The 210,183-nt window shown below is 66.5% G+C and carries 204 protein-coding genes and 8 pseudogenes; 117 read left to right on the forward strand and 95 right to left on the reverse strand.

Annotated features, from left to right (window positions below; all coding sequences use genetic code 11):
- Nucleotides 1-97 (forward strand): annotated as a pseudogene (locus IT41_RS20575) (IS5/IS1182 family transposase); the annotation flags it as partial.
- A 150-nt stretch (nt 98-247) separates the two neighbouring features.
- Nucleotides 248-2,071: a BCCT family transporter gene (locus tag IT41_RS04740; protein WP_036739118.1), complete on the forward strand. Its 1,824-nt coding sequence runs from the start codon at nt 248-250 to the stop codon at nt 2,069-2,071.
- Nucleotides 2,072-2,152: 81 nt separating this feature from the next.
- On the opposite strand, the gene arsH is transcribed toward IT41_RS04740, so the two are convergent.
- From arsH to IT41_RS04765, 5 genes are read right to left on the reverse strand one after another with little or no spacing between them, the layout of a single operon-like run.
- Nucleotides 2,153-2,866 carry an arsenical resistance protein ArsH gene (gene arsH / locus IT41_RS04745; RefSeq protein ID WP_036739119.1) on the reverse strand — a complete coding sequence of 238 codons (714 nt, stop codon included), beginning with the start codon at nt 2,864-2,866 and terminating at the stop codon, nt 2,153-2,155.
- On the reverse strand, nt 2,859-3,278 hold the full coding sequence (locus IT41_RS04750) for an arsenate reductase family protein (protein ID WP_036739120.1): 420 nt from the start codon (nt 3,276-3,278) through the stop codon (nt 2,859-2,861). Before IT41_RS04750 ends, arsH begins: the two co-directional genes overlap by 8 nt.
- Before the next feature lie 8 nt (nt 3,279-3,286).
- Nucleotides 3,287-4,327: an ACR3 family arsenite efflux transporter gene (arsB, locus tag IT41_RS04755; RefSeq protein ID WP_036739121.1), complete on the reverse strand. Its 1,041-nt coding sequence runs from the start codon at nt 4,325-4,327 to the stop codon at nt 3,287-3,289.
- Between the two features lie 6 nt (nt 4,328-4,333).
- Nucleotides 4,334-4,849 carry an arsenate reductase ArsC gene (locus IT41_RS04760; RefSeq protein ID WP_036739122.1) on the reverse strand — a complete coding sequence of 172 codons (516 nt, stop codon included), beginning with the start codon at nt 4,847-4,849 and terminating at the stop codon, nt 4,334-4,336.
- 8 nt (nt 4,850-4,857) lie between these two features.
- On the reverse strand, nt 4,858-5,190 hold the full coding sequence (locus tag IT41_RS04765; protein WP_036739124.1) for an ArsR/SmtB family transcription factor: 333 nt from the start codon (nt 5,188-5,190) through the stop codon (nt 4,858-4,860).
- A 266-nt stretch (nt 5,191-5,456) separates the two neighbouring features.
- On the opposite strand from IT41_RS04765, the gene choX reads away from it, so the two are divergent.
- The 7 genes from choX to IT41_RS04800 all read left to right on the forward strand — a co-directional run bounded on the left by choX (nt 5,457) and on the right by IT41_RS04800 (nt 12,188).
- Nucleotides 5,457-6,398: a choline ABC transporter substrate-binding protein gene (choX, locus tag IT41_RS04770; RefSeq protein ID WP_036739125.1), complete on the forward strand. Its 942-nt coding sequence runs from the start codon at nt 5,457-5,459 to the stop codon at nt 6,396-6,398.
- Between the two features lie 12 nt (nt 6,399-6,410).
- The gene (betC, locus tag IT41_RS04775; RefSeq protein ID WP_036739126.1) at nt 6,411-7,907 is read left to right on the forward strand and encodes a choline-sulfatase; all 1,497 of its coding nucleotides are present in this window, start codon (nt 6,411-6,413) and stop codon (nt 7,905-7,907) included.
- A 107-nt stretch (nt 7,908-8,014) separates the two neighbouring features.
- Nucleotides 8,015-8,578 carry a DUF1269 domain-containing protein gene (locus tag IT41_RS04780; protein ID WP_036739127.1) on the forward strand — a complete coding sequence of 188 codons (564 nt, stop codon included), beginning with the start codon at nt 8,015-8,017 and terminating at the stop codon, nt 8,576-8,578.
- Nucleotides 8,579-8,623: 45 nt separating this feature from the next.
- Entirely contained in the window at nt 8,624-9,352 is a 729-nt protein-coding gene (gene mtgA / locus IT41_RS04785) for a monofunctional biosynthetic peptidoglycan transglycosylase (RefSeq protein ID WP_036739128.1), read from the forward strand.
- Nucleotides 9,353-9,503: 151 nt separating this feature from the next.
- Complete coding sequence (gene fzlA, locus IT41_RS04790; protein ID WP_036739130.1) at nt 9,504-10,193, forward strand: FtsZ-binding protein FzlA; 690 nt, start codon at nt 9,504-9,506, stop codon at nt 10,191-10,193.
- Nucleotides 10,174-11,232 (forward strand): tRNA epoxyqueuosine(34) reductase QueG, encoded by a 1,059-nt coding sequence (gene queG, locus IT41_RS04795; RefSeq protein ID WP_036739132.1) that lies wholly within the window; start codon nt 10,174-10,176, stop codon nt 11,230-11,232. The genes fzlA and queG overlap by 20 nt, the downstream gene beginning before the upstream one ends.
- Nucleotides 11,229-12,188 (forward strand): DMT family transporter, encoded by a 960-nt coding sequence (locus tag IT41_RS04800; RefSeq protein ID WP_036739134.1) that lies wholly within the window; start codon nt 11,229-11,231, stop codon nt 12,186-12,188. The genes queG and IT41_RS04800 overlap by 4 nt, the downstream gene beginning before the upstream one ends.
- Before the next feature lie 3 nt (nt 12,189-12,191).
- On the opposite strand, the gene IT41_RS22005 is transcribed toward IT41_RS04800, so the two are convergent.
- The 9 genes and pseudogenes from IT41_RS22005 to cysQ all read right to left on the reverse strand — a co-directional run bounded on the left by IT41_RS22005 (nt 12,192) and on the right by cysQ (nt 22,427).
- Nucleotides 12,192-13,586, reverse strand: coding sequence for a sulfotransferase family 2 domain-containing protein (locus tag IT41_RS22005; protein WP_036739136.1), 1,395 nt, complete (start codon nt 13,584-13,586; stop codon nt 12,192-12,194).
- Nucleotides 13,583-15,284 (reverse strand): annotated as a pseudogene (locus IT41_RS22010) (DUF5927 domain-containing protein). Before IT41_RS22010 ends, IT41_RS22005 begins: the two are co-directional and overlap by 4 nt.
- Nucleotides 15,281-16,306, reverse strand: a complete 1,026-nt coding sequence (locus IT41_RS04815) for a glycosyltransferase family 2 protein (RefSeq protein WP_052081277.1) — start codon at nt 16,304-16,306, stop codon at nt 15,281-15,283. Before IT41_RS04815 ends, IT41_RS22010 begins: the two are co-directional and overlap by 4 nt.
- A gap of 19 nt (nt 16,307-16,325) precedes the next feature.
- Entirely contained in the window at nt 16,326-17,582 is a 1,257-nt protein-coding gene (locus IT41_RS04820) for a glycosyltransferase family 4 protein (protein WP_081967462.1), read from the reverse strand.
- Nucleotides 17,572-18,570: a UDP-glucose 4-epimerase GalE gene (gene galE / locus IT41_RS04825; protein WP_036739138.1), complete on the reverse strand. Its 999-nt coding sequence runs from the start codon at nt 18,568-18,570 to the stop codon at nt 17,572-17,574. The genes IT41_RS04820 and galE overlap by 11 nt, the downstream gene beginning before the upstream one ends.
- A gap of 3 nt (nt 18,571-18,573) precedes the next feature.
- Nucleotides 18,574-19,464 (reverse strand): UTP--glucose-1-phosphate uridylyltransferase, encoded by an 891-nt coding sequence (locus tag IT41_RS04830; protein WP_175496389.1) that lies wholly within the window; start codon nt 19,462-19,464, stop codon nt 18,574-18,576.
- Nucleotides 19,465-19,610: 146 nt separating this feature from the next.
- Complete coding sequence (locus IT41_RS04835; protein WP_036739140.1) at nt 19,611-20,825, reverse strand: glycosyltransferase family 2 protein; 1,215 nt, start codon at nt 20,823-20,825, stop codon at nt 19,611-19,613.
- Nucleotides 20,825-21,625: a 3-deoxy-manno-octulosonate cytidylyltransferase gene (locus IT41_RS04840; protein ID WP_036739142.1), complete on the reverse strand. Its 801-nt coding sequence runs from the start codon at nt 21,623-21,625 to the stop codon at nt 20,825-20,827. The genes IT41_RS04835 and IT41_RS04840 overlap by 1 nt, the downstream gene beginning before the upstream one ends.
- A gap of 4 nt (nt 21,626-21,629) precedes the next feature.
- On the reverse strand, nt 21,630-22,427 hold the full coding sequence (gene cysQ, locus IT41_RS04845; protein ID WP_036739143.1) for a 3'(2'),5'-bisphosphate nucleotidase CysQ: 798 nt from the start codon (nt 22,425-22,427) through the stop codon (nt 21,630-21,632).
- 129 nt (nt 22,428-22,556) lie between these two features.
- Here cysQ and IT41_RS04850 point away from each other — a divergent pair, with 129 nt between their 5' ends.
- The 16 genes from IT41_RS04850 to IT41_RS04925 all read left to right on the forward strand — a co-directional run bounded on the left by IT41_RS04850 (nt 22,557) and on the right by IT41_RS04925 (nt 38,947).
- A complete protein-coding gene (locus IT41_RS04850) occupies nt 22,557-23,378 on the forward strand; it encodes an ABC transporter permease (protein ID WP_036739335.1) in 822 nt (273 codons plus the stop codon).
- Between the two features lie 223 nt (nt 23,379-23,601).
- Nucleotides 23,602-25,518, forward strand: a complete 1,917-nt coding sequence (gene dnaK, locus IT41_RS04855; protein ID WP_036739145.1) for a molecular chaperone DnaK — start codon at nt 23,602-23,604, stop codon at nt 25,516-25,518.
- An 81-nt stretch (nt 25,519-25,599) separates the two neighbouring features.
- Nucleotides 25,600-26,760: a molecular chaperone DnaJ gene (gene dnaJ, locus IT41_RS04860; protein ID WP_036739146.1), complete on the forward strand. Its 1,161-nt coding sequence runs from the start codon at nt 25,600-25,602 to the stop codon at nt 26,758-26,760.
- A gap of 46 nt (nt 26,761-26,806) precedes the next feature.
- On the forward strand, nt 26,807-27,601 hold the full coding sequence (gene radC / locus IT41_RS04865) for a RadC family protein (RefSeq protein WP_036739147.1): 795 nt from the start codon (nt 26,807-26,809) through the stop codon (nt 27,599-27,601).
- Nucleotides 27,602-27,772: 171 nt separating this feature from the next.
- Entirely contained in the window at nt 27,773-28,357 is a 585-nt protein-coding gene (gene petA / locus IT41_RS04870) for a ubiquinol-cytochrome c reductase iron-sulfur subunit (protein WP_036739148.1), read from the forward strand.
- A gap of 10 nt (nt 28,358-28,367) precedes the next feature.
- The gene (gene petB / locus IT41_RS04875; RefSeq protein WP_036739149.1) at nt 28,368-29,690 is read left to right on the forward strand and encodes a cytochrome b; all 1,323 of its coding nucleotides are present in this window, start codon (nt 28,368-28,370) and stop codon (nt 29,688-29,690) included.
- A gap of 12 nt (nt 29,691-29,702) precedes the next feature.
- A complete protein-coding gene (locus tag IT41_RS04880) occupies nt 29,703-30,737 on the forward strand; it encodes a cytochrome c1 (protein WP_036739150.1) in 1,035 nt (344 codons plus the stop codon).
- A 118-nt stretch (nt 30,738-30,855) separates the two neighbouring features.
- Nucleotides 30,856-31,731: a ribokinase gene (locus tag IT41_RS04885; RefSeq protein ID WP_036739151.1), complete on the forward strand. Its 876-nt coding sequence runs from the start codon at nt 30,856-30,858 to the stop codon at nt 31,729-31,731.
- Nucleotides 31,732-31,771: 40 nt separating this feature from the next.
- Nucleotides 31,772-32,572 carry a S49 family peptidase gene (locus IT41_RS04890; RefSeq protein ID WP_175496390.1) on the forward strand — a complete coding sequence of 267 codons (801 nt, stop codon included), beginning with the start codon at nt 31,772-31,774 and terminating at the stop codon, nt 32,570-32,572.
- A 103-nt stretch (nt 32,573-32,675) separates the two neighbouring features.
- Nucleotides 32,676-33,599: a calcium/sodium antiporter gene (locus IT41_RS04895; RefSeq protein WP_036739152.1), complete on the forward strand. Its 924-nt coding sequence runs from the start codon at nt 32,676-32,678 to the stop codon at nt 33,597-33,599.
- Nucleotides 33,596-34,366: an SDR family oxidoreductase gene (locus IT41_RS04900; RefSeq protein ID WP_036739153.1), complete on the forward strand. Its 771-nt coding sequence runs from the start codon at nt 33,596-33,598 to the stop codon at nt 34,364-34,366. The genes IT41_RS04895 and IT41_RS04900 overlap by 4 nt, the downstream gene beginning before the upstream one ends.
- A 302-nt stretch (nt 34,367-34,668) precedes the next feature.
- Nucleotides 34,669-36,540 (forward strand): excinuclease ABC subunit UvrC, encoded by a 1,872-nt coding sequence (gene uvrC, locus IT41_RS04905; RefSeq protein ID WP_036739154.1) that lies wholly within the window; start codon nt 34,669-34,671, stop codon nt 36,538-36,540.
- Nucleotides 36,541-36,609: 69 nt separating this feature from the next.
- On the forward strand, nt 36,610-37,239 hold the full coding sequence (pgsA, locus tag IT41_RS04910; RefSeq protein ID WP_036739155.1) for a CDP-diacylglycerol--glycerol-3-phosphate 3-phosphatidyltransferase: 630 nt from the start codon (nt 36,610-36,612) through the stop codon (nt 37,237-37,239).
- Nucleotides 37,229-37,480 (forward strand): molybdopterin converting factor subunit 1, encoded by a 252-nt coding sequence (moaD, locus tag IT41_RS04915; RefSeq protein WP_036739337.1) that lies wholly within the window; start codon nt 37,229-37,231, stop codon nt 37,478-37,480. The genes pgsA and moaD overlap by 11 nt, the downstream gene beginning before the upstream one ends.
- Nucleotide 37,481: 1 nt before the next feature.
- On the forward strand, nt 37,482-37,916 hold the full coding sequence (locus tag IT41_RS04920) for a molybdenum cofactor biosynthesis protein MoaE (protein WP_036739156.1): 435 nt from the start codon (nt 37,482-37,484) through the stop codon (nt 37,914-37,916).
- A gap of 74 nt (nt 37,917-37,990) precedes the next feature.
- Nucleotides 37,991-38,947 carry an acetyl-CoA carboxylase carboxyltransferase subunit alpha gene (locus IT41_RS04925; RefSeq protein WP_036739157.1) on the forward strand — a complete coding sequence of 319 codons (957 nt, stop codon included), beginning with the start codon at nt 37,991-37,993 and terminating at the stop codon, nt 38,945-38,947.
- A gap of 76 nt (nt 38,948-39,023) precedes the next feature.
- Here the strand turns inward: IT41_RS04925 and IT41_RS04930 are convergent, their stop codons facing one another.
- Complete coding sequence (locus IT41_RS04930) at nt 39,024-40,292, reverse strand: 4-aminobutyrate--2-oxoglutarate transaminase (RefSeq protein ID WP_036739158.1); 1,269 nt, start codon at nt 40,290-40,292, stop codon at nt 39,024-39,026.
- A 120-nt stretch (nt 40,293-40,412) separates the two neighbouring features.
- On the opposite strand from IT41_RS04930, the gene IT41_RS04935 reads away from it, so the two are divergent.
- Nucleotides 40,413-41,132 (forward strand): rhomboid family intramembrane serine protease, encoded by a 720-nt coding sequence (locus IT41_RS04935; RefSeq protein WP_036739159.1) that lies wholly within the window; start codon nt 40,413-40,415, stop codon nt 41,130-41,132.
- On the opposite strand, the gene mnmC2 is transcribed toward IT41_RS04935, so the two are convergent.
- Nucleotides 41,129-41,785: a tRNA (5-methylaminomethyl-2-thiouridine)(34)-methyltransferase MnmC2 gene (mnmC2, locus tag IT41_RS04940; protein ID WP_036739160.1), complete on the reverse strand. Its 657-nt coding sequence runs from the start codon at nt 41,783-41,785 to the stop codon at nt 41,129-41,131. The genes IT41_RS04935 and mnmC2 overlap by 4 nt on opposite strands.
- A gap of 46 nt (nt 41,786-41,831) precedes the next feature.
- Between mnmC2 and IT41_RS04945 the strand changes: the two genes are divergently transcribed.
- Nucleotides 41,832-42,854, forward strand: a complete 1,023-nt coding sequence (locus IT41_RS04945; protein ID WP_036739161.1) for an NAD(P)/FAD-dependent oxidoreductase — start codon at nt 41,832-41,834, stop codon at nt 42,852-42,854.
- Here the strand turns inward: IT41_RS04945 and IT41_RS04950 are convergent.
- Nucleotides 42,838-43,347, reverse strand: coding sequence for an NnrU family protein (locus IT41_RS04950; protein WP_036739162.1), 510 nt, complete (start codon nt 43,345-43,347; stop codon nt 42,838-42,840). The two genes, IT41_RS04945 and IT41_RS04950, sit on opposite strands and share 17 nt — an antisense overlap.
- 90 nt (nt 43,348-43,437) lie before the next feature.
- Here IT41_RS04950 and IT41_RS04955 point away from each other — a divergent pair, with 90 nt between their 5' ends.
- Both IT41_RS04955 and IT41_RS04960 read left to right on the forward strand, forming a co-directional pair.
- Nucleotides 43,438-43,998: a DUF4202 domain-containing protein gene (locus tag IT41_RS04955; RefSeq protein ID WP_036739339.1), complete on the forward strand. Its 561-nt coding sequence runs from the start codon at nt 43,438-43,440 to the stop codon at nt 43,996-43,998.
- On the forward strand, nt 43,991-44,683 hold the full coding sequence (locus tag IT41_RS04960) for a sirohydrochlorin chelatase (protein WP_036739163.1): 693 nt from the start codon (nt 43,991-43,993) through the stop codon (nt 44,681-44,683). The genes IT41_RS04955 and IT41_RS04960 overlap by 8 nt, the downstream gene beginning before the upstream one ends.
- Before the next feature lie 55 nt (nt 44,684-44,738).
- Here the strand turns inward: IT41_RS04960 and IT41_RS04965 are convergent, their stop codons facing one another.
- From IT41_RS04965 to IT41_RS04975, 3 genes are all read right to left on the reverse strand, one after another.
- Nucleotides 44,739-47,828 (reverse strand): valine--tRNA ligase, encoded by a 3,090-nt coding sequence (locus tag IT41_RS04965; protein WP_036739164.1) that lies wholly within the window; start codon nt 47,826-47,828, stop codon nt 44,739-44,741.
- A 120-nt stretch (nt 47,829-47,948) separates the two neighbouring features.
- The gene (locus tag IT41_RS04970) at nt 47,949-48,371 is read right to left on the reverse strand and encodes a VOC family protein (RefSeq protein WP_036739165.1); all 423 of its coding nucleotides are present in this window, start codon (nt 48,369-48,371) and stop codon (nt 47,949-47,951) included.
- 15 nt (nt 48,372-48,386) lie between these two features.
- Nucleotides 48,387-48,743: a DUF1428 domain-containing protein gene (locus IT41_RS04975; protein WP_036739166.1), complete on the reverse strand. Its 357-nt coding sequence runs from the start codon at nt 48,741-48,743 to the stop codon at nt 48,387-48,389.
- 90 nt (nt 48,744-48,833) lie between these two features.
- On the opposite strand from IT41_RS04975, the gene IT41_RS04980 reads away from it, so the two are divergent.
- Nucleotides 48,834-49,547, forward strand: a complete 714-nt coding sequence (locus tag IT41_RS04980; RefSeq protein WP_036739167.1) for a winged helix-turn-helix transcriptional regulator — start codon at nt 48,834-48,836, stop codon at nt 49,545-49,547.
- Here the strand turns inward: IT41_RS04980 and IT41_RS04985 are convergent.
- A complete protein-coding gene (locus IT41_RS04985) occupies nt 49,481-49,963 on the reverse strand; it encodes a peroxiredoxin (RefSeq protein WP_036739168.1) in 483 nt (160 codons plus the stop codon). The two genes, IT41_RS04980 and IT41_RS04985, sit on opposite strands and share 67 nt — an antisense overlap.
- A 75-nt stretch (nt 49,964-50,038) precedes the next feature.
- Between IT41_RS04985 and IT41_RS04990 the strand changes: the two genes are divergently transcribed.
- Together IT41_RS04990 and rsmD are read left to right on the forward strand one after the other, a co-directional pair.
- Nucleotides 50,039-51,241 carry an NAD(P)/FAD-dependent oxidoreductase gene (locus IT41_RS04990; protein ID WP_036739340.1) on the forward strand — a complete coding sequence of 401 codons (1,203 nt, stop codon included), beginning with the start codon at nt 50,039-50,041 and terminating at the stop codon, nt 51,239-51,241.
- A complete protein-coding gene (gene rsmD, locus IT41_RS04995) occupies nt 51,241-51,807 on the forward strand; it encodes a 16S rRNA (guanine(966)-N(2))-methyltransferase RsmD (protein WP_036739169.1) in 567 nt (188 codons plus the stop codon). Before IT41_RS04990 ends, rsmD begins: the two co-directional genes overlap by 1 nt.
- Here the strand turns inward: rsmD and IT41_RS05000 are convergent.
- Complete coding sequence (locus IT41_RS05000; RefSeq protein ID WP_036739170.1) at nt 51,804-52,235, reverse strand: Lrp/AsnC family transcriptional regulator; 432 nt, start codon at nt 52,233-52,235, stop codon at nt 51,804-51,806. The two genes, rsmD and IT41_RS05000, sit on opposite strands and share 4 nt — an antisense overlap.
- A 138-nt stretch (nt 52,236-52,373) precedes the next feature.
- Between IT41_RS05000 and IT41_RS05005 the strand changes: the two genes are divergently transcribed.
- Nucleotides 52,374-53,528 (forward strand): type III PLP-dependent enzyme, encoded by a 1,155-nt coding sequence (locus IT41_RS05005; protein ID WP_036739171.1) that lies wholly within the window; start codon nt 52,374-52,376, stop codon nt 53,526-53,528.
- Nucleotides 53,529-53,569: 41 nt separating this feature from the next.
- Complete coding sequence (locus IT41_RS05010) at nt 53,570-54,703, forward strand: DUF2235 domain-containing protein (RefSeq protein ID WP_052081278.1); 1,134 nt, start codon at nt 53,570-53,572, stop codon at nt 54,701-54,703.
- A gap of 110 nt (nt 54,704-54,813) precedes the next feature.
- Here the strand turns inward: IT41_RS05010 and metF are convergent, their stop codons facing one another.
- Complete coding sequence (metF, locus tag IT41_RS05015) at nt 54,814-55,677, reverse strand: methylenetetrahydrofolate reductase [NAD(P)H] (protein WP_036739172.1); 864 nt, start codon at nt 55,675-55,677, stop codon at nt 54,814-54,816.
- 89 nt (nt 55,678-55,766) lie between these two features.
- Here metF and IT41_RS05020 point away from each other — a divergent pair, with 89 nt between their 5' ends.
- The 5 genes from IT41_RS05020 (at nt 55,767) to IT41_RS05040 (ending at nt 60,598) form a co-directional block, all read left to right on the forward strand.
- Entirely contained in the window at nt 55,767-56,684 is a 918-nt protein-coding gene (locus IT41_RS05020; protein ID WP_036739173.1) for a LysR family transcriptional regulator, read from the forward strand.
- Nucleotides 56,685-56,788: 104 nt separating this feature from the next.
- On the forward strand, nt 56,789-57,883 hold the full coding sequence (locus IT41_RS05025) for an MlaE family ABC transporter permease (RefSeq protein WP_036739174.1): 1,095 nt from the start codon (nt 56,789-56,791) through the stop codon (nt 57,881-57,883).
- Nucleotides 57,880-58,656 carry an ABC transporter ATP-binding protein gene (locus tag IT41_RS05030; protein ID WP_036739175.1) on the forward strand — a complete coding sequence of 259 codons (777 nt, stop codon included), beginning with the start codon at nt 57,880-57,882 and terminating at the stop codon, nt 58,654-58,656. The genes IT41_RS05025 and IT41_RS05030 overlap by 4 nt, the downstream gene beginning before the upstream one ends.
- Before the next feature lie 3 nt (nt 58,657-58,659).
- The gene (locus IT41_RS05035; RefSeq protein ID WP_036739177.1) at nt 58,660-59,961 is read left to right on the forward strand and encodes an MlaD family protein; all 1,302 of its coding nucleotides are present in this window, start codon (nt 58,660-58,662) and stop codon (nt 59,959-59,961) included.
- 10 nt (nt 59,962-59,971) lie between these two features.
- Entirely contained in the window at nt 59,972-60,598 is a 627-nt protein-coding gene (locus IT41_RS05040) for an ABC-type transport auxiliary lipoprotein family protein (RefSeq protein WP_036739179.1), read from the forward strand.
- A 762-nt stretch (nt 60,599-61,360) separates the two neighbouring features.
- On the opposite strand, the gene IT41_RS05045 is transcribed toward IT41_RS05040, so the two are convergent.
- A complete protein-coding gene (locus IT41_RS05045) occupies nt 61,361-62,374 on the reverse strand; it encodes a zinc-dependent alcohol dehydrogenase family protein (protein WP_036739180.1) in 1,014 nt (337 codons plus the stop codon).
- 213 nt (nt 62,375-62,587) lie between these two features.
- Between IT41_RS05045 and IT41_RS05050 the strand changes: the two genes are divergently transcribed.
- The 11 genes from IT41_RS05050 to IT41_RS05100 all read left to right on the forward strand — a co-directional run bounded on the left by IT41_RS05050 (nt 62,588) and on the right by IT41_RS05100 (nt 74,554).
- Nucleotides 62,588-63,631: a LacI family DNA-binding transcriptional regulator gene (locus IT41_RS05050; protein ID WP_036739181.1), complete on the forward strand. Its 1,044-nt coding sequence runs from the start codon at nt 62,588-62,590 to the stop codon at nt 63,629-63,631.
- Complete coding sequence (xylA, locus tag IT41_RS05055; RefSeq protein ID WP_036739182.1) at nt 63,628-64,932, forward strand: xylose isomerase; 1,305 nt, start codon at nt 63,628-63,630, stop codon at nt 64,930-64,932. Before IT41_RS05050 ends, xylA begins: the two co-directional genes overlap by 4 nt.
- A 12-nt stretch (nt 64,933-64,944) precedes the next feature.
- Complete coding sequence (locus IT41_RS05060; protein WP_036739183.1) at nt 64,945-66,000, forward strand: sugar phosphate isomerase/epimerase family protein; 1,056 nt, start codon at nt 64,945-64,947, stop codon at nt 65,998-66,000.
- Entirely contained in the window at nt 66,000-67,142 is a 1,143-nt protein-coding gene (locus IT41_RS05065) for a Gfo/Idh/MocA family protein (RefSeq protein ID WP_197055978.1), read from the forward strand. The genes IT41_RS05060 and IT41_RS05065 overlap by 1 nt, the downstream gene beginning before the upstream one ends.
- Nucleotides 67,127-68,644: a sugar ABC transporter ATP-binding protein gene (locus IT41_RS05070; RefSeq protein WP_036739185.1), complete on the forward strand. Its 1,518-nt coding sequence runs from the start codon at nt 67,127-67,129 to the stop codon at nt 68,642-68,644. Before IT41_RS05065 ends, IT41_RS05070 begins: the two co-directional genes overlap by 16 nt.
- On the forward strand, nt 68,641-69,627 hold the full coding sequence (locus IT41_RS05075) for an ABC transporter permease (RefSeq protein ID WP_036739186.1): 987 nt from the start codon (nt 68,641-68,643) through the stop codon (nt 69,625-69,627). The genes IT41_RS05070 and IT41_RS05075 overlap by 4 nt, the downstream gene beginning before the upstream one ends.
- Nucleotides 69,628-69,652: 25 nt before the next feature.
- The gene (locus IT41_RS05080) at nt 69,653-70,600 is read left to right on the forward strand and encodes an ABC transporter substrate-binding protein (RefSeq protein ID WP_036739188.1); all 948 of its coding nucleotides are present in this window, start codon (nt 69,653-69,655) and stop codon (nt 70,598-70,600) included.
- A gap of 162 nt (nt 70,601-70,762) precedes the next feature.
- A complete protein-coding gene (locus IT41_RS05085; RefSeq protein ID WP_036739190.1) occupies nt 70,763-71,797 on the forward strand; it encodes a hemin-degrading factor in 1,035 nt (344 codons plus the stop codon).
- Nucleotides 71,794-72,699, forward strand: coding sequence for a heme/hemin ABC transporter substrate-binding protein (locus tag IT41_RS05090; RefSeq protein WP_231564691.1), 906 nt, complete (start codon nt 71,794-71,796; stop codon nt 72,697-72,699). The genes IT41_RS05085 and IT41_RS05090 overlap by 4 nt, the downstream gene beginning before the upstream one ends.
- Nucleotides 72,699-73,769 (forward strand): FecCD family ABC transporter permease, encoded by a 1,071-nt coding sequence (locus IT41_RS05095; protein WP_036739192.1) that lies wholly within the window; start codon nt 72,699-72,701, stop codon nt 73,767-73,769. Before IT41_RS05090 ends, IT41_RS05095 begins: the two co-directional genes overlap by 1 nt.
- Nucleotides 73,766-74,554, forward strand: a complete 789-nt coding sequence (locus tag IT41_RS05100) for a heme ABC transporter ATP-binding protein (RefSeq protein WP_036739194.1) — start codon at nt 73,766-73,768, stop codon at nt 74,552-74,554. Before IT41_RS05095 ends, IT41_RS05100 begins: the two co-directional genes overlap by 4 nt.
- Nucleotides 74,555-74,647: 93 nt before the next feature.
- On the opposite strand, the gene IT41_RS05105 is transcribed toward IT41_RS05100, so the two are convergent.
- Nucleotides 74,648-76,036: an L-cystine transporter gene (locus tag IT41_RS05105; RefSeq protein ID WP_036739196.1), complete on the reverse strand. Its 1,389-nt coding sequence runs from the start codon at nt 76,034-76,036 to the stop codon at nt 74,648-74,650.
- Nucleotides 76,037-76,400: 364 nt separating this feature from the next.
- On the opposite strand from IT41_RS05105, the gene IT41_RS05110 reads away from it, so the two are divergent.
- On the forward strand, nt 76,401-78,014 hold the full coding sequence (locus tag IT41_RS05110) for an OpgD/OpgG family glucan biosynthesis protein (RefSeq protein ID WP_036739345.1): 1,614 nt from the start codon (nt 76,401-76,403) through the stop codon (nt 78,012-78,014).
- 104 nt (nt 78,015-78,118) lie between these two features.
- On the opposite strand, the gene gdhA is transcribed toward IT41_RS05110, so the two are convergent.
- From gdhA to IT41_RS05125, 3 genes are all read right to left on the reverse strand, one after another.
- Nucleotides 78,119-79,468, reverse strand: coding sequence for an NADP-specific glutamate dehydrogenase (gdhA, locus tag IT41_RS05115; protein WP_036739198.1), 1,350 nt, complete (start codon nt 79,466-79,468; stop codon nt 78,119-78,121).
- A 214-nt stretch (nt 79,469-79,682) separates the two neighbouring features.
- A complete protein-coding gene (locus IT41_RS05120; protein ID WP_052081279.1) occupies nt 79,683-80,903 on the reverse strand; it encodes an MFS transporter in 1,221 nt (406 codons plus the stop codon).
- A 2-nt stretch (nt 80,904-80,905) separates the two neighbouring features.
- Nucleotides 80,906-82,999, reverse strand: coding sequence for a TonB-dependent siderophore receptor (locus IT41_RS05125; protein WP_036739199.1), 2,094 nt, complete (start codon nt 82,997-82,999; stop codon nt 80,906-80,908).
- Nucleotides 83,000-83,259: 260 nt separating this feature from the next.
- Here IT41_RS05125 and IT41_RS05130 point away from each other — a divergent pair, with 260 nt between their 5' ends.
- Nucleotides 83,260-84,849, forward strand: coding sequence for a serine/threonine-protein kinase (locus tag IT41_RS05130; RefSeq protein ID WP_074948042.1), 1,590 nt, complete (start codon nt 83,260-83,262; stop codon nt 84,847-84,849).
- 80 nt (nt 84,850-84,929) lie between these two features.
- On the opposite strand, the gene IT41_RS05135 is transcribed toward IT41_RS05130, so the two are convergent.
- The 7 genes and pseudogenes from IT41_RS05135 to IT41_RS05160 form a co-directional block, all read right to left on the reverse strand.
- Nucleotides 84,930-88,088 carry an efflux RND transporter permease subunit gene (locus IT41_RS05135; RefSeq protein WP_036739201.1) on the reverse strand — a complete coding sequence of 1,053 codons (3,159 nt, stop codon included), beginning with the start codon at nt 88,086-88,088 and terminating at the stop codon, nt 84,930-84,932.
- A 3-nt stretch (nt 88,089-88,091) separates the two neighbouring features.
- The gene (locus IT41_RS05140) at nt 88,092-89,243 is read right to left on the reverse strand and encodes an efflux RND transporter periplasmic adaptor subunit (protein ID WP_036739202.1); all 1,152 of its coding nucleotides are present in this window, start codon (nt 89,241-89,243) and stop codon (nt 88,092-88,094) included.
- 59 nt (nt 89,244-89,302) lie between these two features.
- Entirely contained in the window at nt 89,303-89,923 is a 621-nt protein-coding gene (locus tag IT41_RS05145) for a TetR family transcriptional regulator (RefSeq protein WP_036739203.1), read from the reverse strand.
- A 193-nt stretch (nt 89,924-90,116) separates the two neighbouring features.
- Nucleotides 90,117-90,299 (reverse strand): annotated as a pseudogene (locus IT41_RS19755) (transposase); the annotation flags it as partial.
- 50 nt (nt 90,300-90,349) lie between these two features.
- A complete protein-coding gene (locus tag IT41_RS22015) occupies nt 90,350-90,631 on the reverse strand; it encodes a transposase (RefSeq protein ID WP_074948043.1) in 282 nt (93 codons plus the stop codon).
- A gap of 312 nt (nt 90,632-90,943) precedes the next feature.
- Nucleotides 90,944-91,204 (reverse strand): annotated as a pseudogene (locus IT41_RS05155) (transposase); the annotation flags it as partial.
- 137 nt (nt 91,205-91,341) lie between these two features.
- Nucleotides 91,342-91,995, reverse strand: a complete 654-nt coding sequence (locus IT41_RS05160) for a L,D-transpeptidase (RefSeq protein ID WP_036739207.1) — start codon at nt 91,993-91,995, stop codon at nt 91,342-91,344.
- Nucleotides 91,996-92,223: 228 nt separating this feature from the next.
- Between IT41_RS05160 and dalA the strand changes: the two genes are divergently transcribed.
- Nucleotides 92,224-92,766 (forward strand): divisome-associated lipoprotein DalA, encoded by a 543-nt coding sequence (gene dalA, locus IT41_RS05165; protein ID WP_036739348.1) that lies wholly within the window; start codon nt 92,224-92,226, stop codon nt 92,764-92,766.
- A gap of 134 nt (nt 92,767-92,900) precedes the next feature.
- On the opposite strand, the gene IT41_RS05170 is transcribed toward dalA, so the two are convergent.
- From IT41_RS05170 to hslO, 6 genes are all read right to left on the reverse strand, one after another.
- Nucleotides 92,901-93,410 (reverse strand): L,D-transpeptidase family protein, encoded by a 510-nt coding sequence (locus IT41_RS05170; protein ID WP_231564692.1) that lies wholly within the window; start codon nt 93,408-93,410, stop codon nt 92,901-92,903.
- A gap of 99 nt (nt 93,411-93,509) precedes the next feature.
- A complete protein-coding gene (locus IT41_RS05175; RefSeq protein ID WP_036739211.1) occupies nt 93,510-94,730 on the reverse strand; it encodes a class I SAM-dependent RNA methyltransferase in 1,221 nt (406 codons plus the stop codon).
- Nucleotides 94,727-96,577, reverse strand: a complete 1,851-nt coding sequence (locus tag IT41_RS05180; protein ID WP_036739213.1) for an ABC transporter ATP-binding protein — start codon at nt 96,575-96,577, stop codon at nt 94,727-94,729. The genes IT41_RS05175 and IT41_RS05180 overlap by 4 nt, the downstream gene beginning before the upstream one ends.
- Nucleotides 96,570-97,763, reverse strand: a complete 1,194-nt coding sequence (locus IT41_RS05185) for a CCA tRNA nucleotidyltransferase (RefSeq protein WP_052081280.1) — start codon at nt 97,761-97,763, stop codon at nt 96,570-96,572. The genes IT41_RS05180 and IT41_RS05185 overlap by 8 nt, the downstream gene beginning before the upstream one ends.
- A complete protein-coding gene (locus IT41_RS05190) occupies nt 97,760-98,344 on the reverse strand; it encodes a CoA pyrophosphatase (protein ID WP_036739214.1) in 585 nt (194 codons plus the stop codon). The genes IT41_RS05185 and IT41_RS05190 overlap by 4 nt, the downstream gene beginning before the upstream one ends.
- Nucleotides 98,344-99,375 (reverse strand): Hsp33 family molecular chaperone HslO, encoded by a 1,032-nt coding sequence (gene hslO / locus IT41_RS05195; RefSeq protein ID WP_036739351.1) that lies wholly within the window; start codon nt 99,373-99,375, stop codon nt 98,344-98,346. The genes IT41_RS05190 and hslO overlap by 1 nt, the downstream gene beginning before the upstream one ends.
- A 240-nt stretch (nt 99,376-99,615) precedes the next feature.
- On the opposite strand from hslO, the gene rpe reads away from it, so the two are divergent.
- From rpe to IT41_RS05210, 3 genes are read left to right on the forward strand one after another with little or no spacing between them, the layout of a single operon-like run.
- Complete coding sequence (gene rpe, locus IT41_RS05200; RefSeq protein ID WP_036739215.1) at nt 99,616-100,308, forward strand: ribulose-phosphate 3-epimerase; 693 nt, start codon at nt 99,616-99,618, stop codon at nt 100,306-100,308.
- The gene (locus IT41_RS05205; protein WP_052081281.1) at nt 100,305-101,528 is read left to right on the forward strand and encodes a 3-deoxy-D-manno-octulosonic acid transferase; all 1,224 of its coding nucleotides are present in this window, start codon (nt 100,305-100,307) and stop codon (nt 101,526-101,528) included. The genes rpe and IT41_RS05205 overlap by 4 nt, the downstream gene beginning before the upstream one ends.
- A 16-nt stretch (nt 101,529-101,544) precedes the next feature.
- Nucleotides 101,545-101,964 carry a DUF1178 family protein gene (locus IT41_RS05210; protein WP_036739216.1) on the forward strand — a complete coding sequence of 140 codons (420 nt, stop codon included), beginning with the start codon at nt 101,545-101,547 and terminating at the stop codon, nt 101,962-101,964.
- Nucleotides 101,965-101,968: 4 nt separating this feature from the next.
- Here the strand turns inward: IT41_RS05210 and IT41_RS05215 are convergent, their stop codons facing one another.
- The 3 genes from IT41_RS05215 to IT41_RS05225 are packed head-to-tail and all read right to left on the reverse strand — an operon-like array spanning nt 101,969 to nt 104,891.
- On the reverse strand, nt 101,969-102,748 hold the full coding sequence (locus IT41_RS05215; protein WP_036739217.1) for an ABC transporter ATP-binding protein: 780 nt from the start codon (nt 102,746-102,748) through the stop codon (nt 101,969-101,971).
- The gene (locus IT41_RS05220) at nt 102,748-103,782 is read right to left on the reverse strand and encodes a FecCD family ABC transporter permease (protein WP_036739218.1); all 1,035 of its coding nucleotides are present in this window, start codon (nt 103,780-103,782) and stop codon (nt 102,748-102,750) included. Before IT41_RS05220 ends, IT41_RS05215 begins: the two co-directional genes overlap by 1 nt.
- Nucleotides 103,779-104,891: an ABC transporter substrate-binding protein gene (locus tag IT41_RS05225; protein WP_036739219.1), complete on the reverse strand. Its 1,113-nt coding sequence runs from the start codon at nt 104,889-104,891 to the stop codon at nt 103,779-103,781. Before IT41_RS05225 ends, IT41_RS05220 begins: the two co-directional genes overlap by 4 nt.
- 136 nt (nt 104,892-105,027) lie before the next feature.
- Between IT41_RS05225 and IT41_RS05230 the strand changes: the two genes are divergently transcribed.
- The gene (locus IT41_RS05230; protein WP_036739220.1) at nt 105,028-105,858 is read left to right on the forward strand and encodes an alpha/beta hydrolase; all 831 of its coding nucleotides are present in this window, start codon (nt 105,028-105,030) and stop codon (nt 105,856-105,858) included.
- On the opposite strand, the gene IT41_RS05235 is transcribed toward IT41_RS05230, so the two are convergent.
- The gene (locus IT41_RS05235) at nt 105,855-109,700 is read right to left on the reverse strand and encodes a non-ribosomal peptide synthetase (RefSeq protein WP_036739221.1); all 3,846 of its coding nucleotides are present in this window, start codon (nt 109,698-109,700) and stop codon (nt 105,855-105,857) included. The two genes, IT41_RS05230 and IT41_RS05235, sit on opposite strands and share 4 nt — an antisense overlap.
- 185 nt (nt 109,701-109,885) lie before the next feature.
- Here IT41_RS05235 and IT41_RS05240 point away from each other — a divergent pair, with 185 nt between their 5' ends.
- Both IT41_RS05240 and IT41_RS05245 read left to right on the forward strand, forming a co-directional pair.
- On the forward strand, nt 109,886-110,467 hold the full coding sequence (locus IT41_RS05240) for a cytochrome b (protein ID WP_036739223.1): 582 nt from the start codon (nt 109,886-109,888) through the stop codon (nt 110,465-110,467).
- 52 nt (nt 110,468-110,519) lie between these two features.
- Complete coding sequence (locus IT41_RS05245; protein ID WP_414811546.1) at nt 110,520-110,855, forward strand: DUF2794 domain-containing protein; 336 nt, start codon at nt 110,520-110,522, stop codon at nt 110,853-110,855.
- Here IT41_RS05245 and IT41_RS05250 read toward each other — a convergent pair.
- The 5 genes from IT41_RS05250 to cobA all read right to left on the reverse strand — a co-directional run bounded on the left by IT41_RS05250 (nt 110,852) and on the right by cobA (nt 114,110).
- Nucleotides 110,852-111,649 (reverse strand): crotonase/enoyl-CoA hydratase family protein, encoded by a 798-nt coding sequence (locus IT41_RS05250; RefSeq protein ID WP_052081282.1) that lies wholly within the window; start codon nt 111,647-111,649, stop codon nt 110,852-110,854. The two genes, IT41_RS05245 and IT41_RS05250, sit on opposite strands and share 4 nt — an antisense overlap.
- A 3-nt stretch (nt 111,650-111,652) precedes the next feature.
- The gene (locus tag IT41_RS05255) at nt 111,653-112,582 is read right to left on the reverse strand and encodes an AEC family transporter (protein ID WP_036739225.1); all 930 of its coding nucleotides are present in this window, start codon (nt 112,580-112,582) and stop codon (nt 111,653-111,655) included.
- Nucleotides 112,575-112,808: a sulfurtransferase TusA family protein gene (locus tag IT41_RS05260; protein ID WP_036739226.1), complete on the reverse strand. Its 234-nt coding sequence runs from the start codon at nt 112,806-112,808 to the stop codon at nt 112,575-112,577. Before IT41_RS05260 ends, IT41_RS05255 begins: the two co-directional genes overlap by 8 nt.
- Entirely contained in the window at nt 112,805-113,314 is a 510-nt protein-coding gene (locus IT41_RS05265; RefSeq protein ID WP_036739227.1) for a DUF2478 domain-containing protein, read from the reverse strand. Before IT41_RS05265 ends, IT41_RS05260 begins: the two co-directional genes overlap by 4 nt.
- A gap of 70 nt (nt 113,315-113,384) precedes the next feature.
- On the reverse strand, nt 113,385-114,110 hold the full coding sequence (gene cobA / locus IT41_RS05270) for a uroporphyrinogen-III C-methyltransferase (protein ID WP_036739360.1): 726 nt from the start codon (nt 114,108-114,110) through the stop codon (nt 113,385-113,387).
- Nucleotides 114,111-114,238: 128 nt separating this feature from the next.
- On the opposite strand from cobA, the gene IT41_RS05275 reads away from it, so the two are divergent.
- From IT41_RS05275 to IT41_RS19760, 4 genes and pseudogenes are all read left to right on the forward strand, one after another.
- Nucleotides 114,239-115,198, forward strand: a complete 960-nt coding sequence (locus IT41_RS05275) for an aspartate carbamoyltransferase catalytic subunit (RefSeq protein WP_036739228.1) — start codon at nt 114,239-114,241, stop codon at nt 115,196-115,198.
- Nucleotides 115,195-116,466 (forward strand): dihydroorotase, encoded by a 1,272-nt coding sequence (pyrC, locus tag IT41_RS05280; protein WP_036739229.1) that lies wholly within the window; start codon nt 115,195-115,197, stop codon nt 116,464-116,466. Before IT41_RS05275 ends, pyrC begins: the two co-directional genes overlap by 4 nt.
- Entirely contained in the window at nt 116,463-117,047 is a 585-nt protein-coding gene (gene plsY, locus IT41_RS05285; RefSeq protein ID WP_036739230.1) for a glycerol-3-phosphate 1-O-acyltransferase PlsY, read from the forward strand. The genes pyrC and plsY overlap by 4 nt, the downstream gene beginning before the upstream one ends.
- A 221-nt stretch (nt 117,048-117,268) precedes the next feature.
- A pseudogene (locus tag IT41_RS19760) lies at nt 117,269-117,941 on the forward strand (IS3 family transposase).
- Between the two features lie 167 nt (nt 117,942-118,108).
- Here the strand turns inward: IT41_RS19760 and IT41_RS21840 are convergent.
- Nucleotides 118,109-118,240 carry a hypothetical protein gene (locus IT41_RS21840; RefSeq protein WP_269429291.1) on the reverse strand — a complete coding sequence of 44 codons (132 nt, stop codon included), beginning with the start codon at nt 118,238-118,240 and terminating at the stop codon, nt 118,109-118,111.
- A 98-nt stretch (nt 118,241-118,338) separates the two neighbouring features.
- On the opposite strand from IT41_RS21840, the gene IT41_RS20590 reads away from it, so the two are divergent.
- The 5 genes and pseudogenes from IT41_RS20590 to IT41_RS05305 all read left to right on the forward strand — a co-directional run bounded on the left by IT41_RS20590 (nt 118,339) and on the right by IT41_RS05305 (nt 121,460).
- Nucleotides 118,339-118,491, forward strand: coding sequence for a hypothetical protein (locus IT41_RS20590; protein WP_156116952.1), 153 nt, complete (start codon nt 118,339-118,341; stop codon nt 118,489-118,491).
- Between the two features lie 266 nt (nt 118,492-118,757).
- Nucleotides 118,758-119,081: pseudogene (locus IT41_RS21945) on the forward strand (acyl-CoA dehydrogenase family protein); the annotation flags it as partial.
- Nucleotides 119,082-119,121: 40 nt separating this feature from the next.
- Entirely contained in the window at nt 119,122-119,796 is a 675-nt protein-coding gene (locus IT41_RS21950; RefSeq protein WP_331435240.1) for an acyl-CoA dehydrogenase family protein, read from the forward strand.
- Between the two features lie 9 nt (nt 119,797-119,805).
- Nucleotides 119,806-120,450 (forward strand): SDR family NAD(P)-dependent oxidoreductase, encoded by a 645-nt coding sequence (locus IT41_RS21845; protein WP_081967464.1) that lies wholly within the window; start codon nt 119,806-119,808, stop codon nt 120,448-120,450.
- On the forward strand, nt 120,447-121,460 hold the full coding sequence (locus IT41_RS05305) for an AMP-binding protein (protein WP_052081283.1): 1,014 nt from the start codon (nt 120,447-120,449) through the stop codon (nt 121,458-121,460). Before IT41_RS21845 ends, IT41_RS05305 begins: the two co-directional genes overlap by 4 nt.
- 352 nt (nt 121,461-121,812) lie before the next feature.
- Here the strand turns inward: IT41_RS05305 and IT41_RS22020 are convergent.
- Nucleotides 121,813-122,073: pseudogene (locus IT41_RS22020) on the reverse strand (IS5/IS1182 family transposase); the annotation flags it as partial.
- Here IT41_RS22020 and IT41_RS05315 point away from each other — a divergent pair.
- Entirely contained in the window at nt 122,072-122,446 is a 375-nt protein-coding gene (locus IT41_RS05315) for an ABC transporter permease subunit (protein WP_036739231.1), read from the forward strand. The pseudogene IT41_RS22020 and the gene IT41_RS05315 overlap by 2 nt on opposite strands.
- 44 nt (nt 122,447-122,490) lie before the next feature.
- On the opposite strand, the gene phnX is transcribed toward IT41_RS05315, so the two are convergent.
- The 3 genes from phnX to IT41_RS05330 are packed head-to-tail and all read right to left on the reverse strand — an operon-like array spanning nt 122,491 to nt 125,309.
- Nucleotides 122,491-123,267 carry a phosphonoacetaldehyde hydrolase gene (phnX, locus tag IT41_RS05320; protein ID WP_036739232.1) on the reverse strand — a complete coding sequence of 259 codons (777 nt, stop codon included), beginning with the start codon at nt 123,265-123,267 and terminating at the stop codon, nt 122,491-122,493.
- A gap of 12 nt (nt 123,268-123,279) precedes the next feature.
- Nucleotides 123,280-124,395, reverse strand: coding sequence for a TIGR03364 family FAD-dependent oxidoreductase (locus IT41_RS05325; protein WP_036739234.1), 1,116 nt, complete (start codon nt 124,393-124,395; stop codon nt 123,280-123,282).
- The gene (locus IT41_RS05330; protein ID WP_074948048.1) at nt 124,392-125,309 is read right to left on the reverse strand and encodes a LysR family transcriptional regulator; all 918 of its coding nucleotides are present in this window, start codon (nt 125,307-125,309) and stop codon (nt 124,392-124,394) included. Before IT41_RS05330 ends, IT41_RS05325 begins: the two co-directional genes overlap by 4 nt.
- 174 nt (nt 125,310-125,483) lie before the next feature.
- On the opposite strand from IT41_RS05330, the gene IT41_RS05335 reads away from it, so the two are divergent.
- The 4 genes from IT41_RS05335 to IT41_RS05350 all read left to right on the forward strand — a co-directional run bounded on the left by IT41_RS05335 (nt 125,484) and on the right by IT41_RS05350 (nt 130,710).
- Nucleotides 125,484-126,503 carry a putative 2-aminoethylphosphonate ABC transporter substrate-binding protein gene (locus tag IT41_RS05335; RefSeq protein ID WP_036739235.1) on the forward strand — a complete coding sequence of 340 codons (1,020 nt, stop codon included), beginning with the start codon at nt 125,484-125,486 and terminating at the stop codon, nt 126,501-126,503.
- A 63-nt stretch (nt 126,504-126,566) separates the two neighbouring features.
- On the forward strand, nt 126,567-127,640 hold the full coding sequence (locus IT41_RS05340; RefSeq protein WP_036739236.1) for a putative 2-aminoethylphosphonate ABC transporter ATP-binding protein: 1,074 nt from the start codon (nt 126,567-126,569) through the stop codon (nt 127,638-127,640).
- Nucleotides 127,641-127,651: 11 nt separating this feature from the next.
- Nucleotides 127,652-129,670, forward strand: a complete 2,019-nt coding sequence (locus IT41_RS05345) for a putative 2-aminoethylphosphonate ABC transporter permease subunit (protein WP_052081286.1) — start codon at nt 127,652-127,654, stop codon at nt 129,668-129,670.
- 263 nt (nt 129,671-129,933) lie between these two features.
- Nucleotides 129,934-130,710 (forward strand): SDR family oxidoreductase, encoded by a 777-nt coding sequence (locus tag IT41_RS05350; protein WP_036739237.1) that lies wholly within the window; start codon nt 129,934-129,936, stop codon nt 130,708-130,710.
- Nucleotides 130,711-130,975: 265 nt separating this feature from the next.
- Here the strand turns inward: IT41_RS05350 and IT41_RS21850 are convergent, their stop codons facing one another.
- Complete coding sequence (locus IT41_RS21850; protein WP_269429292.1) at nt 130,976-131,110, reverse strand: hypothetical protein; 135 nt, start codon at nt 131,108-131,110, stop codon at nt 130,976-130,978.
- 150 nt (nt 131,111-131,260) lie between these two features.
- Between IT41_RS21850 and IT41_RS05355 the strand changes: the two genes are divergently transcribed.
- Nucleotides 131,261-131,848, forward strand: a complete 588-nt coding sequence (locus IT41_RS05355) for a YdeI/OmpD-associated family protein (protein ID WP_036739238.1) — start codon at nt 131,261-131,263, stop codon at nt 131,846-131,848.
- 94 nt (nt 131,849-131,942) lie between these two features.
- On the opposite strand, the gene rpsO is transcribed toward IT41_RS05355, so the two are convergent.
- From rpsO to IT41_RS05380, 5 genes are all read right to left on the reverse strand, one after another.
- Nucleotides 131,943-132,212 (reverse strand): 30S ribosomal protein S15, encoded by a 270-nt coding sequence (gene rpsO / locus IT41_RS05360; RefSeq protein WP_036739239.1) that lies wholly within the window; start codon nt 132,210-132,212, stop codon nt 131,943-131,945.
- A gap of 145 nt (nt 132,213-132,357) precedes the next feature.
- Nucleotides 132,358-133,251, reverse strand: a complete 894-nt coding sequence (locus tag IT41_RS05365) for a calcium-binding protein (protein WP_231564693.1) — start codon at nt 133,249-133,251, stop codon at nt 132,358-132,360.
- Between the two features lie 92 nt (nt 133,252-133,343).
- Nucleotides 133,344-133,856, reverse strand: a complete 513-nt coding sequence (locus IT41_RS05370; RefSeq protein WP_036739240.1) for a DUF1643 domain-containing protein — start codon at nt 133,854-133,856, stop codon at nt 133,344-133,346.
- 89 nt (nt 133,857-133,945) lie between these two features.
- The gene (locus tag IT41_RS05375) at nt 133,946-134,599 is read right to left on the reverse strand and encodes a YggS family pyridoxal phosphate-dependent enzyme (RefSeq protein ID WP_036739242.1); all 654 of its coding nucleotides are present in this window, start codon (nt 134,597-134,599) and stop codon (nt 133,946-133,948) included.
- 76 nt (nt 134,600-134,675) lie between these two features.
- The gene (locus tag IT41_RS05380) at nt 134,676-135,737 is read right to left on the reverse strand and encodes a porin (protein ID WP_036739243.1); all 1,062 of its coding nucleotides are present in this window, start codon (nt 135,735-135,737) and stop codon (nt 134,676-134,678) included.
- Between the two features lie 313 nt (nt 135,738-136,050).
- Between IT41_RS05380 and IT41_RS05385 the strand changes: the two genes are divergently transcribed.
- The 5 genes from IT41_RS05385 (at nt 136,051) to IT41_RS05405 (ending at nt 141,941) form a co-directional block, all read left to right on the forward strand.
- A complete protein-coding gene (locus tag IT41_RS05385; RefSeq protein ID WP_036739244.1) occupies nt 136,051-136,554 on the forward strand; it encodes a DUF3576 domain-containing protein in 504 nt (167 codons plus the stop codon).
- Nucleotides 136,555-136,620: 66 nt separating this feature from the next.
- Nucleotides 136,621-139,242 (forward strand): leucine--tRNA ligase, encoded by a 2,622-nt coding sequence (gene leuS / locus IT41_RS05390; RefSeq protein ID WP_036739245.1) that lies wholly within the window; start codon nt 136,621-136,623, stop codon nt 139,240-139,242.
- Nucleotides 139,229-139,714 (forward strand): LPS assembly lipoprotein LptE, encoded by a 486-nt coding sequence (gene lptE / locus IT41_RS05395; RefSeq protein ID WP_036739246.1) that lies wholly within the window; start codon nt 139,229-139,231, stop codon nt 139,712-139,714. The genes leuS and lptE overlap by 14 nt, the downstream gene beginning before the upstream one ends.
- Nucleotides 139,711-140,739, forward strand: a complete 1,029-nt coding sequence (gene holA, locus IT41_RS05400) for a DNA polymerase III subunit delta (protein WP_036739248.1) — start codon at nt 139,711-139,713, stop codon at nt 140,737-140,739. The genes lptE and holA overlap by 4 nt, the downstream gene beginning before the upstream one ends.
- Nucleotides 140,736-141,941: a TIGR03862 family flavoprotein gene (locus IT41_RS05405; RefSeq protein WP_269429294.1), complete on the forward strand. Its 1,206-nt coding sequence runs from the start codon at nt 140,736-140,738 to the stop codon at nt 141,939-141,941. The genes holA and IT41_RS05405 overlap by 4 nt, the downstream gene beginning before the upstream one ends.
- On the opposite strand, the gene IT41_RS05410 is transcribed toward IT41_RS05405, so the two are convergent.
- Nucleotides 141,917-142,504 (reverse strand): glutathione S-transferase family protein, encoded by a 588-nt coding sequence (locus tag IT41_RS05410; RefSeq protein ID WP_036739249.1) that lies wholly within the window; start codon nt 142,502-142,504, stop codon nt 141,917-141,919. The two genes, IT41_RS05405 and IT41_RS05410, sit on opposite strands and share 25 nt — an antisense overlap.
- A 122-nt stretch (nt 142,505-142,626) precedes the next feature.
- On the opposite strand from IT41_RS05410, the gene IT41_RS05415 reads away from it, so the two are divergent.
- From IT41_RS05415 to IT41_RS05440, 6 genes are all read left to right on the forward strand, one after another.
- Entirely contained in the window at nt 142,627-143,880 is a 1,254-nt protein-coding gene (locus IT41_RS05415) for an MFS transporter (protein ID WP_036739251.1), read from the forward strand.
- Nucleotides 143,881-143,974: 94 nt separating this feature from the next.
- The gene (locus IT41_RS05420; RefSeq protein ID WP_074948051.1) at nt 143,975-144,874 is read left to right on the forward strand and encodes a glycosyltransferase; all 900 of its coding nucleotides are present in this window, start codon (nt 143,975-143,977) and stop codon (nt 144,872-144,874) included.
- Between the two features lie 251 nt (nt 144,875-145,125).
- Complete coding sequence (locus IT41_RS05425) at nt 145,126-146,169, forward strand: glycosyltransferase family 4 protein (protein ID WP_036739252.1); 1,044 nt, start codon at nt 145,126-145,128, stop codon at nt 146,167-146,169.
- Nucleotides 146,166-146,780, forward strand: a complete 615-nt coding sequence (locus IT41_RS05430) for a glycosyltransferase family 29 protein (protein WP_036739253.1) — start codon at nt 146,166-146,168, stop codon at nt 146,778-146,780. The genes IT41_RS05425 and IT41_RS05430 overlap by 4 nt, the downstream gene beginning before the upstream one ends.
- A gap of 102 nt (nt 146,781-146,882) precedes the next feature.
- Complete coding sequence (locus IT41_RS05435) at nt 146,883-147,905, forward strand: aspartate-semialdehyde dehydrogenase (RefSeq protein WP_036739254.1); 1,023 nt, start codon at nt 146,883-146,885, stop codon at nt 147,903-147,905.
- Between the two features lie 95 nt (nt 147,906-148,000).
- A complete protein-coding gene (locus tag IT41_RS05440) occupies nt 148,001-149,635 on the forward strand; it encodes a DUF4139 domain-containing protein (RefSeq protein WP_036739256.1) in 1,635 nt (544 codons plus the stop codon).
- A gap of 198 nt (nt 149,636-149,833) precedes the next feature.
- On the opposite strand, the gene IT41_RS05445 is transcribed toward IT41_RS05440, so the two are convergent.
- From IT41_RS05445 to IT41_RS05455, 3 genes are all read right to left on the reverse strand, one after another.
- Nucleotides 149,834-150,466, reverse strand: a complete 633-nt coding sequence (locus IT41_RS05445) for a 5'-methylthioadenosine/S-adenosylhomocysteine nucleosidase (RefSeq protein WP_036739258.1) — start codon at nt 150,464-150,466, stop codon at nt 149,834-149,836.
- A gap of 114 nt (nt 150,467-150,580) precedes the next feature.
- Nucleotides 150,581-152,173 (reverse strand): PAS-domain containing protein, encoded by a 1,593-nt coding sequence (locus IT41_RS05450; protein ID WP_036739259.1) that lies wholly within the window; start codon nt 152,171-152,173, stop codon nt 150,581-150,583.
- A gap of 74 nt (nt 152,174-152,247) precedes the next feature.
- The gene (locus IT41_RS05455; protein ID WP_081967472.1) at nt 152,248-153,636 is read right to left on the reverse strand and encodes an ActS/PrrB/RegB family redox-sensitive histidine kinase; all 1,389 of its coding nucleotides are present in this window, start codon (nt 153,634-153,636) and stop codon (nt 152,248-152,250) included.
- Nucleotides 153,637-153,674: 38 nt separating this feature from the next.
- Here IT41_RS05455 and IT41_RS05460 point away from each other — a divergent pair, with 38 nt between their 5' ends.
- The 3 genes from IT41_RS05460 (at nt 153,675) to IT41_RS05470 (ending at nt 155,331) form a co-directional block, all read left to right on the forward strand.
- A complete protein-coding gene (locus IT41_RS05460) occupies nt 153,675-154,310 on the forward strand; it encodes an SCO family protein (RefSeq protein WP_231564694.1) in 636 nt (211 codons plus the stop codon).
- An 80-nt stretch (nt 154,311-154,390) separates the two neighbouring features.
- Nucleotides 154,391-154,939: an ActR/PrrA/RegA family redox response regulator transcription factor gene (locus IT41_RS05465; protein WP_036739381.1), complete on the forward strand. Its 549-nt coding sequence runs from the start codon at nt 154,391-154,393 to the stop codon at nt 154,937-154,939.
- A gap of 83 nt (nt 154,940-155,022) precedes the next feature.
- Entirely contained in the window at nt 155,023-155,331 is a 309-nt protein-coding gene (locus IT41_RS05470; protein WP_036739261.1) for an H-NS histone family protein, read from the forward strand.
- Between the two features lie 108 nt (nt 155,332-155,439).
- Here the strand turns inward: IT41_RS05470 and IT41_RS05475 are convergent, their stop codons facing one another.
- From IT41_RS05475 to IT41_RS05485, 3 genes are all read right to left on the reverse strand, one after another.
- On the reverse strand, nt 155,440-156,045 hold the full coding sequence (locus IT41_RS05475; RefSeq protein ID WP_036739262.1) for an HD domain-containing protein: 606 nt from the start codon (nt 156,043-156,045) through the stop codon (nt 155,440-155,442).
- Between the two features lie 76 nt (nt 156,046-156,121).
- On the reverse strand, nt 156,122-156,643 hold the full coding sequence (secB, locus tag IT41_RS05480; protein WP_036739264.1) for a protein-export chaperone SecB: 522 nt from the start codon (nt 156,641-156,643) through the stop codon (nt 156,122-156,124).
- 48 nt (nt 156,644-156,691) lie between these two features.
- Complete coding sequence (locus tag IT41_RS05485) at nt 156,692-157,261, reverse strand: FxsA family protein (RefSeq protein ID WP_036739266.1); 570 nt, start codon at nt 157,259-157,261, stop codon at nt 156,692-156,694.
- Between the two features lie 111 nt (nt 157,262-157,372).
- Between IT41_RS05485 and IT41_RS05490 the strand changes: the two genes are divergently transcribed.
- On the forward strand, nt 157,373-158,029 hold the full coding sequence (locus IT41_RS05490) for a Tim44/TimA family putative adaptor protein (protein WP_036739268.1): 657 nt from the start codon (nt 157,373-157,375) through the stop codon (nt 158,027-158,029).
- Nucleotides 158,030-158,032: 3 nt separating this feature from the next.
- Nucleotides 158,033-158,641 (forward strand): Smr/MutS family protein, encoded by a 609-nt coding sequence (locus tag IT41_RS05495; RefSeq protein ID WP_036739270.1) that lies wholly within the window; start codon nt 158,033-158,035, stop codon nt 158,639-158,641.
- 30 nt (nt 158,642-158,671) lie between these two features.
- Here IT41_RS05495 and IT41_RS05500 read toward each other — a convergent pair whose 3' ends face one another.
- Together IT41_RS05500 and hslU are read right to left on the reverse strand one after the other, a co-directional pair.
- Complete coding sequence (locus IT41_RS05500) at nt 158,672-158,854, reverse strand: PLDc N-terminal domain-containing protein (protein ID WP_036739272.1); 183 nt, start codon at nt 158,852-158,854, stop codon at nt 158,672-158,674.
- Between the two features lie 59 nt (nt 158,855-158,913).
- Nucleotides 158,914-160,221, reverse strand: a complete 1,308-nt coding sequence (gene hslU, locus IT41_RS05505) for an ATP-dependent protease ATPase subunit HslU (RefSeq protein ID WP_036739382.1) — start codon at nt 160,219-160,221, stop codon at nt 158,914-158,916.
- A gap of 130 nt (nt 160,222-160,351) precedes the next feature.
- On the opposite strand from hslU, the gene IT41_RS05510 reads away from it, so the two are divergent.
- Entirely contained in the window at nt 160,352-160,966 is a 615-nt protein-coding gene (locus IT41_RS05510; RefSeq protein WP_175496392.1) for a WYL domain-containing protein, read from the forward strand.
- Nucleotides 160,967-161,047: 81 nt separating this feature from the next.
- Here IT41_RS05510 and hslV read toward each other — a convergent pair whose 3' ends face one another.
- Nucleotides 161,048-161,602, reverse strand: coding sequence for an ATP-dependent protease subunit HslV (gene hslV, locus IT41_RS05515; protein WP_036739275.1), 555 nt, complete (start codon nt 161,600-161,602; stop codon nt 161,048-161,050).
- A gap of 104 nt (nt 161,603-161,706) precedes the next feature.
- On the opposite strand from hslV, the gene IT41_RS05520 reads away from it, so the two are divergent.
- A complete protein-coding gene (locus IT41_RS05520; RefSeq protein ID WP_052081288.1) occupies nt 161,707-162,609 on the forward strand; it encodes a hypothetical protein in 903 nt (300 codons plus the stop codon).
- A gap of 20 nt (nt 162,610-162,629) precedes the next feature.
- Here IT41_RS05520 and trxA read toward each other — a convergent pair whose 3' ends face one another.
- Genes trxA through dapB form a run of 6 tightly spaced genes read right to left on the reverse strand, consistent with a single transcriptional unit; the run spans nt 162,630 to nt 172,235 of the window.
- Nucleotides 162,630-162,950, reverse strand: a complete 321-nt coding sequence (gene trxA / locus IT41_RS05525) for a thioredoxin (RefSeq protein WP_036739276.1) — start codon at nt 162,948-162,950, stop codon at nt 162,630-162,632.
- Nucleotides 162,951-163,003: 53 nt separating this feature from the next.
- Nucleotides 163,004-166,393 (reverse strand): double-strand break repair helicase AddA, encoded by a 3,390-nt coding sequence (gene addA, locus IT41_RS05530; protein ID WP_036739278.1) that lies wholly within the window; start codon nt 166,391-166,393, stop codon nt 163,004-163,006.
- Nucleotides 166,380-169,325: a double-strand break repair protein AddB gene (gene addB / locus IT41_RS05535; RefSeq protein WP_036739279.1), complete on the reverse strand. Its 2,946-nt coding sequence runs from the start codon at nt 169,323-169,325 to the stop codon at nt 166,380-166,382. Before addB ends, addA begins: the two co-directional genes overlap by 14 nt.
- Entirely contained in the window at nt 169,318-169,989 is a 672-nt protein-coding gene (locus IT41_RS05540; RefSeq protein ID WP_175496393.1) for a nucleotidyltransferase family protein, read from the reverse strand. The genes addB and IT41_RS05540 overlap by 8 nt, the downstream gene beginning before the upstream one ends.
- A complete protein-coding gene (gene tsaE / locus IT41_RS05545; RefSeq protein ID WP_036739280.1) occupies nt 169,986-171,404 on the reverse strand; it encodes a tRNA (adenosine(37)-N6)-threonylcarbamoyltransferase complex ATPase subunit type 1 TsaE in 1,419 nt (472 codons plus the stop codon). Before tsaE ends, IT41_RS05540 begins: the two co-directional genes overlap by 4 nt.
- Before the next feature lie 24 nt (nt 171,405-171,428).
- Entirely contained in the window at nt 171,429-172,235 is an 807-nt protein-coding gene (dapB, locus tag IT41_RS05550) for a 4-hydroxy-tetrahydrodipicolinate reductase (RefSeq protein WP_036739281.1), read from the reverse strand.
- An 80-nt stretch (nt 172,236-172,315) separates the two neighbouring features.
- Between dapB and rbfA the strand changes: the two genes are divergently transcribed.
- The 3 genes from rbfA to truB are packed head-to-tail and all read left to right on the forward strand — an operon-like array spanning nt 172,316 to nt 174,370.
- Nucleotides 172,316-172,735 (forward strand): 30S ribosome-binding factor RbfA, encoded by a 420-nt coding sequence (gene rbfA / locus IT41_RS05555; RefSeq protein ID WP_036739282.1) that lies wholly within the window; start codon nt 172,316-172,318, stop codon nt 172,733-172,735.
- Nucleotides 172,719-173,474, forward strand: coding sequence for a phosphodiester glycosidase family protein (locus IT41_RS05560; protein WP_036739283.1), 756 nt, complete (start codon nt 172,719-172,721; stop codon nt 173,472-173,474). Before rbfA ends, IT41_RS05560 begins: the two co-directional genes overlap by 17 nt.
- Nucleotides 173,474-174,370 (forward strand): tRNA pseudouridine(55) synthase TruB, encoded by an 897-nt coding sequence (truB, locus tag IT41_RS05565; protein ID WP_036739284.1) that lies wholly within the window; start codon nt 173,474-173,476, stop codon nt 174,368-174,370. The genes IT41_RS05560 and truB overlap by 1 nt, the downstream gene beginning before the upstream one ends.
- A gap of 14 nt (nt 174,371-174,384) precedes the next feature.
- Here the strand turns inward: truB and IT41_RS05570 are convergent, their stop codons facing one another.
- From IT41_RS05570 to IT41_RS05605, 8 genes are all read right to left on the reverse strand, one after another.
- Nucleotides 174,385-175,305 carry an MBL fold metallo-hydrolase gene (locus tag IT41_RS05570; RefSeq protein WP_036739285.1) on the reverse strand — a complete coding sequence of 307 codons (921 nt, stop codon included), beginning with the start codon at nt 175,303-175,305 and terminating at the stop codon, nt 174,385-174,387.
- 80 nt (nt 175,306-175,385) lie between these two features.
- Complete coding sequence (locus tag IT41_RS05575) at nt 175,386-176,033, reverse strand: RluA family pseudouridine synthase (RefSeq protein WP_036739287.1); 648 nt, start codon at nt 176,031-176,033, stop codon at nt 175,386-175,388.
- Nucleotides 176,030-176,656: a LysE family translocator gene (locus IT41_RS05580; RefSeq protein ID WP_036739289.1), complete on the reverse strand. Its 627-nt coding sequence runs from the start codon at nt 176,654-176,656 to the stop codon at nt 176,030-176,032. Before IT41_RS05580 ends, IT41_RS05575 begins: the two co-directional genes overlap by 4 nt.
- Nucleotides 176,657-176,711: 55 nt before the next feature.
- Nucleotides 176,712-177,107 (reverse strand): GFA family protein, encoded by a 396-nt coding sequence (locus IT41_RS05585; RefSeq protein WP_036739290.1) that lies wholly within the window; start codon nt 177,105-177,107, stop codon nt 176,712-176,714.
- Between the two features lie 88 nt (nt 177,108-177,195).
- On the reverse strand, nt 177,196-177,642 hold the full coding sequence (locus tag IT41_RS05590) for an anthrone oxygenase family protein (RefSeq protein ID WP_175496394.1): 447 nt from the start codon (nt 177,640-177,642) through the stop codon (nt 177,196-177,198).
- A 128-nt stretch (nt 177,643-177,770) separates the two neighbouring features.
- Nucleotides 177,771-178,604 carry an NAD-dependent epimerase/dehydratase family protein gene (locus tag IT41_RS05595; protein ID WP_036739292.1) on the reverse strand — a complete coding sequence of 278 codons (834 nt, stop codon included), beginning with the start codon at nt 178,602-178,604 and terminating at the stop codon, nt 177,771-177,773.
- A gap of 12 nt (nt 178,605-178,616) precedes the next feature.
- On the reverse strand, nt 178,617-179,450 hold the full coding sequence (locus IT41_RS05600; RefSeq protein ID WP_036739293.1) for a glycosyltransferase: 834 nt from the start codon (nt 179,448-179,450) through the stop codon (nt 178,617-178,619).
- A complete protein-coding gene (locus tag IT41_RS05605; protein ID WP_036739294.1) occupies nt 179,447-180,664 on the reverse strand; it encodes an NAD-dependent epimerase/dehydratase family protein in 1,218 nt (405 codons plus the stop codon). Before IT41_RS05605 ends, IT41_RS05600 begins: the two co-directional genes overlap by 4 nt.
- 149 nt (nt 180,665-180,813) lie before the next feature.
- Between IT41_RS05605 and IT41_RS05610 the strand changes: the two genes are divergently transcribed.
- The 5 genes from IT41_RS05610 to IT41_RS05630 all read left to right on the forward strand — a co-directional run bounded on the left by IT41_RS05610 (nt 180,814) and on the right by IT41_RS05630 (nt 184,484).
- Nucleotides 180,814-181,260 (forward strand): RrF2 family transcriptional regulator, encoded by a 447-nt coding sequence (locus IT41_RS05610; RefSeq protein WP_036739295.1) that lies wholly within the window; start codon nt 180,814-180,816, stop codon nt 181,258-181,260.
- Nucleotides 181,261-181,389: 129 nt separating this feature from the next.
- A complete protein-coding gene (locus IT41_RS05615) occupies nt 181,390-182,244 on the forward strand; it encodes a shikimate dehydrogenase (protein ID WP_036739386.1) in 855 nt (284 codons plus the stop codon).
- The gene (coaE, locus tag IT41_RS05620) at nt 182,241-182,837 is read left to right on the forward strand and encodes a dephospho-CoA kinase (protein ID WP_036739296.1); all 597 of its coding nucleotides are present in this window, start codon (nt 182,241-182,243) and stop codon (nt 182,835-182,837) included. The genes IT41_RS05615 and coaE overlap by 4 nt, the downstream gene beginning before the upstream one ends.
- Nucleotides 182,830-183,543, forward strand: a complete 714-nt coding sequence (gene dnaQ, locus IT41_RS05625) for a DNA polymerase III subunit epsilon (protein WP_036739297.1) — start codon at nt 182,830-182,832, stop codon at nt 183,541-183,543. The genes coaE and dnaQ overlap by 8 nt, the downstream gene beginning before the upstream one ends.
- A gap of 65 nt (nt 183,544-183,608) precedes the next feature.
- The gene (locus tag IT41_RS05630; RefSeq protein ID WP_036739298.1) at nt 183,609-184,484 is read left to right on the forward strand and encodes a YihY/virulence factor BrkB family protein; all 876 of its coding nucleotides are present in this window, start codon (nt 183,609-183,611) and stop codon (nt 184,482-184,484) included.
- Nucleotides 184,485-184,507: 23 nt separating this feature from the next.
- Here the strand turns inward: IT41_RS05630 and IT41_RS05635 are convergent, their stop codons facing one another.
- From IT41_RS05635 to IT41_RS05650, 4 genes are all read right to left on the reverse strand, one after another.
- Nucleotides 184,508-184,954, reverse strand: a complete 447-nt coding sequence (locus tag IT41_RS05635; protein WP_036739299.1) for a YtoQ family protein — start codon at nt 184,952-184,954, stop codon at nt 184,508-184,510.
- A gap of 80 nt (nt 184,955-185,034) precedes the next feature.
- Nucleotides 185,035-186,825 (reverse strand): sensor histidine kinase, encoded by a 1,791-nt coding sequence (locus IT41_RS05640; RefSeq protein WP_231564695.1) that lies wholly within the window; start codon nt 186,823-186,825, stop codon nt 185,035-185,037.
- Between the two features lie 10 nt (nt 186,826-186,835).
- Complete coding sequence (locus tag IT41_RS05645; RefSeq protein WP_036739300.1) at nt 186,836-187,429, reverse strand: RNA polymerase sigma factor; 594 nt, start codon at nt 187,427-187,429, stop codon at nt 186,836-186,838.
- A 5-nt stretch (nt 187,430-187,434) separates the two neighbouring features.
- Entirely contained in the window at nt 187,435-187,581 is a 147-nt protein-coding gene (locus IT41_RS05650; protein WP_036739301.1) for a NepR family anti-sigma factor, read from the reverse strand.
- Between the two features lie 91 nt (nt 187,582-187,672).
- Between IT41_RS05650 and IT41_RS05655 the strand changes: the two genes are divergently transcribed.
- Complete coding sequence (locus IT41_RS05655) at nt 187,673-188,479, forward strand: response regulator (RefSeq protein ID WP_036739304.1); 807 nt, start codon at nt 187,673-187,675, stop codon at nt 188,477-188,479.
- Nucleotides 188,480-188,609: 130 nt separating this feature from the next.
- Here the strand turns inward: IT41_RS05655 and IT41_RS05660 are convergent, their stop codons facing one another.
- The 4 genes from IT41_RS05660 to IT41_RS05675 all read right to left on the reverse strand — a co-directional run bounded on the left by IT41_RS05660 (nt 188,610) and on the right by IT41_RS05675 (nt 193,245).
- Nucleotides 188,610-189,572, reverse strand: a complete 963-nt coding sequence (locus IT41_RS05660) for an NAD(P)H-dependent flavin oxidoreductase (protein ID WP_036739305.1) — start codon at nt 189,570-189,572, stop codon at nt 188,610-188,612.
- A 73-nt stretch (nt 189,573-189,645) separates the two neighbouring features.
- Complete coding sequence (locus IT41_RS05665) at nt 189,646-190,701, reverse strand: aldo/keto reductase (RefSeq protein ID WP_036739306.1); 1,056 nt, start codon at nt 190,699-190,701, stop codon at nt 189,646-189,648.
- A 229-nt stretch (nt 190,702-190,930) separates the two neighbouring features.
- Nucleotides 190,931-192,007 carry an FAD-binding oxidoreductase gene (locus IT41_RS05670; protein WP_052081289.1) on the reverse strand — a complete coding sequence of 359 codons (1,077 nt, stop codon included), beginning with the start codon at nt 192,005-192,007 and terminating at the stop codon, nt 190,931-190,933.
- On the reverse strand, nt 192,007-193,245 hold the full coding sequence (locus IT41_RS05675) for an aromatic ring-hydroxylating oxygenase subunit alpha (RefSeq protein WP_036739307.1): 1,239 nt from the start codon (nt 193,243-193,245) through the stop codon (nt 192,007-192,009). The genes IT41_RS05670 and IT41_RS05675 overlap by 1 nt, the downstream gene beginning before the upstream one ends.
- Before the next feature lie 218 nt (nt 193,246-193,463).
- On the opposite strand from IT41_RS05675, the gene IT41_RS05680 reads away from it, so the two are divergent.
- The 9 genes from IT41_RS05680 (at nt 193,464) to IT41_RS05720 (ending at nt 204,227) form a co-directional block, all read left to right on the forward strand.
- Nucleotides 193,464-194,468: a TAXI family TRAP transporter solute-binding subunit gene (locus IT41_RS05680; protein WP_036739308.1), complete on the forward strand. Its 1,005-nt coding sequence runs from the start codon at nt 193,464-193,466 to the stop codon at nt 194,466-194,468.
- Nucleotides 194,469-194,528: 60 nt separating this feature from the next.
- Entirely contained in the window at nt 194,529-196,604 is a 2,076-nt protein-coding gene (locus tag IT41_RS05685) for a TRAP transporter permease (RefSeq protein ID WP_052081290.1), read from the forward strand.
- Between the two features lie 382 nt (nt 196,605-196,986).
- A complete protein-coding gene (gene hemJ / locus IT41_RS05690) occupies nt 196,987-197,433 on the forward strand; it encodes a protoporphyrinogen oxidase HemJ (protein ID WP_036739309.1) in 447 nt (148 codons plus the stop codon).
- A gap of 134 nt (nt 197,434-197,567) precedes the next feature.
- Entirely contained in the window at nt 197,568-198,839 is a 1,272-nt protein-coding gene (gene rho, locus IT41_RS05695; protein ID WP_036739310.1) for a transcription termination factor Rho, read from the forward strand.
- A 16-nt stretch (nt 198,840-198,855) separates the two neighbouring features.
- Nucleotides 198,856-200,115, forward strand: coding sequence for a tRNA uridine-5-carboxymethylaminomethyl(34) synthesis GTPase MnmE (gene mnmE / locus IT41_RS05700; RefSeq protein ID WP_036739312.1), 1,260 nt, complete (start codon nt 198,856-198,858; stop codon nt 200,113-200,115).
- A 9-nt stretch (nt 200,116-200,124) separates the two neighbouring features.
- Complete coding sequence (gene mnmG, locus IT41_RS05705) at nt 200,125-201,984, forward strand: tRNA uridine-5-carboxymethylaminomethyl(34) synthesis enzyme MnmG (protein ID WP_036739313.1); 1,860 nt, start codon at nt 200,125-200,127, stop codon at nt 201,982-201,984.
- Entirely contained in the window at nt 201,981-202,565 is a 585-nt protein-coding gene (gene rsmG, locus IT41_RS05710; RefSeq protein ID WP_036739315.1) for a 16S rRNA (guanine(527)-N(7))-methyltransferase RsmG, read from the forward strand. Before mnmG ends, rsmG begins: the two co-directional genes overlap by 4 nt.
- Nucleotides 202,558-203,334 (forward strand): ParA family protein, encoded by a 777-nt coding sequence (locus IT41_RS05715; protein WP_036739317.1) that lies wholly within the window; start codon nt 202,558-202,560, stop codon nt 203,332-203,334. The genes rsmG and IT41_RS05715 overlap by 8 nt, the downstream gene beginning before the upstream one ends.
- Before the next feature lie 14 nt (nt 203,335-203,348).
- Nucleotides 203,349-204,227 (forward strand): ParB/RepB/Spo0J family partition protein, encoded by an 879-nt coding sequence (locus tag IT41_RS05720; RefSeq protein ID WP_036739318.1) that lies wholly within the window; start codon nt 203,349-203,351, stop codon nt 204,225-204,227.
- 118 nt (nt 204,228-204,345) lie between these two features.
- Here the strand turns inward: IT41_RS05720 and IT41_RS05725 are convergent, their stop codons facing one another.
- Nucleotides 204,346-204,891: a nucleotide exchange factor GrpE gene (locus tag IT41_RS05725; protein ID WP_036739319.1), complete on the reverse strand. Its 546-nt coding sequence runs from the start codon at nt 204,889-204,891 to the stop codon at nt 204,346-204,348.
- Nucleotides 204,892-204,895: 4 nt separating this feature from the next.
- Nucleotides 204,896-205,951, reverse strand: a complete 1,056-nt coding sequence (gene hrcA, locus IT41_RS05730) for a heat-inducible transcriptional repressor HrcA (RefSeq protein WP_036739320.1) — start codon at nt 205,949-205,951, stop codon at nt 204,896-204,898.
- A gap of 84 nt (nt 205,952-206,035) precedes the next feature.
- Between hrcA and rph the strand changes: the two genes are divergently transcribed.
- The 7 genes and pseudogenes from rph to IT41_RS20595 all read left to right on the forward strand — a co-directional run.
- Nucleotides 206,036-206,749 carry a ribonuclease PH gene (gene rph, locus IT41_RS05735; protein WP_036739322.1) on the forward strand — a complete coding sequence of 238 codons (714 nt, stop codon included), beginning with the start codon at nt 206,036-206,038 and terminating at the stop codon, nt 206,747-206,749.
- Nucleotides 206,746-207,351, forward strand: coding sequence for an RdgB/HAM1 family non-canonical purine NTP pyrophosphatase (gene rdgB / locus IT41_RS05740; protein ID WP_036739323.1), 606 nt, complete (start codon nt 206,746-206,748; stop codon nt 207,349-207,351). The genes rph and rdgB overlap by 4 nt, the downstream gene beginning before the upstream one ends.
- Complete coding sequence (locus IT41_RS05745; RefSeq protein WP_036739324.1) at nt 207,344-207,718, forward strand: RidA family protein; 375 nt, start codon at nt 207,344-207,346, stop codon at nt 207,716-207,718. Before rdgB ends, IT41_RS05745 begins: the two co-directional genes overlap by 8 nt.
- Nucleotides 207,715-208,905: a radical SAM family heme chaperone HemW gene (gene hemW / locus IT41_RS05750; protein ID WP_052081291.1), complete on the forward strand. Its 1,191-nt coding sequence runs from the start codon at nt 207,715-207,717 to the stop codon at nt 208,903-208,905. Before IT41_RS05745 ends, hemW begins: the two co-directional genes overlap by 4 nt.
- Nucleotide 208,906: 1 nt before the next feature.
- Nucleotides 208,907-209,260 carry a YbaN family protein gene (locus IT41_RS05755; protein WP_036739326.1) on the forward strand — a complete coding sequence of 118 codons (354 nt, stop codon included), beginning with the start codon at nt 208,907-208,909 and terminating at the stop codon, nt 209,258-209,260.
- 102 nt (nt 209,261-209,362) lie between these two features.
- Complete coding sequence (gene gfa / locus IT41_RS05760; protein ID WP_036739327.1) at nt 209,363-209,947, forward strand: S-(hydroxymethyl)glutathione synthase; 585 nt, start codon at nt 209,363-209,365, stop codon at nt 209,945-209,947.
- A 108-nt stretch (nt 209,948-210,055) separates the two neighbouring features.
- Nucleotides 210,056-210,183 (forward strand): annotated as a pseudogene (locus IT41_RS20595) (S-(hydroxymethyl)glutathione dehydrogenase); the annotation flags it as partial.

Raw genomic sequence — 210,183 nt, forward strand, 5'->3', positions numbered from 1 at the left:
GCTGGCAAAGGATTGGGAGAAATCCATCGAGAGCGCAGAGGCATGGGTTCTCATCGCACATATCAGGCGCATGACCAGGGCAATCGCAACAGATTGAAATCATTCATCTCGTTTTGAATCTGGCTCTATGACGCGCTGCGCCTGACGCGGGGGCTTTGAACCAAGCTGACCCGACACAGCCGCCCGGGCGCCCTGCGGGGCAGACGGGCGGCCACCGATATCGTGCGATCAATCTGGGAGGAGACAGATGCAGATCAAACCACCATTCACCGAGCTTGAGGTGCCAAAGGCCTCGGCCGGTTTCTACGAGGGGAACAGCATTCCGATCGCCCTGCTCAGCAAGGGCATCATGATCGGGCTGGTGCTGTGGGCGCTGATCTGGCCCGCGAATGCCAATGGCATTCTCGGCAGCCTGAACGCGCGCCTGCTGGAAAGCTTCAACGGCTTTTACATCGTCATGGCGGGGCTGTTCTTCTTCTTTTTCCTGATCATTGCGCTTCTGCCGCGCACCGGCCGCCGCGTGATGGGCCTGCCGGGCGAAAAGCCGGAATTCTCGACCTTTTCATGGTTCGCGATGATGTTCGGCGCGGGCCTCGGGGTCGGGCTGATGGTCTTTGCCACGGCCGAGCCGCTGGGGCTCTGGGCCTCGAACCCGGTGATCCTTGCCGGCGAGGTCGAACCCAACACGGCCGAGGGGGTCATTCCCGCCTATCGCTACACCTTCCTGCATTACGGCTTTCACGCCTGGGCGACCTATGTGGTGACCGGGCTGTCGCTGGCCTATTATGCCTATACGCGCGGCATGCCGCTGACCATGCGCACTGCGCTGACGCCACTGTTCGGCGGGCTGATGAACGGCTTTCTGGGTCATGTCGTCGATGTCCTGGGGATGGTCGCGACGATTCTGGGCGTGGCGGTGACGGTGGGCTTCGGCGTCTCGCAATTCATCGACGGCCTTTATGCCATCACCGGCATGGAATGGATGATGGACCTGACCGGCGAGGTGCCTGTTCCGGCCACCGTCGGGCTGATCACCGGGCTGGTCGTGGTGATGGGCCTGTCGGTCCTGTCGGCGGTCTCGGGCGTCGGGCGCGGGGTGAAATACCTGTCGAACCTGAACCTCGTGCTGTCCATCGCCCTGATCCTGGTCTTTGTCGTCTTCGGATCGTTCATGTTCGCGATCACGACCTATGCGACGGCGCTGGCCGATTACGTGCTGAATTTCGTCTCGCTCAGCTTCGGGGCGTTCGGGCCGCAATCACCGGCCGAATTCGCCGCCGCCCTGCCGCCCGAGGCGGCGGCCCATGCCGATGCGCTGCGCGCCGGCGCGACCAATGCCTGGGGCAGCTATGACGCCTTTGTCGCCGGGCTGGAAGGCGAGGCCGCCGCATTGCCGCCCGAGGTCCTGCAAAGCGCCTATGCCGCGGGCGAGCCGGGCCGCCAGTTCGGCTGGCAGGCCGGCTGGACGACCTTTTACTGGGCGTGGTGGATCGCGTTCTCGCCCTTTGTCGGGCTGTTCCTGGCCCGCATCTCGCGCGGGCGCACGGTGCGCGAATTCGTCATCGGCTGCGTCTTCGCGCCGTCGCTGGTCTGCTTTGCCTGGATGACCATCCTGGGCGGCACGGCGCTGGATCTGGAACTGTCCGGCGTGGCCAACGGCGCGATCATCGGCGCCTCGAACACCGCCAAGCTTTTCGCGACGCTGGCGCAGATGATCGACGGCCCCTTCCTGTCGGTCGTCACGGTCATGTGCGTGGTGCTGGTGCTGACCTTCCTCGTCACCTCGGCGGATTCGGGCATCCTGGTGATGAACACGATCATGTCGGGCGGCGAGGCCGAAACCGGCATCAAGCATCGGATCATCTGGGGCCTGATCCTGACCCTGGTGATCGGCGTGCTGATGATGGCGGCGGGCGACAACAATCCGCTGGATGCGCTGCGCAATGCCATGATCATCGGCGCGCTGCCCTTTACCATGGTGATGGGCCTGATGTGCATCGCCCTGGCCAAGGCGCTTTATCGTGACGGGTTGCGCGAAAAGCACGGGCTGGCGCCGGATCCCGCGACCTGACCCCGCGCCATGGCACAAGGGCCGGGGCGGCAGGCGGCGGCGGGCAGCAATGCCCGATCCGTCGCCGCGCCCCGGCCCGGATCAGACCGCCTTGCCCTGATTGACCCGCCCTGACAGCGCCGCGTGGCTTTCGACGCGCTCGGAATAGCGATCGACCAGATGATCGCGGATGTCGCGGGTCAGCAGGGTAAAGCGCAGCAATTCCTCCATCACATCGACGATCCGGTCGTAATAGGGCGAGGGCCTCATGCGGCCGGCTTCGTCGAATTCGTCCCAGGCCCTGGCGACCGAGGACTGGTTGGGAATGGTCAGGAGCCGCATCCAGCGCCCCAGGATCCGCAGCTGGTTCACCGTGTTGAAGCTTTGGCTGCCGCCGCAGATCTGCATCACCGCCAGCGTCTTGCCCTGGGTCGGCCGGATGCCGCCCAGCGACAGCGGGATCCAGTCGATCTGGCTTTTCATCAGGCCGGACATGGCGCCATGACGCTCGGGCGAGGACCAGACCATGCCCTCGCACCAGCCGACCAGTTCGCGCAGTTCCGCGACCTTGGGGTGATCGGCCTCGACCGCATCGACCAGCGGCAGGCCGCGCGGATCGAAGAATCGCGCTTCGGCGCCCAGGGCGGTCAGGATGCGGGCGGCCTCTTCGGCGGCAAAGCGCGAATAGCTGCGCTCGCGCAGCGAGCCGTAAAGCATCAGGATGCGCGGCGGATGCGTGGCCGGCGTTTCGGAGGCCAGCCCCGAGGGATCGACGGGCCGAAAACAGTCGGCGTCGATATTCGGCAGGTCAGTCAAGGATTTCGCCCTTTTCGTTCAGGATCATCTGGCCGTCCTCCTTGTAAAGCGGACCGGGCGGCAGGCGGTCAAGCAGCGGCAGCACGGTTTCCGAGGGCCGGCACAGCCGCACGCCCCGGGGCGAGGCGACGATGGGGCGGTTGACCAGCACCGGATGCCGCAGCATCGCCGCCAGAATGGCCTCGTCGCCGACACCCTCGTCCAGCAGACCCAGCTCGGCCGCGGGCGATTTCGAGACCCGCAATGCCTGCCTGGGCGTCAGCCCGCAGGCGGCGAACAGCGCCAGAAGCTGCGGCCGCGTCCAGCCTTCGGCCAGATAGTCGATCACCACCGGCTCGGTGCCGGATTTGCGGATGATCCCGAGCACATTGCGCGAGGTGCCGCAGTCGGGATTGTGGTGGATGACGATCATCGGCCCTCTCAGGTGAAACGGTTGCGGGTACGGTTGGCGAAGGCGACCAGCGACAGCATCACCGGCACCTCGACCAGCACGCCGACGACGGTGGCCAGCGCCGCGCCGGAATGCAGCCCGAACAGGCTGATGGCGACGGCGACGGCAAGCTCGAAGAAGTTCGAGGTGCCGATCATCGCGCAGGGGGCCGCGATGCGATGCGGCACGCCCATGGCATAGGCGGCGCCATAGGCAAGCGCAAAGATCGCATAGCTCTGGATCATGATCGGCACGGCGATCAGCAGGATGACGAATGGCCGGTTCAGGATCACCTCGCCCTGCAGGCCGAACAGGATCGCGACGGTGGCGATCAGCCCGATCACCGACCAGGGCTTGATGCGGGCGGTAAACGCCTCGATGGCGGCCGGGCTGCCCAGAATGCGCCGCGTCATCAGCCCCGCCGCCAGCGGCAGCACGACGTAAAGCACGGTGGCCAGCACCAGCGTCTGCCAGGGCACGGCGATCTCGGTCACGCCCAGCAGCAGCGCGACGATGGGCGCGAAGGCCACCACCATCACCAGATCGTTCACCGAGACCTGCACCAGCGTATAGGTCGCGTCGCCGCGCGTCAGCTGCGACCAGACAAAGACCATCGCCGTGCAGGGCGCCGCGCCCAGCAGGATCAGCCCGGCGATATATTGCTGCGCATCCTCGGGCGCGATCCAGGGGGCAAAGATGTAATCGAAGAACAGCACCGCCAGCAGCGCCATGCTGAAGGGCTTGATCAGCCAGTTCACCGCCAGCGTGATCAGCAAGCCGCGCGGCTGCCGCGCGACGCCCGCGACGGCGCCGAAATCGACATTGACCATCATCGGGTAGACCATCGCCCAGATCAGCACCGCGACGACAAGGTTGATCGAGGCGATCTCGGCCCCGGCGATCGCCTGCACCAGCCCGGGGGCAAGCGCGCCGATCACGATGCCGGCGATCATCGCCAGCGCCACCCACAGGGTCAGCCAGCGCTCAAAGGCGCCCAGGGGCGCGTGTTCGGCATGTCGAATATCGGTCATGCTGTCTCAGGCCTTCTCGGCGGGGGCGGACTGGCGGCCGATCTCATCCACGCGCTGTTGCAGCGACATGCGGTCCAGCGAGGCAATCGGCAGGCTGGTAAAGATCGAGATGCGGTTGCGCAGCATGCGATAGGTCTCCGCGAATGCCAGGTGCCGCTCGGCATCGGTGCCGGTGGCGGCGGCGGGATCTGGCAGCCCCCAATGCGCGGACATGGGCTGGCCGGGCCAGATGGGACAGACCTCGCCCGCCGCGTTGTCGCAGACGGTAAAGACGAAATTCATCCGCGGCGCATCGGGCGCGGCGAATTCGTCCCAGCTTTTCGAGCGCAGCCCGGCAGTGTCATGGCCCAGCCGCTCAAGCAGTTGCAGGGTAAAGGGATGCACCTCGCCCCGGGGGCTGGAGCCGGCGGAAAAGGCGCGGAATTTGCCCTTGCCTTCGGCGTTCAGGATGGTCTCGGCAAGGATGGAGCGTGCCGAATTCCCGGTGCACAGGAACAGGACGTTATAGACGGTATCCGACATGGTTGGCCTCAGCAGTTGCAAGCAATCTGGTCCAGAACCGGCTGGCAAAGCTCTGCCCGGCCGCCGCAGCAATCCTGCATCAGGAAGGCCAGCAGGCCGCGCATCGCCTCCATCTCGGGGAAATAACGGATCGAGCGCCCCTCGCGGGTCGAGCGCACCAGCCCTGCCCCGGCAAGGATATTGAGGTTGTTCGACAGCGTATTGGCGCGGATACCAAGCGCGGCGGCGATCTGCCCGGCGGTCATGCCCTGCAGCCCGGCCTGGATCAGCAGGCGAAAGACATCCAGGCGTATTTCATGCGCGAGCGCGGAGAGCGATTCGAGTGCACGATTCTTTTCCATATTTCATGTATAATAGAATTGATTATCCCGCGCAACGACGAAAACCCGCCGCGCGTCACGGAACGTCAACTTTCAGGCTGCTTCCCGCAAGCCGTTGCGCCCGCTGCCTTTCGCCCTTGTATTCGAACGGATTCCTGGCCGGATTCCGGCCCCCTTGAACCGGCCGGTTCAACTCGGGGCTTGATCCCGAAGCAACGCTATGGGTTGATGTGCCTAGACGCCTGTCCTCATGTCAGGATCGGGCCCATGACGAGATAGGAACCTGCATGCCCAGCACTGTCCTGCGATCTTCACTGATCCTTGCTGCCTTGATTGCCGCCGCCCCGGCGCTGGCGGCCGATCCCGAAGCTTGCGCGACGGTGCGCCTGTCGGATCCCGGCTGGACCGATATCAATGCGACGAACGGCGTCGCGGCGACGCTGCTGGACGCTCTGGGCTACCGGCCCGATATCCGCACGCTCTCGGTCCCTATCGGCTATGAGGCGCTGAAGAATGGCGAGACGGACCTGTTCCTTGGGAACTGGATGCCGGCGCAGCAGAAATTCCGCGACGATCTGGACGCGTCGGGCAAGACCGAGGAACTGGCCCTGAACCTTACGGGCGCCAAGTTCACGCTGGCGGTCACCGATGCTGCCGATGACCTGGGCGTCAAGGATTTCGCCGATCTCGACGCGCACAGGGAGGCGTTTGAGGGCAAGATCTACGGCATCGAGCCCGGCGCCCCGGTCAACCAGACCATCGCCGGCATGATCGAAGCCGACAAGTTCGGGCTGGGCGACTGGGAACTGGTCGAATCCGGCGAACAGGCGATGCTGGCGCAGGTCAGGCGCAATGATGCGGACGGCACGCCCTCGGTCTTTGCGGCCTGGGCGCCGCATCCGATGAACGTGAATTTCGACATTACCTACCTGTCCGGCGGAGACGCGGAATTCGGCCCCGATTTCGGCGGCGCCACCGTTCATACCGTCGCGCGCAAGGAATGGGTCGCGCAATGTCCGAACGTGGCGAAACTGTTCCGCCAGCTGATCTTTACCGTCGATATGGAGAACGTGCTGATGGGCAATATCCTTGACGACGCGATGGACCCGCAGGACGCTGCAAAGGCATGGATCGCCGCCAATCCCGAGCCGGTCGCGGCGTGGCTGGACGGCGTGACCACGCTGGACGGGGAACCCGGCCTGGCAGCGGTGACCGAAGCGGTCCAATAAGGCAATCCCCAGATGACACGTCCCAATATCCTGATCGTCATGGCCGACCAGCTTTCGGGGGTGCTGTTCCCCGACGGCCCGGCCGATTTCCTGCATGTGCCCCATCTGCGCAAGCTGGCGAAACGCTCGACCCGCTATGCCAATGCCTATACCGGCAGCCCGCTTTGCGCGCCGGGCCGCGCCAGCTTCATGTCCGGGCAGTTGCCGCGCCGCACCCGCGTCTATGACAATGCGGCCGAGTTCGCCTCGGACATCCCGACCTATGCCCATCACCTGCGCCGGGCGGGCTATCACACCTGCCTGTCGGGCAAGATGCATTTCGTCGGCCCCGACCAGTTGCACGGCTTCGAGGAACGGCTGACCACCGATATCTACCCGGCCGATTTCGGCTGGACGCCCGATTACCGCAAGCCGGGCGAGCGTATCGACTGGTGGTATCACAACCTTGGCTCGGTCACCGGCGCCGGCGTGGCCGAGATCACCAACCAGTACGAATATGACGACGAGGTGGCCTATCACGCCTGCAGCAAGCTTTACGACCTGTCGCGCGGCGCGGATGACCGGCCATGGTGCCTGACCGTCAGCTTTACCCATCCGCACGACCCCTTTGTGGCGCGGCGCAGATACTGGGACCTCTACGAGGGTTCGGCGGCGCTGACCCCGCCCGAACCCATCCCCTATGAGGAACAGGATCCGCATTCCCGGCGCCTGATGGATGCCTGCGACTGGCGCGCCTTCGACATCTCGGACGAGCATATCCGCCGCGCCCGCCAGGGTTATTTCGCCAATATCAGCTATATCGACGACAAGCTGGGCGAATTGCTGGACGTGCTGGAGCGCACCCGGCAGGAGGCGATCATCGTCTTTTTGTCCGATCACGGCGAAATGCTGGGCACCCGCGGCATGTGGTTCAAGATGAGCTTCTTCGAGGGTTCGGCGCGGGTGCCGCTGATGATCTCGGCCCCCGGAATGCGGCCGGACCTGATCGAGACGCCGGTCTCGACCATCGACGTGCTGCCGACGATCTGCGAACTGGCCGGAATCTCGATGTCCGATATCGCGCCCTGGACCGACGGGCGCTCGCTGGCGCAGGGGGCCGAGGGACGCGGCCCGGTCGCGATCGAATATGCCGCCGAGGGCAGCGTCGCGCCGCTGGTCTGCCTGCGCGACGGCGACTGGAAATATATCGCCTGCCACGCCGATCCGGAACTGCTGTTCAACCTTTCCATGGACCCCGCCGAGCGCGTGGATCTGTCCGGTCATCCCGCCACGACCGAGGTGATCGAGCGGATGCGCGACATGGCCTCCGAACGCTGGGACCTTGCCGCCTATGACGCCGAGGTGCGCGAAAGCCAGGCCCGGCGCTGGATCGTCTACGAGGCGCTGCGCAACGGCGCCTATTTCCCGTGGGACCACCAGCCGCTGATGCGCGCCTCCGAGCGCTACATGCGCAATCACATGAACCTGGACGCGCTGGAAGAGGCCAAACGCTTCCCGCGTGGCGAGTGACGGCGGCCATGAACGCGACGTCGCGACCCCGATCAACGCAGGACCGGGAACGGATCGGACGGCCGGGCGTTTCCCGCCCATGATTCCCCAGCAAAAGGAAGCTTCCGATGTCCGACCTGCTAGTAATCGCCTTCGACAACGAGGCCGACGGCTTTGCGCTGCGCTCCGAACTGGTCAAGATGCAGAAGGAATATCTGATCGAGCTTGAGGATGCGGTGGTCGTCACCCGTTCCTCGGCCGACGATATCCAGCTGCATCAGGCCATGAACCTGACCGCCGCGGGCGCCGTCGGGGGCGGCTTCTGGGGCACGCTGGTCGGGCTGATCTTTCTCAACCCGCTGATCGGCGCGGCGGTGGGGGCGGGCGCGGGCGCGCTGGCCGGCAAGCTCAGCGACATCGGCATCAACGATCAGTTCATGCGCGATCTGGGCCAGTCGATCCCGCCGGGCGGCTCGGCGGTGTTCATCCTGGTGCGCAAGATGACCGCCGACAAGGTGCTGGCGCGGCTGGAAAGCTTTCACATGAAGGGCCGGGTCATGCAGACCTCGCTCTCCGACCCCGAGGAAGAGCGCCTGCGCGAAGCCTTTGCCGGCGGCAGGCTGGGCACGGCGCTTGGCATGCCCGAGGTGGACCAGCCGGCGGCCGGCACCAGACCCGCGCCCGAGGCCTGAGCCTATGACTTGACGGCGGGGCCGTGGCCGTGACAGGAGGCGGTCATGCCCCGCAGCCGCGACACATCCCCGCCCCATTCGAACCGCGCCGGACGGGGCGTTCTGCACGCGCTGCTGCGCCGGTTCGGGGGCTGGGCGCGCTGGCTCGGCCTGCGGTTTCTGGCGCTGATGTTCCTGCTGGTGTTGCTGTTTTCGCTGATCAACCCGCCGACCAGCTGGACCATCGCGACCGAGACGCGGAAATATCCCGGCACGCCGCACCAATGGACCGCGATCGGCAATATCGCCCCGGTCATGGTCCGCTCGGTCGTTGCCGCCGAGGACGCCAATTTCTGCACCCATTGGGGCTTTGACATGGCCGAGATCCGCAAGGTCATCGCCGAAGGCTCGTCGCGCGGCGCATCGACCCTGAGCCAGCAGACCGCCAAGAACCTGTTCCTGTGGCAGGGCCGCAGCTGGCCCCGGAAACTGCTGGAAACCGTCTATACGCCGATGATCGAAGCGCTTTGGTCCAAGCGCCGGATCGTCGAGGTCTATCTGAACCTGGCCGAGTTCGGCCCCGGTGTCTTTGGCATCGCGGCGGCGGCGAAACATCATTACGGCACCACCCCCGACAAGCTGAGCGCCGGTCAGGCGGCGGCGCTGGCCTCGATCCTGCCGGCCCCCAAGACGCGCAAGCCGCAGACCGGTTCGCGCCGCAGCCGCGCAATCGCCGATGGCGCGGCGACCATCGCCCGCGACGGGCGCGACGCCTGCCTGCGCCTGCCGCGCTGACCCTCCGCCAGACTGAAACGCCCCCCATCCGGCGGGATGGAGGGCGCATCCTTAAAGCATCCCGCCCGCCGCCGGCCGCCCAAGCAGGTTGAAACCGATCCGGCCCGGGCGTATGACCGCTGGAGCCTGCGAACGAACTGGTTTTTCATTGATGAACACGCCCGCCTCGAATTCGACCATACGCCTTTATCACGTCGCGCTGTCGCCCTTTTGCCGCAAGGTGCGACTGGTGCTGGCCGAAAAGCGCATCGAGGTCGAGCTGGTCGAAGATCGCTATTGGGAGCCGGATTCCGAACGGATCCGCCGCAACCCGGCCGGCAAGCTGCCGGTCCTGCGCATGGACGGACGGCTGATGGCCGAAAGCCAGGCGATCTGCGAATATCTGGACGAAACCCATCCCGAGCCCGCGCTGATGCCGCGCAACCCGGCCGAGCGCTACGAGGTGCGCCGCCTCTGCGCCTGGTTCGACGACAAGTTCAACACCGAGGCGACCCGGCCGGTGATGAACGAACGCGTCTGGAAAAAGGTGATGCGCCAGGGCTATCCGGATTCGCGCACCGTCAAGGCGGGACTCGGCGCGATCCGCCATCATATGGATTACATGCGCAGCCTGCTGGAACATCGACGCTGGCTGGCGGGCGATGTGATGACCCTGGCCGATTTCGCCGCCGCCGCCCATCTGTCCTGTCTGGATTACATCTCGGACGTGGACTGGACCCATTCGGCCGAGGTGCAGGACTGGTACGCCAAGATCAAGTCGCGGCCCGCCTTCCGCAGCCTGCTGGCCGACCACCTGCCGGGGGTCCATCCGGCGCCGCATTATGCGCTGCTCGACTTCTAGGACGCCGCTGACCGACCCGGCCGAAATTCGCGCCCGGCTGGACGAACAGGCCCGGGCCGAAGGGTTCTCGGCACTGGGCATCTGCGCCCCGGACGCCGATCCGCGCCTGCCCGAACGCCTTGCCGCGTTTCTGGACAAGGATCGCCACGGCCAGATGGGCTGGATGGCCGAGCGGGTGCATTGGCGCGCCGCGCCCGCCGCGCTCTGGCCCGAGGCACAGTCTGTCATCATGCTGGCCGAGCTTTATACCCCCGAACACGACCCGATCGAGATCCTGAAATATCCCGAACGCGGCGCGGTCAGCGTCTATGCGCAGGGCAAGGATTACCACGATATCGTCAAGAAGCGCCTGAAACGGCTGGGCGGCTGGCTGGTCGGGCTGACCGGCTGCGAGATCAAGGTGTTTGTCGATACGGCCCCGGTGATGGAAAAGCCGCTCGCCCAGGCCGCCGGCCTTGGCTGGCAGGGCAAGCACACCAACCTGCTGTCGCGCGAGCTTGGCAGCTGGTTCTTTCTGGGCGCCGTCTTCACCACGCTGGACCTGCCGAAAGATACGGCGGAACAAGAACATTGCGGCTCCTGCCGGGCCTGTCTGGATGCCTGCCCGACCGATGCCTTTCCGGCGCCCTACCAGCTGGATGCGCGGCGCTGCATTTCCTATCTGACCATCGAGCACAAGGGGCCGGTAGATCCGGAGCTGCGGCCGCTCATGGGCAACCGCATCTATGGCTGCGACGACTGCCTGGCCGCCTGTCCCTGGAACAAGTTCGCCCGCGCCGCGACCGAGCTGCGCTATCACGGCCCGCATGGCGGCCCGGCGCTGGCGGAGCTGGCGGCGCTGGACGATGCCGCCTTTCGGGCGCGTTTCTCGGGCAGCCCGATCAAGCGGATCGGGCGCGACCGCATGACCCGCAACGTGCTTTACGCAATCGGAAATTCGGGGCTGGCGGAACTGCGCCCGATCGCGCAATCTCTGCTGGATGACCCCGATCCCGGCGTCGCGGATGCGGCACGCTGGGCATGTGAGCGCCTGCCATGAGCCCCGAGACACAACTGCCCCAGCACAGCCCCTTGCGTGGCATCCTGCTGAAATGCCTCAGCGTGATGGTGTTCACGGTGATGGGCGCCATCGTCAAGGCGACCTCGGAAGGGGGGCTTGGCGTGCCGCCGGGCCAGCAGGTGTTCTTTCGCTCGTTTTTCGCCATTCCGGTGATCCTGATCTGGCTGCTATGGCGTCAGGAACTGCATGTCGGGCTGAAGACATTCCGCCCGATGGGCCATTTCTATCGCGGCATCGTCGGCACCGCCGCGATGATGATGGGCTTCTGGGGGCTGGCGCTGCTGCCCTTTCCCGAGGTCACCGCCATCGGCTACGCCGCGCCGCTGCTGGTCGTGGTCTTTGCCGCCATGTTCCTGGGCGAGGATGTGCGGCTGTTTCGCATGTCCATGGTGGTTCTGGGGATGACCGGCGTCAGCATCGTGCTGTCGTCAAGGATCAGCACCGGCACCGACACCGCCATCGGCTATCGCGAAACGCTGGGCGCGGTGGTCACGCTGGGCGGCGCCACCTGCGCGGCGCTGGCGCAGATCTTCGTGCGCAAGCTGGTGCAGGAGGAACGCACCTCGGCCATCGTGTTCTGGTTCTCGATCACCTCGACACTGCTGGGGCTGCTGACGCTGCCCTTTGGCTGGGTCATGCCGGATGCGGAACAGGCGGCGCTGCTGGTCACCATCGGGCTCCTGGGCGGGGTCGGGCAGATCCTGCTGACCTCGGCCTATCGCTTTGCCGATGCCTCGCTGGTGGCGCCGTTCGAATATGCCTCGATGCTGCTGGCACTGGCCATCGGCTGGACCATCTTTGACGAGGTGCCGACACCGACCATGCTGGCGGGCGCGGCGCTGGTCATCTGCGCGGGCATCCTGATCATCTGGCGCGAGCACAAGCTGGGGCTGGAGCGCAACCGCCAGCGCCGGGCGATGACGCCGCAGGGCTGAGCCTCATGGCCGGCCGGCAAAGCCAAAGGCGATGTAATCGCGCGCATAGGCCCGTTTCGCCGCCCCGCGCAGGCTTTGTTCCTGCAGGAAATCGGGATAGGGGCCGGGCTCGGACAGCGGCGCCGGCCGCCTGACCCCGGCGCTGAGCGCAAGCCAGCCCAGATCGCGTTCCAGATCGCCTTCGCGCAGCACCATGTCCGGCGCGCCAAAGCGCGCGAAACCGGCAAGGATTTCGGACTGGCTGGCCCAGGCGGCATTGGTCGGCAGGGTCGTCTGGCCGTTCAGATTGCGGCGCAGGAAATCCAGAAACGCCTCGAACAGTTCCGCCTTGCGGCCCTCCTCCAGCGCGTCCAGCTCGGGATCGGGCGGCAAGGGAACGCGGTGGATCTCGCGCATCAGGCGCCGCAATTCGGCATTCCTGCCGCCGATCATGCTGCCGAACGCGCTCCATGCGCGCAGCAAGGGGTGGCGCAGCACGGTAAAGCTGCGATGCCCGGCATGGTCGCGCTTCCATTGCCGCAGGCTGCTTTGGGTGAAATCGTCACGAAGCTCGCCCATCTGCGCAAGCCAGTCCCTGACACGGGCCGAGGGGCCGCCCCTGATCGGCATGAACAGCAGCCCCTGCCCCGCCTCGGCCCCCACGAACGAGGGCACGGCAGGCCCCCGGCGCGGCTCGAAATTCGGGATGCGGCGCAGCATGAACGGGTCGAGACGCGCCAGCTCGGCCTCCATCTCGTCGAAATTCTCGACCTTTTCGGACAGTTCGCGCGGGTTTTGCGGCACCTGATCGCTGGCCGGCTCGACCCGTTTCAGATCGGTCCGGCCCAGCCAGTGCAAAAGGCCGGTCATCACCTCGGCATCGCGCAGATCCTCGTAGCCCAGCCAGAAGGCCGACTGGCCGCTGACCTGCAACCGGCGCATGACCTGCAGCTGGAATTCCTCGATCCGGCCGAGAGCATCGCGAAACTCGGCGCCGTCGAAATGCACCGTGGCGGGGATCGGGATCTCGGTCTCGTTCAGCTTCCACTGGTTGGTGGCCCGGGCCAGCGCGGTCGAGACATAGCTGTCCAGCGGATTGCGGGTCAGGATGATCTTGGCGCAGGCCCGGTCCGCCAAGATCGCGTCGAGCACGCGGGGATCGTGGTCGTGGAAATAGCGGAACCCCGGCAGGTGGTTCGGCTTGTCAAAGATCGCGTTCAGCAGCCGCAGCGGATCGGCATCCCGCTCGGCCATGGTGATCCCCTTGAGTTCGTCCTTTTCGGGCCAGCCCATCATGTAGGGATTGAACGCCTCGCCAAAGCAGGTGACGCGCTTGATCGCGTTCAGCGTCGCCTCGAGCAGGTTCGAGCCGGTGCGCATCTCGGCAAAGATCACGAAGCGCTGAAAGGGCTGGGTCATATCGCTTGTCTTTCGTGAAGCCCGGGCGTCTCGTGCGACGAGAAATCGCCCATCAGCTGCGGCCGCAATCCGGCATTGCGCAGGCGTTGCAGGAACCGGCCCATGTCGCTGATGTCGCGCATGACCGGCATCGCGTCGATCGCCGCCGCATCGCCGCCAAGCCCGGTCAGCAGCGCGCAGCGCACCCGCGGGGCGGGCGCAAAAATCGCCCAGATCCCAGATCTGCGTCCGCGCCTTGAGCCAGACGGAATGCAGGATGTCGATCTGCTCCAGTTCGATCCGCTGCAGCACGGCGGCGACGCGGCGGATATCGTCGAACGGCATTCCCGAATGCAGCAGCGGCACCACCCAGGCCCCGGTGATGATGAATATCCGGGCATTGGGATCGGTCGCCATGAACCAGTTCATCTGCTGCCGGTCACGCGGGCTGTATTGCCAGATCTGCATCCGGCGCGAGATGCGGATCAGGTTCGCGATATAGCTGCGCGGGTCCATATCCCGCAGCCTGGCGCTGTCCGACAGCGCGCCCGGACCGATCGGCACGCGACCGGCGAATTCGGCGCCATGGACCGCGAACAGATGGCCATGCACATCCGCATCGACGCGCTGCGCCAGCCATGGCTCGAAATCGGGAAACACATCGGCGAAGCCCTGCAGCACCGCATAGGGGGCCGAGGTCTTGCCGTTCTCGCGGTCCTTCAGCGGAAAGCGGCTTTGCATATACAGCCCCGGCCGGCCCAGACGGCGGCGCAGGACCGCCTGCCCGATGATCCGGTCCAGATGCTGCGGCGCGGGTTCGGCGGCCGAGGGGCGGGCGGCATCGCCATGCGGGAAATAGCCGTAAAGCCCGTCTGCGCGCGGCCAGATCTTGCGCGCCACGAAACAGCGCGACTCGCGCAGGTTCTGCAGGTGGTCGTCGTAGAAGATATAGGGCTTGCCCTGTCCGTCGAACTTGGACAGCGTCAGCGAGCGGCTTTCGATCTGCATGGAATGGCGCCGGGCAAGGGTCTGGAAATAGCTTTCGTCCGGGATCCAGACGCGCCGGAAATAGCGGTCGAACTCGGCCCGGCGGGGATCGTTCAGGATGGCGCTGAGCGTGGCGCGTGTCAGGCACCACCATTGCGAACCCAGATGCGGCACCAGCCCCTGCGGGATGCGCCGCCCGACCCCCAGCCGGCGCTGCAGGGCGATATAGCGGTCGAACAGCTTGCGCCGGCGGCGATAGGCAAAGGGAAAGCGCAGGGTAAAGCGCTCTTCATTCAGCCCGCCGACGGTCCAGCCGACATCCTCGGCGGTGACGCTTTCGATGAAATCGCGCCGTGGATGACGCGCCAGATAGGCACAAAGATCCGCCACCGGCCGCAGCGGCAGGCAGGAGCCCGAGACGACCATGACATGGCTGAGCTCGGGAAATTCGCCCAGCAGCAGCTCGGCCGCGTCCTGCGTCGCCCGCACCAGGCTGAACATGCCCCATTCGCAGGCATGGCGGCGGCTGAACCGGACCCGCGGCAGATCGGCAAGCGCGTTTCTCATGGCGCCGATTGCCTCGGCCGGCATCTTGCTATCGGCATGGATCACCACGGCCGCACCGCCCGTCGCCCATATCCGCGCCATGCGCGCGGCGATCGCCTCTTCGTCATGGCACAGCATGATCACGCCCAGCCGGATCGGCGGCGATACCGGGGCGGCCACGCTCATGCCCAGTTCCCCTTGGAGATCAGGCCGAGTTCCTCGAGCTGGCGCCAGTCGCGCAGCTCGCAGGACTGTTCGCACCACAATTGCGGCCCGTCCCGCAGCCCGGTGTGATAGGCGCGGTATTCGCGGCTGTCGGCGTAATGCTGTCGGCGGGCCATTTCCTCGTCGGATTTCTCGACGATGGTGGACAGGAACTTGGCATGCAGCAGGCAGCCCGAGGCCTTTTCGCCACCTTCCTCGTCATAGACCAGATTCAGCGCCCGCGGCAGCAGCATATGGGTCGAACTGGCATAGGCGTACCAGCGCTCCCACCGCACCAGCGGAATCTTGTTCAGCGCCGGGCCGTTTTCCGGATCGTCATGGAAAAACACGCGGCCGCGCACACCGCCCTGAATCCACAGATTGCCGTAAAGCGCGTTCTTGCGGATCGAGTAATTCGCCGGATCGAACCAGCGCGCGATGGTGAACGGATCGCGCCCCGGCAGATAGGGCTGATCGGACAGCCGACCCTTGGGATACATGTCCAGCAGCATGGCCGAAAAGGACTTGATCGCCGAGGCATCCAGCCAGTCCGTCAGCGCCTGCAGCGGCCGGGTATCGCAATGCGGATAGACCAGGAATTCGTCGGGATCGACGGTCAGGCACCAGTGCCCGCTGCCATGGCGGCGCAGCAGCCAGTTCAGCCAGTCCATGCCAAAGCGCGCATCCTTGTAGCTGGCATGGGTCAGCCACAGCGATATGTCGGGCTGACCGGCCAGATATTCGCGCCCGCCATCGTCCGAGCCGTTATCGACGACCAGAAAATGGCGCACCCCCATCCTGCGGTAATAATCCAGGAAATAGGGCAGCCGGGTGATTTCGTTGCGAACGGCCATGAACAGCAGGATATCACCGGGCCGGATGCTGGCGGTATTGTCGAGCAAGGGCTTCAACCGCCTGCGACGCCGGATCGCCCGCCCCAGCAGCCATTGCCGTCGGGCGCGAAGCCTGAGCTTATGCCGGAAAATACGAAAAAGGCGCAGCACTAACCCAGATTGCCCTTGCTCAAGCGGTCTTATCAGGAACTAGCCCCAGCGGATCCGTGGTGCAATCCCACCCCAGCCGCGCGCCAATATCCCGGAAATAGCCGGGCCAGTCACGCACTGCAAGCGGTTGTGACCTTTGCGGCGCCCCCTTTGCCAGATCCGCGACGGCATCGGCCCAGTCGCCGGGCGCGTCGGGCGACAGGTAGCGCGCATAATCGCCCAGAAGCTCGCGCGCCGCCGGTAGCGGCGCAGAGAGGACCGCGATCCCCCTCCCCGCCGCCTCGGTCAACGGCAGGCCGAAGCCCTCGGCCCGGCTGGGCATCAAAAGCCCGTGGCTGCGCAACAGCAGATGCGCGACCGCGCCATCATCCAGATCGGCCAGTTCGCGCACCGGCCCGTCCGCCGGCATCCGGTCGAGACGACTGAAGACCTCGTGGTTTTCCCAGCCGCGACGGCCGATGATGTACAGACGTGGCATCCGGTCGGGCGGCAGGCGCCGGCCCAGTTCCTGCCAGGCGTCCAGCAGCAGGGCATGGTTCTTGCGCGGCTCGATGGTGCCGAGGGTGACGAAAAACGGCCCATGCGTGTCGATGCCCGGATCGCCCGATGCTGCGGCAAGGCGGGTGCCGATGGGCACCGCCTCGACCGGGGCGGCGTCAGGCAGGCCAAGGGTCTTGCGCCAGCGCAGCACATCGTCACGTGTCGCCTGGCTGATGGTCAGGATCAGATCCGCCCGCCCCACGGCAGCGGCAAAACGGGCGCGGAACTTCGCGGACTGGCCGGCGCGGGTGAATTCCGGGTGATCCAGCGGAATCGTGTCATGGATCAGCACGATGCGGCGCAGATCGCGCAGGTTGTCCCACAGCCCGGGCAGCAGATTGGCATGGCCCACATTCACATAGCTCGCCGGTTGAGGATGCCCGCGCAGATGCCGCGCCAGCCCGCCCGCGTCGCGCCCCAACCGCGCCAGCGCCATGCCGCGCAGTGCGGCCCGGGCGCGGGCGCGCGGATCGCGCGCGCCGCGCAGCCGCTCGAGCAGCGCCGGCGGGGGCAGATCGGCAAGCCCCTCGCCCCGCGACCAGCGCAGGATCTCGGCCCCGGCGCGCGGCGGCAGCAGCAACTGGCCGCGCGGGACGCGGCACAGCAGCAGATGCGGGCGGCATTGCAGATGGGCCAGCCATTCCGCCTCGACCCGGTCGATGCCGGTCAGCGGGCCCGAACCAAGACGCGAAACAAGCCGCGAGACATCCAGCAGAATCGCCGGCTCAGCCGTCATATCCGCCGTTCTGATGCCAGCGCCAGGCGTCGCGGATCATCTGCGGCATGGTCGAGCGCGCCGGATTCCAGCCCAGCACCGCCACCGCCTTTTCACTGCCCGAGACCAGCTTGACCGCATCGCCACCGCGCCGCGGCCCCTCGCTGACCGGCACAGGTCGGTTGGTGACATGGCCCGACTGGTCGATCACCTCACGCACGGAAAAACCGTTGCCGGTGCCCAGGCAGAACACCTCATGCCCGCCCCTGGTCACCTTGCCGTCCAGCAGATGCCGCAGGCCCAGCACATGGGCATCGACCAGATCCATGACATGGACATAATCACGGATGCAGGTGCCGTCAGGCGTCGGGTAATCGGTGCCGTGAATGGTCAGCGCATCGCGCTTGCCATCGATGGCGTCGAGGATCAGCGGCACCAGATGCGTCTCGGGGCGGTGAAACTCGCCCACCTCGGCATCGGGATCGGCGCCGGCGACGTTGAAATAGCGAAAGATCACGCTGCGCAGCCCGTCCGAGGCGCCGAAATCCTTGAGCATGTCCTCGATCGCGCGCTTGGAGGCGCCATAGGCGTTCAGCGGCGTCTGCGGCGTGTTCTCGTCCAGCACCACCCCGTCATGGTCGCCATAGGTGGCGCAGGTCGAGGAAAAGACGAAATCCCGGACCCCGCCGGCCAGCGCCGCCTCGATCAGGGTCAGCGAGGCGCAGACATTGCCGCGCCAGTACCTGCCCGGCTCGCGCATGGCCTCGCCCACCTGGCTGAGGGCCGCGAAATGCATCACGGCGACCGGCTTGTGGCGGGCGAAAACCTCGTCCAGCCGGGCGCGGTCCAGCAATTCGCCCTGCTCGAAGGGGCCGAATTTCACCGCGTCCCGCCAGCCGGTGCACAGGTTGTCATAGGTGACCGGGACGAAGCCCGCATCGCGCAGGGCCTTGCAGGCGTGCGAGCCGATATAGCCGGCCCCGCCCGTCACCAGAACCGTTCGCGCCACCGCTTATTCCGCCGCCTTGCGCATGGACATGATGTCTTCCAGATATTCGCCGAACTCATGTTTCAGATCGTCGCGCGCCAGACCGAATGCCACGGTCGCCTGCAGGAAACCCGCCTTGGAACCGCAATCGAATCGCTCGCCGCGGAAACGCAGGCCGAACACGTCGCGGCCTTCCTCGATCTCGTCGGCGATGGCGTCGGTCAACTGGATCTCACCGCCCGAGCCCTGCTTGAGCTTGTTGAGGTTCTGCATGACCGAGGGGGCGAGGATATAGCGCCCGATCACCGCCAGATTCGAGGGCGGATTCTCCTTGGGCTTTTCCACCATGCCACGGGCGCGGACGATGGCGCCCATGTCCTCGGCGATGTCGAGAACGCCGTAGGCCTTGGTCTTTTCCGAGGGCACTTCCATGGTGGCGACCATGCTGCCGCCGGTTTCCTGATAGGCCTCAATCATCTGCTGCAGGCAGGGCGGCTCGCCCATGATGACGTCATCGGTCAGGATGACGGCAAAGGGTTCGTTGCCGACCAGACGACGGGCGCACCAGACCGCATGGCCGAGGCCAAGCGCCTTGTGCTGGCGGATATAGGCGATGGCGCCCGAATCCATATTGGTCGAACGCAGGATATCCAGCAGCTCGGTCTTGTTGGCCTTCTTGAGGTTCGATTCCAGTTCATGAGCGTGATCGAAATAATCCTCGAGCGCGCCCTTGCCGCGCGAGGTCACGAAAATGAATTCCTTGATCCCGGCGGCACGCGCCTCGTCGATCGCGTATTGAATCAGCGGCCGATCGACCAAGGTCATGATTTCCTTGGGAATGCTTTTGGTGGCGGGAAGGAAACGGGTGCCCAGGCCAGCTACCGGAAAGATGGCCTTGGTGACTTTGCGACTCATAATAATTGGTCTCCTGACTTCTACGCCAACATTGTCCGGGGTTATCCCCATTGCTGGCGCATGCACAATAAGTGTCCGATCATCAAAACCGTTCCCCCGATCTTGTACCGAGGTCAGGCTTCAGGCATTCCGGTGCGATTTTCCGCCTATTTTGCGCTCAGGTCCAGAAGATTCCCCCGCTCGCGGCTTATCCTTTTCGTCCAACTTGTCAGAAATACTGGTGAATCGCCGGGGCGCGAGGCACCCCAAAGGCCGCCCCGCTGTTCCCACCAGCCGCCCTCGGTCAACAGCATCCGGTGCGGCAGGAAGCCGGGGGTCAGCAGCAGGATCATCGCCAGCGCGCCCTCGGCCACCGCCGCCGCCGCGCGGGCGCGCAACGACCGGGCCTGCCAGTGCCAGCCGGCCAGAAAGACCTCGTGCAGGGGCCGCATGGGCAGGGGCCGGAAAGCGGGCGGATCGGGGCGGTCCCAGGGGGGCAAGGGGGCCGGCACGGCGCGCCGCCCCTCGGCCAGGCCACGCTCCAGCGTGGCCAGCAGCGGCCTGACGGCGCACGGGTCCAGCCGGCCGGCCAGCATGTGCCGCAACAGCCGGCGACGCTGCGATTCGCGCACCCAGCCCGGGCCGCCGCCATGACGCCGGGCAAAGATCGCCGCCGAACGGCCGATCCGGGTCAGATCGCCGGGCACGCCGCCCGCCTTGCGATCCGCCCCCGGCGCAAGGCCGTGGATCACCTGCGCCTGCGGCACCACCGCCGTCAGCGCCTGCGGAAACCGCGCGGCCATGCGCATGTTCACGTCGCTTTCGTCCAGATAATAGCCATAGGCGGGATCGAAGCCGCCGATCCGCAGCAGCGCATCGCGGCGGAACGCGCAATTGGTGCCGATGGTGTTGACAGGCTCGCCGCCCTCGACCGGCAACAGCGCGGCCCCGTCCAGCCCGATCGGCCGGGTCTGCCCCGAGGCGGTCAGCCGTTCGGCCCGGGCCTGCCAGCTCAGCCCGTCGGGGCCGCGCGTGAAACCGGCCGCCGCCAGCACGCGCGAATCAGCGAAGGGCGCGGTCAGCGCGCTGGCCCAGCCCGGCACCGCCAGCGCGTCGTCATCGATGAAGGCGATCACCTCGCCGGCCGACAGGGCGATGCCCTCGTTGCGCGCGGCCGGGATATTGGGCTGGTCGAAGACGCAGCGTTTCAGCGGCAGATCGGGACAGATATCGACCGAGCCCGGATCGGCGACCAGCACGATCTCGATGGCGGGGTGGTCCTGGCGGCTCAGCGCGGTCAGGCAGCGCTCCAGCGCCTGAGGCCGGTGGCGCGAGACGATGACAATGCTGGTCCGGGCCGGCGGCGCCGGCGGCTGGACCATCAGGCGATGCCCATGCACTGCATCATCGCCTCGAGCTTGGGCACGTCCGACGGGTTGTTCAGCTCCCAGAATTCGCGGCCGCGCGCCTCGACCTCGACGCAAAGGATGCGCCGGCCGCGTTCGAGGAAGCGCAGCTGTTCAAGCCCCTCCAGCGTCTCCAGGCGCCCCTCGTCCCAGGTCGGATATTCGGCCAGCGGCGCGGGACGATAGGCATAGACGCCGACATGGTGAAAGACCGGCGTCGGATCGCTGGGGCCGAATTCGGCGCCTGCATGGGGAATCACCTCTTTCGAGAAATACAGCGCCCGCCGGTCATGGCCGAAAACCGCAGTGGTGCCGCCGACGCGGCCCGCCACGCGATCCGCGATCAGATCCGAACGCATCGCGCCCGTGCACTGCAACACCGGCGTCGCCACATCGGCGCCGGGATCGGCGCGCAGCCCGGCGACCAGATCCTCGACGAACCAGGCCGGGGTCAGCGGCGCGTCGCCCTGCAGGTTCACCACGATCTCGGGCGCGAGGCCCAGATTGGCCACCGCCTCGGCGCAGCGTTCGGTGCCGTTGCGGGCCCCGGTCGAGGTCATCGCGACCTCGGCCCCGAACCCCTCGGCATGATCGCGGATGCGCGCGTCGTCGGTCGCCACGATCACCCGGTCGATGCCCCGCGCGGCACAGGCCGCCTCCCAGCTGCGGCGGATCAGGCTGCGCCCCTGCCCCGAGGCGCCGCGCAGTTCGACCAGCGGCTTGCCGGGATAGCGGGTCGAGGCATGGCGGGCGGGAATCACGATGACGACGGACATGGGATCAGTCCTTGACCAGCAGCACACCCGGCGCGAAGGCGATGAAGAACGGGTTCTCGAAGCCCGGCTTGCCATAGGTCAGGGGCGTATGGTCGTCGAAACGCACCACCTCGCCGCCCGCCGCGCGCAACACCGCGTCGCCGGCCGCGGTGTCCCATTCCATGGTCCGGCCCAGCCGCGGATAAAGGTCCGCCTCGCCCGTGGCGACAAGGCAGAATTTCAGCGAACTGCCGGCCGAGGTCATGTCGCGCACGCCATAGCGGTCGATATAGTCGTCGGTCGCCGCATCGCGATGCGATTTCGAGGCCACGACCATCAGGCCGCGATTGTCGGGCATCGAGTTCACGCCGATCGGCGTCAACTCGCCGGGGGTCTCGCCGAAGGGGGCCTTTTCCTCGACCGCGCCACCCTCGGCTGCGGTGTAGAACAGGCGTTCCTTGGCCGGGGCATAGACCACGCCCAGCCGCGGTACGCCATTCTCGACATAGGCGATGTTCACGGTGAAATCGCCGCGGCGCTGGACGAATTCCTTGGTCCCGTCCAGCGGATCGACGATCAGAAAGCTGGACAGGGTCTGGCCATGGGTGGCGGCCTGTTCCTCGGTCACCAGCGGAATATCGGGGAATGCGGCGCGCAGCCCGGCGGAAATCAGCGCGTCGGCGGCCTCGTCCGCCTCGGTCACCGGCGAGGCGTCGGACTTGGCGCGGACCTCGAAATCCTCGCTGCCATAGATGCGCATGATCTCGGCGCCCGCCCGCAGGGCAAGGCGGCGCATTTCGGCAATCAATAGATCGAATTGCATGGGCTTTCCTTTCCAGACCGGGCTTCCCGCGATGCCACGCCGATTGTAACAGGCATTCGCGTTCCTTATGATGTGGCGGATCGCGCAGGGCAAGCGCCCGGCAACCCCAAGCAGAAGTCGAACCTGTCCATGTTCACGCAGCAACGCAACCGAAACATGGTCGAAGCCGCGTTCTCGACGCTGGCGCTGATCTATCATGTCACGGTGAACAACCTGCGCAAGGGGCAGCGCAATGCCGTGGTCGGCCTGATCATGACCGTGCTGCAGTCGGTCGGCATGATCCTGGGCTTTTATCTGATGTTCGTGGTCATCGGCGTGAAGACCTCGCCCATCCGGGGCGATTTCATCGTCTATATCATGACCGGGATCTTCATGTTCATGGCCCATTCGCAGGCCATCGGCGCGGTCTCGGGCATGGGCAACCCGAACAACCAGATGATGAAGCACGGACCGATGAACCCCGCCGTGCTGATCACCTCGGCGGCGCTGGCGGCGCTTTACCGGCAGACGTTTTCGGCGGTGGTGATCCTGTCGGCCTATAATTACCTGGTCGAGCCGGTCGAGATCGACCGCCCGCTGGCCTGCTATGGCATGCTGCTGCTGTCCTGGTTCTCGGGCTGCTGCATCGGGCTGATCTTTCTGTCGATCCGGCCCTGGTGGCCGCAGGCGGCGACGGTGCTGACCCAGTTCTACCAGCGCATCAACATGGTGTTTTCCGGCAAGATGTTCGTCGCCAACACCATGCCGGGCGCGATGCTGCAGATCTTTGCCTGGAACCCCCTGTTTCACATCATCGACCAGACGCGCGGCTTCGCCTTCATCAACTATGCGCCGCGCAATTCCTCGCTGACATATCCGGTCTATGCCACGCTGGCGCTGCTGATGATCGGGCTGATGGCGGAATTCGTGACCCGCAGATCCGCCTCGATCAGCTGGTGGGCGGGGCGCTGAACCCGCCCGGTGGCGCGGCGGCCACGCCTGGCCGGACATTCGTCACAAAAGCGATATTTTCTGCGAAGCGGTCTGCTTGCAGGCCGCCAGACCCCTTCCTATATAGGCCCATGAACGCCGGGAGCGCCCGCCTGACGGGCCCGTCCGGACCAATCCAGGGATTGGGTTTCGGGGGCCTCATGGGACCCGCAGCCCGTAATATCGCCGCAAGAAAGGTTATTGCATGTCTAAAGTCATCGGCATCGACCTCGGGACCACGAACAGCTGCGTCGCCATCATGGACGGCAGCCAGCCCAAGGTCATCGAGAACTCGGAAGGTGCGCGCACGACGCCCTCGATCGTCGCCTTCACCGATAGCGAACGTCTGGTCGGCCAGCCTGCCAAGCGTCAGGCGGTGACCAACCCTTCGAACACGATTTTCGCCGTCAAGCGCCTGATCGGCCGCCGCACCAGCGACGCGGAAGTCGAAAAGGACAAGAAACTCGTCCCCTACAGCATTGTCGATGGCGGCAATGGCGACGCCTGGGTCGAGGTCCGGGGCGAGCAGTATTCGCCCAGCCAGATTTCCGCCTTCATCCTGCAGAAGATGAAGGAAACCGCCGAATCCTATCTGGGCGAAAAGGTCGAGCAGGCGGTGATTACCGTGCCGGCCTATTTCAACGACGCCCAGCGTCAGGCGACCAAGGATGCCGGCAAGATCGCCGGGCTTGAAGTCCTGCGCATCATCAACGAGCCGACCGCCGCCGCGCTGGCCTATGGGCTCGACAAGAAGGAATCCAAGACCATCGCCGTCTACGACCTTGGCGGCGGCACCTTCGACATCACCATCCTGGAGATCGACGACGGGCTGTTCGAGGTGAAATCCACCAACGGGGACACGTTCCTGGGCGGTGAGGATTTCGACATGCGGATCGTGAACTACCTCGCTGACGAGTTCAAGAAAGAGCATGGCGTCGATCTGACCCGCGACAAGATGGCGCTGCAGCGCCTGAAAGAGGCCGCCGAAAAGGCCAAGATCGAGCTGTCCAGCGCCTCGCAGACCGAGATCAACCAGCCGTTCATCTCGATGGACAAGGATTCGGGCACGCCGCTGCACATGGTCATGAAACTGACCCGCGCCAAGCTGGAATCGCTGGTCGGCGACCTCATCAAGCGCACCATGAAGCCGGTTCAGGACGCGCTCAAGGATGCCGGCATGTCCAAGGGCGATATCGACGAGATCGTCTTGGTCGGCGGCATGACGCGGATGCCGAAAGTGGTCGAGGAAGTGACCTCCTTCTTCGGCAAGGAGCCGCATAAGGGCGTGAACCCGGACGAGGTCGTGGCGCTTGGCGCCGCGATTCAGGCCGGCGTGCTGCAGGGCGATGTCAAGGACGTGGTGCTGCTGGACGTGACGCCGCTGTCCCTGGGCATCGAAACCCTGGGCGGCGTGTTCACCCGCCTGATCGACCGCAACACCACCATCCCGACCAAGAAATCGCAGATCTTCTCGACCGCCGAGGACAATCAGAACGCGGTGACCATCCGCGTCTTCCAGGGCGAGCGTGAAATGGCCGCGGACAACAAGCTGCTGGGCCAGTTCAACCTTGAGGACATCCCGCCGGCGCCGCGCGGCATGCCGCAGATCGAGGTCACCTTCGATATCGACGCGAACGGCATCGTCTCGGTTTCCGCCAAGGACAAGGGCACCGGCAAGGAACAGAAGATCACCATCCAGGCCTCGGGCGGGCTGTCGGATGACGAGATCGAGAAGATGGTCAAGGACGCCGAGGCCAATGCCGAGGCCGACAAGTCCCGCAAGGAACTGGTCGAGGCCAAGAACCAGGCCGAAAGCCTGATCCACACCACCAAGAAGTCGCTGGAAGAGCATGGCGACAAGGTGGACGGCTCGACCGTCGAGGCGATCGAGCTGGCCGTCGGCGCGCTGGAAGAGACGCTCAAGTCCGACGATGCCGGCAAGATCAAGGGCGGCATCCAGAACCTGATGGACGCCTCGATGAAGCTGGGCGAGGCCATCTACAAGGCCAGCCAGGATGAATCCGGCAAGGCCGATGCCGATGACGAGGCCGGCCCCCGCGACGTGGATGACGAGATCGTCGATGCCGATTTCGAGGATCTCGGCGAGGACAAGCGCAAGTAAGCGCGATGTGACCCAACCGGCCGGCCCGCTGCAGACCCGCACGGGCCGGTTGCTTCTTTAAGGACCCCGGACGCGAACGACATGGCGAAACGCGACTATTACGATATTCTGGGCGTTGCTCGGGGGGCGTCGGCCGACGAGATCAAGAAGGCCTATCGCACCAAGGCAAAGCAGCTGCACCCGGACCGCAACAAGGATTGCAAGGTTTCCGAAGCCGAGTTCAAGGAAGTGAACGAGGCTTATGAATGCCTGAAGGACGGTCAGAAAAAGGCCGCCTATGACCGTTTCGGCCATGCCGCCTTTGAAAATGGCGGCGGCGGCTTCGGGCGCGGCGGTCATCCGGGCGGCGATTTCGGCTCGGCCTTCGCGGATGTGTTCGAGGATCTGTTCGGCGACATGATGGGCCGCCGCGCGGGCGGCGGCGGCGGCCGCTCGCGCGCCAGCCGCGGCCAGGATCTGCGCTACAACCTGCGCGTCTCGCTTGAGGATGCCTTCGCCGGCGTGCAAAAGACCATCAACGTGCCCGGATCGGTGGCCTGCGATTCCTGCAACGGCACCGGCGCCGAGGGCGCGGTCGAGCCGACCTCCTGCCCGACGTGTTCCGGCATGGGCAAGGTTCGGGCGACGCAGGGATTTTTCACCGTCGAACGCACCTGCCCGACCTGCGGCGGCCAGGGCCAGATCGTCAAGAATCCCTGCACGGATTGCCACGGCGCCGGGCGCGTCCAGAAGGAACGCACCCTGTCGGTCAACATCCCGGCGGGGGTCGAGACCGGCACCCGCATCCGTCTGGCCGGCGAGGGCGAGGCCGGCATGCGCGGCGGCCCGGCCGGCGATCTTTACATCTTCATCGAGGTCAGGGAGCACCCGATCTTTCTGCGCGACGGCAAGATGCTGGCCTGCCAGGTTCCGGTCAGCATGGCGACCGCCGCGCTTGGCGGCGAAATCGAGGTGCCGACCATCGACGGCGGCCGCTCGCGGGTCAAGGTGCCCGCCGGCACGCAATCGGGCAAACAGCTGCGTCTGCGCGGAAAAGGCATGCCGCCCCTGCGCCACGGTCCGGGCATGAGCGGCGAATCGGGCGACATGCTGATCGAGCTTTCGGTCGAAACGCCGGTGAATCTGACCGCGCGGCAAAAGGAACTGCTGCGCGAGTTCGAGAACATCAAGGCCGACAACAACCCGCAGACACAGGGTTTCTTTCATAAGATCAAGGGCTTCTGGGACGAGATGAAGGGCTGAGCGCCGCTTAACCCTTTTTTCATTCCCGCGTGGCAACGTGGCTGCCATGGACAGGAATCACGCCTTTCACGAAGCTCCGCTGCCGCTGTTTCCAGGCGCCCCTTCCGGGCGCGCCGGGGATGAGGCGGTGCCGGCCAGCGGCGCGCTCGCGCCGCGCGGCCGGCCGACGCCCAGCTATCTGGCCGATCACCGCGCGCGGCTGCGCGAACGCTTCATGCAGGGCGGGGCCACGGCGATGCCCGATTACGAGCTGCTGGAACTGGTCCTGTTCCGCGCCATCCCGCGCCAGGATGTGAAACCGCTGGCGCGCCGGCTCATGGAGCGTTTCGGCGACTTCAATCGCGTGCTCACCGCCCCACCCGCCCGGCTGGGCGAAATCTCCGGCGTCGGCCCGGCGGTGATCCAGGAACTGAAGATCGTCGAGGCCGCGGCGCAAAGGCTTGCCCGGGCGCGCGTCATGCACCGCCCCGTGCTGACCAGCTGGGACGCGCTGCTGGACTATTGCCACACCGCCATGGCGCATCGCGAGATCGAACAGTTCCGGGTCCTCTATCTGGATCGCAAGAACGTCCTGATCGCGGATGAGGAACAGGCCCGCGGCACGGTCGATCACGTTCCGGTCTATCCGCGCGAAATCATGCGCCGGGCACTGGAACTGACCGCCAGCGCCCTGATTCTGGTGCATAACCATCCCTCGGGCGATCCGACACCGTCACAGGCCGACATCGCGATGACCGGCCGCATCGTCGCGGCTGGCGAGGTCATGGGAATCGCGGTCCATGACCATCTGATCATCGGCAAGGCGCGCGAACTCAGCTTTCGCAGCGAAGGCCTTCTTTAGCCCGCCCTGGCCCGGCGCCGGCGGCAGCCAAAATCCCACACCTGCGGCGATATGCGGCAGATTCTCACCGCTGGCCTTCTGGACTGACATGAATTTGATCGCTAGAACCGCCTAAGCGAGGGCTGTGTTCGACACGGCCCGTTCGGCCGTATCGCCCCGCAAGGGGTAAAAATGGAGATCAAACCCGTGTCCCACGCAGACGAACACGCAGGCGACCACGGCACCCGGAGGGACTTCCTCTATTACGCGACTGCCGGCGCCGGCACGATCGCGGCGGGTGCCGCAGCCTGGACGCTTGTCAATCAGATGAACCCATCGTCAGACGTGCAGGCGCTTGCCTCGATCCAGGTCGATATCAGCGGGGTCGAGACCGGCACGCAGCTGACGGTGAAATGGCTGGGCAAGCCCGTGTTCATCCGCCGCCGCACCGAACAGGAAATCCAGCAGGGCCGCGAAGTCCAACTGAACCAGCTGATCGACCAGGGCGCGGAAAACGCCAACAAGCCCGGCGAGCCCGCAACGGACGAAAACCGCACCATGGACGAGGCCGGCGAATGGCTGGTGATGATCGGCGTCTGCACCCATCTGGGCTGCGTGCCGATCGGTGACGGCGCAGGCGATTTCGGCGGCTGGTTCTGCCCCTGCCATGGCAGCCATTACGATACGGCCGGACGCATCCGTCGTGGCCCGGCACCGAAGAACCTGCCGGTTCCCGTGGCCGAGTTCATCAACGAAACCACCATCAAACTGGGCTGAGGAGACGCAGATGGCCGGAATTCCCCACGACCATTACGAGCCCAGGACGGGCTTTGAACGCTGGCTGCATCGCCGCCTTCCCGTCGTCAGCCTGGTCTATGACACGCTGATGATTCCAACCCCCAAGAACCTGAACTGGTGGTGGATCTGGGGCATTGTGCTGGCCTTTTGCCTGGTCCTGCAGATCGTGACCGGCATCGTGCTGGTGATGCATTACACGCCGCATGCCGACATGGCCTTCGCCAGCGTCGAGCACATCATGCGCAACGTCAATGGCGGGTACATGATCCGCTACCTGCATGCCAATGGCGCCTCGCTGTTCTTCTTTGCCGTCTACATCCACATTTTCCGCGGCCTGTATTACGGCTCGTACAAGGCGCCGCGCGAAGTGACCTGGATCATCGGCATGCTGATCTATCTGGCGATGATGGCGACGGCCTTCATGGGCTATGTGCTGCCCTGGGGTCAGATGTCCTTCTGGGGCGCAACGGTGATCACCGGCCTGTTCGGCGCGATCCCGGGCATCGGCGAATCGATCCAGACCTGGCTCCTGGGCGGGCCGGCGGTGGACAACCCGACGCTGAACCGCTTCTTCTCGCTGCATTACCTGCTGCCCTTCGTGATCGCGGCGCTGGTGCTGCTCCATGTCTGGGCCTTCCACACCACCGGCAACAACAACCCCACCGGCATCGAGGTGCGCCGCACCAGCAAGGAAGAGGCCGCCAAGGACACCGTGCCCTTCTGGCCCTATTTCGTGATCAAGGACCTGTTCGCGCTGGCCGTGATCCTGGTGGTGTTCTTCGCCGTCGTCGGCTTCATGCCGAACTATCTGGGCCACCCCGACAACTATATCGAGGCGAACCCGCTTTCGACGCCCGCCCATATCGTGCCGGAATGGTACTTCCTGCCCTTCTACGCGATCCTGCGGGCCTTTACCGCGGATGTCTGGGTGGTGATGCTGGTCGAATGGCTGTCCTTCGGCATCATCGACGCCAAGTTCTTCGGCGTTCTGGCGATGTTCGGGGCGATCCTGGTCTTGGCCCTTGTGCCGTGGCTGGACACCTCGCGCGTGCGTTCCGGCCAGTACCGGCCGCTGTTCAAGTGGTGGTACTGGCTTGTGGCCGCGGACTTTGTCGTCCTGATGTGGGTCGGCGCCCGGCCGACCGAGGGGATCTATCCCTATATCGCGCTGGCGGCTTCGGCATATTGGTTCGCTTACTTCCTGATCATCCTGCCGCTTCTGGGCATCATCGAAAAGCCGGCGCCCATGCCGCAGACGATCGAGGAAGACTTCAACGCCCATTACGGGCCAGAAACCCATCCTGCCGAGTAAGGAGAGGCATCAATGACCATGAGAAACGTATCGCTCACGGCTGTTGCGGCCCTGACGATGGTCTTGGCAGGCAGCGCGCTGGCCCAGGATTCCGATGCCGCTCAAGGGGCTTCGGCCGCCGCGACCGAGGCGCCGGTGGCCGAAGCGCCAATGACAGAAGCCCCCCAGGCCGCCGAGGCGGACGCCACCGCCGGCGAAGAGCCGGCAGCGGCCGAGGAGCCTGAGGCAGAGGAGCCGGTAGCCGAGGAAGCTGCGGCCGAAGAACCGGCGGCAGAGGCCGAAACCGCTGAAGAACCTGCCGGTGAGGAAGTTGCGGAAGCTGCGGAAGAGCCTCATATCGAGGATATCTCCTTCAGCTTCGAGGGGCCTTTCGGCAAATATGACCAGTTCCAGCTGCAACGCGGCCTGCAGGTCTATACCGAGGTCTGCGCCGCCTGCCACGGTCTGCGCTATGTGCCGCTGCGCACCCTGGAAGACCAGAACGGTCCCGGACTGCCGGAAAATCAGGTCCGCGCCTATGCCGCGAATTTCGATATCTACGACCCGGAAGCGGACGAGGATCGCCCGCGCATCCCGACCGACCATTTCCCCACCGTCTCGGGCGACGGCATGGGGCCGGATCTGTCGCTGATGGCCAAGGCAAGGGCCGGCTTCCACGGCCCCGCCGGCACCGGGATTTCGCAGCTGATCAACGGCATCGGCGGCCCGGAATACATCCATGCCGTCCTGACCGGCTATAGCGGTGAAACCAAGGAAGAGGCGGGCGCCGTTCTCTACCACAACACCGCCTTTGCCGGGAACTGGATCCAGATGCCCGAGCCGCTGAGCGACGATCTGGTCACCTATGAGGACGGCACCCCCGCCACGGTGGATCAGATGGCCCGCGACGTGTCGGCCTTCCTGATGTGGACCGCCGAACCCAAGCTGATGGACCGCAAGCAGGTCGGCTTTGTCTCGGTCATCTTCCTGATCGTTCTGTCCGCCCTGCTCTATCTGACCAACAAGAAGCTCTGGTGGTCGATCAAGCATGCCCGCCAGCCCGAGTGATCGCGGATAAATGACGGCAAGACGCGCTCCTTCGGGGGCGCGTTTTTCATTGGCGGGCCGGCTCTGGACAAAACCCGCCGCCCCCGGTGAGATGGCGCGAGCAAGGACAGGGGGGCGCATGACCATCTATAATCTCGGCTCGATCAATATCGACCATGTGTATCGGCTTGCCGCGCTGCCCCGGGCCGGCGAAACGCTGGGCTCGCTGGATCTGCGGCTGGGGCTGGGCGGCAAGGGCGCGAATCAATCCGTCGCCGCTGCCCGCGCCGGGGCGGATGTCGTGCATTTGGGGGCGATGGGGACCGGCGACGACTGGGTGCTGGCGCGGCTGGCCGCCGCCGGCGTCGACACGCGGGCCATCGCGCGGCTGCCCGAGGTCGCGACCGGTCATGCCATCATTCTGGTCGATCCCGGGGGCGAGAATTCGATCATCCTGCATGGCGGCGCGAACCGCGCCCTGCCGGAGAACCTGCTGACCCAGGAGCTTGCCGCGATCGGCCCCGGCGCTATCCTGCTGCTGCAGAATGAAACCAGCCTGCAGCCCGAGGCCGCCGCGCAGGCGAAAGCCGCCGGCGCCCGGGTGATCTATTCCGCCGCCCCGTTCGAGATCGCGCCGCTGCGCGCGGTCCTGCCCCATATCTCGATCCTCGCGGTCAATGAAATCGAGGCCCGCGACACCTTCGCCGCCTTTGGCGAGGATCTGCCCATCGACGGGATGCTGATCACCCGGGGCGCGGCGGGGGCCGAATATCGCGACCTGCGCGGCGGCCCGGCGCGGCTTCAGCCCGCGTTTCAGGTGCGGGCCGAGGACACGACCGGGGCGGGCGACTGCTTTGCCGGCTGGTTCGCCGCCGGCCTGTCGCGAGGCGAGGATATCGCCACCGCCCTGCGCCATGCCGCCGCAGCCGCCGCGCTGCAGGTCACGCGCAAGGGGGCGGGCGACGCGATGCCCGGGCGCGACGAGGTGATGACATTTCTGAAACAGCACGGATGAGCGCTTGCCCGCGCGCCGCCCTGCGCCTATCTGGATTGCCATGAAAATCCCGTTTCTGAACCGCCCGCCCAGCATTGCCGTTCTGCGCCTGCAGGGCGCGATCGGCGCCGTCGGCCGAGGCACGGGCCTCTCTGACGCGGCACTGGCGCCGCTGCTGGAACGCGCCTTCCGGCGCCGCAGGCCGGCGGCGGTCGCGCTGGCCGTGAACTCGCCCGGCGGCTCGCCGGTGCAATCCAGCCTGATCGGCGCCCGCATCCGCCGCCTGGCCGAGGAAAACGACATTCCCGTCCACGCCTTTGTCGAGGATGTCGCCGCCTCGGGGGGCTACTGGCTGGCCTCCAGCGCGGATTTCATCTGGGCCGATGAAAGCTCGGTCCTGGGCTCGATCGGGGTCATCTCGGCCGGTTTCGGCTTCAACGAGCTGATCCAGCGCCACGGGATCGAGCGGCGCGTGCATACCGCCGGGCGCTCGAAATCGCTGCTCGACCCGTTCCGCCCGGAAACGCCCGAGGATGTCGCGCGGCTGGACCGGCTGCTTGGCCCGATCCACGAGGCCTTCAAGCAGCAGATCCGCAGCCGCCGGGGCGACCGGCTGGCGCGCGATGCCGACCTGTTCACCGGCGATATCTGGACCGGGCGCGAGGCGGTGAAACTGGGCCTTGCCGATGGCATCGCGCATCTGGTGCCGAAGATGCGCGAGCTTTACGGCGAAAAGGTCCGTTTCCTGACCTATGGCCCGCGCGCCTCGCTGCTGCGCCGCTTTGGCCTGTCGGCCGATGATGTCATCGACTCCCTTGAGCAACGCAGCGCCTTCGCGCGTTTCGGGGCCGGCCGCGGATGATCAAGCTCGTCATCTTGTGCCTGCTGGTGATCGTCGCGCTTGCGCTCATGGCGGGGCCGGGCCTGCGCCGGCTGATCGCGCGCCTGCTTGGACTGCCGCATAGATGATTGTTGAGTTGCTCCTGATCCTGTTCGGCCTTGCCGCGCTTGTCACTGGCGGCGAGTTTCTTGTGCGGGGGGCGGTCGGCCTGTCCCTGCGCCTGGGTCTGCCGGCGCTGATCGTCGGGCTGACGGTCGTGGCCTTCGGCACCTCGGCGCCCGAGATGATCGTATCGGTCGCGGCGGTGCTGAACGGCTCGCCCGATATCGCGCTTGGCAATGTCATCGGCTCGAATATCGCGAATATCCTGCTGGTCCTTGGCCTGCCGGCCCTGGTTTCGGGCATTGCCACCCGCGACACCGACCTGCGCGAAAGCTGGGTCATGATGATCGCGGCCTCGATCCTGCTGATCGCCATGGCCTTCATGGGGCCGCTGGGCCGGCCGCAGGGCGCGATCCTGCTGGCCGCTCTGGCCACCGTCCTGTGGCGCCAGATCACGACGGCGCGGCAGGGCAGCGTCGATCTGCCCGCCGGCGATCAGGCTGCCGGCTGGCGCACGATCCTGCTCTGGCTGCTGATCGGCCTGATCGCCCTGCCGGTCGGCGGGCAGATGCTGGTCGCGGGCGCGACCGATATCGCGCGCCAGCTGGGCATCAGCGAGGCGGTGATCGGCCTGACGCTGGTCGCCGTCGGCACGTCGCTGCCCGAGCTGGCGACCTCGGTCATCGCGGCGCTGCGCGGGCGCGCGGATCTTGCGCTTGGCAATGTCATCGGCTCGAATATCTTCAATATCCTGTCGATACTGGGCGTCACCGCCCTGATCGGCACCCTGCCCGTGCCGGCGCAGATGCTGCGGCTGGACCTGTGGATCATGCTGGCCGCCGCGCTGCTGCCGGCGCCCTTCCTGTTTCGCGGCTGGCAGTTGAACCGGCTGGCCGGCGCGGCGCTGCTGGGCATCTATGCGATCTATCTAGGGATGATCCTGTGACCGCGCTGATCACCGGCGCCGGCCAGAGGCTCGGCCGCGCCATCGCGCTGTATCTGGCCGGGCGCGGTCAGGATGTCGCGATCCATTTCCACCACTCGGCCGATGGGGCCGAGGCCACGGCAGCCGAGGCCCGCGCCATGGGCGTCCGGGCCGAGGCCTTTCACGCCGATCTGCTGGATCTCGACCAGACCGAGACGCTGATCGGCCGGGTTGCCGCCGTGCTGGGGCCGCTGACGCTTTTGGTCAACAATGCCTCGATCTTTGAATATGACAATCTTGACAGCGCCACGCGGCAAAGCTGGGACCGGCATATCGGCTCGAACCTGCGGGCGCCGTTTCTGCTGACCCAGGCCTTTGCGCGACAGGCGCCCAAAGCGGATCACGGCACGGATGAGCCGCGCGCGCGGGCGCTGGTGATCAATATGATAGACCAGCGCGTGCTGAAGCCGACGCCCGAATTCATGACCTATTCGATCGCCAAGGCGGGGCTTTGGTGGCTGACGCGCAGCGCGGCCCAGGCTCTGGCGCCCGATATCCGGGTCAACGCCATCGGCCCCGGCCCGACCCTGCAGGGGATCCGCCAAAGCGACGAGCATTTCGCCCGCCAGCGTGCCGCCACCATCCTGCAACGCGGCGCCGGACCCGACGACATCTGCGCGGCGGTCGGCTATCTGATCGACGCGCCATCGGTCACGGGGCAGCTGATCTGCGTGGACGGAGGGCAGCATCTGGCATGGCGGACGCCGGATGTTCTGGGAGTAGAATAGGGCCCGGCTTCGCCTCTGACGCGATGACTTGTCCACCTTTGGCTTGGCGTTCACCAAAGCTTCACGATTCTGGCAAGGAATTCAGTAGATTGTGGCGATCACAAAAAATATCGTTTGAAATCAATAGTCTATGTTTGTGCCTAATATTTGGGCAAACCGTGGATTTCTCAATAGAGCCTCGCAGTTTGCTCACTGCCCCCAAGGCCACCCACAGAGTTATCCACAGATTCCGTGGAAAGGATTCATCTTGAACTTATCGGTTCAAATTTGCAGCCAGACGAAAGAATCACTTTATTAGCAGCATGACCGATTCCGACCCAGAAAAGCCGCCGGCACGGACCGGCCAGGTGCTGATCCAGGACTATGTGAGGACGCTGGACAATTCGCCCGGCGTCTATCGCATGCTGGATGCGCAGGGCGCGGTGCTTTACGTCGGCAAGGCGCGGAACCTGCGGGCGCGGGTCTCCAGCTATGCGCGCGCGCATGGCCATTCCGCGCGGATCGAGCGGATGATCCGCGAGACCTGCTCGATGATGTTCCTGACCACCCGCACCGAGACCGAGGCGCTGCTTCTGGAGCAGAACCTGATCAAGCAGCTCAAGCCGCGCTACAACGTGCTGTTGCGCGACGACAAGTCGTTTCCCAATATTCTGGTTGCCAAGTCCCACCCCTTTGCCCAGATCAAGAAGCATCGCGGCGCGAAATCGGAAAAGGGCGATTATTACGGCCCCTTTGCCAGCGCCGGCGCGGTGAACCGGACGCTGAACCAGTTGCAGCGGGTGTTTCTGCTGCGCTCCTGCACGGATGCGACATTCGCCAACCGCAGCCGGCCCTGCCTGCTTTACCAGATCAAGCGCTGCTGCGCGCCCTGTGTCGGGCGGATCGAGCTTGACGATTACAACGCGCTGGTCAGGGATGCCGAGCAGTTCCTGCAGGGCAAGACCACGACCATCCAGGCGCAGCTGGCGGCCGAGATGGCGGCGGCCTCCGAGGCGATGGAATACGAACGCGCCGCCGCCCTGCGCGACCGGATCAAGGCGCTGACCGCCGTGCAGTCTGTGCAGGCGATCAACCCGCGCGGCGTGGCCGAGGCGGATATCGTCGCGCTGCACATGGAGGGCGGGCAGGCCTGCGTGCAGGTCTTTTTCATCCGCGGCAATCAAAGCTGGGGCAACCGCGATTTCTATCCGAAGCTGAACGGCGTCGAATCCGCCGATGAGGTGATGCAGGCCTTTCTGGCGCAGTTCTACGACGGCAAGGTGCCGCCGCGCATGATCCTGCTGTCGCACGGGATCGAGGACCCGGACCTGATGCAGGACGCGCTCTCCGACAAGGCCGGGCGCAAGGTCACGCTGGGCGTGCCCCGGCGCGGCGAAAAGGCGGAACTGGTGGAAAACGCATTGCGCAATGCCCGCGAAAGCCTGGCGCGGCGCATGTCGGAAAGCGCCGCGCAGGCCCGCCTGCTGCAAGGTCTGGCCGATGCCTTCGACCTGCCCGCCCCGCCCCGCCGGATCGAGATCTATGACAACAGCCATATCCAGGGCACCAATGCGGTCGGCGGCATGGTCGTCACCGGCCCCGAGGGCTGGATCAAGAGCCAGTATCGCAAGTTCAACATCAAGGGCACCGAGATCACGCCGGGCGACGATTTCGGCATGATGAAAGAGGTGCTGACCCGCCGCTTTGCCCGTCTGCTCAAGGACGATCCCGACCGCGAGACCGAGGCCTGGCCCGACCTGCTGCTGATCGACGGCGGCGCCGGGCAGGTCAGCGCCGTCCACCAGATCATGGCCGAACTGGGGGTCGAGGACGTCCCGATGATCGGCGTCGCCAAGGGCGAGGATCGCGACCACGGCAAGGAGGAGTTTCACCGCTTCGGCCAGCGGCCCTTTGCCCTGCGGATGAACGACCCGGTGCTGTATTTCGTCCAGCGCATGCGCGACGAGGCGCATCGCTGGGCTATCGGCAGCCATCGCGCGAAACGCGCCAGGGCCGTCATGGCCAACCCGCTGGACGAGATCGCCGGCATCGGCGCCGCGCGCAAGCGCGCCCTTCTGGCGCATTTCGGCAGTGCCAAGGCGGTCAGCCGCGCGGGTCTTGCCGATCTGGTCGCGGTCGGGGGGATCAGCGAGGCCATGGCCCAGAAGATCGTCGATCATTTCCAGAAAGGTTAGCTGTCCGATCCCCGGCTGCAATTGTCGCGCCCCCTTCCCCCCGCCGCGACAAGTGCCTAGATTGCAGTCATGCGCTGGACCCTGCCCAATATCCTGACTGTTCTGCGACTGGTGGCCGCGCCGCTGGTGCCGCTGATGTTTCTGTTCCTCAGCCGGCCCTTTGCAGATTTCGCGGCGCTGGTGCTGTTTCTGGTCGCCGCCGCGACCGACTGGCTGGACGGTCATCTGGCCCGCGCCTGGGGTCAGGAAAGCCGATTCGGCGCCGCCATGGATCCGATCGCCGACAAGGCCATGGTGATCATCGCGGTCGTGGTCATCACCGGCTATTCGGGGATGAACCCCTGGCTGATCCTGCCCTCGACCGTGATCCTGTTCCGCGAGGTTTTCGTCTCGGGCCTGCGCGAATTTCTGGGCCATGAGGCGCGGCATCTGAAAGTGACCAATCTCGCCAAGTGGAAGACCACAGCGCAGATGGTGGCCATCGCCGTGCTGTTTCTGGGCACCGGCCTGAATTATTATGAAACCGGACGCCCGCCGCTGGTCGGAGAGCCCAGCCTGCCATGGTCGGACAGCTGGTCGGATCTGGCCACCCAGGCCGGGCTCGCGCTGATCTGGATCGCGGCCCTGCTGACCGCGATCACCGGCTGGGACTATTTCGACAAGGCGCGGCCACATCTGAGGGATGCCGATGGCGCTTGATGTCCTGTATTTCGCCTGGCTGCGCGAACGCATCGGCCAGCCCCGCGAAAGGATCGAAACCGATGCCGCGACGGTGCGCGAACTGGTGGCGCAGCTGGCCGCCATGGACGAATGGCACGCGGCGGCGCTGTCGGACCTGTCGGCCGTGCGCGTCGCCCTAGATCAGGAACTGGCCGATCTGGACGCCCCGCTTGGCGCGGCCCGCGAGGTCGCCTTTTTCCCGCCAATGACCGGGGGCTGAGATGGTCGCCCGGCTGCAGCGCGACGCCTTCGACATTGGCGAGGAATTGCGGGATTTCGGCGCCGGCGCGGGCGCCATTGTCAGCTTTTCGGGGCTGGTCAGGGCCGAAGGGGGCCGGCTGGTCGCGCTGGAGATCGAGCATTATCCCGGCATGACCGAAAAGGCGATGACCGCCTATGGCGAGGCGGCGGCGGAACGGTTCGGGTTGCGCGACTGGCGCATCATCCACCGCCATGGCCGGCTGGAGGCCGGCGAGACGATCATGATGGTGGCGACCGCCGCCCGCCATCGCCGGGCGGCCTTTGACGGCGCCGAATATCTGATGGACTGGCTGAAATCGCGCGCGCCGTTCTGGAAGCGCGAAATCGGCCCCGCCGGTCCCGGCGCCTGGGTCGAGGCCAGGGCCGAGGACGAGGATGCGCTGGCCCGCTGGTAAGCCTTGGCATTGCAATCCCGGCCCGCGGCAAGCATACAGGCGCAACCAGACCGGATGACATCGCGGAGCCAGGAATGACCTATCTTGAGTTCGAAAAGCCTCTCGCCGATCTCGAAGGCAAGGCCGAGGAACTGCGCGCGCTGGCCGGCAAGGGCGAGGGCGTCGATCTGCAGAAAGAGGCCGCCGCGCTGGACAAGAAGGCCGGCGAGATGTTGCAGGATCTGTACAAATCGCTGGATCCCTGGCGCAAGACGCTGGTCGCCCGCCACCCCGAGCGGCCGCATTGCAAGGATTACATCGAGCACCTGTTCAGCGAATACACGCCACTGGCCGGCGACCGCGCCTTTGGCGAGGATCTGGCCGTGATGGGCGGGCTGGCGCGGTTCCGCGACCGGCCCTGCGTGGTGATCGGCCATGAAAAGGGCAATGACACCAAGTCGCGCCTGCTGCACAATTTCGGCATGGCGCGCCCCGAGGGCTATCGCAAGGCGATCCGGCTGATGGATCTGGCGGACCGTTTCCACCTGCCGGTGATCACGCTGGTGGATACCTCGGGCGCCTATCCCGGCAAGGGCGCCGAAGAGCGCGGCCAGGCCGAGGCCATCGCGCGGTCGACCGAGAAATGCCTGCAGATCGGCGTGCCGCTGATCTCGGTCGTGATCGGCGAGGGCGGCTCGGGCGGGGCGGTGGCATTCGCCAGCGCCAACCGCGTGGCGATGCTGGAACATTCGATCTATTCGGTGATCTCGCCCGAGGGCTGCGCCTCGATCCTGTGGAAGGATGCCAACAAGATGCGCGAGGCCGCCCATGCACTGAAGCTGACGGCGCAGGATCTGAGGAAGCTGGGCGTGATCGACCGGATCATCCCCGAGCCGATGGGCGGCGCGCAGCGCGCCCCCCTTGAGGCCATCGCATCCGTGGGCGATGCGATCCAGGCCATGCTGGACGAGTTCACCGGCATGGCCGCCGCCGAGATCGTCCGGGAACGGCGGCAGAAATTCCTGGATATGGGCACCAGGGCGCTGGCATAGCGCGAGCTTCGCCGCCGCATGGATATTTGAGTGAAGAAGAAGGGCCGGCCCGGCCGGATGGTCGGGCCTTTCCGCATCAGGCGCGGGCGGCGCGCAGCGAATCCTCGAGGATGGTCAGGGCTTCGTCGAAGACCTCGTCCTGGATGGTCAGGGGGGCGAGGAAGCGGATGACATTGCCGTAGACGCCGCAGGTCAGCAGGATCAGGTTGCGCTTGAGCGCCTCTTCCCGGACGCGATTGGCGAAATCGGGATTGGGCTTTTCGCTGCCGGCAATGTTGAATTCGACCGCGTTCATGAAGCCGGGGCCGCGGATATCGGCAATTTCGGGCACATCCGAGGCGATGCCGGCAAGGCGCTGTTTCAGGCGCTGGCCCAGGCGGGTGGCGCGGGCGCAGAGATCCTCGTCCTCGATCACGTCGAGCACGGCATGGGCGGCGGCGACCGCCAGCGGGTTGCCGGCATAGGTGCCGCCCAAGCCACCCGGGGCGGGGCTGTCCATCACCTCGGCCCGGCCGGTGACGGCGCTGATCGGCAGGCCGCCGCCCAGCCCCTTGGCCATGGTGGTCAGATCGGCCGCGACGCCGTGATGCTCCATCGCGAAGAGCTTGCCGGTGCGGGCGAAGCCGGTCTGCACCTCATCGGCGATCAGCAGGATGGAATACTGGTCGCAGATTTCCCGCAGCCGCTGCATGAAGCCGGCCGGAGCCTCGTAAAAGCCGCCCTCGCCCTGCACCGGCTCGATGATGAGCGCGGCGACGCGGGCCGGGTCGATATCGGATTTGAACAGGCGATCCAGCGCCGCCAGCGCCTGATCCTGCGTGACGCCGTGCAGATCGTTCGGGAAGGGCAGGTGCCAGACATCGTTCATCATCGGCCCGAAGCCGGCCTTGTAGGGCTGGACCTTGCCGGTCAGCGACATGCCCATGAAGGTGCGGCCGTGGAACCCGCCCGAAAAGGCGACGATGCCCGGGCGGCCGGTATAGTGCCGCGCGATCTTGATCGCGTTTTCCACCGCCTCGGCGCCGGTGGTGTAGAAGGCGGTCTTTTTCGGCCCCTTGCCGGGGGTGGCGGCGTTCAGCCGTTCGGCCAGGGCGACATAGTTTTCATAAGGCACGACCTGATGGCAGGTATGGGTGAAGCGGTCCAGCTGATCCTTGACCGCCTGGATCACGCGGGGGTGGCGGTGGCCGGTATTGACCACCGCGATGCCGGCGGCAAAGTCGATATAGCGATTGCCTTCCTTGTCCCAGATCTCGGCATTCTCGGCCCGGTCGGCATAGATCTGCGTGGTCATACCGACGCCGCGCGAGATGGCGGCGTTCTTGCGATCGGTCATGCTGGTCATGTCAGCCCCCCTGATGGACGATTCGCGGCGATGCTATACGCCCGCCCCGGCGCCGAACAGGGCCGCTTGCGCTATCACCGCGCTTGCTTCACCCTGCGCCGGTCAGTCCAAGGCAGGCCCATGTTCCCGATCCGCGATCACAACCCCTCCGAGCGTACGCCCTATGTCAGGAACGCGCTGATCCTTGCCAATGTCGCGATGTTCCTGCTGACCATGCCCTGGGCCGGCGCCATGGGCGAGCTGTGGGGATGGCTGGCGCTGTATCCCGCCGCCATTTCGCAAGGCGCGTGGCTGTGGGGGCTGGTCACCCATATGTTCCTGCATGCCGGCATCATGCATATCGCCGGCAACATGCTGTTCCTGTGGGTGTTCGGCGACAATCTGGAGGATCAGATGGGCCATCTGGGCTTTCTGGTCTTTTACCTGGTCTGCGGGCTGGCGGCGGCGGGCGGGCAGATCCTGTCCGATCCGTTCAGCACGGTGCCCATGGTCGGCGCCTCGGGCGCGATCGCGGGGGTGATGGGGGGCTATCTGCTGCTGTTTCCGCGCGCCCGTGTCGATGTGATCGCGATCATCATTATCATCATCAAGCGCTTTACCATCCCGGCCTGGGTGCTGCTGATGGTCTGGTTCGGGATCCAGCTTGTCGCGCAGGCGGTGCAGGCGGATGACGGGGTTGCCTATATCGCGCATATCGCCGGCTTCATCGCCGGCATGGTGCTGGCCGTGCCGGTCCTTCTGCGCCTTGGCGGCGCCTCCTTCTGGAGCCGCACCCATGGCCGCCCGCCGCATCCGCCGGTCAATTACGCGGCGAGCCGCATCCCCCGGGTCCGCCGCTAAAGGCAGCCCCGGGTCATGTGGCGTTTGCCGGCGAAACCGGGCGCGCGGGTAACGGTGAAGCCGGCCTGCGCCAGCGCGCGTCGCACATGCCCCGCCGCCGTATAGGTCGCGAATGTGCCGCCCGGCGCGGTATGGCGGGCAACCTGTGCCATCAGGGCATCGTCCCACATTTCGGGATTCTTGGCGGGGGAGAAACCGTCCAGGAACCAGGCATCCGCGCGGCCCGGCCATGCCGGCAGGGCATCGCGGGCATCGCCCCCGATCACCTCGGCCGTCACCTGCCCGACGGTAAAGCCCCGCGCGGGCCAGCCTTCGCGCAGTTCCTGCGACAGCCCGGGCAGCTCCGGAAAGGCGGCATGTGCGCGGGCCAGTTCATCCGGGGACATCGGAAAGCCCTCGAAGCTGGTAAAGCGGATCGGCACTGTCGCCACCTGCGCCAGCGCCAGCAGGTTCAACCCGCTGCCGAAGCCCAGTTCCGCGACGTGAAACCCGGGGCGCAGCCGCGCGGGCAGGTCGTTGCCGGCCAGAAACACATGCCGCGTTTCCGCCAGCCCGCCATTCAGGCTGAAATAGGGATCGTCAAAGCGGCGCGAGACCGGGATCCCCCCCTCGCGCCAATCCAGATCGGCGCCGCTCTGGCCCTGCTGATCCATCCGCGTTAACTCCTTTTCCCGGGCAGATGCGGCAAGAGGCGGCGATATGGCAAGCGAAAAACGGGTGATCGCCGGGGCGGGCATCTTTGGCCTGTCCTGTGCCTGGGAATTGCTGCGCCGGGGCCAGCCGGTCGCGGTCCATGAGGTCGCGCATATCGGTGCCGGGGCCTCGGGCGGGCATGTGGGCGCGCTGGCCCCGCATGCGCCGGAAAACTGGAACGCCAAGAAACAGGTGCAGCTTGAGGCGCTGATCAAGGCCGCGGATTGGTGGGCCGAGGTGGCCCGGGCCGGCGGCACGGATCCGGGCTATGGGCGCACCGGCCGCATCCAGCCTGTCCCCATGGGGGCCGAGGCCCGCATGCGCGACCGCATCAAAGCCGGGCGTGTCAACTGGCCCGATTGGGCCGCGATCGAGATGACCGGGACGCCGGATGCGGCGCTGGTTCCCGCCTCGCCCTCGGGGCTGTGGCTGGTGGACCGGCTGACCGCGCGGATCAACCCGCGCCGCGCCTGCGCCGCGCTGGCCGCCGCGATCCGCGCCAAAGGGGGCGAGATCGTCGAGGGCAGCGCCCCCACCCCCGATACCCCCGCGATCTGGGCCACCGGGGTCGCGGGCCTTGCCCCCTTTGGCGGCAATGGCGTCAAGGGGCAGTCGGCACTGCTGGCCTTTGACGCGCCGCACCAGCCGCAGGTCTTTGCCGACGGGCTGCATATCGTGCCCCATGCGGACGGGACGCTGGCCATCGGCTCGACCTCGGAACGCGATGTGGCGGATTGCGGCACGGACAGCCAGCTTGATGCGCTGATCGACAAGGCCCGTGCGCTCTGCCCGGCGCTGGCCGATGCGCCGGTGATCGACCGCTGGGCAGGCCTTCGGCCCCGGGCGAAATCCCGCGCGCCCATGGTCGGGCCGTGGCCCGGACGGCCGGAGCATTACATCGCCAATGGCGGCTTCAAGATCGGGCTGGCCATGGCGCCCGCCTGCGCGGCCATGCTGGCCGACCTGATCCTTGACGGGCGGGACCGTATCCCGGCGGGTTTCCTGCCTCCGGTCACGGCAGGGGGCTGACCCCGATCACCAGCGGGTGCAGGTGGAACAGCACCGCCCAGACCAGCAGCGCCACCACGATATAACTCCAACGCAGCCGCAGCACGGCACCCCGGCGCAGCATCACCGCCAGCCCGAACAGCGCATAGACCAGCAGCAGGCCGAACAGGATGACATGGGCCAGATCCCCGTTCGCAACCAGATGCGCGCCCGCCCACAGCGCGAATCCCGCCATCAGCCCGGTCATGCCACCGACGGCCACCGCGACCGCCGCCACCGGCATGACGATATTGACCAGCCAGCGCATCCATTGCTGATGCGGCCAGATCTCGACAAAGGGCGCGCGCCCGGCTGCCAGGATCAGCCAGTACAGCAGCGCCAGCGACAGCACGCTGTAGCCCAGCACATAGCCGCGCTTGCCGAGGCTTGCGATCAGCGGGCCGCGAAACCGCGCCGGGATCACATGCGATCCCAGAAATGCCGCCAGCGCCAGGGAAAACTCCGCCCATTCCATGACCCGGACCCTAGCGCCGCGCCCGGCAGGCGGCAATCCGCGTTGACGCCGCAGCCCCCTGCGGCATGATGGCGCAAAGAAAGGATGCAGATGACCCGCCTTCAGACCGCTTTCGACGCCATCGACAAGGCCAATGCCGCCGACCCCAACCGGACCGACGGCCAGCCCGACGAACTGCTCTACGGCCAGCGCATGACGGCCGAGCAAGAGGCGCTTTACCCCGGTGCCGCCGAGCCCCTGCGCATCGCCTGCCGCGGCCAGCATATCGAGCGCTGGAAACTGCCGCGCAAGGATTTCCCCATGGACCGCCCCGGTTACCTGAAATGGCGCACGGAACAGGGTCGCCGCCATGCCGCCCGGGTGGCCGAAATCATGCGCGATGCCGGCTATCCGGACAGCGATATCGAACATGCCGAAAAGATGCTGACCAAACAGGGCATCAAGCGCGACGAGGACGTGCAGGCGCTGGAGGACGTGGCCTGCTTCACCTTCATCCGCTGGTATATGGGACCGTTTTCCCAGACCCGCGACGCGCAGGAAATGCAGCGCATCGTCGAGCGGACGGCGCGCAAGATGTCGGCCATGGCCCGCGCCCGCGCCTTGACCGAATTCACCATCCCCGAACCCTTCTCGGCATCCTTCCGTGACTAGCGCGCTGATCGTCGCCCATGGCCAGCCTGGCGATCCCGGCCCTCAGCAACAGGCGGTCGAGGCCCTTGCCGCCTCGGTCGCCGCCCATATGCCGCAGGCGCAGGTCAGGGGCGCGACGCTGGCCATGCCCGGCGCGCTGGATATCGCCCGGGACGACACGCTGATCTATCCGATGTTCATGGCCTCGGGCTGGTTCACGCGCAGCGAGCTGCCCCGCCGGCTTGCCCTTGCAGGCGCGGCAAACGCACGCATCCTGCCGCCCTTTGGGGCTGATCCCGGCCTGCCCGCGCTGTGCCATGCGCTGATCGCCAAGGCCGCCCACCAGCAAGGCTGGCCACTGGCCGAAACCCACCTGCTGATCGCCGCCCATGGCTCGGGCCGGTCCCGCGCCCCGGCCCAGGCCGCGCAGGCGATGGCCCAAAGCCTCGCCACGCATGTCGCCGCCGCAAGCTGCGGCTTCATCGAGGAAAGCCCCTATATCACGGAGGCCGCCCGAAACCTGCCCGCGCGCAGCATCTGCCTGCCGCTTTTCGCGACCCGCGCCGAACATGTCACCGACGACCTGCCCGCAGCACTGAAGAAGGCCGCCTTCCAGGGCATCACCCTGCCCCCGGTCGGTCTGGCCGCCACCGTCCCCGAAATGATCGCAAACAGCATCAAGGCCGCCCTTTCGGAACGGCCCTGACTTTCTTCTTCATCCAAATATCCATGCCGCCCGCGCCACAGGCAGTAAGGCCCGCCTACATCGCGGCCAGCTGCGCAAGGGCCGCCCTGATCCGGGCGATATCGTCCTCCAGCGCGGCCAGCTTGTCGCGGGTTTCCTCGATCACCTCGGCCCCGGCATTCTCGGCGAATTTCGGATTGCCCAGCCGCCCGCGCAGCCCGCCTGCATCCTTTTCCGCCTTGGCCACGGATTTCTCCAGCCGCGCGGTTTCGGCCTGAACGTCGATGATATCGCCGACCGGCAGGGCAAAACTCGCCCCCAAGGCCGCGACCGAGATCATGCCTTGCGCCATCGCACCATCCTTCGGTGCGTTCACCCGCGCCAGGCGCTCGATCAGGGGCGCGTTGCCGGCCAATGCGGCACGCGCGGCCTCGTCCGCCTCGGTCACGATCAGATCCAGACGCGCCCCCGCCGGCACACCGATCTGCGCCCGGGCCGAGCGGATATTCTCGATCAGCGAAATCACCCAGTTCATCTGCCGGTCGGCATCCGCGTCAATCAGCTCGGCCCCGTATTCGGGCCAGTCGCCATGGACCAGCATCCGGGCGCGATCCCCCGTCAGCGCCCAAAGCTCTTCGGTGACAAAGGGCATGATCGGATGCAGCAGGGTATAGCACTGATCCAGAACCCAGCCCATCGTGGCCAGCGTCTCATCCCGGTATTCGCCGTCGAACAGCGGCTTTGAGAATTCCACATACCAGTCGCAGACCTTGCCCCAGACGAACGCATAAAGCCCGGTCGCCGCATCGTTGAAACGATAGGTTTCCAGCGCCTCATCGGTGGCGATGCGGATGCGCGCGACCTCGCCGATGATCCAGCGATTCACCACATGCCGGGGCGCGGGCCGCACAACGCCGCCGCGCACGCCGTTCATTTCGGCAAAGCGGGTGGCGTTCCAGATCTTGGTGACAAAGTTCCGGTTCGCCTCGACATGTTTCGGGCCCAGCTTGGGATCGCGGCCCATCGCGGCCATGCTGGTCAGGGTAAAGCGCATGGCGTCGGCGCCATATTCGTCGATCAGCGTCAGAGGGTCGATGACATTGCCCTTGGACTTCGACATCTTCGCGCCCTTTTCGTCGCGCACGAGGCCATGGACATAGACCGTGTGAAAGGGGATGTCGCCCACGACCTCCAACTGCATCATCATCATCCGGGCGACCCAGAAGAAGATGATGTCAAAGCCGGTGACCAGCACATCGGTCGGGAAATACTTGCGCATTTCCTCGGTCGGCTCGGGCCAGCCCAGCGTGCCGATGGGCCAGAGACCGGATGAGAACCAGGTGTCGAGGACGTCGGGGTCGCGCCAGACCGGATAGACCAGTTTCGTCGGGTCCTGCGACAGGTTGTATTCCGCCAGCCCCTGCGAAAAGGCGTCAATGGCGGCGGCACGGTCGGCAACCTCGATCACGCGGCTGATTTCCAGCGGCTGCGGCAGGCCGGCGATGCTGTCGCGGAACTGCTCGACCACCTCCGGGAAATGGGCGGCGGCACGATGGATCTCGTCGCGATGGACCAGCCCTTCCTCCAGCAGCGCAAAGATTTCCACCTCGTCCAGCGCGCCGTCATGATCGTCATCGACCTGGCCCTCCAGCGACAGGTCCAGCCCGTACCAGACCGGGATCTGATGCCCCCACCAGAGCTGGCGGGAAATCGTCCAGGGCTCGATATTCTCCAGCCAGTTGAAATAGACCTTGCGATGCTGCTCGGGCAGGATCCGGGTGCGACCGTCGCGGACGGCCTCAAGCGCCGGGCCGACGATGCGCTGCGTATCGACGAACCACTGATCGGTCAGCATCGGCTCGATCACCACGCCCGAGCGGTCGCCAAAGGGCTGCATGATCGGTTTCGCATCGACCAGCGGCCGGCGTTCCAGATGCTCGGCGCCCGTCTCCTTGTCGATTTCCTTGTGCAGATAGGTGACCGCCAGCCCCTCGACATTGATCTGGTCGATCACCGCCTTGCGGGCCTCGAACCGGTCAAGGCCGCGCAGATCCTCGGGGACAAGGTTGACGTTCGAGACATCGCCGACATCCTCGCCGCGTGCCGCGCGGGTGGCGATGTCGGCGCTTTCGTCATAGGGCAACCCGTCGGCGCGCATCGCGCCCTTGGTATCCATCAGCGCATAAAGCGGGATGCCGTTGCGCATCGCCACCGCATAGTCGTTGAAATCATGCGCGCCGGTGATCTTGACCGCGCCCGAGCCGAAATCGGGATCGGGATAATCGTCGGTGATGATCGGGATCAGCCGGCGGTATTCCTTGGGACCGACCGGGATCTCGCACAGCTTGCCGACGATGGGGGCATAGCGCGCATCGTCGGGATGCACGGCCACCGCGCCATCGCCCAGCATGGTCTCGGGGCGCGTGGTGGCGATGCTGATATAGTCGCGCATCTCGCGCAGGGTGACGTTGCCGTCCGCGTCGCGTTCCACATATTCATAGGTCTCGCCGCCGGCCAGCGGGTATTTGAAATGCCACATATGGCCGGGGGTTTCGCGGTTCTCGACCTCGAGGTCGGAAATCGCGGTCTCGAAATGCGGGTCCCAGTTCACCAGCCGCTTGCCGCGATAGATGATGCCCTTGTTGTAGAGATCCACGAAAACGCGGATCACGGCGTCGTGGAAATTGCCTTCCTCGCCGGCGGGGGCACCGGGGGCGCCCGACATGGTGAAGGCATTGCGCGACCAGTCGCAGCTGGCGCCAAGGCGTTTCAGCTGGTTCATGATCGTGTCGCCGGATTCCTGCTTCCACGCCCAGACCTTTTCGACAAAGGCGTCGCGGCCGATCTCGCGGCGGCCCGGCTCCTGGCGCTCGGCCATCTGCCGCTCGACCACCATCTGCGTGGCGATGCCGGCATGGTCCTGACCGGGCTGCCACAATGTGTCGAAACCGCGCATCCGGTGCCAGCGGACAAGGATGTCCTGAAGCGTGTTGTTCAGCGCGTGGCCGATATGCAGGCTGCCGGTGACGTTGGGGGGCGGGATCATCACGGTAAAGGTCTCGCTACGCGAGGCATTGGCCCCGGCGGCAAAGGCATTCGTCCGTTCCCATTCACCCGCGATCCGCGCCTCGGCGGTTGTCGCGTCGAAGTTCTTTTCCATGGCCATCCCGATCACCCCTTGAATTGCCAAGGGGATAGCGAAACGCAGGGAAAAGGCCAAGCCCGGATGGAAGGGCGCGCGCGGGCCGCAGCGACAGGGACGGCAGAACCCGTGCCCGCCCCCCTGCTAGCAATCCGCCATGCCGTGGCTAATCATCCAGCTGGTGCCGAAGCGGTCGGTGCACATCCCGAACCCGCGGGCGAAGAAGGTCGGCCCCAGCGGCATGGTGACGCGCCCGCCCTCGGCCAGCGCATCGAACAGCGCGCGCGCCGCGGCCTCATCCTCGCGCGTGACCGAAATCGAGACCCCGGCCTGCGCCTGTCCGCCGAATTGCGGCGGCATGTCCGCGCCCATCAGCACGCCGTCGGGCGTGTCGATCTGGGCATGCATCAGCCAGTCGCGCTGCTCGGGCGGCAGGTCCGGCGCGCCGCTATCGGCGGGCGCCTCGGAAAACGGGCTGGTGACGGGCTCGGCCCCGAAGACCTTGCCATAAAAGGCAAAGGCCTCGGCGCATTGGCCCTGAAAGGAAAGATAGGGGATGAAGGGCATCTGCAACCTCGCGCGTCAGGCGGTTTCGTCCAGGACAGGCTCGAACCCGCCCCACATCATCCGCATGCCGTCAAAGGGCATCTCGCCCATATCCTGCATGTCGGGATCTTCCATCATCGACGCATAGGCCGCGTCGGCGGTTTCCCGGTCGGGCCACTCCACCCAGGAGAACAGGACGGCTTCATCCTCCCTGGCCTGGGTTGCCATGTAGAAATCCGTCACCTTGCCGCGCGGCACGTCCACGCCCCAGTTTTCCACCATGCGCAGCGCGCCCTTTTTGCGAAAGAACTGCCAGGATTTGCGGGCATGGTCGATGAAGGCCTGCTTGTTGGCGGTCGGCACAGCCAGCAGGAAGCCGGAATAATAGGTCATCTCTTTTCCCTTGCGATGTCGGGCGCGAAAAGCGCGGTGAGTCGGAGGCTGACACTTGAAGTAGTAAAAAACAACTATTAATATTGAAACATGACTGACGCTGGCAAAAATCCGCGATTGCGCTATGACGAGGCCTGTCTGGGGGCGCATGCGCTGAACCTGATCGGCGACCGCTGGGCGCTGCTGGTGGTGCGCGAACTGATGTTCGCGCCCAAGCGGTTCCAGATGATTCGCGCCGGCATGCCCGGCATCACCGCCAGCGTGCTGAGCCAGCGGCTGGCGCAACTGGTCGGCGCGGGCGTGGTCAGCCATGACGAGGTGCTGGGGATCTATGCGCTGACCGGCGCCGGCCGGGCGCTGCATCCGGTCCTGCGCGAGCTGTGCCGCTGGGCGCTGACGATGCCGGGGCACGATCCGACGCGCTTCATCAGCGTCTCGGGGCTGATGATCTCGATCTCGGCGACGGTGGATCGGCGGCGGGCGGCGGGGTCACCGCTGCGCGCCGGCCTCGTCTCGGGGCAGGAGGGGTTCGAGGTGGCGCTGGCCGATGACGGCGCGCCCGTCGTTCGCGCGGCGCGCAAGCCCGGGGGCGATTTCCTGCTGGAGGGCAGCGGCAATGCGCTGGCCTATGCGATCTATGGACCCGGCCCGGCCGCCATGGCCGCCTCGGGCCAGATCGCACTGCGTGGCGACAGGGCCGCCGCGCAGGATTTCGCGTCGCTGTTCAGCCTGCAGGCTCAGACCAGGGACAAAAGCGATTCGCCCGACGAGACGGAACAGCTGCCCGGCGATTCCTCGACCTGAACCTCGGCGACCTCGCCATCCTCGACCAGCATGGCATAGCGTTTCGAGCGGCCGTTGATCCAGCCATCGCCCTGGATATCCATGCCCAGCGCCCGGGTATAGCTGCCATCGGCATCGGCCAGCACCTCGACCCCGGCCGCGCCGGCGCCGGTGTCGCGCGACCAGGCGCCGGCGACAAAGGGATCATTGACCGTGATGCAGACGATGCGCGACACGCCCTTGTCGCGCAGCTTGCCGGCATTCTTCACGAAGCTGGGCATATGCGCATTGGTGCAGGTCGGCGTATAGGCGCCCGGCACGGCAAAGATCACCACCCGGCCCGTGGCCAGTTCGGCGGCATCGAACGGCTCGGGGCCATCGGCGCCGGGCTTGAGCAGGCCGCCTGCGGGCAGTTTATCGCCTTTGGAAATGGACATCTGCGTTCCTCCGTGAATTGCATCGATCCGATGCCGACTATAGGCTCTGCGCAGCAGGCAAACCAGCGAGGGCGAATAATGAACATCGTGATCCTTGGCGCAGGTCAGGCAGCGGCCTCACTGGCGGCGAAACTGCGCGCATCGGGACATGAGGCGGCGATCACGCTGATCGGCGAAGAGCCCGAGCCGCCCTATCAGCGCCCGCCCTTGTCCAAGGCCTATCTCATGGGCGAGATGGGGCTGGACCGGCTGACCCTGCGCGGCGCGGACTGGTGGGACGAGAACCGCATCACCCTGCGCTTGGGCGAACGCGCGACCGCCATCGACCGCGACCGGAAGACGGTGGCGACCGACAAGGGCGAATACCCCTATGACGCGCTGGCCCTGACGCTGGGCGCGAGCCCGCGCCGCCTGCCGGCGGCGATCGGCGGCGCCCTGCCCGGCGTCCATGTGGTGCGCAATCTGGCCGATATCGCCGGGCTGAAACCCGTGCTGACGCCGGGCCGCCGGCTGGTGGTGATCGGCGGCGGCTATATCGGGCTCGAGGCGGCCGCCGTGGCCCGCAAACTGGGCCTTGAGGTCACGCTGGTCGAGGCCGCGCCGCGCATCCTGGGCCGCGTCGCCGCGCCCGAGACCGCCGATCTGATCCGCGCCCTGCACCGCGCGCATGGCGTCGAGATCGCCGAGGGCACCGGCATTGCCCGCATCACCGGCGATGGCGCCGCCGATGGCGTGGAACTGGCCGATGGCCGCCTCCTGCCCGCCGATCTGGTGATCTGCGGCATCGGCATCGCGCCGGAAACCGCCCTGGCCGAGGCCGCCGGGCTGGCGATCGAGAACGGCATTGCCGCGGACGGCAGGGGCCGGACCTCGGATCCCGCGATCTGGGCGGCGGGGGATTGCGCCAGCTTTCCCTGCCCGGACGGGCGGATGCGGCTGGAAAGCGTCGGCAATGCCATCGACATGGCCGAGGCGGTCGCCGCCAACATGCTGGGCGCGGAGCGGGATTATGCGCCAAAGCCGTGGTTCTGGTCGGATCAGTTCGACGCGAAGTTGCAGATCGCCGGGTTGAATACCGGCTATGACCGCGTGGTGATGCGGCCGGGCGCGGCCGAACATGCCGGCTCGGTCTGGTATTACCGCGCCGGGCGGCTGGTCGCGGTCGATGCGCTGAACGAACCCCGCGCCTATATGATCGGCAAGCGCCTGATCGAGGCCGGCAAATCGCCCGCGCCCGAGGCCGTGGCCGAGGCCGCCGACCTCAAGACGCTGATGTGATGCGCATTATCGGCGGCAGCCTGCGCGGGCTGAAGCTGGCCGATGTCGGCGCGGGCGATGCACAGGCGCATCTGCGCCCGACCACCGACCGGGTCCGCGAATCGATCTTTAACCTGCTGGTCAACGGCAATCACGGCAATCCGATCCCAGGCGCGCGGGTGCTGGACCTGTTCGCCGGCACCGGCGCGTTGGGCCTTGAGGCGCTGTCGCGCGGCGCCGCGCGGGTGGCCTTCGTCGATGACGGCGTGGCGGCGCGGGCGCTTTTGCGCGCCAATATCGAACGGGCGCGCGCCATGGGCGCGACCGATGTCTGGCGCCGCGACGCCACCCGGCTGGGCGAGAATCGCGGCGCGCCCTACGGTCTGGTCTTTCTCGATCCGCCCTATGGCATGGGGCTGGGCGAAAGGGCGCTGGAATCGGCACTGGCGGGCGGCTGGATCGCCCCCGGCGGCATGGTCGTCCACGAGGAGTCCGCGCCCGCCGCCCCGGTCGCCGGGCTGACCCCGATCGACCAGCGCAGATATGGCGACAGCGTGGTCACGCTGTTGCGCCGGGAACACAGCTAGGTGGCGCGATCCAGCTTGGTGGACAGGTGGATCAAGCTTTCGCTGGATTTCACCCCGGACAAACCGCCGATCCGGTCAAGCACATCGTCCAGCTGACTGGTCGATATGGCGGCCAGTTGCAGCAAAAGATCGACGCGGCCGCTGGTCGTGTGGATGCGCTCGACCTCGGGCAGGCTGCGCAGCCGGGTCAGGATCGCCGCCTGCGCGCGCGGCTCGATGCTCAGCAGGCAGGTCGCGCGGATCCGGTTCTCGCGCGCGGTGTCGCCCAGCCGCAGGGTATAACCCGCTATGGCGCCTGACGTTTCCAGCCGCTCGAGCCGCGCCTGCACGGTCGAGCGCGCGACCCTGAGCCGCCGCGCCAGCACCGCGACCGACATGCGGGCATCCTGTCCCAGATGGGCAAGAATGCCCCGATCAAGCTCGTCCATGCCGCCACCCGTCATATTGCCGAAATTTTCGTCAGATTAACCACCCCGGCGAATGATTCCACCCTTTTCATTGCAGCAACCGGAACCCATAGGGCGCAGACTTGTTTCACCCGACACGCCAACAGGAAGGACATGCCGATGGGACTGACCGAGGGCCGCGGCCCCAAGACCGTCTGGGCCAACCCGACCGAGATCATCCGCCGCCTCACCCCGGAAAACCCGGTCATGGCGTTTGCGCCCGCCGTCCTGCGCGCGAATGCGCAACGCTTTCTGCAGGGCTTTCCCGGTCTGGTGACCTATGCCGTCAAGTCCAATCCCGACGAGGCGGTGATCCGCACCCTGACCGCCGCCGGGATCAGCGGCTTCGACGTCGCCTCGCCCTATGAGATCGACCTGATCGGCCGGCTGGCCCCGAATGCCGCGCGCCATTACCACAACCCGGTGCGCTCAAGGGCCGAGATCGCCCATGCCGCCGAGGCGGGCATCACCTCGTGGTCGGTGGACAGCCAGTCCGAGCTGGAAAAGCTGCTCGGGCGCGTGCCCGCCGGGTCTGAAATCTCGCCCCGGTTCAAGCTGCCGGTGCTGGGCGCGGCCTATGATTTCGGCTCCAAATTCGGCGCCACGCCGGAACTGGCGGCGGAGTTGCTGCGCGCCGTGGCCGATCGCGGCTATATCCCCTCGCTCACCTTCCATCCGGGCACGCAATGCGTCGATCCGGCCGCCTGGGAAAGCTATATCCTCGCCGCGGCCGAGATCTGCGACATGGCCGGCGTCACCGCGCGGCGGCTGAATGTCGGCGGCGGTTTCCCGTCGCATCGCGTGACCGGGGTCGAGCCGGATCTGGCCGCGATCTTCGAACTGATCGGCCGCGTCACCGCCCGGGTCTTTGGGGAAAAGGCGCCGGAACTGGTCTGCGAGCCCGGCCGCGGCCTTTGCGCCGATGCGTTTTCGCTGATCACCCGCGTGAAGGCGGTACGCGACGGCGGCAATATCTTCCTGAATGACGGGGTCTATGGCGGGCTGTTCGAGCTGCCGATGATCGGCAATCTCGACCGGCTTCAGGTCGTCACCCCGCAGGGCGTGACCCGCGACAGCGCCCCCGTCTCGCGCACCATCTTCGGCCCGACCTGCGATTCCGTGGACCGGCTGCCGGGCGAACTGTCCCTGTCCGGCGATATCGAAGAGGGCGATTACGTCATCTTTCACGGCTCCGGCGCCTATTCCACCGTCACCAACACCCGTTTCAACGGATTTGGCCAGATGGCACACCTGACCGTGAACGCACTTGATTAGCGATTCATAGACCCTTGATTTTTGCGTGCTAGCGTAAGGCCATGGAATCGCCTGCGCCGCCAAGAACCCAGGTCGTCCTGCTGGACGGAACCTTCGCCTCGCTGACCGAGGGGCGAAGGTCTTCGATCGCGCGCATCCACGCGCTGCTGACCGGCGAATACGGCGCCCTGCCCGCCCCCGTTCAGCTGTCCTATGAGCCGGGCCAGCAATGGGAGGCATGGCGCACCCTGCCGGAACTGGCCATGGGCGTCGGGCTGGAGCGCGCGATATGCGAGGCTTATGGCTGGCTGGCCCATAAATGGCGCCCCGGCAATCCGCTGTTCCTGTTCGGCTATTCGCGCGGCGCCTTTGGCGCGCGCTCGCTTGCCGGGATGATCGGCCATGTCGGGCTGCTGAAGGCGCCTCATGCCAGCAAGGCCAATATCCGCAAGGCCTGGAGCCTGTACAAGGCCGGCGGTTACGGTCAGGCGCAGCGGCTGGACCCGGCCATCTGTCACGACCGGGTGCCCATCCGCATGATCGGCGTCTTTGATACGGTCATGGCGCTTGGCCTGCGGCTGCCGCTCTTGTGGCTGCTGACCGAGCCGCGTTTCCGCTTTCATGACGGCCAGCTGGGCCGCACGGTCGAACATGGCGTGCAGGCGCTGGCGCTGGACGAAACCCGCGCCGCCTTTCAGCCGATCCTCTGGGACAGCGAAAACGCCCCGGGCCGGGTCGAACAGATGTGGTTTCGCGGCTGCCACCCCGATGTGGGCGGGCAGCTGGCCGGGCTGGAATATGCGCGCCCGCTGGCCAATATCCCGCTGGTCTGGATGCTGTCGCGGGCGGAAAGCTTTGGCCTGCCGCTGCCCGATGGCTGGCGCGAACATTTCCCCTGCGATGCCACGGCGCCCTCGATCGGATCGTGGCGCAACTGGGGCAAGGCGTTTCTGGCGCGCGCGCCGCGCCTTGCCGGCGCCGACCCGTCCGAGATGCTGCACCAGACCGTTCCCCGGCCCTATACCGGCCCCGCCCTGCTGACCGGCAGCCTGGCCGCGGCGGGGCCCGAGCGGCCGCGGCGCAATCTGCGCCCTGCCTCGCGCCGGGACGCGGATGCGGAGCCGACCGGGAACAGATCGCCGGCGGGGAGCGCGCGCCCTGCCCCGGCCGATTTCCCGGCCCAGCCGGAATCCTGAGGATTTGCCGTGACGGGCCGGGCTTGCGCGCATGGCCCCCGGGTCACATCAGGGCAGGCGGACTTTCAGACCAGCCGGGCGGGAGTTGGCCTTTTGCCTCTGGCTGCTGATCAGGCGACGTCGGAAAGATCGCCATTCGGGTGAATGCCAAGCGCCGCGCAGACCTTCAGCACCAGTTCGGGCTTGTTCAGCGTATAGAAATGCAGCCGGTCCACTCCGCCCGCGACCAGCTGCTCGCACAGCCTGACGCAGACCTCCAGCGCCAGCGCGGCCTCGCCTTCCCTGCCGGCGCCGGCAAAGGCCTCTTCGGCCCATTGCGGGACGCTGGTGCCGCAGCGCTCGGCAAAGCGGCGCGCGCCGGCCCAGCTCTGGATCGGCAGGATGCCCGGCAGGATCGGCGCATCGATCCCCGCCGCCGCGCAGGCATCGCGAAAGCGGAAAAACGTGTCGGCATCGAAAAAGAACTGCGTGATCGCGCTGCTGGCCCCGGCATCCACCTTGCGCTTGAGCCAGGCGACATCGGCCGCACTATCGGCGCTGTCGGGATGCGGCTCGGGATAGGTGCCGCAGCGGATGGTCATGTCGCCGCGCTCGGCAATCGCCGCGATCAGCTCGACCGAGCTGGCGAAGCCGTCGGCATGCGGGGTAAAGCGCTCATGCCCCTGAGGGGCATCGCCGCGCAGCGCGACGATCTCGTGCACGCCGGCGGCGGCGTAATCGGCCACGATCTGCAGGGTCTGCTCGCGCGTGGCGTCGACGCAGGTCAGATGCGCGGCGACGTTCAGCCCGTAATGGCTGGCCAGCGCCGTCACCGCCTCATGCGTCAGCTGCCGCGTGGTGCCGCCCGCGCCATAGGTGACCGAGACGAAATCCGGCGCCAGCGGCGCCAGCGCCCGCGCGGTATCCCACAGCCGAAAGGACTGGTCCAGATTCCGGGGCGGAAAGAACTCGAAACTGACGGCGGGCTGGGACATGGCGGGATCCTTTCTCGCGGGGCTTGTGACATGCCCCGCGACGTGAGACAAATTCATAATCTTCAAGATCGTGATGAGTTTCAGTCAAGATGCATCTCGAACTCCGACATTTGCGCAGCCTGCGCGCCATCCATGACCAGGGCGGGCTGGCCCGCGCGGCCGAGGTGCTGAACCTGACCCAATCGGCCCTGTCGCATCAGATCAAGGCGCTGGAGGAACAGGCCGGGGTCGAGCTGTTCCTGCGCAAGACCAAGCCCCTGCGCCTGTCGGCCGCCGGCATGCGCCTGCTGCGCACCGCCCAGCAGATCCTGCCGCTGGTCGAGGCCGCCGAGGCCGAGTTCCGCGCCGTCGAGATCGGCCGCGCCGGCCGGCTGCATGTCGCGATGGAATGCCATCACTGCTTCGACTGGCTGCTGCCGGTGCTGGACCAGTTCCGCCGCGCCTGGCCCGAGGTCGATCTGGACATCCGCTCGAGCCTGGCGCTGAAGGCGCTGCCGGCGCTGCAGCGGGGACAGGTGGATATGGTGATCTCCTCGGACCCGGACCAGATGGACGGGATCACCTATCAGCCGCTCTTCGATTACGCACCGATGCTGGTGGTGGCCGCCACCCATCCGCTGGCGGCCAAAGGCCATGCCGAGCCGGCCGATCTGGCGGCCGAGACGCTGATCACCTATCCCATGGACCGCGCGCGGCTGGATGTGTTCTCGCAATTCCTGGACCCGGCGGGGATCGAGCCCGCCCATGTCCGGCAGGTCGAGCAGACCGCCATCGCGCTGATGCTGATCGCCTCGGGGCGGGGGGTGGCGGTGATGCCGGACTGGGTCCTGCGGCCGCAGGCCGGCAATCCGGAACTGGCGCTGCTGCCCTTGGGCCGCAAGGGCATGCTGCGCCGCCTTTACGCCGCGCTGCGCTCGGAGGATCTGCAACAGCCCTTCATGTCGCATGTCCTGCGTCTGGCGCGGACCGAGCCGGTGCGGATGATGCGCGGCGCAAATTCGGCCTGAATCGCGTGGCTCCGCGACGTCACAAGCGCCGCAGGGGCCGGGCGCGGCCGTTGACATCAAGAGTTAAAGCCCGAAATAGGGGCCATGAATAAAACGGAAAGCCAATGACGGATCCGATCCAGAAGAACGCGCTGACTGCCTCGATCGCCGATGGTGTGCTTCGTCTCAAGGGCGATTTCACCGTCTGGACGCTGCACGATCTGCCGGCCGGCGCGGATGAGACATCTGGAATCGACCTTTCGGAAGTCTACCATCTGGACACGGCCGGCGCCTGGTATCTGCTGGGTCGCGAAAGCGCCGGCGCCCGGATCGAGGGGCTGAGCGGCGGCCAGGCGGGTTTCGTCGACATGGTGCGCAACGCGCGCCCCGAACCCGACCCGGAAGCGCCGGCCCTGAAAAGCTGGCGGGCGCTTCTGGAACGCACCGGGCGGCGCGTCGTCGAGGCACTGGGCTATGCGCGGGAACTGGCCGAGTATCAGGGCCGGTTCCTGGCCGCCGTGGGCCGCGCGATCCGCCACCCGCGCGATTTCCGCTTTACCTCGCTGGTCTATCATTGCCAGGAAACCGGGATGCGCGCGGTGCCGATCGTGGCGCTGATGTCGTTTCTGATCGGCGTCGTGCTGGCGTTTCAGGGCTCGATGCAGTTGCAACGCTTCGGCGCCGAGATCTTTGTCATCGACCTGATCGCCGTGTCCGTCCTTCGCGAACTGGGCATCCTGCTGACCGCGATCATCGTGGCCGGGCGCACGGCCTCGGCGCTGACCGCCTCGATCGGCTCGATGAAGATGAACGAAGAGGTGGACGCCATGCGCACCCTGGGCCTGGACCCGGACATGGTGCTGATCCTGCCGCGCGTTCTGGCGCTGATCATCACGCTGCCGATCCTGGGGCTGATCTCGAACCTGTTCGGGCTGTTCGGCGGCGCGCTGATGTCCTGGATCGAGCTGGGCATCTCGCCCTCGATGTTCAAATACCGGCTGCTGGCCGATATCAGCGTCGATCATGTCATCGTCGGGCTGAGCAAGGCGCCGGTTTTCGCCATGATCATCGGCGTGATCGGCTGCCATGCCGGAATGAAGGTCGGCAAGGACGCGGAATCGCTGGGCGCGCAGACCTCGACCGCCGTGGTCGCGGCGATCTTCGCGGTGATCGTCGCGGATGCCTTGTTCTCGATCTTTTTCGCGGAGATCGGACTATGACGGAAAATGTCATCGAAGTGCGCGGGCTGCGCAATCAGTTCGGCCGCCATGTCGTCCATGACCAGCTGGATCTGGATATCCGCAGGGGCGAGATTCTGGGCGTGGTCGGCGGCTCTGGCACCGGCAAATCGGTGCTTCTGCGCACCATCGTCGGGCTGAACCGGCCCGCCGCCGGCACCGTGCGCGTCTTTGGCCAGGATCTGAAGACGCTCTCGGGCTTTGCGCGCGAGGCGATCGAGCGTCGCTGGGGCGTCATGTTCCAGAACGGCGCGCTGTTTTCGTCGCTGAGCGTGCGCGAGAATGTCGAGGTGCCGCTGCAGGCCATTCCCGGCCTGTCGCCCGAATCGCGCAAGGCGCTGGCCGAGCTCAAGGTCTCGATGGCGGGCCTGCCCTGGCTCGCGAACGAGAAATACCCCTCGGACCTGTCCGGCGGGATGAAGAAACGGGCCGGGCTTGCCAGAGCATTGGCGCTGGACCCGGAAATCGTCTTTCTGGACGAGCCGACCGCCGGGCTCGACCCGATCGGCGCGGATGCGTTCGACCATCTGATCGTCGAGTTGCGCGACGCGCTGAACCTGTCCGTTTTCATGGTCACCCATGATCTGGACACCCTTCACGCCTGCTGTGACAGGATCGCCGTGCTCGCCGAAAAGCGGGTGCTGACGACCGGAACCATGGCGGATATGCTCAAGGTAGATCACCCTTGGGTCCACGAATATTTCCACGGGCCGCGCGCCCGTGCCGCGACGACCACGGAACGCGGAAAGGAGTAGCACATGGAAACCAAGGCCAATTATGTCCTGATCGGGGCCTTTACCATCGCCGGCTTTCTGGGTCTGCTTTTGTTCCTGATGTGGTTCGCCAAGCTCGAGGTGGATCAGCAGTTCGACTATTACGACATCTATTTCCCCGAAGTGTCGGGCCTGGGCGTGTCGTCGAATGTCAGCTATGCCGGCCTGACGGTCGGCAAGGTCGTGGACATGCAGCTGTCCGAGGACACCAACGCCGCCGTCCGCGTCCGCATCGAGGTCGAGCAGGGCACGCCGGTGCGTACGGATTCCAGCGCCTCGCTGGAACTGCAGGGGGTGACCGGGATCGCCAATGTCGCGATCACCTCGGGCAGCCCCGAGGCGCCGCTGCTCAGCGTGGCAAGCGAGGAGCCGGTCCCGGCAATCACCGCCAGCCGCTCGGCGCTGCAGACGCTCAGCGATCAGGGACCCGAAATGATCGAGCGGCTGAACACCGTTGCCGGCCAGCTGAACGAATTGCTGGGCGAGGGAAACCAGACCCGGGTGCGCAATATCCTGGACAATGTCGAGCGTTCCAGCGGCAATATCGACAAGGCGCTGGCCGATGTCAGCAAGGCCACCGACGCCATCGGCGTCGCCGCCGAAGGCATCGCGGCATTCGGCGCCAAGCTGGACGGGCTGAGCGCGGCGGCGGAAACCACGCTGTCCAATGCCGATGTCGCGCTGGCCAAGTTCACCGAAACCGCAGGCAATGCCGACACGACCCTGGCCTCGGCCTCGGCGGCGCTGGACGAGGCGCGCGGCTATTTTGCCGGCGATCTCAAGACGCTGACACAAAGCCTGGAAGAGACCTCTGACAGCGTGCGGGCCGATGTGAACCGCCTGACCACCCGCGCCGACACGACGATGACCGGCCTCGACGAGACGCTGGATATCGGCAAGCGCACGCTGGCCGCCGCCGAGCGCACCTTCGAGGGTGCGGACAAGGTCATCAACAGCAATATCGAGCCGGTGGTCGCCGATCTGCGGGTGACGCTGGGCAAGGCGAACGAGGCCATCGAGCGCGTGATCAGCGACCTGCCCGAGATCACCGACCGGCTTCGCAATGCCGCCGACAGCGCCGACAGCGCCTTTACCAGCCTGCGCGTGATGCTGGACAGCGCGCGCAGTCCGGTGCAGGCTTTCGCGCGCGAGGGACTGCCGCAATTCACCCGCCTTGCCGCCGATCTGAGGAACGTGTCGCAAAACGTCAACGAGCTGATCTCGGCGCTGCGGCGCAACCCGTCGCAAATCCTGTCGGGGCAGAAGACCCCCGAATTCCGTCGCTAAGGAGACCAAGATGCGCCTGATAGCAGCCTTCGTCCTGACCATGACCCTGCCGGGTTGCGCCGCCCTGAGCGCGCTGCAAGGCGAGCCCGAACGCGACGTGTTCGAGTTGCGGCCGCCAATCACCCAGCCGCTGAAATGCGGCCGCGGCCGGCTGGCCGAACTGGTGATCGAACCGCCCAAGGCCCGCGGCACGCTGGATACCGACCGGATCATGATCCGTCCCAACGATCTGCAGACCCAGTATCTGCCCGATGCGCGTTGGGGCGACACCGTGCCGACCACCTTGCAGACGCTGCTGGTGCGCAGTTTCAGCGTCTATGACGTCTTTACCCATGTCGGCCGCGCGCCGCTGGGGGCGGCGGGCGACTATGCGATCATCAGCGAGGTCAACGATTTCAACGCCGAGGTCGCGGAGGATGGCGGCGCCACCGTCAAGCTGTCGGTCGATGCGCAGATGGTGCGGGAAATGAACGCCTCGGTGGTGTCGCGCGGCCGTTTCGAGGCCACCGCCAGCGCCGCCTCGACCCGGACCGCGGACCTGATTCCGGCCTTTGACGCGGCCGGCCAGGATCTGGTCACGCAGATGACCAGCTGGGGTCTCGGTGCGATGGGCGTGACTGCGACGCGCTGCCGCTAGACCGGCGCGACCACCCGGCGGGTTTCCCGGGCGCCATGGCCTTGCATGCCGACCGGCGCCCGGCGGAGCACGCTTCGCGAATACAAAGCTTCGCGCGGGAAACCCGGGTCGGGGGTTCCCACGAGGTAACCTTTGTGATCCGTCATATTTTGAGGTGGATCACGGGCAAACCGCTATCTCTGGGCCTTCGGCGTCGGATCGTCGCCTGTGTCGCATCCGGACATTTCCGCGGCGCTGCTGCGGCCGGATTCGGCGTCTCACCGAGCTTCGTGGCCGGGTTGATGCGCCGCTATCGGGACACCGGGTCGCCAGGGCTGACGCCGTTTAGGAACTTTCACGTTTGAAGAGATCGTCAACGGTGATGTCTGTTCTTGCCTGATGGCTTTTGCCCAGACCTGTTCAATCCTGCTGCGATCGGGACTGTAGGACGGGAGATATTCCAGGGCATATCCAGTCGCTGGGATATATTGGCGCAGAATATCGCCGATGCGGTCGAGGTCCAGAAGGTCCAGCGCCAGGAACCTGACGGGCACAGGCGTCACCCCTGCGCAACGCCATGGCCCGGCACCGGCCGGACCAGCGACAAGTCTTGGTCCTCCCCGCAACCCGAGCCCGGACCAAGCGCGTGACCGGCGCCAGAGCGATCATGACGACAAGGCCGCAAAGCCGGCTGATCGGTCCGAAGGCGGCGACCGGAATAAGGGGGGCAATCCGGGATGCCCCCCAAACCAAAGCTGCGCCCGGCGGGTCGCGGCCGCCCGATCAGGACCCGATCGACAGGCCGATCTTGCCGAAATGCCCGCCCGAGGCCTGGAACTCGAAGGCGGCGCGGATATCCTGCAACGGGAACTGGCGGTCGATCAGCGGCCGGATGCGGGTGGCCTCCAGCGCGGCGACGAAATCCTGCTGGTGGCGGCGGCTGCCGACGATCAGCCCCTGCAGGCGCTGCTGCTGCGCCATCAGCTGCGCGGTCGGGATCTCGCCGCCCAGGCCGGTCAGCACGCCGATCAGCGCGATATGGCCGTTGTCGCGCGCGGCGGTGATGGATTGCGCCAGCGTCGCCGCGCCGCCCACCTCGATCACGTGATCGGCGCCACGACCCTCGGTCAGGCGGCGGATCTCGGCGCCCCATTCGGGGATCTTGCGATAGTTGACCACCGCATCGGCGCCCATCTCGCGCACACGCTCGAGCTTTTCGTCCGAGGACGAGGTCGCCACCACCCGCGCGCCCATCGCCTTGGCCAGTTGCAGCGCATAGATCGAGACGCCGCCGGTGCCCAGAACGGCAACCCAGTCGCCCGCCTTCAGCCCGCCATTCACCACCAGCGCGCGCCAGGCGGTCACGCCGGCGGTAGTGATGGTGGCGGCCTCGGCATGGGACCAGCCCCTGGGCGCGCGCGTCACCCAATAGGCGGGCACGGTGACATATTCGCGCGCATAGCCATCGACTCCGTCGCCCGGCGTCGTCTGGAAACTGCTCGGCCCGTCAGCCCCGTCGATCCAGCCCGGAAAGAAATGCGACACGACATTGTCGCCCGGGGCGAATTCGGTCACCCCCTCGCCCACGGCATCGATCACGCCGGCACCGTCCGCCATCGGAATCCGCGGGGATTTCACGAATCCGGGGGTGCTGACCACCAGATAATCGTGAAAGTTCAGGGAACTGGCATAAAGACGGATGCGAACCTCGCCCGGGCCGGGATCGGAGGCGTCGGCCACATCCTCGAATTTCAGCGCATCAAGGCCGCCCTGGGCCTGCAAGGTAATCTGTTTCATCGCGATATCCTTCGATCAGGGTTTCAAGAGATCGGTCGCCTTCGCCGCAGTCCTGCCAAGGGTCCATACAATGAAAGCGTCCCACCGCCGGATGACAAGGGGCGGGCCGCGTGACGTCCGGTCCCGCCCCGGCAAAAAGACAGACGTATGTCAAAAATGATTGACGTCTGTCTTTTTTAGGCCGAACCTTGTCCGGGGGAGGACGAATCCGCGATGCGAAATCCGACGCTGCATGATGTGGCCCGGGCCGCCGGCGTCAGCTATTCCACCGCCGACCGCGTGCTGAACGAACGCGGAGGGGTGGCGGAAAAGTCGGTGCTGCGCGTCCGCCACGCCATCGAAAAGCTGGGCTATCGGCGTGACATCCACGCGGCGAACCTGTCGCGCCGGCGCAGCTATGCCTTTCGCTTCTATCTGCCGCATGGCGATCACAGCTTTTTCTCGATCCTGCGCCAGACCGTCGAACAGCAGGCCCGGCAGAGGCTGGCCGACCGGATCGCGATCGCGATCCACGAGGTGCCCGCGCTGGATGCCGAGGCACTGGCCGACCAGTTGCTGCTGATCGGCCGGCAGGATTGCGATTGCGTGGCCTTTGTCGGTGCCGATTCGGCGCGGCTGACGCAGGCGGTGTCGCGGCTGGCCGGGATGGGGATTCCCGCGATCTCGCTGATTTCGGACGCGGCGGGGGATGCGCGCGCGCAATATGTCGGGATCGACAACCGGGTCGCGGGTCGCACCGCCGGGCGGCTGATCCGGCTGGCCCACAGCCGGCGCTCCGGGCGCATATTGCCGATCCTCGGCAAGCTGGGCGTGCGCGATCACCGCGACCGGCTGGACGGCGCGCGCGAGGTGCTGGCCGAGACGCCCGCCCTGCAGGTTCTGGCGCCGCTGGAAATCCTCGACCGGCCCGAGCGGATGCGCGACAGCCTGACCGCCGCGCTGCATGCCGATCCCGGCGTCACCGGCATCTATTCCATCGGCGCCGGCAACCGCGCGCTGATCGACATTCTGGGCAGGCTCGCCGCGCCGCGCCCTTTTGCCGTCCTGCACGAATTGACGCCGCAGACCCGCCCGGCGCTGGAATCAGGCCTGATCGACGCGATCATCGACCAGAAACCGGCCGAGGAAATCCGCAGCGCCATCGACGCGATGAAGGCCATCGCCGACCGGCAGACGCCGCCGGCGACGGATATCACCCCGACCATCTATCTCAAGGACAACCTGCCCGGCCCTGCCGGCAACGGAGGACCCGCATGAGCGGATATTTCAGTTCGATCGCGCCCCTGCGCTTTGACCCCGACAGCGACGGCCCGGCCTTCCGGCACTACGATCCCGACGAGATCCTGCTGGGCAAGCGGATGGAGGATCACCTGCGCTTTGCCGTCGCCTATTGGCACAGCTTCGGCTGGGAGGGCGGCGACCCCTTTGGCGGGCGCACCTTCGACCGGCCCTGGTTCCCGGCCGACACGATGGAGCTGGCCGAGGCCCGCGCCGAGGCCGCCTTTGACCTGTTCCGCATCCTTGGCGTGCCCTTCTTCTGCTTTCACGACCATGACGTGCGCCCCGAAGGCGCCAGCCTCTCGGAAAGCCGCGATCGGCTGAACCGCATCGCCGACATATTCGAGGCCAGGATGGCCGAGGGCGGTCCCGGCCTGCTCTGGGGAACCGCGAATCTGTTCAGCAACCGGCGCTACATGGCCGGCGCGGCCACCAATCCCGACCCGGATGTCTTTGCCTATGCCGCCGCCACGGTGCGCGACTGCATGGATGTGACGCATCGGCTGGGGGGCCAGAATTACGTTCTCTGGGGCGGGCGCGAAGGCTATGAGACGCTGCTGAACACCGATCTGGAACAGGAGCTCGACCATATGGGCCGCTTCCTGTCGCTGGTCGTCGATTACAAGCACAAGATCGGCTTCAAGGGTGCTATCCTCGTGGAACCCAAACCGCAGGAGCCGACCAAGCACCAATACGATTACGACGTCGCCACCGTCTATGCGCTGCTGCAGCGCCACGGGCTGGAAAACGAGGTCAAGCTGAACATCGAACAGGGCCATGCCATCCTGGCCGGGCACAGTTTCGAGCACGAGCTGGCGCTGGCGCGGACCCTTGGCGTGCTGGGTTCGATCGACATGAACCGCAACGATTACCAGTCGGGCTGGGATACCGACCAGTTCCCGAACAGCGTCCCCGAAACCGCGCTGGCCTATTACGAGATCCTCCGGGCCGGCGGCTTCACCACCGGCGGCACGAATTTCGACGCCAAGCTGCGCCGCCAGTCGCTCGACCCCGAGGATCTGGTCATGGCCCATGCCGGCGCGATGGATGTCTGCGCGCGCGGCCTGAAGGCGGCGGCAAGGATGCTGCAGGACGACCTGCTCGAATCCGCCCGGCGCGACCGCTATGCCGGATGGCAAAGCCCGGCGGCGCAGGCAATGCTGGGCAAGGGCGCGACGCTGGACGGCATTGCCGATGCGGCGACCGCGTCGGGGCTTGATCCGCAGCCGGTCTCGGGCCGGCAGGAAAGGCTGGAAAATCTGGTCAACCGTTACGTCTGAAGGAGGGACGAAATGCAGACCATCAAGGGACCGGCGCTGTTTCTGGCGCAGTTCGCGGGCGATCAGGCGCCCTTTGATTCATGGGATAACATCACCCGCTGGGCTGCCGATTGCGGCTACAGCGGCGTGCAGGTGCCCAGCTGGGACGCGCGGCTGATCGATCTGGACCGCGCCGCCGAAAGCCGCGACTATTGCGATGAATTCAAGGGCAAGGCGGCCGAGAACGGCGTCGAGGTGACCGAGCTTTCGACCCATCTGCAAGGCCAGCTGGTCGCCGTTCATCCCGCCTATGACGAGGCATTCGACGGCTTTGCCGCCCCGCATGTGCGCGGCAATCCCAAGGCGCGGCAGGAATGGGCGGTCGATCAGGTCCGCAAGGCGCTGACCGCGTCGCGCAACATGGGCATCGGCGCGCATGCGACGTTTTCGGGCGCGCTGGCATGGCCCTTTGTCTATCCCTGGCCGCAGCGGCCGGCCGGGCTGGTCGAGGCGGCCTTTGACGAGCTTGCCCGGCGCTGGCAGCCGCTTCTGGATCATGCCGAGGATTGCGGCGTCGATATCTGCTATGAAATCCACCCGGGCGAGGATCTGCATGACGGCGACAGCTTCGAGATGTTCCTTGCCCGAACCGGCAATCACGCCCGCGCCAACATGCTTTACGACCCCTCGCATTACATTCTGCAATGCCTTGATTATCTGGACAATATCGACATCTACCGGGACCGTATCCGGATGTTCCACGTCAAGGATGCCGAGTTCAATCCGAATGGCCGCAAGGGGGTCTATGGCGGCTTTCAGGGCTGGGTGAACCGCGCCGGCCGGTTCCGCAGCCTTGGCGACGGCCAGGTCGATTTCGGCGCGGTCTTCTCGAAGATGGCGGCCAATGATTTCGACGGCTGGGCGGTGGTCGAATGGGAATGCTGTCTCAAGCACCCCGAGGACGGCGCGCGCGAGGGGGCGGAGTTCGTCCGCAGCCACATCATCCGCGTCACCGACAAGGCCTTTGACGATTTCGCGGATGGCGGCACCGACGATGCCGCGAACCGCCGCATGCTGGGGATAGGATAATGACACGGATCAGGCTGGGAATGGTCGGCGGCGGCAAGGACGCCTTTATCGGCGCGGTGCACCGCATCGCCGCCCGCATCGACGGGGAATTCGATCTGGTCGCGGGCGCGCTGTCCTCGACCCCGGAAAGGTCGCGCGACAGCGGCGCGGCGCTCGGGCTGGCGGCGGATCGCTGCTATGCCAGCTATGACGAGATGGCCGAGGCCGAGGCCGCGCGCCAGGACGGGATCGAGGCCGTGGCGATCGTCACCCCGAACCACGTCCATGCCGGTGCGGCCAAGGCGTTTCTGGCGCGCGGCATCCATGTCATCTGCGACAAGCCCCTGACCGCGACCATGGACCAGGCCGAGGATCTGGCCAGGGCGGTGAGGGCCGCGGATGCGCTGTTCATCCTGACGCATAATTACACCGGCTATCCGATGATCCGTCAGGCCCGCGACATGATCGCGGCGGGCGATCTGGGCGCCATCCGCGTGGTGCAGGTCGAATATGCGCAGGACTGGCTGACCGAGGCGGCCGAACAGGGCGGCCAGAACAAGCAGGCGGAATGGCGCACCGATCCGGCGCGCTCGGGCGTGGGCGGCTCGGTCGGGGATATCGGCAGCCATGCCCATAACCTGGCCTGTTTCGTGACCGGGCTGGAGGTGGAAAAGCTGTCGGCCGATCTGCAAAGCTTTGTCCCCGGCCGCCGCGTCGATGACAATGCCCATGTGCTGCTGCGCTTTCAGGGCGGCGCGCGCGGCATGCTCTGGTGCAGCCAGGTCGCGCCCGGCTGCGAAAACGGGCTGCGCCTGCGCGTCTTTGGCGAAAAGGGCGGGCTTGAATGGGCGCAGGAGGACCCGAATTACCTGTGGTTCACCCCCTTCGGCGCGCCCAAGCGGCTGCTGACGCGGGGCGGCGCCGGAGCGACGGCTGCCGCCAGTGCCGTCAGCCGCACCCCCGGCGGCCATCCCGAGGGCTATCTGGAAGGCTTCGCCAATATCTATGCCGGCGCCGCGCAGGCGATCCGCGCGGCGCGGCAGGGCCGGCGCGATCCGGTTCTGGACCTGCTGCCGGGGCTGGAGGCCGGGCTGGCGGGCATGCGCTTCATCGAGGCCTGCGTGCGTTCCTCGGACAAGGATGCGGCATGGGTCACGATCTAGCCCCGGTGCTGGAACTGCGGCAGGTCAGCCGCAGCTTCGGCCCGATCGAGGTGCTGCACGGCGTCGATATCGCCCTGCAGCCGGGGCGCGTCCACGCCCTGATCGGCGAAAACGGCGCCGGCAAATCGACCATGATGAAGATCATGGCCGGCTATCAGCCGCCCTCTTCGGGGCAGGTGGCGCTGGACGGAAAGCCCATCGCCTTCGCCTCGATCGGCGAGGCCGAGGCGCGCGGCATTTCGCTGATCCATCAGGAATTCAACCTGGCCGAGCAACTGACCGTCGAGGAAAACATCTTCCTCGGGCGCGAACTGCATCGCGGCCCGTTTCTGGACAAGCCGGCGATGCGGGCGCGGGTGCGGGAATTGCTGGCGGCGCTGGATTGCCGCGTCCCGCCCGAGCGCAGGGTCGCGCAACTGTCGAATTCCGACAAGCAGATGGTCGAGATCGCCAAGGCGCTGTTGCGCGACACCCGCGTGCTGATCATGGACGAGCCGACGGCCGTCCTGACCCGCGCCGAGACCGCCGTGCTGCTGCGGCAGGTGCGCGCCCTGCGCGCGGCGGGAACGGCGGTGCTGTTCACCTCGCACAAGCTCGACGAGGTGGCCGAGATCGCCGACGACCTGACCATCATGCGCGACGGCGCCGTGGTCTGGACCGGACTCGCCGCCGGGATGGACGAACATGGCATGGCCACCGCCATGGTCGGGCGCGAGATGTCGGACCTGTTTCCGCCCAAGGACAGCACGCCGGGCGAAATCGCGCTGGAGGTCACCGGCCTGAACGTGCCGGGACATGCCCGCGATATCGGTCTGACCCTGCGCCGGGGCGAGGTGCTGGGCGTCGCCGGGCTGATCGGCTCGGGCCGGACCGAGACCTTCGAGGCGCTGTGCGGGCTGCGCCCGGGCAGCGGCCGGGTGCGGCTGTTCGGCCGCGAGGTGCGCATCAATCACCCCTGGCAGGCGCAGGCGCTTGGCATGTGCTACCTGACCGAGGACCGCAAGACGCGCGGCCTGCTGCTGCAAAAGGGCATGCGCGAGAACCTGACCCTGCAGGCGCTGGCGAAATTCGACCGCGGGCTGATCGACACCCGCGCCGAGGATCGCGCGCTGGATCAGGCCATCGCCGATTTCGACATCCGCGGCCATCGCGGCGCGCTGGTCGGCAACCTGTCGGGCGGCAACCAGCAGAAGCTGCTGTTCGCCAAGACGCTGCTGGCGGATCCGGAAATCATCATCATCGACGAGCCGACGCGCGGCATCGACATCGGCACCAAGCAGCAGATGTACGGCTTTATCCGCCGGCTGGCCGCGCAGGGCCGCGCCATCGTGGTCATCTCGTCCGAAATGCAGGAGGTGATCGGCCTCGCCGACCGCGTGCTGGTCATGCGCCACGGCCGGATCACCGGCGAGCTGGCCGGCAGCGACGCCACCGAAGAGGCCATCGTCCGCCTGGCCATGGGCGTGGCCGTATCCGCCCCGCAACAGGAGAGTGCGACATGACCGACACGACCAAAGCGCCCATCCGCCTGTCCATGTCGGTGATCGGCCCGGTTCTGGGCCTGCTGGCGCTGATCGTCGCCGGGGCCTTGCTGAACCCGAATTTCCTGGGCTGGGACAATATCGTCAACGTGCTGGCGCGCTCGGCCTTTATCGGCATCATCGCGGTCGGCATGACCTTCGTGATCACGGCCGGCGGGCTGGACCTGTCGGTGGGCTCGATGGCCGCCTTCATCGCCGGGCTGATGATCCTGGTGATGAACTCGGCCCTGCCGGCGCTTGGCGTCGGCATCCCGGTGGTGCTGCTGGGCATGGCGGTGGCGCTGGCCGGCGGCTTGCTGGCCGGGCTGCTGAACGGGCTGATCATCACCCGGCTGGGGATCGAGGCCTTCATCGTCACGCTGGGCTCGATGGGCATCTATCGCAGCCTTGTCACCTGGCTGGCCGATGGCGGCACGCTGTCGCTGGATTTCAGCCTGCGCAGCTTTTACCAGCCGGTCTATTACAGCGGCATCCTGGGCATCAGCTGGCCAATCCTGGTCTTTGCGCTGGTCGTCGTGCTGGGCGAGATCGTGATGCGCGCGACCGCCTTCGGGCGGCATTGCGCGGCCATCGGCTCGAACGATCAGGTGGCGAAATATTCCAGCGTGCGCGTGGCACGGGTGCGGCTGATGACCTATGCCGGGCTGGGCCTCCTGGTCGGGGTCGCGACGATCATGTATGTGCCGCGCCTCGGCTCGGCCTCGGCCGCCACCGGCGTCCTGTGGGAGCTTGAGGCGATCGCCGCCGTGATCATCGGCGGCACCGTGCTGAAGGGCGGCTTCGGCCGCGTCTGGGGCACGGTGATCGGGGTGCTCATCCTGTCGCTGATCAGCAATATCCTGAACCTGACCGACTTTGTCTCGCCCTATCTGAACGGCGCGATCCAGGGCGCGATCATCATTCTCGCTGTCGTGTTGCAGCGCGAAAGCAAGGCCGGAACATGACCCGGCCACATCAAGGGAGAAAGCAATGAAACATCTCGCATCCGGGCTGGCGCTGGCCATCGCCCTGAGCACCCCGGCCCTGGCCCAGGAGGCCGAGACCAGGGTGATCGGCGTGTCGATCCCGGCGGCCACCCATGGCTGGGCGGGCGGCATGAACTATTTCGCCCAGACCGCCGTCGAGCGGCTGGAGGCGACCTATCCGCAGCTTGATTTCGTGCTGGCGACGGCCTCGGACCCGGCAAAACAGGTCAACGATATCGAGGACATGGTGGCCACGCGGAAAATCGACGCGCTGGTCGTGCTGCCCTTTGAATCCGAGCCGCTGACCGGGCCGGTGCAGAACGTCAAGGCCTCGGGCGCCTGGGTCACGGTGGTCGATCGCGGGCTGGCGGTCGAGGGGATCGAGGATCTTTACGTCGCCGGCGACAATCCCGGCTTTGGCCGCGTGGCGGGCGAATATTTCGCCAAGGCCCTGCCCGAAGGCGGCAAGATCGTCGTGCTGCGCGGCATTCCCACCACCATCGACAACGAGCGCGTCGAGGGCTTCCAGAAGGCTCTGGAAGGCACGAATGTCGAGATCCTCGGCATGGAGCACGGCAACTGGAACCGCGACGACAGCTTTACCGTGATGCAGGATTTCCTGTCGAAATATCCGCAGATCGACGCGGTCTGGGCCTCGGATGACGATATGGCGGTCGGCGTTCTGGGCGCCATCGAGGCGGCCGGGCGCGAGGATGTCAAATTCGTGCTTGGCGGCGCCGGGATGAAGGAAATGGTCAAGCGGGTGATGGACGGCGATGCGATGATCCCCGCCGATGTGACCTACCCGCCGGCGATGATCGCCACCGCCATCGAGGTGACGGCGGCCGGGCTGGTCTCGGGCGCGCCGGTCTCGGGGCAGTTCATCATCGGCTCGGTCCTGATCACGCCGGAAAACGCCGCAAACTTCCATTATCCCGACAGCCCGTTCTGATCGCGCGGCGGATCTGCGACAATCCGGCGCGGGGCGACCCCGCGCCGGTGCGCTCATCTTGCCCGACGGTCGCCTTGCGCGGCCCCGTTCTTCCGACTAAAAAAGTCAAGATTCGGCGGGACAATCCCCGATGCCTGCCGGTCCTGTCTGCGGAGGCACGCCATGAACGATCTGACACCTGCAAGATTACGGGAACTCAAGCGCGACGCGACCCTGCGCCCTTATGATCTGGCCACGCAGCTGGGCCTGCCCGAGGCCGCGCTGGCCGAGGCCGATCTGGGTCATGGCGCGGTCAGGATCGACGCGACCCTTGGCCGGCTGATCCCCGCCGTCGCCGCGCTTGGCGAGGTGATGGCGCTGACCCGGAACCGCTCCTGCGTGATCGAGAAGCTGGGCACCTACAATGATTTCCACGATGGCGAGCACGCCGCGATGACGCTGGACGCGGAAATCGACATGCGCATGTTCCCGCGCCACTGGGTCCATGCCTATGCCGTCGAGACCGAGGGCAAGGACGGCATCCGCCGTTCGGTTCAGGTCTTCGACGCGGCGGGCGACGCGATCCACAAGGTGCATCTGCGCGACGGCTCGGACCTGGCGGCCTGGGCCGCGCTGCGCCGCGATCTGGCCCTGCCGGATCAGGAAACGCCGTCGCAATTCGGCCCCCGCGCCGCGCCCGAGGGTGCAAGGACCGCCCCGGACCGCGCCGATACCCTGCGCGCGGAATGGGTCAGGATGACCGACACGCATCAGTTCAACACGCTGGTGCGGCGGCTCAAGATGAACCGGCTGGGCGCCTATCGCGTCGCCGGCGCGCCGATGGTGCGCCAGCTGGCGGTCGAGGCGGTGCCGCAACTGCTGGAGCGCGTGCAGGCCGAAGCGCAGCAGATCATGCTTTTCGTCGGCAATGCCGGCTGTATCGAGATCCATTCCGGCCCGATCCGCAGCCTGAAACCCGTGGGCCCCTGGCTCAACGTGCTGGACGAGCGTTTCAACCTGCATCTGCGCGCCGATCACATCGCCGAGGTCTGGCTGGTGGACAAGCCGACCAAGCGCGGCCCCGCCATCTCGGTCGAGGCTTTCGACGCGGAAGGCAGCCTGATCTTCCAGTGCTTCGGCATGCGCGAGGACAAGGGCGGCGATCCCGCCGCATGGGCGGGTCTGGTCGCGACCCTGCCCGGGACGGGTGCGGCATGACGGCCCGTGCCTGCCACAGCGCGGGATGCGGGCCGCGCGCGGCGCTGATGGCGCTGATCGCCGCGACGGCGGCGGCGCTGCTCTCCGGCCCTGCCGCCGCCGACCCCCATCCCGATGCCAGCCGCGTGCTGTCGATCGGCGGATCGGTCACGGAAATCGTCTATGCGCTTGGCCAGCAGGACCGGCTGGTGGCGCGCGACACCACCTCGAACTACCCGGCCGAGGCGCAGGCGCTGCCCGATATCGGCTATATGCGCCAGCTTTCGGCCGAGGGCGTGCTGTCGGTCAAGCCCGACCTGATCCTGGCCGAGGACGGCGCCGGGCCGCCGGAAACCATCGCGCTGCTGAAACAGGCGGGCATCCCGTTCGAGACGATTCCCCCCGGCACTGGCCCCGGCGGGCTGGCCGACAAGATCACGGCCGTGGCCGAGGCGCTTGGCGTGCCCGACACCGCCACCGCCCCGGTCGCGGCGCTGCAGGCCGATCTGGACCGGCTGGCGGATATTTCGGCCGATCCGGCGCAGAAGAAACGCGTGCTCTTCGTGCTGTTCGCCACCGGCGGGCGGATCACCGCCTCGGGCACCGGGACCGAGGCGGATGCGATCATCCGCATGGCGGGGGCGGAAAACGCGGTGCAGGGCTTCGAGGGCTACAAGCCGCTGACCGACGAGGCGATCACCAGCGCCGCGCCCGACATCATCCTGACCATGCGCCGGGGCGGCGCGGGCGCCGAGATCGACGCGAAGGCCGAGGACCTGCTGGCCCTGCCCGCCATCTCGACCACGCCCGCCGCCCGCAACGGCGCGGTGATCAGCATGGACGGCCTCTATCTGCTGGGCTTTGGCCCGCGCACCGGCAAGGCGGCGCTGGACCTGCATGACGCGATCTACGGGACATCCTGATGGTGGCGCTGGACGCCCGCAATCACCGGATCGAGGGCGACCGCCGCCATCTGGGCCGTGCGCTGTCGCTGTGGCTGCTGGCGTTGCTGCTGGTGCTGGCCGTGTTCTCGCTGGGGCATGGCGCCTCGGGCGTGTCCGCCCCTGCGGTGCTGCTCGACCGGCTGGCGGGGCGCGCGATCGCGCCGACCGACGCGGTGGTGCTGTTCGATATCCGGCTGCCACGGCTGCTGACCGGCATTCTCGTGGGCGCCGGTCTGGCGGTCTCGGGCGCGATCATGCAGGGGCTGTTTCGCAACCCGCTGGCCGATCCGGGCCTTCTGGGCGTCAGCGCCGGGGCCTCGCTGGGGGCGATCTCGGCCATCGTCATGGGCGGCGCGCTGCCGGCGGCGATCTCGGCCGCGATCGGCTGGCATCTGGTGCCGCTGGCGGCCTTTGCCGGCAGCTGGCTGGCCATGCTGACGCTTTACGGCATCGCTACGCGACAGGGCCGCACCTCGGTCGCGACGATGCTGCTGGCGGGGATCGCGCTGGCCGCGATGATCGCCGCCCTGTCGGGGCTGATCATCTATCGCGCCGATGACGAGCAGCTGCGCGATCTGACCTTCTGGGGCATGGGCTCGCTGGCCGGATCGAGCTGGAGCAAGCTGCAGGCCGCCGGGCCGGTCATCCTGCTGGCGCTCATGGCGGCACCGGCGCTGGCGCGCGGGCTGAACGGGCTGGCCCTGGGCGAGGCGGCGGCCGCCCATGTCGGCATCCGCGTCCAGCGGATCAAGACCGGCGCGGTCCTGATCACGGCAGCGGCGACCGGCGCCGCGGTCGCGATTTCGGGCGGCATCGGTTTCGTCGGCATCGTCGTGCCGCATCTGCTGCGGCTGATCGCCGGGCCGGATCACCGCTGGCTGCTCGTGAATTCCGCGCTGCTGGGCTCCTCGGTCCTGATCGTCGCCGATATGATCAGCCGCAGCATCGTCGCCCCGGCCGAACTGCCCATCGGCATCGTCACCGCGATGATCGGCGGGCCGTTCTTTCTGTGGGTGCTGCTGTCGAACCGCAGGGCGCTGGACGGATGAGCCTTGCCGCGCGCAACCTGGCGATCCGCCTGGGCCGCGCCCTGATCCTGAAGGGCGTCGATCTGACCGCCCGCGCCGGTTGCCTGACCGCGATCATCGGCCCCAATGGCTCGGGCAAGACCACGCTGCTGCGCGCCCTGACGGGCGAGCTGGCCGCGACATCGGGCCAGGTGGTGCTGAACGGCCGCGACATCGCCGGCTTTCGCCCGCATGAGCTGGCCGCGCTGCGCGCCGTGCTGCCGCAGCAGACGGCGCTGAGTTTCCCCTTTACCGCGACCGAGATCGTGCGCATCGGCCTGACCTCGCACCCCGGCCGCGAAACGGATCGCGACGACCTGATCCGCGCGGCGCTGGCGGCAGTCGGCCTGCCCGGCCATGCCGGGCGGCTTTATCAGCAGCTTTCGGGCGGCGAACAGCAGCGGGTACAGCTGGCGCGCGCGCTGGCGCAGGTCTGGCAGCCGCTCGGCGATGACGGCCCGCGCTGGCTGCTGCTGGACGAGCCGGTCAGCAGCCTGGACATCGCGCATCAGCTGACGGTGATGCGGCTGGCCGCCGATTACGCGCGGCGCGGCGGCGGCGTGATCGCGGTGATGCATGACCTGAACCTGACCGCGATGTTCGCCGATCATCTGCTGCTGATGCATGAGGGCCGCGCGATGGGCGAAGGCACCCCGGCCGAGGTGCTGACCGACGACCTGCTGTCGCGGGCCTATGGCTGCCGGCTTTGCGTGAACCGCGCGCCGGTACAGGGGATCTGGCTGCTGCCGCAGCTTGCCTCGGTCTGAGGGGCGCCTCGGCCACAGACGCGGCCAGCGCAAAAGACGAAACCCCCGGCCCGCAATGGGCCGGGGGTCGAAACACCGCCTCTCCTGCGGCGCTCAGGCGCTTTGCAGATCGCCGTCGTCCTGACGGTTCAGGCTGTCGCGATCGGTCTGGCCCAGCACCTGCGAGGTCACCGTGCCCGCCGTCATCGCGCCCGAGACGTTGACCGCCGTCCGCGCCATGTCGATCAGCGGCTCGACCGAAATGAGCAGCGCGACCAGCGTCACCGGCAGGCCCATGGCGGGCAGCACGATCAGCGCCGCCATGGTGGCGCCGCCGCCGACACCGGCGACCCCGGCCGAGGACAGGGTGACAATGGCGATCAGCGTCGCGATCCAGGTCGGATCCAGCGGGTTGATGCCCATGGTCGGCGCGACCATGACCGCCAGCATCGCCGGATACAGCCCCGCGCAGCCGTTCTGCCCGATCGTCGCCCCGAACGAGGCCGAGAACGAGGCGATGGTCGCGGGCACACCCAGGCGGCGGGTCTGGACCTCGATGTTCAGCGGGATTGTCGCGGCGCTGGAGCGGCTGGAAAAGGCAAAGCTGAGCGCCGGGGCCGCCTTGCGGAAGAAGGTCAGCGGGTTCACGCCGGCCGTTCCCAGCAGCACCGCATGCACCACCAGCATGATGCCCAGCCCGATATAGGAGGCCAGCACGAACTTGCCGAGATTGAGGATATCGGCCGCGTTCGAAGTGGCCGAAACCTTGGCCATCAGCGCCAGCACGCCATAGGGCGTCAGCGCCATGACCAGCCGCACCAGCTGCGTGATCCAGGCCTGCATCAGGTCGATCAGCGACAGCAGCTGCTCGCCCTTCTGCCCGTCGCGCCGCACCAGCCGGATCGCCGCCACACCCAGAAGCGCGGCGAACACCACCACCGCGATGATCGAGGTCGGATTGGCGCCGGTCAGCTCGGCAAAGGGATTCCTGGGGATAAAGGACAGGATCAGCTGCGGCACGGTCAGTTCGGCGACCTGCGGCGCATAGTTGCTTTCCAGCGCGCTGAGCCTTGCGGTTTCGGCGGCGCCCTGCACCAGCCCCTCGGCGGTCAGGCCGAAGGCCAGCGACATGACCACGCCCACCAGCGCCGCGATGGCGGTGGTCAGCAGCAGCGTGCCCAGCGTCAGCACCGAGATCTTGCCCAGCGCCGAGGCGTCGTGCAGCTTGGCCACCGCGCTCAGGATCGCCACGAAGACCAGCGGCATGACGATCATCTGCAACAGCCGGACATAACCGTTGCCGATGATATTGGTCCAGTTGATCGTGGTCTGCACGATCTGGGAATCATGGCCATAGACCAGTTGCAGAGCGATGCCCAAGAGCGTGCCCAGAAGCAGCGCGATCAGCACACGCGTGGATAGAGAAGACTTGCTGGCCTGCAGGCGGAACAATCCGTAAAGCAGGGCAGCAAACAGGATCAGGTTGAAGGCGACAGCCGTCATGGTAATTCTCCGGCGAATAATCTGATTGATTATTAATGACTTCCGGCGGCGGATTTAAGCACTTCCTTGCGAATAAGGACATGCGCCCGGGAATCGCCGCGTTTCGCGGACGGGTTTTCGCGATTCCCGCGCAGGGTCGGAATTGCCGTTTTGCAAAACCGCATCGCTGCCGGAACGGCCAAGGCCCGCGACCAGGCGGTTTTGCCGGCGCCACGCCCCGCACGGACACGCTCGGCCGGGGCGATCGGGCGCGGAAAAAGCCATCGGCATGAGCAAAGCGCTGCCCGCATGTCGATTTGGAATTGCAGCTTGCCGCATCTGACTGGAAAATCGAACACCAGTCTTGATCCTTGCGGAGCGCACCATGTCAGTCCAAAACCCCGATCGCCGCGCCGTTCTGGCCGCAGCCCTTGGTGCGGGGGCCCTGTATCTGCTGCCCGAAATGGCGCGCGCGCAGGACAGCGCCATCGCCGCCGGGATCGAGCTTGGCCCGGCACAGCCGTTCTCGCTTGAGACGCTGCGCGACATGGCCCGCAGCCTTGCCGCCGAAAGCTTTACCCCGATGGCCAAGCCCGATGCCGCGATCCTTGAACAGATCGACTATGACGCGCATGGCAAGATCCGCTTTCGCAAGGATCGCGCGCTATGGGGCGGCTCGGCCGGGGACAACGCGGTGCAGTTCTTCTTTCCCGGCCGGTATTTCCAGGAGCCCGTGCATATCTATGTGGTTCAGGACGGCACGGCGCGCGAGGTGCCGTTTTCGCGCGACCTGTTCACCATCCCCGCGGACAGCCCGGCGCAGCAGCTGACCAAGACCGACGGCTTTGCCGGGTTTTCGGTGCAGGATCAGGACACGCGCATCGACTGGATGGCCTTCCTGGGCGCCTCGTACTGGCGCACATCGGGCTATTCGGGACAGTTCGGCCTGTCGGCGCGCGGCCTTGCGCTGGATACGGCGATCCCGGACGGCCCCGAGGAGTTCCCGCGCTTCACCCGGTTCTGGCTGGAACAGGGGGGCGACGGCGCGATCACCACCTATGCGCTGCTGGAAAGCCCGCGCGCGACCGGCGCCTATCGCATCGTCTCGCGCCGGGATCAGGGCGTGGTGCAAGAGATCTCGGCCGATATCTTCCTGCGCCGGGGGGTCGCGCGGCTGGGGCTGGCGCCGCTGACCTCGATGTACTGGTTCGGCAAGCACGACCGCCATGTCGCCGCCGACTGGCGCCCCGAGGTGCATGACAGCGACGGTCTGGAAATGCTGACCGGCAGCGGCGAGCGCATCTGGCGGCCGCTGAACAACCCGCCGCGCATCATGGCGAACAGCTTTGCCACCTCGGGCCCCAAGGGCTTTGGCCTGATGCAGCGCGAACGCGATTTCGACCGCTACGAGGATGACGGGGTGTTCTACGACCGCCGCGCCTCGGCCTGGGTCGAGCCGCTGGAGGATTGGGGCGAGGGCGCCGTCACGCTGATCGAACTGCCCACCGATGACGAGACATTCGACAATATCGTCGCCTTCTGGACCCCTGCCGAGCCCGCCGCCGCGGGCCGCGAATACCGGCTGAACTATCGGCTGAGCTGGCTCGAGGACAGCCCCGTGCCGCCGGTCAACGCCCGCTTCCGGGCGGTGCGGCTGGGCAAGGGCGGCATCCCCGGACAGCCCCGGCCGGCCGATACCGTCAAGGTGGTCTGCGATTTCGAGGCGCGCGGCTTCGAGGGGCTGGAGCGCGGGCCGCTGACCCGGCCGATCGTCAGCGCCTCGCGCGGGATGATCGGCGGCGCGGCCGCCTATCCCATCGTCGATGACGAGGGCTGGCGGGCGCTGTTCGACATCGATTTTTCCTCGCTCGCGCCCGAGGACGACGAGCCGATCGACCTGCGCGTCTTTGTCGAACATGACGGGCGGGCGATGACGGAAACGCTGATCCTGCAGTTCTTTCCCAGCCAGCTGCGCGACCTGCTCGCCGCCAGCAACTGACCCGGCAGCCGGGCGGCACGCAAAAGCCAGGCGGCGGAGCCGGCCACCGCCTGCCCCGCCGCCTTTCTGCCGCCGTTCCCTTGCGCGGGACCGGCGCCGGCCCGTCAGATCACGCCCTGCGCGCGCATGGCTTCGGCCACGCGCACGAAACCCGCGATATTCGCGCCCAGCACATAATCGCCCGGCGTGCCGTATTCATCGGCCGTCGCGGCGCAGGTATCGTGGATACTGTGCATGATATCGGCCAGACGCTCTTCGGTGCGCTTGAAGCTCCAGCTGTCGCGCGAGGCGTTCTGCTGCATCTCCAGCGCCGAGGTCGCGACGCCGCCGGCATTGGTGGCCTTGCCCGGGCCGAACAGCACGCCGGCCTCCTGGAAGGCGCGCACCGCCTCGGGGGTCGAGGGCATGTTGGCCCCCTCGCCCACGGCGATCACGCCGTTCTTGATCAGCGTCCTGGCGTCGCGCCCGGTCAGTTCGTTCTGCGTCGCCGAGGGCATCGCCACATCGCAGGCCACATCCCAGATCCGGCCGCCCTCGACATAATGCGAGCCGGTGCCCCTGAGCCGCGCGTATTCGCTGATCCGGCCACGGCGGGCCAGCTTGATTTCCTTGACCAGATTCAGGTCGATCCCGTTCTCGTCCACGACATAGCCGGCGGAATCCGAGCAGGCGATGATCGTGCCGCCAAAGGACTGGATCTTTTCCATCGTGTAGATCGCGACATTGCCCGAGCCCGAGACCACGGCCTTCTTGCCGTCGAAACTGTCGCCCTTGGTGCCCAGCATGCTTTGCACGAAATAGGTGCTGCCATAGCCGGTGGCCTCGGTCCGGGCGCGCGAGCCGCCATAGAGCATGCCCTTGCCGGTCAGGACCCCGGCGGCAAAGCAGTTGGTCAGGCGCTTGTACTGGCCGAACATATAGCCGATCTCGCGGCCGCCGACGCCGATATCGCCGGCGGGCACGTCGGTCTTGTCACCGATATGGCGGTAAAGCTCGGTCATGAAGGACTGGCAGAAGCGCATGACCTCGGCATCGGAACGGCCGCGCGGGTCGAAATCGGCGCCGCCCTTGCCGCCGCCGATCGGCAGGCCGGTCAGCGCGTTCTTGAAGGTCTGCTCGAAGCCCAGGAACTTGATGATGCTCAGATTGACCGAAGGGTGAAAGCGGATGCCGCCCTTATAGGGGCCAAGCGCGGAATTGAACTGGACGCGAAAGCCGCGATTGACCTGCACCTGCCCGTCATCGTCCAGCCAGGGAATGCGGAAGATGATCTGGCGCTCGGGCTCGCAGATGCGCTCGATCAGGGCGTCGTCGGCATATTCGGGACGTTTCGCGATAACCCGGCCAAGGCTTTCAAGAACCTCGCGCACGGCCTGGTGGAATTCCGGTTCGCCCGCATTCCGACGCAGGACCTCTGCGAGAATGGGCTCCAGTTTTTCGTCGATGCTTGCCAATTTGTTACTCACTTCGCTCTCGGGTTAATGCAATTCGTCGGAAGGCGTGGTTATGCACTTGCATGACAATTCTGCAATTTGCAATATTTTCGCCCGTCATTAAGATAGCTCGCCTGCATGGCCTCGCCGCCCGGAAAAGGGCCGGATTCCGCGGCCGGCGGGCGTTTCGCGCCATCGGCGCCCGGGCGATCCGGCACTCCGCGCGGCAAGGGTTTCAACGCGAATCGGCCTCGGCCTCGGGCAGCGAGGCGATTGCCGGGCCGCATATCGCCGCCGATATCAGCGCGGCGGAGAACAGCGCCGAATAGCCGAATTGCTGCGCGATCTGTCCGCCGATCACGCCCAGAACCATGCTGACGCCGGCATCCGCGCATTGAAAGACGGTGAAATCGACGCCCGCCTGCCCGGGATCGGACCATTGCATGAAACGCGCGTAAAGCGCGACGAAGCCCAGTGCCAGAAAGGCCGAAGCGCCCAGCTGCGTCAGCGCGGCCAGGACCGGCAGGGGCAGATCCAGCCCCAGGGCCACGCCAAGGCAATAGGCCAGCACCGATGCCTGCCCCAGCAGCGCCAGCCGCAAGACCCGCAAGGTGCCCAGCCTCGCCACCAGAAGGCCGCCGCCGATCGCGCCGGCCAGTCCGACGACAAGGCTGCCGCTGGCGCTGTAAAGGCCGATCTCGGCCAGGGTAAAGCCGCGATCGACCAGAAAAGGGCCGAAAAAGCCCTGGGCGGACTTCATCGCCGCGACATAAAGCACCGTGATCAACAGGCCGCGCCGCAATTGCGGCCGCGCCCAGGCGGCCCGCAGGCTGGGCCCGTCCGCCGCCGGGGCGCTGCGCGGCGCGGGCTGGCGCAACAGCAGGAAGGGCAGCGTGAAGGCAAGGCACATCGCGAGCAGCACCGCCATGCCCGCCTGCCATCCCAGGCGGCTGATGGCGATCAGCATCGCGCCCCCGCCCATGGCGGCGCCGATATAGGCGCCACCCACCTGCATCATATTGACCCATGGGTAGTTTTCCGGGGCGAAAGCCTCGACCGCGTGGCCGTCGCAGGCGATATCCGCGCTCGCCGTCGCGGTCGCGACGACAAGAAGCGCAAGCCCCAGCCAGGCCAGCGCCATATCCGGCCACCAGGCGAGGACCAGCACCGCCGCGATCACCAGCGCGCCCGCCATGGCGATGACGCGCTTGCTGCGCGCCGGGTGCCCGGGCGGGCGTCGCCATGCCTCGACCCATGGGCTCCACAGGAATTTCAGCGCCCATGGCAGGATCAGCAGCGACAGCAGGCCCAGATCGTCCAGCGCCACGCCGCGATCGCGCATGACGGCAGGCAGCGCCGACCAGACAAAGCCGCCAAGGATGCTTTGCGTGACATAAAGCCCACCCAGCGAGGTCAGGGCCAGAATCAGGGCGCGACCGTGCCGGGTTCCTGCCATGCTCAGAAGCGGCGCGACAGGCTCAGGTCGATCATGCGCGGCTCGTCGGCATAGCACCAGTCGCTGGTGCAGACCTGCCCGTCACGATCGAACAGATTGCGCACATTCAGCTGCAACTGCGTGCCCTCATGACCCAGATCCGCGAAATCATAGCTGAGGCCAAGGTCGAAATAGGTGCGGCTGGCATTGCGGATCGTATTGAGATCGTTGCCATAGCTCTTGCCGATATGACGCATGCCGGCCATGACGGCGAAATTCTCCAGCGCGCCGGATGGCGGGGCGTATTTCACGAACAGCGACAGCGTGTCGCGGGGGCTGCCGGACAGTTCGTTGCCCTTGGTGCCCGGAGCGCCCTCGTTGATCCTGACCCGCATATGCGCATATGAGCCGATGAAGCTGAGGCCGTTTTCCAGATCGCTCTGCGCCTCAAGCTCGAACCCGCGCGAGGTCAGGTCGTATTGCAGCCCGCGATTGCGGCCGTCCGCGCCGACCACCAGCGACATGCCCTCGTCCTGGCGGATGTCGAACAGGGCGGCGGTGACGACGGTGCGCTGGTCGGGCAGTTCGTATTTGACGCCGATCTCTTTTTGCAGCGCCTTGGTCGGCTCGGCGGGGCTGCCGGTCGGATCGGTCGCGTCGTCATAGACCTGCGCGACATTGGGCGCGAAGGAGCTGGCGATATTGGCATAGGGTATCCACCCGCCGGCAAGCTCGTAGGACAGGCCCAGACGGGCGGTAAAGGCTTCGTCCCACTGGGTGCCGCCGGTCACGATATCCGTGCCATAGACCGCGTCGGCATATTCCGTCTTGACCCAGTCATACCGCGCCGAGGCCGAGACGGTCAGCGCGCCGCGTTCGATCTGGTCGGCGATATAGATGCCGGTCTGGGTCTGCTTGCGCCAGGCGTAGAAGGGCACGTCCAGCGCCTCGTTCACCGCCTGTCCCAGATCGGTGCCGCCATAATCCGCGCTGTATTTGCCGCGCATGTAATCGGCGCCGATCGCCAGCCTGTGCTCGAAATCCCCGGTCTGGAAACGGCGTTCGAGCATCAGGTCCATCACATGCGATCGGGCGGTCTCGTGATAGCGTTCCCAGTATCCGGGGATCAGATCGGGATAGGTGCCGTAGCGCGTGGCGTAGCGCATGTCCGCCCGGACCTTGCTGTAGCGATAGCTGTGCCGCAATTGGGTGTCGCGGTCGATCTGCCAGCTGTATTCATAGCCGATGCGGAATTGTTCCTGATCAAAGCGGTTATAGCCGGGATCGCCGGCCGGCGCGTCCGTCACCCTGAGATCGCTGCCGAAATGGGAATAGGCGACGGCGCCGGTTCGGTCCTTGGCATATTCGGCCGACAGCAGCAGCCGGTGATCCTCGGCCAACCGCAGGCTGATCGAGGGCGCAAGGAAAATCCGGTCGTCCTCATAGCCCGGGATATGCGTGTCGGCATCGCGGAGCAGCGCGACAAAACGGTACAGCGTGTCGCCATTCGCATCCAGCGGGCCGGTCAGGTCCAGCGCCCCCTCGACCCGGCCATGGCTGCCATAGCTGAGCCGCGTCTCGCGATAGGGTGTGTCCTTGGGCCGCTTGCTGACCAGGTTCACCACGCCGCCGGGGGTGCTGACGCCGAACATGGATGAGGCCGGCCCCTTGAGCACCGCGATCCCCTCCAACGCATAGGGTTCGTTGCGATACCAGGCCGACAGACCGTTGAAGCTGCGCAGCCCGTCGCGGAACACCCCGGTCTGATAGGCGGGAAACCCGCGCAGATAGAACGAATCATAGCGGCTGTCGAAGCCGAAATTGCCCGGCGTGACCGCAGCCGTGTAGTTCAGCGCCTCAAGCAGGGTGCGTGGCGCCTGATCCTGCAACTGGTCCTGGGTCACCACGCTGACCGATTGCGGCAGGCGCTGGATCGGCGTGTCCACGCGCATCGCCTGGCGGCCCGAGCGGGCGATATAACCGTCCTGGAGCAGCGTCTCGTCGCTCTCGGCCTCGAGCACGATCATGTCCAGCTCGATCAGGTCGTCCTGCGCCATCGCGACGGCGGGCAGGAAGCTGCCGCAAAGCAGCAACGACAGGGTGAATCTGATGCTCATGTTCCGATCCCGGGCAGGGCCTTCGTCTTTGCTTGATTCAGGGGGAACCCTGGCCTGGCCGGACGGGCGAAGTTGTCATTCCTTGCCCGTCCGGCGGGCCGGCCGGGCGCGCCCGCCCTACGCGAAAAACAGGAGGTGAACAATATCTTTCTTGCGACCCGCGCCGGGCCGGAAAGGTGATGCCGGGACAAGCTGTCTTGCGCCTGTCGCACTGATGCGGTCATTTCGGCATGACGTGCTGAAAAAAGGAGTATGGGCTCGTGAGCAGACTCTCAGGTTACCTCGCCACCGGCACCGCGATTGCCATGCTGCTGGCCGCCGGCGCCCATGCCGAAACCGCGCCCGCATCGGCCGGCATCCTGTCGCCGGCCGGCCTCGCCGGAGGATTGCTGCGCGGCGCCATCGCCTATGGCCGGGTGGTCGCGGATATCCGCTATGGCGGGCTGGTGATCGACGGCCAGCGCGGCGGGCTGGTGCTGCGCGATCTGGAAATCGCCGCGCCGGGCGGGAACGAGAATTGCCGGATCTCGCTCGACCGGCTGCAGATCACCGGGCTCAGCTTCTGGGCGCAGGAGGAAACGCGGACCCATGTCGCTGCCTCGGGCCTGTCGATCGCGACCAATTGTTTCGGGCCCAACGCGCTGATGATCGGCACGGTGACCGGCAGCGACCGGATCCCGCTGGACAGCCTGACGCTGGACCTGCGCCAATCCTCGGCCAGCGGCGCCTTGCTGGCCGATATCGAGGCGATCAGCCCCGGCATCGCCCGTATCGAGGGCAGCGCCGATTTCAGCTATGTCTCGATGTACTCCCCGGATTTCTTTGAAAAGCTCGCGGCGGGCGGCCCCGGAAACCGGTTTGACCCGGGCAGCCCGCCATCGGCGCCCGGCAATGAGGGCGGTGCCGAGCCCCAGCAGATCGGAACCCCGACGCCGGAATTCGGCCTGCGCGGCACGCTGCGCGCGGCGCATGTCTCGGTCGAGGATCTGGGGGTCTGGGAAAGGCTCGGGGTGTTTCTGCCACCCGATGCCACCCGCCCCGAGGCCACGCTGGCGCTGCTGACCGCCGAGCCGGGAACCGCCCTGCGCGAGTTGCAGCAGGATCTGGCCGACAGCCTGACCGCCTTTCTGGCCGAACCGGGCCGGATAACCGCCGAGATCCGCCCCGCAGCGCCGATCGCCTTTGACACCACCGGCATGGCCGGACCCGAGGAGGCGGCGGCGCTGTTCCGCCCAACTGTCACGAACGGCTTGCCGACGCCGCCGCTGCCGCTGATCGCCGATCCCGGCGATCAGGACGATCCGCGCAGGCTGGGGCTTGCCCTGGCCGAGGGTCGCGGCCTGCCGCAAAACACCCGCCGCGCGATCGAATTGCTGACGCCGCTGCAACAGGATGGCGAGGTCGCCCTGACGCTGGCCCGGCTGCTGGCCGAGAGCGACGCCGCCACCGCCTATGGCCATGCGCAGACGGCGGCCTCGCTGGATGCGCCGGGCGCGGCATCGGTGCTGGACCGGATCGAGGCGCTGTTGCCGACCGGGCAGTTGCTGGCCGCGCAGATCCCGGCGGATTCGGACCCGCCGGCGGGTGCCTTCGCATCGGCCGTCGCGCTGCGCGACGCGGCCATGGCGCTGGAACAGGGCGACGGCGTGGCGCGCGGCTATGCGATGGCATGGCGGCTGGCCGCCCCGGCGGCCGGCGCGGGCGATGGCGCGGCGCAGGCCCTGCTGGCGCGGCTCGAGGCCCGTTTCGGCACCGATCCGGCCTGGATCGAGGCGCGCGACCGGGCGGCGGATCTGGCGCTGAACGACTGGACGGAACAGGATCTCGCCGCGCGTCTTGCGGGCAATTGACCCGTTTCGGGCAAGGTTGAAACGCCTTGGCGGCATGTCCCGCGCCGACGGAGCGTTTCCGGCGCGGGACATGCCAAGGGTCAGGACGCGCCGGCCGGGTTTTCCGCCGCTGCCGTCCCGCGCGAGAACAGCCGGTTCACCAGCACGAAGAACACCGGCACGAAGATGATCGCGAGCGCCGTGCCGGTGATGGTGCCGAACAGCGTCGCATAGCCGATGGCATGGCGCGCGCCCGAACCCGCGCCCGCCGACAGCACCAGCGGCACCACGCCGAGGCCAAAGGCCAGCGAGGTCATCAGGATCGGCCGGAACCGCAGCTCGGCCGATTTGCGCACGGCCTCAAGCGCGTTCTCGCCCAGGGTCGCCATGCGCTCGCGGGCGAATTCGACGATCATGATGCCGTTCTTGCCGGTCAGCCCGACCACGGTCAGCAGGCCGACCTGGAAATAGACGCCGTTCGACTGGCCGCCGATCCAGGCGCCCAGCAGCGCGCCCAGAATCCCCACCGGCATCGCCAGCAGCACCGCGATCGGGATGGTCCAGCTTTCGTAAAGCGCGGCAAGGCACAGGAACACGGCACTCAGGGCCAGCGCATAAAGCGTCATCGCGCCGGCGCCGGCCTCTTTCTCTTCCAGCGACATGCCGGTCCATTCCAGCGAATATCCGGGCGGCAACTGACCGGCCAGACGCTCCATCGCCTGCAATGCCTCGCCCGAGGAATAACCCTCGGCGGGCGAGCCTTCGATCTCCATCGCCGCCAGCGCGTTGTAGCGGCTGACCTGCTGCGGGCCGAACACCCATTCCTGCGTCGCGAAGGTCGAGAAATCGACCGGATCGCCGCTGGCATTCTGCACCCGCCACAGCGCCAGATCCTCGGGCGCGGTGCGGGCCGAGGGCTCGCCCTGCAGATAGACGCGCTTGACGCGGCCCTCATAGAGAAAGTCGTTCACATAGGCGCTGGACCAGATCGTCTGCAGGAACGATCCCACATCCGCGGCGGTCACGCCGACCGCGCCCGCCTTGCCCCAGTCGATGTTCAGCCGGAACTGCGAGGCATCCTCGACCCCGCTGGGGCGCACCGCCGTCAGCATCGGATCCTGCCCCGCCATGCCCAGCAACTGGTTGCGGGCGGCCAGCAATTCCTCGTGGCTTTGCCCGGCCGTCGCCTGCAGGAATGCGGTAAAGCCGTTCGAATTGCCCAGCTCCATCACGGCGGGCGGCACGACCGGCACCACGACCGCCTCGCGGATGCCGCCCATCAGCGGACCAAAGGCACGGGCGGCAATGGCCTGCGCGCTATCCTCGGGCGAGGGGCGCTCGGACCAGTCCTTGAGCTTGACGAACATCATGCCCATGTTCTGCCCCTGGCCGGCAAAGGAAAAGCCGCGCACGGAAAACACCGATTCGACATTCTTCGCCTCGGCATCGGTGTAATATTGCTCGACCTTGCGGATGACCGCCTCGGTCTGTTCGGCAGTCGCGCCCGAGGGCAGCTGCACGATGGTCAGCAATGCCCCCTGATCCTCGTCGGGCAGAAACGAGGTGGGCGTGCGCTGATACATCGCCGCCATGCCCAGAACGATCAGCCCATAGATGATCAGCATCCGCAGCGGGCCGCCGGTCACGCGCCGGACGATGCCGGCATAGCCACGGGTCAGCCCGCCAAAGCGCCGCTCGAACCCCGCGCCGAAGCCCGCGCCCAGCCGCCCGAGCCAGGTTTTCGGCGGCTCGTGCGAGGGCGGCTTCAGCATCGTCGCGCAAAGCGCGGGCGTAAAGATCAGCGCGACCAGCACCGACAGGCCCATGGCCGAAACGATGGTGACGGCGAACTGCTTGTACATTTCGCCGGTCGCGCCGCCGAAAAAGGCCATGGGCACGAAAACCGCCGAAACCACGATGGCGATGCCGACCAGCGCGCCGGAAATCTCGTCCATGGATTTGCGCGTCGCCTCGAGCGGGCCCAGATGCTCGTCATGCATGATCCGCTCGACGTTCTCGACCACGACGATGGCGTCATCGACCAGCAGGCCGATGGCCAGCACCATGGCCAGCATGGTCAGCGTGTTGATCGAGAAACCCAGGGCCGCCATGATGCCGAACGTGCCCAAAAGCACGACCGGAACCGCCAGGGTCGGGATCAGCGTCGCGCGGAAATTGTGCAGGAACAGCAGCATCACCAGAAAGACCAGCACGATCGCCTCGATCAGCGTATCGACCACCGCCTCGATCGAGATCTCGACAAAGGGCGTGGTGTCATAGGGCACGACATAGCTGACCCCGGCCGGCAGCGACTCGGCCAGTTGCTCCATCTTTTCCTTGACCAGCTCGGCCGTCGCCAGCGCGTTCGCGCCCGAGGCCAGCTGGATCGCCATGCCCGAGGCGGGCTTGCCGTTGTAAAAGCCGGTAATCTCGTAATTCTCGGTGCCCAGTTCGGCGCGCGCCACGTCGCGCAGCAGCACCATGCCGCCATCGGTATCGGTGCGCAGCACGATACGCTCGAAATCCTCGGGGGTTTTCAGCAGCGATTGCGCGGTGACCGTGGCATTGAGCAGCTGCCCCTTGGGCGCCGGCATGGAACCGAAACTGCCGGCCGAGATCTGCGCGTTCTGCGCCCGGATCGCCGCCGTGACGGTTTCCGGCGACAGGTTGTAATATTTCAGCTTGAGCGGATCGAGCCAGATCCGCATGGCGTATTCCGAGCCGAAGACCTCGACCTTGCCCACCCCTTCGAGGCGCGAGATCGGCTCGACCATGTATGAATTCAGATAATCGGCAAGATAGATATCGCTGTAATCGGTGCCTTCCTCGCCGACCAGACCGATGACCATCAGAAAGCCGGTCGCGGATTTCTCGACCGTGACGCCCTGGCGGGTCACCTCGGCGGGCAGGCTCGCCTCGGCCTGGGCCAGCTTGTTCTGGACCTGCACCTGCGCGATATCGGCATCGGTGCCAAGCGCGAAGGTCAGCGAGATCGAGGCGCGGCCGGTCGAGGTGGTCGAGGATTCGATATAGCGCAGCCCGTCAAGGCCGGTCATCTCTTTCTCGATGATCTGCACCACCGTATCGGCGACCGTTTCGGCCGAGGCGCCGGGATAGGTCGCGCCGATCACCACCGACGGGCCGGAGATCGACGGGTATTGCGAAATGGGCAGGCGCATGATCGACAGCGCGCCCAGCCCCATGACGATGATCGCGATCACCCAGGCAAAGATCGGGCGGTCGATGAAGAAACGTGGCATGGCTTACTCGGCCTTTTCTGTTGCGCGCGTGACAAGTGCCGCCTGCGTTTGCGGCGCCTCGACGATCTCGACCCGGGCGCCGGGCGCGATCTTCTGGAAGCCCGAGGTGACGATCTTGTCGCCGGCCTTGATGCCGCCGGTCACCACCCAGTCGTTTCCGGCCCCGGTCTGGATGGTCAGCTTGCGCATGACCACGGTGCCATCCTCGACCAGCCAGGCATGCGCCTCGCCCTGTTCGTTGCGCATGACCGCGTTCTTGGGCAGCAGAAAGGCTTCGCCGGCCCTGGCCTGGGGCACCTCGACCTCGACATAAAGCCCCGGCAGCAGGCGGAAATCCGGGTTCGGAAAGCTGATGCGCAGGGTGATCATGCCGGTGGTCGGCTCGACCTGCGGCTCGGCGGCGCGCAATTCGCCGCGCTGTCCGAAGGGTTTGCCATTGGGCAGCATCATCTCGACGCCGCCGGCCATCAGCTCGCGGCGGGTTTCGGGATCGGCATCCCAGTTCAGCAGGTCGTTCACCGATTGCGTGACATCGACATAGACCGGGTCCAGCGCCCGGATCGTGCTCAGCGCGCCCGCCTGCTGCGCCCCTACCAGCGCCCCGGTGGTGGTCAGCGACAGGCCGATCCGGCCCGAGATCGGCGCCCGGATCGTGGTGCGCTCAAGGTCGATCTCGGCGCTGAGCAGCTGCGCCTTGGCCAGTTGCAGGGCGGCGCCGGCCGCATCGCGCGAAAACACCGCAGTGTCGCGTTTCTGCACCGAGCCGGTCTTGGTGGCCAGCAATTCCTCGGCGCGGCGGGCTTCGCGCTCGGCCAGGCTGAAATTCGCCTCGGCCTGCGACACGGCGGCGCGGGCGGCGGCGACGGCGGCGGCATAGGTCTCGTCCTCGATCTTGTAGAGCGGCTGCCCCTTTTCGACCGAGGTGCCCTCATCAAAGAGCCGTTCGCGGATGATGCCCGAGACCTGCGGCCGGACCTCGGCGATGGTCGAGGCCTTGATGCGCCCCGGCAGGCGCACCTTCTGAATGAATTCCTGGCTTTGCGCGGTCAGCACGGTGACCGTCGGCGCCGGGGCGTCCTGCGCCAGCAGCGCGCCGGGCGAAAGCAAAGCCAGGAACGACAACGCAACGGCCGCGACTGGGAAGAAACGCTTCATGGTGTACCTTTCAAGGGCGAATTTCGGGATAATCCGGGGTGCCGGCCGGGCGCCGCCGCTCATGGGCGCCGGGCATTTTCGCAGCCCCGCAGCAGGGACATCTGCGAGGACAGGATCTTCCAGCCCAGCACCGAAAGCGGAAAGGCCTTGGCCGAGCGCAGCCATTCGGACAGCAATCCGTGCATCGTGGACATCATCAGGACAGCCGCTTCCTCGGGCGTGAAATCGGGGCTCAGCGTGCCATTGCTTCTGGCCTGCCGCGCGATGCGGCGCAAAAGCTCGAACATCTGGTTGTTGATGTCCCTGATGCAGCGGGCGGTTTCCTCGTCCTCGACCATATGGGACAGGATCCGGAACATGCGCTGCTGCGATTCATCGACCTCGAAGATGGCCAGCATCTCGTGGCCGGCGGCTTCCAGCAGGCCCAGCGGATCGTCATAGCCCTGTTCGGCCGCCATCGCCAGGATGCCCTCTTGCGGCAAAAGACGCCGCGCCCTGAGCGCCGTCAGCAGATCGGTCTTGTCCTTGAAATGCCAGTAGAAGGCGCCCCGGGTCACGCCGGCGGCACGGGAAATGCTTTCCAGCGAGGCCGAGGACACGCCTTTCTCGGCAAAGATGTGCTCCGCCACGTCAAGGATGGCGGTGCGGGTCTGTTCGGCCTCTTCCTTGGTCCGCCGCATCTCGCGCCCCCGGATTGGATGGATTCGCCGCATATATAAACATACATGTAGGTATGTAAATAGATTTCTGATGGGCGCTGTTGCGGGCTTCAGCCTTTGATCGCGGCTCCCCCCTTCCCCGTTGAAGCGGTTGATGAGGGCAATCCGGATGTGGATTTCGGCGGTCTGGCGGTCGGGGGTGAGCCATTGGCACGCCATCTGCGGTCACGGTGCCGAGTCGCTCATCGGATGGCACTTGGCTCAACAGATCTGGAAGGACCGGGCTGCCGCCCTCCTGGATCGAGGTGAATGCCACCGCCCGGATATCGCCGGTGGCCGAATCTATGGCCAGATGTGGCTTGCGATACTGGCGCCCGCGCTGCGTTCCATGCTTGCGGGTATGAGCCAGGGCGGAAAACAGTCCCGGGGGCTGTTGAAAAAGCCGTGTCAGACCGGTTCCGGGGTTCGTCCTGCCAAACGGCTTCCGACGATGGAAAGGAAGAAGATCATCGCTGCCGCCGCCAACGTCTTGAGGTTCATGGCGATGGCGGTCAGGAGGGCCTGAAACTTCATGCTTTCAAGCCCTCTGCGGATGACTCTGGCCCGTCCGTGGAGTGTCTTTGCGGTGCCGTGCACGCCTTGGATGCGCCAGCGATGCCGGGTGTGGACGGCGTGGTCGTCCTCGCCCCATGCCAGGCGTTTGCGCCGGGGCGCGCTGGATGGCCGCATGGCTGGCGACGATATGCACCCGGCGCGATGGCGCGCCCTATGGCTGGCACTGTGCCTTGAGCGAGCAGCGGGTGCGGTCGCGCCGGCCGGCACGATACCACTTGCCGGATTTCATGCTGTCGCGAACTGTGAGCCGCTGCTTCGCCGGACACTGAACCAAGTCGTGATGAGGATCGAACCTGAACCGCTCGGTTGCAAAGCCCTGCGCGCCTCTGCGGCGGTACGCGCGAAGGGGCGGGATGAGCGCTTCGATCCGCCGGTCCTCAGGCGCGGCAAGCTGACCGACCCTCACCAGCACATGGTCCTCGCCTCATTGTCGATCAGCACGTTCAGCGGCCCCGCTGCGCGGCGGTTCGTTATCTGGGCGGTGCTTGCCTTCTGCCGTCGGCTCAGGGAGGAGAAGTCGAGGCCGGCCATCCTCAGGAGGATGATCACCATCCCTGTCCTTTGTCGGAGCGGCACGCCAAACAGGACCTTGTCGAGCCAAACCAGCTGCATGCCCCGCCGCCTGAGCGCTTGGTTATAGGGCTTCCGGTTCGTTATGCGGTAGCGGCAGGAGGCAGGTTTGTTCATGCCAGCCTATTCACCACGCGGTTCCGCATAGTGAATCCGCCATGACGCCGAGTTCTGCAACAACGCCGGTCACGCAGTATCGGCCGTCCCGCGTGACAATCGTCACATAAGAAGGACGGCCTCTGCGGGGGTCCTGGTCACAGCAGCAGCACCTGCGTGCCGATCGTGGTCAGGTCGTAAAGCTGCTTGATATGCTCGTTATACAGCCCGATGCAGCCGTTCGAGGATTTGCGGCCGATCTTGCGCGTGTCATGCGTGCCGTGGATGCGGTAATATTGCCAGCTCAGCCACAGCGCATGGGTGCCCAGCGGATTGTCCGGTCCCGGCGGCACGAAATCGGGCCATTCGGGATTGCGCTTCTTCATGTCGGGGGTCGGAGCCCAGCTGGGCCCCACGACCTTCTTGATGATCTCGGTGCGGCCGGTGCGGGTCAGGTCGGCGCTGACCGGGACCGAGGTCGGAAACAGCTTGTAGACGGTCTGATCCTCGGACCAGAAATGCAGGGCGCGCGATGTGAGGTCGACCAGTATCGCGCCGTTCTTCAGGTTGTTGAAATAGGGCTGCCACTGCTGCATCCGGAAGCTGGAGATATTGCGCCGCGAATCCTGCGCCTGGTCATATTGCACCATTCCGGCATCGGGTGTCGCCCCGCCGCCGGCGCCCAGAAGCGGCTGGCCGGTATAGGGATCGAAATTCTGCGCCAGGGCCGGCGCCGCAAGCCCCGCTGCCCCCACCGCGACCGAGGTGGTCAGAAACTTCCGGCGGGTCACCGGATTTTTCGGCGTGATCATTGCTCGCTCCTGCATTGTGGCGGACCGTTTTGCGCGGTCTTCGTCTGCCCGATTTTGTGAAAGATCGTCGATAGCGGCGGTTTACTTCGGGATGGGACGCCATGCAATTCAAACAAGCGTCATTGTCGCAACAGGGCGCCGGCCTGTGGCCTTCACGCAATCTTGCGTTTGAAGGGATGCGCCGGGTTTTGTATGGCTGACGGAAAATACCTTCTGGGACAGGAAATCATGAAGAAGTTCTCGATATTGGCGCTTGTTTCTGTGCTGGCACTCGCGGCCTGCCAGAAGCCGGTCACGCAGCTTGGCCCCGATGGCCAGCCGCTGCCCGTCGCCTACAAGATCACCGCGCGCGAAGAGGCGCAGATCCCGGGGCGCGTGCTGGGGCAGGTCAATGCGCTGCGCGCCAATATCGGTGCGCCCGCGATGACCCAGAACCCGATGCTGGACGCCGCGGCCAAGGCCCATGCGCGCGACATGTCGGCGCAGAACCGGGCCTGGCATTTCGGTTCCGACGGCTCGTCGCCGCTGGATCGGGTGCGCCGGCAGGGCTATTACGGCAGTCTGATCGGCGAGAATATCTCGGAAACCTTTGAAAACGACATCGCGACGCTGAACGCTTGGATGCAGACCCGCGACACGCGCGACATCGTCATGGACCCGCGCGCCACGGATCTGGGCATGGGCTGGTATCAGGAACCCTCGGGCAAGGTCTGGTGGGTGATGATCACCGGCGGCGGGGGCGCGACCACCCTGGCCAGCGCGATGAACTGAGCTGCGGCGCCCCTCGGGGCGCCGTCATTTCCTGATGATGCTGGCCCGGATATGGCACCGTTCGGAGAATGCCCCGGTTTTCCGGGGCTTCTGCCTTGGCTGTGCCCGCCGTCCCGGGGCCTGGCGGCCCGGGGTCAGGGATAGATAAAGATCGGCACGCCCGGCTTGAGCATGGCATAGACTTCCTCGATCTCGCCGTCGTCGATGGCGATGCAGCCGGCGGTCCAGTCCTGTTTCTCTTTCGACAGCACGCGCCCCTCGGGGCCCAGCCCGTGGATGAAGATATCGCCGCCGGGCCGCTTGCCGATGGCCGTCGCCTGCGCGACGTCCTGTGGCGAGGGGTAGGAGATGCCGACCGACAGGTGATAGCGGCTGTTGGGGTTGAAACGGTCGATGAAATACAGCCCCTCGGGCGTCTTGCCATCGCCTTCGTAGCGTTTGGTGCCGACGGGTTCGTTGCCCAGCCCGATCTTGTAGGTCTTGATCGGGGTCTTGCCGCTGATCAGATACAGCTTGCGGTCGCCCTTCTTGATCACGACCTGCGTGACCGGGGGGCCGCTATAGCTTCTGAACTTGCTGCCCGAAGTGCTGACGCTGCTGCGATTGCCGTCGCCGCCGCAAGCTGCCACGGTGGCAATCACCATTATCGCGATCAATGCGCGTATTGCCCGAATCATCTCTGCCCTCTGTGCGCGCCATGCGCGTTGTTTTTCCCATGAAATACCACAGAGGTAAAAATTTCGCTAGCGTCGGCGAATTTCCGCCAGAGTTTCGACATGCGGCGACCAGCGGAACTGGTCGATCACATAAAGCCGCACGATATGCAGCCCCTCTGCGGCAAGAATCCCGGCATCCCGCGCGAAAGTCACCGGGTCGCAACTGACCCAGGCCAGGGTTTCGGCCCCGGAACGGGCGATTTCGCGGGCCTGGGCCTCGGCGCCGGCGCGAGGCGGGTCGATCACGATCGCGTCATGATGCAACTCGTCGGGCAGCAGGGGACGTCGCGCCAGGTCGCGGATCTCGGTCGTGATTCGGCGCAGGCCCGTCGTGTGGCGGGCGGCCCTGTCCAGCGCCTGCAGCGGCGCGGCAAGCCCTTCGACCGCGTGAACCTCGGCGGTTTCGGCCAGCGGCAGGGTGAAAGTGCCGCAGCCGGCGAACAGGTCCAGCACCCGGCCCGCGCCACGGGTCACGTCGCGGATCGCGGCGAGCAGCGCGGCCTCGCCCTCGGCCGTGGCCTGCAGGAAACCGCCCGGCGGAGGCACGACCCGCGCGCGGCCCATGGGCAGGGCCGGCGGGCGGCGGGTGATGGTCCGATCGTCCCAACTCAGCCGCGCCAGATCGCCCTGATCCGCCAGCAAGGCCAGGGTCTGGAACAGCGCCGGATCGACCGGCTTGCCGCCACGGACCGCGACATCCAGCCCGGCCGGCGTCGCGGTCACCGCCAGCGACAATTCGCCCGCGCGCGAGGCGCCGGCCACGACCATTTCCCGCAGCAGCGGCAGCGCGTCCTGAATCGCCGGGCGCAGGACATGGCAATCGGCGATCTCGACAATGATATCCGAGGCGCGGGCGTGAAAGCCCAGCAGGGCGCCCTTTTTCGTCCGCCGCCCCGACAGCACCGCCCGGCGGCGCGAGCGCGGCGGCGAGACATGCATGCCGGTCACCGGGGCCTCCAGCCCCTGGGCGCGCAGCGCCTGCCGGACCACGCCGATCTTCCAGTCGCGGACGAAATCCTCGGAGCCATGCATCAGCGAGCAGCCGCCGCAGGCGCGGTAATGCGGGCAGGCGGGCCGCACCCGCTGAGCCGAAGGGGTCACGATGCGCGGCGCCGGGATGCGGCCGGCCTCGGCCTCGCCCTCGATCCGCTCGCCGGGCAGGGTCAGCGCGGCCAGCGCCCGGCTGTCGCCCGCAACCGCCACGCCGTCGCCCTTGCGGCCCAGCCGCTCGATGGTCCAGAGCGTCATTCGGCGGCCTCGGCCGCCTCGTCCTCGGTGCCGAGAAAGCCGCCGGACTGGCGGTTCCAATAGCGCGCATAGGTGCCGTCCAGGGCCAGCAGTTCGGCATGGCTGCCCTGTTCGACGATGCGCCCGGCGTCCAGCACCACGATGCGGTCCAGCTCGGCGATGGTGGACAGGCGGTGGGCGATGGCCAGCACGGTCTTGCCCTGCATGGCGCGGTGCAGCGCGGTCTGGACCTGGGCTTCCACCTCGCTGTCCAGCGCGCTGGTCGCCTCGTCCAGAACCAGAATCGGCGCGTCCTTGAGCAGCGCGCGCGCCAGCGCGATACGCTGGCGCTGGCCGCCCGACAGCTTGACGCCGCGCTCGCCCAGATGCGCGTCATAGCCGGTGCGCCCGGCATGGTCGCGCAGGGTCAGGATGAACTCATGCGCCTCGGCGGCGCGGGCGGCGGCAATGATTTCATCCTCGCCGGCATCGGGACGGCCATAGAGGATATTGTCGCGCGCCGAGCGGTTGAACATCGCGGTTTCCTGTGTGACCATGGCAATATTGTGGCGCAGGCTTTCCTGGGTCACGCCGCGCAGGTCATGGCCGTCGATGCGCAGGGCGCCGCTTTCCACGTCGTAAAGCCGCAAGAGCAGCGACACCATGGTCGACTTGCCCGCGCCCGAGGCCCCGACGATGCCCAGCTTTTCGCCCGGCGCGACATGCAGGTCCAGATCGATGATGCCCTCTGCATCGGTGCCATAGCTGAAGCTGACATGGTCGTAATCGATGCGGCCCGCCACGCGGCCCAGCACGGTCGCGTCGGGCCGGTTGGTCAGCGCATGCGGCGGCGCCAGGGTCTTCATGCCGTCCTCGACCTCGCCGATCGAGCCCCAGACGCTCATCAGCGCCATGCTGACCCAGCCGGTCATCTGCGACAGGCGCATGGCGATGGCGCCCGAGGCGGCGATATCGCCGGCCGTGGCCAGCCCCTGCCGCCACAACAGGATCGCGCCGCCGACCAGGATGACCGGCAGCGCCCCGGCGACGATCATCAGCGCCATGCGGAACCAGGTGGCCAGGCGGCCGAAATCCAGCGCACGCTCGCGAAAGCCGGCCATTGCGCCCAGGGCGGCGCGGTCTTCGTGTTCGGCATGGGCGAACAGCTTGACGGTCTTAATATTGGTGATCGTGTCCACGACCTGGCCGGTCACCATCGCCCGCGCCGAGGCCCGACTGGCCGAGCGCCTGCGGATGCGCGGCATGAACACGCGGATCAGCGCGATATAGGCGGCCAGCCAAACCAGCAGCGCCAGCGCGCCCCAGCCATCGACCGAGACCAGAAACGCCGCCGAACCGATGACCGAGGCCAGCGCGAAGGCGACCACGTTCACGAATTCGGTCGCGACATCGGTCACCGCGCGGGCTGTCTGCATCTGCTTTTGCGCGATGCGGCCGGCAAAGTCGTTGTCGAAAAACGTGACCGCATGACCCATGGTCCAGCGATGCAGCCGCGACAGCACCAAAGGCAGGATGTTCGGCCCGATGATGACGCTGGAACTGGCGGTCGAGAGGCCGACGATGGCCGGCCGGATCAGCAGGAAAAAGGCGATGAAGGCGGCAATCAGCCAGCCCTGCTGCGCCCAGATCTGATCCGTCGGCGTCGAGACGACGGCATCCACCACCGCCCCCAGCAGCACCGCCGAGGCCACGTCCGACACCCCGGTCAGCGCCGAGGTCGTCGCCGCGATCATCAGCCCCGGCCAGGCGCCCGACAGGCACCAGCGGAAAAAGGCCAGCAGGGTGCGGGGCGGCGGCCCCTCGGCCGGGCGAAAGGCGTCGATCAGGCGGGCGAAATAGCTATGCATCAACGGTCCCGCCTTTCCCGCCATCCGGCGCGGGGTCGCGGGCAATGTCGCGCAACTGGTCGCGGGACAAGGTGAAATCGCTGTCGATCCATGCCCGTTCGGCGCGCTGCAAGCCGCGCCCGAGCGCTGCCCCCTTTACATCGGGCATCAGATCGGCGGCGCTGAGCGGGAAGGTCATGCCGGCGCCGCGCGCGATCTCGTGGCACCAGCCAAAGGCGGGGGCATCGTCATGGGCGGTGCGGATCAGGACCGATTGCGCGGCGATGGCGGGCCCGAAACGATAGGCGGCGGCGGCCGGCGACAGGGTCTGCGCCTCGGCCAGCTGTTGCTGCATGCGCGTCTCGTCGCGCGACAGGCGCAGCGCCTCGGTGGCGTTCGGGGCGCCCAGCAGGGCCAGCCGGCGCGGCCAGATCGGCAGGGCGCCGGCGCCGAAATCCTGCTCGGCCTCGATCAGTTCGGGCAGGTCGCCGGCATCGGCGCCGGGCAGGATCAGCGGCAGCACGCCCGCCTCGGCCATCAGCCGGACGGCATGGGCCGGGTCCGGCGCCGACAGCAGCTTGCGCATCTCGTGTCCGATGCGTTCCCTTGAGATGCCCGCCAGCCCGCCGCGCAATTCGTGGCAGGCGGCCAGGGCCTGCAGGTCCGCCTCGCGGCCATACCAGGCCAGAAAGCGGAAAAAGCGCAGGATGCGCAGATAGTCCTCGCGGATGCGGTCGCGCGCATCGCCGACAAAGCGCAGTTTGCGGCTGGCCAGATCGGGCAACCCGCCGACCGGATCGACGATCCGGCCCGTGGCGGTGGCGTAAAGCGCGTTCATGGTGAAATCGCGGCGCCGGGCATCGTCGCGGATATCGTCCGAGAACGCCACCACCGCGCGCCGGCCATCGGTTTCCACGTCGCGGCGAAAGGTCGTGACCTCATAGCCGCGCCCGTCGGCGATCACGGTGACCGTGCCGTGATCGATGCCGGTCGGCACCGTGCGCAGCCCGGCCGCCCGGGCCAGCCGGATCGTATCCTCGGGCCGGGCCGAGGTGGCGATGTCGATATCCGAGACCGGCTCGCCCAAAAGCGTGTTCCTGACCGCGCCGCCGACGACCAGCGCCTGCGCGCCGCCGGCGGACAGGGCGGCAAGAACCCGGTCCAGCGCCGGATCTTGGGGCAGGGCGACGGTCAGGACCTCGGTCATGCGGCGAGCCTCAATGCCAGCGAGTGCAACACGCGCGCGGTCGCGCCCCATATATAATAGGGTCCATAGGGCGCAATGTAATAGTCGCGCCGCGCACCGCGCCAGAGACGGCCCTCGATGCGGTAATTCGCCGGGTCGGCGATATGCTCGAAGGGCACGGTAAACACCTCTTCGACCTCGCCCGCCTCGGGGACTGGGGTAAACTCGCCATGGATCAGCGCCAGCACCGGCGTCATGGCAAAGCCGGTGACCGTGCGATGCGCCGGCATGGTGCCCAGCACCTGGACCTGCGCCGGGTTCAGACCGACCTCCTCATGCGCCTCGCGCAGGGCGGCCGCGATCTCGTCGGCGTCGCCGGGATCGACCTTGCCGCCGGGCAGCGCGATCTGGCCCGGATGGTGGCGCAGGCTCGAGGCGCGCTTGGTCAGGACCAGCCGGCCGCTTCGGCCGTCAAAGGCCGCCAGCACGCCGGCCGGCAGCAGATCGACATCGGCCGGCGGATCGCGCTGAAAATCGTAATCCGACGACGGCCCTGTCGTTCCCGACAGGGCCCGCAGCAGCCGGTCGCGCAGCTCGGCCATCAAAGAGCGGCCCGGCTGTCCCGGCCGCCTGCCGCCTTGCGCGGCAGTGGCTTGCCATCGGCATCCACGGTCGCCTCGAAGCCCAGGCTGTCGGGGTCGAATTCGTAATGCGCGCCGCAGAACTGGCAATCGGCGGTGACGATGCCCGCCTCGGTCGTCATATGGGCGATGTCTTTGGCCGAATAGATCGACAGCGTGGCGCGCACCCGCTCGGCATTGCACGAGCAGCCGAATTCCAGCGGCTGGACCCCGAACGCGACGGGATCTTCCTCGTGGAACAGCCGGAAAACCAGGTTGGGCAGCGGCAGCGCCGGATCGACCAGTTCGATCGCCTCGACCGTAGACAGCAGCATGGTGGTGCGGTTCCAATCCTCGGACTGGGCGCCCTGCAGGATGTCGGCGGTCTGGAGGCTCTCGCCCCCGGCATCGGGGCGGGTGGTCGCGGGCAGGGTCTGGACCATGATGCCGCCGGCGCGCCAGTGCTCGGCCTGATCGCCGGCCATGCGCGAGCGGCCGACGGTCAGCTCGAACCGCGTCGGCAGCTGCTCGGACTGTGCGAAATAGGTCTGGGCGCAGCTGGCCAGGGTGCCGCCGGCCAGCGGCGTCATGCCCTGATAGGGGGTCGTGCCCTCGCCCTGGTCGATCAGCACCGCGAAATAGCCCTGGCCAAGCTGGTCGAAGCCCGAGCCGTCATCCGCCAGCCGCCCGGCGTCAAAGCTGGCCCAGGCGCGCATGCGGGCCGGCCCCCCTTCGGTTTCCGGGGCGTAGTAATCGGCGGCAATGGTGCGGATGGCGCCGCTGCCGCGCACCTGCAGCGACAGTTTCCAGCGCAGCTTGACGGTCTGGCCGATCAGCGCGGTCAGCGTCACCAGTTCCGCCAGCATGGCGCTGACCGTGGCCGGATAGTCATGGCGCGACAGCATGTGTTCAAGCGTCGGCCCCAGGCGCACGATGCGGCCGCGCGTATCCGAGCGGTTGAGCTGGAAGGGCAGCATACTGTCGTCCCAGGAAATATCCTTCGTATCGGTCATCATGGATCCTTCGGAATAGCGGAGGCGCGCGGCACGATGCCGCCGCGCGGTTTGGCTTCCAATATAGTTCATGTGACAAAAAGCCCAAGGGGCTGCCGCCGGGGGCGTCCGGCGCCGGGGGCAGCCGCGGGATATCCGGGCATGACGGAACCTGCCGGGCTGCTTGTTGACGGCCGCCGCCCTTCGGCGGTAACCGGTGGCAGGAGATTCCCGGCCGAACCGCCCCCGAAGGAGCCCGCCATGAGCTTTGACCGCAAGATCAAGATCGCGCCCTCGATCCTGGCCGCCGATTTCGCCAATTTCGGGCAGGAATGCCGCGCGGTCGAGGATCAGGGCGCCGATTGGGTCCATGTCGATGTGATGGACGGGCATTTCGTGCCCAACATCACCTTTGGTCCCGCCATGTGCAAGGCGATCCGGCCGCATATCCGGGGCGTGATGGACGTGCATCTGATGATCGCGCCGGTCGATCCCTATATCGAGGCCTTCGCCGAGGCGGGCAGCGACGTGATCACCGCCCATGTCGAGGCCGGGCCGCATATCCACCGCACCCTGCAGGCCATTCGCGGCGCCGGGGCGCGGGCGGGCCTGGCGCTCAATCCGGGCACGCCGGCGGCGGCGGCCGCGCCGCTTCTGGACGATATCGACCTGATCTGCGTGATGACGGTCAATCCCGGCTTCGGCGGGCAGAAATTCATCCTCAGCCAGATCGACAAGGTGCGCGAATTGCGCGCCATGATCGGCGACCGGCCGATCCATATCGAGATCGACGGCGGCGTGGACCCGGTGACCGCGCCCCTGGTGGCGGCGGCGGGGGCGGATGTGCTGGTCGCCGGATCGGCCGTGTTCAAGGGCGGCTCGGTCTCGAACAGCGCCCCTTACGGCGAGAATATCCGTGCCATCCGCGAGGCGGCCGAGGCCGCGCTGCGGTGATCTGGCGCAATCTTTCGGCGCTTGCCGGCAGCGGGCTGCGTCTGGCCGCGCCGCTGGCCGGGGCGGATCTGCGCGAACGGCTGGCGCTGACCGGGCCGCGGGTGCCACCGGGCGGCATCTGGCTGCATGCGGCCAGCGTGGGCGAGCTGACCTCGGCCCGGGTGCTGGCCGAGGAACTGGCGCGCGAATTTCCCCTGACGGTGACCACCAACAGCCGCAGCGGGCGCGATCTGGCGCGGCAGGGCGGCTGGCCCTGCGCGCTCGCGCCGCTGGACGTGCCGCAGGCGGTCCGGCGGTTTCTGGACCGGGTCGAGCCCACCGTAATGGTCACCGTGGAAAACGAGCTATGGCCGAACCGCTCGCGACTGGCCGATTCGCGCGGCGTCGCGCAGGTGGTCGTGGGGGCGCGGATGTCGGCGCGCTCGGCGGCGCGCTGGCGGCGGCTGCCGGGCGTGATCGCAACCATGCTGGGGCGCATCGACGCGCTTTCGGCGCAGGATGGCGACAGCGAAACACGGTTGCTCGGGCTGGGGCTGCGCGCACACGCGCTGACGCCGCGGCTGAACCTGAAACTGCTGGCGCCGGCGCGGGTCCAGCCCGGCGCGGACGGGCCGGACCGGGCGCGGACGGTGCTGGCCGCCTCGACCCATGAGGGCGAGGATGCGGCGCTGCTCGACGCCTATATCGCCGCGCGCGCCGCGGCGCCCGGGCTGCGGCTGATCCTTGCGCCGCGCCATCCGCAGCGCGGCGATGCGGTCGCGGCGCTGATCCGGGCGCGGGGGCTGGACTTCGGCCGCCGCAGCCGGGGCGCGGGGCCCGAGGCGCCGGTCCTGCTGGCCGACACGCTGGGCGAGATGGCGCGCTGGTATCGCGCCGCCGGGATCTGCATCACGGCAGGCTCCTTCGCCGATGTCGGCGGCCATACGCCCTGGGAGCCCGCCGCCTGGCGCTGCGCCATCCTGCATGGCCCCGATATCGCCAACCATGCCGAGGATTATGCCGCCCTGGACGCGGCGGGCGCGGCACTGGCCTGTTCGGCGCAAAGCCTGCCGCAGGCGCTGCGGGCGCTGGCGATGGACAGCGCCCGCCAGCGCCATATGGGGCTTGAGGCGCGCAAGCTGCTGTTGGCGCGGGCGGGCGATCCGGCGATACTTGTCGCGCGAATCCGGTCACTTGCGCGGCCCGGCCTTGCACAAGGCCCGGCGCGGCACGATATCTGACGGGAAAGGAGACACGATGATCCGCTATTCCCTGCGTTGCGATCAAGGCCATGAATTCGATGGCTGGTTCCGGTCCTCGGACGGGTTCGAAAGCATGCGCGCCGCGGGGCAGATCGGCTGTACGCATTGCGGTTCGGTCAAGGTGGACAAGGCGCTGATGGCGCCGCGTGTCGCGCAGGGGCGGGACGCCGCGCCCGATCTGCACAGCCCGCGCGATCCGCGCGAGGCGGCGCTGGAAAGGCTGCGCCAGCATGTCGAGGCGAATTCCGATTATGTCGGCATGTCCTTTGCCGCCGAGGCCCGCGCCATGCATGCCGGCGAAAAACCCGAGCGCGCGATCCATGGCGAAGCCAGGTTCGAGGATGCCCGGAAGCTGATCGAGGACGGCATCCCGGTCGCGCCGCTGCCGTTCCGGTCCCGCCACCGGGCGAATTGACGACCTAGCAGGCCGGGGCGTGTTCGCCGTCGATCAGCACCATGATCCTGCCGCGCGAACAGCGCTCGACCCGCGCGGTCACGCCATAGACCTCGGCCAGCAGGGCGGGGGTCAGGACCTCTTCGGGGGTACCCACGGCATGGGTCCGGCCGTCATGCAGCAGCACGATCCGGTCGGCCCATTGCGCCGCCAGCGCCAGATCGTGCAGCACGGCGACGACGATGCGCCCCTCGCCCGCCAGACGGCGCAGCTCGGACAAGAGCCGCACCTGACGCGCCATGTCCAGCGCTGATGTCGGCTCGTCCAGCAGCAGCAGGCGCGGATCGCGCACGATCGCCTGCGCCAGGCTGACCATCTGCCGTTGCCCGCCCGACATCGCGCTTAGCGGCTCAAGCGCCAGCGCGGCGATGCCCAGCTTTTCCATGACCGCCATGGCGGTGGCATCGGCCTGTGCGGCGGGCATGGCGCCGCCGGCGCGCAGCGCCGCGATCACGCTTTCCAGCGCCACCAGCGAGGAACCGGCCGGCAGGGTCTGCGGCATGAAGCCGACCAGCCGCGCGCGGGCCTGCGCAGCCATGCGGGCCAGGTTCTCGCCGTCCAGCGTGACCTCGCCCCGATGGGGCTGCAACTGGGCGATGGCGCGCAGCAGCGTCGATTTTCCGGCGGCATTGGGTCCGGCCAGCACGGTTACCTCGCCGGGGGCAAGCGGCGGCAGGTCCAGCCCCTCCAGCACATGGCGCGTCCCGAAACGGACATGGATGCCCCTGGCCAGAAGCCCCCGCATCAGCGCCGCCTGCCGCGCAGGATCAGCGCGAAAAAGATCGGCAGCCCGATCAGCGAGGTGACCAGCCCGACCGGCAGCAGCACCCCGGGCACCAGCGTCTTGGACAGCGTCGAGGCCAGCGACATGACCAGCGCCCCGGTCAGCAGGCTGGCGGGCAGAAAGACGCGGTGGTTCTCGCCCACCAGCATGCGCGCGATATGCGGCCCGGCCAGACCGACAAAGCCGATCACGCCGACCATCGACACGGCGGCGGCCGCCAGGATGCTGACCCGCAGAAGCGTCCAGCGCCGCAGCCCCGCGACATCGACGCCAAAGCTGCGGGCCTGATCCTCGCCCAGGCGCAGGGCGGTCAGCTTCCACGCGGCGCGCAGCGAAAAGGGCACGGTCGCGGCCAGGATGATCGCGATCATCGCAACGCCCGGCCATTGCACCGCCGCAAGGCTGCCCATGGTCCAGAATACCAGCTGTTGCAGCGCATCGGCCGAGGCGACGAACTGTACCAGCGACAAAAGCGCTGCGGCGGTAAAGTTCAGCGCCACACCGAACAGGATCAGCACTTCGGGGCCGCCGCCCCTGATGCGGCCCAGCAGTTGCAAAAGCCCAAGCGCGCCAAGCGCAAACAGGAAGGCATTGCCCGACACGCTCCAGACCGGGGGCAGGCCGGGCAGGGTCAGGCCCAGAACGATCGCCACCGCCGCCCCGAGCGCAGCGGATGAGGACACGCCCAGCGTGAAGGGTTCGGCCAGCGGGTTTTCCAGCACGGTCTGCATTTCCGCCCCGGCCAGCGCCAGCGCCGCGCCGACCAGCAGCGCCATGACCGCGACCGGCAGGCGCACGTCCCAGACGATCACCTGGGTGCCGCGCGCGACCTCGCCGCCGCTCAGCGCGCGCAGCGTGTCGGCCAGCGGCAGGCCGGCCGGGCCGGTCACCAGATCCAAAAGCAGCGCGACCAGCGCCGCCACGGCGAGCAAAGCGACAAGCATCGCGTTGCGCCGGCTTTGGCGGTGATAGCGTTCAAGGACCTGACCGCTCATTTTTCCGGGGTCACCCACCATGTGCCGGGCACCGTCACCGGCGAAAAGCGGGCATAGATTTCCGCCAGCGTCGCATCCGGGTCGATGTCGGCAAACAGGTCCGGGTGAAAGGTCTTGGCCAGATATTCGATCAAGGCGATATGGACCGGGGAATCGTTGAACATGTGCCAGACACCGGCCGCCCGCCCCTCGCGCACCGCGCGCAGCGAGGAAAATCCGGTGGCGCCGATCAGCGCCTGAAAGCTGGCCTGCGCGGTCGGCGCATCGACGCCCGAGCCCAGGACCAGCCCGCCGCGCTGCGCCATATGGGTGCCGCCGGTCGCGACATAGATGTCCGGATCGGCGCCGATCAGCGCCTCGAGGCTGACATTGCCCTGCACGGTGCTGACCGTGTCGCGGGCGATATTGCGGCCGCCGGCGGTGGTGATGAAGTCGTGAAACACCCCCGTTCCCACGGTCGAGCAGCAGCCCGTCGGCGCCGCATGGACGTGGAAAAACACGCGCGGGCGCGGGATGGTCGGGTCCGCCAGCCGGTTGCGGATGCGGTTCAGCCGCGCTTCATAGAACTGCGCGAATTCCTCGGCCCGGTCCTCGGCGCCGGTCAGCCGGCCAAGGATGCGCAGGCTGGGCATCGAGTTTTCCTGCGGATGCGAGAAGAAATCGACATAGGCGACGGGGATGCCGGCCGCCTCGATCTGGCGGACGGCGACCTGGGTGGCGCTGTCGTTCTGATCGACCAGCGTCAGCACCAGCAGATCGGGCGCCAGCGCGATGATCGCCTCGGCCGAGATGCCGCGATTGCCGGCGCCGACCGGCCTGATCTCGTCGATCTCGGGAAATTTCCGGCGATAGGCCTCCAGCGTCGCGGCGTCCAGCGCGCGGGCCTGCCGCCAGCCGGCGACCAGCGCGACCGGATCGTCATGGATCAGGCCCAGCACCGCCAGGTGCCGCGCCTCGCCCAGAACGATCCGCTGGGCGGGGGCCGGCAAGACGATCTCGCGCCCCAGGATATCGGTCGCGGTGACCTCGGCGCGGGCGGCGCCGATGCCTGCGACCAGCGCGAGGACGGTCAGCAACGCCAGCAGGAACCGGGGGGCAGGCATGGTCATCGGCAACTCCTTGAAGTCAGGCGCCGGGATGCGTCCGGGCTGGCTTCGGTCAGCGCGCAACCTATATTCCCGACACGGCTTGTCAACTAAGACCGGCGCGGGCATGAGGAAAGACGGATCAGCAAAGCGGGGCAGGATGACGTCTCTGGGCAAGGTGGGACCCGATCACGCAAGGCGTCAGGCCGAACTGCGCATCTTTGAAACCGGCGCGCCAAGCCATGATCTGTCGCGCAAGGTGGTGGCGGTCGGGCCGGGCTACCGGCTGTTCATCGCGACGCCCCGGGGCCGGCCGCCGGCGGCCGGCTGGCCGGTCCTTTACATGCTGGACGGCAATGCGGCCTTTGATTTCCTGACACCCGGGCATCTGGCCACGGTCCCCGGTCTGATGATCGTCGGCATCGGCTATGATACCGAGCGCCAGTTCGCGCGCGAATTGCGTACCCGGGATTTCACCGCGCCGGACGGGCCGGGCGACGGTCTGCGCCCCGATCATGTGCATGAGGGGCGCGTGGCCGGCGGTGCCGCGATCTTTCACGACCGCCTGACCGGGCCGCTGCGCGACGCGGCCGAGCAGGGGCTGCCGGTCGATCCCGCCCGGCGTACGCTTTGGGGGCACAGTTTCGGCGGGCTGTTCACGTTATATGCGCTGCTGGCGCGGCCGGGGGCTTTTGCGCGATATGCCGCGATCAGCCCCTCGATCTGGTGGGACGAGGATCTGATTCGCCGCGTGGCGCAGGCGGCGGCGCCGGCCAGCCTGCCCCTGCTGGTGGCATTGGGCGATCGCGAGAAACGATCCGGCAGCGATGGTCCGCCGCCCGACGGCCCGGCCCCGGCGACGATGCAGTTCATCAGCGATCTGGCCAGCCATCCCGGCCACCGGGCGCAGGTCCATGTGCTGCAAGGCCATATCCATATCCAGACGCTGGCCGGGTCCTTCCCGCTGGCGCTGCCCTTCGCCGCCGGCTAGAGCCGGCGCAGGATTTCCGGCGCGATCAGGGCCGAGGCCTCGGGCGAGGTCATCCCGGCATGCAGCATCGGCAGGTCGATCACCTCCAGCGCGCCGGCATAGGGCTGCCACATGGCCGGCAGCAGCCCGCTGTCCCGATGGTCGCGCGCGGCGCGGAAATGGGTCACCGTGCCGTCATAGCGGCGATGGTGATGGCCCCGGATCAGCCGGTTGGTGCCGGTCACCGTGCGCACCACCCCGTCCAGCACCGGCGCGGGCAGCGCGCCCAGGGCGCTGTCGCCCTGACGCAGGAATTCGATCACCGCCTCGCGCGTGTCCAGATCGCGATGCGCCTCGGGGTCGTAGCCGGCAATGGCCAGCAGCGCGCGCAGGGCGGCGACCGGATCGGGCTCGGGCTCATTGCGCCAGGCATCGCAGGGATAGCTGTCCAGCATCGCGACCAGACCCACCTCGTGCCCGGCATCGCGCAGTTGCACCGCCATTTCCTGCGCCAGAATGCCGCCCACCGACCAGCCGGCCAGATGCACCGGCCCCTGCGGCACCAGATCGGCGACCCGGCGCATATAGTCCCGTGCCAGCGCGCCCAGATCCCCGGGCATGGCGATATCCGGGTCGAGCCCGGGATGCTGCAGCCCATAGACCCTGCGCGAGGGCGCGATGCGGCGCGCCAGCATGCGATAGCCCCAGGACAGCCCGCCCGCCGGATGGATCAGGAACAGCGGCGCGGCATCGGCATCGCCCTCGGCCAGCAGGATCAGCGGGCCAAGCCCGTCATCGCGCGGCGCCTGCGCGTCGATTGCCGCCGCCAGAGCGGTCAGAACCGGATGTTCGAAGATTGTGCCCAGGCCGGGATCGCGGCCGGTCTCGGCCTCGATTGCCTGCGCCAGACGCACGGCAGAGAGCGAATCGCCGCCAAGGGCAAAGAAATCCGCCTCGGCCGGGGCCGGTGCGGGCAGGTGCAGGATCTCGGCGAAAAAGCGCGCCAGCATCTGCTCGGCCGGGGTATCGGCGGCGCGGCCCGCGGCCGCGAATTCCGGCGCCGGCAGCGCCTTGCGGTCCAGCTTGCCGTTCGAGGTCACCGGCAGCGCCGCCAGCGCCAGCTCGGCCGAGGGCAGCATATAGCCGGGCAGCCGCGCAGCCAGCCGCTCGGTCAGCAGGCCCGGCCGCCATGCGTCGCCGGGCACCAGATAGGCCACCAGCCGCTTTTCGCCGGCGTGATCCTCGCGCGCGATGACGACGGCCTCGCGCGCGAGGCCGGTCTCCATGATCGCGGCCTCGATCTCGCCCAGCTCGATCCGCAGGCCGCGGATCTTCACCTGATGGTCCGAGCGGCCCAGATAGGTCACCGCGCCGTCGCCGCGCCGCCGCGCCAGATCGCCGGTCGCATAGAGCCGCCCCGAAGGCCCCTCGACAAAGCGTTCCGCCGTCAGGTCGGGCCGGCCCAGATAGCCGCGCGCCAGTTGCACGCCGCCCAGATACAGATTGCCCGCCAGACCCGGCGGCACCGGGCGCATGCGGTCGTCCAGTACCTCGAGCGCGGTGTTCCAGACCGGGAAACCGATCGGGATCGGGTTCGATCGGTCCCTGGCCGAGGCGGGCCAGTAGCTGACATCCACCGCCGCCTCGGTCGGGCCGTAAAGATTGTGCAATTCGGCATCGATCCGGGCGTGGAACCGGTCGCGCTGATCGGCGGTCAGTTCCTCGCCCGAGCAGAAGACGCGGCGCAGGCCCAGCCCCTGCGAGGCCGGCGAGGCCAGGAATGCCGACAGCATCGAGGGCACGAAATGCAGCGTGGTGATCGCGCGCTCGCGGATCAGCCGGGCGATCTGCGCCGGGTCGCGATGCGCCCCGGGGGGCGCCATGACCAGCTCCGCCCCGGCGATCATGGGCAGGAAGAATTCCCAGACCGAGACATCGAAGGTCGCCGGCGTCTTTTGCAGGATGCGGTCGCTGGCATCGATGCCGTAATGCGCCTGCATCCACAGCAGCCGGTTGACGATGGCGCGGTGTTCGATGGCGACGCCCTTTGGCTCGCCGGTCGAGCCCGAGGTAAAGATCACATAGGCCAGATCGCCGGGGCCGGGCGTCGCATCCGGGCGCCCCTGCGCCGGCCAGTCGGCGGGATGCAGCAGCGTGGTTCCGCCCGGAAACAGCCCGACCAGATCGGGCGTGGTCAGCACCGCCACCGGGTCGGCCTGCGACAGGATGCGGGCGATGCGTTCGGGCGGGTGCTCAGGGTCCAGCGGCAGATAGGCCGCGCCGGCGCGCAGGCAGGCCAGCAGCGCAACGGGCAGCTCGAGCGAGCGTTCCAGCGCCACGGCGACGATGCGGTCGCGCCCGGCACCCATCGCGGCCAGCCTTGCCGCAAGGGCGGCGCTGCGGCGGTCGAGATCGGCGAAGCTCAGCGTTTCGGCGCCGAAGCTCAGCGCCGGCGCGTCCGGGGTGGCAGCCAGCTGCGCCTCGATCAGCGCGGTCAGGCTGGTGTCGGGGATCGCGTGGCGGGTTTCGCGGGCGCGGGCGCGGGCCTCGGCGATCTCGGCGGGGCTGGCGGTCGGCACCTGCGCCAGGCTTTCGGCGTCAAGCGCGGCGGTCAGGAAGGCCAGCATCCGGTCGCCATGGGCGCGGGCCTCGTCCTGGGTGTAAAGGGCGGGGTTCGCGTCCACCTCGAAGATCATGCCGGCGGCGGGATCGCCGCGAAAGGTCAGCGTCAGATCGTCCACCGCGCCCGCGCCAAGGATATGCAGCCGGCAATCCAGCCCCGGAAATTGCGGCGGCCTGTCAAAGGGCTGGACATTCACGATCGGGCCGTAAAGCCGTCGCGTGCCGCCGACCAGCCCAAGTTCGCGGCGCAGCAATTCGCTGCGGTAAAGGCCGCGCCGGCGGCCCTGCGCCATGCGTTTCGACTGCGCCGCCAGCCATTCAGGCAGCGGCGCGTCCTCGTCCGGGCGCAGGCGGTGGGGCAGCACGTTCATCGCCATGCAGGGCAGGTTGGCGATCTTGCGGCCCATGCGCGCCATGAAGGGCAGGCCGATCACCGCCTCGCCCCCGGTCCAGCGCGCCAGATAGGCGCCGGTCAGCGCGTTCAGCACATCCGGCCAGCCCAGCCGGTGCCGTTCCGAATATCCGGCCAGCCGCGCCAGCAGCGCCGCCGGCATGCGGCGGCTGTCGCGCAGAAACTCATGGCCGCTGACCGCGCGGCCCGGCGCCGGGCCGGTAACCTCGGGCAGGCCGGCCAGTTCCGCATGCCACCAGTCGCGATCCGTCTCCCGGCGCGGCGAGATGCGATAGGCGGCGTCCTCCTCATCCGCGAGCGAGAGCGGGCCGAAGGGCTCGGGCAGCGGCGCCTTGACGGTCAGCGCCGCGTAATGTTCGGCGATCCGGTTGGTGACCAGCACCATGCCATAGCCGTCGATGGCCAGATGGTGGATGCGCTCGTAAAGAAGATGCCGCTCGGGTCCAAGGACGAACAGGGTGAAGGCGGCGGCCGGTTCCTGATCCAGGGCCAGCGGGCGCATGCTGTCGGCGCGCATCTGCGCCAGCGCCTGCGCCTCGGCCTCGGGCTGGACGGAGAGGTCGGTGAAACCCAGCATCGGCGGCGGACCCTGCATCTGCTGCGGGCCGCTGCCCGTATCGGCAAAGCGCAGCGACAGGGCGGGGGTTTCGGCAAAGGTCCGCGTCACCGCCTGCGTCAGGGCGTCGCGATCGAGCGGGCCGAGAATTTCCAGATATTGCCCGGTATTCAGGATCGGGTTCGACGGGTCCAGCGCCTGCGCGAACCACAGACCTTCCTGCGCCTCGGTCAATGGCGTCGGCAGGGTGGAGTGGCGCAGATTCGCATTCATAATGTCCAAATTCGCCGAGGAAGGCACAGGAAGGCAAGCCATTTAGACATATCCGCTGACGGTCATGTTATCGAAACGACGAGGCGTGGACCTTGTCCGGATCTGAACCGCGCCATAATCTTGTTGGCAATTTTAGTCAACTTTTCCTCTGCCGGCCCGTTCCGGTCCCTGTCAAAGGATGCAGCATGCGGACGACCCGTTCCGGAAAGGCATTGCCGTTTCGCGACACGACGGCGGTATATGGCCGTGTTTCCAGGCTGTTGCACTGGACCATCGCGGCATTGCTGCTGTGGCAGTTGCTCGGCATGGGGTTGAAGCTGATGCTGGGCCGCACGCCGGTTTCGGCATTTTTCGTCGGCTCGCATCAGCAGGTGGGCACCGTGCTGTTCGGGCTGATCGTGCTGCGGGTCATCTGGGCGCTGGCCAATTCCGGCAACCGCCCGGCGCATGGCGGGGGGCTGCGGGGCCTGGCGGTGCGGCTGGGGCATCTGGCGCTTTATGCCGTCATGGTGCTGGTGCCGTTCTCGGCGCTGCTGCGCGCCTATGGCTCGGACAAGCCCTTTGCCCCCTTTGGCGTCGAGATATTCGCAGCCCAGCAGCCCGCGATCGGCTGGATGGTGCAGGCCGGCAACCTGATCCATGGCGAGGGGGGCTGGCTTCTGCTGGCACTGATCGCCGGCCATGTCGCCATGGTGGCTGTGCACGAAGGCCTGTGGCGCGACGGCACGCTGTCGCGCATGGCCGGCCGTCAGGGCGCGCGCCTGTAGCGGCCATTGCTTTTTCATTGATCCGACCGCCGGGCGATGTCACCATTCCGGGATGATGAACATGCCCCTTGGCCTGACCCCTGACCATGATCGCGTGGCCTTCGACCGGGCCGAACTGGGCGTCATCCTGTCGCTTTACGGCCGCATGGTGGCGGCGGGCGAGTGGCGCGACTATGCCATGTCGTTCCTGCGCGAGGTGGCCATCTTCTCGGTCTTTCGCCGCGCCACCGAGCACCCGCTTTACCGGATCGAAAAGCGCCCCAGGCTGCGCGCGGCACAGGGGCAATATGCGGTGATCGGCATGGACGGGCGCGTCCTGAAGCGCGGGCAGGATCTGCGCATCGTGCTGCGCGTGCTTGAGAAAAAGCTGATCCGTTCGGTCGGTTAGGCGGGCTTGATCTTGACGCCTGTGCCCTTGGCAAAGGCATCCAGTCGGCCCCTTGCCGCGTCCTGCGTGTTGACGATGCCGGCCAGCGTGGCCTCGGCATAGGCGGCGTCCAGCCCGGACATGTTCTGCATGTGCGAAATGCCCGAGCAGATGGCGAAATTCGACAGTTCCGTGTTCTGCGCGGCGGCGCGGGCCAGTTCACGGGCCTTGGCCTCGCTGTCGACGGTGCGGTACTGGGCCAGACCGACCTGCACGGCCTCGTCCCCGGCATAAAGCCGTCCGGTCAGCATCATGTCGACCATGCGCGCCTTGCCGATCAGGGCGGGCACGCGGATCGTGGCACCGCCGCCGGTGAACAGCCCGCGCTGCCCCTCGGGCAGGCCGAAATAGGTGGTTTCGTCCATGACGCGGATATGCACCGATGAGACCAGTTCAAGCCCGCCGCCGACCACCGCGCCCTTCAAGGCCGCGATGACCGGAATGCCGCCATATTCGATCTTGTTGAAAGCCTCGTGCCAGCGCAGGCAGAGGCGCATGAACTCGGCCGGCGTGCGTTCGGCCTGACCGTGTTCGACCAGATCCAGCCCGGCGCAGAAATGCGGCCCTTCGGCGCGCAGCACCACGGCGCGGGCGCCCGATCCGGGCAGGGCGGAAAACAGCGCGATCAGTTCCTCGATCGTCGCGGCGTTCAGCGCATTGCGTTTCGCCGGGCGGTTCAGGGTGACGGTGGCGATGCCGTCCCCGTCGATGTCGCAAATCAGGTTCTGCAGCTTGAGCGCGGCGATGTCGGGCATGATCTAGCCTTTCGTGATCCAGTGAATGACGGCGGGAACCGTGGCGATGCTGGCCGCGGTCGAGATCAGGATCGCGGCCGAGACGCGATGCACCCCGACCCGGAAATGCTGCGCCAGGATATAGACATTGCCCGCCACCGGCAGGCTGGCCGCCGCGATCATCACGCCCGCGGCATAGGGCTCGACCCTGAACAGGATCAGCGCGGTCAGCGCCAGCGCCAGCGGATGCAGGATCAGCTTGGCGCCGCTGAGCCAGATCGCCGGGCCCAGCCGCTCGGCCGAGCGTTCGGCCAGGCTGGCGCCGATGGCGAACAGCGCGCCGGGCGTGGCGGCGGCGCCCAGGATCGACAGGAATTCGGCGGCCGGGGCGGGCATCGGCAGGCGCAGCCGCGCCCAGAGCAGCCCCGCCACCATCGAGACGATCATCGGATTGGCCAGAATGCCACGGACCAGCGGCATCAGCGTCGCCAGCCGCACCCGGCCCTGACGCGCGATCGCGATCAGCAGCGTCACCAGCGCCGAGAACACCACCAGATCGATGGTCAGCACCATCATCACGGGGCCTATCGCCGGCGCGCCCAACAGCACGGCCAGCATCGGCACGCCCAGAAACCCGGTATTGCCGGTCACCGCGACATGCGCCTCCATCGCGGCCTGATCCAGCGGCAGGCGGCGCCATTTCGCCAGCCCGAAGGCCAGCACCCACAGGGCCAGCGTGCCCGTCAGATAGGCCAGCACAAAGGCCGGATCGAACAGTTCCTGCACATCCAGCCGGGCCGCGAAGCCGAAAAGCATCGCGGAAAGGGCAAAGTAGAACACGAATTTCGTCAGCCATGCCGTCGCCTCGGCGGGGAAAAACCGCGTCATCCCGGCCAGCCAGCCGGTGCCGATCAGCAGAAAGAACGGCAGCGTCTTGAGGAAAATTTCAAGCATCCCGGCCGCGCTCGATGGTGTATTCGGTTTCGCCGGGCGCGGTCTCATGGGTCCGGATCAGGCTATGGCCGTTCTCGGCGCAGAAATGCGGCACGTCGATCGCGGCCGCCTTGTCGGTGGCGATCAGCGTCACGCGGCTGCCCGGCGGCAGCGCCAACAGGCGCTTGCGCAGCCGCAGGACCGGCAGCGGACACAGCAGGCCGCGCGCGTCGATCCGAGTGCTCATGCGGCGCGCGCCGCCCGCGCACGGCACCAGTCCAGAAGCGTCGCCGGGCTGACGGGTTCGGCCAGCTCGCCGGCGAATGCGCGAAACCCGGGCAGTTGTCCGGTCGCCACCGACAGCAGCACGGGGATGCCCCGTGCCAGCGCCTCGGCGATGAAGTCGCGAAAGCCGCGGCCAAAGCATTCCTGCTTGCCGAATTTGTTCACGATGACCAGATCGGCGCCGCCGCGCAGCACCGCCTCGGCGCGGGCCACGGCCTGTTGCAGCGCGCCGCTGTCAAGCCGGCAGCCCTGCGCGCCGCGCCCGAGCGATTGCGAAATCCGGATCGCCGGTCCGGCATCGCCCAGAATCCGCAGATCCATGTCGCAATCCCGATCCGGCCCGCGATCCAGATTGCATTGCACCGCGCCGGCCAGCCGCAGCCCCTGCGCGGCCAGCCGGTCGGCGGTTTCGGTCAGCAGCCGGTCGGCTGCGCCCACGGTATCGGTGACGGTGATGAAGCCCAGCATGGTTCCCCCTGATCCGGCCGCCAGAATAGCCCCGGCTGCGGCGGGCGCAACATGGGAAGGCGCGCCGCGTTCAGTCCTCGCTTGCCAGCGGGCCGTAAAGGATCAGCGCGGGATGCGGGCTGGGCCCCTCGGCGGCCAGTTGCGCGGCCAGTTCGGCCACGGTGCTGCGGATCAGGCGCTGATGCGGATGGCCCACGGCCTCGGCCAGCAGGGCGGGGGTGTCGGCGGGCAGCCCGTATTTAGCCAGGCTTTCCGCCATGGCGGGAAATGTCCGCTGACCCATGAAGACGACGGTCGTGGCATGCGGATCGGCCAGCGCCGCCCAGTTCTGATCGGCGGGCAGCCCGCCGGTCACATCGGCCCCGGTCACGAATTGCAGCCGCCGCGCGGTCAGCCGCCGGGTCAGCGGCAGGCCCGCGACCGCCGCCGCCGCCATGGCCGAGGGCACGCCGGGCACGATCTCGAAGGCGATTCCGGCCGCGCGCAATGCGGTCAGTTCCTCTTCCAGCCGGCCGAACAGCCCGGAATCGCCCGATTTCAGCCGCACCACATGACGCCCGGCCCGCGCGTGGCTGACCAGCAGCGCGTTCACATGCTCTTGCCGGGCCGAGGGGCGGCCGGCGCGCTTGCCCACCGCGATGCATTCCGCCTGCGGTCCCGCCTGTTCCAGCACCGGCCCCGAGGCCAGATCGTCATAGAGCACGACATCGGCCGCCTGCAGCCGCCGGATCGCGCGCATGGTCAGCAGTTCCGGATCGCCGGGACCCGAGGAAACGAAACTGACCATGCCCTTCAAGTTCTGCATCATCCCGCGATGCGGCAAAATTCGCGCCTTGGCAAGACCCCGGCCCGCGATGCCGATCCGCTTGCCGCCCTGCCGCGCATTTGCCATAGAGGGGCAACCGAACCGGGGGACCCATATTCATGTTCCGTGCGCGCCATCTTCTCGGGATCGAGCCGCTTCATCCGACTGAAATCACCACGCTTCTTGACCTGGCCGAAAGCTATGTCGATCTGAACCGCCGCACCGTCAAGCATTCCGACGCGCTGGAGGGCATGACCCAGATCAACATGTTCTTCGAGAACTCGACCCGCACCCAGTCCAGTTTCGAACTGGCCGGCAAGAGGCTGGGGGCGGATGTGATGAACATGTCGATGCAGACCAGCAGCGTGAAAAAGGGCGAAACCCTGATCGACACGGCGCTGACGCTGAACGCCATGCATCCCGACCTGCTGGTGGTTCGGCATTCCGCCTCGGGTGCGGTGGACCTGCTGGCGCAAAAGGTGAACTGCGCGGTGATCAACGCGGGCGACGGCCGGCACGAGCATCCGACGCAGGCGCTTTTGGACGCGCTGACCATCCGCCGCGCCAAGGGCCGGCTGCACCGTCTGACGGTGGCGATCTGCGGCGATATCGCCCATAGCCGGGTGGCGCGCTCGAACCTGCTGCTGCTGGGCAAGATGGAGAGCCGGCTGCGGCTGATCGGCCCGGCCACGCTGATGCCGGCGGGCGCGCGCGACTGGGGCTGCGAGGTCTATGAGGACATGCGCGAAGGCCTGCGCGGCGCCGATGTGGTGATGATGCTGCGCCTTCAGCGCGAGCGGATGGATGGCGGCTTCATCCCCTCGGAACGCGAATACTATCACCGCTGGGGGCTGGATGCGGAAAAGCTGGCGCTGGCGGCCGATGACGCCATTGTCATGCATCCCGGCCCGATGAATCGCGGGGTTGAGATCGACGGCACCATCGCCGACGACATCAACCGTTCCGTCATTCAGGACCAGGTGGAAATGGGCGTTGCCGTGCGCATGGCGGCGATGGACCTGCTGGCGCGGAACCTGCGCGCCGAACGTGGCTCCAGGGCGTCGGAGGCGCTGGCATGACGCTTTATTTCCAGAATGCCCGGCTGATCGACCCCGAGGGCCAGACCGAAGCCCCCGGCAGCGTGACCGTCCGCGACGGCCGCATCGAGGCGGTGAATGGCGATGCCCCCCAGGGTGCCGAGTTGATCGACTGCGGCGGCAGATACCTGGCCCCCGGCCTGATCGACTGGGGCGTCAAGATCGGCGAGCCGGGCGAACGCCACAAGGAAAGCTTTCGCAGCGCCGGCCTGGCGGCGGCGGCGGGGGGCGTCACCACGATCATCGCGCGCCCCGACACGCTGCCGCCCATCGACACGCCGGAGGCGCTGGAATTCGCCGCCCGCCGCGGCGCTGACGCAGCCGTGAACATCCGCCACATGGCGGCCCTGACCAAGGGCCGCGAGGGGCGCGAAATGGTCGAGATCGGCTTTCTGACCGATCTGGGCGCGGTGGCCTTTACCGATGGCGTGCGGGTGGTTTCGGACACGCGGCTGATGTCGCGCTGCATGACCTATGCGCGCGGTCTCGGCGCGCTGATCGTCGGCCACCCGCAGGAGCCGGGCCTGTCCCGGGACGCGGTCGCCACCTCGGGCAAGTTCGCCTCGCTCTATGGCCTGCCTGCAGTCTCGCCCATGGCCGAGGTGATGGGGGTGGAACGCGATCTGGCGCTGGTGGCGATGACCGGCGCGCGCTACCACGCCGATCAGATCACCGTCGCCGCCAGCCTGCCGGCGCTGCGCCGCGCGCGCGAGGCGGGGCTGGATGTGACCGCCGGCATCTCGATCCATCACCTGACGCTGAACGAATTCGACCTGGGCGATTACCGGACCTTCTTTCGCTTCACCCCGCCGCTGCGCGCCGAGGACGACCGGCAGGCCATGGTGCAGGCGGTGGCCGAGGGGGTGATCGACGTGATCGCCAGCTTTCACACGCCGCAGGACGAGGAATCCAAGCGTCTGCCCTTTGCCGAGGCGGCGCCGGGCGCGGTCGGGCTTCAGACGCTGCTGCCGGCGGCCATGCGGCTTTACCATCAGGGCGGGCTCAGCCTGCCGCAGCTTTGGCGCGCCATGTCGCTGAACCCGGCGCGGCGGCTTGGGCTCGAGGGCGGGCGCATGGCGGCCGGTGCGCCGGCCGATCTGGTCCTGTTCGACCCGGATGCGCCCTTTGTGCTGGACCGTTTCACGCTTTTGTCAAAGTCCAAGAACACGCCGTTCGATGGCGCGCGGATGCAGGGCCGGGTGCTGGGCACCTGGGTCGGCGGCCTGCGCGTGTTCGGAGCCGGCGCATGAGCCTGATCCTGTGGTCCGCGATCGGCTACCTGCTGGGGTCGGTCCCCTTCGGCCTGGTGATCGCCCGGGCCTTGGGGCTGGGCGATCTGCGCCGGATCGGCTCGGGCAATATCGGTGCGACCAATGTGCTGCGCACCGGCAACAAGCCCGCCGCGCTGGCGACGCTGCTGCTGGATTCGGGCAAGGGCGCGATCGCCGTGCTGCTGGCGCGCTGGCTGGCCGGCCCCGAGGCCGCGATGCTGGCGGGCGCCGCCGCATTCCTTGGCCATCTCTACCCGGTCTGGCTGCGGTTCAAGGGTGGCAAGGGCGTCGCGACCTTTCTCGGCACGTTGCTGGCGCTGGACTGGCGGCTTGGGCTGATCGCCTGCGCGCTCTGGCTGGCAACCGCGCTGCTCGGGCGTATCTCGTCGCTGTCGGCGCTGGTCGCGGCGGCGCTGGCGCCACTTGCGGCGCTGTGGCTGGACGGGTCCGCCATGGCGGCGGTGACGGCTTTCATGGCGGTGCTGATCTATTTTCGCCACCGCGCCAATATCGCCCGCATCCTCGACGGCTCCGAGCCGAGGATCGGCGGCAAGCGCTGATCGGGAATGTCGAAATATTTCCGGGGCGCGAGCGCCTTTGCCACCCGTGGCGGGTCCCATCCGGTCCGGGCGGCAGCATCCGGCGATCCCATCCCGCAAGAGCGGCGCAGCCCCGAGGCTGCCCGGGGGAATTGTCTACCGCATCGCCGGAGTTTTCATGGACCTGTCCCGGTTTTGCGCGGGTCTTCTGAGAGCGATGCTCTCTTCAGAGGAGACTGGATATCGCAGCGATACACAGCGACAAGTTCAAGCTTGATGCAGTTCGCCTTGCGCTCACCAGCGGCCTGACACGGCGAGAGGTTGTGTCTGATCTTGGGATCGGGCTTTCGACGCTCGGGAAATGGATCCGTACGATTTCCGATGAGGTGAGGGTTCCGGAGCGGGATGCCGATCTGCTGCGGGAGAATGAACGGCCGCGGAAGGAAAACCGCATCTTGCGGGATTTGAACCGGATCAGAAAACAGTCCGGGGGGCTGTTTTCTGACCCTCCTCCATCTCAAGGCAGGTCGTGGGCTGGGCGATCAGCAATCGCATGAAGCAGGATCTGGCGATCCGGGCGCTGAACATGACGATCGCCCTGCGCAAACCGCCAGCGGGATGCATCCATCATACGGATCGCGGATCGCAATATTGCGCCCATGATTACCAGAAGCTTCTGCACCAGCCTGGCTTCGGGTTTCAATGAGCGGCAAGGGAAATTGTTATGATAATTCGGCAGTCGAGAACTTCTTCAAGTCGCTGAAGACCGAGATGGTCAGGCGGCGGGACTGGCAAACCCGGCGCGAGGTCGAAATCGCCCTCTTCGAATATATCAACGGCTTCGACAACCCACGACGAAGACACTCGGCACTGGGCTGGAAATCACCCGTGGCCTTCGAACAGAGGGCCGCCTAACATCAGCAACCAACCGGAACAATACCGGGACAGGTCCAGATCGTTTCCTCCACCAGCCTCCCAAACACGGCTCCCGACTGTTCCCGGGAGCACGTTGGGCCGCCGCATCAGGGGGGCCCGTTTGGACGCCGATCACCCAGATACCGGGGTCCTTTTTCCATGCCGGTTCACACGATACCGGCATAGGCGAGGCAAGGCCTCGCCAGCGTCAGGAAATTGGCGTGGCTGATCTTGACCACGATCCATGCGCTGCCGGCATCCAGGGTAAAGTCGTCGGGATGCCAGCCAGCGAAATCCACGCGACCGAGGGTAGTTTCAGCGGCATGTTCGGCAAGGCCCCCTTCATGCCCATGCGTGAACCGCCCCTGAGAGCGGTGTAGAGGCCGCGGACGGGCTGGTGGCCACCGCGCTTCTTCGCAATCTGAGGCTGTTCAAGGTGATGACAATGAAGGAGAGCACGATGATCGAACCCGTGATCGACCTTGCGGAGCGATCGTCAAGAGCGATGACGCGGATTCTGGCCCGTTGGATGGCGGGACCGGCCGGATGACGGGCGACCCGGTCTTCGCGCGGATCAGCCGCCGGCGAGGCGCATCAGGCGTTCCTTGCGGGCGTCACAGGGCGCATAGCGGGCCTGAAGGCCGCCGCACCGTCACGCTGACCGGGCAGGCGCTGGTGCGCGATCCCGCAGGAAAGGCCGCGCCATGACCACGCATGACTGGATGACCGACGACCACCGCGCCTTTGCCGAGACCGTGGCGCGCTTTTTTTGCCGAGAAGTTCCAGCCCGACCGCGAGGCCTGGACCGAAGCCGGGGTGATCCCGCGCGATTTCTGGCGCAAGGCCGGCGATCTGGGCATCCTCGGCGCCACGATCCCCGAGGAATATGGCGGCCTCGGGCTGAGCCGGCATTTCGATGCGGTCAGCTATCTGGAACAGGCCAGGGCCGGCGACAGCGGTTGGGGGTTTTCGGTCCACAACATTGCCACGCATTACATCCGCGCCTTCGGCTCCGAGGACCAGAAGAGGCGCTACCTGCCCAGGCTCGCCTCGGGCGCGCATGTCGCGGCCATCGCCATGACGGAACCCGGCACCGGCTCGGATCTGCAGGCGGTCAGGACGACGGCGGTTAGGCAGGGCAACGAATATGTGGTGAACGGCGCCAAGACCTTCATCACCAATGGCGCAACCGCCGAATATCGTCATCCTTGTCGCCAAGGCCGATCCCGGGACAAAATCAAAGGGCGTCTCGCTGCTGATCGTCGAGACCGGCGACCTGCCCGGCTACAGCGTCGGGCGGCGGCTGAAGAAGATCGGCATGAAGCGCAACGACACCGCCGAACTGGCCTTCGCGGATATGCGCCTGGCGCAAACCGCGCTGCTGGGCATGGATGAGGGGCAGGGCTTTTACCAGCTGATGAAGCAACTCCCGTGGGAGCGGCTGATCCTTGGTTATATCGCGCTTGGGGCCTCGCAATGTGCGCTGCGCGTGACGCTGGAATATGTGCGCGAGCGGCGGGCCTTCGGCCGGCGGGTGATGGATTTCCAGAACACCCGCTTCAAGCTGGCCGAAGCGGCAACCCGGATCGAATTGCTGGGCGCGTTTCTGGACAGATGCCTGGCCGATCTGGAGGCCGGGCGGCTGACCCCCGAAGGCGCCGCCATGGCGAAATGGTGGGGCAGCCAGACGCAATGCGACATTGCCGACGAATGCCTGCAGCTGCATGGCGGCTATGGCCATATGAGCGAATACCTCATCTCGGAACTCTATACCGACGCCCGCGTGCAGAAGATCTACGGCGGGACCAATGAAATCATGAAGGATGTGATCGCGCGATCACTGGATATCGACTGAGGGCATATCATGGGAAAACTTACGGGAAAGACGGCCTATGTGACCGGCTCGGGGCGCGGCATCGGGCGCGCGGTGGCGCTGAAACTGGCGGCCGAGGGGGCTGCCATCGTGCTGAACGATCTGGACGAGGCTCCGGCGGCCGAGGTCGCGGCGGACATCGCGGCCTTGGGCGGAAAATCGATCCCGGTCATCGGCAGCGTGACCGAGGCGGGCTTCGCGGAGCGCTTCATTCAGGCCGGGCTGGACGCCTTTGGCGGCATCGACATCATCGTAAACAATGCCGGCTATACTTGGGACAGCATGGCGGCCAAGATGACCGACGACCAGTTCGACGCCATGTATGACGTCCATGTCAAGGCGCCCTTCCGCATCCTGCGCGCCGCCGCGCCCATATCCGCGCGGTCCCGCGACGACTGGGCCGCGCTGTTTACCGGCACGGATGCCTGCGTCGCGCCGGTGCTGTCGCCGGTCGAGGCCGCCGCCCACCCTCTGAGTCACGCGCGCGGCATCTTGGTCGAGGCGCATCGCGCGCTGCAAGCCGCGCCCGCCCCCCGTTTTGCCGGTGCGCCGCGCTCGACGCCGCCCCCGCCCACAGCCCGCCAGCATCGGGCCGAAATCATCGCCCTGCTGGCGCAACGGGAGACCAGGCCATGAACCTCATCGACCATTTCGACCGCGGCGCGGCGATCAGCCCCGACCGCCCGGCGTTCATCTTCGACAGTGCCGAGACCACCTATCGCGCCGCCCGCGAGCAGAACCTGCGCATCGCCAACGTCCTGCGCAGCCATGGCGCCGGGCTGGGCACGAAATGCGCGGTCATGTCCGACAACAGCCCGCTGGCCTTCAATGCCGTGCTGGGCATCCGGCGCGCCGGCGGCATCTGGGTGCCGGTCAATGCCCGCAACGCCGTCCATGCGCATTGCGACTTTCTGGGCCTGATCGCATGCGAGGTGCTGTTCTTCAGCGCCGCCTATGCGCCGATGATCGCCGAAATCCGTGCCGCCGTGCCCAGCCTGCGGCTGCTGATCTGCCTGGACGCGCCCGACGCGCATGGCCCCGCCCTCGCCGACCTGATCGCGCAGGCCGGAACCAAGCCGGTCGCCCTGCCCGCCGATGACGAGCACACGCAGATCATCGGCGGCATCGGCGGCACTACCGGAAAATCCAAGGGCGTGGTGATCCCCTGCCGGGCATGGGACTGCTTTATCGCCAATATGCTGGCCACGGTGCCCTTCGGCCGCGACTCGGTCTATCTGGCGGCGGCGCCGATGACCCATGCGGCCGGAGCCTATGCGTTTCCGGTGCTGACCGTGGGCGGCACGATCCTGATGCATGACGGGGTGGACCCGGAGCTTTTCCTGACCGACATCGCGCGTTACAAGGTGACCGAGACCTTCCTGCCGCCCACCGCCACGCTGGCCATTCTGGCCCGGCCCGAGATCGGCTCGGTCGATTTCTCGTCGCTGCGGGCCTATATATCGACCGGCGCGCCGATGGCCCCCGACCGCGTGGCGGAGCTGTGGCGCGTCATGGGGCCGGTCTGGTATCAGCTTTACGGCCAGACCGAGGCGGTCGGCAACGTCGCCGTGCTGACCCCCCGCCGATTGCATGGACGAAACCGGCGCGCCGCGCCCTGCCGGGAAAAGGCAGGAGGACAGATCTGACAAAAGCCGTCCGGCGGGGAGGTCGGGCGGTAGCGGGCGGGGCTGGCTTGTTCATGCCAGCCTATTAACCAGGCGGATCCGCACGGTGAATCCCCTATGGCGCCGAGCTCTGCAACAACGCCGATCTGCTGAACCCGGCGGCACCCGACGAACAACTCGGCACTGCGTCCGCGGTGATCCGGTCGGGAGAAGCCCCGAGCGTGTCTTCGATGGCGTCCAAATGGCGCGAGACCAGCGCATCCATGCTGACATCGGCGCGGATCGGGCTGGCGTCGATGTGGATGATCCCGGTCGAAACCAGTTCGGCAACCTGGTACTGCCGCAGGACACGAACAAAGACCCGGCGGATCGCGAGATTGACCTGGGCTTCTCGCATCAGCCGCCGGTCGTGAACGATCCCGCGCGGAAAGCCCGCCAGCATCAGACGCAGGGCAAGTTCGGGGTCGAGGCCGGGGCGATCATTGTTCGAACGATAAAGATCGGTCACCCCGGCGCGAAGCCACTCAGGATCGAGCAGCTGATCGACCCTCACCAGCACATGGTCATCGGGGATCAGATCCCGCGGCGACACGCTGATGAAAAGCTCTGGCCGACCACGTTTCTTCCTGTCCATGGCGCTGCGTCCGGTCGAAGCCACCATCGCCGCCTCTGACCCCACGCTGGACGAGGCGGTGCGGGTCGTCGGGGTCAGTGTCCTGCGGCGCATCGCCTTCGTCGCGCCGCCGGCGCTGGGACCCTCGGCGATGGCGGGCGCGATGCTGATCTTCATGACTGCGATCAACGAACCGACCTTGTCGGCCCTTCTGTGGTCGGCGGGACAGGAGACCATCGGCGTTCAGATATTCTCGATGCAGTACGAGGGCAATTCGACCGGGGCCGCGGCGCTGTCGGTGATGTCGCTGGCCCTGGTCGGCCTGCTGGTGGTCGTCACGGATCGCCTTGGGCAACGATTGCCCCGCGGCACCCTGCCATGGCGGTCTGGCTGAACCCGGCTGAAGGGGTCCAGCCCGGACAAGCCGGGCCGCGCCTGCTAGCCAATCCGCTCCATCAGCGCGGGAAGATCGGCGACCGTGTCGATGACGTGATCGGCGCCCGCGTCCTTCAGGATGCGGGTGGCGCGCTGGCGCAGTTCATCGCGGGCGGCATCGTCCAGAGCGGCCAGTTCCTCGGGCGTCATCCCCGCCTCGTTTCCTGACAGAGCGAGCCCGACCGTGACGCAGCCGGCGGCGACGCCTTCGCCGATGCCCGGCACGGTGTCGTCCACCTTGAGCACGGCTTGCGGCGGGTAGACGGCCAGATCGACAAAGCACTTGTACATGCCCAGCGGACCCGGACGCCCTTCGGCCACGTCATCGGCGCAGACGAGGTTGTCGGGCGCATAGCCCTGCCGGGCCGCGATAGGCAGGACGCGCTCCATGATCGAGCGGGTATAGCCGGTCGTCGAGCCGATCCTGATGCCCTTGCCGCGCAGATAGTCCACCGTCTCCAGCGCGCCGGGCACCAGGGTCGCGAAATCCGTCACCACCTCTTCGTTCATGGGAACGAACACCTCATAGACCCGGTCCACATCGGCAGACGAAGGCGCGGCGCCGTGCTTGTCGCGCCATTGCGCGGCGATATGCGGCTCATTCATCATGGCATTGATGTGATCCCATTTCGATGCGCCCATCGGCTTGCGGGCATCGGCGATCGTCACCTCGATATCGAACTGCGCGAAGGCCTTGACGAAGACGCCCATCGGCGCGAACGAGCCGAAATCGATCATCGTGCCGGCCCAGTCAAAGACCACGGCTTTGAACTTGCTCATCTTACTGTCCTTTCAAAACAGTGTCGCCAGGGTTTCTTCGGCGATGGAAAAGGCGGTCGAGGCACCGCAACCGGCGGTGACAATGACCAGGCGGGTATCGTCATCCGGCGCATCCGCGAAATAGGTCTGCGCATCGGACGAGGCATAGGTGCCGATCCAGCGGTCGGTGATGGAAAAGCCGCCGGTCGCGATGACGCGATCGAATTCCGCGGCGATCAGTGTATCGACTGCGGCGGGCTGAAAGGGATCGGGCGTTGCGGCATAGTGATGGCTGTCGCCCACGACAAGGCTGCCATCGGCCGATTGCACGGCGATCAGATGGACGCCATTGGACAGGTATTCGGGCTGCTCGGCCTCGATGACCTGTTTCAGGGCCTGCGCCTCGGGCAGTTCGGCATAGCCCAGATAGCGCACCAGCGACAGATCCGACATCACCGCCGCGCCCAGTTGCAAGGGCGTTTCAGGCGTCAGCCGCAGCATGTGCAGCTTGCAGCGGGTCACGTCACGCGCGGCGATCCGGTCGGAAAACAGCGTGGTGAAATCGTCGCCGGGGCACACCACAACCTTCGCTGCCTCGATCACGCCGGATGACGTCTCGACCTTCGGCGTCTGGACATTTTGGACCGTGGTGTTCCACAGGAAATCGACCCCTTCGGCACGCAGCCATGCCGCCAGCGCGGGAATGGCGCTGCGCGATTCCACCCTGATCTCATGCGGCGAATAAAGCGCCGAGCGGATATTGCCGGCGCGCAGGGCCGGGCTGATCGCGCCGGCCTCGCCCGCGGTCAGCCTGCGGCAGCCTTCGCCCATCTCGGTCTGCAGAAAGGCATCCAGAACCGCCTCGGCCTCGGGGCGCTGCGCGGTGACGACCAGGCCCTGATGCAGAGCCTCGATCCCGGCCGCAGGCGCCACCTCGGCCCAGATATCGCGGCTGCGGCGGGCGTGACGCCAGATCGCGCCGGATTGCTGGCCGGTCACGGTGACAAAGCCGAAATTGCGGATCGAGGCGCCATTGGCCTGATTGTCGCGGTCCAGCACCACCACGGATTTGCCCGCCCGGCGGGCGATCAGCGCATGGGCAAGTCCCAGAATGCCCGCACCGACCACTGCAAGATCGTATTGCTTCACTTGGTTTCTCCATTCGTTTCGCGATGCGTTTCGGTGCCGGTCGCGATCTCGAAAAAGGCCTCGATCGCAGCGACCAGCTGCATGTTTTCGGGCGCGGTGACGTAATGCCCGGCGGCCAGCGTCGGATCGTTCAGCGGCACGATCACCAGATCGGCGCGGCCGGCGATCTCGCCCTCCAGCGCGATGCCCACGCCGATACCGGCACCGACCGCATCGGCCATCGAGGACCACGAGCCGACCTCGACCATGGTCTGCAGCCTGACCCCGGCGCTGTTCGCCGCCCTCTCGAAGATCAGCCTGGTGCCCGAACTGGCCTCGCGCCGCACGATCGGATAATCGGTGATGTCCCGCCACGCGACGCCGGTTCGCGCCTGCGCCACCAGCGGGTGATCGGTCGGCACCATCAGCACGACACGCTCCTGCCGCAGCAGGCGGCTGAAATGGCCCGCCGGCGGTTCGGCGGCGGTGACCAGCGCGATATCCGTCAGGTTTTCATCCAGCCGCCGGATCAGATCCTGCGAGGCCATGCAGCGCGCCTCGATCCGGATGCGCGGATAGCGGCGGACGAATTCGGAGATCAGCGGCATGGCGAACTGATGCGCGGAATAGCCGATGCGCAGAACGCCGCTTTCCAGCATCCGCTGATCGTTCAGCATCTGCTCGATATCGTCGCTCAGCGCCAGGGCCGCGCGCACCTTTTGAAAGACCTCGGCGCCCAGCGGGGTCAGCTGAAAGCTTTTGCCCTTGCGCAGGAAAAGCTGCGCCCGCGCCAGGTTTTCCATCGCCCGAACCTGGGTCGAGACCGACGGCTGCGACATGCGCAGATCCTGGGCGGCATCGATCACGGTGCCGGTGCGGGCGACCGCCTCGAAGGCGCGCATCTGGCTGAGGGTCAGTCGGGGATTATAGGCCATGGCGTCCTGCGGGCGGTTTGCGACGGTTTCGTGACGAAGGGCTTATATTAGACAATACCTAATAACTAACCTTGTCATTAAACATATACATCGCCGTGATAGCCGATTCCAAGTGAACATTTGGCGACAGAATCGCTGCTGGCGCCCTTGCAGGAAAAGACAATGAGGTTACCGATGAATCCGATGCGTATATGCCTTGCCGCCCTGATCGCCGCCGGAATTGCCCCGGCGGCACAGGCGCAGCAAACGACGCTGACCGTCTATACCGCCTTCGAGGCCGAGGACCTGCAGCGCTACAAGGAAGCTTTCGAGGCCGAGAATCCCGATATCTCGATCGAATGGGTCCGCGATTCGACCGGCATCATCACCGCCAAGCTGCTGGCGGAAAAGGACAACCCCGTTGCGGATGCGATCTGGGGCCTGGCCGCCAGCTCGCTTCTGCTGATGAAGTCCGAAGGCATGCTGGAGCCCTATGCCCCCAAGGGGGTCGAGGCGCTGGATGCGCGTTTCGTCGATACCTCGCAGCCGCCCGCCTGGATCGGGCTGGACGCCTGGATCGCGGCGCTTTGCGTGAACACGATCGAGCTTGAAAAGACCGGCGCGCCGGTTCCGGCGAGCTGGGAAGACCTGACCAGGCCCGAATACGAAGGCATGGTCGCGATGCCCAATCCGGCCTCGTCCGGCACCGGCTTTCTCGATGTCTCGGCATGGCTGCAGATGTTCGGCGAGGAAAAGGGCTGGGACTACATGGACCGGCTGCACAAGAACATCGCCTTCTACACCCATTCGGGCTCGAAGCCCTGCAAGGATGCCGCCCGCGGCGAGGTTCCGATCGGCGTGTCCTTCGCCTTCCGCGGCGCCAAGTCGATCAGCGAGGGCGCGCCGCTTGCGGTGGTGATGCCCTCGGAAGGGTCGGGCTGGGACATGGAGGCCGCCGCCATCGTCGCCGGCACCGACTTCCCCGAAGAGGCGCAGCGCCTGATGGACTGGACCGTCAGCGAGAATGCGATGAAGCAGTACAATGTCGGCTATGCCGTCGTCGCCACCCCGGGAATCGCCCAGCCGGTCGAGAACTATCCCGAGGGCGCGCTGGACGCGATGATCGAGAACGATTTCGAATGGGCCGCCAATAATCGCGAGCAGATCCTCAAGGAATGGTCGGCGCGCTACGACAGCAAATCCGAAGCGCAGTAACCCGGGACAGGGGGCGGTGCGTCGCGCGCCGCCCCTTCCCCTATTTTATGAACGAGGTCCGACATGTCGTCCGACAGTTATCTTCAGGTCAAGAATGTCACCAAGGAATTCGGCGATTTCACCGCCCTGCGCGATGTGTCGCTGGATGTCGAAAAAGGTGAATTCGTTTGCTTTCTCGGGCCGTCCGGCTGTGGCAAGACGACGCTGCTCAGGGCGATTGCCGGGCTGGATATCCAGACCATGGGCACCATCATCCAGGACGGCCGCGACATTTCGGACCTGCCGCCGTCGGAACGCGATTTCGGCATCGTCTTTCAATCCTATGCCCTGTTTCCCAACCTGACCGTCGCCAACAATGTCGGCTTCGGCCTGATCGGTTCGGGCAAGTCGCGGGCCCAGATCAACGCGCAGGTGCAGGCGCTGCTGAAACAGGTGGGCCTGCCCGAACAGGGCAACAAATACCCCTCGCAGCTTTCGGGCGGCCAGCAGCAGCGGGTCGCGCTGGCCCGCGCGCTGGCGACCGAGCCGAACCTGTTGCTGCTGGACGAGCCGCTGTCGGCGCTTGACGCCAAGGTGCGGGTGCATCTGCGCGGCCAGCTGAAAGAGCTGCAGCGTTCGCTGGGCCTGACCACGATCATGGTGACCCACGATCAGGAAGAGGCGCTGAACCTGGCGGATCGGATCGTTGTGCTGTCGCAGGGCCGGATCGAACAGGTCGGCACCCCGATCGAGATCTATGCCCAGCCCGCCAACGCCTTTGTCGCCGATTTCGTCGGCGAGATGAATTTCATCGACGCGCGCAAGATCGACAATGGCCACATCTCGATCGGCGAGATCAGGCTTGCCGCCGAGGCCGCGCATCTGAACGGTTCGGACCGGGTGATCGCCGCGATCCGCCCCGAGGATGTGCAGGTCCAAAGCGCCGAGGCCACGCCCAACAATTTCGACGTGGATGTGCGCCATATCGAGTTCTGCGGCGCCTATCTGCGCGCGACCCTGGGGGATCGCCGCCTGGGCGATGTCTCGTTCCGGGCGGATCTGTCGATGAACCTGGTCCGTCGGCTGCAGGTGCATCAGGGCGGGCGGCTGACCATCGCCATGCCGCCCGAAAGACTGCGCGTCTATCCTGCCAACTGATCGGGTAAAACATGGCTGTCCTTGCTCAACACGATCTTCAGATCACCCGCCGCCGCGTCCAGCCGAAACCCGCCAGGGACGAGGTCTGGCAGCGCGGCCTGATCGTGGTCATCATCGCCTATCTGTTCTTCGGGCTGGTCATGCCGCTGGCGATGGTCTTCACCAAATCGCTGCAGACCTATGCCTTCTATCCCGAACAGGTCACCATCGCCTTCCAGATGCCCGATGGCAGCCATGCCGAGCCGCGCTCGCTGCAGGACTGGCTGGACGATTCGGGCGCCGAGGCGAATGACGGGCTGCGCGCCTCGGAACGGACCCGCATCCAGATCGTGCGCATCATCCCCAAGAACGCGCGCGCGGATGTCGAATCCTTCCGTGTGACGGATCTGTCCGCGGATGGCGGCCAGTTGCTGATCGACGGCGTGCCCAGCGAGGCCGGGCAAAGCTATGACGTGCCGCGCGCGCAGCTGGGCAAGGTGCAGGTGCGGCCGCAGGTCAGCTATGGGCTGGGGAATTACGGCTATTACTTCTCGCAGCCCTCGCTGTTCAATTCGATCCTGAATTCCTTCATCATCGCGATGATCGTGGTGGTGATCGTGGTGCCGCTGGCCTTCGGCTATGCCTACGGGATCATGCGCACGAGGATGCGCGGCAAGGCATTCTTTCGCCTCGCGGCGACGGTGCCGGTGCTGGTGCCCTCCCTCTTGCCGGCCATCGGGCTGATCTATCTGTTCGGCAATCAGGGCATCCTGACGCCCCTGCTGATGGGCCAGTCGATCTATGGCCCCATCGGCATCGTGATGGCCAGCGTCTTTTTCACCTTTCCCCATGCGATGATCATCATGATCGTGGCGCTGAGCACCTCTGACCAGCGCCTTTACGAGGCATCCGAGGTTCTGGGCGCCTCGAAATGGCGGACCTTCTGGGTGGTGACGATCCCGGGCGCCCGCTACGGGCTGATCTCTGCGGCTTTCGTGGTCTTCACGCTGGTGCTGACCGATTTCGGCGTGCCGAAGGTGGTCGGCGGCGATTTCAACATGCTGGCGCTGGATATCTACAAGCAGGTGATCGGGCAGCAGAATTTCCAGGTGGGGGCGGTCGTCTCGATGGTGCTTCTGGTGCCCGCCGTCGTCGCCTTTGCGGTCGATCGCATCGTCTCGCGCCGGCAGGTGGCGATCATGTCGGCCAAGGCCGTGCCCTTCCAGCCCGAGCATAATCCGCGGCTGGACAGCGCCATGCTGATCCTGTGCTCGGTCGTGGCGGTGTTCATCCTCGGCATTCTCGCCATGTGCCAGTTCGCCGCGCTGGCGCGGTTCTGGCCCTATAACCTGACGCCGGGCCTGTCGCATTACGATTTCAGCAAGGTCGATGGCGGCGGTTGGGGCGCCTATTTCAATTCGCTGAAGCTGGCCGTTCTGGTCTCGACCATCGGTGCCGCCATCGTCTTTCTGGGCGCCAACATGGTCGAGAAGGCCCGCGGCTTTCAGATCGGCCGGACCATCCTGCAATTCCTGTCGATGATGCCGATGGCGATTCCGGGGATGGTCCTGGGTCTGGCCTATATCTTCTTCTTCAACGATCCGGCCAATCCGCTGCATTTCCTCTATGGAACCATGGCGATCCTGGTCATCAACACCTCGATCCACCTGTGGACCGTGTCGCATCTGACGGCCAGCACGGCGCTCAAGCAGATGGACAAGGAATTCGAGGCGGTGGCCATGTCGCTGAAACAGCCCTTCTGGCGCATGCTCAGCCGGGTCAGCGCGCCGGTCTGCCTGCCGGCGATCAGCGAAATCTGGCTGTATTACTTCGTCAATGCGATGACGACGGTCTCGGCCGTGGTGTTCCTTTACAGTCCGCAGACGCAGCTTGCCTCGATCGCGGTGCTTAACATGGACGATGCGGGCGATATCGCGCCGGCCGCGGCGATGGGCATGATGATCTTCTATACCAATGCGCTGGTCCGCATCCTGTATTCGCTTGCGACCGGGCGGTTGATGGGACGGCTGCAGGCGTGGCGCCATCGATAGGCGCAGCTTCTGGTTGTTCAGCCCTTGCGTTGGCCGCAACCGTCATGTTCTGGCTATGAAACAAGAACGAGTCCTGACCCTAGCGGCGAAGAATCACGAAAAATGGGGGGAATATTGCGTATCAAACATCCGCTTAGTGCTCTGGGCTACCTGCCGCCGGCCCCGGAAACCATCATCCGATAGACCAAAGCCCGGCCATGCACTAACAATCAGCATGGACCACTCAAGTTAGGCTGATCAGAATGGCGAGAGGGAGTTTCAGAATGGGCAGAGTACAAGACAAGGTAGCGATCGTGACGGGCGCTTCGCTGGGGCTGGGCGAATCCATGGCGAGGATGCTGGCGCGGGAGGGCGCGAAAGTGGTCCTCACCGACATCAAGGACGAGGAAGGCGAGCGGGTGGCGAAGGCCATCGCCGACGCCGGCGGCACAGCGATCTATCTCCATCACGACGTCACCGTCGAGAGGGATTGGGAGCAGGTGATGCAGGCCACCCTTGACCGCTTCGGCCGGCTCGACGTGCTGGCCAACAATGCCGGCGTCGGCTGGGGCGGGCCGCCCGAAGAGGAGACGCTGGAACGCTGGCGCCAGCTGATGAGCGTCAATCTCGACGGTGTGTTCCTCGGCACCAAACACGCGATCCTGGCGATGAAGCGGAACGACCCGCCGGGCGGCTCGATCATCAACCTCTCCTCAATCGAAGGGCTGGTCGGCGATCCCAATCTCGGTGCTTATAACGCGTCGAAGGGCGGCGTGCGGCTCTACACCAAGTCGACCGCGCTCTATTGCGCCAAGGCGGGCCTGAACATCCGTGTGAACTCGGTTCATCCCGGCTATATCTGGACGCCGATGGTTGAGAACCACCTGGCGCAGCAGGGCGACGTCGAGGAAGGCCGCCAGGCCCTGAACGCCCTGCACCCGATCGGCCATGTCGGCGAACCGGACGACATCGCCTATGGCGTGCTCTATCTTGCCTCGGACGAATCGAAGTTCGTGACCGGCACCGAACTGGTCATCGACGGTGGCTACACCGCCCAATAGGCGCCGGTGGTTGCGTGGCAAGCTTCTCTGTCGATTGATAACGGCTGATTTCGAGACATATGCCACCGGCTCCGCAAACGCCCGGGCATCCTGATTTACCCGCTGTCGGTTTCCCGATATGGAGGAATCTGGCGTTCCAGAGCGGGTAGCGCCCTGTTTTGACGCCCTCCGCTTTCACCGTCAGTACGGGGGTGCAGTATGAGCGTGTGGTTCCCATCATGCCGTGCTTGGTCGGTCGCGCCACCTGCGGGCCATGGTCATGCGATCATGTCCAAAGCCGGATCGAGGCAGGAATATCCTTGCAGATTATCACGAACCGGTGGCGTTTCTGCTTCAGAAAGCCGTTCGCCGGGCGAATGATCACCCCCATTCGCTTGCCCGGCTCGGCCAGGGCCGACATCCGTGAGCCATCCAGATCATGGCACCCCATCGCTTCAGACATCGGATCAGAACGCAACTGGAATGACAGGCCGGCAGCGACCCGTCCCGCTGGTGGACAGGCCGCAACCGTGCCCGTAACATCCGCCGGTCACGCGCGGAAAGGCCGGCCATGCCCGCAAAAGACCCCAGACTCGACAGTTTCTTCGCCGGGCTGACCGATTGGCGGGACGAGCTTCTGGCCCTGCGCGCCCTGCTTCTGGCGAGCCCCCTGACCGAGGAGTTCAAGTGGCAGTCGCCCGTCTATACATGGCAGGGGGCGAATCTGGCAATAATCTGGGGCTTTCGCGACCATGCCACGCTGGGCTTCTTCAAGGGCGTGCTGCTGCGCGATGCCGCCGGAATCCTGTCGAAGCCCGGCGACAATTCCCGCTCCTCGCGCGTGGTGCATTTCACCGACACGGCGCGGATCGCCGCGCTGAAGCCGGTCCTGAGCGCGTACATCGCCGAAGCCATCGAACTGGAGCGATCCGGCCATAAGGTCGTCTTCGCCAAGGACGACCTTGCCTATCCCGACGAACTGGGGGCGCGGCTTGCGGCCGATCCCGAGTTCCGCACCGCCTTCGAAGGGCTGACGCCCGGCCGCCGCCGTGGCTGGGTGCTGCATTTCTCGGGCGCCCGGCAATCGGCCACGCGGGTCTCGCGGATCGACAAGGCGGCGCCCAAGATCCTGGCAGGCAAGGGGATGCAGGACCGCTGACCCCGGCGCCGGCCGCGATGCGTGCCGCCGGCGCGCAACAGGAAACGCCCGCGGCTTTCGCCACGGGCGCCTGACTTGCGGCAACCGGATCGGATCAGCGGCGGATGCCCAGACGCTTGATCAGGTCCTGATAGCGCGCCTCGTCCTTGCGCTTGACATAGTCCAGCAGCTTGCGGCGCTGCGCGACCAGCTTCAGCAGACCGCGACGCGAATGGTTGTCTTTCTTATGCGTCTTGAAATGCTCGGTCAGCGTCGAGATGCGCGAGGTCAGGATCGCGACCTGCACCTCGGGCGAGCCGGTATCGCCCTTCTTGGTGGCGAATTCGGTCATCAGGCGGTTCTTTTCTTCAACCGTAATCGACATCGTGGGCTCCTTTCGAAAGCAAGGGGTTATGGCACAGGCCGGGATGTCGTCCAGCACAGGCCCATGGAGAAACCGCCGGGATTCGACCCGGCGGATGCGCGCCTATAGCAGGGTTCTTGCGATTCGGAAATGCTTTCTGCGCCGCTCAGGCCGCCGCCGGGATGGCGCTCAGAAGGATATCCTGCGGCTGCAACCCGGCGGCGTTCAGCAAACGCCCGACGGCCACCCCGTCCAGCCGGATGACGGTCGCGCCATCGCTGTCCTCCTCGAGCGACACGACGGGCGGGATGCCGCTGCCGTCATCCTCATAGCGCAGTTCGATCCGGTCCTCGCCCGGTGCGTAATCGGCAATGGTCGGGACGCCCTCGCCCGGCTCTTCCAGCAGGAACAGGTCCATGCCCTCGCCGCCCTCGACATAGTCATTGGCGCCGCCGAAAAGCGTATCGTCCCCCTCGTCGCCATGCAGCCAGGCCCGGTCCCCGCCCCGGGACCCATGCAGCACATCGTCACCCGTGCCACCGTCAAGGTCGTCCTCGCCCGGCCCCGCGATCAGCGTGTCATTGCCGGAATTGCCCGAGATGAAATCATCGCCGCCGCCACCCGCCAGCAGGTCATCGCCCTCGCCGCCGAAGATCATGTCATTGCCGGCGCCGCCGCGCACGGTGTCGTCGCCCCCCTGCCCGGCCATTGAATCGTCACCCTCGCCGCCGTCGAGGGAATCGTCGCCGCCCGGCCCGTAATCCCCGTCGCCATAGATCCAGTCCGTGCCGTCGCCGCCCAGAAGCGTATCGTCGCCCTGCCCGCCATGCAGGTCGTCATTGTCGCCAAAGCCGCGCAGCAGGTCGTCGCCATCCTCGCCCGCCAGCCAATCCGAGCCATCGGTTCCGTCCCGCGTGAGCCCCATGGGCGCGTCGGAATCGCCGGTGTCGGCGGTATCGTCCAGGCTGTCGAATTCCTCGTCCTCCTCGGGGCCGCGACCCGCAGAGGTCGTATCGATCGCCAGACCGGCACATAGCAAGGCTATCAGACTGCTCAACATCAACATGACCGGCACCCGGAACGAATCACTCAACCCTGACGATAACGATACGCCGCAGCAAGGCGAGGCGCATCCCATTTGTTAACATTAGGTTAATCCCAGAAACTGGGCTGCAATGCGCGCGGCAGATAAAGCGGATGCCGCGGGGCACCGTTTTTCGTCAACCCGAAGTGGCAAAGCCGATAGCCGTCGCGGCGCAGCATCCGCGCGACCTCGGCACCGCGATCCAGCAAGGCGCCATCCGCGCCCCAGGCACAGATCACCAGATCCGCCCAGGCCGCCGCGCGCCTGATCGTGGCATCGTTTCCCGGCCCGACCGGATCGGCCGCGCCGCGAAGCTCCTGCGGATATGTGGCGCGAAAGGCGAAAAGGTTGACGATCCGGTAACCCGTCGCGCCCAGATCGCGGGCGCGGCTTTCGCAGCGCGCGATGGTCGGGTCGTTCCGGCGATGATCCGCGACCGAGGGGTTGAGCATGACGAACGCGATCCGCCTGCCCTGCCCCCATTCGCGTGTAAGCGCATAGCGGTAAACCCCGCAGCGCGAAAAGACCGCGGTCGAGCGCCGCCCCCCATCGCTGTGACGCCGCGTGATCCGGTCAGCCATCGCGTCCTGCCAAAGCCGGCCGCCGGGTTTGCCACCGGAAGCTGCGGCTCATGCTGCGATCGGCACAAGGCTTGGCGGGCATCGCGGACCTAGCCGTAATCGCGGGCGCCAAAGATCGCGGAGCCGACGCGAATATGGGTCGCACCCTCGGCAATGGCGGATTCGAAATCGCCGCTCATCCCCATGGAAAGGCCGCTGAGCCCGTTGGCGCCGGCAATCTCGCGCAGGGCGCGGAAATGCGGCACCGGGTCCTGATCTTCGGGCGGGATGCACATCAGCCCGGTCAGCGGCAGGTCCAGCGCCCGGCATTCGGCGATGAAGGCATCGGCATCGGCCGGCAGGATACCCGCCTTTTGCGGCTCGGCGCCGGTATTGACCTGCGCGAAAAGCTGCGGACAGGCACCGCGCGCCTGAACCTGCCGGGCCAGTTTCTGCGCCAGTGACGGGCGGTCCAGCGTGTGGATCGCGTCGAACAGATCAAGCGCGGCTTTCAGCTTGTTGGTCTGCAGAGGGCCGATCATGTGCAGCTCGACCCCGGCGAAACCCTCGCGCCATGCCGGCCATTTTCCGGCGGCCTCCTGCACGTAATTCTCGCCAAAGATGCGCTGGCCCGCGGCCAGGGCGGCTTCGATCCGCGGCGGCGGCTGCACCTTGCTGACGGCAATCAGCACGACATCCCCGGGCGCCCGCCCGGCCTTGGCTTCGGCAGCCGCGATACGGCCTCTGATCTCATCCAGTCCCATGGCCACATGATTCCCAAAAGAAAAGAGCGGGCGCAAGGCCCGCTCATTCCTGTTTCGCCATTCGGATCCGCGAGGATCAGAATTTGAACTTGATACCGAAGTCAGCAACGGTGTCCGAAGCGTAGTCGGAGTCGGCGATCGCACCGGCCAGGACAGCGCCGCCGCCCAGGTCGTATTCGGCGCCGATGCCGAAGGTGTCGAAGTCTTCGTCGTCGAAGCCGGCGGTGATGGCTTCGAACTCGTCACGACGCCAGAAGCCTTCGAAGGTCCAGGCCTGGTATTCATAGGCCATGGACAGACCGTAGGTGCGGTCGTATTCGTAGTCAGCCAGCGCCAGGGTGAAGTCCGGAGCGTCGTCGATCTGCAGCGTGAACTCGCCGCGCTCGTCATAATCGACGATGATACCCTTGACGCTGAAGCCGCCGGTCTTGAACTCACCACCCAAGGTGATTTCCTTGGCGTCGTCATGCTTGGCGTAACCAAGGCCGACCATCCACGAACCGTTGGCAAGTTCGCCGTTGTAGCTACCGGCGACCGACCACGCGACGTCGGTATCGGTGTCATTGTCGGCGGGGTCGAACGCGTCGTCTTCTTCGTCGTAGTAGGGGTTGTCCGAACCGGTTGCGCCCGGCCAGTCGTTGTCGCTGGCGTCGCTGGCCGACAGGAACAGGTTGAAGTTGTTGATGCTGTACTCGTACAGGATGTTCGGACCCTGATCGGTGTTTTCACCGTCGCCGGTCAGGTACGAGATTTCCTCGACGTCGCCGACAAAGGTACCGTCGGTGTAGCCGATTTCATACAGGTCGCCGATGGCGGCTTCCGAAGCGGACAGGGTGTCGCCCATCGACAGCTTGCCATAGGTGCCCGAAATCCAGACCGCACCGGCAGTACCGCGAGCCGCCGAACGGAAACGGTTGGCGTTGTAGTTTTCCTGGTCGACGCGGAAGGCGGCACCGAAGGACAGGCCGGCATCCGATTCACCGGTCAGGGTGAACTTGACGCGGGCACGGCTGCCGAACTGAGCGTCGTTGCCGTCATAGACCACACCCATACGGCCGTCGCCCGACAGCGCCACTTCGGCGGAAGCGAAGCCGGCCGACAGAACCAGGGCGCTGGTCGCGAAAAGAACCTTTTTCATGGTTTTCCCTCTTGTCTCTACTCATCTGCCCCACCCGGTCTTCCGGCTTGGGGTATGCTTGTGATGTCGCGCGTTCGGCCCTGCTTTGCAACGAAATCAGCCCGGAGCAACCCGTTTCCGAACTGCTGTGATGCACAAGCGCCACACCGGGTTGCCCCTGCCGACACGGACTCGCGAACCGGATTCGGTCCCGGTGCGGACGGGCGATTGCCGCATTGGGCGGGGCTTTGCCGGCCCTGGCGGCGCAGCCTCTCTTGTCGCAAGGGGCGAAATTGCGCTATGGCTCGCGCAAGAACGATCCGGGGGACGACAAATGATCAGAAGCGCCGCACGGCTGACCGCCGCCCTGCTTGTAATCGCCGGGCTTGCCGCCTGTTCCGGCCGGGGATCGGGCTCTGCGGGTTCGGCCGGCTCGGGGCTTGGCGGCGGCGGAGGCCAGACGCAGGCGCAGAACACCGCCCCGCGCGAGGAATCGACCTTCTGGGACCTGTTCTCGAATCGCCGCAATCCGAACGATACGGTGGCGGTGAACCGCTATCTGTGGAATGCCAGCCTTGAGGTGCTGAACTTCCTGCCGCAGCAGGTCATCGACCCCTTTACCGGCGTGATCGTGACCGGTTACGGCACACCGCCCGGCGGCAACCGGGCCTATCGCGCCACGGTCAAGGTCAGCGATCCGTCGCTGGACGCGCGTGCGCTCAAGGTATCCTTGCAGGGGCCGGGCGGCAGCGCGGTGGCGCCCGATACGGTGCGCGCGGTCGAGGATGCGATCCTGACCCGCGCCCGGCAGCTGCGCGTGCAGGACAAGAACCTCTGACAGCGCTGGACCTGTCCAGACGCAACAGCTAATACCCTGCGGGCAATCTGACGCCCGGAGGTTCCCATGCCCTATGATCCCGCAATCAGCGAACCGCACTGGCAAAAGGCCTGGGACGACGCGGGCAGCTTTCTGGCGCGCCGCGACGAACGGCCCAAATATTACGTGCTCGAGATGTTCCCCTATCCGTCGGGGCGCATCCATATGGGCCATGTGCGCAACTATACCATGGGCGATGTGGTGGCGCGGTTCAAACGCGCGCAGGGATTCAGCGTGCTGCATCCGATGGGCTGGGACGCGTTCGGCATGCCGGCCGAAAATGCCGCGATGGAGCAGGGCGGCCATCCCCGCGACTGGACCTATGGCAATATTGCCACAATGCGCGAGCAGCTGAAGCCGCTGGGCCTGTCGATCGACTGGAGCCGCGAATTCGCCACCTGCGACGACGATTACGTCGCGCAGCAGCAGGCGCTGTTTCTGGACATGCTCGAGGCCGGCCTGATCACCCGCAAATCGGCGCAGGTGAACTGGGACCCGGTCGATATGACCGTGCTCGCCAATGAGCAGGTCATCGACGGCAAGGGCTGGCGCTCGGGCGCGCCGGTCGAGCGCAAGGAACTGACGCAATGGTTCTTTCGCATCTCGGATTATTCCGAGGAACTGCTGGCGGCGCTGGACGGGCTGACCGGCTGGCCGGACAAGGTCCGGCTGATGCAGGCGAACTGGATCGGCAAGTCGCGCGGGCTGCAATTCCACTTTCAGACCTCGGGCGCGCCGGCGGGCTTCGACCGGATCGAGGTCTATACCACGCGTCCCGACACGCTGATGGGCGCCTCGTTCGCGGCGCTGTCGCCCGATCATCCGCTGATCCGGGCGCTGGCCGCGGATCGCCCCGAGATCGCCGCCTTCGTCGAGGAATGCCGCCGCCTCGGCACCACCGAGGAAGCCATCGAGACCGCGCCGAAAATGGGTCTGGATACCGGCCTGACGGTTCGCCATCCGCTTGATCCGAATTGGCAATTGCCGGTCTGGATCGCGAATTTCGTGCTGATGGATTACGGCACCGGCGCCATCTTCGGCAGCCCCGCCCATGACGAGCGCGACCACGAATTCGCCACCAAATACGGGCTGCCGATCCGCGCCACCTTCGGCGAGCGCGGAATGACGCAGGAACAGGCCGATGCGATGGTGGCGAAAGCCCCCTATGTGCCGCTGAAATCCGAAACCGTCACCTATGTGCGCGGCTTCGCCGGCCCCGCCGAGCAGACCGGCGAGGATGCGGTGATCGCCGCCATCGCCCATGCCGAGACCAAGGGTTACGGCGAGGGCGTGACCAAGTACCGGCTGCGCGACTGGGGCATTTCCCGCCAGCGTTACTGGGGCTGCCCGATTCCGGTCGTGCATTGCGACGGCTGCGGCACGGTCCCCGAGGCCAAGCAGAACCTGCCGGTTCTGCTGCCGCGCGACGTGACCTTCGACACGCCCGGCAATCCGCTGGACCGCCACCCGACCTGGCGTCGGACGACCTGTCCGAAATGCGGCGGCGCGGCGCGGCGCGAAACCGACACGATGGATACCTTTGTCGATTCGTCGTGGTATTACGCGCGCTTCACCTCGCCCGGCGCGGCGACCCCGACCGAGCGCGCCGACGCCGATTACTGGATGAACGTGGACCAGTATATCGGCGGCATCGAGCATGCGATCCTGCACCTGCTCTATTCGCGATTCTTCGCCCGCGCGATGGTCAGGACCGGCCATCTGCCCGAAAGCGCCAAGGAACCCTTCGACGCGCTGTTCACCCAGGGCATGGTCACGCATGAGATCTATAGGATCACTGAAAAATATCCAGTTGAGAATCTAGCCAGTGACAGTCGGGCAGTTATTAAATCAGAGTTCCCCACTGCTAAGGCCATCCATTGGCCGATCTATTATTTTCCCGAGCAGGTTGAACACCGTCCCGACGGTGTTTTCCTCAAGAATACTAATACCCCGGTCGAGGTGATCGCCTCGGCCAAGATGTCGAAATCCAAGAAGAATGTCGTCGATCCGGTCGATATCGTCGCGAATTTCGGCGCCGATACCGCGCGCTGGTTCATGCTGTCCGACAGCCCGCCCGAGCGGGACGTGGAATGGACCGCCGCCGGGGCCGAGGCGGCGCACAAGTTCCTCGCCCGCGTCTGGCGTCTGGCCGACGAGGTGCCCGAGGGCGCCGAGGATCCCGAACTGCTGCGCGCCGCCCACCGCGCCATTGCCGATGTGACCCGGTCCATCGAGGGGTTCGCCTTCAACAAGGCGGTGGCCAAACTCTATGAGCTGGCAAATATCATCGGCAAATCCCCGGCCGGCGGCGAACAGCGCCGTGCGGCGCTGCGCATCATGGCGCAGCTGATGGCGCCGATGGTGCCGCATCTGGCCGAAGAGATCTGGTCGAAAGCCGGCGGGCAGGGCATGGTGGTCGATGCCGCCTGGCCGCAGGCCGACCCCGCGCTGCTGGTCTCGGACAGCGTGGTGCTGCCGATCCAGATCAACGGCAAGCGGCGCGCGGAAATCCAGGTACCCAAGGACATGCCCAAGGAAGAGATCGAAACCCTCGTGCTGGCCGATGAAACCGTGCAGCGCTTCATGGAGGGCGCGGCGCCGAAAAAGCTGATCGTCGTGCCCGGGCGGATCGTCAATGTCGTGGTCTAGGCGCAGCCTGTTCGCCCTGCTGCCGGCGCTGGCCGCCTGCGGCTTTTCGCCGGTCTACGGGCCGGGCGGCACCGGCAGCAGGCTGTTTGGCCAGATTCGCGCCGACGATCCGTCGACCCCCGACGAATACGCCTTTGCGGGGCGCCTCATGGAACGGCTAGGCCCGGATCGGGATGCGCGATTCGCGCTGGCCTATCAGCTGCGCATCGCCGTGGTGCCGCAGGCGATCACCCCCGATGAGGTGACCACCCGCTATTCGCTGAACGGCACCGCCGGATTCGTGCTGACCCGGGCGGAAACCCGCGAGGTCGTGACCCGTGGGCAGGTCAGCAGTTTCACCTCGTATTCGACCACCGGGACGACCATCGCCACCATGTCGGCCGAACAGGACGCCCATGAACGGCTGGCCCGGATGCTGGCCGATCAGGTGGTGACGCGGCTGCTGGCCGTCGATCCCGACCAGATGCAATGAACCTCAAGGGGGCCGAGATCGCGCGCTATCTGGCGCGTCCCGATCCGACGCGCCCGGCATTGCTGATCCATGGCCGCGACGCGATGCGCGTCGCGCTGAAACGGGCCGAGGCGGTCCGGGCGCTGGTCGGGCAGGGCGCCGAGGAAGAGATGCGCCTGACGCGCCTGCCCGGCGCCGATCTGCGCAAGGACCCGGCGCAGCTGCTGGATGCGGTCAAGGCGGTGGGCTTCTTTCCCGGCCAGCGCGTGGTTCTGGTCGATGACGCCCCCGACGGCGCCGCCGCCGCCGTCGCCGCCGCGATCGGGGAATGGAAAACGGGCGACGCGGTGATCGTGGTCACGGCCGGCGCGCTCAGCAAATCCTCGGCGCTGCGCAAGCTGTTCGAGCCGCACAAGACGGCCGTCGCCGCGCCCATCTATGACGACCCCCCCGGCGAGGAGGAGATCACCCGCTGGCTCTCCGATGCCGGGCTGCACGAGCTGCCGCGCGACGCCATGCAGGACCTGATCGCGCTGAGCCGGGCGCTGAATCCCGGCGATTTCCGCCAGACGGTGGAAAAAATCGCGCTCTACAAGCATGGCGATCCCGCGCCGCTGACGCCCGCCGAAATCGCCGAGCTTGCCCCGGCCACCGTCGAGGCCGAGGTCGATGACCTGATCGATTGCGTGGCCGAGGGCCGCGCCCGCGAGTTCGGCGCGCTGATGCGCCGGATCGAGGGGCAGGGCATCGCGCCGGTCACTTTGTGCATCGCCGCCCTGCGCCATTTCCGGGCGCTGCATGCCGGAACCTCGGATCCGGGCGGGCCGGGGACCGGCATGGCGCGGCTGCGGCCGCCGGTCTTCGGACCACGGCGCGACCGGATGATCCGGCAGGCGCAGAACTGGGGAATGCGGGCGCTTGAGGACGCGATCCACCAGCTGATCGAGACCGATCTGACGCTGCGCTCATCCTCGCGCGCGCCGGCCATGGCGGTGATCGAGCGGATGCTGTTGCGTCTGTGCATGATGCCGCGGGGCGGCCGGTGAGCGACATCCTGGCGGGCCGGGCGCTGGTCATCGGCGCCGGACCCGCCGGGCTGATGGCGGCCGAGACGCTCGCGGCGCATGGGTTTGGGGTCGTGGTCGCCGAGGCCATGCCCACGCCGGCACGCAAGTTCCTGATGGCCGGGAAATCCGGGCTGAACCTGACCCGCGACGAGCCGCGCGCGCTGTTTGCCACGCGGTTTTCCGGGGCGCTGCCCCGGACCCCGGGATATTTGGGTGAAGAAGAATTCGGCCCCGCCGAGGTCATGGCATGGGCGCGCGGGCTGGGCATCGAATTGTTCACCGGCTCGACCGGGCGGGTTTTTCCGCTGGGGATGAAGGCCTCGCCCTTGCTGCGGGCCTGGATCGGGCGGCTGTCGGGGCAGGGGGTCGAGTTGCTGACCCGCTGGCGATGGGCCGGGTTCAAGGGGGATGGCTGGCGCTTCGAAACCCCGGCGGGGGTCGAGATCCTGCATCCGGGCGCGGTGGTTCTGGCACTGGGCGGGGCAAGCTGGCCCAGGCTTGGCTCGGACGCGGGCTGGGTTCCGTGGCTGCAGCAACGCGGTGTCGCGATCGCGCCGTTCCGGCCGGCGAATATGGGGTTTCGGGTCGACTGGTCGGCGCAGATGGCGCGGCATTTCGGGCGGGCGGTCAAGGGCGTGGCGCTGCGCGTCGGCGAGCAGACGGGCCGCGGCGAATGGGTGATCTCGGCCCGGGGGATCGAGGGCGGCGGCGTCTACGAGGTCTCGGCCGCGATGCGCGACGGGGTGCCCGCGCTGGTCGATCTGGCGCCCGATCTGAGCGAGGCGGAACTGGCCCGGCGTTTCGCCAGGGCGCCGGCGAAGCTGTCGGTCGGCAACCGGCTGCGGCGGGTGCTGGGCGATCCCTTGCGGGCGGCGCTGCTGCTGGAATGGGGCCAGCCCCTGCCGCCGGATCCGGCCCGGCTGGCGGCGCGCGCCAAGGCATTGGCGCTGCGCCATGAGGGGCCACTGGGCATCGAACGCGCAATTTCCTCGGCCGGGGGGATCACCGCCGGGGCATTGACGGGGACGCTGGAGCTGCGCGCCATGCCCGGCGTCTTTGCCGCCGGCGAGATGCTGGACTGGGAGGCGCCGACCGGCGGCTATCTGCTGACCGGCTGTCTGGCCAGCGGCAGGCGGGCCGGGCAGGGGGCGGCCGCCTATCTGGCCAGGGCGCGCCGGTAAGGATCGCGCTGGCGCATCATCTCTAGGTAACCCGTCAGCCGGTGCTCGGTGATCGGAAAGCGGGCGGTCAGCGCCCAGGTCAGGCAATGGGCCAGGATGATATCGGGCACCGTCATCCGCTCGCCCATCAGGAAACCGTCCTCGGCCATGCGCTGGACCAGCGTATGCTGGCTGCGCTCGAATTCCCATCGCAGGGTGTTCTTGATCGCGGCAAGGCGCATTTCCTCGGGCAGCACGAAGCTGTGGCGGGCGGCCAGCCACAGCGCCGCGTCGAATTCGTCCAGCACGAACTGCGTCAGGCTGTCCTGCCGCGCCCGGTCCAGCGTGCCGGCGGGATGGGTCAGCTGGCCATGGCGATCGGCCAGAAAGGTCAGGATGGCGGTGGAATCGGTGATCGGGGTTCCGTCGGCGATCAGGACCGGCACCTTGCCGGCGGGATTGAACGGGGTCACGCCCTCGGAATGGGGATTTACGGCAATGTGCTCATAGGGTTGGCCCAGTTCCTCGAGCATCCACAGGACGCGCATCGCCCGGCTTTTGCCGGTTCCGATCACCTGATACATCGCCGCTCCCTTGCTTTGTGGCTGCCAAAGGCTAGCGCCCGCCAACGATTCAGGCAATCTGTGCCATTGACGCCGCCCGGAGGCCGGCGCAGGAATGGCACGTCACGGGGAAAGAGAACAGGATGTCCACACGTCAGGAAACGCGCGCACCGCTGTTCACGGCGGTGCTGATCGGCGGCTCGCTCATCCTGCTGATCAATTTCGCGCTGCGTGCGAGCTTTGGCGTGTTTCAGATCCCGATCGCCGAGGAGTTCAACTGGCCGCGCGCCGAGTTCAGCCTGGCCATCGCGATCCAGAACCTTGCCTGGGGCATCGGGCAGCCGATTTTCGGCGCGCTGGCCGAACGCTGGGGCGATCGCTGGTCGATCATCATCGGCGCGTTCCTGTATTCCGCCGGCCTGATCCTGACCGCCTATGCCACCGATCCGCTGACCATGCAGCTGCTGGAGGTGATGGTCGGTTTCGGCATCGCCGGCACCGGCTTTGGCGTCATCCTGGCGGTGATCGGCCGTGCCGCCAGCGACGAGAACCGCAGCCTGGCCCTGGGGATCGGCACGGCGGCGGGCTCGGCGGGTCAGGTCTTTGGCGCGCCGCTGGCCGAGATCCTGCTGGTCTATTACCCGTGGCAGACGGTCTTCGCCATCTTTGGCGTGATCGTGCTGGCCTGCCTGTTCTTCCTGCCGATGCTGAGCGGCGGCAAGCCCGCCAGCCGCAGCGAGCTGGAAGAGAGCATGGGCAGCGTGCTGAAGCGCGCCTTCTCGGACCCGTCCTATCTGATGATCTTTGTCGGCTTCTTTTCCTGCGGCTATCAGCTGGGCTTCATCACCGCGCATTTCCCGGCCATGATCACCGAGATGTGCGGGCCGATCAGCCCGATGGGAACCCTGTCAAGCATCGGCATCACGACGACCTCGGCCCTGGGCGCGATCGCGATCTCGGTGATCGGGCTGGCCAATATCGCCGGCTCGATCACGGCCGGCTGGCTGGGCAAGCGCTACAGCAAGAAATACCTGCTGGCGGGGATATACACGCTGCGCACCATAGCCTCGGCGACCTTCATCCTGATGCCGATCACGCCGACCAGCGTCATCGTCTTTTCGCTGGTCATGGGGGCGCTGTGGCTGGCCACGGTGCCGCTGACCTCTGGGCTGGTCGCCTATATCTACGGGCTGCGCTACATGGGCACGCTTTACGGCTTCGTCTTCCTGAGCCATCAGCTGGGCTCGTTCCTGGGCGTGTGGCTGGGCGGCAGGATGTACGATATCCATGGCGACTATACGCTGGTCTGGTGGGTCGGCGTCGGCGTCGGCGCCTTCAGCGCGCTGATCCATCTGCCGGTGCGCGAGGCGCCGGCGCGCATTGCCTCTCCGGTGTGAAGCCGGCCCGATGGCGATCTCAGAGGCACCGGCCGGCACGACCCCGGACAAAACCGAGACAGGATCAGGCAACAGGGCGCAAGTCGCCATTCTGATGGCCGTCTATCAGGGCCGCGAGCACTTGCCGGCGCAGCTGGAAAGCCTGGCGGCGCAGTCCTTTGACAACTGGGTTCTGATCGCCGGCGACGACGGTTCGACCGATGGCAGCGACGCGATCTTGCGCCGCTTTGGCGCCAGCCTCGCGCCCGGGCAGTTGCGCATCGTCGCCGGCCCGCGCAAGGGCGCGGTGGCGAATTTTCGCGCCCTGCTGACCCAGGTCCCGGCCAGCGCAACGCATGTCGCCTTTTGCGATCAGGACGATGTCTGGCACAAGGATCGCCTGCAACGCGGGTTGGCCGCGCTTTCGGCCCTGCCCGCGGATCGGCCGGCCGTCTGGTGCAGCCGGGTGACGAATTGCGCCGCCGACCTGACGCCGCGCTCGATGTCGCCGGTTCCACGATATCCGCCCTCGTTCCGGCATTCGCTGATGCAGAATCTGGTGCAGGGCAACACGGTGCTGATGAATCCCGCTGCCTGTGATCTGGTCGCCGCCGCCAATGCCGAGGCCGGGCCGGTGGTCATGCATGACTGGTGGATCTACCAGCTGGTCTCCGGCGCCGGCGGGCAGATTGTCTATGATGCCGAACCCTCGGTCCTGTACCGGCAGCATGGCGGCAATCTGGTCGGCGCCAATGACCGTTTCGCCGCGCGTCTGGCGGCGCTGCGGCGGATCTGGGACGGCACCTATCGCGACTGGAGCCGCAGGAATCTGGCCGCGCTGCGCGCCTCGGCCGACAGGCTGACGGCGGAAAACCGCGCCTTGCTGGAGGATTTCGCCCGTCTGCATGGCCCGCTGCTGCAACGTGTCGCGGCAATGCGGCGCGGGCGGTTTCACCGGCACAGGCCGCTGTCACAGGTGACGCTGTGGCTGGCGGTTCTTCTGGGTCGCAGCTAGGGCGGTCGCCCTTTTCGGCAATGGTGAACACAGCCTTGAAATCTCCCGACTGTCCCGCTGGCGGAAACGGTCGCCGGCCCGCAGATGCCTGCCGCGCGGGTCCGGGCGGTTGCGGTGCATCGCGCGCCCGGACTATCCTGCGGCAGTTCAGAGGCAATCCACCGCCGAGGCAATTCCGGAAATGTTCCTGTTCCCGCCGATCCCGCTTACCATAGGGTACCTTCCTTATTTCCTGACGCCCGAGATGCCAGATGCCTGAACTGCCCGACCCGATCGAGGTCGTCGCCCCGAACCTGAAACGCCGTCTGTCGGGCGTCACCGCGACCGTGGTACGGCTGATCCCGGTTCAGGCCGGCATGATCGGCATCTGCACGACCGGCCCGGGCCTGCCCGCCGATCTGCCGCATATCCCGCTGCGCCGCGCCGCCACGCTGCCCCGCGACCGCTGGCGGGTCTGGCATGCGCGGCGAAATACCGAAATGGCACTGGGGCTGATCCTGCGACACGTCCTGCGGCGGCGCTACCGGCTGTTGTTCACCTCGGCCGCGCAGCGCCGGCATACCGGCTTTACCCGCTGGCTGATCCGTCGGCAGGATGCGCTGATCGCGACCTCGCCGCAGGCGGCCGGCTATCTGGAACGCCCCGCCAGGGTGATCCTGCACGGTGTCGATCCCGGCGTCTTTCATCCCGCCGCCGACCGCGCGGCGCTGCGCGCGGAGCTGGGCTTTCAGCCCGAGGATATCGTCATCGGCTGCTTTGGCCGCATCCGCGCGCAAAAGGGCGTCGATCTGCTGGTCGAGGCCGCGCTGCGCCTGTTTCCCGACCGGCCGCGCGCCAGGCTGGTCTTTACCGGCCGCGTGACGCCGGACAATCAGGGCTTTTTCGACGAACAGCAGGCCCGGATCAAGGCCGCCGGCCTGTCGGACCGCATCCGCTTTCTGGGCGAAATCCCGTGGGCGCAGGTGGTGCGCACCTATCAGGCGCTGGACCTGTTCGCCGCCCCCGCCAGATGGGAGGGATTCGGCCTGACCCCGCTCGAAGCGATGGCCTGCGGCGTGCCATGCGTCGCCGCCCGCGTCGGCGCCTATGAAACCCTGATCCGCGACGGCGAAACCGGCAGCCTGGTTCCCCGCGACGATGCCGGGGCGCTGGCGCAGGCGCTGGCCCGCTGGCTGGACGACGATGCCGCGCGGCAGGACGCCGGCCGGGCCGCGCAGGCGCATGTCCGGCAAAACCACGCCATCGAGGGCGAGGCCCGCGCCATCACCGAGGTCTACCGGAAACTGCTGTCATGACCCGCTTCGGTTTTCTGGTGGCGCGCACGCTGCGCGACGAAACCGCCCTGCAACGCCTCTCGGTGCCGCAATCCGAGCTGCTGGCCGAACTTGCCGGCAAGCGTATCGCGCTGATCGGCAATGCCCGGGCGCTGGCCCAGGACCAGCTGGGCACCGAGATCGACGAGGCGGATCTGGTCATCCGCATCAACCGCGCGCCGATGCCCGCCGCGACCAGCCACGGCACCCGCACCGACTGGCTGGCGCTGGCGGTCCGGCTGGGCGGGCAGGATCGCCAGCACCTGGCCCCCCGGCGCATCCTGTGGCTGTCGCCCAAACGCAAGCGGCTGGACTGGCAGATCGCGACCAGCCCCGGCTTCTATCTGCACCCGCAGACGGATTACCGCGCGCTCAAGGCCCAGCTGGGCGCGCCGCCGACCACCGGCGTGATGATGATCGACCTGATCGCGCGCTCGGACATGGCGCGGCTCGAGCTTTACGGCTTCGACTTCTTCGCCTCGCTGTCGCTGTCGGGCAGCCGCACCGCCGAACAGGTTCCGCATGATTTTTCCGGGGAATCGGCATGGGTGAACCGGCTGGCGATGGCAGATCGCCGGATCAGCCGTCATTAAGCCAGAATTTCGCCGATCTATCCGATAAATCGCCGGAGTTCTGCTTTCGCTTTCCGGCAAGCTGACCTATACCGCAGCGTCCTTTGCTACAGGAGACCCCCAATGGGCTACAAGGTCGTTGTCGCCGGCGCCACGGGGAACGTGGGCCGCGAAATGCTGAACATTCTGGCCGAGCGCCAGTTCCCTGCCGATGAGGTTGTCGCTCTGGCTTCGCGCCGGAGCATTGGCACCGAGGTCAGCTATGGCGACAAGACACTGAAATGCAAGGATATCGAGGGGTTCGATTTTACCGGCTATGACATGGCGCTGTTCGCCATCGGCTCGGACGCGACAAAGAAATACGCCCCCGTCGCCGCTTCGCAGGGTTGCGTGGTGATCGATAACAGCTCGCTCTACCGCTATGATCCCGAAATCCCGCTGATCGTCCCCGAGGTGAATCCCGACGCGGTCGAGGAGTACCGCAACAAGATGATCATCGCCAATCCCAACTGCTCGACCGCGCAGATGGTGGTGGCGCTGAAGCCGCTGCACGACCGCGCGCGGATCAAGCGCGTCGTGGTCAGCACCTATCAATCCGTCTCGGGCGCCGGCAAGGAGGCGATCGACGAGCTGTGGGACCAGACCAAGGGCCTTTATGTCCCGGGTCAGGAGGTCGAGCCCAGCAAGTTCACCAAGCAGATCGCCTTCAACGTGATCCCGCATATCGACGTCTTCATGGACAGCGGCGACACCAAGGAAGAATGGAAAATGGTCGCCGAGACGAAAAAGATCGTCGATCCTGCGATCAAGGTCACCGCGACCTGCGTGCGCGTGCCGGTCTTTGTCGGCCATTCGGAATCGATCAATATCGAGTTCGAGGATTTCCTGGACGAGGACGAGGCCCGCGACATCCTGCGCGAAGCCCCGGGCATCCTGGTCATCGACAAGCGCGAGCCGGGCGGCTACATGACCCCGGTCGAGGCGGTCGGCGAATTCGCCACCTATATCAGCCGCATCCGTCAGGATTCGACCGTCGAGAACGGCCTGAACCTGTGGTGCGTCAGCGACAACCTGCGCAAGGGCGCGGCGCTGAACGCGGTTCAGATCGCCGAACTTCTGGGCAACCGCGTCCTGAAAAAGGGCTGATCCCAAACGCGGAATTGAGGGCGCCGTGAACCGGCGCCCTCTTGCTTTTTGGTGCGCCCTCGCGGACCCTCCGGGCGTCCAGAACGAGGGTTCACATGCGTTACCTGCTGATTTCCACCGCCATTCTTGCCGCCGCGCCCGCGCTGGCCGACCGGATCGAGACCACCGCCCGGGTGACCGATGTCACGGTCTATCCCTGGGGCGCGGGGGTCACGCGCGAGGCCAGTCTTGATCTGCCGGCGGGTGCGCATGAGCTGGTCATCACCGGCATCCCCTCGGGGATCGATCCGGCCACGCTGCGCGTCTCGGGCGAGGGCGCGACCATCGGCGCGATCAGCGTCCAGCGGGAACGCGCCCTGCCCGGCACGCCCGAGAAATCCCCGGAATTGCGCGCGGCCGAGGATGCGCTCCGCGACCAGCGCGCCCGGCTTGCGCAATTCGACACCCGTGTCGAGGAAATCGAGGCCCGGGCCCAGGCCGCCAGCGACATGATCGACTTCCTGATGCGGCTTGCCGGATCCGAGACGATGGGCGGCGGCGATTTCTCGGCCCTTGCCGGCTCGGTCGGCCAGCAGCTTCTGGAGGCGCGCCAGACCATGGTGCAGGCCGCGGCCGAGGCCGAGACCGCCCGCGAGGGCCGCGACGAGATCGAAGAGGATCTGGCCCGCGCAGAGGCGCGGCTGGCGGCGTTGCGCGGCCCGGATTCGGATCGGATTGCCCTGCTCGTCGCGGTTCAGGGCCAGGACGATCAGGCGACGCTGCGGATCACCTCGCTGACCGACAACGCCCGCTGGGAGCCGGTCTATGACCTGTCGCTGCAGCGCAAGGCGGGCACGCTGCGCATGGAGCGCGGGCTGATGGTGCAGCAGGATACCGGCGAGGACTGGCAGGATGTGCGCCTGACCCTTTCGACCGCGCGCCCCATGGACCAGTCCGCCCCAAGCACGCTTTCTACCGATTTCCTGCGGATCGAGGACCCGCAGGCGCGCGAACGCGATGCATCGGGCGCGATGGCGGCTGATGCGGCGATCGAGAGCTTGTTCTCGAAAGTGGCCGCCAGCCGGGTCGATCCCGTCGTCGAACTCGAACCGATCATGCCCGAGATTCTGGGGGAGACGGTCGTCTATGGTTACCCGACGCCGGTCGACATGCGTGACGGCGCCGACGCCCTGCGGCTGCCGCTGGACGCTCACGACCTGACCCCCGAAATCGTGGCCGAGGCGGTGCCACGCCACGACGATACCGCCTATCTGGTTGCCGATACGGTAAATTCGACCGGCGCCGTGATCCTGCCCGGCGACGCGACATTCTATGCCGATGGGGCCATGGTCGGCCGCGGCGCGCTGGAACTGACGGCGGCGGGCGACGAGATGAAGCTGGGCTTCGGCCCGCTGACCGGGATCAAGGTTGAGCGCCGGATTCCCGATGAGACCGAGGGCGGGCGCGGCCTGCTCGTCAAGTCATCCGAGCGGATGGAAACCGCGATCCTCGCGATCCGCAACCTGACCGGCGAGGAATGGCCGCTGCGGGTCATCGACCGGGTTCCGATCTCGACCCAGGAGGATCTGCGCATCGAATGGTCGGCCGAGCCGGGCCCGGATGAGACCGACCCCGATGGCAAGCGGGGTCTGCTGGTCTGGAACGGCCCGATCGCCGCCGGCGAAGATCGCGAAATCCGCGTGACGACCCGCATCCGCTGGCCCGAGGGACAGGTCCTGATCGGGCGATAGAGCCAGACCCGGCGCGATGGCGAACCCGCCGGACTTGGGGGCGCGCGACGCCTGATCGCACCTTCGGTTGCCGGCGGAAGCCGTTGCCTGCCGGCGGCCGGAACCGGTGTCTTGTTCGCCGGATGCCGCGAAACCTGCCCTGATCCGGGTCGGGTCAGGCCGGCATTGCCGGCAACCTCAAGGAGATGCTGTGCGGGGTCACAGGCGGATCGCGCCGATGAGCAGCGCCTGCTCCAGCCGGTCGACGGCATCGGCCAGCCGCTCATCCACCAGATGCAGGTACTGCGTCCAGTCCGACAGCCGGGAAAGCTCTTCCACGCCGTCGGAAATGCCGCGCAGCCCGATCAGCGGCAGTCCACAGCGCTGGCATGCGCGCAGCACGGCATAGGTCTCCATATCGACCATATCCGCCGCGACCGGATCATAGCCGGCACCGCTGACCACGCTGGCGCCGGTCGCGACCGTGGCGGCTGGCAGACCGGGAATCCGCAGCGGCAGGGCGATCCGCGCGGGCAGGTCCAGAAGCGGCGTCTGCCCCTTGGGAAAGCCCAGCACCGTGGCATCCATATCGCGATATTCGACCGCCGAAACCTGATAGACCGCCGCCTGTTCCAGCGAGCGCGACCCGGCCGAGCCTAGCGAGACGACCAGTTCGGGCAGTTCGCCCCGGCCCTGCAGATGCGCAAGCGTCGCGGTCAGCGATACCGCAGCCTCGACCGGGCCGATTCCGGTGATCAGGGGGGAAATGCGGCGGCGAAGTTGGGCGCCATATTCGGTTTCCGCCGCCATGACGAACAGGACATGCCGGCCGGCGAGAACATCGGCCTTCATTCTGCGGCCCACCCGCCGCATCCCACGCGGATGTCGATCATCCTGTCATTCCTTCTGCCGTTGCGTGCCCAGCGAAACCCATCCGGGTCGTCAGGACAAGCCCGGGGGCGCGATCTAGCCAAGCGCGCGCCGTCGCCCCTGATCCGTTTCATGCGGCGTCGCGCCGTCGGGCCTGGCGGCATTCCTGGAGGGCGAGGGCGCCGGCATCGGTGTCGAGAAGATCAGCAGGAAACGGCCACCCGAAAGCGGACGCAGCCCCCATGACAGCAATCCGCCCGAGGGGCCGGCCATGGCACCGCTCAGGGCGTGTTCGGGCAGGGCGTCGTTCAGCGCCTCGCGCAGCATGGTCAGGCCGGGGCTCTGACCGCAGGCATCGATCCAGCCGGCGACATGTTCGTCCAGCGTATTGCGGGCCATGCCGTCCCAAAGCTCGCCATAGCGGCGGTTCGAGGTCAGCAGGTCGCCGTTGGCGGCGAATACCGCCACCGCATCCTGAAGCGCGTCCAGCACCTCGGCCCCCAGGGACAGGTCGGCGCGGAACTTGCGGGTCAGAGAGATTTCCGAGGTGATGTCGTCGAACAGAAATGCGATGGCGCCGTCGGGATGCGGCCGGCCGGTGACCCGATAGGTCTGCCCGCCCGGCAGCGACCAGATTTCGACATGGTGCCCCGAGGATGCCGCCGCCTCGAGAGAGTTCATCTGGCTGCGCCAGCTGCGGTAATCCTTGGGTTCGGGCACCATCCGGGCCTCGCGCAGGCGATCCAGAAATGCGTAAAGCGTAGGGCGCGCGGTCAGAAACCCGGTCGCCAGCCCGGTCAGGTCGATCAGGGCCGGGTTGAACAGCTGCAGATTCCGCTCGCGGTCGAAAATGGCAAGGCCGATGGGCAGATCGGCAAATGTCTTGGTCAGCGTCTGCACGAACTCACGCAGGCTGCGTTCGGCCCTGACCGTCGCGTCCGCGGGCAGGGCGATGACGACCGTCTGATCCGCCAGTTCATGCGTAAAGCAATCATACCAGCGGCTCTGCCCGCCGTGATCCAGCCGCACCCGCCGGGCGGCATCGCGAGCGGCGCCCTTGGGCGGTGTGGCCGGCAGATCGATCAGTTGCGGCAGCGGCCAGCGGGTTTCACCGTCCGACCTGGCCTCGACCAGATCCAGATAGGCCGAATTCGCCCAGGTGACATGGCCTTGCCGATCCTGCCGCCAGGCCAGCATGGGGGAATGGTCCATCGTGCTGCGCAGGATCTCGAGTTCGCTTTCCATCGCGGAATGGGACAGCGAATCGATCAGGATACCGGCATTTTCGGCGTCGGAATCGGTCAGCGTGATCCGCAGCACATCCTCGCCAAGATCCTCGGCCAGCAAGCGCAGCGTCGACTGGCCCGATCGCTCGGTCAGTTCGGTTCGTGGGGCAGCGCCAAGACTGGCGAGCCTGTCCGCCGAATCCGGCAACCGCATCGACAGCCACGCGGTCAGCCGCCGCCAGTCCCCCTCGCCGGGCTGGGTGGCCAGGAGCGCCCGCGCCGGCCCGGTAGCATCGATCAGATCCCTGTTCCTGAACAGAAATACGATCGGCTCAAGACCCCGGTCCAGCATCACGCCAGGGGCGTTCGGCCACTGACGCCTGCCGATCAGACGCATCGCGACCAGTGCCAATGCCACCGCCGCGAGCGCCGCAGAAAATGCGATGAGAAACTGAAAGGCCATCGCGACATCCCCAGAAATCTACCGTATTACAACTATAGCGTGATTAGATAATAATTGGTTAACGCAAAAGTGATTCAGCGGGAAATTTCCGGGTTCAGACCCAGGGCGCCACGATCATCCGCCCTGATCGCGTCGAGCTGCCAGGTCACGGTCACGCGGGCGCCGCCATTCGCGCCATTCGCGAAGCCCAGCCGCGCCCCCGATCCTTCGAGCAGGGTCTTGGCGATGAACAGGCCCAGGCCCATGCCCTCATAGCCGCCGCCATCCTCGGACCGGGGGCGGGTGGTCAGGAACGGGCTGCCGATTCGCGGCAGCAGCGTCGTCGCATAGCCCGGCCCGTCATCCGATATCCGCAGCCACAGCTCGTCCTGGTCGATCCCGGCCTTGATCGTCACCTGTTGCGCGGCGAAATCGACCGCGTTCTGCACCAGATTGCGCAGGCCGTGAATGATCGCGGCATCGCGGCGGATCGCCGGCATGGAGGGTGCCGCATCTATGACGATCTCCGGGCCGCGACCCTTGTGCGGGGCGGCGGCCTCGGCCAGCACCTCGGCCAGCGGCGCCGAGCGGATCAGCAGATCATCCCGCCCCGAGGACCCCATCGACCGCATGATGTCGCGGCAGCGATCAGCGGATTGACGCAGCAGCGCGACATCCTCGGCCAGATCGGCGCGCTGCGGCAGGGCCTCGGACAGTTCATCCGCAAGCTCGGTGCTGACCAGCTTGATGGTGGCCAGCGGTGTGCCCAGCTCATGCGCGGCCGCGGCGACGACCCCGCCCAGATGCTGCAGCTTCTGTTCGCGCTCCAGCGCCATGCGGGCGGCGAAAAGCGCCTCGGTCGTGGCGTTGATCTCGGCCGCGACGCGGCGGGCGAAAGCCCCGAAGAACAGCGCCCCGATCACGATGGCAAGCCAGTGCCCCAGCAGGAGCGGTTCCGAAAGCTGGATCACGCCGCCCGCCTTGAAGCTGAGCGGCTGCGCGAGCAACCCGGCCAGCGTCACCATGACGAAGGTGCCGGCCCCAAGGCCGAGCAGATAGCGCACCGGCAAGGCGGTGGCGGCGATTGTCACCGGCACCAGCAGCAGCAGCGCAAAGGGGTTGGACAGTCCGCCGGTCAGGGCCAGAAGCGTGGCGACCTGGGCCAGATCAAAGCCAAGATGCCAGGCGGCCTCGCGCGCCGAGATGCGGCGGCTCTGCCGCAAGGTCAGACCAAGGTTCAGGACCAGCGCCAGCGCGATCACCGCCAGCACCGCGACCAGCGGAAACTCGGCCCCGATCAGCAGCGCGCCGCAAACCGCCGCGAACTGGCCGGTAATCGCGACCCAACGCAACAGGATCAGCGTCCGCAGGCGGATCGGCTCGGGTCCCGGCTGGCCGGGCAGGGGATCGAGATGGCGGGAAAGAAGGCCGAAAGGCACGCGGCGGCTCCGGTTGATCAGCGGGTTGCCGACATTGATACCCATGCGGAAATCGGCGATCAATGTCGGCGGGGAAACGGAGCATGAATATGACAAGGGACAGGCGCATCCTGCTGCTGGGCAGCCTTGCGGCCATGCTGCTGCTGGTCGCCGGAGGGCTCTGGCTGTCACGCGGCGCAGCGCCGGGATTCGAGGCCTGCCGCAAGAACGGGGTGGCCGGGAGAATGCCGGTCATTGACGCGCCCTTTACGCTGACGGATCAGAATGGCGCGCGGATCTCGTCCCGGCAGATATTCACGAAACCGGCATTTGTTTATTTCGGCTATACCTATTGCCCGGATGTCTGTCCTTTGGACGCCGCGCGCAATTCCGAGGCGGTTTCGATTCTGGACAAGCGCGGGATCGAGGTGACGCCGGTCCTTATCTCGGTCGATCCCGAACGCGACACGCCAGAGGCGCTTGGACAGTTTGTCGCCATGCTTCATCCGCGAATGATCGGCCTGACCGGCTCGGTCGGGGAAATCGACGCCGTCGCAAGGCAATGGCGCAGCTATTACCGGCTCAATAATCAGGAAGATGACGAATATTATATGGTCGATCACATGACCAATACCTATCTCGTCATGCCCGATGCGGGTGTGGTCGAGAGTTTCGACCGCGATATGGGCGCGCAGGACATGGCCGATCGCAGCGAATGTTTTATCCGCGCCGCGGGTTAACAGGGACCGGCCGGCAGCAGGAATTTGACCACCCCCGCCGAATGGGCTTATTTACCCTGAAGCGCTTCAAGGTATCGAATATGACCGCAAACACGGAAATCGGATCAGATCCCAGCCTCCTGCTTGTCGATGACGACGAGATCTTCCTGAACAGGCTGTCCCGGGCAATGGAAAAACGCGGCTTTGCCGTCACCCGCGCCGCCTCGGTGGCCGAGGCGCGCGCCGCGCTGCGTGCGGGGCCGCCCGCCTATGCGGTGATCGACCTGCGGCTCGAGGATGGGAACGGGCTGGATATCGTCGATGCCCTGCGCGACGCGCGCGAGGATGCGCGCATCGTCGTGCTGACCGGCTATGGCGCCATCGCGACGGCCGTCGCGGCGGTCAAGATGGGGGCCACCGATTACCTGTCCAAACCCGCCGATGCCGATGACATCACGCATGCCCTGCTGTCGCGCGGCGCAACCCTGCCGCCGCCACCCGAAGCACCGATGTCGGCGGATCGCATCAGATGGGAACATATCCAGCGCGTTTACGAACAATGCGACCGCAATGTCAGCGAAACCGCGCGCAGATTGCATATGCATCGCCGTACATTGCAGCGGATATTGGCCAAAAGAAGCCCCCGCTAATAATTCGCAATTTTACCAATTTTTCATTCCGGGTTTAAATGTTATCGTCGCGTCACATAACTGCCAAACCCAGGAATCCCGGTATGAATATTGATCTAGACAACATGTCCCTGCGCGATTTGCGCGATTTGCGCAATCGGCTCGACCGCGCCATTTCCACATTCGAGGAACGCCGCAAACGCGAAGCGCTGGCTGCCGCCCAAACCGCCGTTCGCGAATTCGGATTCAACCTGGCGGATTTGACCAACGGCAAAGCCGTCCGCAACAAGGCCGCGCCCAAATACGCCAACCCCGCCGATCCCACCATGACCTGGACCGGCCGGGGCCGCAAACCGCGTTGGGTGCAGGAACATCTGGACGCCGGCAAGGATCTGGCGGATCTGCAGATCTGACCCGCTGATTGCAACCCGAAGAAGAAACGGAACAACCCCGCAGAATTGATGCGGGGTTTTCTTTTCACGTGTCGCGATTTTCGGATTACAGCTTTGGCGGGCTATTTCTTATTGGCCGTCAATCTGCGCCATCAATATGCCAAATCTTTCCAGATAGGCATTGCGCGTCTCGCGCGGGGGACGCAGGCGGATTTCCAGCCCCGACAGCAGTTCCGGCTGCGGGACGGGAAACAGCCGGTCGGCCTCGGCGCGCGAAAACCCGGCGATCTGCACCGCCTCGAGCCAGGCCGAGACGCGATCGGCGCGCTTGATCGCCCGCTTGACCTGCGCGGGGATCTGCGCCGGCAGACCGAAACGGCGATGGATGGCGGCGCTCAGACGGCTGTCCATCTCGCCATAGGCGGCGCCGATGGCGGCCTTGACCGGCGAAATCATGTCGCCGATCACATATTCGGGCGCGTCATGCAGCAGCGCGGCCAGCCGCCAGCGCGGATCGCAAGCCGGATTGCCGCGCGCATAAAGCTCCTCGACCAGCAGCGAATGTTCGGCGACGCTATAGGCCCAGTCGCCCCGGGTCTGGCCGTTCCAGCGCGCCACGAAGGCCAGTCCGTGGGCGATATCGTCGATCTCGATATCCACCGGCGTCGGGTCCAGCAGATCCAGACGCCGCCCGGAAAGCATCCTTTGCCAGGCGCGCTTTGCCCGTTTCGCCATGACTCCCCCGGCTTGATCGCAAATGAAAAGGCCCGCCGGCCCGATGAACCTGCGGGCCTGGCATGGACCGACAGCCTCAGGACAGGGGCTGGTCGGCCGGGCGCTCGGCCTGCATGCGGCGCGCGATCTCCTGCCGGTACAGCGCGACGAAATCGACCGGATCCATGTTGAAAGGCGGAAAACCGCCGTCGCGGGTCATGTCCGACACGATCCGGCGCACAAAGGGAAACAGCATGCGCGGGCATTCGATCATCAGGAACGGATGCATCTGGTCCTCGGGGATGCCTTCGACGCGGAAGACGCCGCCGTAATCCAGCTCGCACAGGAACAGCGGCGATTTGTCCTGCGCATTCGAGGATTGCACGCGGAACTTGGTGATCACCTCATATTGATGCTCGGTCTGGCGCTTGCGGGCGTCCAGACTGACCTGCACGGTAATCTCGGGCTTGACCTCGCCCGAGGGCAGGCCCTTCTGCGCCACCGCGTTCTCAAACGAGAGATCGCGGATATATTGCGTCAGGATCTGCATCCGCACGGCGGGCTGATCGGGTTTCGGCGCCTCGGACGCGGGCGCGCCGTTACTGTTCTCGTCGGTCATGAATTCTCCTCGGATTTGCGGGGGTTCTAGCACCCCCGCGGATGACGCTCAATGGCGTGTCCATCCGGAATTGCCGCGCCGCGATCCGGTCGGCGGGGTCTCTTGCCCATCGGTCAGCCCCTCGCGGATCGGGGCGGGCGGGTCGTCCTGCACCGAATATTCGCCATCGATCGCCTCATCCGCGCCCCAGCGGCCGTCGCGGCGAAACCCAGCCGGAAAATCGTCGCCGAAATCGCCCCCCGCGCGGTACCAGCCGAAACCGCCGCCCGAGACGCTGACCCGCGCCGCCATGCGCCGCAGGATCAGCTCGCGCAGCGGCGCGATCAGCAGAAGAAGCCCCATGGCGCTGGTGAACAGGCCCGGCAATACCAGCAAAAGCCCGCCGATCATCACCAGCGCGGCATGCGCCATCGGCTTGGCCGGGTCGCCGAATTGCTGCATCGCGCGCTGCAGGTTCATCGCCGTCCGCGCCCCCTGCCGGCGCATGACCGCAAACCCAAGCGCCGCCGAGGCCAGAACCAGCGCGATCACCGGCATGACGCCGATCGCGCCGCCGACCTGGATGAACAGCGCGATCTCGATGATCGGCAGCAGGACAAATGGCAGCATCAGCCACATGAAAGCTATTTCCTCCGGCAGTTCTATTTCCGACGCCTTAACTGGACTTGGGCCGGTCTGCACCCTACATAAGCATCCAAATCTCAGATACAAACTTGGTTAGGTCCGTCGATGTCGAACCCTCTGCTGCAACTGCTGGTGCTGGCCGCGATCGCTGTCTTTCTGATCCTGCGCCTGCGCGGCGTTCTGGGCACGCGCGACGGGTTCGAACAGCCCCGGCAGCCGGACGAGCCGATACAGCGCCGCGGGCCGCAGATCAGGGACAGCGCCGGCGACGTCGATGACAGCGACATCACCGACCATGCCGAGCCGGGCAGCCCGACCGCCCTGGCACTGTCGCAGATGAAACGGATCGAGCCGGATTTCGCCGTCGGCCCGTTCCTGTCGGGCGCGAAATCCGCCTATGAGATGATCCTGATGGCCTTCGAGCGCGGCGATCTCTCCGAGGTGCGCGAGTTTCTGGCGCCGCAGGTGGCCGAGGCGTTTGAATCGGTGATCGCCGACCGCAAGGCCCGCGGCCTGACCACCGAGGCGCAATTCCTTGGCACCCGCGAAACCGCGCTTGCCGCTGCGGAATTCACCCCCGAGACCGGCATGGCCGAACTGTCGGTGCGCTTTGTCGGCGAAATGATCGCCGCCACCCGCGACAGCGACGGCAATGTGGTCGAGGGTGACCCGAAGGCCGCCCGCAAACAGCGCGACACCTGGACCTTTGCCCGGCGAATGGGTCAGGACGACCCCAACTGGCAGTTGGTCGCCACGGCCTGATCCATGGCGCGGCGACGGGGACTTTCGGCCGAGGAGAAAGCCCTCTGGTCGCGTATCGCCGCCACCGCCCTGCCGCTGCACCCGGCGCGCAAGCGGGCCGGATCGGCTGCGCAATCGCCACCCGATCCCATGCCCGCGCCAAAGGAGGCGCCGCCGGCCCCGGAACAGCCGCCGCAATTCAAGGGTCTGCGGCTTTCCGGCAGGCTGAACGGCGGCGGCAGCAGCATGAACCTGTCACCGCAGCCCCGCGACAGGCTCGGCGAGCAGCCGCTGCGCATGGATCACAAGACCCATCGCCAGATGACGCGCGGCAAGCTGGCGCCCGAGGCGCGGATCGACCTGCATGGCATGACGCTGGCGGTGGCGCAGCCGGCGCTGACGAGCTTCATCATGCGCGCCTATGCCGAGGGCCGGCGGCTGGTGCTGGTCATCACCGGCAAGGGCCGCGCGGGCGGGCCGGACGCGCCCTTGCCGGTGCGCCCCGGCGCCCTGCGCCATCATGTGCCGCATTGGCTGCAAATGCCGCCGCTTGGCGGCATCGTGCTGCAGATCCGCGCCGCCCATCGCCGGCATGGCGGCGATGGCGCCTATTACGTCTATCTGCGTCGGTAACGAATCCGGGGCGCGATCAGCGCCGGCGCGTCACGATCCGCCGTAACGCGCCTTTGGTCCGGCAAACCACCAGATGATCAGCCCGACCACCGGCAGCACCACGACCAGCAGGATCCAGATCAGCTTGGTGCCATTCGACTCGCTGGTGTTGATGATCGAGGCGATGGCCCAGACATCGAGGGCAAAGATGATGATGCCAAAGATGAATTCCATGCGGCGTCCCCATGCGTTCAAACTGATGCACCAACGACGCCGGGGGCGGCCCGGTTCCCTTACAGCACGTAACGCGACAGGTCGGTCGAGCGTGACAGGTCGCCCAGATGCTTTTCGACGAAAGCCGAGTCCACCACAACCGTCTCGCCGGAACGATCCGGCGCGGTAAAGGACAGCTCCTCGAACACCCGCTCGATCACCGTATAGAGCCGCCGCGCGCCGATATTCTCGACCGAGCCATTCACCTCGGCCGCGATCCGCGCCAGGGCCTGGATGCCGTTCTCGGTGAATTCGACGGTCACGCCCTCGGTTTCCATCAGGGCGGAATACTGGCGGGTCAGGGCGTTGTCGGTCTCGGTCAGGATGCGGACGAAATCCTCTTCGGTCAGGGCGCGCAGCTCGACCCGGATCGGCAGGCGCCCCTGCAGTTCGGGCAGCAGGTCCGAGGGCTTGGCGATATGGAACGCGCCCGAGGCGATGAACAGGATGTGATCGGTCCTGACCGGCCCGTATTTGGTGGAAACCGTGGTGCCCTCGATCAGCGGCAGCAGGTCGCGCTGCACGCCCTCGCGGCTGACATCGCCGCCGCGCGCATCGGTGCGGGCGGCGACCTTGTCGATCTCGTCGATGAAGACGATGCCGTTTTCCTGCACCGCGTCCAGCGCGGCGGCCTTGACCGCGTCATCGTCCAGCAGCTTGTCGGCCTCTTCGGCGATCAGCAGCTCGTAGCTTTCGGCGACCGAGACGCGGCGTCGCACGCGCCGGCCGCCAAAGGCCTTCATCAGCCCGGACAGATCCATCATGCCGCCCATCGCGCCGGGCGGCTGGCCGGGGATCTCCATCATCCCCAGCGGGTTGGAATTGTCCTGCAATTCCAGCTCGATCACCGTATCGTCCAGCTCGCCACGCTTGAGCCGGTCGCGAAACATCTGGCGCGTCTGCTCGCGCGCGTTCTCGCCGGCAAGCGCGGCGACGACGCGATCCTCGGCGGATTGATGGGCGCGCGCCTTGACCTCCTCGCGCATGCGCTCGCGGGTCTCGATGACGGCGGCGTCGGTCAAGTCGCGGATGATCTGCTCGACATCGCGGCCGACATAGCCGACCTCGGTGAATTTCGTCGCCTCGACCTTCAGAAAGGGCGCGCGGGCCAGCTTGGCCAGACGGCGGCTGATCTCGGTCTTGCCGACGCCGGTGGGGCCGATCATCAGGATGTTCTTGGGATAGACCTCGTCGCGCAGATCGTCGCCCAGCTGCTTTCGGCGCCAGCGATTGCGCAGCGCCACGGCGACGGCGCGCTTGGCGTCCTTTTGCCCGATGATGAAACGGTCCAGCTCGGACACGATCTCGCGCGGGGTCAGGTCGGTCATCGAAGGCTCCTGTTTCATTTGCGCATCACTTAAAGCGCGCGACCGCGCGTTTCAACCAAAGCGCTGGACCAAAGGCCGGGCCGCCCGCATATTGGCGGCCTTTTTCCGAACCAGAATAAGGAATTGTCCCATGCGACCCGGTCGCGATCCGCTGTCTCCCCCGATGCTCACCCGCCGCGCGCTCGCGTCGCGGCTGGCCGCCGGCGCGGCCACGATCGGGATCGGCAGCAGGGCCGCGGCCATGCCGCAGGCGCCCGCAGCGATCGACCCCGAGCTGCGCGACGCGGCGCTGCGCGGGCTTGCGCTGGCGGATCACCGCGGCGATCCGGTCGGCGCGGCCGCCGCCAAGGCCGCGATCGAACGCCTCGCCGAAACCGACCCGGAGGGCGCGCTGCTCTATCGGCTCTACCGCGCGCTCGATGTGCGCCCGGCCGCCTTTTACCGCAGCGATATGCCCGAGGCGGCGGCGGCGGATCTGTCGCTGCTGCACCGGGCGATCCGGGCCTGCCAGCCGGTCGCCTTCAGCTATACCGACCTGTCGGATAACGAAACCGAGCGCAGGGTGCTGCCGCTGGCTCTGGTTCACCCGCCGCAGGGCGTCAAGCTGCTGGCATGGTGCGAACTGGCCGAGGGCTATCGCCAGTTCTTCATCCGCGCCATGCGCGACCTGACGCCCCAGCCCGGCGATTTCGCCGAGGACCGCATCGCGCTGCTGCAAGGCCTGGTCGAGAAAGAGGATGCCTGAGCCCCGCGCTCGGGCATCCGCCTCTCTTTCACGGCAAATATCCCGGGGTGAGGCCCGGCACGGGCCGAGGGGCAGCGCCCCTTAACCCAGCACCTCGACCGTCAGATTGCCATTGGTATAGACGCAGATATCGGCGGCGATCGCCATGGCGCCGCGCGCCACACCCTCGGCATCCAGATCGCCCTGCATCAGGCCGCGCGCGGCGGCCAGCGCGAAATTCCCGCCCGAACCAATCGCGGCCACGTCATGTTCGGGCTCCAGCACGTCGCCGGCGCCGGTGACAACGAAAATCTCGCGCCCGTCGGTCACGATCAGCATGGCCTCGAGATTGCGCAGATATTTGTCGGTCCGCCAGTCCTTGGCCAGATCGACGCAGGCCCGGGCCAGCTGACCGGGCGCCGCCTCCAGCTTTTTCTCCAGCCGCTCCAGCAGCGTAAAGGCGTCGGCGGTCGAGCCGGCAAAGCCCACCACCACGTCATGCCCGCCGGGGGCCAGGCGCCGCACCTTGCGCGCGGTCCCCTTCATCACCGTCTGGCCGACGCTGACCTGACCGTCGCCGGCCACGACCACCTTGCCGCCGCGCCGCACCGCCAGAATGGTCGTGCCATGCCAGCCGGGGAATTTCTCATCGGTCATGCCGCCGCTCCCGCTTTTGGTTCCGATGCGTCAGATATGACCCGCACCGCGCTTTCGCAACCCGCCCCTTTTACCGGCCGCGAGCAACCGCTAGCCTGCACGCCATGAATGACCGGCCCACCCTGCGCATCTATCTGGAAGGTCACATGCTGGCCACTTCGCGCGCCGGCACCTTCAATTTCATGAACCTGCTCAGGGCCGCGGTCGAGGGGGCCGGCTGGCGCGTCGAATGGCACGAGACGGGCGCCGCCGCGCGCCATGCCGCGCCGATGCTGGACGGCTACGCGCTTTATCACATGGAGGCGCCGACCCATGACCGCGCCCTGACCTTTCGCCGCGCCTATCACTATCCGTTCTGGCAGATCGAGCCGGTGCCGCAACGCTGGCGCTTTCGCGTGGCGCAAAGGCGCTTCGATCCCGACGGGATCGACCCGCGAACCGCAAGGCATTTCGTCAACAGCCTGCGCAACCGCGTGATGTCCGGCCCCGAGCCCAGCCGGTGCGACACGGTTCTTGTGCCGCTGCAGGGCCATATCCGCCGCTGCCGCTCGTTCCAGACCATGAGCCCGGTCCAGATGCTGGAACATGTCGCCGCCACCGGCCGCCCGACCGTTGCGACGCTGCATCCCGGGGAAAGCTATGACAGCGCCGATCACAGGGCGCTGGAACGGCTTGCCGCACGACACCCTAATCTGCGGATCGGCGGCGACACGATGCGGATCCTGCGCGAATGTGCCTTTGTCGCGACGCAGAACAGCGCCGTCGCCTTTCATGGCTATCTGCTGGGAAAACCGGCCGTGCTGTTCGGCCAGATCGATTTCCATCACATCGCGCTGAACGTGGCCGATATCGGTGCCACCCGTGCATTGCAGCAGGCCGAAACCCATGCCCCGGATTTCGACCGCTACCTGTTCTGGTTTTTGCAGGAAAACGCCATCAACGCCGGCCATCACAGCGCCGGCGCATGCATTCTTGAGCAGATGCGCCGGGGCGGCTGGCCGATCTGACCGCCGCCCGGGCTGCAGGATCAGATGGAATCGTCGATCCAGGCCTTGAGCGCGGCCTTGGGCGCGGCGCCGATCTTGTTCGAGACCACCTCGCCATTCTTGAACAGGAACAGCGCCGGAATGCCGCGCACGCCAAGCTGGGCGGGGCTTTCGGGGTTCTCGTCCACGTTCACCTTGACGATCTTGACCTTGTCGCCATATTCGGCGGCCAGTTCTTCCAGCGCCGGGCCGATCTGGCGGCAGGGGCCACACCACTCGGCCCAGAAATCGACCACGACAGGGGTCGGGGACTTGCGGACTTCGCTATCGAATTGCGCGTCGGTGACGGCTTGGGTGGCCATTGGCAATCTCCTGCTATGTGCCGGGGTCAGCCCGGCAGCGATGTCCTCAACAGCTAGGCACCGGACCCGGCGGGGTCAAGCCCCGCCATGACCCGATCCAGCAGCGCATCGGGCAGGGGCATCAGGCTGCGCGTCGCGGTCCACAAGACCGCCACCCCGACCGCATGCCCGGGCCAGATCCGGCGCAGCGCATGGCGATAGGCGGCCATCTGGCGCAGGATGCCCTCGGGCGTGTCCTCGGGCCGGGCGGGCACATCGCGGTTCGACTTGTAATCCACGGCCAGCACCCGGTCACTTGTGATCACAAGCCGGTCGATCTGTCCGCTCAGCGGTCTGTCGCCAAACCACGGCACCGCCAGCCGCACCTCGGGCAGCAGCTCGGCGCCCTCCGGCAGATCGAAAACCTCGGCAAGCGCGGGGGCCGAGATGACCGCGCGCGCCTCGTCCAGCAGCCCGGTCAGGGCGGCGGAGTCGGGCAGGCCCCCCTCGGCATCGGCCAGCACATCGCGGGCAATGCCGGGCCAGTCGGCGGGATCGCGCTCCGGCAGATGTTCCAGCAGCAGATGCAGCCGCGTGCCGAACAGCATCGCGGCCTCGCCGTCGCCCTCGCCGGCGGTGCCGATGATCTTGGCGCCGCCAAGCGAGGTGGCGGCCACCGCCCGGCGTGTCTCGGGCGCCGAAGGCGGCGCGGCCCGCAGCCAGTCCGGCGCCGCGATCGCGGTCTTTTCCGCAGCCGCCACCGCAGGCGCGTCATCCGGCCAGTCGCCAAAGCTCAGCCGCCTGATCTCGCCGCCCCAGGGCGCGGGGATCCGGGTCTGATCCAGATCGCTGCGGCCGATCCCCGCCTCGACCATGGCATGCCAGCTGTCCTGATCGGCGCCGGTTTCGCCCGCCGCGGCCACGATCAGCCAGCTTTCCGCGCGGGTCAGCCCGACATAGAGCAGCCGCTTGCGTTCCTCCAGCTGACGCGCCGTGCGCTCGGCGGCCAGGGCCTCGACCGCATCGGGGCGTTCGCCCTTGCGGCCGCGCCACAGCGGCGTGCCGTCGGGACCGGGCAGCAACTGCCCCTCGCGCGGGGGTTGGCGCGTGGCGCTGTCGGGCATGATGACGATGGGGCTTTCCAGCCCCTTGGCGCCATGCACGGTCATCACCCGGATCAGCCCCTCGCCCTCCTCGCCGGCGCTGCCGGGCTGGCGGCGGACCTCGACATCGTCGCCGGCCAGCCAGACCAGGAAACCGGTCAGCGAAGGCGTCTCGCTGCTTTCATAGGCCAGGGCCTGGGACAGCAATTCGTCGATGCCGTCCTGCGCCTCGGGGCCAAGGCGGGCAAGCAGGCTTTCGCGGCCGCCATGGCGGATCAGCAGGCGCTGGATCAGGTCATAGGGGCGCATGAAGCCGGTCTGGCCCATCAGATCGGCCAGCAGGTCCACCGCCGCGCGATGCCGCGATTCGCGCAGCCGCCGCCACAGGTATTCGCCCCGCTTGCGCCCGGCGGCCAGATGATAAAGCGCCTCCTCGCCCAGCCCGAAAATCGGCGAGCGCAGGGCCGAGGCCAGCGCCAGATCGTCCTCGGGCGTGGCCAGCACCGACAGCACGGCGCGAATGTCGCGCACGGCCATCTCACCGGCCAGCTTCAGCCGGTCGGCCCCGGCCACCGGCAGGTTCGCGGATTTCAGCGCCGCGATGATTTCGGCGAACAGGTCCGAGCGGCGCTGAACCAGGATCAGCACATCGCCCGCGCCGATACGCCGCACCGCGCCGCGCTTGGCGTCGAATATCGGCTGGCCCAGCATCTCGCGGATGGCTTCGGCGATGGCACGGGCCAGTTGCGCGGTTTCCGAGTTTTCGGCCGGCAGATCGACGGGGTCGGTCCAGTCGCCCGGCTCGGGCTTTTCCGGCTTGGGGATGGCCGGCCACAGATCGACGCGGCCCGGCATGTCGCCGCGAAAGGCCAGATGCCGGGGCGGATCGCCCAGGCCCTGCGCCGCATCGCCGGCGAATACCTGATCGACCAGCGACAGGATCGCGGTCGAGGATCGGAACGAGTGCCGCAGTTCCAGCACCTGCATCGGGTCGCGCACGGCATCGAAGGCCCGGACAAAGCCCTGCCGGCGGGCCTCGAACACGGCGATATCGGCGCCCTGAAAGGAATAGATCGACTGTTTCGGATCGCCCACCACGAACAGGCTGCGGCCCCCGTCGCGCGCGCCCTGACCCGAGGTGAATTCATCGGTCAGCCGCTCGATCACCTGCCATTGCGCGGGGCTGGTATCCTGCGCCTCATCGACCAGAATGTGATCGATCCCGCCATCCAGCCGGAACAGCACCCATTGCGCCATGCTGCTTTCGGACAGAAGCCGCGCGGTGCGGTCGATCAGATCGTCGAAATCCAGCACGCCATGGGCGGATTTCCGCGCCCGGTAGCGGGTCATGAATTCATGGCCGAAACGGTGCAGGGACAGGGTTTTCTCGACATGGGTCAGCGCGATCCGGCGGGGACGGGCGGCCTCGACCCGCTCCATCAGGATGGCCAGATCGTCGATCAGACCGGCCGCCGGTCCCTGCCGCAGCGCCTTGGCCGGAAAGCTGTCATATTTGGCGCTGAAGGGGGCTTTCGCGCTGGCCCCGGTCAGCAGCACGCCTTCCAGGATCGCCAGGTCATCCACGCCCGGGTCGGCCCAGTCGCCAAGGGCCAGCTTGTCCGCCGCTTTCTGATCGTTGGTGCCGCTTGTCCGCAAAAGCGGGATCAGCGCGGCGATCACCTGCGCGCCATCGGCGAAGGTCTGGCCGAGCAGAGCCTCGATCGAGTCCTCCGGGGCCAGATCGCTGGCGGCGCAAAGCGCGGCGCGATCGGCGGGCGCCTCGAACCCTTTCAGCCCGGACAGAAAGGCATCCAGCCGCTCGCCCGAATGCAGGGCCAGCATATCGTCCAGAACGGGATGGTCCTCGCGCGCCAGATCCTCGATGATTTCGGCGCGGATCAGGGCGGCGCTGCGGTCGTCCAGTTCGGTAAAGCCATGCGGCACGCCGGCCTCGATGGGAAAACGACGCAGGACCCCGGCGCAGAAACTGTGAATGGTCTGGACCTTGAGCCCGCCGGGCGTCTCGATCGCGCGGGCGAACAGGCGGCGCGCGGCGGGCAGGTCGGGGGCCGCATCCTCGCCCAGTCGGGCAAGTTCGGCGCGCAGGTCGGCTTCGGGCAGCATGGCCCATTTGCCCAGCCGCGCCAGCAGGCGGTTCTGCATCTCGCTTGCGGCGGCCTTGGTATAGGTCAGGCACAGGATCTTTTCCGGCGCGGTGCCGGCCAGCAGCAGCCGCGCCACGCGATCCGTCAGCACCCGCGTCTTGCCCGAGCCGGCATTCGCCGTCAGCCAGGTCGAGCGGCGCGGATCGGCGGCCCGCACCTGCGCCAGCGTCGCATCGTCGAACCTAACCCCGGTCATCGCCGAACCTTTCCGGTTGCGCGATCTGCGTCATGTCCCATTCGCCATGGCGCGACAGGTGGTCGTAATCGCTGGCATGGTCGGTCCGCTCCATCGCCAGCCGGGCGGTAAAGCCGCGCTCGCCCCGCAGATAGCGGCCGACCAGCTCGACAAAGCCCGCCCAGCTGTCCTGCGCGAAGCCGGGCGGAAATTCGCGGCGATACGTCAGCCCGTCACCGCCCAGCCGGATATAGCTGATGCCTTCGACCTCGGCCGGGCCAAGGTCGCGAAACCCGCCCCGTTCGACCATGGCGGCGGTCAGCGGCAACTGCTTGTCGAATTGCGCGATCTGCTTGTCGGTGGGGGGCGTCCCGGTCTTGTAATCATAGACATGTACCCGCCCGTCCCGCAGCCGGTCCATGCGGTCGGGCCGCGCGATCAACCGGAAATCCATGCCCGGCACGGCAAGCGCGCCATATTCCTCGACCACCACCGGGCGGCCATGGGCCAGCCGCGCGACCTCATCCGCGATCAGCCGGTCGGCCACGCCCGCGATCCGCGCCCGCCAGAACAGCCGGGCCGAGGGCCAGGGCACGTCCTCCTCCAGAACCCGGTCTGTGATCACAAGTAGGCGGGCCTTCATCTCGGCCTCGGAATCGGGCGGATCGGGCAGGGCGCGCAGGAATTGATCCATGATCCGGTGCAGCACGGTGCCGCGCTCGGCCGCGTCGGGCTCGGGGCGCAGAGGGTCCAGCGCACGCAGGCCCAGCACCTTGCTGGCATAGATCGCATAGGGGTCGCGGATCAGGCTGCGGACCTCGGTTACGGACATCTCGCGCAGGGCCGGCGCGGGCGGAATGGGCGCGGGGCGGCGGGCCGGTGCCAGCCGCCGGCGCGGTTGCGCCTGCAATTCGGCCAGATCCAGCCAGTACCGGCCGCGCGCGCGCATCTCCGCCAACGCCTGCGGCCCCTGCTGATCGGGCAATCCGTTCAGCAGGTTCACCAGCCGGTTCAGCCAGCGCGAAGGGATCGTCTCGGCCTCGGCATCGCGGCGGGCGCGGGACAGGATCACCTGCCGGGCGGCCACGGCCTGCTGGAAATCATGCGCGGCCAGACCGACGCGGCGCTCGGGCAGGGTCAGCCCGGCCGCAAGCCGCATCGGCCGCGACAGCCACGGGTCGGGCGCCAGCGCCTGCGGCCAGCCGCCCTCGTTCAGGCCGGCAAGGATGACCAGCCCGGCATCGGCGCTGACCGCCTCGGTCCGGGCCTCGCGCGGTCCGCGAAACCGGACCAGAGGATGCGCGGCCACATCCTGACGCACCGCCTGGCGCTGCAATTCGGCGTAAAGCAGGTCGCTGAATTCGCCGGGGCGCAGGTCATGCCCCTGAGCCGCATGGACCGCCAGATGGTCCATCACCGCGCGCGCCAGCCCACCCGAGACCTTGCCCCACAGGTTCGAGGCATCGACATCGCCGCCGGGGCCGGCGGCCAGCGCCTCGGCCAGTCCGCGCAGATCGCTCAGCCGCGCGGGCAGTGGGCGGGGCGCGAGATCCTCGGCCAAAGGCAGGATCCGGTCCAGCATGCCGGCCAGCCACAGCCCCCAGGGCTTGCTTTTCTCATCGCCTTTATCCGCCAGTTTCCGCAGCGCCGCGCCGTCGGGAAAGGCCGGCCCGTGCTTGCGCAGATGCAGTTCCAGATCGCGGGAATGGCGGTTATGTTCGCGCCGGTAATCCGCGCCCAGCCCGGTCGCCGTGACCGGGTGCTTCAGCAGCACCAGCAGCGCATCCAGCGTGAGCGGCTGGCCGAAAAGATCGGCGATATGGCGCAGGAACAGACCCGACGCGGCCAAGGGCAGGGGCTGGCCTGCGGAATCGTCGGGGATGATGCCCCAGCGGTCCAGCGCCGATTCCACGCGCCGCGTCAGCATCCGGTCGGCGGCGATCAGGGTCACGGGCTGGCCGCGCTCGACCGCCTCGCGGATGACCAGCGCGACGGCTTCGGCCTCCTGCCCGGGCTGTTCGGCCTCGATCAGCGACAGATCCCGGGTCGCGGTGATCAGCGGACCAAGGCGCGGCCCCTCTTCGATCCATTGATCGGTGACCGGGGCCGGGCGCAGGGACAGTGATATCAGGCGGTTGCGCGCCGGATCGGGGGCCTGATCGGGCAACCAGTCGCCGGGCGGGCCGAATTCCGCGATCAGCGGGGCATAGCGGGCCTGCGGATGATCCTCGGCCCGGGCGTCCAGCCCGTCCCAGACCGATTGCGGCAGATTGGGGTCGAAGCCGGGCAGCACCACCGCCCCCAAGGGCAGCCGGGCCACCGCGCGGATGAAATCCCGCGTCGCCCCGTGCGAGCCGGTCGAGCCCGCGACCAGAACCGGCCCCTCGGGCAGGTTTTCGCCCCGCGCCCAATCGGCCGCCAGCCTTTCGGCGGCTTCGCGCTGGCGGGCCTCGCGGTCCTGGGGCGGGTCGGACAGGTAATATCCGGCCGCGATCTTCAGAAAGGCCAGCGCCCGGCCCCAATGCTGGGCATGGTCGCTGGCGTCGATCCGGTCCAGCGCCTGCGCGTCCAGCCCCTCAAGCTGCATCTCCGCCATCAGCGCGGCCAGCGAGGCCGCCAGTTCCGGCACCGATTGCCCCTGCGCCAGATCGGGCTGCGCGCGCAGGGCAATGTCGATCAGCCGGCCCAGTTCCAGCCGCCGCGCCAGCGGCGGCGTGGCCGCGCCGCCGCCCAGATCGGCGATCAGGCGCAGCTGCGGCAGGATCAGCGGGCCGCGCCAGAGCATCGCCTGGCGCAGGGCCTTCAGCGACTGGCCGGAATTGGTATAGACCGTGACGCGGGCCATGTCCTGCGGCGGGCGGTGCCGCATCCGCGCGATCAGGCCGTCGGCGAAAGCGCCGGCGAAATCGGCGCCGCAAGGCAGGGCAAACAGGCCGTTTTGCCAGTCAGCCATGCTGCAGCAGCCCCTCGGCCAGGGGGATGCAATCGGGGCGGCCGACATCGCACCATTCGCCGCCGTGGATGACGCCATGGGCGCGGCCCTCGGCAATCATCAGGTCCCACAGCCGGTTCAGCGAAAAGACCTGATCGGGGATCTCGGCCAGCCGGTCGGGACGGATGATTTGCGCCCCGCCATAGACCAGATCGCCCTTGCGGATCAGCCGGTTATCGGGGCCAAGGCTGAAATCGCCGCCGCCCTGCCGGCCATGCGTCCGCGCCAGAGGCACCAGCATCAGCAGCGCATCCATGCGCTCGTCCCAATGATCCAGCAGGGTGCGGATGGGATTCCGCCCGGTCCAGATCACATCCGGGTTCATTGTGATCACAGCGCCCTCGCCCAGCAGCGGCAGCGCCTTGCGCAAGCCGCCGCCGGTTTCCAGCAGATCGGGCTCATGCGAGATCGCGATATCCTGCCCGGCAATGTGATCACGGATCTGGCCGGCCAGATGATGCGTATTGACCACCACCCGCCCGGCCCCGGCATCGCGCCCCAGTGTCAGCGCGCGATCCAGCAGGGTCCGGCCGCCGACGCGGATCAGCGGCTTGGGCGTGTGATCGGTCAGCGGCGCCATGCGCGTGCCCTTGCCGGCGGCAAAGATCATCAGGGGCAGGGTCATTCTTGCGCAATCCTTGCGATCACCTGGGCCGAGGGCGCGGGCACGCCCTCCAGCGCTGCCGCCAGCGGTGCCAGCGCCGGATGCGCCAGATCCCGCTGGATCGCGTCCCAGACCCGCGGCATGAAGGCCAGATAGCGCCGCTTGCCCTCGCGCTCCGCCAGCCGGGTGAAAATCCCCATGATCCGCAGGTTCCGTTGCGCGCCGAGCAGCGCGTAGGCGGCGCGGAAACGATCCGCATCGACCCCGGTGGCGGCGATATAACGGGCGATCTGGGCCGCCTCGATTTCCGGGGCGACGTCGCGGCGCGCATCCTGCAGGCCGGACACCAGATCATAGGCCGGATGCACCACGACGGCATCCTGAAAATCCAGAAGCCCCATGGGTTCGTCGCCCCGCCAGACCAGATTCTCGGCATGGAAATCGCGCAGGCCAAGGACCGGCGGCATATCCTCGGCCAGCTGGGCATGCAGCGCCTCGATCGCGCCGGCGACCTGCAGGCCCTTACCGGGCGCGCCGGCGGCGGCGGGGTAATATTCGGCGAAAAGCCCGACCTGACGCGCCAGTTCCGGCCCGTCCAGACGCAGGATATCGCCGGGCGGGGCGTGGCCGTGCAGCTCGACCAGCAGATCGGTCATGCGGTCATAGATCCGCGGCGCGAGCGCGGGGTCGCTTTCCAGCACGCGGGCCACCAGATCGTCGCCCAGATCCTCGAGCAGCAGCAGGCCCTCGGTCTGATTGGCGGCGAGGATTGCGGGCGCGTGCAACCCGCGATGGCGCAGCCATTGCGTCATCGCGACATAGCTGTCGGTGGTGCCCGGCGCGGCATCCATCAGCACCGCGCTGCGAGCGCCCTCGATCAGCCGGAAATAGCGCCGCGACGAGGCGTCGCCCGCCAGCGGCAGCAACCGCGCATCCGCCCAGCCGGCGCGGTGGAGCAGCTGCGCAATGGCGGGCAGGCGGGCCATCGCGCCCCAGCGGATTTCGGTCCCGGCAAGGGTGATCCGGCGCAGATCGGGAAAATCGCCGATCGGCTCGAAGCCGAGGGTCAGCGGGTCGGGCAGCCTGCCGCCATGTTCGGGCCATTCGATCAGCAGGATGGAATCGCGCATCGCATCCTCAAGCCCCAGTTCGACCAGCTCGTCGGGATGGGTCAGGCGATACAGGTCGGCGTGCCAGATCTCGGTCCCCAGCGGGTCGTCATAGGTCTGGACCAGGGTGAATGTCGGGCTGGGCACATCCTCGGCCGCCTCGCCCTGGCGGGCGCGGATCAGGGCGCGGGCGAAATGGGTCTTGCCGGCGCCCACGGGCCCTTGCAGCGCGACCACGTCGCCGGGCTTCAGCATCGCCGCCATCACCCGCGCCAGACAGGCGGTCAGATCGGCATCGGCATGGTCCAGCGTGGCAAGCAGCGTCATGGCGCGAATCTATGCCGCGCCGCGTCAAAGGCCAAGCACATCCGCCATGTCATATTCGCCCGGCCCCTTGTCCTGCCCCCACAGCGCCGCCCGCAGCGCGCCGCGCGCGAAGATCGCCCGGTCGGTCGCCATGTGGCGCAGGATCACCCGCTCGCCGGCGGTGGCGAAGATCACGTCATGCTCGCCCACGATATCGCCGCCGCGAATGGCGCTGAAGCCGATGGTGCCGGGCGCACGCGCGCCGGTGATGCCTTCGCGGGCGGGGGTGCGCAGATCGTCCAGACTGTGACCGCGCCCGTTCGCCGCGGCCTCGCCCAGCATCAGCGCGGTGCCCGAGGGGGCATCGACCTTGCGATTGTGATGCGCCTCGACCACCTCGATATCCCAATCCTCGCCCAGGGCGGCGGCGACCTTGCGAGTCAGCCCGACCAGCAGGTTCACGCCCAGGCTCATGTTTCCGGCGCGGATGATCGGGGCGTGACGGGCGGCGGCAGCGATCTTGTCCAGATCGGCGGCTGTCAACCCGGTGGTGCCGATGACATGCACGGCCCGCGCCTGCGCGGCCAGTTCGGCGAAAGCCACCGTCGCGGCGGGCGCGGTGAAATCGATCACCGCCTGCGCCTGCGCGATCGCCGCAACCGCGTCATCGGTAACCGTGATGCCAAGCGCTGCGCCGCCCATCGCCTGCCCCAGATCCTGCCCGATCCACGGGCTTTCCGGCCGCTCGATGGCACCGACAAGCCGGGCCTGATCCGATTCCAGCACGCTGCGCACCAGCATCTGGCCCATCCGCCCCGAGGCACCCGTGACGACGATTCCCGGCTTATCCATCCTCAAACCCGCTCAAAGCCCTGTTTGCCCCCTCTCTATCCCGTTGCGGCGCGCGCCGCGACCCCCTACATCTGGCAGCCATGGCACAGAAGCGTTTTCATACCGGCACCGGCCCCTCGCAGCGACAGCTTCGCGTGGGGGAACTGATCCGCCGCACCCTGTCGGATGTCTTGCTGCGCGGCGACGTGCACGACCCCGATCTCAACCGCCACTCGATCACCGTGGGCGAGGTGCGCACCTCGCCCGATCTCAAGATGGCGACGGCCTTCGTGCTGCCCTTGGGCGGGCAGGATGCCGAGGGCGCGCTGGAGGCGCTGCGCCGCAATGCCGGCGAACTGCGCCACCTGGTCGCCAAGGGCATGACGCTGAAATACGCGCCGCAGCTGCGCTTCGTGCTGGACGAAACCTTCGACCGCATGGACGACACCCGCCGCCTGCTGTCCGAGGACCGCGTGCGCCGCGATATCGAGGCCGACGGCGACGATGAAGACCAGGATTAAGCGCCGGCTGGGGCTGGCCGTGGGCGCGCTGATCGCGACGGTCCTGCCGGCGGTGGCGGATATCTGCGAAAAGCGCGATTTCGACGGGCAGGGCTATGTCATCTGCACACTGACAGCGGAGCAGGAGCCCGGCCTGCGGCTGTGGCTCAATGGCCCCGACGGGCAGGTGCTGGGCGATTTTTCCAGCCTGCGCAAGACGCTGGGCGCGGGCGAGGTGCTGGGCTTTGCCATGAATGCCGGCATGTATCACGCCGATTACCGGCCCGTCGGCCTTTATGTCAGCGACACCGAAACCGCCGGCCAGCTGGTCACCGGCGCCAGCAACGACAATTTCGGCATGCTGCCCAACGGCGTGTTCTGCACCGGCGGCGCGCGCCCCTATCAGGTGATCGAGAGCCGCGCCTTTGCCAGTGCGCAGCCCGAATGCCGGCTGGCCACGCAATCGGGGCCGATGCTGGTGATCGACGGCGCGCTGCATCCGCGCTTTCTGGTCGACAGCGACAGCCGCTATGTCAGGAACGGGGTCGGCGTCTCGGCCGATGGGCAGACTGCATGGTTCGCGATCTCGGACCGGGCGGTGACCTTCCACGAATTCGGCCGGCTGTTCCGCGACGGGCTGCGGGCGCGCGATGCGCTTTACTTTGACGGATCGGTCTCGCGCCTTTATGCGCCGGCGCTGAACCGCGCCGATTTCGGGCGCAGGCTCGGCCCGATCATCGGATATACGGAAACGGAATAATGGCACGCAAAAAGGGACGCGAGATCCACGGCTGGCTGATCGTGGACAAGCCCGCAGGCATCGGCTCGACCGATGTGGTCAGCAAGGTCCGCTGGGCGCTGGACGCGAAAAAGGCCGGCCATGCCGGTACGCTGGACCCGGACGCGACCGGCGTTCTGGCCGTCGCCCTGGGCGAGGCAACCAAGACCGTGCCGATCCTGACCGAGGCGCTGAAGGCCTATGAGTTCACGGTGAACTGGGGGGCCGAGACGGCGACCGACGACGCCTCGGGGCAGGTGCTGGAACGCAGCGACCAGCGCCCCGGCGCGGATGCGATCCGCGCCGCCTTGCCGGAATTCACCGGCGATATCATGCAGGTCCCGCCCGCCGTCTCGGCGGTCAAGGTCGAGGGCGCGCGCGCCTATGACCTTGCGCGCGAGGGCGAGGCGGTCGAACTCGCCGCCCGCCCGCTATGGGTCGAGGAGCTGGAACTGCTGCGCGCGGACAAGGACAGCGCCGATCTGCGCATGGTCTGCGGCAAGGGCGGCTATGTGCGCGCCATCGCCCGCGATCTGGGACGCCGCCTTGGCTGCCTTGGCCATGTCGCCAGCCTGCGCCGGATCTGGTCGGGCCCGTTCGAGGCCGGGGACGGGTTCGCCTTTGACCGCATCGACCGCGCCAACCAGGCCGAGATCGAGGCGGCACTGCTGCCCCTGCAATCGGCGCTGGCCGACCTGCCCGAAATGCGCGCGACCGAGATCGGCGCCACCCGCATCCTGAACGGCAATCCCGGCCAGGTGCTGGGCCATGCCGAATTCGGCGAAGAGGTCTGGGTCAGCCGCGCGGGCCGCGCGCTGTGTATCGGCCGCTACCTGGGCGGCGAAGTGCAGCCGTCGCGGGTCTTCAACCTGGGCTGAGCGCGGCCGCCGCCCTATCCGGCGAACTGATAGGTCGCCGGCACATAGCGAAACGAGCCCTCGCCGTTGGCGGCGATATAGCCAAGCGCCGGAAACGGCATGTGATAGCCGATGCAGGGAATGCGATCCCCTGCCAGCCGGGCAAGCACCGCGGCGCGGGTCTCGGCCCCCTTGTCCTTGTCCACATCGAACCGGACATGCCATTCGGGACGCTGGACGGAATAGGCGTAATGGTTGAACGTATCGCCGGTGATCAGCAATTGCTGGCCGTCGCTTTCCAGCAGATAATTGGTATGGCCGGGGGTATGGCCATAGGCGGCCTCGGCGGTGATGCCCGGCGCGATCTGGTCGCCGTCGCCGATCTGGCGGGCATTGGCGGCCAGCGGCGCGACATGGGCGGTATAGGCATCGCCGGGATTGGCCGCCCAGTAATCGTTTTCGTCACGCGAAAAGATCAGCTCGGCATTGGGGAAATTCGGCGTTTCCCCCGACATCAGGCCGCTCACATGGTCGCCATGCATATGGGTCAGCACGACATGGGTGACATCCTGCGGCGTATAGCCGGCAGCGGCCAGCGAGGCCCTGTTGTTATCGGCGAACATGCCGGTGTCGAAGAGAACCAGCGCCTCGGGCGTTTTCACCAGTGTCATGGTGAAGGAACTGCCCGAGCGGTCGGCGGGGATGAAGTTCTCGGCGCTGACCCGCTCGAACTCGGCCGGCTCGACACCGATGCCAAAGGTGGCGATCGGGTCCTCGCGCATGCTTTCGCCGCCCAGCAGCGTGGTGATCTCGAAGCTGCCCAGCCGGATGGTATGGGCGCGGCCGGCAAAGGCGGGGGCCTCGGGCGCGGTCTGCGCACGAACAGGCAGCGCCAGAAGAACCGGCAGACCGCCCATGGCCAGGGCAGTCCGGCGGCTGATTCCAGAATTCGTCATCTTCGTCGCTCCTCTGGTTGATCCGGTGTCAACCATAGGCCCGGCGCGCCGGTTCGCTTAGTGACAGCTGCGTGATCGCGCTAGAAGGGCGCCGGCGCGGTAAAACCCTGCATGATCCCGGTTTCGGGATGCCGGAAGCGCAGGCTTTCGGCATGCAGCATCAGGCGCGGAAACTCGGCCGCCGCGCCGCCGGCATAAAGCGGATCGCCCAGGATCGGGTGGCCAAGCTCGGCCATATGCACGCGCAGCTGATGGCTGCGGCCGGTCACCGGCGACAGCCGCACCCGGGTTTCCATGTCATCGGCGCGGACCACCCGCCAGTCGGTCCGGGCCGGCCGGCCGCGATCGCGGTCGACCATTTGCCGGGGGCGATTCGGCCAGTCCACGATCAGCGGCAGATCAACGGTGCCGGTTTTCGGCTGCAGCCGCCCCCAGAGCCGCGCGACATAGGTCTTTTTGGTCCGCCGTTCCTCGAACTGGCGCGACAGGTGGCGCTGCGCCTCGGGCGTCAGGGCGAAGACCATCACCCCCGAAGTGTCCAGATCCAGCCGATGCACCAGAAGGATGGTGGGAAAGGCCGCGCGCAGCCGCGCGATCAGGCAATCGGCGCGATCCGCGCCCCGGCCCGGCACAGACAGCAGGCCATGCGGCTTGCAGACCACCAGCACCTGATGATCGGCATGGATCACCTGCGGCTGTTCCTCGGTGGGCCGGTAGACAAAGCTCATCGCCAGACCAGCCGCAGCGCCAGAAGCGCGAACATCACGGCGGCGACGCGGTTCATGATGCCCAGCTTTGGCCCGATGACCCGCCCGGCAAGACCCGCGACGATGCCGTAGCCCATCGTCACCAATGTGCCCGAAAGGGCAAAGATCAGCCCCAGCCCAAGGATCTGCTGCCAGACCGGGCCATATTCCGCGCGCGTGAACTGCGGCAGAAAGGCCAGCAGGAACAGCACCGGCTTGGGGTTCAGCAGATTTGACAGCGCACCGCGCCGGATGATGTTCCAGGCGCTGCGGGCGGCCCGCGCGCCGGGCTCGGGCCGGCCTGCGGTCCAGCTTGCCCGGGCCAGCCAAAGCAGATAGGCCGCGCCGGCATATTTGATCGCGACCAGCGCGCCGGGATGCGCCGCCACCAGCGCGCCCAGCCCGACCGTCGCCATGGTGACATGACAGATCACGCCCAGGCCGACGCCGAACCCGGCCAGCGCCCCGGCGCGCGGCCCGCCCTGAATGCCGCAGGCGCTGGCAAAAAAGACATCCTGCCCCGGCGCGAAATTCAGCACCAAGGCCCCCATCATGAAGGCCAGCAATTGCTCGGCCGGAAAATTCGCCAGACTGTCCCAGATCATCGCGCGCGCCCAAGGTTAACGCCCCGGATATCGGCCGGTGCGCGCGTCAGGTCAACTATTCCCGCGATTTCTGCGGCAGGCCATCGTCGATCGGGTAATAATCGCCCTTGTCCGCGACAAAGATATGGCCGCGCAAGGTCAGCCCGGTCGGCGCGTCGATCGCCCCCGCCGCCACCTCGATGACGTCGCTGCCCTCGCGCTGCCAGAACAGGGACGAGCCGCAGGTCGCGCAAAAGCCGCGCCGGGCGATGTCCGAGGCGCGATACCATGCCGGCGCGCCCCTGATCTCCAGCGATATGGGCAGGATGGCCGCCCAGTAATGCCCCGACCAGCGCCGGCACTGGCCGCAATGGCAGGCCTTGAGATCGTGGCCCGCATCGAAGGTGCCGCGAAAACTGATCGCACCGCACAGGCAATGGCCGGTAAAGGCGGTGATTTCGCCGGCTGTCATGGCTTTCCCTCCGCGCTGTCGGGAAAGTTCTGGATCAGATCGACAGCGCTGTCCAGCGGGCACGGCCAGGCGCGCCCGGCGGAAATTCTCAGCCGGCGACGCGCCAGTAGTTCATCGGCATCCGCAGCAGCGGGATCAGCACGAAGGCCGCCGCCAGCAGGCTGATCCCGGTGCGCAACTGGTTCAGAAGCGACCAGTTGCCCAGATCGTTCAGCCATGTGCCGCGACCGGGGCTGGCGAGCGTCGTCACGAGTTCGCCGTTGCCCGGCATGTTTCCGACCAGCGAAATCACCACGACGCCAAGCAGGTACAGCATGCAGCCGGTGAACAGCGGCTGCCAGCCCTCGCAGCGCGACATCAGCGCCAGGACGGCGGCCAGCACCGCCAGCACAAGCCCGCCCCAAAGGCCCAGCCCGTAGACCGGACTGTCCGCCAGCCGGCTCAGGGTCCGTATCGTCGTCATGCCCTCGGCATCCGAGAACGTCTGCATCCCCGGCATGACCGCGACCGAAAACGCAAAGAAGAAACCAGCCATCGCGGCAAACCACAGGCCGCACATAATCGGCAGAATACGCATACTCACACCCGCATAAGATAGACATGATGAAGGGAGGATGCGTAATGCGAGGCGGCACAACAGGTGGCCCGTCAGCTTACGCAGGATCACCCCTGATGAGTAGCATCCCTGACGATCTGCGGCAAACTGGCCAGCAGGATTCCGCCGCCTCCGGGTTTCCATCCAAGATTTCCAAGCTTTAGGCAGTCGGCGATGCGCAGCCCCGAGGCATCGGCCCGATTCGGAAGCGCGGTCCTGCAGCCGGTGAGTCGCGCCACCTCCTGCAACAGGTCGCGGCGGTCCAGCACCAGATCGCTGACATTGTAGCTGCCCGACATGGCGGGATCGTTCAGAACCAGCATCGCGGCGGCGCCCAGATCGGCGCCGTGAACCTCGGTCGCGACGGCGGGCGCGGGCGTCTCGCCGGCCAGAAATCCGGCGATCAGCCCGGCCCATTTCTGCGGCTGGCCGGGGCCATAGACGCCGGTCGGGCGCAGGCTGGCGGTGCGGAAACCGGCGCCGGCCATCGCCGCCAGGGCGGCTTCGGCATCCGCCTTGACGTTGCCGTAAAGCGTTGTCGGCAAAGGGGAAAGATCGTCGCTTAGCGTCGTTCCGGGCGGCTGGCCGTCATGCACCGCGCGCGAGGACAGAAAGATGACGCGGCCGACGCCGGCATCGCGCGCGGCCTGAAACAGCCGCAGCGAGCCGTCCAGATTGGCGCGGATAAAGGCCTTTGGGTCGTCCCCCTCGCCGCCGCGATAGCGGCCGGGAACATGCTGGAACGCGGCGTGGATCAGCGCCCCGCAGCCGCGCAGGTCGGGGGTATCGCCAAGCGTCCAGCCCGGGCGCGACAGCGCCACCACCTGATGCCCGGCCTGCTCGGCGGCCTGCCGGATCCAGCGGCCGACCAGACCCGAGCCTCCGGTCAGCGCGATCCGCATTTGCTTGTCACCTCATGCCTCGCCGGGCGCGGGCAGCGCCGCCAGATCGGGCACCGCATCGCCGCGGGCGTAGCTGTGCCACAGGTCGATCAGCACCCGAAGCTGATCGGCCTTGGCATGGTCCTGCCACGGTTTTTCATATTGGTAATGCAGCACGCGAATGTCCTGCCAGCGCCATAGCTGCGGCAGGTTGATCCAGACATATTGCAGCATATTGTCGAAAACCGGCAGCCCGTGCCAGTTCGGAAAATAGCTTTCCAGAAAGGTCTGATCGGTGCGCCGCCAGAACATGCCGGGTTGGTCCAGCCGGTCCAGCATCGCCTTGAATGTCGCCTCTGCCGGGCGCGCGGTGAACACGCCCGAATTCAGCCGGTGGAAATCATTCAGGCTTTCATAGACATTCGGCGCGGCGGAAAATTCGGGATAATCGAAAAGCCGGTCGATATTCTGCAAGGCCAGCGCATCGGCATCGATGAACACCGCGCGACGGTAATCCAGCTGCCACAGGCGCAGCTTGGCGAAATTGTCCAGCGGCGTGTGAAAGGGCGGCTTTTCGCCCTTGGTGAAGGGCGCCGCGCCATGCAGTTCGCGTTTCGCATGGGCCTGATTGAACGCATCCGAGGTGGGCAGCAGATCGACATGGACCAGCCGCGCGTCCAGCTGCCGCAGCGGCTCGAGCGCGTCGCCCGGCACATCCGTGTGCATGACCACCAGATCGGCCGTGGTCCCGGTGCGGCGCAGGGACCGCAGCAGCGCCGCGGCCCCGATGGCGTAATCGGCATTGGTGGCCAGCGTGACATAGGCGCGGTCGTCCCGCGCCGCCGTCTCGGCCCGGAGCCCGGTCAAGAAACCGACCGCAGCCGCTTGCCTTCAGGATCGTGCTCGACACGCTTGGCGATGTCCTTGGTCCAGGCGCTGACCGCCGGCACGCGCGAACGGTCGATCCGGTGGGCGTATTTTTTCGCCACCTCGACCACCTCGGTCAGCAACCCGTCGGCCAGGGTGATCGGCTCGAGCCCCAGGGCCAGGAACTGGTCGTTCCTGACGATCAGGTCGTTCTCATCGGCCTCCTTGCGGGGGTTGGGCAGATAGGCGACGCGGGCATCGGTCAGGCGCGCCACCAGTTCGGCCAGATCGCGCACCCGGTGGGTTTCGGTCATCTGGTTGAAGATGCGCACCCGCTCGCCCGCCTGCGGCGCGTCCCTTAGCGCCAGTTCGATGCAGCGCACCGAATCCTGGATATGGATAAAGGCGCGGGTCTGGCCGCCGGTGCCGTGCACGGTCAGCGGATGGCCGATCGCCGCCTGAATCAGGAAACGGTTCAGCACCGTGCCGTAATCGCCGTCATAATCGAAACGGTTGATCAGCTGTTCATGCCGGCGGGTCTGGTCGGTATGGGTGCCCCAGACGATGCCCTGATGCAGGTCGGTGATCCGCAGCCCGTCATTCTGGGCATAGAACTGGAACATGATCTGATCCAGGCTCTTGGTCATGTGATAGACCGATCCGGGCCGCGTGGGATACAGCACCTGCTGCTCGCGCGGGCCGTCGGGCGTTTCGATCTGGATGTCCAGATAGCCCTCGGGGATCGGCGCGCCGACCGAGGAATAGCCATAGACGCCCATCGTGCCCAGATGCACCAGATGCGCGTCGATGCCGGTTTCCACCAGCGCCGCCAGCAGGTTATGCGTGGCGTTGGTATTGTTGTTGACGGTATAGACCTTGTGGCGGTCGGTCTTCATCGAATAGGGCGCGGCGCGCTGCTCGGCGAAATGGATCACCGCATCGGGCCGCATCTCGGCCAGCCACGACTTCAGGCGCTCAAATTCCTCGGCCAGGTTCAGCAGGTGGAAATGGATCCGCTTGCCGGTTTCCTGATGCCAGATACGGCAGCGTTCCTGAATCGAATCCATCGGCGTCAGCGACTGGACGCCCAGTTCGGTATCGATCCAGCGGCGCGAGAGATTGTCGACGATATGGATGTCATGGCCCAGATTCGAAAGATGCAGGGCGGTCGGCCAACCTACGAAGCCGTCACCGCCAAGAACCGCAATGCGCATGAGCTACTCCTTGTGATGCGCGGCCGGGATGCGCCCGCAATATGTCACTATGATGACGATTTGATGATAGTTCTATGGCGCCCGGCGGCGAAAGGCAAAAAACTGTCGGAATCATTGCAGGATCGGCGGCTGCTGACTAAGAATTTTATATGATCTCGCAAAAGACGAAATATGCGATCAAGGCACTGGTCGCCCTGGCGGATGAGGTCGCCGGTGGCGGATCGGCACTGACGATCGAAGAGATCGCGCAACGCTCGGGCGCGCCCAAGCGCTTTTTGGAACATATCATGCTGGAGCTGCGCAACGCCGGCTATGTCGGGTCGCGGCGCGGCAGGACCGGCGGCTATGTGCTGATCGCCCGCACCAGCGATATCTCGATCGGTCAACTGTTACGGCAGGTCGACGGGCCGATCGCTCCGCTGCCCTGCCTGTCGCGGCATTCCTATCACCGCTGCGAGGATTGCAGCGACGAGGCGTCCTGCCGGCTGCGGCGCATGTTCGGACAGGTCTTCTGGTCCTATCTTCTGCTGATCGAATCGCTCACGCTCGAGGATCTGCTGGCCCAGGGCGAGCTACCCGAAATGGGTGTGGCCTGACGCCCCGGGGCGTGCCGCGCCGGCAAAGCGGCTTGACCCCGGGCGGATCGAATTGCACTTGTCTTTCCCAGACGATTTCATGCCATCATGGGGCGGCCGCCCCGGACAGGAAACAGCGCCAGTCACATCATGTCTGACACGACCCAGCCTCCGCAGCCCCGAAACCATCCGCTTGCCGGCGTCATCGGCTGGCCGATCGCCCATTCCCGGTCGCCCAGCCTGCACGGCCATTGGCTGCAGCGCTATGGAATCACGGGCTATTACGTGCCGCTGCCGGTCATGCCCGAGCATCTGGCCGAGGTGCTGCGCGTGATGCCGCGCATGGGCTTCGTCGGCGCCAATGTCACCATCCCGCACAAGGAAAGCGTGCTGGCGCTGGCCGATGTGGTCACCGACCGCGCGGCGCTGATCGGGGCTGCGAACACGCTGATCTTTCGCGCCGACGGCAAGATCCATGCCGACAATACCGATGGCTATGGCTTCATCGCCAATATCCGGCAGCACGCGCCCGACTGGCGGCCGGAACAGGGGCCGGCGGCCCTGATCGGCGCGGGCGGCGCGGCGCGGGCGGTGGTCGCCTCGCTTCTGGAAAGCGGCGTGCCCGAACTGCGCATCGCCAACCGCACCCGCATCCGGGCCGAGCAGATCAAGGCGGAATTCGGCGCCAAGCTGGTCGTCTATGACTGGGCCGAGGCCGGCAACATGATCGAGGGCGCGACCACGGTCGTCAACGCCACCTCGATGGGGATGGAGGGCAAGCCGCCCCTGCGCGTGCCGCTGGATGCGCTGTCGCCCGGCACGCTTGCCACCGATCTGGTCTATACGCCGCTGATTACCCCGTTTCTGGCCGAGGCGCAGGCGCGCGGCTGCCAGATCGTCGACGGGCTTGGCATGCTGCTGCACCAGGCCGCGCCGGGCTTCGAGCGCTGGTTCGGCCAGCGTCCCGAAGTCGATGCGGCGCTGCGCGAGGTCCTGTTGGCATGAGCTATCTGCTGGGCCTGACCGGCGGCATCGGCATGGGCAAATCGACCGCCGCGCAGATGTTTCGCGATCTGGGCCACCCGGTCTGGGACGCGGATGCGGCGGTGCACAGCCTTTACGCGCCCGGCGGCGCGGCGGTCGCGCCGGTAGCGCGCGCCTTTCCCGGCGCGCTTAGGGACGGCGCCATCGACCGCGCGGCGCTCCGCGTGGAACTGGCGGCCGATCCGTCGGGTTTTACCCGGCTCGAGGCCATCGTGCATCCGCTGGTCGCCGCCGACCGCGCCGGTTTCACCGCGCGCCACAAGGACACGCCGATCGTCGTTCTGGACATTCCGCTGCTCTACGAGAACGGCTATGAGACGCAGATGGACGGGGTGGCGGTCGTCTCGGCCCCGGCGGATATCCAGCGCGCGCGGGTCATGTCGCGCCCCGGCATGACCGAGGCGAATTTCCAGATGATCCTGTCGCGCCAGATGCCCGACGCGGAAAAGCGCGAACGCGCCGACTGGATCATCCCCTCGGTCACGCTGGAGGGCGCGCGGGCGGCGATCATGGACATCTGCGCCCGGATCATGGCAGGAAAAGCGGATGCGTGAGATCGTTCTTGATACCGAAACCACCGGCTTCGACCCCGAAACCGGCGACCGCATCGTCGAGATCGGCGCGGTCGAGCTGGTCAACCACCTCCCGACCGGCGAAACCTATCACGTCTATATCAACCCCGAGCGTCCGATGCCGCAAGAGGCCTTCGAGGTGCACGGGCTGGGCGACGATTTCCTGCGTGACAAGCCGAAATTCGCGGAAATCGCGCAGGGTTTCGTCGATTTCATCGGCGCGGATGCGAAACTGGTGATCCATAACGCCCAGTTCGACATGAAATTCCTCAATGCCGAGCTCAAGCGGGCCGGACATGCGGTCATGCCCCATAGCCGCGCGGTCGATACGCTGGAAATCGCGCGCCGGAAATTTCCCGGCGCGCAGAACTCGCTCGATGCGCTATGCCGGCGCTTTCGTATCGACAACTCGAACCGGACGCTGCACGGCGCGCTGCTGGACAGCGAATTGCTGGCCGAGGTCTATCTTGCGCTGATGGGCGGACGCCAGCCGGGACTGGTTCTGGAAACCGGCGCCGCGGCCGGCGATTCCAGCGATGGCGCGGGCGGCGCCGAGGCTCCGCGCGGCCCGCGCCCGCGTGTTCTGGCCCCGCGCCTGACCGATGCCGAGGCCGATGCCCATGCGGCATTCGTTGCAAAAATGGGCGACAAGGCGGTCTGGCTTCGTTACAGAACGGACAAGGCCTAGACACCGCCGGAGCCGGCGCAGGATGAAGATCGGCCCGGGCAGACAGGCAAGGACGGAGACAGCTGGTGATCCGCGATCTTTGGCAGTTCGTGCAGGCGATATTCGATCGGATGGACAAGATCCACATGAGCCTGATCGCGGCGGGCGTGGCCTTTTACGCCATGTTCGCGGTCTTTCCGGGGCTTGCGGCGCTGTTCGCGCTATGGGGGCTGTGGCTCGACCCGGCCCTGATCGAAGAATATGTCCATACCACCGACGAATTCATCCCCGAGGGCGCCGCGCAGATCATCTACAGCCAGATCAATTCGCTGATCGCGGCGGGGCGGACACAGCTGGGCTGGACGACGGTGATTTCCTTTCTGATCGCGACAATCGCGGCGCGGCAGGGCGTGGGCGGGCTGATTCAGGGGCTGAACGCGGCCCATGGCGTGCGCTCGCATTCCACCATCACCGGCTTTGTTCTGGCCTATGTGCTGACGCTGGTCATCGTCGGCGTGATCGTGCTGGGGCTGGCGACGATCATCGTGGTGCCCATTGCCTTTGCCTATCTGCCCGGATCGCCGCTGCGCGACTGGCTGCTGGGCCGGTTGCCATGGATGGCGATCTTTTTCATCGTGCTGGTGGTGATCGGGATCATCTACCGCTTTGGCCCGAACGTGAAAACGCCGCGCACCGCGATCTTTACCTGGGGGGCGCTGTTCGCGGCGCTGGCCTGGGCGGCCGTGTCCTATGGCTTCTCGGCCTATCTGGGCAGCTTCAACAGCTATAACCGCATCTATGGCTCGATCGGGGCGGTGGTGGCGCTGCTGATGTGGTTCTTTCTGGGCGGGTTTTCAGTGATGCTGGGGGCGCTGATCAACCTGGAACTGGCCCGCCGCCGCCGCTTTATCGCCGCGCGCAAACTGCGACAGGCGGCCAGAGAAGGATCGCCGGGGGAATGACGGCCGGCCCTGCGCGAAACCGCTCAGCCCGGCAATTCGCCGCTGAGCACATAGCGCAGGATGGCCACCACCTGTTCGGGCTGTTCGACCACCGCGAGTGCCGCGGCATCCACCTCTTTCAGGGCATGGGCGTGGTCGGGGCCGTGCAGCACGACCAGCGACTTGCCAAGCGCGGCGGCGTAGCCGGCGTCGAACGCGGCATTCCACTGCTTGTATTGATCGCCAAAGCGGACCACCACGATATCGGCATCGGCAATGCCCTTGCGCGTGCGGATGGCGTTGAGCTGCGCGCCCTTGCGGTCGTGCCAGAACTTGGACTCCTCGGCCCCCATGATCGCCACGCCGCAATCGTCGCTGGCCGCATGGTCGGTCACCGGGCCGGTAAAGGCGACGTCCAGCCCGCTTGCGCCCTCGACGATGCGTTCGCGCCAGTCGGTGTGGATCTCGCCGGAAAGATAGACGTTCAGCATGGCTCGCCCTGTCGTTGAAGCTGTCATTCGGGGGCGGGTATAGCGCGCGGCGGCGCGATTGTCACGGCGACCGGCCCCGGCTAGTGCTGCGCCCCCGGCCGCGCGGCCGAGGTCAGCACCACCCGCGCCGGCTCGGAGCCGTCGCTGCGCGCCTGGATGCGGTCGACCGTGAAACGCAGCCTCAGCAGAAAGCGGCTCTCGTCGGATTCCTGCGTGGCCTCGCCCTCAAGCTGGGTGGCGAAAGCCTCGATCAGCTGGCTGCCGAGGCCGGTGCTCTCGACCTCGGGGGCGGCGCCCGAGACGGAGTTCTCGACCTCGAGCAGCGCCTTGCCCGGCCCGTCGCCGCGCAGCGTCACGCGAACCCAGGGCCGGGCCCCGGCATCCGGGGCGCCGGAATATTTCAGCGCATTGGTAAAGGCCTCATTGGCCAGCAATGTCAGCGGCACCGCCTGATCGGGCATCAGTTCCAGCGGCTCCAGCCGCGTCTCGACGCGCAGCCCGGTCCCCGGCCCGACCGAGGCGGCGGCCATCTGGCTGATGATATCGCCGATCAGCCGGTCGGCATGAACCGAATCCAGATGCTCGGCCTGATACAGGTTGCGATAGATCGCCGCCAGCGAGGCGACGCGATCCTGCACCGAGCGCAGCACCCGTTTCGCATCCGCATGGTCGATCACCCGGATCTGCATGTTGATGATCGAGGCGATAAGCTGGAGGTTGTTCTTGACCCGGTGATGAACCTCTTTCAAAAGCACGGTCTTTTCGTTGACGGCGGCCTCCATCGCCTCTTCGTCGCGGATCAGGATGCGGGCCATGTTGTGAAAGGTCTGGCTCATGTCGCCGATCTCGGCGGGGGCATCGACCAGCACCGGCGGCGGGGCCGAGCGGTCGCCGATGGCAAAGCGGCGCATCTGGCCGCGCAGCTCGCGGATATGGCGCAGCACCAGCCGATAGACCGCGAAATAGGCCACCGCGAGCGAGGCCGCCCACAGGATCAGCGGCAGGAACAGCGCCGTGCGCCGGGTCAGGTCGATGCCGGTGATGCCGCTTTCGGCGCGGTTCCAGGAGCCGAGCGCATAGACCAGGCCCGGCACCACCGGCACCACGCTGAACACCCGCCGCTCGCCGGAATTGGAGATGTCGCGAAATGTCGTCTCGCTGCGCGCCAGCAGCGCCGGCAGCGACTGGCCGCGCGGCAGCAGGTGGTCGATATCCTCGGCGCTGTCGCTGTCCGAGGACAGGATCTGGCCCTGATTGTTGAAGGTCAGGATGCGCGCGCCCTCGGTATCCAGCCCCGAGACATGCGCCGAACGCAGCAGGTCCTGCGTCATCGCCACGCCGATATAGCCCAGCAGATCGACGCCCCGATACAGCGGCTGGATCACCGCCACCACCGCGCGGTCGGTCACCAGCCCGTCCATGCTGGTGGTGACCAGAGTACCCGGATTTTCGGAGAACTGCCGAAAGGCCGAATTCCGCGTCATGTCATGCACGCCGGGAACCGAGGAACATTCCGTCACCCCGTCGAGCCGCGTGAAACCGGCATAGCTGAAATTCACCGTGCGCTGGACAAGGGCGCGCATGATGTCGGAACAGGCCTTGGGATTGTTCATCGTCTCAAGCACGGCCGGACCCAGCGCATCCGCCGTGCCCAGCGCGCCCTGCAGCAGCGCGCGTTCGCCCGCCGCGGCCGTCGCCGTGCGGCCCAGCAGCGCGATTTCCGACGAGCGGTCGTATTCGCGCGACAGGTGCAGCGTCTGGATGACGGAAATCAGGCCGATGGGCAGGATCGCCACCGACAGCAGGCCGCCCAGACGAAAGCCCAGCCCCTTGGAAAATTCGCTTCGATCCAGCCATCGCCGCAGCACCACGGCATTCCCCTTAGCGCATGGTGGGGGCGTTCTGCGCCATGACGGCCAATGTCGCGCGATCGGTCATCTCGAGCTCTTCGCCATCCTCCAGATGCAACAGGACCGCCAGGCGGCGGCGGCCGCGATTGGCGCGCGACTTGACCGTGCCGACGGCGACGCCGGTCATCTCGGCCGCTTCCTCGTAGGAAAAGCCCGAGGCACCGACAAGGATCAGCGCCTCGCGCTGCTCATCGGGCAGCTTCTCGAAGGCGACGCGAAAGTCGTTCAGCGCCAGCCGGCCGTCATGCTCGGGCCGGGTGGCCTGACGGGCGGCATGGATGCCGTCGGTATCGCTGACCTCGCGGCGGACCTTGCGGCGCGCCGAATAGAAGGTGTTGCGCAGGATGGTGAACAGCCACGCCCGCAGGTTGGTGCCCGGCTCGAACTTGTCGATATGGGTCCATGCCTTGACGATCGTGTCCTGAACCAGGTCGTCGGCCGCGGAACCTTCGCGGGTCAGCGAAAGGGCGAATGCGCGCAGGGCGGGCAGGTGCTCGACCAGTTCGTCCCGGGGATCTCCATGTGCACCGGGGCGGGCGCCTGGCGCCGTTTTGCGATCGGTCATGCAGTTCACTCCTGCTCGCGCAGCTTGTCGAGTAATTGCAGGAAGCGGTCGGGAATCTGCTGGGTGGTATCCTGCTCGTACACCCGGCGCAGATTCTCGTCGATCTGCTTTTCGATAGCGGCTCTCCTTTGGTCTTCCCGCCTTGTGTTCATTTTATAGTTATTCCTGAAAACTTGTGCGCACCTTGCCTAACGGCTACCAATCCGGTCAAGTTCCGTCAGATGACGTTTTTCGGAGTCAACCATGACAGCAGCAGATCATCTCGTGCGCTCGATCAGCCGCGAGCTGCCCTATCTGCGCCGCTATGCGCGCGCGCTGACCGGCAGCCAGGCCGTCGGCGACAATTATGCCGCCGCCACGCTGGAGGCCATCCTCTCGGACCGCAGCCTGATCGAGGGCGAGGATACCCGGATCGCCTTGTTCCGCACCTTTCACGCGATCTGGCAAAGTTCGGGGCAGCCGGTCGAGATCGAGGAACAGAACCTGCGCGAGGCCCGCGCCCAGGCCCATCTGCGCAAGCTGACGCCGAATTCGCGCGAGGCGCTGCTGCTGCGCACGATCGAGGAACTGCGCTACGACCAGATCGCGACGGTGATGCAATGCCCGCAATCCGAGGCCGAGGAACTGGTCCAGATCGCGCTGGACGAGATGAGCCAGGCGGTCGCCGGCAAGATCATGGTGATCGAGGATGAAACCATCATCGCCATGGATCTGAAGGGCATCGTGACCGATCTTGGCCATGAGGTGACCGGCATCGCGCGCACCCATGCGGCGGCGCTGGAACTGGCGCGGGAAACCCGGCCCGACATGATCCTGGCCGATATCCAGCTTGCCGACGGATCCTCGGGGATCGACGCGGTGAACGAATTGCTGGCGGATCTGGGCGACCTGCCGGTGATCTTCATCACCGCCTTCCCCGAGCGCCTGCTGACCGGCGACCGGCCCGAACCCGCGTTCCTGATCTCGAAACCCTATTCCGAGGAACAGGTGCGTTCGGCGGTCAGCCAGGCGATGTTCTTCGCCTCGACCGAGGGAATGGCGGTTTCCTAAGCGATCCCGCCCCTGAATCTGAAAGGTTTCGGGTCAGATCTGAAACCTTGCCGATCAGCCCGCCTGTCGCGCCAGCGACAGGCACGCGTCCGCCCACCCGGGCAGACGCTCACCACTCAGCATAAACGCCTTACAGCGCGGCAACCGCCTGTTTCGCCTGCGCATATTCATCGGCCAGCCGGTCGATCAGCGCCTGCGCGGGCGCGATTTCATGCACCGCGCCGATGCCTTGGCCGCAGCCCCAGATCTGGCTCCAGGCCTTGGGCTTTGCCCCGTGGAAATCCATCGAGGACGGGTCGGCCTTTTCCAGATTGTCCGGGTCAAGCCCGGCATTGCGGATCGACGGCGCGAGGTAATTCCCCGACACGCCGGTGAACAGCGACGAGGTCACGATATCCATGGCGCCGCTTTCGACGATCATCCGCTTGTATTCGGGCTGGGCATTGGCCTCGTTCGTGGCGATGAAGGGGCTGCCGATATAGGCCAGATCGGCCCCCATCACCTGCGCCGCCAGAACCGCCCGGCCGGTCGAGATCGCCCCCGACAAAAGCAGCGGCCCGTCGAACCAGTCGCGAATCTCCTGGATCAGGGCAAAGGGCGATTGCGGGCCGGCATGGCCGCCGGCGCCGGCGGCCACCGCGATCAGCCCGTCAGCGCCCTTGTCGATGGCCTTTTTCGCAAAGACATTGTTGATGATGTCGTGCAGCACGATGCCGCCGCAATCATGCGCGGCGGCGTTCACCTCGGGGCGGGCGCCAAGGCTGGTGATCCAGATCGGCACCTTGTGGCGATGGCAGATTTCGATGTCGCGCTCGAGCCGCGCATTGCTGCGATGCACGATCTGGTTGACCGCGAAGGGCGCGGCCGGGCGGTCCGGGTTCGCCTGATTGTGCCGGTCCAGTTCCTCGCTGATGCGGGTCAGCCAGGCCTCGAGCAGGGGCGGCTCGCCATCCTTTTCGCGCGCGTTCAGCGCCGGAAAGCTGCCCACGATCCCGGCCTTGCATTGCGCAATGACCAGCTCCGGCCCCGAGACGATGAACATCGGCGAGCCGATGACGGGAATCCGCAGATTGGCAAGAATGGGCGGCAGCATGGGTTTTCCTCCGGTCTGGTGGCGCTAAATTGCACCGCCGGCACCGTGCTGCCAACACTTCCGTCGCGTCCCGTCAGTAGGGCCAGGGGTGATCGCGGTGGAATTGCGAGATCCGCGCCAGCGCCTCGTCGGTCAGCCGCAGGTTCAGCCCGGCCAGCAGATGATCGAGCTGCGGCGAGCTGGTCGCGCCGATGATCGGGATCACCGGAAACGGCCGCTGCCGGGTAAAGGCGATGGCGGCATGGATCGGGTCCAGCCGCAACTCGGCCGCCAGCTTGTGCCAGGCCGTCACCGCCTCTTCGGCGCGGCGCGTGCGGCGACCGCCGATATTGCCCTGACCGCCAGCGGCGCGATCGACGGCGGCGCGGCTGCCGGGGGGTTCGGCCCCGCGCAGATACTTGCCGGTCAGGAGCCCGCCCGCCAGCGGCGAATAGGCCAGAAGCACCACATTTTCGTTCACGCCCAGCTCGGCCAGGTCGGTATCGTATTGGCGGTAAAGCACGGAATATTCGTTCTGGATGCTGACCACGCGCGGCGCGCCCAGACGCATCGCGGTGTCGATCCAGCGCGCCGTGCCCCAGGCGGATTCGTTGGACAGGCCAAAGGCGCGGATCTTGCCCGCCCGGTGCGCCTCGTCGATCGCGCCCAGCACATCAGCCATGTGCTCCAGCGTCCGCGCGCTGTCCTGATGCGAGGGATCGTAATTCCAGTTCTGCCGGAACGCATAGCTGCCACGGACCGGCCAGTGCAACTGATACAGGTCGATGTAATCGGTCTTCAGCCGGCGCAGCGAATCCTCGATCGTGCGGCGAATGATCTGGCCGTCATAACCCTCGCGCCGGACGGTATCGCCGGGGCCCGAGACCTTGGTGGCGATCCGGATGCCGTCGCGGCCGCCGCGCGCCGACAGCCAGTCGCCGACGATTTCCTCGCTGCGGCCGACGGTTTCGCGGCGCACCGGATTGACCGGATACATTTCCGCCGTGTCCAGAAATGTGATCCCGGCATCAAGCGCCTTGTCCATCTGCCGGTTGGCATCGCCGACCCCGGTCTGATTGCCGAAGGTCATGGTGCCAAGGCAGATATCGCTGACCGAAACGCCGCTATCCCCAAGCGTCATGCTTTGCATCACTGTCCTTTCCCGGCGGCCGGCCCGCCGTTCGATGCCTGTACCGTCCCGTTCATATCGCCGACCGCGTCCGGGGTGAACAGGCCGATCCGGGGGGAATTGATGCGACGAAGATCGCGGCAACGCAAGATCGGCGCGCAAGTCTGATGACAAATGATGAGGAAAGCCCGCAACGCCGCGATCCGGGGCGCCGCGAGGGCGCCCCGGCTGTCATTGCGGCAAGGGCAGATCAGACTTCGACCGAGACGGCGCCGATCGGGTTGGAACAGCAGGCCAGGATATAGCCTTCCTCGATATCCTCATCCGAGATGCCGCCGTTATGGACCATATGCACCTCGCCCGAGGTCTTGCGGATCTTGCAGGTGCCGCACAGGCCGAAGGTGCAGCCCGAGGGGATGTTCAGCCCGTTCGCCTTGGCCACCGCCAGCACGGTGTCGGTTTCGTGGCATTTCGCCGTCACGCCCGAGCTGGCAAAGGTGATCTCGGCCCTTGTGTCCTCGTCGGGGATGACATCGTCCAGAACCGGGGCCTCGGCCTCGGTGCGGATCGGGGCGCCAAAGCTTTCCTGGTGGTAGTGGTCCATGTCATAGCCAAGCGCGATCAGCATGTCGCGCACGGCCTGCATGAAGGGCTCGGGGCCGCAGCAGAACACTTCGCGTTCCAGATAATCCGGCGCCATCAGGCCCAGCATGATCTGGCTGAGCCGGCCCTGATAGCCGTGCCAGGTGCGAAAGGGATCGCCCTCCTCGACGGTAAAGCGCAGCTGCAGGCCGGGAACGCGGTCGGCCATCCCCTCGAGCCGCTGGCGGAAGATGATTTCCCGGGGCGATCTGGCGGCATGCACGAAAACGATATCGGGCATCTCGCCCGAATCCCAGGCCCAGGTGGTCATCGACATCATCGGCGTGATGCCCGACCCGGCCGAGATGAACAGGTATTTCGGCGCCTCGTGCTCGACGAAGCTGAAGATGCCGGCCGGGCCGTAACCCCTGATCCGCATGCCGGGCCGCAGATGGTCCAGCATCCAGCGCGTGCCGATACTGTCCGCCTGCGCCTTGACCGTGACCGAGATCGACAGCGGCCGCGAGGGGCTGGAGCTGATCGTATAGGTCCGCTGCACATTGCCGCCCGGCACCGGCAGGTCCAGGGTGATGAACTGGCCGGGCTTGTAGTCGAACCAGGCGCCGGAAGGCGCGCGAAAGGTGAAGGTGGCGGTGTCCGAGGTTTCGGGCACCACCATCGCGCATTCCAGCAATTCGTCGTCGCGCCAGGGCCGGTCGCCGAACGCCTTGATCAGAACCGCCATTATTCCGCAGCCATCGCGGGACGCGGGGACAGGCGATCCTGCATCGTGCGCACATACCAGTCGATGAAATGGATCACGCCCTCTTCCTGGCTGGGGGAATAGGGGCCGGGCTCATAGGCGGGGGACTTGATGCCCTTCTGGTTTTCCTCGACCACGCGGCGGTCCTCGTCATTGGTGTTGAGCCAGACCTCGGTCAGGGCCTTGAGGTCGTAATCCTGCCCCTCGACCGCGTCCTTGTGAACCAGCCATTTGCTGGTCACCTCGGTCTGGGTGGGCGAGATCGGCAGCAGCCGGAAGACGATCGCGTGATCGGGCAGGAAATGGTTCCAGCTGGACGGGAAGTGATAGAACATCAGGCTGCCCGCGTCGTTCCACGGGATATTGCCCATGCGCCGGTTCACCGCCGCCCTGGTGGACATGGTAAAGCTTTCGGCATTGTTCAGCAGCGGCACGCGGGCGAAACGCCATTGCATGCCGGGATCGTTCACGAAACGCGCCGGCAGGCCCGCCTTGTCGCAGCGGTCCCAATGCGACAGGATCTCGGACGAGGCGGCATTCGGCCCCTCCATCACCGTCATCAGCGGATTGTCGGAATAGCTGCGGCACAGCGAAGGGTGGTTGCCGCCGCAGTGATAGCATTCGCGGTTGTTTTCGATCACCAGCTTCCAGTTGCCCTGTTCGACGATGGTCGAGGTAAAGGCAACCTTGGCATTCGACAGGTCGCTAGCGCCGACGTAATCCTGCAGGAATCCGCCCAGACGCTGGAATTCCGGCGGGTTCTCGGCCAGGCAGATGAACACCATGCCGCCATCGCTGCGGCAATGCACCGGCTTCAGGCTGAATTGCGAGGCGTCGAAATCGGTGCCCATGTCGCGCGCGAACAAAAGCCGGCCGTCAAGATCATAGGTCCACTGGTGATAGGGGCAGACCAGCTTGGGCGAGGTGCCGTTTTCCTTGGGGCACAGCTTCTGGCCGCGATGGCGGCAGACATTGTGAAACGCGCGGATCTGGCCATCGGCGCCGCGCACGATCAGGATCGGGTATTCGCCGACCTGCAGCGTCGCGTGATTGCCGGTCTTGGGGATGTCGCAGGCCGGAATGGCGAACAGCCATTCGCGGTACCAGATGTTATCAAGATCGGCCTGATAGACGCCCTGGTCGCAGTAAAGATCGTGGCTGAGGGAAAAATCCTTGGGCCGCTGCGCGAGCTGGTTCAGAATTTCGCTAGTGTTCAGCATGGCTGTGTTCCGGTGGCTGGTGGATGTCGGGCTGTCTCCAGAATTGCAGTGTTTGACGCGGCGCAACTCTTCAAATGCGACCCTTCCGTGACGCTTTCGGACACCATCCCTCACGCCGGCGCGAGTTCGCGGCGGAACCGGGCCGGATCAAGGCTGTTGTCTTAGCTGGCTGGCAAAGTCTAACCTGCTGCCGGAAGAACCAAGCAAGGGGAGTATCCATGTTCACGAAACGCATTCTCGGCGTCGCCGCCGCCATCGCGGTCACCGTCGGCGGCTTTGCCACCGCGCAGGAAATGAATTTTTTCCGCATTGGCACGGGCGGCACGGCGGGAACCTATTATCCGATCGGCGGGCTGCTGGCGAACGCGATCTCGGCGCCGCCGGGTTCTCGCGCCTGCGAGGATGGCGGCTCCTGCGGGGTGCCCGGGCTGGTCGCCTCGGCGCTGGCCTCGAACGGCTCGGTCGCCAATGTGAACGCGATCGAGGGCGGCACGCTGGAATCCGGCTTCGTGCAGGGTGACGTCGCCAGCTGGGCCTATTCCGGCACCGGCATCTGGGACGGCAAGCCGGCGGCCGAAAAGCTGCGCGCCATCGCCAACCTCTACCCGGAATCGATCCATCTGGTCGCCAGCAAGGGTTCGGGCATCGCCTCGGTCGCCGATCTCAAGGGCAAGCGCGTCTCGCTGGACGAGCCGGGCTCGGGCACGCTGGTCGATGCGCAGATCATCCTGCAGGGGGCCGGCCTGTCGGAAAGCGACATCAGCGCCGAATATCTGAAGCCCGACCAGGCCGCCGACCGGATGAAGGACGGCGCCATGGATGCGTTCTTTTTCGTCGGCGGCTTTCCGGCCGGCGCCATCGCCGAACTGGCCAGCCAGCACGAGGTCAACATCATTCCCATCGACGGCGAACTGGCCGGCAAGATCACCGGCGAATACAAGTTCTTCGCCGATGACGTGATCCCGGCGGGCACCTATGAGGGGCAAGACGCCGATGTCAACACCATCTCGGTCGGGGCGCAGTGGATCACCTCGGCCGATCAGCCCGAAGAGCTGATCTACGGCATCACCAAGGCCTTGTGGAACGAAAACACCCGCAAGCAGCTTGATGCCGGCCATGCCAAGGGCAAGGCGATCACCACCGATGGCGCGCTGGACGGCATCGGCGTGCCGCTGCATCCGGGCGCCGAGCGCTTCTACAAGGAAGCCGGGCTTCTGCAATAAGACCGGAAACGAAGGGCGCGGATCATCCTCCGCGCCCTTTTCTCCAGCAGGGACAAAAGAATGAGCGATAAGAACAGGCCCGAGCATTACGACGAAGAAGACCTTCTGACCGCCGATCAGCTGCAGGAAATCGAAGAGAAATACGACCCCGAGCTGCGATTCAGGGACCTGCTGCGGCCGGTGGCCATTCTGGCCGGCGCCGTGCTGTTCCTGCTGTCGGTCTATCACTATTACACGGCGGGCTTCGGCATTCCGCAGGCGGTGGTCCATCGCGGCCTGCATATGGCGGTGACGCTGTTTCTGGTCTTTCTGTCATTTTCCGCCTTTGGCCGGAGCGAGATCGCGCGCGGGCCGCTGGCCTTTCTGGGTCTGCCGCTGGGCGACTGGGTGCTGGCCTTCGCCGGCGCCATCGCAGCGCTCTATGTGCCCTGGATCTATGACCAGCTGGCCTTTCGCGTCGGCAATCCGCTGCCCGTCGACATCATCATGGGAACGATCCTGATCGTCGTCCTGCTGGAAGCGGTGCGCCGCTCGATGGGCTGGCCGCTGCCGGTGATCGCCTGCCTGTTCATCGCCTATGCCTATTTCGGGCGTTACATGCCCGGCATATTCGTCCATCCCGGCGCCAGCTGGTCCAATATCGTCAACCATCTGTACCTGACCAGCCAGGGCATCTACGGCACCGCATTGGGGGTGATCGCCACCTATGTGTTCCATTTCGTGCTGTTCGGCGTCATGGCGACGCGGATCGGGCTGGGGCAGCTGTTCATCGACCTGGCGAGTGCGCTGGCCGGCCGTTATGCGGGCGGCCCGGCCAAGGTTTCGGTGCTCTCCTCGGCGCTGCTGGGGTCGATCTCGGGCTCGTCCATCGCCAATACGGTGACGACCGGGGCTCTGACCATCCCGGCCATGATCCGGGTCGGCTATCCGCGGCATTTCTCGGCCGCGGTCGAGGCGGCGTCCTCGACCGGCGGGCAGATCACCCCGCCGGTGATGGGGGCGGTGGCCTTCCTGATGATCGAATATCTGGGCCTGCCGCTGACCACCATCCTGACCGCCGCGCTGGTGCCGGCCTTCATGCATTTCTTCGGCGTGCTGGTGCAGGTTCATCTCGAGGCGCGCCGGCTGGGTCTGCGCGGCCTGCATCCCAGCGAATTGCCCAACGCCTGGAAGGTGTTCAAGGCCGGCTGGCTGTCCGTGGCGCCGCTTCTGGTGCTGATCGCCGTGCTGCTGTCGGGGCGCACGCCCTTTGCCGCCGCCTTCTGGTCGATCACCGTCAGCATCGGCGTGCTGATCATCCAGGAAGTCACCGCGCGCGGCCTTGTCGACGGGCTCAAGGGCACCGCGCATGGCATCTATGAAGGGTTCGTCCTGGGCGCCAAGCAATCCCTGTCGGTCACCGCCGCCGCCGCCCTGGTCGGCGTGGTGATCGGCGTCGTCACGCTGACCGGCGTCGGGTTCAAGATCGCCTATATGGTCACCGGGCTGGCCGCCGGCTGGGCGGAATCGGTCTATGGCGTGCTGGGCTTTCTGCCCTTCGAGGTGATGAGCGTGGCCAACTGGACGCTGCTTTTCACGCTGCTGCTGACCGCCGTGGTCTGCGTGCTGATGGGCTGCGGCATCCCGACCACCGCGAACTATATCATCATGGTCGCGGTCGCGGCGCCGATTCTCGGGCTGCTGGGGGTGCAGGACATCGTCGCGCATTTCTTCGTCTTCTATTACGGCGTGCTGGCGGATGTAACACCGCCGGTCGCGCTCGCGGCCTATGCCGCGGCGGGGATCGCGAATGCCAATGCCTTCAATGCCGGGAACACGGCGTTCCGGCTGTCCATGGGCAAGGCGCTGGTGCCCTTTGTCTTTGCCTTCCAGCCGGCGCTGCTGCTGGTGACCGACAATTTCACCTGGACCGCCTTTGCCCTGGCTGCCGGCGGCGCGGTTCTGGGGATCTGGTCGCTGTCCTCGGCCATTACCGGCTGGCTCTTCGCGCCCTTGTGGCGGATCGAGCGTCTGGCGCTGGTCATCGCGGCAATCCTGCTGGTCGCGCCGAATCTGGCCGCAACGCTGATCGGGGTGGCGATCGTGGCGCCGATCGCCGCCCGCCAGCTGATCGCCGGGAAAAGCGCGACCGTATAAACCTGTGGATAACAGGCTGCGACTCGGGGGGTGGAATCTGTGGGGATTCCGCCCCCTTTCCTTGCCTGTGGATCAGAGCCGTGAACGGGTCGCGAACGCCGGTCGATTTTCCACATGTCCACAATCGCCGGCAATCCATCCACAGGCCGTGGAAAAGATCGCCGGACACACAACGCTCCACAGGGTTCAATTTCGCAACCATATGGATTATCGTGCTGAATCCCGCCTGTGGGTGAATTTCCACAGCTTATCCAGTGCAACGAAAACTGTGGAGAATTTTGCCGAAACGCGCTTTTCCCGTCATCCACAGGCCCTACAACAACAACATCTTTCTTTATCTTTTCTTATATTTTAATGAGAAACCCGTCCGCCGAAGGTGCCCATGACCGATCTCCTGTCCCTGGCTTATCCCTGGGTGAAATCCCTGCATGTCATGGCCGTCATCTCGTGGATGGCCGGGCTGTTCTATCTGCCAAGACTGTTCGTCTATCATGCCGAGCGGGGCCAGGCGGCGGGTGAGCCGGCCGGCTCGTTCCAGGTCATGGAAGACAAGCTTTTGCGGGTCATCATGAACCCGGCGATGATCGTGACCTGGCTTGCCGGTCTGGCGCTGGTGCTGACGCCCGGAATCGTCGATTGGGGCGCAATCTGGCCGTGGAGCAAGGCGGCGGCCGTGCTGGCCATGACATGGTTTCACATGTGGCTGGCAGCGCAGCGCCGGGCCTTGCTGCGCGGGCAGGGGCTGAGTGGCCGGCATTACCGGATGATGAACGAGGTGCCGACGCTGTTGATGGTGGTGATCGTGCTGTCGGTGATCGTCAGGTTCTAGGATTTCCCGGCCCGGATTGACTCCTGACCGATTAGTCCCTATGTGATTCCGGCCCGCCGTCCGGCGAGGTTTTTTCCTTTACAGTTTCCCACGCGCACCGGTCCGCCGAGGCGGTGCGTCGATAAGGCCCGAGCATGAGCGAAGAACGTCTTAACCTGTCCGATCTGAAAGCCAAGAGCCCGGCCGACCTGCTGTCCATGGCCGAGGAATGGGAGGTCGAGAACGCCTCGACCATGCGCAAGGGCGAGATGATGTTCTCGCTGCTCAAGGAACATGCCGAGGATGGCTGGGACATCGGTGGCGATGGCGTGCTCGAGGTCGTGCAGGACGGTTTCGGCTTTCTGCGCTCGACCGAGGCGAACTATCTGCCGGGTCCCGACGATATCTATGTCAGCCCCGAGATGATCCGCCAGCACAGCCTGCGCACCGGCGACACGGTCGAGGGCGTCATCCGTGCGCCCGGCGAGAACGAGCGCTATTTCGCGCTGACCAAGGTCGAGCAGATCAATTTCACCGAGCCGGAAAAGGCGCGGCACAAGGTGGCGTTCGACAACCTGACGCCGCTTTACCCGAATGAACGCCTGAACATGGAAATCGAGGATCCGACCATCAAGGATCGCTCGGCGCGGATCATCGATCTGGTGGCGCCGATTGGCAAGGGCCAGCGCTCGCTGATCGTGGCACCGCCGCGCACCGGCAAGACCGTGCTCTTGCAGAACATCGCCCATTCGATCGAGCGGAACCACCCGGAATGCTATCTGATCGTGCTGCTGATCGACGAACGCCCCGAAGAGGTGACGGATATGCAGCGCTCGGTCAAGGGCGAGGTGATTTCCTCGACCTTTGACGAACCGGCCAGCCGCCATGTCGCCGTCTCGGAAATGGTGATCGAGAAAGCAAAGCGTCTGGTCGAGCATAAACGAGATGTGGTAATCCTTTTGGATTCAATCACAAGACTTGGTAGGGCCTTCAACACCGTGGTGCCCAGCTCGGGCAAGGTGCTGACGGGCGGTGTGGATGCCAATGCCCTTCAGCGGCCGAAGCGCTTTTTCGGTGCCGCGCGGAATATCGAAGAGGGTGGCTCGCTGACCATTATCGCGACGGCGCTGATCGATACCGGCTCGCGCATGGATGAGGTGATCTTTGAAGAGTTCAAGGGCACCGGTAATAGCGAGATCGTGCTGGATCGCAAGGTGGCCGACAAGCGGGTTTTCCCGGCCATGGACATTCTGAAATCCGGCACCCGGAAAGAAGAGCTTCTGGTCGATGCCAAGGATCTGCAAAAGACCTATCTGCTGCGGCGGATCCTGAACCCGATGGGCACGACCGACGCGATCGAGTTCCTGTTGTCCAAGCTGAAACAGACCAAGACGAATTCGGAATTCTTCGATTCCATGAACGCCTGATGGCGCGGGGGATGTGTTGGACACGATTTTCGCCGAGGCCACGCCCCCCGGTCGCGGGGGTGTTTCCGTCATTCGCCTGAGCGGGGCTCTGGCGCGCAAGACGTTGGAATCCCTTGCCGGTCCCACTGCCGAGCCCCGGAAATCCTATCTTCGGCCCCTGCGTGACGGCGATGATCTGATCGATCACGCGCTGGTGATCTGGTTTGAAAAAGGCCACAGCTTTACCGGCGAAGAGGTTGCGGAACTGCATCTGCACGGCGCGCCGGTGATTGCCAACAGGTTGAGCGCCGCGCTTGTGTCGCGGGGCTTGCGCCGCGCCGAGGCTGGCGAGTTCACGCGTCGCGCCTTTCTGAATGGCCGTATGGATCTTGCCGAGGCGGAAGGGCTGGCCGATCTGCTTTCGGCTGAAACCGAATCGCAGCGCAAGCTTGCCATGCGGGCCACCGATGGCGAACTAGGCCGCAGGACCGAACTCCTGCGCGCGAAACTCGTCCGTGCCGGTGCGCTGATCGAAGCCAGTATCGATTTCGCCGACGAAGATGTCCCTGATGAGGTTCCGGACGAGGTCTTTTCCCTGGCTGCCGAGGTGCGCAGCGAGATCGACGGCATGCTTGCAAGCTATCCGGCGACCGAGCGCCTGCGCCAGGGTTATCAGGTGGCGATCATCGGCCCGCCCAATGCCGGAAAATCAAGCCTTCTGAACCGCATCGCTCAGCGCGAGATCGCGCTTGTGTCGGATATCGCGGGCACGACGCGCGATATTATCGAACTGGCCACGGATTTGCGGGGCCTGCCGGTGACATTTCTGGATACGGCGGGACTGCGAGACAGTGATGACCCGGTCGAACTCATGGGCGTGGCGCGGGCGAAAGAGCGCGCGCATGACGCGGATATGCGCATCTATCTGTCCGATAGCGATGAATCCGTGGATGTCCTTGATGACGACGACATCGTGATCCGCTCCAAGGCCGACCTGCACGACCGGAAAGGTATTGCCGTGTCGGCAAAGACCGGAGAGGGAGTCGCTGAATTGCTGGACATGGTCTATGATCGGCTGCGGATCAGGGCTGCTGATTCTGGCATCGTCGGGCATAAGCGGCAGGCCGAGGCGCTTGCGCGGGCGCGGGACGCGCTGGTTGTTCATGGTAGGATGCCACCGGAAATTTTGGCGGAATCGCTGCGGCAGGCAGCGCAATCGCTCGCGATGATGATTGGCCGGGTCGGGGCCGAGGAGTTTCTGGATGAAATCTTCGCTTCGTTCTGTATCGGGAAATAAGGGTTTCACGTGAAACATTACGATGTGATTGTGATCGGTGGGGGTCATGCGGGCGTCGAAGCCGCAATGGTGGCGGCGCGTATGGGGGCCGATACGGCGCTGGTCACGCTGAGCCCTGACGATCTGGGCACGATGTCATGCAATCCCGCGATTGGCGGCCTAGGAAAAGGCCATCTGGTGCGCGAGATCGACGCCCTTGACGGGGTGATGGGCCGGCTTGCCGACAGCGCCGGGATACAGTTTCGTCTGCTCAACCGTCGCAAGGGTCCGGCGGTCCAGGGTCCGCGCGCGCAGGCAGATCGCGAACTCTATAAGCTCGCCGCCCGGCAAGCGGTGGCCGATCAATCGAGGCTTGATCTTGTTTTGGGTGAAGCCGCGGAGTTGATCCATGACGATAAACGAGTCTCGGGACTGGAACTGGCAGATGGGCAGACGGTGCTTGGCCAGCAGATTGTCCTGACAACCGGCACGTTTCTGAACGGGTTAATTCATATTGGCGAGGTCACGCATAGGGCGGGCCGTTGGGGGAATGGCTCCTCGATGAGGCTTGCCGAGTCGCTCCAGAGATTGCACCTTCCCTTGGGCCGCCTGAAGACCGGAACGCCGCCCCGAATAGCGCGCTCCAGCATCGATTGGGACAGTCTGGAAAAGCAGCCGGGTGACGATCACCCGGTGATGTTTTCCTATCTGAATACGTTGCCGAAAGTCGAACAGATCAGCTGTGCGATCACCCATACGAATGAGATAACCCACGGAATTATCAGGGATAATATCCACCGTTCCGCCATGTATGGGGGTCGGATCGACGGCGTCGGACCGCGCTATTGCCCCTCCATCGAAGACAAGATTGTCCGGTTTGCCGACAAGACAGCACATCAGATTTTTCTGGAACCCGAAGGGCTGAACAGCGATCTGATCTATCCGAACGGAATATCCACCTCATTGCCCGAGGAGGTTCAGCTTGCATATCTGCGCTCGATCCGGGGGTTGGAGGCGGCTGAAATTCGCCAGCCCGGTTATGCCGTTGAGTATGATTATGTGGATCCGCGGGCGCTGACGGCCGCACTGGAAGTGAAAACTCTGCCGGGGCTTTTTCTGGCGGGCCAGATCAACGGTACGACCGGGTACGAAGAGGCGGCCGCCCAGGGCCTTGTCGCGGGTCTGAACGCCGCGCTACGTGCCCAGGGACGCCCGCCGATACATTTCAGCCGCTCGCAAAGCTATATCGGTGTGATGATCGATGATCTGATCACGCGTGGCGTCAGTGAACCCTATCGAATGTTTACCTCCCGGGCGGAGTTTCGCCTTTCGCTGCGTGCGGATAATGCGGACCAGAGGCTGACGCCTCTGGGAATGGAGCTTGGCTGTGTCGGAGAGGAACGAGCCGCGCGTTTTACCGAAAAGATGGCGGATTATCGTCGGGCTCGGGCTCGTGCCGAAAGCGTGACATTCACGCCAAATGAACTGACGGATGCAGGCATGGATGTCCGGCATGATGGTGTCAGGCGCAGTCTGTTTTCGCTCTTGGCGCAGGCCACCGTATCGCGCGCGCAGGTTCTGTCACTGGACGCGGATCTCGCGGATTATGACGAAGCGATAATCCAGCAATTGAGTATCGATGCGCTTTACCACCAATATATGGACAGGCAAAGCAGGGATGCCGAAACCCTGCGCAAGGAAGAAGCTGTACTGATCCCGGATGATTTCCGCTATGAGGATCTGGCCGGGCTGTCAGGCGAGCTGAAATCCAAGCTGACGGCTTGCCGACCCGCGACCATCGCGGCAGCCGCAGCTCTGGAAGGGATGACCCCCGCCGCGCTGACATTGATTCTGGCCACCATCCGCAGCGGAAAGCGCCGCACCGCATGACCGATGTTTCACGTGAAACAAAGGCGCTCGCGGCCTATGCCGCGCTTTTGCGGAAATGGAATCCCGCGATAAACCTTGTTTCCCCGAAGACCCTGGATCAGATCGAAACGCGACATGTTGCGGATAGCCGCGCCTTGGTCGCGGTTGCGGCGGATGCGTTCGGCAGCTGGCTGGATATCGGCAGCGGTGGTGGCTTGCCGGGGCTTGTCGTCGCGATAATGCGTCCGGATCTCACCGTGACGCTGGTTGAAAGCGATCATCGCAAAAGCAGTTTCCTGCGCACCGCAATCCGTGAACTTGGCCTTGAAAATGCCTCCGTCATCACCGGGCGGGTCGAGCATCTTGATGCGCTGTTTGCCGCCAATATCAGCGCACGGGCGCTTGCCCCGCTGCCGCTGCTCATGGCATATGTGGCTCGTCATCTGACTGCTTCGGGGCGCGCATGGTTGATGAAGGGCCGCAACTGGCGGACAGAGGTTTCCGAAGCGCGCCGCGAATGGAATTTCGACCTGATAACACATCCAAGCCCGACCGAGCCCGATGCCGCCATTCTTGAAATCACAGGGATTCGCCATGTCTGAAACACGTATCATTGCGGTCGCAAACCAGAAGGGTGGCGTGGGCAAGACCACAACCGCGATCAATCTGGGCGCCGCGCTGGCGGAAGGCGGGCATAGGGTCGCGATTATCGATCTGGACCCACAGGGGAACGCATCGACCGGCCTTGGCGTGCCGCCCGAAAAGCGCGAGTTGACCTCCTACGATCTTCTGGCGGCGGATCGGACGTTGGAAGAAACCCTGCAGGCGACCGCGATCGAGAATCTCTGGCTGGTGCCGTCGAACAGCGATCTTTCCTCGGCCGATTTCCAGCTTTCCAGCCGCAGCGGGCGGACGCATCTGCTTCGCCGGAAATTGTCGGAAAGCCGGGAGTTCGACTATATCCTGATCGATTGCCCGCCCGCATTGGGGTTGTTGACGGTCAATGCCATGGTTGCCGCGGATAGCGTTCTGGTGCCTCTGCAGGCCGAATTCTACGCGCTTGAAGGGCTTTCCCAGCTTTTGATGACGGTGCGCGAGGTGCGCCAGACCGCGAACCCGGATCTGCGCATCGATGGCGTCTTGCTGACCATGTCCGACAACCGCAACAATCTTTCGCAGCAGGTCGAGGCCGATGCCCGCAACACCTTGGCGGGGCTTGTCTATCGCACGGTCATTCCGCGCAACGTGCGCCTGTCCGAAGCACCATCCCATGCCATGCCGGTGCTGCAATACGATCCGCTGTCCAAGGGCAGCGCGGCATATCGCAGCCTTGCGGAAGAGTTCCTGTCCCGGCAAATGGCCCCCGCATAAGAAGGAGGATCAAGGTGAGTGACAACAAACTGGAAAAGCGGGGCCTGGGTCGCGGTTTGTCCGCGCTGATGGCGGATGTGGACCTGATCCCCTCTGACCGGCCGGCACCGCGGCAGGTTCTCCCGGTCGAGCAGCTTACGCCGAATCCCGATCAGCCCCGCCGAAGCTTTGCCCAGGACGCGCTTCAGGAGCTTGCCGATTCGCTGCGCAATCGCGGCATGTTGCAACCTTTGATCGTCCGCCCGCATCCCGAGGACAAGGGGCTCTATCAGATCGTGGCCGGCGAGCGTCGCTGGCGCGCGGCCCAGATCGCGCAGATGCACGAGGTTCCCGTCATCGTGCGTGATCTCAGCGATACCGAGGTGCTGGAAGTCGCGATTGTCGAGAATATCCAGCGCGCGGATCTGAACGCGATCGAAGAGGCGGTGTCCTATCGCCAGTTGATGGACCGGTTCGGCCATACGCAGGAGAAAGTCGCTGAAGCGCTGAACAAAAGCCGCAGCCATATCGCCAATCTGCTGCGCCTGCTGAACCTGCCAGAGCAGGTCCAGATCTGGTTGAAAGAGGGCAAGCTGTCGACCGGACATGCCCGGGCGCTGATCACCGTGCCGAACGCGGTCGAACTGGCGCGCAGGGTGATCGAGAAGAATCTTTCGGTTCGCGAAGTCGAGGAATTGGTTCGGCGCCAATCGGAACCCAAGGCCGAGAAAAGCGCGCCGTCGCGCCCGGAAAAGGATGCCGACACGCGCGCATTGGAAAGCGATCTTGGCGCGCAGCTGAAGATGAAGGTGTCGATCAACCATTCCGGCAAGCAGGGCGGTCAGATGGTGATCTCATACCGCGATCTTGAGCAGCTCGATCGCCTCTGCCAGGTGCTGGCGGGTCATAACTGACGCAAGGTTTGGTGGCTTTGTTCTACCACTACCTAATATATAGTGTTCAGACATAGGTCACGAAATAAGAAACCCCCGGGAATTCCGGGGGTTTTTCAATCCTGCAGGGGAAATATGCTCAGCTGGCGGGGGTCGAACTGACGCCCACCTTTGCCGGGCGCAGCAGGCGGTCGTGCAGCATGAAGCCATTGTCCATCACCTGAATGATATTGCCCGCGATGGTTCCGGGCACCGCGGCCTCGAACATGGCCTCGTGAAGCAGCGGGTCGAACTTGTCGCCGGCCGCCGGGGTAATGACCTTGATGCCATGTTTGCCGAAAACATTGTTCAGCTCGCGCAGGGTCAGCTCGACCCCATCGATCAGCGCGGCGGCCGCCCGCTCGCCCTGGCCGGCGCTTTCCAGCGCGCGGGTCAGCGCGTCGTGAACCGGCAGCAGGTCGCGCGCCAGGCGTGAGCCGCCATATTGCTCGGCATCGCGGCGCTCCTTGTCGGCGCGCTTGCGGGCGTTCTCGGCATCGGCGAGCGCGCGCATGAAGCGGTCGCGATATTCGTCCCGCTCGGCCACCAGCGCCTCGACATCGGGCGAGGGCGCCTCATCCGCGGCCAGCGGGTCAATAAACGCCTCATCCTCCTGCGGGATGCCGTTCGGGTTTTCCTTCGTCATATCCTCATCCTTTCCGACCGGAGATCATCCGGCCGACGAGCTGCGCGGTATAGTCGACGATCGGCACGATGCGCCCGTAATTGAGCCGCGTCGGACCGATGACGCCGACCGCACCGACAATCTTTCGATCGGCATTCATATAGGGCGAAACCACCAGAGAGGAACCCGAAAGTGAAAAAAGCTTGTTCTCGGAGCCAATGAAAATGCGCACGCCTTCGCCCTGTTCCGCCAGTTCCAGAAACTCGGCGATATCGCGCTTGCGTTCAAGGTCGTCGAACAGCGACCGCACCAGATCCAGATCGGCCAGCTCATCGGCCAGAAGGTTGGCGCGACCGCGCACGATCAGCCGGGGATCGCTGCTGCCGTCCTCCCACATCGCCAGCCCCGACGAGACGAGAGCGGCGGCCATGCTGTTCAGCTTTTGGCGGCTGGCGGATATTTCGCCGGCGATCCGGGCCCGCAGATCGGCCAGCGTCCGACCCTCGGCGAGCGCATTAAGGAAATTCGCGGCCTCGCGCATCGAGCTGGCGGTATGTCCGGGCGGCGGGGTAAAGACGCGGTTCTCGACCCGGCCATCGGCAAAGACCAGCACCACCAGCGCGCGGTCAGGCGCCAGCCCCACGAATTCGATATGGCGCACCGGCGCCTCTTGCTTGGGCATCAGCACCAGCGAGGCGCCATGCGTCAGCGCCGACAGGGCGGTGCTGACCCGGTCCAGCATTGCGCCGGTATCGCCGCTGTCATCGCTCAGCGTTTCCTCGATCATCTCGCGGTCGCTGGCGGACACCGGCCCGGCCTCCATCAGCCCGTCGACGAACAGCCGCAGCCCCAGCTGCGTCGGCATCCGCCCGGCCGAGACATGCGGATGATCCAGGAGGCCCAGATATTCCAGATCCTGCATGACATTGCGGATCGTCGCGGCGCTGACCTTTTCGCTCATGTCGCGGGTCAGCGTGCGCGAGCCGACCGGCTCGCCTGTGGTCAGATAGGCTTCGACCACGCGGCGAAAGACCTCGCGCGAGCGGTCGTTCAGATCGGAAAGCTGGGCGTTCTCGGGCATTGGCGGTTGACCGGGCACTCTCGGGTTGCGGATAGGGGGCCTTGACCTGTATCTGAACGGCAAAACCCCCGAAAGGAATGACAGATGCGCCCCTCTGGCCGGAATTTAAGTGATATGCGCCCGATTTCAATCGAAACGGGCGTGATGCGCCATGCCGAGGGCTCTTGCCTGATCACCTGTGGCGAGACGCGGGTGCTGTGCTCGGCCTCGATCGAGGAAAAGGCGCCGCCCTTCCTGAAGGGTTCGGGGCAGGGCTGGGTGACGGCGGAATACGGCATGCTGCCGCGCGCCACCAATACCCGCAACCGGCGCGAGGCGGCGGCCGGCAAGCAATCGGGCCGCACCCAGGAAATCCAGCGCCTGATCGGCCGCGCCCTGCGTGCGGGCGTTGACCGCCGCGCCCTCGGCGAACGCCAGATCGTGGTTGACTGCGATGTGATCCAGGCCGATGGCGGCACCCGCTGCGCCTCGATCACCGGCGGCTGGGTGGCGCTGCGCCTGGCGGTGAACAAGCTCTTGAAGGCCAATATCATCACCAGCGATCCGATCATGGATCATGTCGCCGCCGTGTCCTGCGGCATCTATGCCGGCCAGCCGCTGCTGGATCTGGACTATGCCGAGGACAGCGAGGCCGGCACCGACGGCAATTTCATCATGACCGGCGCCGGCCGCCTGATCGAGGTGCAGATGTCGGCCGAGGGCGCGACCTTCTCGCGCGCCGAGATGAGCCAGCTTCTGGATCTGGCCGAGGCCGGGATCGCCGATCTGGTCCGCGCCCAGAAAGACGCGGTGGCATGAGAAAGCTCGCCGAAAAACGGCTGCTGGTCGCGACCCATAACAAGGGCAAGCTGGACGAGATCCGCGCGATGATGGCGCCGCACGGGATCGAGGTCACATCGGCGGGCGAGATGGGCCTGCCCGAACCGGCCGAGACCGAGGACAGCTTTGTCGGCAATGCCCGGATCAAGGCCCGCGCCGCCATGCAGGCGACCGGCCTGCCGGTGCTGGCCGATGACAGCGGCATCACCGTTGACGGGCTGGACGGCGCCCCGGGCGTCTATACCGCCGATTGGGCCGAAACCCCGCAGGGCCGCGATTTCATGCAGGCCATGACCCGCACCTGGGACGCGCTTGAGGCGAAGGGCGTGCCCGAGCCCCGCACCGCCCAGTTCCGCGCCACGCTGGTCCTGCTCTGGCCCGACGGGCACGAGGAAATATTCGAGGGCATCGCCCCCGGTCGGCTGGTCTGGCCGCCGCGCGGCCAGCTCGGACATGGCTATGATCCGATCTTTGTGCCCGACGGCCATGACATCACCTATGCCGAGATGGCACCGGCGCAAAAGAACGCGATCAGCCATCGCGCGCGGGCATTCCAGAAGCTGGAGGCCGCGCTTGCCTAGGATCTCTTCCGGCTCGCCCTTCGAGGCGGCACTGGGCTACAGCCGCGCGGTGGTCAAGGGGCCGTGGTGTTTCGTCTCGGGCACGACGGGCTATGATTACGCCACGATGGCCATGCCCGACAGCGCCGCCGATCAGGCGCGCAATGCGTTCAAGACCATCTTTGCGACCCTGCGCGAGGCAGGTTTCGCGCCCCGGGATATCGTGCGCGTGCAATATACCATCACCGATGCCGCGCTGGTCGATGAGATCGCGCCCGTTCTGGCGCAGGCGATGCAGGATGCCATGCCTGCCGCCACCATGGTCGTTGCGGGCCTGATCAAGCCGGAAATGAAGGTCGAGATCGAAGTGACCGCATACCGCGAATGAGCGCGCCGTTGATCGCCCCCGCGCCCGCATCCCTTGCCGAGGACTGGCGGGCGGGGGGATTCGCGCTTTACGTCCATTGGCCGTTCTGCGCTGCGAAATGCCCCTATTGCGATTTCAACAGCCATGTCGCCGCCAGCATCGACCAGCCCCGCTGGCTGGCCGCCTATCGGACCGAGATCGCGCGACTGGGCGCCGAACTGCCGGGGCGGGTGCTGAACAGCATCTTTTTCGGCGGCGGCACGCCCAGCCTGATGGCGCCGGAAACCGTGGCGGGCGTGATCGCGGCGGCCCGCGACCTCTGGCCCTTTGCCAACGATGTCGAAATCACGCTCGAGGCGAACCCGACCAGCGTCGAGGCCGGGCGTTTTCGCGCCTATGCGCAGGCGGGCGTCAATCGCGTTTCGATGGGCGTGCAGGCGCTCAATGACGACGATCTGCGCCGCCTTGGCCGCATGCATAGCGTGGCCGAGGCGCGGGCCGCCTTTGACATCGCCCGCGACAGTTTCGACCGGGTCAGTTTTGACCTGATCTATGCGCGGCAGGATCAGGACCGCGATCATTGGCGGCGCGAGCTGACCCGGGCGCTGTCCATGGCGGTCGATCACCTGTCGGCCTATCAGCTGACCATCGAGCCGGGCACCGCCTTCGGCGCGCGCCACGCCAGGGGCGGGCTCAGGGGCTTGCCCGATGACGATCTGTCGGCCGACATGTATCTGGACACGCAGGAGATCTGCGCCGCCGCCGGGTTGCCCGCCTATGAAATCTCGAACCACGCCCGGCCCGGCGCGGAAAGCCGGCACAACCTGATCTATTGGCGGCAGGGCGACTGGGCCGCCATCGGTCCCGGCGCGCATGGAAGGCTGAGCCTGCCGACCGGCCGCTGGGCGACCGAGGCGCATCGCGCCCCCGGCGCATGGCTGGCGGCGGTCGAGACGCGCGGCAGCGGCGACAGCCTGCGCGAGCTGCTGGGCCTTTCGGACCGGGCGCTCGAATACCTGCTGATGTCGATGCGCCTGACCGAGGGGATGGAGCTTGCGCGCTATCTTGCCCATGGCGCCGAATTGTCGCGGTCGCGGCTTGCGGATCTTATCGGGCTGGGGCTCGTTACCCATATAGATGGGCGGCTGGCGGCGACCATGACGGGGCGGCCGGTCCTGAACGCGATCCTGCGCGAACTGGCGGAGTAAGATGCGACTGTTCTGGTTGATTGTCGGCTGGTTCACCCTGGGGCTTGGCGTGATCGGCCTGTTTTTGCCGGTGGTGCCGACAGTGCCGTTTCTGTTGTTGTCGGTCTTTGGCTTCGCGCGGTCCTCGCCGCGCCTTGCGGCGAAAATCATCCGGCATCCGCGCGTCGGCCCGCCGATCCGGGCCTGGCGCAAACGCGGCGTGATCGGGCGCGGGGCAAAGATCTGGGCGGTCAGCGCCATGGCCGCGGGCGTCGGCTGGGCGCTGTGGCTGGGGCTCGACCCGCGCATCATCGTGGTGCAGGCGCTGACCTGCACCGCGATCGGCGCCTGGCTCATCACCCGGCCAGAGCCCTGATCCGCGCCGCGATCCGCACCGGGGCTACAACCTTTTTCCCACTTGTCCGCCGGGGCTGGCGGGGTGAACCTCCGGCATCGCCCATCCGCAAAGGACAGAGCCATGGCAGATACATCCGGGATCGCTATTCACCCCGCCGTCGATCACGGCATCAGGCCCGCGAAGCCCGATTTTGCCGGCGGCGAGCTGCGCTGCCTGTGCCACGCCGATCCGGTGCGCGTCGCGCTCAGGGGGCAGACGGCACATAACCATGTCTGCGGCTGCACCAAATGCTGGAAACCCGAAGGCGCGATCTTCAGCCAGGTCGCGGTGATCTCGCGCGATCTGGTCGAGGTGCTCGCCGGGGCCGAAAAGCTCGAGGTGGTGAACCGGGACGCGCCGATCCAGCGCCATCGCTGCAAGGCCTGCGGCGCGCATCTGTTCGGCCGCATCGAAAACAGCGAACATCCTTTCTACGGGCTCGATTTCGTGCATACCGAACTGTCCGATCAGGACGGCTGGGCGGCGCCGGAATTCGCGGCCTTTGTCAGCTCGGTCATCGAATCGGGCGTCGATCCGGAACGGATGCCGGGCATACGCGCGCGGCTGCGCGAACTGGGGCTCGAGCCCTATGACGCGCTGTCGCCGCCGCTGATGGACGCCATCGCGACGCATATCGCCCGGCGAAGCGGCGCATTGCCGGCTTGACCCGCCGGCCAGGACATGACCTGCTGGGGGCCGGGCGACCGGCCCCCGCCGCATGAAGACAACCCGATCAAGCAGGGCCAGCCGGCCAGCAGCCAAGGAGAGTTAAGCATGAAAACCCGCGCCGCAGTCGCATTGGAAGCCGGCAAGCCGCTTGAGGTGATGGAGGTGAACCTCGAAGGTCCGAAGGCCGGCGAGGTGATGGTCGAGATCAAGGCGACCGGCATCTGCCATACCGA

It is taken from the genome of Paracoccus halophilus (assembly GCF_000763905.1).
In the GTDB taxonomy this organism is placed as follows: Bacteria; Pseudomonadota; Alphaproteobacteria; order Rhodobacterales; family Rhodobacteraceae; genus Paracoccus; species Paracoccus halophilus.

Bases quoted from the DNA above. Each gene is read 5' to 3' on its own strand.
- IT41_RS04740 (WP_036739118.1), top strand. From the start codon at position 248: ATGCAGATCAAACCACCATTCACCGAGCTTGAGGTGCCAAAGGCCTCG.
- IT41_RS04750 (WP_036739120.1), bottom strand. From the start codon at position 3,278: ATGATCGTCATCCACCACAATCCCGACTGCGGCACCTCGCGCAATGTG.
- arsB (WP_036739121.1), bottom strand. From the start codon at position 4,327: ATGACCGATATTCGACATGCCGAACACGCGCCCCTGGGCGCCTTTGAG.
- IT41_RS04760 (WP_036739122.1), bottom strand. From the start codon at position 4,849: ATGTCGGATACCGTCTATAACGTCCTGTTCCTGTGCACCGGGAATTCG.
- IT41_RS04765 (WP_036739124.1), bottom strand. From the start codon at position 5,190: ATGGAAAAGAATCGTGCACTCGAATCGCTCTCCGCGCTCGCGCATGAA.
- choX (WP_036739125.1), top strand. From the start codon at position 5,457: ATGCCCAGCACTGTCCTGCGATCTTCACTGATCCTTGCTGCCTTGATT.
- betC (WP_036739126.1), top strand. From the start codon at position 6,411: ATGACACGTCCCAATATCCTGATCGTCATGGCCGACCAGCTTTCGGGG.
- IT41_RS04780 (WP_036739127.1), top strand. From the start codon at position 8,015: ATGTCCGACCTGCTAGTAATCGCCTTCGACAACGAGGCCGACGGCTTT.
- mtgA (WP_036739128.1), top strand. From the start codon at position 8,624: ATGCCCCGCAGCCGCGACACATCCCCGCCCCATTCGAACCGCGCCGGA.
- fzlA (WP_036739130.1), top strand. From the start codon at position 9,504: ATGAACACGCCCGCCTCGAATTCGACCATACGCCTTTATCACGTCGCG.
- queG (WP_036739132.1), top strand. From the start codon at position 10,174: ATGCGCTGCTCGACTTCTAGGACGCCGCTGACCGACCCGGCCGAAATT.
- IT41_RS04800 (WP_036739134.1), top strand. From the start codon at position 11,229: ATGAGCCCCGAGACACAACTGCCCCAGCACAGCCCCTTGCGTGGCATC.
- IT41_RS22005 (WP_036739136.1), bottom strand. From the start codon at position 13,586: ATGACCCAGCCCTTTCAGCGCTTCGTGATCTTTGCCGAGATGCGCACC.
- IT41_RS04820 (WP_081967462.1), bottom strand. From the start codon at position 17,582: ATGACGGCTGAGCCGGCGATTCTGCTGGATGTCTCGCGGCTTGTTTCG.
- IT41_RS04830 (WP_175496389.1), bottom strand. From the start codon at position 19,464: ATGAGTCGCAAAGTCACCAAGGCCATCTTTCCGGTAGCTGGCCTGGGC.
- IT41_RS04835 (WP_036739140.1), bottom strand. From the start codon at position 20,825: ATGGTCCAGCCGCCGGCGCCGCCGGCCCGGACCAGCATTGTCATCGTC.
- IT41_RS04840 (WP_036739142.1), bottom strand. From the start codon at position 21,625: ATGTCCGTCGTCATCGTGATTCCCGCCCGCCATGCCTCGACCCGCTAT.
- cysQ (WP_036739143.1), bottom strand. From the start codon at position 22,427: ATGCAATTCGATCTATTGATTGCCGAAATGCGCCGCCTTGCCCTGCGG.
- IT41_RS04850 (WP_036739335.1), top strand. From the start codon at position 22,557: ATGTTCACGCAGCAACGCAACCGAAACATGGTCGAAGCCGCGTTCTCG.
- dnaK (WP_036739145.1), top strand. From the start codon at position 23,602: ATGTCTAAAGTCATCGGCATCGACCTCGGGACCACGAACAGCTGCGTC.
- dnaJ (WP_036739146.1), top strand. From the start codon at position 25,600: ATGGCGAAACGCGACTATTACGATATTCTGGGCGTTGCTCGGGGGGCG.
- radC (WP_036739147.1), top strand. From the start codon at position 26,807: ATGGACAGGAATCACGCCTTTCACGAAGCTCCGCTGCCGCTGTTTCCA.
- petA (WP_036739148.1), top strand. From the start codon at position 27,773: ATGGAGATCAAACCCGTGTCCCACGCAGACGAACACGCAGGCGACCAC.
- petB (WP_036739149.1), top strand. From the start codon at position 28,368: ATGGCCGGAATTCCCCACGACCATTACGAGCCCAGGACGGGCTTTGAA.
- IT41_RS04880 (WP_036739150.1), top strand. From the start codon at position 29,703: ATGACCATGAGAAACGTATCGCTCACGGCTGTTGCGGCCCTGACGATG.
- IT41_RS04885 (WP_036739151.1), top strand. From the start codon at position 30,856: ATGACCATCTATAATCTCGGCTCGATCAATATCGACCATGTGTATCGG.
- IT41_RS04890 (WP_175496390.1), top strand. From the start codon at position 31,772: ATGAAAATCCCGTTTCTGAACCGCCCGCCCAGCATTGCCGTTCTGCGC.
- IT41_RS04895 (WP_036739152.1), top strand. From the start codon at position 32,676: ATGATTGTTGAGTTGCTCCTGATCCTGTTCGGCCTTGCCGCGCTTGTC.
- uvrC (WP_036739154.1), top strand. From the start codon at position 34,669: ATGACCGATTCCGACCCAGAAAAGCCGCCGGCACGGACCGGCCAGGTG.
- pgsA (WP_036739155.1), top strand. From the start codon at position 36,610: ATGCGCTGGACCCTGCCCAATATCCTGACTGTTCTGCGACTGGTGGCC.
- moaD (WP_036739337.1), top strand. From the start codon at position 37,229: ATGGCGCTTGATGTCCTGTATTTCGCCTGGCTGCGCGAACGCATCGGC.
- IT41_RS04920 (WP_036739156.1), top strand. From the start codon at position 37,482: ATGGTCGCCCGGCTGCAGCGCGACGCCTTCGACATTGGCGAGGAATTG.
- IT41_RS04925 (WP_036739157.1), top strand. From the start codon at position 37,991: ATGACCTATCTTGAGTTCGAAAAGCCTCTCGCCGATCTCGAAGGCAAG.
- IT41_RS04930 (WP_036739158.1), bottom strand. From the start codon at position 40,292: ATGACCAGCATGACCGATCGCAAGAACGCCGCCATCTCGCGCGGCGTC.
- IT41_RS04935 (WP_036739159.1), top strand. From the start codon at position 40,413: ATGTTCCCGATCCGCGATCACAACCCCTCCGAGCGTACGCCCTATGTC.
- mnmC2 (WP_036739160.1), bottom strand. From the start codon at position 41,785: ATGGATCAGCAGGGCCAGAGCGGCGCCGATCTGGATTGGCGCGAGGGG.
- IT41_RS04945 (WP_036739161.1), top strand. From the start codon at position 41,832: ATGGCAAGCGAAAAACGGGTGATCGCCGGGGCGGGCATCTTTGGCCTG.
- IT41_RS04950 (WP_036739162.1), bottom strand. From the start codon at position 43,347: ATGGAATGGGCGGAGTTTTCCCTGGCGCTGGCGGCATTTCTGGGATCG.
- IT41_RS04955 (WP_036739339.1), top strand. From the start codon at position 43,438: ATGACCCGCCTTCAGACCGCTTTCGACGCCATCGACAAGGCCAATGCC.
- IT41_RS04965 (WP_036739164.1), bottom strand. From the start codon at position 47,828: ATGGCCATGGAAAAGAACTTCGACGCGACAACCGCCGAGGCGCGGATC.
- IT41_RS04970 (WP_036739165.1), bottom strand. From the start codon at position 48,371: ATGCCCTTCATCCCCTATCTTTCCTTTCAGGGCCAATGCGCCGAGGCC.
- IT41_RS04975 (WP_036739166.1), bottom strand. From the start codon at position 48,743: ATGACCTATTATTCCGGCTTCCTGCTGGCTGTGCCGACCGCCAACAAG.
- IT41_RS04980 (WP_036739167.1), top strand. From the start codon at position 48,834: ATGACTGACGCTGGCAAAAATCCGCGATTGCGCTATGACGAGGCCTGT.
- IT41_RS04985 (WP_036739168.1), bottom strand. From the start codon at position 49,963: ATGTCCATTTCCAAAGGCGATAAACTGCCCGCAGGCGGCCTGCTCAAG.
- rsmD (WP_036739169.1), top strand. From the start codon at position 51,241: ATGCGCATTATCGGCGGCAGCCTGCGCGGGCTGAAGCTGGCCGATGTC.
- IT41_RS05000 (WP_036739170.1), bottom strand. From the start codon at position 52,235: ATGGACGAGCTTGATCGGGGCATTCTTGCCCATCTGGGACAGGATGCC.
- IT41_RS05005 (WP_036739171.1), top strand. From the start codon at position 52,374: ATGGGACTGACCGAGGGCCGCGGCCCCAAGACCGTCTGGGCCAACCCG.
- IT41_RS05010 (WP_052081278.1), top strand. From the start codon at position 53,570: ATGGAATCGCCTGCGCCGCCAAGAACCCAGGTCGTCCTGCTGGACGGA.
- metF (WP_036739172.1), bottom strand. From the start codon at position 55,677: ATGTCCCAGCCCGCCGTCAGTTTCGAGTTCTTTCCGCCCCGGAATCTG.
- IT41_RS05020 (WP_036739173.1), top strand. From the start codon at position 55,767: ATGCATCTCGAACTCCGACATTTGCGCAGCCTGCGCGCCATCCATGAC.
- IT41_RS05025 (WP_036739174.1), top strand. From the start codon at position 56,789: ATGACGGATCCGATCCAGAAGAACGCGCTGACTGCCTCGATCGCCGAT.
- IT41_RS05030 (WP_036739175.1), top strand. From the start codon at position 57,880: ATGACGGAAAATGTCATCGAAGTGCGCGGGCTGCGCAATCAGTTCGGC.
- IT41_RS05035 (WP_036739177.1), top strand. From the start codon at position 58,660: ATGGAAACCAAGGCCAATTATGTCCTGATCGGGGCCTTTACCATCGCC.
- IT41_RS05040 (WP_036739179.1), top strand. From the start codon at position 59,972: ATGCGCCTGATAGCAGCCTTCGTCCTGACCATGACCCTGCCGGGTTGC.
- IT41_RS05045 (WP_036739180.1), bottom strand. From the start codon at position 62,374: ATGAAACAGATTACCTTGCAGGCCCAGGGCGGCCTTGATGCGCTGAAA.
- IT41_RS05050 (WP_036739181.1), top strand. From the start codon at position 62,588: ATGCGAAATCCGACGCTGCATGATGTGGCCCGGGCCGCCGGCGTCAGC.
- xylA (WP_036739182.1), top strand. From the start codon at position 63,628: ATGAGCGGATATTTCAGTTCGATCGCGCCCCTGCGCTTTGACCCCGAC.
- IT41_RS05060 (WP_036739183.1), top strand. From the start codon at position 64,945: ATGCAGACCATCAAGGGACCGGCGCTGTTTCTGGCGCAGTTCGCGGGC.
- IT41_RS05065 (WP_197055978.1), top strand. From the start codon at position 66,000: ATGACACGGATCAGGCTGGGAATGGTCGGCGGCGGCAAGGACGCCTTT.
- IT41_RS05070 (WP_036739185.1), top strand. From the start codon at position 67,127: ATGGGTCACGATCTAGCCCCGGTGCTGGAACTGCGGCAGGTCAGCCGC.
- IT41_RS05075 (WP_036739186.1), top strand. From the start codon at position 68,641: ATGACCGACACGACCAAAGCGCCCATCCGCCTGTCCATGTCGGTGATC.
- IT41_RS05080 (WP_036739188.1), top strand. From the start codon at position 69,653: ATGAAACATCTCGCATCCGGGCTGGCGCTGGCCATCGCCCTGAGCACC.
- IT41_RS05085 (WP_036739190.1), top strand. From the start codon at position 70,763: ATGAACGATCTGACACCTGCAAGATTACGGGAACTCAAGCGCGACGCG.
- IT41_RS05090 (WP_231564691.1), top strand. From the start codon at position 71,794: ATGACGGCCCGTGCCTGCCACAGCGCGGGATGCGGGCCGCGCGCGGCG.
- IT41_RS05095 (WP_036739192.1), top strand. From the start codon at position 72,699: ATGGTGGCGCTGGACGCCCGCAATCACCGGATCGAGGGCGACCGCCGC.
- IT41_RS05100 (WP_036739194.1), top strand. From the start codon at position 73,766: ATGAGCCTTGCCGCGCGCAACCTGGCGATCCGCCTGGGCCGCGCCCTG.
- IT41_RS05105 (WP_036739196.1), bottom strand. From the start codon at position 76,036: ATGACGGCTGTCGCCTTCAACCTGATCCTGTTTGCTGCCCTGCTTTAC.
- IT41_RS05110 (WP_036739345.1), top strand. From the start codon at position 76,401: ATGTCAGTCCAAAACCCCGATCGCCGCGCCGTTCTGGCCGCAGCCCTT.
- IT41_RS05120 (WP_052081279.1), bottom strand. From the start codon at position 80,903: ATGGCAGGAACCCGGCACGGTCGCGCCCTGATTCTGGCCCTGACCTCG.
- IT41_RS05125 (WP_036739199.1), bottom strand. From the start codon at position 82,999: ATGAGCATCAGATTCACCCTGTCGTTGCTGCTTTGCGGCAGCTTCCTG.
- IT41_RS05135 (WP_036739201.1), bottom strand. From the start codon at position 88,088: ATGCCACGTTTCTTCATCGACCGCCCGATCTTTGCCTGGGTGATCGCG.
- IT41_RS05140 (WP_036739202.1), bottom strand. From the start codon at position 89,243: ATGAAGCGTTTCTTCCCAGTCGCGGCCGTTGCGTTGTCGTTCCTGGCT.
- IT41_RS05145 (WP_036739203.1), bottom strand. From the start codon at position 89,923: ATGCGGCGGACCAAGGAAGAGGCCGAACAGACCCGCACCGCCATCCTT.
- IT41_RS22015 (WP_074948043.1), bottom strand. From the start codon at position 90,631: ATGCGGCCATCCAGCGCGCCCCGGCGCAAACGCCTGGCATGGGGCGAG.
- IT41_RS05160 (WP_036739207.1), bottom strand. From the start codon at position 91,995: ATGATCACGCCGAAAAATCCGGTGACCCGCCGGAAGTTTCTGACCACC.
- dalA (WP_036739348.1), top strand. From the start codon at position 92,224: ATGAAGAAGTTCTCGATATTGGCGCTTGTTTCTGTGCTGGCACTCGCG.
- IT41_RS05170 (WP_231564692.1), bottom strand. From the start codon at position 93,410: ATGGTGATTGCCACCGTGGCAGCTTGCGGCGGCGACGGCAATCGCAGC.
- IT41_RS05175 (WP_036739211.1), bottom strand. From the start codon at position 94,730: ATGACGCTCTGGACCATCGAGCGGCTGGGCCGCAAGGGCGACGGCGTG.
- IT41_RS05180 (WP_036739213.1), bottom strand. From the start codon at position 96,577: ATGCATAGCTATTTCGCCCGCCTGATCGACGCCTTTCGCCCGGCCGAG.
- IT41_RS05185 (WP_052081280.1), bottom strand. From the start codon at position 97,763: ATGACCGAGGTCCTGACCGTCGCCCTGCCCCAAGATCCGGCGCTGGAC.
- IT41_RS05190 (WP_036739214.1), bottom strand. From the start codon at position 98,344: ATGGCCGAGCTGCGCGACCGGCTGCTGCGGGCCCTGTCGGGAACGACA.
- hslO (WP_036739351.1), bottom strand. From the start codon at position 99,375: ATGACCGATACGAAGGATATTTCCTGGGACGACAGTATGCTGCCCTTC.
- rpe (WP_036739215.1), top strand. From the start codon at position 99,616: ATGAGCTTTGACCGCAAGATCAAGATCGCGCCCTCGATCCTGGCCGCC.
- IT41_RS05210 (WP_036739216.1), top strand. From the start codon at position 101,545: ATGATCCGCTATTCCCTGCGTTGCGATCAAGGCCATGAATTCGATGGC.
- IT41_RS05215 (WP_036739217.1), bottom strand. From the start codon at position 102,748: ATGCGGGGGCTTCTGGCCAGGGGCATCCATGTCCGTTTCGGGACGCGC.
- IT41_RS05220 (WP_036739218.1), bottom strand. From the start codon at position 103,782: ATGAGCGGTCAGGTCCTTGAACGCTATCACCGCCAAAGCCGGCGCAAC.
- IT41_RS05225 (WP_036739219.1), bottom strand. From the start codon at position 104,891: ATGACCATGCCTGCCCCCCGGTTCCTGCTGGCGTTGCTGACCGTCCTC.
- IT41_RS05230 (WP_036739220.1), top strand. From the start codon at position 105,028: ATGACGTCTCTGGGCAAGGTGGGACCCGATCACGCAAGGCGTCAGGCC.
- IT41_RS05235 (WP_036739221.1), bottom strand. From the start codon at position 109,700: ATGAATGCGAATCTGCGCCACTCCACCCTGCCGACGCCATTGACCGAG.
- IT41_RS05240 (WP_036739223.1), top strand. From the start codon at position 109,886: ATGCGGACGACCCGTTCCGGAAAGGCATTGCCGTTTCGCGACACGACG.
- IT41_RS05245 (WP_414811546.1), top strand. From the start codon at position 110,520: ATGATGAACATGCCCCTTGGCCTGACCCCTGACCATGATCGCGTGGCC.
- IT41_RS05250 (WP_052081282.1), bottom strand. From the start codon at position 111,649: ATGCCCGACATCGCCGCGCTCAAGCTGCAGAACCTGATTTGCGACATC.
- IT41_RS05255 (WP_036739225.1), bottom strand. From the start codon at position 112,582: ATGCTTGAAATTTTCCTCAAGACGCTGCCGTTCTTTCTGCTGATCGGC.
- IT41_RS05260 (WP_036739226.1), bottom strand. From the start codon at position 112,808: ATGAGCACTCGGATCGACGCGCGCGGCCTGCTGTGTCCGCTGCCGGTC.
- IT41_RS05265 (WP_036739227.1), bottom strand. From the start codon at position 113,314: ATGCTGGGCTTCATCACCGTCACCGATACCGTGGGCGCAGCCGACCGG.
- IT41_RS05275 (WP_036739228.1), top strand. From the start codon at position 114,239: ATGTTCCGTGCGCGCCATCTTCTCGGGATCGAGCCGCTTCATCCGACT.
- pyrC (WP_036739229.1), top strand. From the start codon at position 115,195: ATGACGCTTTATTTCCAGAATGCCCGGCTGATCGACCCCGAGGGCCAG.
- plsY (WP_036739230.1), top strand. From the start codon at position 116,463: ATGAGCCTGATCCTGTGGTCCGCGATCGGCTACCTGCTGGGGTCGGTC.
- IT41_RS21950 (WP_331435240.1), top strand. From the start codon at position 119,122: ATGGCGCAACCGCCGAATATCGTCATCCTTGTCGCCAAGGCCGATCCC.
- IT41_RS21845 (WP_081967464.1), top strand. From the start codon at position 119,806: ATGGGAAAACTTACGGGAAAGACGGCCTATGTGACCGGCTCGGGGCGC.
- IT41_RS05305 (WP_052081283.1), top strand. From the start codon at position 120,447: ATGAACCTCATCGACCATTTCGACCGCGGCGCGGCGATCAGCCCCGAC.
- IT41_RS05315 (WP_036739231.1), top strand. From the start codon at position 122,072: ATGGCGCTGCGTCCGGTCGAAGCCACCATCGCCGCCTCTGACCCCACG.
- phnX (WP_036739232.1), bottom strand. From the start codon at position 123,267: ATGAGCAAGTTCAAAGCCGTGGTCTTTGACTGGGCCGGCACGATGATC.
- IT41_RS05330 (WP_074948048.1), bottom strand. From the start codon at position 125,309: ATGGCCTATAATCCCCGACTGACCCTCAGCCAGATGCGCGCCTTCGAG.
- IT41_RS05335 (WP_036739235.1), top strand. From the start codon at position 125,484: ATGAATCCGATGCGTATATGCCTTGCCGCCCTGATCGCCGCCGGAATT.
- IT41_RS05340 (WP_036739236.1), top strand. From the start codon at position 126,567: ATGTCGTCCGACAGTTATCTTCAGGTCAAGAATGTCACCAAGGAATTC.
- IT41_RS05345 (WP_052081286.1), top strand. From the start codon at position 127,652: ATGGCTGTCCTTGCTCAACACGATCTTCAGATCACCCGCCGCCGCGTC.
- IT41_RS05350 (WP_036739237.1), top strand. From the start codon at position 129,934: ATGGGCAGAGTACAAGACAAGGTAGCGATCGTGACGGGCGCTTCGCTG.
- IT41_RS21850 (WP_269429292.1), bottom strand. From the start codon at position 131,110: ATGTCGGCCCTGGCCGAGCCGGGCAAGCGAATGGGGGTGATCATTCGC.
- IT41_RS05355 (WP_036739238.1), top strand. From the start codon at position 131,261: ATGCCCGCAAAAGACCCCAGACTCGACAGTTTCTTCGCCGGGCTGACC.
- rpsO (WP_036739239.1), bottom strand. From the start codon at position 132,212: ATGTCGATTACGGTTGAAGAAAAGAACCGCCTGATGACCGAATTCGCC.
- IT41_RS05365 (WP_231564693.1), bottom strand. From the start codon at position 133,251: ATGTTGAGCAGTCTGATAGCCTTGCTATGTGCCGGTCTGGCGATCGAT.
- IT41_RS05370 (WP_036739240.1), bottom strand. From the start codon at position 133,856: ATGGCTGACCGGATCACGCGGCGTCACAGCGATGGGGGGCGGCGCTCG.
- IT41_RS05375 (WP_036739242.1), bottom strand. From the start codon at position 134,599: ATGGGACTGGATGAGATCAGAGGCCGTATCGCGGCTGCCGAAGCCAAG.
- IT41_RS05380 (WP_036739243.1), bottom strand. From the start codon at position 135,737: ATGAAAAAGGTTCTTTTCGCGACCAGCGCCCTGGTTCTGTCGGCCGGC.
- IT41_RS05385 (WP_036739244.1), top strand. From the start codon at position 136,051: ATGATCAGAAGCGCCGCACGGCTGACCGCCGCCCTGCTTGTAATCGCC.
- leuS (WP_036739245.1), top strand. From the start codon at position 136,621: ATGCCCTATGATCCCGCAATCAGCGAACCGCACTGGCAAAAGGCCTGG.
- lptE (WP_036739246.1), top strand. From the start codon at position 139,229: ATGTCGTGGTCTAGGCGCAGCCTGTTCGCCCTGCTGCCGGCGCTGGCC.
- holA (WP_036739248.1), top strand. From the start codon at position 139,711: ATGAACCTCAAGGGGGCCGAGATCGCGCGCTATCTGGCGCGTCCCGAT.
- IT41_RS05410 (WP_036739249.1), bottom strand. From the start codon at position 142,504: ATGTATCAGGTGATCGGAACCGGCAAAAGCCGGGCGATGCGCGTCCTG.
- IT41_RS05415 (WP_036739251.1), top strand. From the start codon at position 142,627: ATGTCCACACGTCAGGAAACGCGCGCACCGCTGTTCACGGCGGTGCTG.
- IT41_RS05420 (WP_074948051.1), top strand. From the start codon at position 143,975: ATGGCCGTCTATCAGGGCCGCGAGCACTTGCCGGCGCAGCTGGAAAGC.
- IT41_RS05425 (WP_036739252.1), top strand. From the start codon at position 145,126: ATGCCTGAACTGCCCGACCCGATCGAGGTCGTCGCCCCGAACCTGAAA.
- IT41_RS05430 (WP_036739253.1), top strand. From the start codon at position 146,166: ATGACCCGCTTCGGTTTTCTGGTGGCGCGCACGCTGCGCGACGAAACC.
- IT41_RS05435 (WP_036739254.1), top strand. From the start codon at position 146,883: ATGGGCTACAAGGTCGTTGTCGCCGGCGCCACGGGGAACGTGGGCCGC.
- IT41_RS05440 (WP_036739256.1), top strand. From the start codon at position 148,001: ATGCGTTACCTGCTGATTTCCACCGCCATTCTTGCCGCCGCGCCCGCG.
- IT41_RS05445 (WP_036739258.1), bottom strand. From the start codon at position 150,466: ATGAAGGCCGATGTTCTCGCCGGCCGGCATGTCCTGTTCGTCATGGCG.
- IT41_RS05450 (WP_036739259.1), bottom strand. From the start codon at position 152,173: ATGGCCTTTCAGTTTCTCATCGCATTTTCTGCGGCGCTCGCGGCGGTG.
- IT41_RS05455 (WP_081967472.1), bottom strand. From the start codon at position 153,636: ATGGGTATCAATGTCGGCAACCCGCTGATCAACCGGAGCCGCCGCGTG.
- IT41_RS05460 (WP_231564694.1), top strand. From the start codon at position 153,675: ATGAATATGACAAGGGACAGGCGCATCCTGCTGCTGGGCAGCCTTGCG.
- IT41_RS05465 (WP_036739381.1), top strand. From the start codon at position 154,391: ATGACCGCAAACACGGAAATCGGATCAGATCCCAGCCTCCTGCTTGTC.
- IT41_RS05470 (WP_036739261.1), top strand. From the start codon at position 155,023: ATGAATATTGATCTAGACAACATGTCCCTGCGCGATTTGCGCGATTTG.
- IT41_RS05475 (WP_036739262.1), bottom strand. From the start codon at position 156,045: ATGGCGAAACGGGCAAAGCGCGCCTGGCAAAGGATGCTTTCCGGGCGG.
- secB (WP_036739264.1), bottom strand. From the start codon at position 156,643: ATGACCGACGAGAACAGTAACGGCGCGCCCGCGTCCGAGGCGCCGAAA.
- IT41_RS05485 (WP_036739266.1), bottom strand. From the start codon at position 157,261: ATGTGGCTGATGCTGCCATTTGTCCTGCTGCCGATCATCGAGATCGCG.
- IT41_RS05490 (WP_036739268.1), top strand. From the start codon at position 157,373: ATGTCGAACCCTCTGCTGCAACTGCTGGTGCTGGCCGCGATCGCTGTC.
- IT41_RS05495 (WP_036739270.1), top strand. From the start codon at position 158,033: ATGGCGCGGCGACGGGGACTTTCGGCCGAGGAGAAAGCCCTCTGGTCG.
- IT41_RS05500 (WP_036739272.1), bottom strand. From the start codon at position 158,854: ATGGAATTCATCTTTGGCATCATCATCTTTGCCCTCGATGTCTGGGCC.
- hslU (WP_036739382.1), bottom strand. From the start codon at position 160,221: ATGACCGACCTGACCCCGCGCGAGATCGTGTCCGAGCTGGACCGTTTC.
- IT41_RS05510 (WP_175496392.1), top strand. From the start codon at position 160,352: ATGCGACCCGGTCGCGATCCGCTGTCTCCCCCGATGCTCACCCGCCGC.
- hslV (WP_036739275.1), bottom strand. From the start codon at position 161,602: ATGACCGATGAGAAATTCCCCGGCTGGCATGGCACGACCATTCTGGCG.
- IT41_RS05520 (WP_052081288.1), top strand. From the start codon at position 161,707: ATGAATGACCGGCCCACCCTGCGCATCTATCTGGAAGGTCACATGCTG.
- trxA (WP_036739276.1), bottom strand. From the start codon at position 162,950: ATGGCCACCCAAGCCGTCACCGACGCGCAATTCGATAGCGAAGTCCGC.
- addA (WP_036739278.1), bottom strand. From the start codon at position 166,393: ATGACCGGGGTTAGGTTCGACGATGCGACGCTGGCGCAGGTGCGGGCC.
- addB (WP_036739279.1), bottom strand. From the start codon at position 169,325: ATGGCTGACTGGCAAAACGGCCTGTTTGCCCTGCCTTGCGGCGCCGAT.
- IT41_RS05540 (WP_175496393.1), bottom strand. From the start codon at position 169,989: ATGACCCTGCCCCTGATGATCTTTGCCGCCGGCAAGGGCACGCGCATG.
- tsaE (WP_036739280.1), bottom strand. From the start codon at position 171,404: ATGACGCTGCTTGCCACGCTGGACCATGCCGATGCCGATCTGACCGCC.
- dapB (WP_036739281.1), bottom strand. From the start codon at position 172,235: ATGGATAAGCCGGGAATCGTCGTCACGGGTGCCTCGGGGCGGATGGGC.
- rbfA (WP_036739282.1), top strand. From the start codon at position 172,316: ATGGCACAGAAGCGTTTTCATACCGGCACCGGCCCCTCGCAGCGACAG.
- IT41_RS05560 (WP_036739283.1), top strand. From the start codon at position 172,719: ATGAAGACCAGGATTAAGCGCCGGCTGGGGCTGGCCGTGGGCGCGCTG.
- truB (WP_036739284.1), top strand. From the start codon at position 173,474: ATGGCACGCAAAAAGGGACGCGAGATCCACGGCTGGCTGATCGTGGAC.
- IT41_RS05570 (WP_036739285.1), bottom strand. From the start codon at position 175,305: ATGACGAATTCTGGAATCAGCCGCCGGACTGCCCTGGCCATGGGCGGT.
- IT41_RS05575 (WP_036739287.1), bottom strand. From the start codon at position 176,033: ATGAGCTTTGTCTACCGGCCCACCGAGGAACAGCCGCAGGTGATCCAT.
- IT41_RS05580 (WP_036739289.1), bottom strand. From the start codon at position 176,656: ATGATCTGGGACAGTCTGGCGAATTTTCCGGCCGAGCAATTGCTGGCC.
- IT41_RS05585 (WP_036739290.1), bottom strand. From the start codon at position 177,107: ATGACAGCCGGCGAAATCACCGCCTTTACCGGCCATTGCCTGTGCGGT.
- IT41_RS05590 (WP_175496394.1), bottom strand. From the start codon at position 177,642: ATGGCTGGTTTCTTCTTTGCGTTTTCGGTCGCGGTCATGCCGGGGATG.
- IT41_RS05595 (WP_036739292.1), bottom strand. From the start codon at position 178,604: ATGCGGATCGCGCTGACCGGAGGCTCGGGTCTGGTCGGCCGCTGGATC.
- IT41_RS05605 (WP_036739294.1), bottom strand. From the start codon at position 180,664: ATGCGCATTGCGGTTCTTGGCGGTGACGGCTTCGTAGGTTGGCCGACC.
- IT41_RS05610 (WP_036739295.1), top strand. From the start codon at position 180,814: ATGATCTCGCAAAAGACGAAATATGCGATCAAGGCACTGGTCGCCCTG.
- IT41_RS05615 (WP_036739386.1), top strand. From the start codon at position 181,390: ATGTCTGACACGACCCAGCCTCCGCAGCCCCGAAACCATCCGCTTGCC.
- coaE (WP_036739296.1), top strand. From the start codon at position 182,241: ATGAGCTATCTGCTGGGCCTGACCGGCGGCATCGGCATGGGCAAATCG.
- dnaQ (WP_036739297.1), top strand. From the start codon at position 182,830: ATGCGTGAGATCGTTCTTGATACCGAAACCACCGGCTTCGACCCCGAA.
- IT41_RS05635 (WP_036739299.1), bottom strand. From the start codon at position 184,954: ATGCTGAACGTCTATCTTTCCGGCGAGATCCACACCGACTGGCGCGAA.
- IT41_RS05645 (WP_036739300.1), bottom strand. From the start codon at position 187,429: ATGACCGATCGCAAAACGGCGCCAGGCGCCCGCCCCGGTGCACATGGA.
- IT41_RS05650 (WP_036739301.1), bottom strand. From the start codon at position 187,581: ATGAACACAAGGCGGGAAGACCAAAGGAGAGCCGCTATCGAAAAGCAG.
- IT41_RS05655 (WP_036739304.1), top strand. From the start codon at position 187,673: ATGACAGCAGCAGATCATCTCGTGCGCTCGATCAGCCGCGAGCTGCCC.
- IT41_RS05660 (WP_036739305.1), bottom strand. From the start codon at position 189,572: ATGCTGCCGCCCATTCTTGCCAATCTGCGGATTCCCGTCATCGGCTCG.
- IT41_RS05665 (WP_036739306.1), bottom strand. From the start codon at position 190,701: ATGCAAAGCATGACGCTTGGGGATAGCGGCGTTTCGGTCAGCGATATC.
- IT41_RS05670 (WP_052081289.1), bottom strand. From the start codon at position 192,007: ATGGCGGTTCTGATCAAGGCGTTCGGCGACCGGCCCTGGCGCGACGAC.
- IT41_RS05675 (WP_036739307.1), bottom strand. From the start codon at position 193,245: ATGCTGAACACTAGCGAAATTCTGAACCAGCTCGCGCAGCGGCCCAAG.
- IT41_RS05680 (WP_036739308.1), top strand. From the start codon at position 193,464: ATGTTCACGAAACGCATTCTCGGCGTCGCCGCCGCCATCGCGGTCACC.
- IT41_RS05685 (WP_052081290.1), top strand. From the start codon at position 194,529: ATGAGCGATAAGAACAGGCCCGAGCATTACGACGAAGAAGACCTTCTG.
- hemJ (WP_036739309.1), top strand. From the start codon at position 196,987: ATGACCGATCTCCTGTCCCTGGCTTATCCCTGGGTGAAATCCCTGCAT.
- rho (WP_036739310.1), top strand. From the start codon at position 197,568: ATGAGCGAAGAACGTCTTAACCTGTCCGATCTGAAAGCCAAGAGCCCG.
- rsmG (WP_036739315.1), top strand. From the start codon at position 201,981: ATGACCGATGTTTCACGTGAAACAAAGGCGCTCGCGGCCTATGCCGCG.
- IT41_RS05715 (WP_036739317.1), top strand. From the start codon at position 202,558: ATGTCTGAAACACGTATCATTGCGGTCGCAAACCAGAAGGGTGGCGTG.
- IT41_RS05725 (WP_036739319.1), bottom strand. From the start codon at position 204,891: ATGACGAAGGAAAACCCGAACGGCATCCCGCAGGAGGATGAGGCGTTT.
- hrcA (WP_036739320.1), bottom strand. From the start codon at position 205,951: ATGCCCGAGAACGCCCAGCTTTCCGATCTGAACGACCGCTCGCGCGAG.
- rph (WP_036739322.1), top strand. From the start codon at position 206,036: ATGCGCCCCTCTGGCCGGAATTTAAGTGATATGCGCCCGATTTCAATC.
- rdgB (WP_036739323.1), top strand. From the start codon at position 206,746: ATGAGAAAGCTCGCCGAAAAACGGCTGCTGGTCGCGACCCATAACAAG.
- hemW (WP_052081291.1), top strand. From the start codon at position 207,715: ATGAGCGCGCCGTTGATCGCCCCCGCGCCCGCATCCCTTGCCGAGGAC.
- IT41_RS05755 (WP_036739326.1), top strand. From the start codon at position 208,907: ATGCGACTGTTCTGGTTGATTGTCGGCTGGTTCACCCTGGGGCTTGGC.
- gfa (WP_036739327.1), top strand. From the start codon at position 209,363: ATGGCAGATACATCCGGGATCGCTATTCACCCCGCCGTCGATCACGGC.